Origin of the sequence: Actinomadura luteofluorescens (assembly GCF_013409365.1) — a bacterium.
GTDB classification, from domain to species: domain Bacteria; phylum Actinomycetota; class Actinomycetes; order Streptosporangiales; family Streptosporangiaceae; genus Spirillospora; species Spirillospora luteofluorescens.
Window position 1 is genome coordinate 6452293 of the sequence record NZ_JACCBA010000001.1, and the last position, 228894, is coordinate 6681186.

207 protein-coding genes, 2 tRNA genes, 3 pseudogenes and 2 riboswitches (2 of these 214 cut by a window edge) are annotated in these 228894 nt (G+C 71.9%); of the genes and pseudogenes, 98 read left to right on the forward strand and 114 right to left on the reverse strand.

Features of this window, described 5'->3' with window-relative positions; all coding sequences use genetic code 11:
* On the reverse strand, nt 1–19 hold the 5' end (the start) of the coding sequence (locus BJY14_RS30100; RefSeq protein ID WP_179846697.1) for a ketoacyl-ACP synthase III family protein. 1019 nt of this gene lie to the left of the window's left edge; 19 of the gene's 1038 nt are visible here — the first part of the coding sequence; the start codon lies at nt 17–19; its stop codon lies beyond the left edge, outside the window.
* A 155-nt stretch (nt 20–174) separates the two neighbouring features.
* On the opposite strand from BJY14_RS30100, the gene BJY14_RS30105 reads away from it, so the two are divergent.
* On the forward strand, nt 175–2406 hold the full coding sequence (locus BJY14_RS30105; protein WP_312879473.1) for a lantibiotic dehydratase: 2232 nt from the start codon (nt 175–177) through the stop codon (nt 2404–2406).
* Here the strand turns inward: BJY14_RS30105 and BJY14_RS30110 are convergent.
* Nucleotides 2379–3776 carry an MFS transporter gene (locus BJY14_RS30110; RefSeq protein ID WP_179846699.1) on the reverse strand — a complete coding sequence of 466 codons (1398 nt, stop codon included), beginning with the start codon at nt 3774–3776 and terminating at the stop codon, nt 2379–2381. The genes BJY14_RS30105 and BJY14_RS30110 overlap by 28 nt on opposite strands.
* 75 nt (nt 3777–3851) lie before the next feature.
* Nucleotides 3852–4436, reverse strand: coding sequence for a dihydrofolate reductase family protein (locus BJY14_RS30115; protein ID WP_179846700.1), 585 nt, complete (start codon nt 4434–4436; stop codon nt 3852–3854).
* Between the two features lie 681 nt (nt 4437–5117).
* Between BJY14_RS30115 and BJY14_RS30120 the strand changes: the two genes are divergently transcribed.
* Together BJY14_RS30120 and BJY14_RS30125 are read left to right on the forward strand one after the other, a co-directional pair.
* A complete protein-coding gene (locus BJY14_RS30120; protein ID WP_218905643.1) occupies nt 5118–6914 on the forward strand; it encodes a selenium-binding family protein in 1797 nt (598 codons plus the stop codon).
* The gene (locus tag BJY14_RS30125) at nt 6898–8289 is read left to right on the forward strand and encodes a hypothetical protein (RefSeq protein ID WP_179846701.1); all 1392 of its coding nucleotides are present in this window, start codon (nt 6898–6900) and stop codon (nt 8287–8289) included. Before BJY14_RS30120 ends, BJY14_RS30125 begins: the two co-directional genes overlap by 17 nt.
* A 31-nt stretch (nt 8290–8320) precedes the next feature.
* Here the strand turns inward: BJY14_RS30125 and BJY14_RS30130 are convergent, their stop codons facing one another.
* Nucleotides 8321–9124 (reverse strand): SDR family NAD(P)-dependent oxidoreductase, encoded by an 804-nt coding sequence (locus BJY14_RS30130; RefSeq protein ID WP_179846702.1) that lies wholly within the window; start codon nt 9122–9124, stop codon nt 8321–8323.
* 167 nt (nt 9125–9291) lie between these two features.
* Here BJY14_RS30130 and BJY14_RS30135 point away from each other — a divergent pair, with 167 nt between their 5' ends.
* The 3 genes from BJY14_RS30135 (at nt 9292) to BJY14_RS30145 (ending at nt 11655) form a co-directional block, all read left to right on the forward strand.
* The gene (locus BJY14_RS30135) at nt 9292–9996 is read left to right on the forward strand and encodes a TetR/AcrR family transcriptional regulator (RefSeq protein WP_179846703.1); all 705 of its coding nucleotides are present in this window, start codon (nt 9292–9294) and stop codon (nt 9994–9996) included.
* A complete protein-coding gene (locus BJY14_RS30140; protein ID WP_179846704.1) occupies nt 9993–10574 on the forward strand; it encodes an O-methyltransferase in 582 nt (193 codons plus the stop codon). The genes BJY14_RS30135 and BJY14_RS30140 overlap by 4 nt, the downstream gene beginning before the upstream one ends.
* 199 nt (nt 10575–10773) lie before the next feature.
* Nucleotides 10774–11655 carry a nucleotidyltransferase family protein gene (locus BJY14_RS30145; RefSeq protein ID WP_179846705.1) on the forward strand — a complete coding sequence of 294 codons (882 nt, stop codon included), beginning with the start codon at nt 10774–10776 and terminating at the stop codon, nt 11653–11655.
* Nucleotides 11656–11812: 157 nt separating this feature from the next.
* Here BJY14_RS30145 and BJY14_RS30150 read toward each other — a convergent pair whose 3' ends face one another.
* Together BJY14_RS30150 and BJY14_RS30155 are read right to left on the reverse strand one after the other, a co-directional pair.
* Nucleotides 11813–12469, reverse strand: a complete 657-nt coding sequence (locus BJY14_RS30150) for a GOLPH3/VPS74 family protein (protein WP_218905645.1) — start codon at nt 12467–12469, stop codon at nt 11813–11815.
* A gap of 49 nt (nt 12470–12518) precedes the next feature.
* Nucleotides 12519–13238: a DUF3159 domain-containing protein gene (locus tag BJY14_RS30155; protein ID WP_179846706.1), complete on the reverse strand. Its 720-nt coding sequence runs from the start codon at nt 13236–13238 to the stop codon at nt 12519–12521.
* A 327-nt stretch (nt 13239–13565) separates the two neighbouring features.
* Between BJY14_RS30155 and BJY14_RS46770 the strand changes: the two genes are divergently transcribed.
* A complete protein-coding gene (locus BJY14_RS46770) occupies nt 13566–14309 on the forward strand; it encodes a MerR family transcriptional regulator (RefSeq protein WP_179846707.1) in 744 nt (247 codons plus the stop codon).
* Between the two features lie 40 nt (nt 14310–14349).
* On the opposite strand, the gene BJY14_RS30165 is transcribed toward BJY14_RS46770, so the two are convergent.
* The 3 genes from BJY14_RS30165 to BJY14_RS30175 all read right to left on the reverse strand — a co-directional run bounded on the left by BJY14_RS30165 (nt 14350) and on the right by BJY14_RS30175 (nt 17199).
* On the reverse strand, nt 14350–15393 hold the full coding sequence (locus BJY14_RS30165; RefSeq protein ID WP_179846708.1) for a methyltransferase: 1044 nt from the start codon (nt 15391–15393) through the stop codon (nt 14350–14352).
* A 154-nt stretch (nt 15394–15547) separates the two neighbouring features.
* Nucleotides 15548–16813 (reverse strand): outer membrane protein assembly factor BamB family protein, encoded by a 1266-nt coding sequence (locus BJY14_RS30170; RefSeq protein WP_179846709.1) that lies wholly within the window; start codon nt 16811–16813, stop codon nt 15548–15550.
* A gap of 107 nt (nt 16814–16920) precedes the next feature.
* Nucleotides 16921–17199: a hypothetical protein gene (locus BJY14_RS30175; protein ID WP_179846710.1), complete on the reverse strand. Its 279-nt coding sequence runs from the start codon at nt 17197–17199 to the stop codon at nt 16921–16923.
* 216 nt (nt 17200–17415) lie between these two features.
* On the opposite strand from BJY14_RS30175, the gene BJY14_RS30180 reads away from it, so the two are divergent.
* Nucleotides 17416–18360: a TIGR01777 family oxidoreductase gene (locus tag BJY14_RS30180; protein ID WP_179846711.1), complete on the forward strand. Its 945-nt coding sequence runs from the start codon at nt 17416–17418 to the stop codon at nt 18358–18360.
* Between the two features lie 7 nt (nt 18361–18367).
* Here the strand turns inward: BJY14_RS30180 and BJY14_RS30185 are convergent, their stop codons facing one another.
* Complete coding sequence (locus BJY14_RS30185; protein ID WP_179846712.1) at nt 18368–18982, reverse strand: class I SAM-dependent methyltransferase; 615 nt, start codon at nt 18980–18982, stop codon at nt 18368–18370.
* A 255-nt stretch (nt 18983–19237) separates the two neighbouring features.
* Between BJY14_RS30185 and BJY14_RS30190 the strand changes: the two genes are divergently transcribed.
* Nucleotides 19238–21028 carry a RecQ family ATP-dependent DNA helicase gene (locus BJY14_RS30190; protein ID WP_179846713.1) on the forward strand — a complete coding sequence of 597 codons (1791 nt, stop codon included), beginning with the start codon at nt 19238–19240 and terminating at the stop codon, nt 21026–21028.
* Nucleotides 21029–21058: 30 nt separating this feature from the next.
* Here BJY14_RS30190 and relB read toward each other — a convergent pair whose 3' ends face one another.
* A complete protein-coding gene (relB, locus tag BJY14_RS30195) occupies nt 21059–21433 on the reverse strand; it encodes a type II toxin-antitoxin system RelB family anti-toxin (protein WP_312879474.1) in 375 nt (124 codons plus the stop codon).
* Between the two features lie 271 nt (nt 21434–21704).
* Here relB and BJY14_RS30200 point away from each other — a divergent pair, with 271 nt between their 5' ends.
* Nucleotides 21705–21860, forward strand: a complete 156-nt coding sequence (locus BJY14_RS30200; protein WP_179846714.1) for a hypothetical protein — start codon at nt 21705–21707, stop codon at nt 21858–21860.
* Nucleotides 21861–21897: 37 nt separating this feature from the next.
* Here BJY14_RS30200 and BJY14_RS30205 read toward each other — a convergent pair whose 3' ends face one another.
* Both BJY14_RS30205 and BJY14_RS30210 read right to left on the reverse strand, forming a co-directional pair.
* Nucleotides 21898–22092 carry a DUF397 domain-containing protein gene (locus tag BJY14_RS30205; RefSeq protein WP_179846715.1) on the reverse strand — a complete coding sequence of 65 codons (195 nt, stop codon included), beginning with the start codon at nt 22090–22092 and terminating at the stop codon, nt 21898–21900.
* Nucleotides 22089–22904: a helix-turn-helix domain-containing protein gene (locus BJY14_RS30210; RefSeq protein ID WP_179846716.1), complete on the reverse strand. Its 816-nt coding sequence runs from the start codon at nt 22902–22904 to the stop codon at nt 22089–22091. Before BJY14_RS30210 ends, BJY14_RS30205 begins: the two co-directional genes overlap by 4 nt.
* 60 nt (nt 22905–22964) lie before the next feature.
* Here BJY14_RS30210 and BJY14_RS30215 point away from each other — a divergent pair, with 60 nt between their 5' ends.
* On the forward strand, nt 22965–23432 hold the full coding sequence (locus BJY14_RS30215; protein ID WP_179846717.1) for an ATP-binding protein: 468 nt from the start codon (nt 22965–22967) through the stop codon (nt 23430–23432).
* Nucleotides 23433–23577: 145 nt separating this feature from the next.
* Here BJY14_RS30215 and BJY14_RS30220 read toward each other — a convergent pair whose 3' ends face one another.
* From BJY14_RS30220 to BJY14_RS30235, 4 genes are all read right to left on the reverse strand, one after another.
* The gene (locus tag BJY14_RS30220) at nt 23578–25584 is read right to left on the reverse strand and encodes a WD40 repeat domain-containing serine/threonine protein kinase (protein ID WP_246397387.1); all 2007 of its coding nucleotides are present in this window, start codon (nt 25582–25584) and stop codon (nt 23578–23580) included.
* A 22-nt stretch (nt 25585–25606) separates the two neighbouring features.
* Nucleotides 25607–27631, reverse strand: coding sequence for a WD40 repeat domain-containing serine/threonine protein kinase (locus BJY14_RS30225; protein ID WP_179846719.1), 2025 nt, complete (start codon nt 27629–27631; stop codon nt 25607–25609).
* Between the two features lie 468 nt (nt 27632–28099).
* A tRNA-Lys gene (locus BJY14_RS30230) sits at nt 28100–28172 on the reverse strand.
* Nucleotides 28173–28256: 84 nt separating this feature from the next.
* Nucleotides 28257–28826 (reverse strand): response regulator transcription factor, encoded by a 570-nt coding sequence (locus tag BJY14_RS30235; RefSeq protein WP_179846720.1) that lies wholly within the window; start codon nt 28824–28826, stop codon nt 28257–28259.
* A 281-nt stretch (nt 28827–29107) separates the two neighbouring features.
* Here BJY14_RS30235 and BJY14_RS30240 point away from each other — a divergent pair, with 281 nt between their 5' ends.
* Complete coding sequence (locus BJY14_RS30240; protein WP_312879475.1) at nt 29108–30058, forward strand: aminotransferase class V-fold PLP-dependent enzyme; 951 nt, start codon at nt 29108–29110, stop codon at nt 30056–30058.
* 57 nt (nt 30059–30115) lie between these two features.
* Here the strand turns inward: BJY14_RS30240 and BJY14_RS30245 are convergent.
* The 3 genes from BJY14_RS30245 to BJY14_RS30255 form a co-directional block, all read right to left on the reverse strand.
* Nucleotides 30116–30191, reverse strand: a tRNA-His gene (locus BJY14_RS30245).
* A gap of 54 nt (nt 30192–30245) precedes the next feature.
* Complete coding sequence (gene orn / locus BJY14_RS30250) at nt 30246–30842, reverse strand: oligoribonuclease (protein WP_179846722.1); 597 nt, start codon at nt 30840–30842, stop codon at nt 30246–30248.
* 52 nt (nt 30843–30894) lie between these two features.
* The gene (locus BJY14_RS30255) at nt 30895–31545 is read right to left on the reverse strand and encodes a pyridoxamine 5'-phosphate oxidase family protein (protein WP_179846723.1); all 651 of its coding nucleotides are present in this window, start codon (nt 31543–31545) and stop codon (nt 30895–30897) included.
* Nucleotides 31546–31662: 117 nt separating this feature from the next.
* Between BJY14_RS30255 and pdxR the strand changes: the two genes are divergently transcribed.
* Nucleotides 31663–32979, forward strand: coding sequence for a MocR-like pyridoxine biosynthesis transcription factor PdxR (pdxR, locus tag BJY14_RS30260; RefSeq protein ID WP_179846724.1), 1317 nt, complete (start codon nt 31663–31665; stop codon nt 32977–32979).
* Between the two features lie 4 nt (nt 32980–32983).
* Here pdxR and BJY14_RS30265 read toward each other — a convergent pair whose 3' ends face one another.
* Nucleotides 32984–33646 (reverse strand): hypothetical protein, encoded by a 663-nt coding sequence (locus BJY14_RS30265; RefSeq protein ID WP_246396166.1) that lies wholly within the window; start codon nt 33644–33646, stop codon nt 32984–32986.
* Between the two features lie 469 nt (nt 33647–34115).
* Here BJY14_RS30265 and BJY14_RS30270 point away from each other — a divergent pair, with 469 nt between their 5' ends.
* Entirely contained in the window at nt 34116–35201 is a 1086-nt protein-coding gene (locus BJY14_RS30270) for a phosphotransferase family protein (protein ID WP_179846725.1), read from the forward strand.
* 9 nt (nt 35202–35210) lie between these two features.
* Here BJY14_RS30270 and BJY14_RS30275 read toward each other — a convergent pair whose 3' ends face one another.
* From BJY14_RS30275 to BJY14_RS30285, 3 genes are all read right to left on the reverse strand, one after another.
* The gene (locus tag BJY14_RS30275) at nt 35211–36701 is read right to left on the reverse strand and encodes an RNA polymerase sigma factor (protein WP_179846726.1); all 1491 of its coding nucleotides are present in this window, start codon (nt 36699–36701) and stop codon (nt 35211–35213) included.
* Between the two features lie 212 nt (nt 36702–36913).
* Nucleotides 36914–38413: an RNA polymerase sigma factor gene (locus BJY14_RS30280; RefSeq protein ID WP_179846727.1), complete on the reverse strand. Its 1500-nt coding sequence runs from the start codon at nt 38411–38413 to the stop codon at nt 36914–36916.
* Between the two features lie 293 nt (nt 38414–38706).
* A complete protein-coding gene (locus BJY14_RS30285) occupies nt 38707–40938 on the reverse strand; it encodes a substrate-binding domain-containing protein (protein ID WP_179846728.1) in 2232 nt (743 codons plus the stop codon).
* 271 nt (nt 40939–41209) lie between these two features.
* Between BJY14_RS30285 and BJY14_RS30290 the strand changes: the two genes are divergently transcribed.
* Nucleotides 41210–42022 carry a TrmH family RNA methyltransferase gene (locus BJY14_RS30290; RefSeq protein WP_179846729.1) on the forward strand — a complete coding sequence of 271 codons (813 nt, stop codon included), beginning with the start codon at nt 41210–41212 and terminating at the stop codon, nt 42020–42022.
* A 90-nt stretch (nt 42023–42112) separates the two neighbouring features.
* On the opposite strand, the gene BJY14_RS30295 is transcribed toward BJY14_RS30290, so the two are convergent.
* The 6 genes from BJY14_RS30295 to BJY14_RS30320 all read right to left on the reverse strand — a co-directional run bounded on the left by BJY14_RS30295 (nt 42113) and on the right by BJY14_RS30320 (nt 51657).
* Entirely contained in the window at nt 42113–43561 is a 1449-nt protein-coding gene (locus BJY14_RS30295) for a sialidase family protein (protein WP_179846730.1), read from the reverse strand.
* Between the two features lie 507 nt (nt 43562–44068).
* Nucleotides 44069–44488, reverse strand: coding sequence for a hypothetical protein (locus BJY14_RS30300; RefSeq protein WP_179846731.1), 420 nt, complete (start codon nt 44486–44488; stop codon nt 44069–44071).
* A 463-nt stretch (nt 44489–44951) separates the two neighbouring features.
* Nucleotides 44952–45956: a hypothetical protein gene (locus tag BJY14_RS30305; protein WP_179846732.1), complete on the reverse strand. Its 1005-nt coding sequence runs from the start codon at nt 45954–45956 to the stop codon at nt 44952–44954.
* 122 nt (nt 45957–46078) lie between these two features.
* Nucleotides 46079–46447: a UCP033725 family protein gene (locus BJY14_RS30310; protein WP_179846733.1), complete on the reverse strand. Its 369-nt coding sequence runs from the start codon at nt 46445–46447 to the stop codon at nt 46079–46081.
* Complete coding sequence (locus BJY14_RS30315; protein WP_179846734.1) at nt 46444–50286, reverse strand: SseB family protein; 3843 nt, start codon at nt 50284–50286, stop codon at nt 46444–46446. Before BJY14_RS30315 ends, BJY14_RS30310 begins: the two co-directional genes overlap by 4 nt.
* Nucleotides 50287–50397: 111 nt before the next feature.
* Nucleotides 50398–51657 (reverse strand): aminotransferase class V-fold PLP-dependent enzyme, encoded by a 1260-nt coding sequence (locus BJY14_RS30320; RefSeq protein ID WP_179846735.1) that lies wholly within the window; start codon nt 51655–51657, stop codon nt 50398–50400.
* Between the two features lie 42 nt (nt 51658–51699).
* A riboswitch (SAM riboswitch) is annotated at nt 51700–51816 on the reverse strand.
* Nucleotides 51817–51865: 49 nt separating this feature from the next.
* Here BJY14_RS30320 and BJY14_RS30325 point away from each other — a divergent pair.
* Nucleotides 51866–52240: a DUF8711 family protein gene (locus BJY14_RS30325; RefSeq protein WP_179846736.1), complete on the forward strand. Its 375-nt coding sequence runs from the start codon at nt 51866–51868 to the stop codon at nt 52238–52240.
* 9 nt (nt 52241–52249) lie between these two features.
* Here the strand turns inward: BJY14_RS30325 and BJY14_RS47435 are convergent, their stop codons facing one another.
* From BJY14_RS47435 to BJY14_RS30340, 3 genes are all read right to left on the reverse strand, one after another.
* A complete protein-coding gene (locus BJY14_RS47435) occupies nt 52250–55285 on the reverse strand; it encodes a transglycosylase domain-containing protein (protein WP_179846737.1) in 3036 nt (1011 codons plus the stop codon).
* Between the two features lie 215 nt (nt 55286–55500).
* On the reverse strand, nt 55501–56652 hold the full coding sequence (locus BJY14_RS30335) for an FKBP-type peptidyl-prolyl cis-trans isomerase (RefSeq protein ID WP_179846738.1): 1152 nt from the start codon (nt 56650–56652) through the stop codon (nt 55501–55503).
* Nucleotides 56653–56876: 224 nt separating this feature from the next.
* The gene (locus BJY14_RS30340; RefSeq protein ID WP_218905648.1) at nt 56877–57482 is read right to left on the reverse strand and encodes a helix-turn-helix domain-containing protein; all 606 of its coding nucleotides are present in this window, start codon (nt 57480–57482) and stop codon (nt 56877–56879) included.
* 340 nt (nt 57483–57822) lie between these two features.
* Here BJY14_RS30340 and BJY14_RS30345 point away from each other — a divergent pair, with 340 nt between their 5' ends.
* From BJY14_RS30345 to BJY14_RS30355, 3 genes are all read left to right on the forward strand, one after another.
* A complete protein-coding gene (locus BJY14_RS30345; protein ID WP_179846740.1) occupies nt 57823–58578 on the forward strand; it encodes a hypothetical protein in 756 nt (251 codons plus the stop codon).
* Between the two features lie 25 nt (nt 58579–58603).
* Nucleotides 58604–59437, forward strand: a complete 834-nt coding sequence (locus tag BJY14_RS30350) for an exodeoxyribonuclease III (protein ID WP_179846741.1) — start codon at nt 58604–58606, stop codon at nt 59435–59437.
* Between the two features lie 103 nt (nt 59438–59540).
* The gene (locus BJY14_RS30355; protein ID WP_179846742.1) at nt 59541–59759 is read left to right on the forward strand and encodes a hypothetical protein; all 219 of its coding nucleotides are present in this window, start codon (nt 59541–59543) and stop codon (nt 59757–59759) included.
* 104 nt (nt 59760–59863) lie between these two features.
* Here BJY14_RS30355 and BJY14_RS30360 read toward each other — a convergent pair whose 3' ends face one another.
* From BJY14_RS30360 to BJY14_RS30395, 8 genes are all read right to left on the reverse strand, one after another.
* The gene (locus tag BJY14_RS30360; RefSeq protein WP_179846743.1) at nt 59864–60445 is read right to left on the reverse strand and encodes a methyltransferase domain-containing protein; all 582 of its coding nucleotides are present in this window, start codon (nt 60443–60445) and stop codon (nt 59864–59866) included.
* Between the two features lie 10 nt (nt 60446–60455).
* The gene (locus tag BJY14_RS30365) at nt 60456–61217 is read right to left on the reverse strand and encodes a class I SAM-dependent methyltransferase (protein WP_179846744.1); all 762 of its coding nucleotides are present in this window, start codon (nt 61215–61217) and stop codon (nt 60456–60458) included.
* 26 nt (nt 61218–61243) lie between these two features.
* Nucleotides 61244–62242: a hypothetical protein gene (locus tag BJY14_RS30370; RefSeq protein WP_179846745.1), complete on the reverse strand. Its 999-nt coding sequence runs from the start codon at nt 62240–62242 to the stop codon at nt 61244–61246.
* Between the two features lie 160 nt (nt 62243–62402).
* A complete protein-coding gene (locus tag BJY14_RS30375; RefSeq protein WP_218905649.1) occupies nt 62403–63233 on the reverse strand; it encodes an SAM-dependent methyltransferase in 831 nt (276 codons plus the stop codon).
* Nucleotides 63218–63742 (reverse strand): ATP-binding protein, encoded by a 525-nt coding sequence (locus BJY14_RS30380; protein WP_179846747.1) that lies wholly within the window; start codon nt 63740–63742, stop codon nt 63218–63220. The genes BJY14_RS30375 and BJY14_RS30380 overlap by 16 nt, the downstream gene beginning before the upstream one ends.
* Before the next feature lie 241 nt (nt 63743–63983).
* The gene (locus tag BJY14_RS30385) at nt 63984–64781 is read right to left on the reverse strand and encodes a methyltransferase domain-containing protein (RefSeq protein ID WP_218905650.1); all 798 of its coding nucleotides are present in this window, start codon (nt 64779–64781) and stop codon (nt 63984–63986) included.
* 41 nt (nt 64782–64822) lie between these two features.
* A complete protein-coding gene (locus tag BJY14_RS30390) occupies nt 64823–65854 on the reverse strand; it encodes a restriction endonuclease subunit S (RefSeq protein ID WP_179846748.1) in 1032 nt (343 codons plus the stop codon).
* Complete coding sequence (locus BJY14_RS30395) at nt 65847–67286, reverse strand: type I restriction-modification system subunit M (protein WP_179846749.1); 1440 nt, start codon at nt 67284–67286, stop codon at nt 65847–65849. Before BJY14_RS30395 ends, BJY14_RS30390 begins: the two co-directional genes overlap by 8 nt.
* Before the next feature lie 87 nt (nt 67287–67373).
* Between BJY14_RS30395 and BJY14_RS30400 the strand changes: the two genes are divergently transcribed.
* The 3 genes from BJY14_RS30400 (at nt 67374) to BJY14_RS30410 (ending at nt 70374) form a co-directional block, all read left to right on the forward strand.
* Nucleotides 67374–68564 carry a glycosyltransferase gene (locus tag BJY14_RS30400; protein ID WP_179849727.1) on the forward strand — a complete coding sequence of 397 codons (1191 nt, stop codon included), beginning with the start codon at nt 67374–67376 and terminating at the stop codon, nt 68562–68564.
* 84 nt (nt 68565–68648) lie between these two features.
* Nucleotides 68649–69902 carry a lipase family protein gene (locus BJY14_RS30405; protein ID WP_179846750.1) on the forward strand — a complete coding sequence of 418 codons (1254 nt, stop codon included), beginning with the start codon at nt 68649–68651 and terminating at the stop codon, nt 69900–69902.
* Nucleotides 69903–69984: 82 nt separating this feature from the next.
* Entirely contained in the window at nt 69985–70374 is a 390-nt protein-coding gene (locus BJY14_RS30410; protein WP_179846751.1) for a DUF6221 family protein, read from the forward strand.
* Here the strand turns inward: BJY14_RS30410 and BJY14_RS30415 are convergent.
* Nucleotides 70371–71000 (reverse strand): nucleoside/nucleotide kinase family protein, encoded by a 630-nt coding sequence (locus BJY14_RS30415; protein WP_179846752.1) that lies wholly within the window; start codon nt 70998–71000, stop codon nt 70371–70373. The two genes, BJY14_RS30410 and BJY14_RS30415, sit on opposite strands and share 4 nt — an antisense overlap.
* 67 nt (nt 71001–71067) lie before the next feature.
* Nucleotides 71068–71148: riboswitch (S-adenosyl-L-homocysteine riboswitch) on the forward strand.
* 23 nt (nt 71149–71171) lie between these two features.
* Here BJY14_RS30415 and metH point away from each other — a divergent pair.
* The 6 genes from metH (at nt 71172) to BJY14_RS30445 (ending at nt 79885) form a co-directional block, all read left to right on the forward strand.
* A complete protein-coding gene (gene metH / locus BJY14_RS30420) occupies nt 71172–74777 on the forward strand; it encodes a methionine synthase (RefSeq protein WP_179846753.1) in 3606 nt (1201 codons plus the stop codon).
* Nucleotides 74778–74892: 115 nt separating this feature from the next.
* The gene (locus tag BJY14_RS30425) at nt 74893–76209 is read left to right on the forward strand and encodes a HEAT repeat domain-containing protein (RefSeq protein ID WP_179846754.1); all 1317 of its coding nucleotides are present in this window, start codon (nt 74893–74895) and stop codon (nt 76207–76209) included.
* A gap of 30 nt (nt 76210–76239) precedes the next feature.
* Entirely contained in the window at nt 76240–76914 is a 675-nt protein-coding gene (locus tag BJY14_RS30430; RefSeq protein ID WP_179846755.1) for a formylglycine-generating enzyme family protein, read from the forward strand.
* Between the two features lie 151 nt (nt 76915–77065).
* Nucleotides 77066–78073, forward strand: a complete 1008-nt coding sequence (locus BJY14_RS30435) for an SRPBCC family protein (protein ID WP_179846756.1) — start codon at nt 77066–77068, stop codon at nt 78071–78073.
* 75 nt (nt 78074–78148) lie between these two features.
* Entirely contained in the window at nt 78149–79633 is a 1485-nt protein-coding gene (locus BJY14_RS30440; protein ID WP_179846757.1) for a hypothetical protein, read from the forward strand.
* Nucleotides 79634–79741: 108 nt separating this feature from the next.
* The gene (locus BJY14_RS30445; RefSeq protein ID WP_179846758.1) at nt 79742–79885 is read left to right on the forward strand and encodes a hypothetical protein; all 144 of its coding nucleotides are present in this window, start codon (nt 79742–79744) and stop codon (nt 79883–79885) included.
* Nucleotides 79886–79899: 14 nt separating this feature from the next.
* Here BJY14_RS30445 and BJY14_RS30455 read toward each other — a convergent pair whose 3' ends face one another.
* The gene (locus BJY14_RS30455; RefSeq protein WP_218905652.1) at nt 79900–83616 is read right to left on the reverse strand and encodes a 5-methylcytosine restriction system specificity protein McrC; all 3717 of its coding nucleotides are present in this window, start codon (nt 83614–83616) and stop codon (nt 79900–79902) included.
* Between the two features lie 253 nt (nt 83617–83869).
* On the opposite strand from BJY14_RS30455, the gene BJY14_RS45780 reads away from it, so the two are divergent.
* Nucleotides 83870–84589: an NUDIX domain-containing protein gene (locus BJY14_RS45780; protein WP_179846760.1), complete on the forward strand. Its 720-nt coding sequence runs from the start codon at nt 83870–83872 to the stop codon at nt 84587–84589.
* A 190-nt stretch (nt 84590–84779) separates the two neighbouring features.
* Here BJY14_RS45780 and BJY14_RS30465 read toward each other — a convergent pair whose 3' ends face one another.
* Nucleotides 84780–85460: a hypothetical protein gene (locus BJY14_RS30465; protein WP_179846761.1), complete on the reverse strand. Its 681-nt coding sequence runs from the start codon at nt 85458–85460 to the stop codon at nt 84780–84782.
* A 496-nt stretch (nt 85461–85956) separates the two neighbouring features.
* Nucleotides 85957–86472 carry a hypothetical protein gene (locus BJY14_RS30470; RefSeq protein WP_179846762.1) on the reverse strand — a complete coding sequence of 172 codons (516 nt, stop codon included), beginning with the start codon at nt 86470–86472 and terminating at the stop codon, nt 85957–85959.
* 265 nt (nt 86473–86737) lie between these two features.
* On the opposite strand from BJY14_RS30470, the gene BJY14_RS30475 reads away from it, so the two are divergent.
* From BJY14_RS30475 to BJY14_RS30485, 3 genes are all read left to right on the forward strand, one after another.
* The gene (locus BJY14_RS30475; RefSeq protein WP_179846763.1) at nt 86738–87550 is read left to right on the forward strand and encodes a hypothetical protein; all 813 of its coding nucleotides are present in this window, start codon (nt 86738–86740) and stop codon (nt 87548–87550) included.
* A 345-nt stretch (nt 87551–87895) separates the two neighbouring features.
* On the forward strand, nt 87896–88258 hold the full coding sequence (locus BJY14_RS30480; RefSeq protein WP_179846764.1) for a metalloregulator ArsR/SmtB family transcription factor: 363 nt from the start codon (nt 87896–87898) through the stop codon (nt 88256–88258).
* Nucleotides 88255–88764: an SRPBCC family protein gene (locus BJY14_RS30485; RefSeq protein ID WP_179846765.1), complete on the forward strand. Its 510-nt coding sequence runs from the start codon at nt 88255–88257 to the stop codon at nt 88762–88764. Before BJY14_RS30480 ends, BJY14_RS30485 begins: the two co-directional genes overlap by 4 nt.
* Nucleotides 88765–88816: 52 nt before the next feature.
* Here the strand turns inward: BJY14_RS30485 and BJY14_RS30490 are convergent, their stop codons facing one another.
* Together BJY14_RS30490 and BJY14_RS30495 are read right to left on the reverse strand one after the other, a co-directional pair.
* Nucleotides 88817–89353: a hypothetical protein gene (locus tag BJY14_RS30490; protein WP_179846766.1), complete on the reverse strand. Its 537-nt coding sequence runs from the start codon at nt 89351–89353 to the stop codon at nt 88817–88819.
* Nucleotides 89354–89786: 433 nt separating this feature from the next.
* Entirely contained in the window at nt 89787–90215 is a 429-nt protein-coding gene (locus BJY14_RS30495) for an ATP-binding protein (RefSeq protein WP_179846767.1), read from the reverse strand.
* Nucleotides 90216–90317: 102 nt separating this feature from the next.
* On the opposite strand from BJY14_RS30495, the gene BJY14_RS30500 reads away from it, so the two are divergent.
* From BJY14_RS30500 to BJY14_RS30510, 3 genes are all read left to right on the forward strand, one after another.
* Complete coding sequence (locus BJY14_RS30500; protein WP_179846768.1) at nt 90318–91133, forward strand: helix-turn-helix domain-containing protein; 816 nt, start codon at nt 90318–90320, stop codon at nt 91131–91133.
* Nucleotides 91130–91324, forward strand: a complete 195-nt coding sequence (locus BJY14_RS30505; protein ID WP_179846769.1) for a DUF397 domain-containing protein — start codon at nt 91130–91132, stop codon at nt 91322–91324. Before BJY14_RS30500 ends, BJY14_RS30505 begins: the two co-directional genes overlap by 4 nt.
* A gap of 83 nt (nt 91325–91407) precedes the next feature.
* Entirely contained in the window at nt 91408–91596 is a 189-nt protein-coding gene (locus BJY14_RS30510; protein WP_179846770.1) for a DUF397 domain-containing protein, read from the forward strand.
* Nucleotides 91597–91692: 96 nt separating this feature from the next.
* Here the strand turns inward: BJY14_RS30510 and BJY14_RS30515 are convergent, their stop codons facing one another.
* Nucleotides 91693–92658, reverse strand: coding sequence for an SDR family NAD(P)-dependent oxidoreductase (locus BJY14_RS30515; RefSeq protein WP_179846771.1), 966 nt, complete (start codon nt 92656–92658; stop codon nt 91693–91695).
* A gap of 64 nt (nt 92659–92722) precedes the next feature.
* Between BJY14_RS30515 and BJY14_RS30520 the strand changes: the two genes are divergently transcribed.
* Complete coding sequence (locus BJY14_RS30520; protein ID WP_179846772.1) at nt 92723–93295, forward strand: TetR/AcrR family transcriptional regulator; 573 nt, start codon at nt 92723–92725, stop codon at nt 93293–93295.
* Between the two features lie 176 nt (nt 93296–93471).
* On the opposite strand, the gene BJY14_RS30525 is transcribed toward BJY14_RS30520, so the two are convergent.
* Nucleotides 93472–93759 carry a helix-turn-helix domain-containing protein gene (locus tag BJY14_RS30525; protein WP_179846773.1) on the reverse strand — a complete coding sequence of 96 codons (288 nt, stop codon included), beginning with the start codon at nt 93757–93759 and terminating at the stop codon, nt 93472–93474.
* Between the two features lie 68 nt (nt 93760–93827).
* On the opposite strand from BJY14_RS30525, the gene map reads away from it, so the two are divergent.
* Nucleotides 93828–94610: a type I methionyl aminopeptidase gene (gene map, locus BJY14_RS30530; RefSeq protein WP_179846774.1), complete on the forward strand. Its 783-nt coding sequence runs from the start codon at nt 93828–93830 to the stop codon at nt 94608–94610.
* Nucleotides 94611–94999: 389 nt separating this feature from the next.
* On the opposite strand, the gene BJY14_RS30535 is transcribed toward map, so the two are convergent.
* Both BJY14_RS30535 and BJY14_RS30540 read right to left on the reverse strand, forming a co-directional pair.
* On the reverse strand, nt 95000–95335 hold the full coding sequence (locus BJY14_RS30535) for a hypothetical protein (RefSeq protein WP_179846775.1): 336 nt from the start codon (nt 95333–95335) through the stop codon (nt 95000–95002).
* A 330-nt stretch (nt 95336–95665) separates the two neighbouring features.
* Nucleotides 95666–96181 (reverse strand): hypothetical protein, encoded by a 516-nt coding sequence (locus tag BJY14_RS30540; RefSeq protein WP_179846776.1) that lies wholly within the window; start codon nt 96179–96181, stop codon nt 95666–95668.
* A gap of 370 nt (nt 96182–96551) precedes the next feature.
* On the opposite strand from BJY14_RS30540, the gene BJY14_RS30545 reads away from it, so the two are divergent.
* The gene (locus BJY14_RS30545; RefSeq protein ID WP_179846777.1) at nt 96552–97052 is read left to right on the forward strand and encodes a hypothetical protein; all 501 of its coding nucleotides are present in this window, start codon (nt 96552–96554) and stop codon (nt 97050–97052) included.
* Nucleotides 97053–97128: 76 nt separating this feature from the next.
* Here BJY14_RS30545 and BJY14_RS30550 read toward each other — a convergent pair whose 3' ends face one another.
* Nucleotides 97129–97302 carry a hypothetical protein gene (locus BJY14_RS30550; protein WP_179846778.1) on the reverse strand — a complete coding sequence of 58 codons (174 nt, stop codon included), beginning with the start codon at nt 97300–97302 and terminating at the stop codon, nt 97129–97131.
* Nucleotides 97303–97458: 156 nt separating this feature from the next.
* On the opposite strand from BJY14_RS30550, the gene BJY14_RS30555 reads away from it, so the two are divergent.
* Nucleotides 97459–97905 (forward strand): macro domain-containing protein, encoded by a 447-nt coding sequence (locus BJY14_RS30555; RefSeq protein WP_179846779.1) that lies wholly within the window; start codon nt 97459–97461, stop codon nt 97903–97905.
* 33 nt (nt 97906–97938) lie between these two features.
* Here the strand turns inward: BJY14_RS30555 and BJY14_RS30560 are convergent, their stop codons facing one another.
* Nucleotides 97939–98319, reverse strand: a complete 381-nt coding sequence (locus BJY14_RS30560; RefSeq protein WP_179846780.1) for an ester cyclase — start codon at nt 98317–98319, stop codon at nt 97939–97941.
* 114 nt (nt 98320–98433) lie between these two features.
* On the opposite strand from BJY14_RS30560, the gene BJY14_RS30565 reads away from it, so the two are divergent.
* A complete protein-coding gene (locus BJY14_RS30565) occupies nt 98434–99042 on the forward strand; it encodes a TetR/AcrR family transcriptional regulator (protein ID WP_179846781.1) in 609 nt (202 codons plus the stop codon).
* A 106-nt stretch (nt 99043–99148) separates the two neighbouring features.
* A complete protein-coding gene (locus BJY14_RS30570) occupies nt 99149–100117 on the forward strand; it encodes a suppressor of fused domain protein (protein ID WP_179846782.1) in 969 nt (322 codons plus the stop codon).
* Here the strand turns inward: BJY14_RS30570 and BJY14_RS30575 are convergent.
* Complete coding sequence (locus BJY14_RS30575; protein WP_179846783.1) at nt 100114–102063, reverse strand: SpoIIE family protein phosphatase; 1950 nt, start codon at nt 102061–102063, stop codon at nt 100114–100116. The genes BJY14_RS30570 and BJY14_RS30575 overlap by 4 nt on opposite strands.
* A gap of 259 nt (nt 102064–102322) precedes the next feature.
* On the opposite strand from BJY14_RS30575, the gene BJY14_RS30580 reads away from it, so the two are divergent.
* Nucleotides 102323–103753, forward strand: coding sequence for an MFS transporter (locus BJY14_RS30580; protein WP_179846784.1), 1431 nt, complete (start codon nt 102323–102325; stop codon nt 103751–103753).
* Nucleotides 103754–104028: 275 nt separating this feature from the next.
* On the opposite strand, the gene BJY14_RS30585 is transcribed toward BJY14_RS30580, so the two are convergent.
* Nucleotides 104029–106185 (reverse strand): TerD family protein, encoded by a 2157-nt coding sequence (locus BJY14_RS30585; RefSeq protein WP_179846785.1) that lies wholly within the window; start codon nt 106183–106185, stop codon nt 104029–104031.
* Between the two features lie 72 nt (nt 106186–106257).
* Nucleotides 106258–107529, reverse strand: a complete 1272-nt coding sequence (locus BJY14_RS30590) for an acyltransferase family protein (RefSeq protein ID WP_179846786.1) — start codon at nt 107527–107529, stop codon at nt 106258–106260.
* A gap of 131 nt (nt 107530–107660) precedes the next feature.
* On the opposite strand from BJY14_RS30590, the gene BJY14_RS30595 reads away from it, so the two are divergent.
* Together BJY14_RS30595 and BJY14_RS30600 are read left to right on the forward strand one after the other, a co-directional pair.
* Nucleotides 107661–108188, forward strand: a complete 528-nt coding sequence (locus tag BJY14_RS30595) for a VOC family protein (protein ID WP_218905653.1) — start codon at nt 107661–107663, stop codon at nt 108186–108188.
* Nucleotides 108189–108239: 51 nt separating this feature from the next.
* Complete coding sequence (locus BJY14_RS30600) at nt 108240–108902, forward strand: nitroreductase family protein (protein ID WP_179846788.1); 663 nt, start codon at nt 108240–108242, stop codon at nt 108900–108902.
* A gap of 227 nt (nt 108903–109129) precedes the next feature.
* Here the strand turns inward: BJY14_RS30600 and BJY14_RS30605 are convergent, their stop codons facing one another.
* The 5 genes from BJY14_RS30605 to BJY14_RS30625 all read right to left on the reverse strand — a co-directional run bounded on the left by BJY14_RS30605 (nt 109130) and on the right by BJY14_RS30625 (nt 116614).
* On the reverse strand, nt 109130–111691 hold the full coding sequence (locus tag BJY14_RS30605; RefSeq protein ID WP_179846789.1) for a glycosyl hydrolase family 18 protein: 2562 nt from the start codon (nt 111689–111691) through the stop codon (nt 109130–109132).
* A gap of 9 nt (nt 111692–111700) precedes the next feature.
* On the reverse strand, nt 111701–112321 hold the full coding sequence (locus BJY14_RS30610) for a DUF305 domain-containing protein (protein ID WP_179846790.1): 621 nt from the start codon (nt 112319–112321) through the stop codon (nt 111701–111703).
* A 13-nt stretch (nt 112322–112334) separates the two neighbouring features.
* The gene (locus BJY14_RS30615) at nt 112335–113204 is read right to left on the reverse strand and encodes a lytic polysaccharide monooxygenase (protein ID WP_179846791.1); all 870 of its coding nucleotides are present in this window, start codon (nt 113202–113204) and stop codon (nt 112335–112337) included.
* Between the two features lie 64 nt (nt 113205–113268).
* A complete protein-coding gene (locus tag BJY14_RS30620; RefSeq protein ID WP_179846792.1) occupies nt 113269–115035 on the reverse strand; it encodes a chitinase in 1767 nt (588 codons plus the stop codon).
* A 10-nt stretch (nt 115036–115045) separates the two neighbouring features.
* On the reverse strand, nt 115046–116614 hold the full coding sequence (locus tag BJY14_RS30625; protein WP_179846793.1) for a chitinase: 1569 nt from the start codon (nt 116612–116614) through the stop codon (nt 115046–115048).
* Between the two features lie 415 nt (nt 116615–117029).
* On the opposite strand from BJY14_RS30625, the gene BJY14_RS30630 reads away from it, so the two are divergent.
* Nucleotides 117030–117434, forward strand: a complete 405-nt coding sequence (locus tag BJY14_RS30630; RefSeq protein WP_218907114.1) for a Fur family transcriptional regulator — start codon at nt 117030–117032, stop codon at nt 117432–117434.
* Nucleotides 117435–117464: 30 nt separating this feature from the next.
* Nucleotides 117465–119681 (forward strand): catalase/peroxidase HPI, encoded by a 2217-nt coding sequence (gene katG, locus BJY14_RS30635; RefSeq protein ID WP_179846795.1) that lies wholly within the window; start codon nt 117465–117467, stop codon nt 119679–119681.
* A gap of 81 nt (nt 119682–119762) precedes the next feature.
* On the opposite strand, the gene BJY14_RS30640 is transcribed toward katG, so the two are convergent.
* Both BJY14_RS30640 and BJY14_RS30645 read right to left on the reverse strand, forming a co-directional pair.
* Nucleotides 119763–120197, reverse strand: coding sequence for a Fur family transcriptional regulator (locus BJY14_RS30640; RefSeq protein WP_179846796.1), 435 nt, complete (start codon nt 120195–120197; stop codon nt 119763–119765).
* 127 nt (nt 120198–120324) lie between these two features.
* Nucleotides 120325–121893 (reverse strand): cellulose binding domain-containing protein, encoded by a 1569-nt coding sequence (locus BJY14_RS30645; protein ID WP_218905654.1) that lies wholly within the window; start codon nt 121891–121893, stop codon nt 120325–120327.
* Nucleotides 121894–122118: 225 nt separating this feature from the next.
* Here BJY14_RS30645 and BJY14_RS30650 point away from each other — a divergent pair, with 225 nt between their 5' ends.
* Nucleotides 122119–122883: a hypothetical protein gene (locus BJY14_RS30650; RefSeq protein ID WP_179846797.1), complete on the forward strand. Its 765-nt coding sequence runs from the start codon at nt 122119–122121 to the stop codon at nt 122881–122883.
* Between the two features lie 189 nt (nt 122884–123072).
* On the opposite strand, the pseudogene BJY14_RS45785 reads toward BJY14_RS30650, so the two are convergent.
* Nucleotides 123073–123168 (reverse strand): annotated as a pseudogene (locus BJY14_RS45785) (IS200/IS605 family transposase); the annotation flags it as partial.
* Nucleotides 123169–123193: 25 nt separating this feature from the next.
* On the opposite strand from BJY14_RS45785, the gene BJY14_RS30655 reads away from it, so the two are divergent.
* Nucleotides 123194–124423, forward strand: coding sequence for an RNA-guided endonuclease InsQ/TnpB family protein (locus BJY14_RS30655; protein ID WP_179846798.1), 1230 nt, complete (start codon nt 123194–123196; stop codon nt 124421–124423).
* Between the two features lie 122 nt (nt 124424–124545).
* Nucleotides 124546–126090, forward strand: coding sequence for a class I adenylate-forming enzyme family protein (locus tag BJY14_RS30660; RefSeq protein WP_179846799.1), 1545 nt, complete (start codon nt 124546–124548; stop codon nt 126088–126090).
* Between the two features lie 38 nt (nt 126091–126128).
* On the opposite strand, the gene BJY14_RS30665 is transcribed toward BJY14_RS30660, so the two are convergent.
* Together BJY14_RS30665 and BJY14_RS30670 are read right to left on the reverse strand one after the other, a co-directional pair.
* Nucleotides 126129–126665 carry a hypothetical protein gene (locus tag BJY14_RS30665; RefSeq protein WP_179846800.1) on the reverse strand — a complete coding sequence of 179 codons (537 nt, stop codon included), beginning with the start codon at nt 126663–126665 and terminating at the stop codon, nt 126129–126131.
* A gap of 296 nt (nt 126666–126961) precedes the next feature.
* Nucleotides 126962–128353 (reverse strand): purine-cytosine permease family protein, encoded by a 1392-nt coding sequence (locus BJY14_RS30670; protein WP_218905656.1) that lies wholly within the window; start codon nt 128351–128353, stop codon nt 126962–126964.
* Between the two features lie 154 nt (nt 128354–128507).
* Here BJY14_RS30670 and BJY14_RS30675 point away from each other — a divergent pair, with 154 nt between their 5' ends.
* Complete coding sequence (locus BJY14_RS30675) at nt 128508–130064, forward strand: PucR family transcriptional regulator (RefSeq protein WP_179846802.1); 1557 nt, start codon at nt 128508–128510, stop codon at nt 130062–130064.
* Between the two features lie 27 nt (nt 130065–130091).
* Here BJY14_RS30675 and BJY14_RS30680 read toward each other — a convergent pair whose 3' ends face one another.
* The 3 genes from BJY14_RS30680 to BJY14_RS30690 are packed head-to-tail and all read right to left on the reverse strand — an operon-like array spanning nt 130092 to nt 132817.
* Nucleotides 130092–130958, reverse strand: coding sequence for a polysaccharide deacetylase family protein (locus BJY14_RS30680; protein WP_179846803.1), 867 nt, complete (start codon nt 130956–130958; stop codon nt 130092–130094).
* Between the two features lie 34 nt (nt 130959–130992).
* Nucleotides 130993–132123: an oxidoreductase gene (locus BJY14_RS30685; RefSeq protein ID WP_179846804.1), complete on the reverse strand. Its 1131-nt coding sequence runs from the start codon at nt 132121–132123 to the stop codon at nt 130993–130995.
* A 52-nt stretch (nt 132124–132175) separates the two neighbouring features.
* Nucleotides 132176–132817, reverse strand: coding sequence for a DUF1989 domain-containing protein (locus BJY14_RS30690; RefSeq protein ID WP_246396170.1), 642 nt, complete (start codon nt 132815–132817; stop codon nt 132176–132178).
* A gap of 390 nt (nt 132818–133207) precedes the next feature.
* Between BJY14_RS30690 and BJY14_RS30695 the strand changes: the two genes are divergently transcribed.
* From BJY14_RS30695 to BJY14_RS30720, 6 genes are read left to right on the forward strand one after another with little or no spacing between them, the layout of a single operon-like run.
* Nucleotides 133208–134002, forward strand: a complete 795-nt coding sequence (locus BJY14_RS30695) for an RsbRD N-terminal domain-containing protein (protein WP_312879477.1) — start codon at nt 133208–133210, stop codon at nt 134000–134002.
* Nucleotides 134002–134388 (forward strand): STAS domain-containing protein, encoded by a 387-nt coding sequence (locus BJY14_RS30700; protein ID WP_179846807.1) that lies wholly within the window; start codon nt 134002–134004, stop codon nt 134386–134388. Before BJY14_RS30695 ends, BJY14_RS30700 begins: the two co-directional genes overlap by 1 nt.
* Nucleotides 134385–134795 carry an ATP-binding protein gene (locus BJY14_RS30705; RefSeq protein ID WP_179846808.1) on the forward strand — a complete coding sequence of 137 codons (411 nt, stop codon included), beginning with the start codon at nt 134385–134387 and terminating at the stop codon, nt 134793–134795. Before BJY14_RS30700 ends, BJY14_RS30705 begins: the two co-directional genes overlap by 4 nt.
* Nucleotides 134783–135835 (forward strand): anti-sigma regulatory factor, encoded by a 1053-nt coding sequence (locus BJY14_RS30710; protein WP_312879478.1) that lies wholly within the window; start codon nt 134783–134785, stop codon nt 135833–135835. The genes BJY14_RS30705 and BJY14_RS30710 overlap by 13 nt, the downstream gene beginning before the upstream one ends.
* A 4-nt stretch (nt 135836–135839) precedes the next feature.
* Nucleotides 135840–137564, forward strand: coding sequence for a sensor histidine kinase (locus tag BJY14_RS30715; protein ID WP_179846809.1), 1725 nt, complete (start codon nt 135840–135842; stop codon nt 137562–137564).
* Nucleotides 137561–139141 (forward strand): fused response regulator/phosphatase, encoded by a 1581-nt coding sequence (locus tag BJY14_RS30720; protein WP_179846810.1) that lies wholly within the window; start codon nt 137561–137563, stop codon nt 139139–139141. The genes BJY14_RS30715 and BJY14_RS30720 overlap by 4 nt, the downstream gene beginning before the upstream one ends.
* A 1-nt stretch (nt 139142) precedes the next feature.
* On the opposite strand, the gene BJY14_RS30725 is transcribed toward BJY14_RS30720, so the two are convergent.
* The gene (locus tag BJY14_RS30725) at nt 139143–140471 is read right to left on the reverse strand and encodes a metal-dependent hydrolase family protein (protein ID WP_312879479.1); all 1329 of its coding nucleotides are present in this window, start codon (nt 140469–140471) and stop codon (nt 139143–139145) included.
* 222 nt (nt 140472–140693) lie between these two features.
* Here BJY14_RS30725 and BJY14_RS30730 point away from each other — a divergent pair, with 222 nt between their 5' ends.
* Genes BJY14_RS30730 through BJY14_RS30780 form a run of 11 tightly spaced genes read left to right on the forward strand, consistent with a single transcriptional unit; the run spans nt 140694 to nt 150090 of the window.
* Entirely contained in the window at nt 140694–141686 is a 993-nt protein-coding gene (locus tag BJY14_RS30730) for an urea transporter (protein WP_246396172.1), read from the forward strand.
* 34 nt (nt 141687–141720) lie between these two features.
* Nucleotides 141721–142029 carry an urease subunit gamma gene (locus tag BJY14_RS30735; protein WP_179846812.1) on the forward strand — a complete coding sequence of 103 codons (309 nt, stop codon included), beginning with the start codon at nt 141721–141723 and terminating at the stop codon, nt 142027–142029.
* Nucleotides 142029–142811 carry a sirohydrochlorin chelatase gene (locus BJY14_RS30740; protein WP_179846813.1) on the forward strand — a complete coding sequence of 261 codons (783 nt, stop codon included), beginning with the start codon at nt 142029–142031 and terminating at the stop codon, nt 142809–142811. Before BJY14_RS30735 ends, BJY14_RS30740 begins: the two co-directional genes overlap by 1 nt.
* The gene (gene ureB, locus BJY14_RS30745) at nt 142801–143232 is read left to right on the forward strand and encodes an urease subunit beta (RefSeq protein ID WP_179846814.1); all 432 of its coding nucleotides are present in this window, start codon (nt 142801–142803) and stop codon (nt 143230–143232) included. The genes BJY14_RS30740 and ureB overlap by 11 nt, the downstream gene beginning before the upstream one ends.
* A gap of 6 nt (nt 143233–143238) precedes the next feature.
* Nucleotides 143239–144960, forward strand: coding sequence for an urease subunit alpha (gene ureC / locus BJY14_RS30750; RefSeq protein WP_179846815.1), 1722 nt, complete (start codon nt 143239–143241; stop codon nt 144958–144960).
* Complete coding sequence (locus BJY14_RS30755; RefSeq protein ID WP_179846816.1) at nt 144957–145667, forward strand: urease accessory protein UreF; 711 nt, start codon at nt 144957–144959, stop codon at nt 145665–145667. Before ureC ends, BJY14_RS30755 begins: the two co-directional genes overlap by 4 nt.
* A 23-nt stretch (nt 145668–145690) precedes the next feature.
* Nucleotides 145691–146326, forward strand: coding sequence for an urease accessory protein UreG (ureG, locus tag BJY14_RS30760; protein WP_179846817.1), 636 nt, complete (start codon nt 145691–145693; stop codon nt 146324–146326).
* A gap of 5 nt (nt 146327–146331) precedes the next feature.
* Nucleotides 146332–147276 carry an urease accessory protein UreD gene (locus BJY14_RS30765; RefSeq protein ID WP_312879480.1) on the forward strand — a complete coding sequence of 315 codons (945 nt, stop codon included), beginning with the start codon at nt 146332–146334 and terminating at the stop codon, nt 147274–147276.
* 8 nt (nt 147277–147284) lie between these two features.
* A complete protein-coding gene (locus tag BJY14_RS46775) occupies nt 147285–147800 on the forward strand; it encodes a fluoride efflux transporter FluC (RefSeq protein WP_179846818.1) in 516 nt (171 codons plus the stop codon).
* Nucleotides 147797–148153 (forward strand): fluoride efflux transporter CrcB, encoded by a 357-nt coding sequence (gene crcB / locus BJY14_RS30775; protein ID WP_179846819.1) that lies wholly within the window; start codon nt 147797–147799, stop codon nt 148151–148153. The genes BJY14_RS46775 and crcB overlap by 4 nt, the downstream gene beginning before the upstream one ends.
* 38 nt (nt 148154–148191) lie before the next feature.
* On the forward strand, nt 148192–150090 hold the full coding sequence (locus tag BJY14_RS30780) for an FUSC family protein (protein WP_179846820.1): 1899 nt from the start codon (nt 148192–148194) through the stop codon (nt 150088–150090).
* A 13-nt stretch (nt 150091–150103) separates the two neighbouring features.
* Here BJY14_RS30780 and BJY14_RS30785 read toward each other — a convergent pair whose 3' ends face one another.
* Nucleotides 150104–151318 carry an ammonium transporter gene (locus BJY14_RS30785; RefSeq protein ID WP_179846821.1) on the reverse strand — a complete coding sequence of 405 codons (1215 nt, stop codon included), beginning with the start codon at nt 151316–151318 and terminating at the stop codon, nt 150104–150106.
* 170 nt (nt 151319–151488) lie between these two features.
* Entirely contained in the window at nt 151489–151935 is a 447-nt protein-coding gene (locus BJY14_RS30790; protein WP_179846822.1) for a peptidoglycan recognition protein family protein, read from the reverse strand.
* Between the two features lie 119 nt (nt 151936–152054).
* Here BJY14_RS30790 and BJY14_RS30795 point away from each other — a divergent pair, with 119 nt between their 5' ends.
* Nucleotides 152055–153065, forward strand: coding sequence for an NBR1-Ig-like domain-containing protein (locus BJY14_RS30795; RefSeq protein ID WP_218905657.1), 1011 nt, complete (start codon nt 152055–152057; stop codon nt 153063–153065).
* A gap of 52 nt (nt 153066–153117) precedes the next feature.
* On the opposite strand, the gene BJY14_RS30800 is transcribed toward BJY14_RS30795, so the two are convergent.
* From BJY14_RS30800 to BJY14_RS30820, 5 genes are all read right to left on the reverse strand, one after another.
* On the reverse strand, nt 153118–154062 hold the full coding sequence (locus BJY14_RS30800) for a peptidase inhibitor family I36 protein (RefSeq protein ID WP_218905658.1): 945 nt from the start codon (nt 154060–154062) through the stop codon (nt 153118–153120).
* A 34-nt stretch (nt 154063–154096) separates the two neighbouring features.
* Nucleotides 154097–154987, reverse strand: coding sequence for a peptidase inhibitor family I36 protein (locus BJY14_RS30805; RefSeq protein WP_179846825.1), 891 nt, complete (start codon nt 154985–154987; stop codon nt 154097–154099).
* 77 nt (nt 154988–155064) lie between these two features.
* Complete coding sequence (locus BJY14_RS30810; protein ID WP_179846826.1) at nt 155065–155925, reverse strand: peptidoglycan-binding domain-containing protein; 861 nt, start codon at nt 155923–155925, stop codon at nt 155065–155067.
* A gap of 209 nt (nt 155926–156134) precedes the next feature.
* Nucleotides 156135–156800 carry a hypothetical protein gene (locus BJY14_RS30815; RefSeq protein ID WP_179846827.1) on the reverse strand — a complete coding sequence of 222 codons (666 nt, stop codon included), beginning with the start codon at nt 156798–156800 and terminating at the stop codon, nt 156135–156137.
* A complete protein-coding gene (locus BJY14_RS30820) occupies nt 156797–157183 on the reverse strand; it encodes a hypothetical protein (RefSeq protein ID WP_179846828.1) in 387 nt (128 codons plus the stop codon). Before BJY14_RS30820 ends, BJY14_RS30815 begins: the two co-directional genes overlap by 4 nt.
* A 455-nt stretch (nt 157184–157638) precedes the next feature.
* Between BJY14_RS30820 and BJY14_RS30825 the strand changes: the two genes are divergently transcribed.
* Nucleotides 157639–158766, forward strand: coding sequence for a hypothetical protein (locus BJY14_RS30825; RefSeq protein ID WP_179846829.1), 1128 nt, complete (start codon nt 157639–157641; stop codon nt 158764–158766).
* A gap of 22 nt (nt 158767–158788) precedes the next feature.
* Here BJY14_RS30825 and BJY14_RS30830 read toward each other — a convergent pair whose 3' ends face one another.
* Genes BJY14_RS30830 through BJY14_RS30840 form a run of 3 tightly spaced genes read right to left on the reverse strand, consistent with a single transcriptional unit; the run spans nt 158789 to nt 160958 of the window.
* Nucleotides 158789–159709: an NAD-dependent epimerase/dehydratase family protein gene (locus tag BJY14_RS30830; RefSeq protein ID WP_179846830.1), complete on the reverse strand. Its 921-nt coding sequence runs from the start codon at nt 159707–159709 to the stop codon at nt 158789–158791.
* Nucleotides 159706–160311, reverse strand: coding sequence for a dihydrofolate reductase family protein (locus BJY14_RS30835; protein ID WP_179846831.1), 606 nt, complete (start codon nt 160309–160311; stop codon nt 159706–159708). The genes BJY14_RS30830 and BJY14_RS30835 overlap by 4 nt, the downstream gene beginning before the upstream one ends.
* A 44-nt stretch (nt 160312–160355) precedes the next feature.
* Nucleotides 160356–160958 (reverse strand): dihydrofolate reductase family protein, encoded by a 603-nt coding sequence (locus tag BJY14_RS30840; RefSeq protein WP_179846832.1) that lies wholly within the window; start codon nt 160956–160958, stop codon nt 160356–160358.
* 108 nt (nt 160959–161066) lie between these two features.
* Here BJY14_RS30840 and BJY14_RS30845 point away from each other — a divergent pair, with 108 nt between their 5' ends.
* Nucleotides 161067–163973 (forward strand): helix-turn-helix transcriptional regulator, encoded by a 2907-nt coding sequence (locus BJY14_RS30845; RefSeq protein WP_179846833.1) that lies wholly within the window; start codon nt 161067–161069, stop codon nt 163971–163973.
* A 10-nt stretch (nt 163974–163983) separates the two neighbouring features.
* Here BJY14_RS30845 and BJY14_RS30850 read toward each other — a convergent pair whose 3' ends face one another.
* The 10 genes and pseudogenes from BJY14_RS30850 to BJY14_RS30895 all read right to left on the reverse strand — a co-directional run bounded on the left by BJY14_RS30850 (nt 163984) and on the right by BJY14_RS30895 (nt 170783).
* Nucleotides 163984–164859, reverse strand: a complete 876-nt coding sequence (locus tag BJY14_RS30850) for a helix-turn-helix domain-containing protein (RefSeq protein ID WP_312879481.1) — start codon at nt 164857–164859, stop codon at nt 163984–163986.
* Nucleotides 164860–164882: 23 nt separating this feature from the next.
* Nucleotides 164883–165248 (reverse strand): annotated as a pseudogene (locus BJY14_RS30855) (alpha/beta fold hydrolase); the annotation flags it as partial.
* Between the two features lie 125 nt (nt 165249–165373).
* The gene (locus tag BJY14_RS30860; protein ID WP_179846834.1) at nt 165374–165952 is read right to left on the reverse strand and encodes an alkaline shock response membrane anchor protein AmaP; all 579 of its coding nucleotides are present in this window, start codon (nt 165950–165952) and stop codon (nt 165374–165376) included.
* Complete coding sequence (locus tag BJY14_RS30865) at nt 165952–166560, reverse strand: DUF6286 domain-containing protein (RefSeq protein WP_179846835.1); 609 nt, start codon at nt 166558–166560, stop codon at nt 165952–165954. Before BJY14_RS30865 ends, BJY14_RS30860 begins: the two co-directional genes overlap by 1 nt.
* Nucleotides 166557–166910 (reverse strand): Asp23/Gls24 family envelope stress response protein, encoded by a 354-nt coding sequence (locus tag BJY14_RS30870; RefSeq protein WP_179846836.1) that lies wholly within the window; start codon nt 166908–166910, stop codon nt 166557–166559. The genes BJY14_RS30865 and BJY14_RS30870 overlap by 4 nt, the downstream gene beginning before the upstream one ends.
* Complete coding sequence (locus tag BJY14_RS30875) at nt 166907–167110, reverse strand: hypothetical protein (RefSeq protein WP_218905659.1); 204 nt, start codon at nt 167108–167110, stop codon at nt 166907–166909. The genes BJY14_RS30870 and BJY14_RS30875 overlap by 4 nt, the downstream gene beginning before the upstream one ends.
* A 30-nt stretch (nt 167111–167140) precedes the next feature.
* Nucleotides 167141–167617 carry a hypothetical protein gene (locus BJY14_RS45790; protein ID WP_246396174.1) on the reverse strand — a complete coding sequence of 159 codons (477 nt, stop codon included), beginning with the start codon at nt 167615–167617 and terminating at the stop codon, nt 167141–167143.
* Nucleotides 167614–168099 carry an Asp23/Gls24 family envelope stress response protein gene (locus BJY14_RS30885; protein ID WP_372505463.1) on the reverse strand — a complete coding sequence of 162 codons (486 nt, stop codon included), beginning with the start codon at nt 168097–168099 and terminating at the stop codon, nt 167614–167616. Before BJY14_RS30885 ends, BJY14_RS45790 begins: the two co-directional genes overlap by 4 nt.
* A gap of 144 nt (nt 168100–168243) precedes the next feature.
* Nucleotides 168244–169419, reverse strand: a complete 1176-nt coding sequence (locus BJY14_RS30890) for an FxsB family cyclophane-forming radical SAM/SPASM peptide maturase (RefSeq protein WP_179846838.1) — start codon at nt 169417–169419, stop codon at nt 168244–168246.
* A complete protein-coding gene (locus BJY14_RS30895; RefSeq protein ID WP_179846839.1) occupies nt 169416–170783 on the reverse strand; it encodes an HEXXH motif domain-containing protein in 1368 nt (455 codons plus the stop codon). The genes BJY14_RS30890 and BJY14_RS30895 overlap by 4 nt, the downstream gene beginning before the upstream one ends.
* 196 nt (nt 170784–170979) lie before the next feature.
* Here BJY14_RS30895 and BJY14_RS30900 point away from each other — a divergent pair, with 196 nt between their 5' ends.
* From BJY14_RS30900 to BJY14_RS30910, 3 genes are all read left to right on the forward strand, one after another.
* Nucleotides 170980–171948: a hypothetical protein gene (locus BJY14_RS30900; protein WP_179846840.1), complete on the forward strand. Its 969-nt coding sequence runs from the start codon at nt 170980–170982 to the stop codon at nt 171946–171948.
* Nucleotides 171945–172952 (forward strand): ATP-binding protein, encoded by a 1008-nt coding sequence (locus BJY14_RS30905; RefSeq protein WP_179846841.1) that lies wholly within the window; start codon nt 171945–171947, stop codon nt 172950–172952. The genes BJY14_RS30900 and BJY14_RS30905 overlap by 4 nt, the downstream gene beginning before the upstream one ends.
* Before the next feature lie 62 nt (nt 172953–173014).
* The gene (locus BJY14_RS30910) at nt 173015–175420 is read left to right on the forward strand and encodes a hypothetical protein (RefSeq protein WP_179846842.1); all 2406 of its coding nucleotides are present in this window, start codon (nt 173015–173017) and stop codon (nt 175418–175420) included.
* Between the two features lie 6 nt (nt 175421–175426).
* Here the strand turns inward: BJY14_RS30910 and BJY14_RS30915 are convergent, their stop codons facing one another.
* The 5 genes from BJY14_RS30915 to BJY14_RS30935 all read right to left on the reverse strand — a co-directional run bounded on the left by BJY14_RS30915 (nt 175427) and on the right by BJY14_RS30935 (nt 184205).
* A complete protein-coding gene (locus BJY14_RS30915) occupies nt 175427–176353 on the reverse strand; it encodes a hypothetical protein (RefSeq protein ID WP_179846843.1) in 927 nt (308 codons plus the stop codon).
* 29 nt (nt 176354–176382) lie between these two features.
* Entirely contained in the window at nt 176383–180288 is a 3906-nt protein-coding gene (fxsT, locus tag BJY14_RS30920; protein WP_179846844.1) for an FxSxx-COOH system tetratricopeptide repeat protein, read from the reverse strand.
* Nucleotides 180289–180386: 98 nt separating this feature from the next.
* On the reverse strand, nt 180387–180557 hold the full coding sequence (locus BJY14_RS30925) for an FxSxx-COOH-like cyclophane-containing RiPP peptide (protein ID WP_179846845.1): 171 nt from the start codon (nt 180555–180557) through the stop codon (nt 180387–180389).
* Nucleotides 180558–180760: 203 nt separating this feature from the next.
* Complete coding sequence (locus BJY14_RS30930; protein ID WP_218905660.1) at nt 180761–182149, reverse strand: hypothetical protein; 1389 nt, start codon at nt 182147–182149, stop codon at nt 180761–180763.
* A 160-nt stretch (nt 182150–182309) separates the two neighbouring features.
* Nucleotides 182310–184205, reverse strand: a complete 1896-nt coding sequence (locus BJY14_RS30935) for an ABC transporter ATP-binding protein (RefSeq protein ID WP_246397426.1) — start codon at nt 184203–184205, stop codon at nt 182310–182312.
* A gap of 375 nt (nt 184206–184580) precedes the next feature.
* Here BJY14_RS30935 and BJY14_RS30940 point away from each other — a divergent pair, with 375 nt between their 5' ends.
* Nucleotides 184581–185195 (forward strand): class I SAM-dependent methyltransferase, encoded by a 615-nt coding sequence (locus tag BJY14_RS30940; protein ID WP_179846847.1) that lies wholly within the window; start codon nt 184581–184583, stop codon nt 185193–185195.
* 86 nt (nt 185196–185281) lie between these two features.
* On the opposite strand, the gene BJY14_RS30945 is transcribed toward BJY14_RS30940, so the two are convergent.
* Both BJY14_RS30945 and BJY14_RS30950 read right to left on the reverse strand, forming a co-directional pair.
* Complete coding sequence (locus tag BJY14_RS30945; RefSeq protein WP_218905661.1) at nt 185282–186088, reverse strand: SAM-dependent methyltransferase; 807 nt, start codon at nt 186086–186088, stop codon at nt 185282–185284.
* A gap of 135 nt (nt 186089–186223) precedes the next feature.
* Nucleotides 186224–187141 carry a hypothetical protein gene (locus BJY14_RS30950; RefSeq protein ID WP_179846848.1) on the reverse strand — a complete coding sequence of 306 codons (918 nt, stop codon included), beginning with the start codon at nt 187139–187141 and terminating at the stop codon, nt 186224–186226.
* A gap of 145 nt (nt 187142–187286) precedes the next feature.
* On the opposite strand from BJY14_RS30950, the gene BJY14_RS30955 reads away from it, so the two are divergent.
* Complete coding sequence (locus tag BJY14_RS30955; RefSeq protein ID WP_179846849.1) at nt 187287–187652, forward strand: hypothetical protein; 366 nt, start codon at nt 187287–187289, stop codon at nt 187650–187652.
* Nucleotides 187653–187690: 38 nt separating this feature from the next.
* Nucleotides 187691–188056, forward strand: a complete 366-nt coding sequence (locus BJY14_RS30960) for a roadblock/LC7 domain-containing protein (RefSeq protein WP_179846850.1) — start codon at nt 187691–187693, stop codon at nt 188054–188056.
* 13 nt (nt 188057–188069) lie between these two features.
* On the opposite strand, the gene BJY14_RS30965 is transcribed toward BJY14_RS30960, so the two are convergent.
* Entirely contained in the window at nt 188070–188789 is a 720-nt protein-coding gene (locus BJY14_RS30965; RefSeq protein WP_179846851.1) for a DUF4386 domain-containing protein, read from the reverse strand.
* 164 nt (nt 188790–188953) lie between these two features.
* Here BJY14_RS30965 and BJY14_RS30970 point away from each other — a divergent pair, with 164 nt between their 5' ends.
* Nucleotides 188954–189394 carry an SRPBCC family protein gene (locus BJY14_RS30970; RefSeq protein WP_179846852.1) on the forward strand — a complete coding sequence of 147 codons (441 nt, stop codon included), beginning with the start codon at nt 188954–188956 and terminating at the stop codon, nt 189392–189394.
* 5 nt (nt 189395–189399) lie between these two features.
* The gene (locus BJY14_RS30975) at nt 189400–189906 is read left to right on the forward strand and encodes an NUDIX hydrolase (protein WP_179849738.1); all 507 of its coding nucleotides are present in this window, start codon (nt 189400–189402) and stop codon (nt 189904–189906) included.
* Between the two features lie 6 nt (nt 189907–189912).
* Here the strand turns inward: BJY14_RS30975 and BJY14_RS30980 are convergent, their stop codons facing one another.
* Nucleotides 189913–190536 (reverse strand): VOC family protein, encoded by a 624-nt coding sequence (locus BJY14_RS30980; RefSeq protein WP_179846853.1) that lies wholly within the window; start codon nt 190534–190536, stop codon nt 189913–189915.
* A gap of 50 nt (nt 190537–190586) precedes the next feature.
* Entirely contained in the window at nt 190587–190943 is a 357-nt protein-coding gene (locus BJY14_RS30985; protein ID WP_179846854.1) for a VOC family protein, read from the reverse strand.
* 158 nt (nt 190944–191101) lie between these two features.
* On the opposite strand from BJY14_RS30985, the gene BJY14_RS30990 reads away from it, so the two are divergent.
* A complete protein-coding gene (locus BJY14_RS30990) occupies nt 191102–193894 on the forward strand; it encodes an ATP-binding protein (RefSeq protein WP_179846855.1) in 2793 nt (930 codons plus the stop codon).
* Nucleotides 193895–193937: 43 nt separating this feature from the next.
* On the opposite strand, the gene hisD (BJY14_RS30995) is transcribed toward BJY14_RS30990, so the two are convergent.
* A complete protein-coding gene (hisD, locus tag BJY14_RS30995; protein WP_218905663.1) occupies nt 193938–195245 on the reverse strand; it encodes a histidinol dehydrogenase in 1308 nt (435 codons plus the stop codon).
* Between the two features lie 274 nt (nt 195246–195519).
* Here hisD (BJY14_RS30995) and BJY14_RS31000 point away from each other — a divergent pair, with 274 nt between their 5' ends.
* From BJY14_RS31000 to BJY14_RS31025, 6 genes are all read left to right on the forward strand, one after another.
* Nucleotides 195520–196446 carry a LysR family transcriptional regulator gene (locus BJY14_RS31000; RefSeq protein WP_179846856.1) on the forward strand — a complete coding sequence of 309 codons (927 nt, stop codon included), beginning with the start codon at nt 195520–195522 and terminating at the stop codon, nt 196444–196446.
* Between the two features lie 266 nt (nt 196447–196712).
* Nucleotides 196713–197486, forward strand: a complete 774-nt coding sequence (locus BJY14_RS31005; protein WP_258944021.1) for an ATP-binding cassette domain-containing protein — start codon at nt 196713–196715, stop codon at nt 197484–197486.
* The gene (locus BJY14_RS31010; RefSeq protein ID WP_179846857.1) at nt 197483–198559 is read left to right on the forward strand and encodes an ABC transporter permease; all 1077 of its coding nucleotides are present in this window, start codon (nt 197483–197485) and stop codon (nt 198557–198559) included. The genes BJY14_RS31005 and BJY14_RS31010 overlap by 4 nt, the downstream gene beginning before the upstream one ends.
* A gap of 8 nt (nt 198560–198567) precedes the next feature.
* The gene (locus tag BJY14_RS31015; RefSeq protein ID WP_179846858.1) at nt 198568–199545 is read left to right on the forward strand and encodes an ABC transporter substrate-binding protein; all 978 of its coding nucleotides are present in this window, start codon (nt 198568–198570) and stop codon (nt 199543–199545) included.
* Nucleotides 199542–200720, forward strand: a complete 1179-nt coding sequence (locus BJY14_RS31020; RefSeq protein WP_218905664.1) for an ester cyclase — start codon at nt 199542–199544, stop codon at nt 200718–200720. Before BJY14_RS31015 ends, BJY14_RS31020 begins: the two co-directional genes overlap by 4 nt.
* A 23-nt stretch (nt 200721–200743) precedes the next feature.
* The gene (locus BJY14_RS31025; RefSeq protein WP_246396176.1) at nt 200744–201610 is read left to right on the forward strand and encodes a nitrilase-related carbon-nitrogen hydrolase; all 867 of its coding nucleotides are present in this window, start codon (nt 200744–200746) and stop codon (nt 201608–201610) included.
* Here BJY14_RS31025 and BJY14_RS31030 read toward each other — a convergent pair.
* Nucleotides 201603–202565: a LysR family transcriptional regulator gene (locus tag BJY14_RS31030; protein ID WP_179846859.1), complete on the reverse strand. Its 963-nt coding sequence runs from the start codon at nt 202563–202565 to the stop codon at nt 201603–201605. The genes BJY14_RS31025 and BJY14_RS31030 overlap by 8 nt on opposite strands.
* Nucleotides 202566–202708: 143 nt before the next feature.
* Between BJY14_RS31030 and hisD (BJY14_RS31035) the strand changes: the two genes are divergently transcribed.
* The 3 genes from hisD (BJY14_RS31035) (at nt 202709) to BJY14_RS31045 (ending at nt 205532) form a co-directional block, all read left to right on the forward strand.
* A complete protein-coding gene (gene hisD / locus BJY14_RS31035) occupies nt 202709–204037 on the forward strand; it encodes a histidinol dehydrogenase (protein ID WP_179846860.1) in 1329 nt (442 codons plus the stop codon).
* Nucleotides 204030–204824, forward strand: a complete 795-nt coding sequence (locus BJY14_RS31040) for an SDR family NAD(P)-dependent oxidoreductase (RefSeq protein ID WP_179846861.1) — start codon at nt 204030–204032, stop codon at nt 204822–204824. Before hisD (BJY14_RS31035) ends, BJY14_RS31040 begins: the two co-directional genes overlap by 8 nt.
* 198 nt (nt 204825–205022) lie before the next feature.
* Nucleotides 205023–205532: an alpha/beta fold hydrolase gene (locus tag BJY14_RS31045; protein WP_312879804.1), complete on the forward strand. Its 510-nt coding sequence runs from the start codon at nt 205023–205025 to the stop codon at nt 205530–205532.
* 14 nt (nt 205533–205546) lie between these two features.
* Here the strand turns inward: BJY14_RS31045 and BJY14_RS31050 are convergent, their stop codons facing one another.
* Both BJY14_RS31050 and BJY14_RS31055 read right to left on the reverse strand, forming a co-directional pair.
* Entirely contained in the window at nt 205547–206536 is a 990-nt protein-coding gene (locus tag BJY14_RS31050) for a LacI family DNA-binding transcriptional regulator (protein WP_179846863.1), read from the reverse strand.
* A 27-nt stretch (nt 206537–206563) separates the two neighbouring features.
* Entirely contained in the window at nt 206564–207385 is an 822-nt protein-coding gene (locus BJY14_RS31055; RefSeq protein WP_218905665.1) for an HpcH/HpaI aldolase family protein, read from the reverse strand.
* Nucleotides 207386–207467: 82 nt separating this feature from the next.
* On the opposite strand from BJY14_RS31055, the gene BJY14_RS31060 reads away from it, so the two are divergent.
* A complete protein-coding gene (locus BJY14_RS31060) occupies nt 207468–208586 on the forward strand; it encodes a cupin domain-containing protein (RefSeq protein WP_179846864.1) in 1119 nt (372 codons plus the stop codon).
* Between the two features lie 115 nt (nt 208587–208701).
* Nucleotides 208702–209886, forward strand: a complete 1185-nt coding sequence (locus BJY14_RS31065) for a VWA domain-containing protein (protein ID WP_179846865.1) — start codon at nt 208702–208704, stop codon at nt 209884–209886.
* A gap of 25 nt (nt 209887–209911) precedes the next feature.
* Here BJY14_RS31065 and BJY14_RS31070 read toward each other — a convergent pair whose 3' ends face one another.
* Nucleotides 209912–212677 carry a tetratricopeptide repeat protein gene (locus tag BJY14_RS31070; protein WP_179846866.1) on the reverse strand — a complete coding sequence of 922 codons (2766 nt, stop codon included), beginning with the start codon at nt 212675–212677 and terminating at the stop codon, nt 209912–209914.
* Nucleotides 212678–214580: 1903 nt separating this feature from the next.
* A pseudogene (locus BJY14_RS47825) lies at nt 214581–215147 on the reverse strand (TerD family protein); the annotation flags it as partial.
* Nucleotides 215148–215819: 672 nt separating this feature from the next.
* Here BJY14_RS47825 and ilvE point away from each other — a divergent pair.
* The 6 genes from ilvE to BJY14_RS45795 all read left to right on the forward strand — a co-directional run bounded on the left by ilvE (nt 215820) and on the right by BJY14_RS45795 (nt 219780).
* Nucleotides 215820–216755 (forward strand): branched-chain-amino-acid transaminase, encoded by a 936-nt coding sequence (gene ilvE, locus BJY14_RS31080; protein ID WP_179846868.1) that lies wholly within the window; start codon nt 215820–215822, stop codon nt 216753–216755.
* A complete protein-coding gene (locus tag BJY14_RS31085) occupies nt 216752–217156 on the forward strand; it encodes a cupin domain-containing protein (protein ID WP_218905667.1) in 405 nt (134 codons plus the stop codon). The genes ilvE and BJY14_RS31085 overlap by 4 nt, the downstream gene beginning before the upstream one ends.
* The gene (locus BJY14_RS31090; protein ID WP_179846869.1) at nt 217153–217767 is read left to right on the forward strand and encodes an alcohol dehydrogenase catalytic domain-containing protein; all 615 of its coding nucleotides are present in this window, start codon (nt 217153–217155) and stop codon (nt 217765–217767) included. Before BJY14_RS31085 ends, BJY14_RS31090 begins: the two co-directional genes overlap by 4 nt.
* A 4-nt stretch (nt 217768–217771) precedes the next feature.
* The gene (locus BJY14_RS31095; RefSeq protein ID WP_246397436.1) at nt 217772–218098 is read left to right on the forward strand and encodes a zinc-binding dehydrogenase; all 327 of its coding nucleotides are present in this window, start codon (nt 217772–217774) and stop codon (nt 218096–218098) included.
* Between the two features lie 201 nt (nt 218099–218299).
* Entirely contained in the window at nt 218300–219289 is a 990-nt protein-coding gene (locus tag BJY14_RS31100) for a LysR family transcriptional regulator (protein WP_179846870.1), read from the forward strand.
* 32 nt (nt 219290–219321) lie between these two features.
* A complete protein-coding gene (locus BJY14_RS45795; RefSeq protein ID WP_179846871.1) occupies nt 219322–219780 on the forward strand; it encodes a MarR family winged helix-turn-helix transcriptional regulator in 459 nt (152 codons plus the stop codon).
* Here BJY14_RS45795 and BJY14_RS31110 read toward each other — a convergent pair.
* The 5 genes from BJY14_RS31110 to BJY14_RS31130 all read right to left on the reverse strand — a co-directional run bounded on the left by BJY14_RS31110 (nt 219734) and on the right by BJY14_RS31130 (nt 225456).
* On the reverse strand, nt 219734–220672 hold the full coding sequence (locus tag BJY14_RS31110; RefSeq protein WP_179846872.1) for a sulfotransferase family protein: 939 nt from the start codon (nt 220670–220672) through the stop codon (nt 219734–219736). The two genes, BJY14_RS45795 and BJY14_RS31110, sit on opposite strands and share 47 nt — an antisense overlap.
* A 33-nt stretch (nt 220673–220705) precedes the next feature.
* Nucleotides 220706–221479 carry a class I SAM-dependent methyltransferase gene (locus tag BJY14_RS31115; RefSeq protein WP_179846873.1) on the reverse strand — a complete coding sequence of 258 codons (774 nt, stop codon included), beginning with the start codon at nt 221477–221479 and terminating at the stop codon, nt 220706–220708.
* A gap of 67 nt (nt 221480–221546) precedes the next feature.
* Nucleotides 221547–222545 (reverse strand): aspartyl/asparaginyl beta-hydroxylase domain-containing protein, encoded by a 999-nt coding sequence (locus tag BJY14_RS31120; RefSeq protein ID WP_179846874.1) that lies wholly within the window; start codon nt 222543–222545, stop codon nt 221547–221549.
* Nucleotides 222542–223927 (reverse strand): M28 family peptidase, encoded by a 1386-nt coding sequence (locus BJY14_RS31125; RefSeq protein ID WP_218905668.1) that lies wholly within the window; start codon nt 223925–223927, stop codon nt 222542–222544. The genes BJY14_RS31120 and BJY14_RS31125 overlap by 4 nt, the downstream gene beginning before the upstream one ends.
* Nucleotides 223928–224289: 362 nt before the next feature.
* Nucleotides 224290–225456, reverse strand: a complete 1167-nt coding sequence (locus BJY14_RS31130; RefSeq protein ID WP_179846876.1) for a cytochrome P450 — start codon at nt 225454–225456, stop codon at nt 224290–224292.
* Between the two features lie 254 nt (nt 225457–225710).
* Here BJY14_RS31130 and BJY14_RS31135 point away from each other — a divergent pair, with 254 nt between their 5' ends.
* Nucleotides 225711–226973, forward strand: a complete 1263-nt coding sequence (locus tag BJY14_RS31135) for an MFS transporter (RefSeq protein ID WP_179846877.1) — start codon at nt 225711–225713, stop codon at nt 226971–226973.
* A gap of 363 nt (nt 226974–227336) precedes the next feature.
* Here the strand turns inward: BJY14_RS31135 and BJY14_RS44595 are convergent, their stop codons facing one another.
* Both BJY14_RS44595 and BJY14_RS31145 read right to left on the reverse strand, forming a co-directional pair.
* Nucleotides 227337–227528, reverse strand: a complete 192-nt coding sequence (locus BJY14_RS44595; protein WP_218905669.1) for a hypothetical protein — start codon at nt 227526–227528, stop codon at nt 227337–227339.
* A gap of 195 nt (nt 227529–227723) precedes the next feature.
* Entirely contained in the window at nt 227724–227981 is a 258-nt protein-coding gene (locus BJY14_RS31145) for a hypothetical protein (RefSeq protein WP_179846878.1), read from the reverse strand.
* A 165-nt stretch (nt 227982–228146) separates the two neighbouring features.
* Here BJY14_RS31145 and BJY14_RS31150 point away from each other — a divergent pair, with 165 nt between their 5' ends.
* Entirely contained in the window at nt 228147–228758 is a 612-nt protein-coding gene (locus BJY14_RS31150; RefSeq protein WP_179846879.1) for a helix-turn-helix transcriptional regulator, read from the forward strand.
* On the opposite strand, the gene BJY14_RS31155 is transcribed toward BJY14_RS31150, so the two are convergent.
* On the reverse strand, nt 228755–228894 hold the final stretch of the coding sequence (locus tag BJY14_RS31155; RefSeq protein ID WP_179846880.1) for an ATP-binding protein. 3508 nt of this gene lie beyond the right edge of the window; the window shows 140 of its 3648 coding nt (coding positions 3509–3648); its start codon lies off the right edge, out of view; its stop codon occupies nt 228755–228757. The two genes, BJY14_RS31150 and BJY14_RS31155, sit on opposite strands and share 4 nt — an antisense overlap.

The following is a 228894-nucleotide window of genomic DNA, read 5'->3' on the forward strand; positions in this document are numbered from 1 at the left end:
ACAGACCGTCGCAGCGCATGTGCGGACCTCCGGGAGGGTGACGGCAAACAAATCACACATTATGTTGATCTTCTTCGCGGGGCGAGAGCCGTTTCGGTGGCGGAGGGAGATCGCATGGGCGATGGACGGCACTCGGTGCCGCTACCCGGAACGCGATGGACGGTTTGGCGAGATGTGCTGATCCGCTCCACCGGATTCCCCGCGGACGGACTCGCGCTTTTCGCCGCGCCGGAATGTGCCGCGACCGCCGACGACTTTCTCGACGGCGGCACCGGTGAAACCGAATTCGCGCAGGCCATGGACGCCGCATTGGCGGACGCGAGCCGCGCCGCCGCGAAGATCGCCACCGACCCGCTCTTCCGGGAGGCGGTGACATGGCAGAACCCCGCCGCCGCGCTGCATTTGGCACGTCTCGCCGACGGCGCGGCCGCCCGGCCGGGGAAGAACCCGAGGCTGGAGCGCAAGAAGCGGCGGGGGCGCGAGAACACCCTCGTCCGCTACTGGCAGCGCTACTGCGGCAAGAACGACACCGCGGGCTTCTTCGGCCCCGTCGCCTGGGGCACCCTCGACCCGGAGGTCGTTGACGCCGTCGAGGCGCGCCCAGGCGCGGGGCTGGTCCGGTCCCGCAAGGTCGACTTCGAGTTCTGGGCGCTGGAGGCGTACGTCGCCGCCCTCCTGGACGACCCCGACGTGGCGCCGTGGCTGCCCGCCGGCGTCCACCCGCACCTGCTCGCCGACGGCGACCGCGTCCTGCGCCCGGGGAAGGACCCGCGCCCCCTGACCGCCGCCGAAGCCGAGGTGCTGTCCCGCTGCGACGGCGCCCGGGCCGCGGCCGAGATCGCCCCCGACCCGCCCCTGGCGGCCGCCCTGGACGGGCTGGTCGACGAAGGGATCGTCTGGCGGGGCGTGGACATGCCGTACAACCCGCAGGCGGAACGCGTGCTGCGCGGCACCCTCGACGCGATCCCCGAACCGAAGGCCCGGGAACGGGCACTGGCCGGACTCGCCCGGCTCGACCGGGCACGCGCCTCCGTGACCGCGGCCGCAGGCGACGCCGGCGCCCTGGCCGCCGCGCTGGAGCACCTGGACGCCGAGTTCACCGCCGTCACCGGAGCGGAGCCGGAGCGGCGCAGCGGCCAGATGTACGCGGGGCGGCGGCTCTGCTACGAGGACACCGTCCGCGACCTGGACGTCACGTTCGGGCGCCCGCTCCTAAACGCGCTCGCCGGCCCGTTCGGCTCCGTCCTCCTGCCCGCCGCGCGCTGGCTGTCGGCGACCCTCGCGGACGCCTACGACGCCGCCTTCCGCGACCTGTACCGCGACCTGCTCGAACCGGGCGCCGGCGGCGTGCCGATGCCCGCGTTCTGGGACGCGGCCCAGGCCCTCCTGACCGGGCCCGACCGCCCGGTGGACGCGGTCGCCGCCGAGTTCGCCCGCCGCTGGAACGCGCTGTTCGGCCTGGACGGCGCACCGGGCGAGCGCCGCCTCGCCTTCACCGCCGCCGACCTGGCGGAACCCGCCGCCCGGCTGTTCGCCGCCGAGCGTCCCGGCTGGGCGGGCGCCCGCATCCACAGCCCCGACCTGTGCCTCGGCGCGGCCGGCGCCGAGGCGATGGCGGCGGGGGAGTTCACCCTCGTCCTCGGCGAGATGCACACCGCGTGGCCGACCCTCGACTGCGCCGTCTTCGCCGACCGGCACCCCGACCCGGACCGGCTGCGCGCCGCGGCGGCCGAGGACATCGGCCCCCAGTTCCGGCCGCTGTACCCGACCTGGTGGCCCCAGTACACCGCGCGCATCGCACCCGTCCTCGGCGCCACCGACCACCAGCTCGAGTTCGCCCCGGCACCCGGAGCGGACCCCGCCCGCGTCCTGCCGCTGGTGGCGCTCACCGTGGCCGAGCACGACGCGGCCCTGGACGTCACCGGACCGGACGGGCTCCGGCGCCCGCTCCGCGAGGTGTTCGCGCTGCTGTTCGGCTGGCTCGGCGCCGAGGCGTTCAAGCTCGCCGGCGCCGGCCCCCACCACCCGCGGCTCACCCTGGACGGGCTCGTCGTCGCCCGCGAGACCTGGCGCACGACCGTCGGCGGGACCGGCATCGCACCCGCGCACGGCCCCCGCGAGTACCTCGCCGCCCGCCGCCTGCGCCGCGCCCTCGGCATGCCCGAACGCGTCTTCGCGAAGGTCGGCACGGAGGTCAAGCCCGTCTACGTCGACTTCACCGGCCCCCGCTACGTCTCCTCGTTCGCCACGCTGCTCCGCGCCGCCCGCCAGACGTCCGGCGACGACGTCCCCGTCGTCTTCACCGAACTGCTGCCGGACCTGGACGAATCATGGCTGCCCGGCGCGGACGGCCGGCGCTACAGCTGCGAGCTGCGGCTTCAGCTCTGCGATCCGGAACGTCCCTGAGCGCGGAAGGCGACCAGCGCCACGAGCATGCAGGCGGTGAACGCGACCCCGGCCGTGAACGCGTCCCGCATGCCGTCCACCTCCGACGAGCCGCCATGGTCCACGGTGACCAGAACGGCGACGCCCAGCGATCCGCCGATCTGCTGCATGCTCTGGAGCAGCGCCGAGGCGGCCCCGGACTCCCCGGTCGGCACCGACCGCATCGCCGTGAACGTCGCCGCCACCGCCACCAGCCCCGTCCCGGCCCCGAACAGCAGCACCGGCCCGAGGATCACCGCGACGTAGGAGCTGTCCCGCGACACCTGCGTCAGCCACACCATCCCGGCCACGCACAGCACGGCCCCGGCCGCCATGATCGGCCGCGGCCCGTACCGGGGCAGCAGCCCGGGCACCGCCCGGCTGGCGGCGATCAGCGCGATCGTCGTCGGCAGGAACCCGAACCCCGTCGCCAGCGGCCCGTACCCCAGCACCCCCTGCACGTAGAGCGTCAGGAAGAACAGCATCCCGCTCATGGCCGCCGTGAGCAGGAACCGCATGAGGAAGGCGCCCACCCGGTCCCGGTCGGCGAACAGCCGCAGCGGGACGATCGGCTGCCGCGCCCGCGACTCGATCACCGGGAACAGCGCCAGCAGCACCCCCGCCCCGCAGAAGGCGCCCACCGTGAGCGTCCCGGACCACCCCCGCTCGGCGGCGCGGATGAACCCGTAGACCAGCAGCGCCGACCCGACGGTGCACGCGAGCGCCCCGCCCACGTCGAACCGTCCCTCCTGCCTGGGCGACTCCCGCACGGCCCGCGGCACGAGCAGCACGATCGCGAGCCCCACCGGCACGTTGACGAACAGCACGGCCCGCCACGACGCCCACGCGGTCAGGACGCCCCCGAGCACCAGACCCACGACCATCCCCGCACTCGCGACCATGGAGAACACGGCCAGCGCCCGGCTCCTGCGTTCCGCGTCCTGGAACGTGGCCGCGATGAGCGCCAGCGCCCCCGGCCCGGCGAACGCGGCCCCGACGCCCTGCAGCGCCCGAGCCGCCAGCAGCCACCCCGGCGCGACCGCGAACCCCCCGGCCAGCGACGCGACGGTGAACACCCCCACCCCCGCGGCGAACACCCGCCGATGCCCGAGTAGATCCCCGGCCCGCCCCCCGAGCAGCAGCAACCCCCCGAACGCGAGCGTGTACGCGTTGACCACCCACGAAAGCCCGGCGTCACTGAACCCGAGCCCCCGCTGAATGCTGGGCAACGCGATGTTCACGATCGAGGCGTCGACCACCAACGTGAGCTGGCACCCGCACAACAACGCCAGCGCCAACCCCCCACCGCCCCCAACCCCAGGACGCCGCCCAGAAACCTTCGCAGGAAGCATGGATTCCTCAAGAAGAACCAACCCACCCAAAAACTAACCAACCCCCCATCCCCCTACCAGCCCCCAAATCCGGGGTCAGTGGCGGGTGTAGTGGGCGATGATGACGCCCTTGGGGGTGGTGACGGTTTCGGTGAGGTCGAACTCGGTCAGGGGTGCGGGGCCTTCGAAGAGGCGCTTGCCGGTGCCGAGGGTCAGGGGATGGATCAGCAGGGTGTAGCGGTCGATCAGGCCGGCGGCGTGCAGGCTCTGGACCAGGGCGGCGCTGCCGTTGATCGCGAGATTCCCGCCCGGCCGGGCCTTCAGTTCCGCGACCGTCTCCGCGGCGTCGCCGCGCAGCAGGATCGAGTTCTCCCAGGCGTCCGCGTCGTCCAGCGTCCTTGACGCCACGTACTTCGTGGCCGCGTTCATGTGCTTGGTGAACGGGTTGCCGTCGGTGGCCCGTCCCCAGGCGTTGAGGAAGTCCTCCCAGGTTCGGCGGCCGAACAGCATGTCTCCTGCGTTGGCCATCCCCTTGGCCATCTCGCGGCCCATCACCTCGTCGTTGTACTTCGGGCCCCAGCCTCCGTGGGTGAACCCGCCGCGGGTGTCCTCGTCCGGGCGCCCCAGCCCCTGGACCACTCCGTCGAGGGAGACGAACATCGTGACGCTGATCGAGCGCATCGACCTGATTCCTTCCGCTGCGCGGGCCGCTCCGCCGCGGCCCTGTCACCCTCTACACGAACGCTCGCCCCCGAAATCGACACCGCGAGGGCGAGATCTCAACAAGCGATCGTCGAAGCGCTTCGCTCAAACCTCGGTCGGGGGGCCGGATTTGGTCAGCTAGAGGATTCTGTAGCGGAGGTGTGGCCTCTGAGCGCGTTCTATCGGGAATGGCGGGCGGGTGTGGGGTGGCCTCTGGCGGGGTGGGCGGATGCTGCTCGGAGGTCGGCGGCGGGGGAAACGCTCCAAAGTGGGCACGGTATTGACCCGAGAGTTCACCCGGCGTTGGTGGGACGGTGGATTTTCCGGCGGGGGCATCGGGTGGAGTTCGGCTCGACCGCATATGTGCTGACCAGCGGGTATGTTCTGCGCTTGGTGCCGTGGAGTTCGGGGTGGGCGCGTCGGCCGGGTGTGGCGTGGGCGTTGGCGGGCGTGCCCGGTGGAACACCGGGGCGGCTGTGTTGCGGAACGGCGTCCTCGGACGCGGAAAGTCTTCATGTCCGGGCTTCGGGGGCGTTAATCCGCGCGCCCTTCAGGCTTCGGGCTCGCGGGCCGCGCATCCGGCCCTGGATAGCTAGTAATTAGTATAGTAAATTGACGCCGCTCGGCGATCCCGCCTGCAGAAACACGGGGGAGAAGGCCATGGTCGGCATCGAACCGTTCTCGAACCTGCGCCGAAGGGCGATCGTTCTCATCGCGCTGGCGGCGACCGCCGCCGGGCTGGTCGCGTCCCCACCCCTGGCGGGGGCGGACGCCGGGGCCGGTGACGTGGTCGTCAGCACGTCCAGCGTCAAGGGACGCGACGGCACCACCTACACCGTTACGAACCACGTCGTGCGTACGAAGGGCGAAGGCCGGCGGAAGGAGTGGCTGCTGGTCTGGACGGGCGACGCGAGCGTCCCCGGCGGTCCGGTCGGCGCCGCGAGCCACGCCGCCCACCGGAAGGCCGACGGCGAGGGCTCCGCCGACCCCGACTTCCTCGCCGTGATCGACGCGACGAAGGGTTCCCGCGACTACGGCAAGGTCGTCAACACCGCGACCATCGGCCCGCTGCTGCAGAACGAGCCGCACCACATGCAGTACGTGTGGCACAAGGGCGACAAGGTGTACGCGGGCGGGCTGCTCAGCGACACGACCTACGTGTTCGACGTTGCGCGGCTTCCGCAGGTCAGGCTCAGCGGCGTCGTCACCGCCACGGACACCCCCTGCGGCACGGCCCCGGACGCCTTCACGACCCTGAAGGACGGCACCGCGTACGGCGCCTACATGGGCGGTCCCAACGTCCCCGGACCGTGCACGTACACGCACGGCGAGGTCAGGACCGGCAACGGCGCGGCCGGGACACCCGGCGAGGTGCTCCGGCTGGACCAGAGCGGCAGGGTGCGGGTCGAGTACCCGGCGGCCACGGAGGCGGCGGAGCCCGACACCTGCCACAGCATCCCCCAGGTGGACCCGCCGACCTGCGCCAACCCGCACGGCATCCGGGTGCGCGAGGACCTGAACCGGCTGGTCACCAGCGACTTCGCCGAGGTGCGGAGCCTGATGCTGATCCCGTCCGCCGACTTCTACATCGCCCGCGACACCGTGCGGATCTACGACATCGCGCAACGCGACCGCCCCAGGCTGCTGTCGGTCTCCCGCCTGCCGGACGGCCCGCGCAAGGAGCCGTTCCTCATCGAGGAGGAGCCGCGCGTGGTGATGGAGACGGCGCTTACCAACGAACGCCACCACAAGGGCGGATTCGTGTCGACGATGGGCGGAGCGTCCATCTACTACACACCCGACATCACCGACCCGAAGCCGAAATGGCGTGAGGTCTTCGACGACACGACCGCGTTCACCAGGCTCGCCCCCGAGCTGGACAACCGTGTCGGCATGGACGGCGGCTCCTGGCTCCAGACCAGCGCGGACGACCGGTACCTGTACCACGTCGTCATGCGCCGGGGGGACGAGTCGTCCGGCGGCAAGGACACCGGCATGGTGTACGTGCTGGACGTCCGAAAGCTCGTCGACGCCGGCAAGCGGACCCGGTGCAACATCGACACCATGGAAGAGGTCACGCGCGGCGGCGCCGAGCCCGACTGCCCGTCCCTGGTGAGCGTCCTGCCCGTCGAGGACCCGACGGCCGGCGGCCCGCACTGGGCGGCGCTGGACAACTTCCGGCAGGGCCCCGGCGGCTACTACCAGGAGACGCGGCAGCCGACCCGGCTCGTGCTGGCGAACTACTTCGTCGCCGCGTCGCCGTTCGACGGCGACCACCGCGTCTGCATGGTGAACATCTCGCCGCGGCAGCAGCTCTCCCTGGACCGGACCTTCAAGGACGAGTACACCGGCCGCCCGTGCGTGGAGTTCAACCGGTCCGCGTGGCCGCACGGCGAGACCGGCGACGCCCGGCCGCACGGCGTCCTGTTCGCGGTCTCCGATGCCGACGTCCGCTGACGTCCTGCGCGTTCCGGCGGGGGCGGCCGCGCTCCTGCTCGTCGCCTCCCCGGCGTGGGCGGACGGCGGGCACGGCGGGCACGGCGCGGTGCCGGACGACGGCTGGACGACCACCGCGATCCGCGTCGTCGCCCTGCTCGCCACCGCCGTCGTGGCGGGCGCCGCGCTGCTCCGGCCGCGCACCGGCCCGCCGTCCCGCAGGCTCACCGTGCTCGTCTCCGTCGTCGCCGCCGTCGCGGCGGTCGGCTACCTCGTGGCGGTGGACCGCGTCCTCGTGGCCCTGGCGCTGGCCGCGGTGGCGCTCGCGACGCCCCGCGCGTTGCAGCACCCCCGGCGCTCCGTCGCGTCCGGCGCGGTTCTGGCCGCCGCGCTCGCGACGCTCACCGTGGGCGGCTCGCTCGCGGTCGTCCGGGACCGGGTCACGTCCGGAGTTCCGCTGTTGCGCGAGGTCGACGTGGCCGGGGAGCGGATGCCGATCCTGGTGACGCCGCAGCGCCCCGGCTGGAACCTCGTCCACGCCGGCGACCGTCCGGTGTCGGTGGGGACGTCCCGCGACCCGGCGAGCGCGACGTCGCGCATGCCGGGCGCGCCGGGGACCTGGCGGCAGGTGTGGCTCCCGCCCGGCCGCAGCCGGATCAACGTCGGCTCGGGTGGCCGGACGGCCTCCATCACCGTCGACACCGGCCGGGGCTCGGCGGCGTCGCCGCAGCTCCGCACGGACGGCCCGGAATGCGCGAGCGCCACCCTCGGCGCCCTGGTCTCGGGCGGCGCCCCACCCCCGTGTCCCGCCGACCGTCTCGACACCGCGGACGCCGCCGCCCTCCGCGCGACGGTCGGCTTCCTCGCCGGACGCGGGGTCCGTTCCGTCCACCTGGTCGCCGACGGATCACCCCGCTCGCGGGCCGCGGCGCTGGCCGTCCGGGAGGCGACCGCGCGAGCCGGAATGAAGATCACGACGGCGGGCGCGAACCGGCCGGTCGTCCTCGTCTCGGGCTGGTCGAAGGCGGACGCGGCCCTCCGCCAGATGGCGCGGGGCAGCCTGCGCGGGCAGGGCGCCTACCTGGCGCCCTGGCTGCTCAGCGCGCCGCTGCTGGCCATCCCGGCCGCCCAGATGCTCCCGCTGCGCTTCTCTCCACGCGCCCCGGACCCGCTCCGCTACGCCGCCGAACTCCGGGCCCGCTTCCCGGACGAAACGCCCACCGCCACCGGCTACGCGGCATGGCGCGGCAGCAGGGAAGACGACGAGCCGCCCCGCCTGTACGCGGCATCCCTCGTCACCTTCATGCCGTCGAGAACCCCGGCGCAACACACGCACACCGGCACCAGCTGGCTCCCCGGCGGCACCATCACCGTCGCCACCGGCCCCCTCGCCTGACCCCTCGGGAAACACGGGACGGCCACGCCGCCTACCCGGCGGAACCGGTCTCGACGCGGCGCGTCACGATCGCGGCGATGAGCCGTCCCAAGGCCGGCACCTCCAGGGGCAGGAGCGACGTCGCCGGGTGGGCGCGGCGACGCCCGCCCCTCTCGACGGCCTTCACGATCGCCTTGGCCGCCGACTCGGGTGTGACCGGCGGCGGGGTGCGCATCGGCCCGGCCCGCCAGGGGAGCAGATCGATGTCGCGGGCGGCGGTGTCCGTGGCGCCGGGGACGATCTCCAGCACCGACACGCCGGTGCCCTTCAGTTCGTTCCGCAGCGTGAGGGTCAGATGCGCCAGGGCGGCCTTGGACGCGCCGTAGTAGCCGAGAAGCGGGATCGGCACGGCACGCAGGGTGGAGGTCACGTTCACCACCACCCCGCCGCTGGAGCGCAGGGCGGGGAAAAGGTGGCGGGTCAGGGCGAGCGGTGACCAGAGGTTCGTCTCGAACAGCGCCCGCGCCTGGTCGTCATCACCGGTGATGCTCTGTGCGGCCACCAGACCGGCTCCGGCGTTGTTGATCAGAATCTCGACACCGCCCAGCGCGGACATCGCGGCCCGCGCCAGTTCGGCGGCCGCGCCCGGACGGGACAGGTCCGCTTCGATCACGCATGGACGTATCCGACCGGCGTCCTCGATCTGGTCGGCGACGTCTTCCAGCGCCGCCCGGCGCCGGGCGGCGATCGCCAGCCGCCCACCCCGCTCCGCCAGGGCGAACGCCACCGCTCGGCCGATCCCGCTCGAAGCGCCCGTCACCAGGATCGGCGCCCCTGCCACTGGTCGACGGCTCACCCGCCCGCTCCCGCCGCAATGGTGGCGCCCATCAGGCCTCCCGAGTTGACTGATTATCAATCAATCAGGACGGTAATACCGCTCTCCCGCACCGTCAAGCAAGGGCCGTCGCCCTGCGCCGCAACCGAGCTCCGCGGCCGACCGCCGATGCGCTCTAGGCTGCTGCCATGACCGGCCCGCAGCCCGACGGCACTGAGACGCCCCGCGTCGACCGGCGCGTCCGGCTCGTCACGGCCGCCTCGCAGCTGTTCTCCGAACGCGCCTACGACGAGGTGACCACCACCGAGATCGCGCGCCGGGCGGGCGTCGCGTACGGGCTCATCGCGCACCACTTCACCAACAAGCGCGGGCTTTACCTGGCCACCATCCGTGCGGCCGGCGAAGCGCTGCGAACCCTTCAGGAAACCCCGCCCGAAGGCGAGACGCCGGCCGAGCGGCTGCGCGACGCCATCAGCCGGCACATCACCTACATGGACCGCCACGCGGCGGGATTCCTCACCCTCATCCGCGGCGGAAACGGTTCGGACCCCGAGGTCCGCGCCATTATCGAAGACCTGCGCTGGCAGGGCGCTCTCCGCATTCTCGACGCTCTCGGCGCCGAACACCCCATCCATCCCGTACTCCGCGCCTCCATGCGCGGCTGGGTCGGTTATCTCGACGAACTCATCGTCGACCACATCCAGCACCATGACGTCCCGCAAGAGCATCTCGTCCGGCTGGCGACCAGTGCCCTGACCGCCACCTTGCGCACGGCCCGCGCCATCAACCCCGACGTCGGGATCGCCCCGGCCACGGTCGATCGTCTGGAGGACACCTCGGCCGGCACGCCGGGGCCGAAGACGAAGAGGCAGGCCAGGGAAGGAACGCCATGACAGAGCGCGCGCCGTCCGGGGAGATCCCGCAGGTCGTCGCCGCCGCGCGGGAAGCCGCTTCGGCGGCCGGATTCACCCGGTCGTGCACCGACGAGGTCGGGCGGTTGCTGCGGGTTCTGGCGGCGGGAAGCGCCGGGCCCATCGCCGAACTCGGTACGGGCTGCGGAGTCGGCACCGCGTGGATGGCGGCCGGCAAGCGGCCGGACACCCGGCTGGTCACCGTCGAGGCCGACGCCCGGTACGGGGCCGTCGCTCGGGACGTCCTGGGCGACGTCCCCGGCGTCGAGGTCGTCATCGGCGACTGGTCCTCCGTGCTGCGCCACGGCCCTTTCGCCCTGGTCTTCCCCGACTGCGCCGGCGCCAAGGAACTGGGCGACGACCTCGCCGACTCCATCGCGGTCGGCGGCCTTGTGATCATCGACGACCTGACGCCCGCATGGCTTCCCCGCCCGGCGGACCGCGCGGGGAAGGACCGTGACGAAGTCCGCGAGTCCTGGCTGCGCCGCCCCGGTTTCGCCGGAACAGAGGTGCTGGTGACGCCCGAGTCCGCCGCGCTCATCGTGTCCCGCCTGGCCTGACCCGGGTTTCGGCGGGCCGCCGACGCCCGGCCTGTTCCGGGGGCGTCCTTCGGACGAACCTTCCGCGCCCTGCCGGCTGCGAACGACTCGTGGCACCGCCCACCGTTTTACCGCGGCGGTGACCTGATCTTGCCTGCGCAGGTGGAGGCGGGCGTTCCCGCCGGCCGGCCCTTCCCCGGAAAGACATACGATTCCGAAAATGAGTTCCCTCTATCCGATAGAGATGAGCCTGAAGGAACGCCACCACCTGGTCGGCAGGCTGGACAACAGCAGCCGGTCATTGCGCGAGAACGGCGACGTCGCCGAGGCCGGCGAATACAGCGCGATACTCGACGAATTGTGGGAGCGCACCGGCCACCACACCATCGACCTGCCCGAGGACACCACGGTCACGGTGTCGTTGACCCCCGACCACTGGTTCCTGCTCTCCGGCCTGCTCGACGTGGACGCCTTCCAGTCCGCCGCCCGCGAGCCGGAGGAGTCGACGCCCGCCCGGCGGCTTCGGAACCGCATCGGCGAAGCCCTCGGCGACCGCCTGCCGGCGCCCTGGCAGCCTTCGGCGCCGCAGCACCGCAGCGTCACCGTCCAGGTCGACGAGCTGGGGTGTTACGTCCTGTTCGCCGCTCCCGGCGTCGATCACCCTTTCCCCGTCACCCCGTACCGGTTCGACTCCTACGCCTGGCTGGACGAGGGCGACGGCGTCGCCGTCCGCTCCCACATCCTCACCGGCACGCGCGACGGCGCCGTCCGCCTCACCGCCGAACTCCTGGACGGTCCGCCCCCGCTGGAGACCGAGCCATGGGACGGCGTAGCCGAATACTCCTGGACGTTCCACACCGTCGACGTCCCCGGACCGCCACCGGCGGCGGCCACGCTCCGGGCCGCCGCACCCGGGCACGAGGCGGTCACCCTCTTCGAGTTCGACCTGGTGTGGCCGTCCACGTGCATGTATCGCGTCCGCGCGAGCGTCCGAGACCGTGATGCGGGCGCCGACGAGCAGCACCTCGTCCAGCTGTGGCGGGCATCCTCCGCGCCGCCCCGTCTGATCAAAGCCACCGGCCGGCACCGCCGCGGAACGTAGGCGGCGCCGGCCGGTGGACGCGTCGTAGACCAGGACGAACGGGTGGTCGGCCTCGGCTCCGCTGACGGCGACGCGCCGCTGCGTGACGGCGGTCTCCCAGCTCGCGGACGTCCCCGGCAGGCCGGGATCGGGCGCCTTCCACAGGACGCGGAAGTACTCAGTTGCCCCAGCCGCCGCCGGTGCCCCTGCTCGACAGGAACGAGTTGCGCAGCGCTCTGCGCAGCCCGGGCACCGCCGTGTCGAAGTGCGCGGCGAGCACCTTCAGCGTTTCTCTGTGTTCACGGCGCTCCTCTTTCGTGAACACACTGCTTGTTTTGCATTCGAGGGTGAGAACGGCCATCGCCACTTCGTCCAAGGGGAGATCCGCCGCATCGGCGCCGGAGAGCGCCGCGTCGCGTGCCCGCTTCTGGAGGACGGCCACCTGCTGCGGGTCCTCGACGGTGACATGGTGGGATCCGAGCGGCGACAGACCTCGCCTCTCCGGGAGCGTCAGAACTCCGGCCCCGGCGAGCAGATCGCGGACGGGTCGTTCGGCCGTGTGCGCCTTTGCGTGCAGGTAGTGGAGCCAGCGCTTCGGCTTCTCGGGGAGTTCGTTCCACACCTGGACGAGGAAAGGGTCATCCCCTGGTTCGGTATCGAGCCGGACGACCTTTCGTCCCTCGGTGCCGAGCGACCTGGCGCGAGCGAGCTCGACCATCGCGCCCGCGCGCAGGAGCTGGCCGCGGCCCTGCAGGTTGTCGATCTCGAACTTGGCTTTGTCCACGGTGTAGCAGAGCAGGTAGAGGCGCTGGGGCAGGGGCAGGTTCTGGTACATGTCTTCTCCTCAGATGGGGGCGAGGGCACGAGACCCGAGCCGGTCGGACTCAGGCGGGCCGGGTGGCCTGGTCCCGGGTGGCCTGGTCCCGGGCGGCTCGGTCTTCGCCGGGCTCGGCCAGCCGCTTGGTCGAGCGGCGGAACGCCCAGATGACCACCAGGCCGGCCAGCACCGTCAGCGGGGTCCCCATCGTGATCTTGGTGAAGGCCAGCCACCCCGTGGCGTCGGCGTTGAAGAGCATCTGGCTGACCGCGAACCGGGCGGAGAACACGGCCGTCACCGCCAGCGTGGCGACATCGTGCGCCAGCAGGGTGGACCGGTCCCGCCGCCACGCGTGGCCCCCACCGTGGAAGGCGTTCCAGACGACCCCGGTCAGCGGCCGGCGCACCAGCAGAGAGGCGGAGGTGACCACGGCCCCGGCCAGCGCCGCCCAGATCCCGATCAGGAAGAAGCCGCTCGCCGACCCCGTCCAGGCCGCGACGCCCCCCGCCGCCGCGACGCCGAACAGCCCGCCCGCCGCGGACATGAACTGCTCCCCGCGCCGCATCCGCCACACCGTGAGCGCCACGGCCGCGGCGAACGCGATGCCGATCGCGACCGGCAGTTCGAAGAAGGCGTCGGCCGTCACGAAGGCCACTACGGGCAGCGTCGAGCAGACCATTCCAATGGGGCCGCCCACCCCGTCGAGCAACGCCTGGCTCATATTCGTGGCCCCGGCCGGGGACCGGTTGGTGCGGTGATGGACGCGATTCTGGTCGGTCGTGGTCATCATTTCCTCCCAGTGTCGTGTGCGGGAACGGTCGGAGCCGCCGCGATTTCGTGATCATCTGCCCCATTACTGGGGCGAGGAGACCGCGAGATCAGGAAGTTCCGAATCCTCATGCATTCCTTTTGTCATCGATCTCGCGAACAGAGTCCATGGAAAACCGTGCCGCCACGGCATGCTCAAGGGGCGGTCCCTGTGAGCTGCGCCACGTCGGGGCGGGGGCGCGAGCCCTCGCCGGGCCGGCCCAACTTGACCATGCCGTGGCGGCATGGTCTGGAATGGACTCCGTCGGCGCGGCCGCGCCGGCGGCCGTCGATCGAGGGACCGTTCATGGCGTGGAGCACCCGAGAGCTCGCCGAACTCGCCGGCACCAGCCTGCGGGCGGTGCGGCACTACCACGAGGTCGGTCTGCTCGACGAGCCCGAACGGCGCGCCAACGGCTACAAGCAGTACGGCGTCGCCCACCTCGTCCGCCTGGTGCGCATCAAGCGCCTTACCGACCTAGGCTTCTCCCTGCAGCAGATCGCCGCCATGGGCGACGGCGACGACCACCCGGAAGAGGCCCTGCGCACTCTGGACGCCGAGTTGGCCGCCACCATCGAACGTCTCCAGCGCGCCCGCGTCGAACTGGGCGTGATCCTGCGCCAGTCCGCACCGACCGACCTGCCGTCCGACATCGCACCGGCGGCCGCCGAGACCGAGATGCCCGACTCCGACCGCTCGTTCGTCGTCGTGATGACCCGCGTCCTCGGACCGGAGGGGATGCGTGCCTACGGGGACATGCTTCGGTCCCCGTCCACCGACCCCGTCGCCGCCGAGTTCGAGCAGCTGCCCGCCGACGCCGACGAGGCGACCCGCGCCGCCGTGGCCGAACGAATGGCCCCCTACGTCAGCGGCCTGTACGCCGAGCACCCGGGCCTGGACACCATGACCTCCGACGCGCCCCGCGGCGCCGGATTCGCCTCCCAGGCCGTCACCACCGCCCTGGAAGACCTCTACAACCCCGCCCAGATGGACGTCCTGTACCGCACCCAGGCCCTGCTCGCCGAGCAGGGGGAGACCGGCTCCCCCTGAATGCCCCCGGCACCCAGGGGGAGATCTCGACGCCCCGCGGTCAGGTCAGGCGGGCCTCGATGAAGGAGTACTGCGATGTGGGGACGATCCGGTCGAGGGTGAACCCGGCGGCGGCGAAGAGTTCGGCGTACTCGGTGGCGCTGCGCTCCTTGCCGGTGGTGAGGGCGAGCATGGTCAGGTCGATCATCTTGGTGGGATGCGGCACGTCCCCGGGCGGCACCACGCCTTCGATCACGACGATCCGGGCGCCGGGCGCCGCGGCGCTCCGGACGGACCGCAGGATGCGGAGGCAGGAGTCGTCGTCCCAGTCGTGCAGGACCGCGGCCAGCACGTAGACGTCGGCCGCCGGTACCGAATCGAAGAAGTCGCCGGGTACGACCTCGACACGGTCGGCCATCCCGAGATCGTCGATCTTCTTGCGGGCGCCCGGGACGATCTCGGGCAGGTCGAAGAGGATGCCCCGGCGCGCGGGCTCGCCCGCCAGCAGGCGGGCCAGGATGGTGCCGTCGGCCCCGCCGATGTCGGCGACGACTTCGCCCTCGGGCAGCCGGTAGCCGTCGAACATCCGGTCGCGCAGCCCGCCAGTGAACCCGGCCATCGCACGACTCTGCAGGCCGGCCATTCCGGGTGTGGCGACGACCCAGTCGAAGAACGGGCGCCCGAGGTAGCGCCGAGCGGCGGGCTCACCCGTCCGGGCGGTGTGCAGGAGCTCGCTGAAGGGCAGGTAGTGCGTCTCCATGTAGTAGAGGGCGATGTCCCTGACCGAGTCGGGACGGCGAGTGGAGAGAGTGGCGCCGAGGGGTGTCGTCTCCACCGTGTCCTCGTCCGGCCGGTGGAAGACCCCGAGGGGGGCGAGGCTCCGGATGAGCCGCCGCAGCAACTCGGGCCGCGCCCCGCACGCCGCGGCGAGTTCGTCGATCGCCATGGCTCCGCCGTCGAGCCGGGAGGCGACATCCAGCTTGGCGATCACATAAAGGGCCTGGGAGAACTGGAATCCGCCGAGGAGTTGGATCATCTGCGCGGAGGGAGGGGCCTCTGGAGTTTCCCCGATGCCGGTCGCTTCGTCCTTCGCCGCTTTCTCCATGACTCCTTCTTTCGCATCCTCTGGTGCACTTCTCGCCCGCGCCTGGCAAGGCGCGTGGCGAATACGCGTCCCAAAGTGAAGACCATGCCGTTACGGCATGGTCAAATCCGTGTTCGGAACGCCCCTCGGCCAAAGGCAGAGCACGGAAGATCGGTCAGACGCGGATGAAGTCGTAGGTGAGCGTGTTCGTCTTGGCGTCGTGGCCTATCGCGACCCAGTCGTTCCCGAGCCCCTGCAGCCAACCCGGGAAGCGGCCGAGGCGACGTCCCGTGGACGCGTCGTAGACGAGGACGAACGGGTGGTCGCCTTCGGCTCCGCTGACGGCGACGCGCCGCTGTGTGACGGCGGTCTCCCAGCTCGCGGACGTCCCCGGCAGGCCGGGATCGGGCGCCTTCCACAGGACGCGGCCGGTGCCGAAGTCCAGCAGTGAAAGGGCGCCGGTGTCCGCGTGATCCCTGACCAGGAGCGTGTGCCCGTCACCGTCGATCGGGACGCCCGGGACGTCGCCGCGCCAGACCGTCCGACCCTTGACGAGATCGAAGACCTGCGGCCTGCCGGTGTCGGTGGACGCGGCGATCCGGCGGCCGTCGCCGATCAGGTCGAGGCCGGTGCTGGACGGGGCGAGCCGCTTCTCGCACTCGCCGCCGGCCTCGCGTCCCGCGTAGACCTTCCGGGTCCATTCGCGATGACCGGTCAACGCCTCGGTCGCGGAGACGGTGACCGTGCAGTTCTCGTCGCCGGACGGAGGATCGTGGTCGGTGCTGATCAGCGTCCGCCCGGCCACGACCGAGTACCAGCCGCTCCCGCCGGAGGCCTGCGGCACGGGCCGGTCGTCGCCGCGGCGGGAAACGTAGATCCGCCCGGTCTCCGGGACGGCCGGCGGACGCACCCCGACCGCGGTGTTCGCCAACCGCACGCCGTCGCTCCCGAGCTTCCAGCGGACCTTCCCGGTGCGCAGATCCCTCCGCGTGATCTCGCAGTCGGTGCCCTCGCCGCAGACCGTGGTGAGGACGGCGTCCTGCGTGACCTGCACCCTCATGGCCGGACCGTCCTGCCAGAGCGTCCGGCCGTTCGCCGCTTCGATGACGCTGAACCGGACCGCGTCGGCCCCGGCGGCCTTCCGCCGGTGGACGATCAGGTCGCCGGCCACGTCGACCTCGTCGTCCTCCCCGGAGGGCACCCGCCACAACTCCCGCCCGGACCCGGGGTCGACGCCGAGGACCGCCCGGTCGTTGGCGATCACCGCGACCCGCCCGGCGATCGCCGTGGTGTTCTCACCGCTCGGCACGGACAGCGACCAGGCCGCGCGCGGCCCCTCGCGGGTCGGAGGCTTCAGCGAGGTGTCGGAGCAGGAGGCCCCCGCCGTGGACACCAGGAGCACGAGGGCGGCAGTTCCCAAACCGAGCCGGGAGCGAATCATCCCGACATCATTCCGGCCTTCGCCCCTCGACCGCCATCGGGCCTCGGGAAATGCCGGCGCGCATCCTCGTCGAGCCGGATCACGCCGAGGTGCTCACCCGCCAAAGGTCAACCGCTCTGGGAGCCGGTCTGAGTCGGGTCCTCCGGGAGGATGCTCGCGGCGTTGTGCAGGAAGGAGACGACCGCTGTGATGAGCGCCGCCAGGCAGGCGTAGCCGAAGGTCTGCCAATACCCGGTGGAAAGGACGACGGTGCCGGCGCCGGCGCTCGGGAACGCGCTCGCGAGCCCCTGCAACAGGGTGCGCAGTGCTCGTAGCGAGGCGGTCCTGAGCTTGGCGGCGAACGTCTGCCCCGGTGAACTGCCGATGAGTGCGCTCGTCACGGCCATGATCCGTTCCTCCTGACGCGAGGGTGCGCACATGGATCGACCGCCGTCACGGCGGCCTGGTGAGGGGTGCGCGGGGCACCCGACTCCCGTGGCGAGGATCCACAGCTCTCGCGCCAGGTGTCAAGACGCTCACATGGTGCGCCCGTGACCACGTCCGGCCTGTTGAACGCGTTCAAATATTCGCGCTAGGCTCGTCGTACGAGACGGGGAGCCGCAATGAAGATCGTGATACCTGGGGGTACCGGGCAGATAGGCCCGATCCTGAACCGCGCGCTGACCGCCGCCGGCCATGACGTGGTCGTCCTGACCAGGCGCCCGGCGAGCGAGCACGAGATCGGCTGGGACGGCGAGACGCCGGGCCCCTGGACCGAGGCGATCGACGGCAGCGACGTGGTGATCAACCTCGCCGGACGCAGCGTGAGCTGCCGGTACACGCCCGCCAATCTGCAGGACATGATGGACTCGCGGGTGCGCTCCACCGAGGCCGTCGGCGCGGCGATCGCCGGCGCCGCGAAGCCTCCCGCCGTCTGGCTCCAGATGAGCACGGCCACCATCTACGCCCACCGCTACGACGCCCCCAACGACGAGGCGACCGGCATCATCGGCGGCAACGAGCCCGGGGTTCCCGGCTACTGGGCCTACAGCGTGAAGATCGCCAAGGACTGGGAGCGGGCGCAGCAGCGAGCCGAGACCCCGTCCACCCGCAAGGTCGCCCTGCGCTCCGCCATGGTGATGAGCCCCGATCGCGGCGGGGTCTTCGACTACCTGCTCTGGCTGTCCCGCCTCGGCCTCGGCGGCCCGGTCGCGGGCGGCGGGCAGTACGTGTCCTGGATCCACGACCAGGACTTCGTCCGGGCGGTGGAGTTCCTGATAGCAAGGGACGACATCGTCGGCCCAGTAAATCTCGCGGCCCCGGCCCCCGTGCCGCAACGCACCTTGATGCGGGAACTGCGCGCCGCGTGGGGCGTCCCAGTAGGCCTGCCCGCGACGAAATGGATGGCCGAACTCGGTGCCCTCGCACTGCGCTCAGACACCGAACTACTACTGAAAAGCCGCCGCGTAGTCCCCGGCCGCCTTCTCGAAGAAGGCTTCACCTTCCACCACCCCCGCTGGCAGGTGGCCGCCGAAGACCTCGTCCACCGCGTCCGCACCTCCCGCTAGCGGTGGCTCACCCGTCCGCGGGGGAGCCCCGGCGGTGGACACTGACGGCGTAGCCGCCGCCGCGGTAGTCGTCACCGTCCCAGGTGGCGAAGCGCCGGTGGAGGCTCAGTCCGGCGGCCGCGCACCAGGCGTCGTAGCTCGCCAGATCCACGCTCGGCGGCACCGGAAGGTGAGCGGCGTCCAGGCCGAACCCCGCGACGAGAAGGCCGCCTGGACGCAGGAGCTCGGCCAGTGCCCGGATCGCCGCGGGCTCGGTGCCCTGCGCCAGCAGGGGGATGACGTTGCCCGCGGCCACGACGAGATCGAAGGGATCGGCGTCCGGCAGTTCGAAGGCGGCCAGATCGGCCCTGATCCAGGTCATCTCGGGGGCCGCCCGGCGGGCCTCGGCCAGCATGGAGGCGTCCAGGTCCACTCCGACGCAGGTGTAGCCGAGTTCGCCGAGCCGGATCGCGACCCTTCCGGTACCGGTGCCGGCGTCCAGCACTCGCGAACCCGGGGGAACCAGCGACGCGCACAGCCGCGCCTCGCCGTGCACGTCCGCCCCGGTGGCGGCGAGGTCGGCGAACCGGGCGGCATAGTCCGCCCCGGAAGTCCCACCGGTCAGATCGGCCCAGCGGCTCATCGGCACCTCCTTCGCAGTGGCCGGGTACGCCAGGGTAGCCGAGCACATCCGACGCTCCGATCCACCGCGACGCCGCCGATCCCGACCGCGGCGGAGCCGGCGGCCTCCCGCCGGCGGGCGTTATCGCAGCGCAATGCCGCCGGACGTTTCCGCGGGCGCTTCTGAGAAAGATCTCTGCGTGTTTCGTCGCCTCCGCCGAGGGAGGACGGCCGGTTCTCGAACTCGGCGGCGGGGACACTGCGCGAGGAGGACTGAATGGGCATGCGGGTCGTCTGGGGCCGGATGGGCAGGCGCCGCCGGTTGCGCCGGGTGGCCAGGGAGGTCTTCGGCTGGCCGGACCTGCGGCCGGGCCAGGGCGAGGCGATGGAGCACCTGCTGCGGGGCCGCGACGTCCTGCTGGTCATGCCGACCGGCGGCGGCAAGTCCGCCGTCTACCAGGTCCCCGCCCAGCTGCTTCCCGGGCCGACCGTGGTGATCTCGCCCCTGATCGCCCTGCAGCGGGATCAGATGGTCGCGCTCACCGGCCGCGACGCGGGCGGAGCCGTGATGGTCAACTCCGCCCAGTCCGACGGGGCGAGCGAGGACGCCATGGACCAGATCCGGGCGGGCCGGGCGGAGTACATCTTCCTCTCGCCCGAGCAGCTGGCCAAGCCGTCGGTCGTGGAGCGGCTCGCCGCCGTCCGCCCGTCCCTGATCGCCGTGGACGAGGCGCACTGCGTCTCCTCGTGGGGCCACGACTTCCGCCCGGACTACCAGCGGCTCGGCCGGGTGATCGAGCAACTCGGGCACCCCCCGGTGATCGCGCTGACCGCGACCGCCTCGCCGCCGGTACGCGGCGACATCCTCGCGACGCTCGGGCTGGGCGAGGCGCAGCAGATCGTCCGCGGTTTCGACCGGCCCAACCTCTCCCTGGAGGTAAGGCGGTTCCACGAGGAGGCGGACAAGAGGCGGGCGCTGGTCGAGGACGCCGCCGGACGGAAGGGGCTGGGCCTCGTCTACGTCGCCACCCGGCGTGACGCCGAGTCATACGGCGAGGAGCTGGCCGCGGCAGGCCTGCGTGCCGCTTCCTACCACGCCGGGATGAAGGCGGCGGACCGTCACCGGGTGCACGAGGCGTTCCAAAGCGACGAACTCGACGTCGTGGTGGCCACCTCGGCGTTCGGCATGGGGATCGACAAGCCCAACGTCCGCTACGTGCTGCACTCCGCTCCGCCGGAGTCTCCGGAGTCGTACTACCAGGAGATCGGCCGTGCCGGACGGGACGGGGAGCCCGCGACGGCCGTCCTCTACTACCGGTCGCAGGACCTTGGCCTGCGCCGCTTCTTCGCCGCGGGTAAGCCCGACGAAGAGAAGCTTCTCCAGACCGCGACGCTCCTCCAGACACACGGTGGCACCGTCCGGGCAAGCGAGATGCGTACCACCCTGGGCGTCGGCGCATCCAAGCTCACCAGCTTGGTGAACCTGCTGGAACAGACCGGAGCCGTAGAGACGACAGGCCGCGGAAACCTCCGCTACGTCCAGGAGGGTCCGCCGCCTGAAGATGCCGTGGCACGTGCAGTGGAACTCGACGAGAACCGCCGCCGCGTCGACGACTCACGCATCGACATGATGCGCGCCTACGCGGAGACAACGGACTGCCGCCGCCGTTTCCTACTGGAATACCTGGGCGAGCCCCACCCAGGCTCATGCGGCCACTGCGACGCCTGCCAAACCGAAACCACCACCGAACCGGCCCGCGCCGACGAGCCGGCCGCATCCCCGGACCATGCCGACGACGCCCCGTTCCCCCTACACGCCGAGGTGCAGCACGCCACGTGGGGACCCGGAACGGTCATGCGACTGGAACCCGACCGCATAACCGTCCTCTTCAAGGACGCCGGCTACCGCACGCTGTCCCTAGAGGCGATCCAGCGCGACGACAACCTCCTAACCCTCGGGCCCGACTCATCCCGCCCGCCAGCGCGACGCGGACGCCGACGCACACCCCGAACACGCCGAGACAAGGCCGCCGCGGGGAGCAAGAAATCCACCACCGGCGTGCCCTAACGCAGCTGCAGCGGTGGTTACGGTGCGGCGTCAGGCGGCGTTGCTGGGTCGGTCGGTGACGGGGAGCCTCATGGTGCGGTCGCCGAAGTCGGCCACCAGGTCAAGGTGCCCTCCCAGTGCCTCGACGTAGCGTGCAATGACATCGATGGAGATGACCTCACCATGTTCGATCTGGGAGATCCGGGCGACACTCACGCCCATGCTGGCGGCAAGGTCTTTCTGTCCGAGGCCGGCGTGCTTGCGGGCTTCGGCGAGCTGGTGTCCGCGTGTTTCGGCCAGGAGCCTGCGTGATCCGGCCTCGACCTCGGAGGGTGAGACGCCAGCCGCGTGTAGTTCTTGTTCCAGGAAGAGGCGTTTCGCCGGCTGGTCGAAGAGTGGCTGGACCGCGCAGGCCCTGCACTTCACCACCGGCTCCGGCGATGGTTGAGGCGGGTCGCTGACGAGCCCCGCATCGGTGAGAGCACCCGGTCGTGGCTCGCGGTCCTGGCGGCACAGAGGCAGCAATCTTTGAGGCTGGAAAGCAAGCCCAGCCTTGAGCTGCCTTCGCGCACCGAACTGCGATTGGCCTCCTACACCGCAGCGCACACCCGGTACGGGCAGGAGCGAGAGGCGTCCAGCGTCCTTCAACCTGGTCGTGCCGCCCCACGCTGAAGCCGGTCCGGACGGACCCTGGACGTTGCGTGCACTGAAGATCGGCAACACCGGCCGGTTCCGCCTCTACGCGGCCGCCTTCGACGGCCCCCGCCGCCCGCAAGCGATCATCGACCAGGACATGGTGCGCTCCTTCGTCGTGCACGACAAGGCACTCACCGTACGGGGCGCGGATGACTGAAATCGGTGTGTGGAGAGCGAGTTGGACGAGGGGACGGTCAGCGGGTCGGTTCCTGCTTGATCTGCTCGATCAGGCGGGTGAACTCGGTGAGGGAGATGGTGAGGTGGCCTGCGTTCGGGTTCTTGCTGTCCCGGACTCCGATCCCGGTACCTGGTGCGAGTCGTCCCAGCTCAACGCAGACGTCATCGTTCGCTGAGCCACTGTGGGAACTCTTGCGCCACTGAATCGTCATGTGTAGTGCTCCAAGTATTTCTTGATCAGCTTGCGCGAGGCGTCCTGAGAGTCTGCCTTTGCGCCGATACGTTCGAAACTATCAATAAAATTCTTGATCTCGTCGGGCATCTCGATCAAGCGTCCGCCTCCATGGGCTCCCGCGTAGGCGATGTCTCGGTCGTGGAGGCCGATGAGCTGGAAGAACCCGTCTGACCCCTCATGTTCCCCTGCTGAGAACGGAACGATGCGAAGGATCACGTTCCAGCGTTCGCTCATTTCGAGGAGATGTTCGAGCTGTGGCTTCATGACCTCGGCGCCCCCTACTCGGCGAGCGAGAACGGCCTCGTCCAAGAGAGCCCAGATATAGGGCGGATCGTCCCGCTCCAGAGTGGCTCGCTTCCGAGCGATCCGTGCGGCGAGCACTGCTTCACGATCTTTCGCCGTGCTCAGCCGACCGTACCTGCGCGTGTAGTCGTCGGTTTGGAAAAGCAACGGGATCAGTTGGCCGTGGAAGACCTTGATCTCGGCTGCTTGTCTCTCGTGCTGGCTGTACTGCTTGAACCAGTTCGGATCGTGGGCCATTCGGGCATACCAGAGCAACAACTCGAACAGCCCGCCGGTTTCGAACTTGACGTCGAGCCGCCTGGCGTAGTCGACCTGCAGCTTCGCTCGCCCGGCTTCGATGTTCGAAACACTTGATCGCGCCATCCCAATGATCTTGCCCCACTGGGTGAGTGACAGCCCTTCCTTCTCCCTTGTGAAACGGAGGTAGTAGGCAAGGAAGTGCCACATAGAGATCTTTGGGTCGAGCGGGTCACGGACGATCACCATTGCTACTCCCTGTTTTCGGTTCCTCTGGATACAGGCAAAGTTAGAGCGTGCCAGTGACCCTTGCTGCATGAACTCGAAAACCGGGGCAAGGATCGGGCGATGGTGATGACGGCGACCGGTGATCTGCTTATGCCCCTTATGGGAACACCGTCCGCAGTGGGGCTGGCGCGTACGCTTGTGGACGCGCGAATCCGTAACTGGAACTATTCCCACATTCTCGACAGCGTGCTTCTCGTCGTCTCGGAGCTCGTTGCCAACGCGGCGCGCCAGACGCCGCACGAGGAGATCCGCCTCCAGGTCAGCCGGGACGCGCACGGCGTCGTCATCGCCGTCTGGGACGCGGACTTCGCCCTCCCTCAGGCCAAGCCGATGAAGGAACTCACCCTCGAAGACCTGGACCTCACCGAGGAGGCGTTCGACGACAACGGCGGCTGGGGCCTCCAGATCGTCCAGGCGCTGTCGAGTACGTGCGGCGTTACTGGTGACCCGGCCGGCGGGAAGTGGGTCTGGGCACGCATCCAACCGTGACCATCCCGCCGAAGATCAACTGTGCGCGGCGTGCCCGATGTCATAGAGGTCGTGACGACGGCACGCCGCGGCACATCAGGCGTGTTGGCGAGCTTTCGGCTCGGGGCCGCATCGGCGACGACCGGTAGGAAGGTCGACTCCCTACCTAGACGGGGACCTTCCACAGGTGGATGGTGCCGTTTTGGGTGCCGGTGGCGAGGGTGTGGCCGTCTGGGCTGAAGCGTACGGTGAGGACGGCGCCGTCTTTGCCCGTGAGCGTCGGGCCGCGTTGTCGGTGGCTGGTCACGTCCCAGAGCCTTGTGGTCCCCTCCGAGTCTCCGGTTGCGAGGGTGCGGCCGTCCGGGCTGAACACCGCCGTGTGGCAGCGGCCGTCGCACTGGAACGGAGTGCCCTTCTGCAAGCTTCGGGCCACGTCCCACAGGCGGACGATCTTTCCGCCCGCCGTCGCGAGCGTCTGCCCGTCGGGGCTGAACGCCACGTCCTCGATCCAGGAGTCGTGACCGGACAGGTTCCCGCTGAGCTTCTTGCGGTCGTACACCTCCCACGTTTGCGCCACACCGCGGGTGTTTCCGGTGCCGGGATCCTCCTCGGTGCCGGTCGTGCCGATGGCCAGCGTCCGGCTGTCGGGGGCGAACGCCAGGGCCTGCACGTTGCCGGCGCCGGTTTCCAGGAGCGGGCCCACCTTCCCGTCGTCGAGGTCCCACAGCCGCACGGACTGGTCGGTGTTGCTGGTCGCCAGGACGCGGTCGTCCGGGCTCAGGGCCAGGGACGTCAGGGGTCCGAGATCGATGTCGAGGTCGGTCGGCTCGCCCTTGCCCGACACTGGGAAGAGGCGGAGGCTGCCGTCGTCGCCCGCGGTGTACAGGGTGCTGCCGCCGTGGCTGATCGCCAGCGCGTTGACGCCGTCGGGGTGGTCGAGGGGCGCGCGGCGCTGCTTTCCGTCCGCGACGTTCCAGAGCCGTGCCGTTGAGTCGTCGCCGGCACTGGCCAGCGTCCGGCCGTCCGGGGTGAACGCCAGGTCGCGCACGGACGCGGTGTGCCCGCGCAGCGAGCGGCTCGGCAGCGGGGCTGTAGACCGGTGCGCTGCGGGGTCGCTGTGGGCAGCCGATTCCGACCACGGCGCCACCACCAGGGCCGTCACCACGAGGGCCGCCACCACCAGGGTTGTGACCACCGCCGCGCACGCCGCCAGCACGCCGCGCGGGGAGCCGAGGACGCTGAACGGGCCGGAGTGGGGGCGGCGCGTGTAGACCAGCGTCGGCGCGGGCTCCGGGCCGGGCACCCAGCCGATCCAGGCGCGCCGCTCCTCGATCATCCGCTGCACCGCGGGCGGCCATGGCTGCGCGGCCGGGGCGATCCCGCCGACCATCGCCGCCAGCCGGGCGGGGGTCGGTCGCCTGGCCGGGTCCTTGTCCAGGCATGCCGCGACGGCCGGGCGGAGCCGGTGCGGTACGCCGGACAGGTCGGGTTCGGCGTGCACGACGTTGTAGAGCGCCTGCGCCGGGCCGGGCCCGTCGAAGGGGCCGCGGCCGGTGCAGGCGTACACCAGCACCGACCCCAGGGAGAAGACGTCGCCGGACGCGGTCGCCGACCCCTCCTCGGCCTGTTCCGGCGACATGTATCCGGGCGTTCCGGCCAGGACGCCGGTCGGCCCGTCGCCCTCGCTCTCGGCCGCCCGCGCGACCCCGAAGTCGATCACTTTCGGGGCGTCGGCGGCCAGCAGCACGTTGGACGGTTTGAGGTCGCGGTGCACCAGCCCGGCCCGGTGGATCTCCACGAGCGCGGCGCAGAGCCCGGCCGCCAGCCGCAGCACCGCCGGCTCGGGCAGCGGCCCGGCCGCCCGGACCGCGTCCCGCAGCGACGGCCCCGGCACGTACACCGAGGCCAGCCAGGGTGTCGGCGCGTCGGCGTCCGCGTCGAGGACGGCGGCCGTGTAAGCGCCGGACACGCTGCGGGTGGCCGCCACCTCGGCGCGGAACCGCTCCCGGAAGCCGGGGGTGCCGGCCAGCCGGGCGTGCATGAGCTTCACCGCGACCGGCCGCCCGTCCGGCGCGGACCCCAGCAGCACCCGGCCCATCCCGCCGCGGCCGAGCTCGCCGAGCATCCGGTAGTGCCCGACCCGCTGCGGGTCGGACGCGGCGAGCGGTCGCATGGTCACGTTGCCCACCGAGGGTTCAGGCGCGGGTGCGGCCGGCGACGTCGTAGAGCAACACCTGCTCGCCGCCTCCGACGGCGAGGGTCTTCCCGTCCGGGCTGAACGCCACGGCGGAGGCCTTGCCCGGGAGGCTGATCGGCTTCCCGACCTCCTTGCGCCCGGCCACGTCCCACAGCCGCGCGGTGGTGTCGTTGCCGACGGTGGCCAGCAGCCGTCCGTCCCCGCTGAACGCGAGGCCCTGCGGGGCGTGGTCGCTCGCGGGGACGATCTCACCGAGCGGGGCCGAACGCTGGACGTCCCACAGCCGCACGGTCGTGTCGGCGCCCCCGGTCGCCAGCGTCCGGCCGTCCGGGCTCATCACCGCCTCCGTGATCTGGACGCTGTGCCCGCGCATGGGCTGCCCGACCACCTTGCGGGAACTCACGTCCATCACCTGCACCAGATCTCGCTGGGTGAAGGCCAGCAGCCGCCCGTCCCCGCTGAACGCGATGAACGACATGATGTTCGCCTTGTCGAAGGTGAGCCCGCTCACCTCCTTGCGGGACTCGGTGTCCCACACCTTCAGATGGGAGCCGATGGCCGCCAGCCGGTCCCCGGCTGGACTGAACGCCACGTCGCTCACCGGGGCCGGGTCGTCGGAGAAGTCGAACATGGGGATGCCGAGGGTCGCGCCGACCTGCCGGCGGGTCCGCACGTCCCACACCTTGACGCCGCCGTCCATGCTGGCGGTGAGCAGCAGCCGCCCCGCCCTGTCGAACCTGGCCTTGAGGGCCGACTTGGGGGCGATCTTGAGCGGCTGGCCGGACGGCCGCCGGGCCTTCGCGTCCCACAGCCGTACGGTGCCGTCCTCCCCGGCGGTGACCAGGAGATCGCCCGCGCGGGTGAACTCCGCGTGGTGCACGGAACCGGCATGGCCTTCCAGGACGGCCACCGGCTTCGCGTCCTTACCGCCGCTCCCGCCGGACACGTTCTTCTGCCCGGATGCCGGTTCGCCGTCACCGCGCAGTGCCCAGGCGGCGGCGCCGCCGAGCGCGGCGAGGCCGAGGGCACCGCCGCCCGCCATCAGCAGGAACCGCCTCCTGTCCGGCGCCGGCGCGACGGCCGTGGGCGTGGGCATCGCCGCGGGCTGGACGTGCGGCGCCGGGGCCTGCGGGGCCTGGAGCAGCCGGGCGACCTCGGCGCCCTGCCGCGCGATGGTGTCGTGCACCGGGTCGGGCCAGGGCCGGGCGGACGGCGGGACCTCGCCGATCCACCGCAGCAGATCGGCGGGCGACGGCCGTGCGGCCGGATCCTTGGCCAGGCAGGCGGGGACGATCGTGCGGATCGGCTCCGGCAGGTCGCCCAGCACGGGCTGGGCGTGGATCACGTTCTGCAGGGTCTGCGGGGTGCTCCGCGCGTGGAACGGGCCGCTGCCGGTGCAGGCGTACACCAGCGTCGCGCCCAGCGAGAAGACGTCGCTGGCGGTGGTCAGGTCCCGCCCCAGGGCCTGCTCCGGGGACATGAAGCCGGGCGTGCCGACCAGGGCGCCGGTCCGGGTGAGCTGGGTGCCGTCCTCGCCCTCGGCTGCCCGCGCGATACCGAAGTCGATCACGCGCAGGCCGTCCTCGGTGAGCAGCACGTTGGACGGCTTCAGGTCGCGGTGCACCAGCCCGGCGCGGTGCACCTCGGTCAGCGCGGCGGCGAGGCCGGCCGCCAGCCGGAGCGCCGGCCCGGCCGCCAGCGGACCGGACGCGGCGACGACCTCGTGCAGCGACGGGCCCGGAACGTACACCGAGGCCAGCCACGGTTCGGCCGCCTCGGCATCGGCGTCGATCACCGCCGCGGTATAGGCCCCGGCGACCTTGCGGGAGGCGCGGACCTCGCGGCGGAACCGCCCGCGGAACCCGTCGTCGTGCACGAACTGCTCGTCGACGAGCTTGACCGCGGCCAGCCGGCCGTCCGGCCCGCTGCCGAGCAGTACCCGTCCCATGCCTCCGCGGCCGAGTTGGGCGAGCATTCGGTAATGCCCGATCTGGCGGGGATCGGACGCCTCCAGGGGTCTCACGGCACACCTCCTCTGTCAAACAGACAATAGCGTCTGATTGATCAGCGCGGAGGCGTCCGCAGCCATCCGTCACCACCCCGCCACCTTCCGCTCGCCGCGCGCGGAGGGGACCGGCTAGCGCTACCCCGACCTCCAACGGTCGGTCTGGCTGCACGAGGGGCGTTCCGGGGCGCCGCGAACGCCGCCCGGGGGACTCTGAACGACGCGGACGAAAGGAGCGCTTTCGGCTCCCTGACGCTGATCCTGCGATGTCGGAAAGGGCAACCGAGCGCCATGCGGCGCGGTGATCGAAATGGGTCCACGTTGCGATGGCGCACGCGCGCGTTCCGGGCACCGGACGCCCTCAAAGGGCCGAAACGATCTCGCCTTGAACGCGCGCACGGTGGCGGGCGCGGGTCGGCCTCAATTCGGCCCCACACGAAAGCAGCGACGACATCCGGAAGGGACATCGTCGCTGGTGGTAGCGGGTGCGCCGTCAGGGACTTGAACCCCGAACCCGCGGATTAAGAGTCCGCTGCTCTGCCAATTGAGCTAACGGCGCCTGTCGTACGGGCCTCGGCGGTGGGCCGGGGTCCCTCGCGACAGGAAGAACAGTATCAGGCCCTGTGGACCAGTGCGAATCGGTTTACTCGCGGCCCGGGAGGACGCTCATCATGCCCCGCCAGAGGGCGATGGCGGTGGCCCGGGAGCCGACGCCGAGCTTGGCGTAGATGCGGTTGACGTGGTTCTTGACCGTCTTCTCGCTGAGGAAGAGCTGGCGGGCGATCTCGCCGTTGGAGCGGCCGGTGGCGATGAGGTCCATGACCTCGGCCTCGCGGGCGGACAGGCCGAGGGTGGTGCGGGACGCGTGGCGGACGCCGCGGACGAGGTCGTGGGCGGTGAAGGCGCCGGGGACGAGGTGGCCGCAGGCGCCGGCGCGGAGGGCGGCCTCGACGGCGGGCTGGTCGTCCGGGGCGAGGACGAAGACGCGGGAGGACGTGCTGAGCGGCAGCGCGTGATCGGCGGCCGCCGCGTCCAGCAGGACGATGTCGGGGCGCAGTCGTTCGGCCAGCGGAGCCGCCGCGGCGGGATCGGAGGTGTCGGCGACGACCTGGAACTCGTCGCTGGCCTCCAGCACGGAGATCACGTCCGCCCTGCCCCGGGGGTCGCCGTCCACCACGAGTACGCGCAGCGGAGCCGTCTCGTCGACACTCATCCGTCGCCCTTGGCGTCTCGTTGACATTTCTAGGGTCGGAGCATAACCGCATGATCTTCGAAGGTCGATGAACCGGCGCCGACGGACGCCTTATCGAGACCGGAACGACGTCAGGGACTGATCGTCTTGGGCTGCCAGGCCCCGCGGAGTGCCGTGACCGGCCCTGCGGGGTGGTGTGTGGTCGGCTCTTTCTGCCGTTTAGGCTCGTCAGCGTGGATTTGGGTGAAGCGGTGCGTATGTGGGATCTGGAGCCGGGGTGGCTGAATACCGCTAGTTACGGTGTGCCGCCTGAGCCGGCGTTCGAGGCGCTGCAGGGGGCGTTGGGCGAGTGGCGCCGGGGGGCCAACGGCTGGGACAAGTGGGACCGGTCCACCGGTCGGGCGCGCAGTGCGTTCGCGCGCCTGGTCGGCGTCGCGGCCGACGACGTGGCCGTGGGGGCCTCCGCCTCGCAGGTGCTGGCCCCGGTGGCGGCCTCGCTGCCGCCCGGCTCGCGCGTCGTCGTCCCCGACATCGAGCAGACCTCGAACCTGTTCCCCTGGCTCGTGCGCGATCTCGACGTGCGCACGGTGCCGCCCGCTGAGCTGCCCCAGGCGATCGACGAGCGCACGGACGCGGTCGCCTTCAGCCTGGTCCAGTCCGCGACGGGCGAGGTCGCCGCCACCGAGGAGGTCGTCGCGGCGGCACGGGCGCACGGCGCGCTCGTCGTGGCCGACGCCACCCAGGCGGTCGGCTGGCTTCCGGTCGACGCGACGGCCTTCGACGTCCTCGCCGTCTCGGCCTACAAGTGGCTGATGTGCCCGCGCGGCACCGCCTTCTGCTACGTGAGCCCAGCCGTGCGCGACCGTATCCGTCCGCTCGCCGCCAACTGGTACGCCGGTGACGGCGACGCCTCCTACGGGCCGCCGCTGCGGCTGGCCAAGGACGCCCGCCGATTCGACATCGCCGCCCCCTGGTTCTCCTATGTCGCGGCCGCCCCGACGCTGGAGCTGCTGCTGGAGATCGGCATCGGCCCGATCCACGACCATGACCTACGGATGGCGAACCGGTTCCGGGCCGGCCTCGGCCTGCCGCCGGGTGACAGCGCGATCGTCACCGTCGCGCGTCCGGACGCGGCCGAGCGGCTCGCGGCGGCGGGTGTCCGGGCGTCCGTCCGCAAGGGGGCGGCACGCCTGGCGTTCCACCTCTACACGACCGAGGCCGACGTGGACACCGCCGTCGCGGCGCTGGCCTGAACGGGTGCGAGACGCAGAGAAGCCCTGGTCATCGTCGCGGTGACCAGGGCTTTTCGTTGGGGTGAGTGAGGGGACTTGAACCCCCGACATCTTGGACCACAACCAAGTGCTCTGCCAGCTGAGCTACACCCACCGTGGCCGGGATCGCTCCCGGCTCCCAGTAGTGTAGCGGCTTCTTCGGGGTGGGTCAGCCGGAGGCGACCTGGGAGGCGATGGCGCGGGCCGTGTCGGAGTCGGGGCCGGGCTGCGGGACGAAGACGGCGGCGCGGTAGTAGCGCAGTTCCTGGATGCTCTCGGTGATGTCGGCGAGGGCGCGGTGGCCGCCCTTCTTCTCGGGGCTGGCGAAGTAGGCGCGCGGGTACCAGCGCCGGGCCAGCTCCTTGATCGAGGAGACGTCCACCATGCGGTAGTGCAGGTGGGAGTCGAGGGCCGGCATGTCGCGGGCGAGGAACGAGCGGTCGGTCGCGATGGAGTTGCCGCACAGGGGGGCCTTCTTGGCGTCCTTCACGTGGCCCTTGATGTACTTGAGGACGACGTCCTCGGCCTCGGCGAGGGTGACGCCGCCGGGGAGCGCTTCCAGCAGGCCCGACGTCGTGTGCATGTCGCGGACGACCTTGGTCATCTGGGTGATCGACTCCGGCGGCGGTTTGATGATCACGTCGACGCCCTCGTCGAGGATGTTGAGCTCGCTGTCGGTGACCAGGGCGGCTATCTCGATGAGCGCGTCCTCACGCAGGTCGAGTCCCGTCATCTCGCAGTCGATCCAGACCAGCCGCTCGTTCATGCACTCACCCTACGGCCATGAACGACTGCGCGGGGCCGCGCGGGCGATCGAATTAGGAGGTCACGCGCCGGGCGATATGTCCGGGGATGGGGATGCCGGGGCGCAGGAGGGGGTCGGGGTCCGGCGCGCCGAAGGTCCGGGTCACGGGCAGGACGCCGGCCCAGACGTCGAGGGCGTAGTCCTCTTCCTCGTCGCCGGGCGGGCCCTGCCGGACCTTCACGGACGCCTCGTCCAGGGAGAGCGCCAGGACGGAGACGCCTGCGAGTTCCTTGCGGTTGGGCTGGCGGGCCACGTCCCACTGGCCCGGGGTGAGCTGCTCGGTGATGACGCGGAGACCGGTCGTCTTCTCCTCTGGGTCGTCGACGAGGCGGGGCGTCCCGAAGACGATGGCGCTGCGGTAGTTGATGGAGTGGTGGAACAGGGAGCGTGCCAGGACGAGGCCGTCAAGGTGGGTGACGGTGACGCAGACGTCCTGGGACGGTCCCTCCCTGAGGCTGCTCGCCCCGGTGGATCCGTGCAGGTAGAGGGTGTCGTCCAGGCGGCCGTAGCCGGTGGGGATGACGCGGGGCGAGCCGTCCACGAGGACGCCGAGGTGGCAGATGATGCCGTCGTCGAGGATCTCGTAGAGGACGGAACGGTCGGTGCTGGAGCGTTCCGGAAGGCGGCCGAGACGGGTGCGGGCGGTTGAGGAGAGCGGGTTCATGTCCGTCTACGCTAGGAGGCGAGTGGCCTGGCGGGTATGGCCACTTGACGCGTATAGCAGGTGACCACTTTGTCGATCGATCTGCCTCTTTCCGTGGAGCGGGACGCTCAGCGGCCGATGAGCGCGCAGCTCGTGGCTCAGTTGCGCGCCGCCATGGGGGAGGGACGGCTCGCCGCGGGCGAGCGGCTTCCGTCCAGTAGGGCCCTTGCCGGTCTGCTCGGTGTCAGCCGCACGGTCGTGACGGAGGCGTACGAGCAGCTCTATGCGGAGGGCTGGCTGGAAGGGCGGCATGGGTCCGGCACGTATGTGACCGAGGGTGTTGCCGCCGCGCCTGTGCCGAGGCCACAGCTGGAGACGAAACCGGCACGGAGGGCCGCGGCCCCTGAGGAGATCGACCTGAGGCCCGGTCTTGCCTGGATCGGGGCACTGGACACACCCGCATGGCGCAGGGCATGGCGGCTCGCTGCTGGGATGCCGCCGCAGCAGCGCCAGGACCCGCACGGTCTGCTCGGCCTACGGGAGGCACTCGCCGACTACATCAGGCGTAGTCGCGGCGTGACCTGTCCCTTGGACGGCCTTCTCATCACGCGTGGAGCGACGAACGGTCTCGATCTGCTTGCCGCGACCGTCCTTCGCCCTGGGGACCGGGTGGGTGTGGAAGAGCCCGGCTATGGCAGAGCGCGCGCGGTCCTGAGGGGACGTGGCGCCGAACTCGTCCCCTGCCCTGTGGACGAGCACGGCCTCGTCGTCGATGCTCTGCCCGACGACCTGCGCATCGTCTACACGACGCCGTCGCACCAGTTCCCGATGGGCGGCGTGCTGCCCGTCCCGCGCAGGCAGGCCCTGCTGGCATGGGCGAGGCGCAACGGGGCGCTCATCGCCGAAGACGACTACGACGGTGAGTTCCGCTACGACGTTGCGCCACTGCCCGCGCTCTACGGACTGGACCCGGACGTCGTCGTCTACCTGGGCACGACCGCCAAGATCCTCACCGCGGACATGGGCGTCGGCTGGCTCGGAGGCCGGCCCGATCTGGTGGCGCAGGTGGCGCTCCGGAGGGAGGAGCTGAACGACCGCACCGCCGTGGTGCCGCAGGACGCGCTGAGACTCCTCCTGGAACGGGGTGACCTGGACAGATACGTCCGCCGGATGCGCGGGGAGTACGCGCGGCGCCGCGAGGTGGTGGTGCGGGCGCTGGACGGCCTGCCCCTGCGCGGCGACACGGCCGGCCTGCACCTCGTGGTGGACGTCCCGGAGGCGGCGGCCGCGCGCGCCGCGGGCGAGGCGGCCCGGCGCGGCGTCGTGGTGGAGACGCTGGAGCGCCACCACATGGGCCCGGTGCGCGCCTCGGGCCTGGTGATCGGCTACGGCTCCGCCGCGACCCTGGCCGAGCTGCGCGAGGGGTGCGAGATCGTCCGGACGCTCGCCGGGTAGCGCGTCAGTTGGACAGGGGGCCGACCGGGACGGGCTCCGACGCGGGCTGCAGCGGACCGGGACGCGCGGGCGCCGCGTCGCCCGGCGCCGGACGGACGGTCTCGGGCGCGCGGGAGCGCGGCGGGACCAGCCGGGGGCCGGTGGGGGTGCCGGGAAGGCGGTGCTTCGGGATGGGGGCGACCGGGGTGTCGGGCCCGGTGATGCGCCGGATGTCGATCCCGCCGGGGTCGGGGCGGTCCAGGAGCGGCACCTGGGACGCGCCATAGTGCCCGCCGCGCGCCCAATCCCTGCGGCTGCGCTGCGCGTGGTAGGACTGCGGCGATGGCAGCGGAGGGCCGGCGGGCCAGCGCCGCGCGACGCCCCACGCGTCCAGCCACTGGACGATCGCCTCGACGCCGGCGAGCGGCGAGCCGGTGAACGGCGACCGCGACTGGCCGACCACCATGATCTGCGCGCAGACGCGGCCCTCCGTCCCGAGGGCGCCGCCGAGCAGCCGGGCCGCGCGGGTGATGGGCAGGAGCTGGACGATCTCGCCGGTGCCCGGGTGCCACACCAGGTGGGCCGGGCGGTTCTCCTTCAGCAGGTCGGCGGCCACCGAGCGCGCGGAGACCCGGTGCGGGTCGTGCTCCTCGGCGCACCAGACGACGCGGGGAGCACCTCCCCGCAACGCTCCGCCATCGTTCGGTGCCGCTATGCGGCCGGCTCTTGGCAGCCATGCGTCTGCCACGGTGCGTCCCCCCCAATCGGGCGGTTTGACCCCCGAGTGGTCTTAGTTACTTCTCTTAGCCCAGCGAGACCGATAAGTCCAGCTCGCCGCATCGTGGCGGGATGGCGGCTGACGTCCCGGCCGACCGGGTTCGTTCCGGTTCCATCGGGTGTGGCGGCAGACGGGCACCCCGCGTGTCCGAGCATTCCACCTTGTGTCACCTTTTTCCTCCCGGGAGTTCGGTCGAGTTGCTCACGCTGGGCGGAAGAGAGGCTGAGGCTCCCCGCGTTCGCGCAGGTCAGGGTCGAGTCTGAAAATCGGATTACCGCCGGTTGGAAGTCGGCCGGAAGTGGCCGGGGCACCACGGGCCGCGCGGCGGTACGGGGGTGGGGTTCACGGCCCTGGCCGAGCCGCGTTCTAATAGGGCCTCATGACCGTTGACGCAGAACTGCCCGCCGGGGTGCCCGGCATCGACGTCCCCCGGCTGGCGGCCTGGCTGGCCCGTGAGCTGCCCGGATCGGGACGGATCAGCGCGATCGACCTGATCGCGGGCGGGCGGTCGAACCTCACGTACGGCATCACCCTGGACGGCGGCCGCCGCGTCGTGCTGCGCCGGCCGCCGCTCGGCCACGTCCTGCCGACGGCGCACGACATGGGCCGCGAGTACCGCGTGCTGTCGGCCCTCGGCCGCGGGACGGCGGTGCCGGTGCCGGCGATGCTGGCCTTCTGCGACGACGAGGACGTCATCGGCGCCCGCTTTTACCTCATGGACTTCGTCGAGGGGCGCGTCCTGCGCACCCGGGAGGACGCCGCCGACATCACCCCCGAGCAGGCGCGCGGCCTCAGCGACGCGCTGGCCGAGGCGCTCGCCGCGATCCACACGGTCGACGTGGAGGCCGTCGGGCTGGGGGACTTCGGGCGCCCGAGCGGCTACATGGAGCGCCAGCTCAATCGCTGGGGCAAGCAGTGGGACAGCTCGCAGGAGGCCGTCCGCGCGACCGGCGCCACCCGTGACCTGCCGGAGTACGACCGGCTCGTCGCGCGGCTGGCCGAGAGGCTGCCGGCCGACGCCCCCGCCCGGCTGGTCCACGGCGACTTCCGGCTCGACAACGCGCTGGCCCGGCTGGAGCCGCGCCCGGAGATCGCGGCCGTCGTCGACTGGGAGATGTCGACGCTCGGCGACCCGCTGTCGGACCTCGGTCTGACGCTCGTCTACTGGGCGGAGGCGGCCGACGCCGAGCAGCTCCCGGTGGGCGCCACGATCACCTCCGCGCCCGGCTTCCTCACGCGCCGCGAGTTCGCCGGACGGTACGCCGATCTGACCGGCTTCGACCTCGCCGACCTCGACTTCTACGTCGCGTTCGCGTGCTTCAAGCTCGCGGTCATCCTGGAGGGCATCCACGCCCGCTACCTGCAGAACGCGACGGTCGGCGAGGGCTTCGACCAGATCGGCGGCGGCGTGCCGCTGCTGCTGGAGCGCGCCCACCGCACGCTCGACGCGGGCTCGGTCTGGTAGGGGGCCCGCTCAGCAGCGGTAGGTGACCGTCGCCGAGGCGCCGGAGGAGAACGACACCGTCCCGGTCTGGCTGCCCCAGCAGAACCCGGAGGCGCGCGAGACCTGCACGCCGCCGCTCCGCCCCGCGTCGAGGTGGCCGGAGCCGCCCGCCCTGACGGGCCCGGACGTGCCGGTCACCTGCCAGTTCACGTAGCCGCCCACGGCGGTGACCGTGACGGTGCAGGAGTCGTTCCTGCCCATGTCGCAGCCGCTCACCGACAGGGTGCCTGCCTTGGGCGGCCGCGGCGCGCTGGTCGTGGGCGGCGCCGGCGGCCTGCTCGTCGTCGGGGGCTTGGACGCGCTCTTGGACGCCGTCGGCGACGGCGACTTCGACGGCGACTTCGACTCGGTCGGGGACGCCGTCGGCGACGTCGGGGACGACGGGTCGGTCGGGATCGGCTCCGGCGGGGCCGAGGAGCCGGGCGGGGTGCTGCCGCCGGGGGTCACGGGGCTGGTCGCCGCCGCGTTCGACCGGTCGTCCCCGCCGCCCAGCCACGCCATCCCGCCGGCGAACAGCACCAGGACGCCGACGCCGACCGCGACGGCGGCGAGCAGCGGCCCGCGCCGGCGTCCGGGCGCGCGGTCCCGGGCGCGCGGGGCGGTCGGCTGGTAGGGGAGCGGCCAGCCGTACTCGTCGAACGGCTCGGTCCAGGCGGCGATGGCGCGGCGGTTCCCGGCCCGGTCCTCGGCGGTCGCGGCGGTCAGCACGTCCAGCCGCAGGTCGGCGGGGATCGCCGCGATCGGCAGCACCGACAGCAGCCGGTCCGGCGGCAGCGGCGGCGTCTCCCGCGCCCCGCACACCGGGCAGTTCTCCACGTGCCGGACGAGCGCCGTCGAGGTCTGCGGGGACAGCGGCCACGACTCGGTCAGCGCCGCGACGCTCGGGCAGTCCTTCCAGTGGTTCTGCGCGATGAGGGACGCGTGCAGCGCGGCGGCGAGGTCCTCGCGGGCCTTCTGCGCCAGGGCGAGCGTCTCCTCCAGCGGCATGCCGAAGATGCCGGACAGGTCCACCTCGTCGAGCTCGTGGCGGACCGACAGGTCGATGGCCTCGCGCTGCCGCCCGTTGAGCGCGGCGAGCGCGCTGTGCGCGAGCAGCCGGCGCTCCTCGCGGCGGGCGAGCTGCTCCTGCGTCAGCTCGTCCTCGGCCTCCGGGGCCTCCTGCCCGGTGTGCCGGTTCGGGCTGTCGCGGCGCCGCATGCACTCCTTGCGGGCGATCGCGTACAGCCAGCCGCGCAGACGCGCCGGCTCGGTGAGCCGGTCCACGTGCTCGCGGGCGCTGATGACGACGTTGCGCAGGGCCCCCGACGCCTCGACGCGGTCGCGCAGCAGGCCGTGGCAGTAGTCGTAGAGGAAAGGCGCGTAGGTGTCGTAGACCTCGGTCAGCGCGATGACGTCCCCGGCTCGCAGCGAGTCCGCCAGCCTGAGGTCGTCATTCTGCGCGGCCCCTGGCTCACCGGCCACGGGATCCCTCCCAGTCGAAATCGGTGTTCACGATCTGCCCCCGACGAGTCCCGACGCGCGTCGGCCGACTCAGGTTGCCTGATCTTGCCACCAAGTTGCTGGAATTTCTCCCATATGGGTGGATTTAAGTGACGAATCCGGTACGCCCCGTGGCCGTATCGCCTTGTGGGACGCCCCTCCCGCCATGGAAGTGATCTAGGTCACTTCCACGCTCAGCCGGGGCCCTGGCCGCCGTCCTCCGGCTGGCAGGACAGCGTCACGGTGCGCACGTCCCCGGTGGAGAAGCTGACCGTCCCGGAGCCGCCGGGCGGGGTGCAGGTGCCGCTGACGCGGGCGTAGCCGGCCTGGCCGCTGCGCAGCGTGCCGCCGCCGCTGGCGCTGAGCCCGCCGGACGCGCCCGTGACCGACCAGGTGGCCGTCCCGCCGACGGCCCGCACGGTGATGGTGCAGCTCCCCGGGCCCGGGCCCTGGATGGTGCAGGTGCCGATCGACAGCCGTCCGGGCTTCGGCTGGGTACGGGTCGCGGTCGGACGGGGCGTGCGCGACGGCGTGCGCGTTCTCGTCGGGGTCGGCGTCGGCGAGGTGGTCGTCGGCGTCGGGGTGGCCGACCGCGTGGGCGTCGGGGTGTCGGACGGCTCCTGCGACTCCTCGGGGGAGGACGGCGAGACGGTGGACGCCGACGTCGTGTCCGAGGGCCCCTGCGCCGCGGTCGGCTTGCCCGACGAGCCGGACATCAGGTAGTACGCCGCGGCGACGACCACGATGACGGCGGCGGCCGCGGCCAGCGCGGCCCACACCCCGCGCTGGCCGCCGCCTCCTCCGGGCGCGGCCCGGACGGGCTCCTGCTCGACCATGGAGGGCCAGCCCCAGTCGTCGAACGGCTCGGCCGCGTGCGCGACGGCGTCGCGGTCGGGCGCCAGCGCCGGGTCGGTGGCGGTCGCCATGACGAGCCCGCGCAGGTCGTTCGGCATCATCGCGACCGGCAGCACCCGCATGAGCCGCGCCGCCGAGACGCTGCGGTCGCACCGGGGGCCGCAGACGCCGCACGACCGGATGTGGTGGACGAGCCTGTCCACGACCGGCGGCGGGAGCGGCCATCCGGCTTCGTCGGCGATCGCCGCGGCCTCGGGGCAGTCGTCGCGTCCCAGCCGGGCGATGTAGGCGGCGGCGAGGGAGTCGTCCAGGAAGGCGCGGGCCTCGGCGGTCAGCTCCGCCGCCTGCCCCGCGTCCATGCCGAGGACGCCGCCGATCTCGCCGGCGTCCAGGCCGTGCCGCAGCATGAGGTCGAGCGACTCGCGCTCGCGTCCGCGCAGGCCGGAGAGGGCGGCGTGGACGAGCCGCCGGGCCTCCTGGCGCCGGGCGAGTTCCGCGTCGTCCAGGAAGCCGTCCTCGACCTCGGGCGCCTCGTGGCGCTGGGCGGGACGGTCCGGGTCGCGCAGCCGCCGCATGCACTCGTTGCGGACGAGCGCGTACGCCCAGCCGCGGAAGCGGTCGGGTTCGCGCAGGCGGGGCACGTGCGCGTAGGCGGCGATGAGCGCGTCGTGGAGCGCGCCCGCCGCCTGGTCCTGGTCGCGCAGCAGTGCGTGGCAGTAGTCGTACAGGCGGGCCGCGTAGCGGTCCATCACCTGGATGAGGGCGCTTGGATCGCCTGCCGCCAGCGTCCGCGCCAGACGCTCGTCGTCGGCGCGGTCGAGACTGGGCCAACCGGACACGAAGTCCTCCCGCGGGCTGTGCTGGGAATCCACGTCCGGGGCGTCCGGGACGCCGGGGACGGGCTGGAAGATCTCAGAGGGAGCGGTTCGCTCTCCCGGCCCCGGGTCGGTCGTCCGACCGGCGGCCGCCTCCCCGTCACGGGCCAGGGAGGGAAGAAGGTCGGAGGCCCGACGGCCCCGCTCCCCGTCGGGCCTCCACATAGATTGACGGCCGAATCCGGCGCCCGGTTGACATGGATTTCAGGGAAAAATCAAGAACTACCTGACGCATCCGGAAGATCACCGAGTGGTGATCACTGGATCCGGCGGGAGAGCATCTTCAGGAAGATCTTGGAGATCTCGCCGGGCGTCATGGCGATCTGCACGTTGCCGTTCGTCGCCTCGGCGATCTGCTCCAGCTCGCCGCGGTCCACGCCCTTGCCGAAACCGATCATGTTCACCTGGATCGGCTTGTTCGGGTCCTGCATGTCCTTCAGCTGCTTCAGCGTGTCCTGCAGCGACGGACCGTCCGGATCGTCGTTCTTGCCGTCGGTGAGCAGCAGGATCGAGTTGCCGAACTCCGGCTTGTAGGAGTCGTTCATGCTCTTGTACGCGGCCAGCATCGTCCGGTAGAGGCCGGTGTCGCCGTCCGGCTTCGGCTTCATCTGGTTCAGCGTGGACAGGACGAGGCCGCGCCGCGTGTTGGACCCGATCCGGTCGCCGAGGGCGCCGACCGGCACCGTCTCCTTGTAGGGCGTCTTGCCGTTCATGTTCGTCGAGAACAGCCACTGGCCGAGCTCGGTGTCGTTGGACATCATGCTGAGCCCGCCCTGCGACACCTGCGCGATGGCCTGGAGGCGGTTGACGTTCGGCCCGACCTTCTCGGCCATCGACCCGGACACGTCGATCAGCGTCAGCATGCGCAGGCCGAGCGACAGCTTCGACCACGCCTGCATGACCTTCGCGACGTCCTCGCTCTTCGGCGCGGGCAGCTGCCGCGGCCGGGCCGGGCTGACGCCGGCCGCCTCGCCGAACCCGGGCGGCGCCTTGCCGTCGGTCGCCCGGAACCCGGCGTCGAGGACGTCCTTGCGGGTCGCCTCGGTCCGCATCGCCTGTTCGAGCAGGCGGGCGGCCTTCCGCTGGGCGTCGCCCTTGGCGGTGACGGTGAACGGGTAGTCCATCGACAGCGTGCCCTCGATGGGGTACAGCGCGACGGCGGGCTCGGCGGGCCTGCTCCGGTTGTAGGAGTAGAGCGACTGCTCCGACGACAGCGAGATGGGCTGCTTGCCGGTGCGGTCCTTGCGGAAGTGCTCGAACTCCGCCTTGACGTTGGGGACGGTGCTCTCCCGGACGGTCCGGACGATGCCGGTGAAGATCGAGTCGCGGTTCGGGTCGTTCGCCAGCAGAGTGCTCGTGACCATCAGTGAGCCCATGCCCGCGGCGTTCCTCATCGGGTCGGGCACGACGAGCCGCACCGATCCCGCCGGGATCATCTGGTTCTTGGTGACGGCGCCGCCCGCGACGCCGCCCGCGGCCTTCAGCAGGTTGTCCCACGACGGGCTGGCGGTGATGCCCTGCTTCTTCAGCTCCAGCGCGAGCGTCCGCGGCAGCCCCACCACGATCGGGCTCGTCGCGAGCGAGGTCTTGGTGGACACGACGCCGCTCTTGTCGCCGCCGTCGCCCTCGGTCCGCGCCAGCGAGATCCACAGGGACGAGTCGGGGATCCACACGTCCGGCCGGTCGTCCGCCACGGCCTGCCCGGACAGCAGCGTCGTCACCGCGGAGGGCTCGACCCTCTTCACGGTCGCCTTGACGCACTTGCCGTCGACCTTGTGCTTGCCGTCGTTGAACCGTCCGGCGGCCTTCTCCACGACCGGCGCGATGTCGAGGGCGGACGCCACGGAGAGGTTCATCGCGTCGTCCCCGGAGCAGCCGCCGCCGCTCTCGGCGAACGCGTAGACGCCCACGCCGAGCAGCACGGCCAGGCCCACGGCACCGGCCATCGGCCCGATCAGCGCGGTCGCGCTGCGCTTGCGCCTGCGGCGCCCGTACTCGTAGCCGCCCGAGCCGCTGCCGTAACCCCCCGAGCCGCCGGAACCACCCGAACCGCCGGAACCGCCTCCGTACCCGCCGGAGTCGCCCGGCCCTCCGGAACCGCCGAAGAACCCGGCCTGGCCGCCGTCCGACCTGCTGATGGCGTCGTACTCGCTGTAACCCGTCCCGGCCAGCGGCGAGGACGCCGGGGGAGGCCCCTGCGGGGACGCGGTCCTCGGCTCCTCGCCGTACCGGGCCTGCCCGTAGACCGGCTCCTCGGACGAGGTGCGGGGCGTGAACCACTCGGGCGTCTCGCCGGACGCGCCCGGCGCCATGCCGGGCGGGGCGCCCTGCGGGCCCGCCTGGGGCTGGGCGAGCGGCTGGCCCTGACCGTCCCGTCCTCCGAACCAGTCGGACGACCCGTCGTTGGCCGGGCCGAAGACGGGGGTCGACGGGTCGTACCCGCCTTCGCCCGTCCCTTCGGGGAAGTCATTGCGATGACGTCCGCTCACGGCTGCCCTCGATTCACCTGAAACCCGCCAATGTTCCCCGGCACTGTAGTAGTACGCCCCAGAGGTTACAAAGGACTCAAAACTGATGATGACGCAGGTCATGAGCGTGAGCCCCGACGAACCTGGCAGCGCGCGCGGCCGCCGAGCCCAGCGGTCGGAGGGGTAAGAGCGTACGCGAATCCCTCTCTAGAACCGGATTCAGAAGCCTCCCGCGGCCGGATCCGGCCGCCGCGCGGCCCGGGCACCGGGCGCCCGGCGGCAGACTTGGGAGATGGCCAGCCTGATCCCCGTCTCCGACCCCGCCGACCCGCGCCTCGCGGACTACGTCCGCCTCCGCGACGTCAACCTCCGCAAGAGCCTGGAGGCCGAGCACGGGCTGTTCGTCGCCGAGGGGGAGAAGGTGATCCGCCGCGCGGTCGGCGCCGGCCACCCCGTCCGCTCGCTGCTGACGTCCCCCCGCTGGACCGGGCCGCTGGCCGACCTGCTGGACGGCGTGGACGCCCCCGCCTACCTGGTCGACGACGCCACCATGGAATCGATCACAGGCTTCCAGGTGCACCGCGGCGCCCTGGCCTCCCTGGAGCGCCTCCCGCTCCCGTCCGTCGACGCCGTCCTCGCCACGGCGCGCCGCGTCGTCCTCTGCGAGGACATCGTCGACCACACCAACGTGGGCGCCATCTACCGGTGCGCGGCGGCGTTGGGGATCGACGCGATCGTCCTGTCGCCGCGGTGCGCCGACCCCCTCTACCGGCGCGCGGTCAAGGTCTCGATGGGCGCGGTCTTCGCGATCCCGTACGCCCGCATGACCAACTGGCACGACGACCTCGGCAAGCTGCGGGCGGCGGGGTTCACCCTCCTGGCCCTCACCCCCGACCAGACGGTCACACCGCTGGACGAGGTGCCCATCGGCGACCGCGCCGCGCTCATGCTCGGCTCGGAGGGGGACGGCCTGTCCTCCCACTGGCTGGACGAGGCCGACGAGCGCGTGTGCATCCCCATGAGCGCGCAGGCCATGGCCAACGGGGTCGACTCGCTGAACGTCACCGCGGCCGCCGCGATCGCCTGCCACGCCCTGATGCGCTAGCGGGGCCGTCCGAAGGCCGGAAGCGAAAGGTGCGGCCCTCCCGCGCTGCCAGCGCAGGAGGGCCGCACCCGGACGGTCGGTCGCGGACGGTCAGTCGCGGAAGGTCGCGCTGTGGATGTCCACCGGGTTGGCGGCCTGGCCGGTGGCCACGCCGTAGACGGCCACGAAGGCCGAGCCGGTCGAGACCAGGCCGGTGTAGTCACCGAGCATGCGGCCCGAGCTCGTCGACGGCACCGTGCGCGCGTCGAACGGGCCCTCGATGTGACGCTCGCGCCAGGACCCGGACTTCGCGCAGTCCGCCGCGCAGGTCACGGCCCAGAAGTCGGTGGGGAGGGTGGCGGCGGACGTGTTGTTCCGGAAGTCGTAGTAGGTGACCGCCACGGTGCCGCCGGGGGACACGGCGATCGCCGGGACCGCGGCCGAGCCGGTGGGCGTCCTGTCCACCCGGACCGGGGCCGACCAGGTCTTCCCGTTGTCCGCGGACCGCGCGTACGCGACGTGGAAGGTGCCGTCGGCGGCCTGGTTCTGCCAGACCGCGTTCACCGTCCTGCCGCCCGGCCGGGCCGCCAGCAGCGGGAGCGTCGCGTTGCGCACCGGGTCGCCCGAGCCGTCGGGGTCGGGGATCTTGGTGCCCACGGCGAACGGCGCCGCCACGTTCAGGGTCGGCGCGGACCACGTGTCGCCGCCGTCGGTCGAGCGGACGACCTGCGTGGCCGCTGTGGTGGTGGTCTCGTGGTGCATGCCGATCAGCAGCGTCCCGTCGGCCATGGGGACCAGCTCGGTGCCGATGACGCCGCTGTTGGCCGGGAAGTCGTACACCTTCTTCGTGGTCCAGGTGCGCCCGTCGTCGGTCGACTTCGCCAGGTAGACCGGCTGCACCCAGTCCCCGTTCGCCTGGGTGTCGACCCGGTCCCACACCGCGTAGACCGTGCCCGGGTGGTACGGGTCGGCGGTGATCGCCGGACGGTCGTTGAAGAACCGCGGGTCGTCGTCGCGCTGCAGGGTCACCGGGGCGCCCCAGTGCACGCCGCCGTCGCCGGACCGCGACACCAGGATCGCCGTCGTCTCGCCGGTGCGCGAGAGCGAGAACGACGCGGCCACCGCGGCGCCGGACGGCGTCATCGTGACCCAGTGGTCCGTCGTGACGTCGTAGTCCCCGCCGTTCGCCGCGGTACCGCCATCGCACCGGGAGAACGCGGGCTGGTCCGCCGACGGGCGCCAGGTCGCGCCGTAGTCGTCGGACACCGCGCCGGCGGTCCCGTTGCCGCCGTACCGGTTCCACCTGTCCTGCTGGTACATCGTGACGAGGTGCCACGGCCGCTTCGGATCGCGCGCCACCATGGGCTGGACCTCGGTGTTCGGGTTCAGGACGTAGCCGTCACCCTCGGGCAGCCCGCAACCCGGCGGGAGCGCGCTGGTGCCCGACACCGGCACCACGCGGGCGGGACCGGGTCCGTCCGCCGAGGCGGACTGGACCGTGAAGGTGAAGGCGAACACGATGGCCGCCGCGACCATGGCCGACCTGGAACGTCGTTTCAACGTGCCTTCCTCATCCTCGATGGGGGGTCTTGCGGGGGACGCCGCCACCTCGCGGGCGGCGCGTTCCCGGCAGGCGCCCAACAGCACGGCCGACAGTACAGCTCAAGATCGACTTCTAAGGGCCGCTTCCGTTCGGCGCACCCCTTTGCCCGCGGCGACGCCGGCCCGGTCATGCGCATTGGACATCGTCCAAGCTGGTGACCGGATGAGTATGCCGATCAGCCAAAAATAAGGACATCCCTAAATAGGATTCCGGCCAATCCGAATATGAAGGCCGGAGGCGGCGGCAAGGGCCTGTCCCGGAGTCGTCTCGGCCACGCGCGCGAACGCGTGAGCTGCCCGGTGGAGCGAAGCCGGAGGCGAGCGGAACCGGGCAGATCGCGAAGCGATGCCGCGTTCGCCCAGGCCAGGTCACGCAGCGAGCCGCAAGGCGAGCGAAGTGGGCCGGGACTGTTGAAACACAGCCGCCAGGCGAGCGCAGTGGGCCGGGACTGTTGAAAACACGCCCTAGGCGACGGCGGCCTCGTCGTCCCGGTCGGCCAGGAGCCGGGCCAGCCGCTCCCTTTCCATGAACGCCCAGTCTTCCGGGTCGTCCTCCCAGTCGACGCGCTCGTCGATGTCGAGGCCGGCCATGAACTCCTCGTGGAGGCCGGACGGGTTCTGCCGGACCGGGTCGGAGAACTGCCACACCTCCACCGCGGCCCTCAGGTCGCCGCGGTCGGCCAGCAGCTCGGCGAGCCGCCGCGTCGTCGGCGCGGCGTCGCCGTAGGCGCGGCCCCATACGTCCAGTGCGGCTGCCAGGTCGCCGTGCTTCGCCAGTAGCTCGCCCAGGCGTCCGGCCGCGTCCCGGTCGCCGGCCTCCGCTCGGGCGCGCAGCTCAACGATCTCGTCCTGGTTCGGTACGTCACCGTTTGTCCGAATTTCCATTACCGGTCACCTCTTCCGGGGGCAGCAAGGGCGCTGGCAAGGAACAGCCGCTTCGGAAAAGTAACCATTCCAGAGAGCCTCAAACCGCTTCCGACCGGGGAGTCGCCGGGACGCCCTCCCGATTCCTGGAGGATGCTCGCGCGGTCGCCGCCGTTTCACGGGGCATGCCGGACGCCCGCCGACGATCGGCAGGGCGCGCAACGCGAACCGGGGTATTCGCTCGCTTTGGAACGGGCCCGCCGGTGCCGCGCCGCCGCGCGGCGGGCAAGGACTTCCTCGCCCTCCATCAGTTTCGCCGGGCGGCGTCCCGGGCCGGCCCGGCCTCTTGATGTCACCGAGCGCGCGTATTTCCGGTCGCGTTCTCCGGCGACTCGGAAGGGCGGTTGTGAGATTCTCTGCCGAAGTCGCGCCGTTTCCAGGGCCGTTCCCGACGCGGTGTGGAGTCGCCGGCGGCGTCCCGGAGTCACCGGCCGAACATGCCGCCCCGCGGTCGCCGGTGCGTTCCCCGCGGCCGCTTCGGGGCCCCGGCGGGCACCCGGCGGCGGCCGAGGCGCAGCTGCGTCAGCAGCAGCGAGAACGCCACCAGCAGCGCCGCCAGCCACGCGATCTGCGTGCTGGCCATTCGCTCGAACGTCAGATCCTGCGCGACGGGTGCCTGGTTGCCCTGGAGCCGGCTCTGCGGCGCCGCCGCCCCCGGGTCCGCGCTGGGCGCGACGGACGGGCTGGGCGCCTGGATGGACGGCAGCGCCACCTGCGGGTTCTGCGGCTCGAACGAGGAATTGGGCGACGTCTGCACGGACCCGCCCGTCCCCCCGCCGTTGCCGGTCCCGTTCCCGGAGGAGCCGCTTCCCCCGCCGGACCCGCCGTGCGACGTCCCCGAGGACGAGGTCCGCGACGCCGTGGGCGACGGCGTGGTGGGCTTGCGCGACGGCGACTTCGTGGGCGTCTTCGTAGGCGTGGGGGTCGGGGTGGGCGTCTTCGTAGGCGGCTTCGTCGGGACGACGTACTTGAACGTCGTCCTCCCGGTCGCGGGGGAGAGGTCGGTCGCGTCGACGGTCACGATGATCGTGTAGACCGCCGTCTCCTTCGGCCCCTCCTTCGGGACCGTCACGTGCGACCTGACGGGCGCGCCGCTCTTCCCGGCGGCCAGATCCCCGACGGTGCACCCCGCCGACTCGAACGGCGCGCCGCAGTCACCGGTCACCGTCGTGCCCTCGAGGGTCGCCGTGACGTTGGTGACCTTGATGTTCGCGATGTCGCCGCCGACGGCCGTGACCGTCGTCGTGACGTCGAGCGAGTCACCGGGATCCAGCTTCACCGCCGTCGAGGCGACGTTCACCTGGAGCCTGCCCGTCGCGGGGGACGCGGGATCCGACCCAGAGGGGGAGGGCGTGGCCTCGGCCACCGCGGACGCGCCGCCGGCGGCGAGGATGGCCGCCGTGCCGAGCCCAACAAAGATCGGTTTCACCGTCGCTCGGCAGATCACTGCCGCCGCACCTCCGTCGCGTCGCCGTTGAGCGCTTCCGTCCGAGGGATCGCCTCGGCACACATGCGAACACGGATCCAAGGGCCAAATCAACCCCGCCCGGGTCAGACGTACTCCTCCCGGACGTCCTCGATCTCTGACCCGGGCGCCCACGCCTGCCAGATGCCCTGGTCGACGCGGTCGAGCCCGAGACCCTCGGCGACCGGGGCCCGCCCGCCCGCGTACTCGACCCGCACCCACGTCTCGTGCTCCCCGACGATGACGAAGCGCTCGCCGCGCCAGCGGCACGTCGTCCGGACGTAGCGGAGCTCCTCGACCTCGGACGCGGGGACGATGCGGCGGAAACGCCCCGGCCGCAGCTCCTCGAACCCGTCCGTCGGGCCGGGCGCGTACAGCCTGATCTCGCCGTCGGCGCCCGGCGCGGCCTCGAAGTCGCGGCCGAGCCACCGCGCGACGTACCCGTCCCGGATCACTGCGCGGCCTCCGTCCGTCCGTCCCATGCCTCGGCGCCGGCGTCCGGCCGCAGCCAGGCGAGCCGGTCGGGGTCGTACATCGCGATGAACCGCTCGGACCGGTCTCTGCCGATGTAGTACATCTCCGCTCCGTACGGCAGCCGGACGCTGGTCACCTTGTACTCGCGGATGGACCCGGCGCTTCCCGGCGCGAAGCCGCTCCCGGTGAACGGCGGCCGCTCGATGACCCAGCCGGCCTCGCCCCACGACGCCATCTCCTCGTCGTCACGTCCGCCGAAGGGGACGCGGTACAGGTCGGGGCAGTAGGCCGGCCACCGGATGACGTACACGCCCTCGTCGTCGGAAGAGAACGAGGAGTCGGAGAACAGCAGCCCCAGCGCCTCGTAGAGCTGGGCGGGCGTCTGCAACTCGGCCACGTCGTTCGTCGAGTGGACGAAGCCGCCGACGCGGTCGTACCCCTGCTCCAGGTACCAGGAGACGTGCCCGTGCGGGACGACCTTCTGCATGATGGCGGGCGAGGCGACGCGGTCCTCGGGGTCGGACGGCACCTGCGGCACCGGTTCCCGCCGCGGCGGGGGCAGCGGAACCTCCGGCCGCGCCTGGACGAGGCCGACCCGCACCGCCCACTCGCTGAGCGACCGCACCTGGTCGCCATGCAGCGACGCCCCGATGTGCGTCCCCGGGTTGAGCACCATGGCCCAGTCCTCCCGGGGCCACGCGCCGATCAGCTCCCGGAAGTCGGCGTACACGAACCGGGACTCCGGCAGCACCTCGCGCAACCGGACCATCGACGTGAACACCTGCACGGACACCGCGTCCCGCATCGCCGCGTCCCAGCGGAACTCCCGCTGCACCGGCATCACTTCGAGCGGCGCGTCGTCGGGGATCGGCACGAGCACGTTCGCGTTCAGCAGCACCCGCAGGAACGCGTCGGAGTCGCCGCCCGAAGCCGCCTCGTAGAGTTCCTGGTCGATCCGGTTCCCCGGCTCGAACTCGGGCTCCGGCTCGCTGACGGCACGCAGCGCCCGGCCCGCCCCCGGCTCTCCCGCGCCGTCTCCGCCTGGGACATCGCGCTCCTCCGCCTGGTCGGGGCGCGCGGCGTCTGGGGGAACCGCCGCGAGGCCGGTCGGCGCCGTTTCACCGGGCACCCTGGGGCCGCCGGCATCCGCGCCGGGCGAGCTCTGCGGTGGTGTCGGCGCGCCGACCTGGTGAGCTTCCGCTTGCCCGGGGGTGCCGGATGTGGCACCGGGAGGTTCGCTGCCCTGGGCGCCGACGCCGGCGGGGCCGGTTTCCGGAAGGCCGCCGGGGGAGGGGGCCGACCCGCCCGCGTGGCCGGGCGCCGCCGCCTCGTGAGGCTTGACGGCCCCAGCGACACGGCGGTCGGCGCTTTCCGGCAGCCCTGGGACGGCACCGCCTGGCCCGGCCCCGTGGCCCGGATCGTCGATCGCGTTCGGTGGGACGCCGGGCGTGCCCGCGAAGGGACGGCCCGCGTCGTCTCGACCACCCGGCGCGGTGTTCGGCGGCTCGCCGCCCTGGGACCCGGCGCCGGGAAGGCCCGGCTCCATGCTGGAACCCCTGGTCACGCCCGCGTCGCCGGGAACACCCGGCGCGGCCCCGAGCGGCGGGATGCCCTGAGGCGCGGGTTCGGGAGCGGCCGCGTCGGGCGGGGCGGCGGGCGAATCCGCGAGACGGCGTCCCGCGTCGTCCGGCATGTCCGGAGCGGGGCTCGGGGCTTCGGGGCCTTGGGGCGTCGCTCCGGAAAGGCCCGGCGCCACACCACCGATGGGCGAACCGGGTGCAGCGGGGCCGGTCGAGGCGGGCGCCTCCGCGTGGTGGCCCGCGTCGTCCGCAGGGCCCGGCTCGGCGTCGAGGGCCCCGGCGTTCTCAGGCGCAGGCCCGGGAAGGCGGGGCTCTGTGACACCACCCGGCGGGGTGGTCGTGCCGACCATGTCAGCGTAGGAGTGGCCCGCTTCCTCCCCGGTCGCGCTGGGCACGTCCGCCTGGTGGCGGCCCGCGTCCGGCAGCGCCGGTCCGCTGGTCGGCGCCTCGGAAGGCTGAGAGGGGTTCGCGGGCAGGCCCGGTTCGACCGCGCCGCCGGGCGCGGCCCCGAGGGGGTCGGAAGCCTGGGGCGCGGGCCCGTGAACGGGGGCCGGCTCCGGCCCGGGGATGTGGCCGGGATCGATGGCCGTGCTGGACGGGTCCGCGAGATGGCGGCCCGGTTCTCCCGGTACGGGGCCCAGGGGCGCGTCGGCCGGGACGTCACCCGCCTCGGGCGCGGCCGGGTGGGGGACGGGCGCCTCGCCGAAGTGCGCGGGGGGCGGGGGCACGGCCTCAGGACGGACGGGCTGCGCGGTGCCGCCAGGCGTTCCCGCATGGTGGCGGCCCGATTCCGCGGGAGCGGGGACGGTGGGCTCGTCCACCGGCGGCGGGCCCGCGTGGCGGCCCGGACCGGCGGCGGCGGGATCGGCCGGGACGGCGGGGGCCACCGGCACCGAGGGGGCGGCCGGAGGCGGCGGCGTCGCGGCGGACGGGGGAGCGGGCGGGCCGCTGAGGGTGCGGACCTGCTCGCCCGGCATGGACGCGTCGATGGGCGTGCCCGGGTTGAGGACCAGCGTCCACGCGGCGTCCGGCCAGGCGGTGACCATCTCCAGGAGGCTCGGCATGATGAAGCGCGACGAGCCGATCGCCTCGTTCATCCACTTCAGCGACGTGAAGATCTGGATCGACGTCCGGCCGTGGACGCGGACGGGCCGCCACGGGAACTCGGGGTCGCCGGGGACGATGCCCCACGGGGTCTCGGCGTCCACGGGCACGAGCACCTGGGCACCGAGGAGGATCTTGAAGAAGGCCTCGGTGTCGCGGCGGCGGGCGGCGTCGAACAGCCGCTGCTCGATGTCGTTCTGGGGCTCGAAGCGGTCCGTCATCCGCTGGGCGGCGCGCTGGTCGGCCCAGGTGGCGAGGCCGGGGAGCTGCTGCGCGAGGACGGTGCCGCCCGCGGGCGAGCCGGAGTTGATGGCGAGCAGCCACTCGTGGTCGGGCCAGTAGCGCAGCGCGACGGTGAACGGCAGCGCGATGTGCTCGGTGCCGGGCCCGGACGCCTCGGCCAGGCGCTCCGGGGAGGTGAAGACCGGGACGACGGTGGAGCCGTCGACCTCGCGGGTCTGCCACGGGAAGCCGGGACGCCCCGGACGCAGCGAGAAGTCCATGTCCTCAGGGACGGGCAGCAGCACGTCGGTGGCCGCCAGCGTCTGCAGGAACAGGTCGTGGTCGTTGTTCGAGGCGGCCCGCAGCAGCTCGCGCTCCACGTCGTTGGCCGGCTGGAACTCCGGGCGCGGCGCCTCGCGGGGCAGGTCGCGGTGCTGGTCGCGCAGCTCCTCCCACGGCGGGGACGCGCGGCCGACCTGCGGGGGGCGACCGTCGCCGTCGGCGACCTGCCGGACGAACCAGGCCGGCAGCCGCGCCTCGATCGGCAGGGCGGCGGGGACGCCGCGCGCGGGCGCGTCGACGGCGAGCCACCAGCGGCTGTCCGGCCAGCTCTCGGCGATGTCGCCGAACCGGACGGTCATGAAGTGCTGGTAGGACGGCCCGAGGCACGCCCGCATCGCCGCCGCCGACGTGTAGACCAGGACGTGGACCCGGCCGTCCTCCTCCTGCGTGGGCCAGGACGGCTGCGCCTCCCCCGCGAGGACGCCGTCCACCAGCTCGGGCGGAACGGGAACGACGAGGTCGGCGTCCCCGAGGAGGCGGAAGTAGCTCTCCTGGTCGCCGGCCCGTACGGTCTCCTGTAGCCGGTGCTCCAGTTCCGACGTGGGTCGCCACGCGTCGGCCACGGTCGCCACCCCCTGTATCTAGCGTGCTCGTCCCCGCGCGACTGCCTACGCTACATGGGCGAACAGGACCAAAGAGCATAATCATCTGACTGCGCGCGAGAGTTCGCAGGTCAGATGCTGTCAGCGTGCAGTCAACGCGGCGAGGGCGGTGAGGAGCCGGTCGATGTGCTCCTCGTCCGTCCCGATGCCGATGCTCGCGCGGACCGCGCTCCGGTCCTCGCCCAGCAGGTGCCGGACGAAGGGGTGGGCGCAGAACTTCCCGTCGCGCACGCCGACGCCGTGCTCGTCGGACAGCGTAAGCGCCACGTCCCGCGCGTTCCAGCCGTCCACGGTGAACGACACGATTCCGACGCGCGGCGCCCGCTCGCCCCACAGCGTCAGCTCCCGGACGTGGGGGAGCGCCGCCAGTCCCGACCGCAGCCGTTCCACCAGCGCCTCTTCGCGGGCGGCCAGTTCGTCCCAGGCCGGGGACAGCGTCTCGCACGCGGCGGCCAGCGCGAGGGCGCCGAGGACGTTCGGGGAGCCCGCCTCGTGCCGCTGCTCCGCGGACGGCGCCCACCGGGTCGTCTCCCCGACCGAGGCGCTCGCGCCGCCGCCCCTGAGGTAGGGCTCGGCGGCGCGCAGCCAGTCGGCGCGCCCGGCGAGCACGCCCGCACCGAACGGCGCGTACAGCTTGTGGCCGGAGAACGCGACGTAGTCCAGTCCCAGCGCGGTCATGTCGAGGGGGCGGTGCGGGACGAGCTGCGCAGCGTCGACCGCGATGCGGGCGCCGTTGCGGTGCGCGACGTGCGCGAGCTCCTCGATCGGCCACAGCTCACCGGTGACGTTGGACGCGGCGGTGACGACGAGCAACCGCGACCCGATCGGGCACCCGCGCAGCGCGCGGTCCGCCGCCGAGAGGGCCTCGGCCGGAGTGGCGGGCGCCGGGAGGCGCACGGCGCGCTTCCACGGCAGGAGCGATGCGTGGTGCTCGCTCTCGAAGACGACGACGCTCGTCCCGGCCGGGACGGCGTGCGCGAGCAGGTTCATCGAGTCGGTGGTGTTGCGCGTGAACACCACGGCCGAGCGCCGCCACGCGCCGAGGAACGACCGCACGGTCTCCCGCGCGTCCTCGTAGGCGGCCGTCGTGACCTGGGACGCGTACCCCGCGCCGCGGTGGACGCTGCTGTAGTACGGCAGCGCGCGGGTGACGGCCTCGTGCACCGCCTCCAGGCAGGGCGCGCTGGCCGCGTAGTCGAAGTTGGCATATGGGACGTGGCGGCCGTCCCGCACCGGAACCGGGACGTCCGCCCCGATGACCCGGGGAAGCGGGCGAACCCGGACCCCCTCGGGGCGCGTCACAGCAGGAGTGATGGGGGAGCGGGCGAGCAGCGTGGGCATGCCGGGACCTTCCGGGGTCAGGGACCCCGGGACGTCCGCCGGGATCCGCGCTTGCCGGAACGCGGTGCCGCGTCCGGCCAGGTCCTCACCCGGGGCACCCCATCGCGGACGAAGGGTTGCCGGCCAGCTAGCCGGGGCTTTGCGCTGGCGCTCATGACCTCATGCGGAAGTATAGGCGGAGCCGAACGGGGATCAAGGGGAGGGTGCGATGCGGTACCGGGTGGTTCGGACGCTGGCCGGCGGCGCGCTGGTGCTCGGCGCCCTCAGCGGGTGCGGGGCGCTGGGCGGCGGCAACTCCGCCCAGGTGTGCACCGACACGAAGAAGGCGTTCCAGCAGTACGTCACCCAGGTGCGCGGCGTCCCGGCGGCGGAGCCCGAGCGGTGGCGGCAGCCGACCGAGCAGCTCGCCGGGCGCCTCGACGGGCTCGCGAAGCAGGCCGACGACGCCGACCTGGGCAAGGCGCTGAAGACTGAGGCGGGCGAACTGCGCGCCGCCGCGCAGGGGGTCGGCGACGGCGACGTCTCCCGGCTCGACAGCGTGATCAGGGAGACGCCGGCCACCATCGGCGAGGCCTGCGACTGAGCGGCCCGGCTACCCGCCGGTGCCGAGCGGCCCGTCGCCCGTCCCGCCTCCGGGATCGCCTCCGGGGTCGCCGCCGGTCCCGCCGTCGCCGTTGCCTCCGTCACCGCCGCCGCCGGGCTGCTGCGGCGGGATGATCGTCGGCAGGTCGGTGGGGGGCGTCGGGATTTCGGGCCGCTGCGTGGACGGCGGCGGCTCGACCGGCCCGCCCGTGTCCGGCGGCTGCGGGCCGGTCGGCGGGGCGTCCTGCGTCGGCCCGCCCCAGCCGCCGCCGGGCGTCATCGACGGCTCCCCGAAGGACTCGGGGTCGTAGCCCTTGATGTTCACCGCCTCCGACATGTACGAGCGCCACATCTGCGCGGGCAACTGCCCGCCGTACGCGCCGTACCCGGGGATGTTCAGCGGCTTGCCGTCGCTGCGGAACATCGAGACCGTCGTCGCCATCTGCGGGATGAAGCCGTTGAACCAGATCGCGCGGCCCGCGTCGGTGGTGCCCGTCTTGCCGGCGACGTCGCGTCCGTCGGGAAGTTGCGCGCCGGTGCCGGTGCCGCCCTGCACGACCTTCTGCATGGCGTAGGTGGCGTCACGGGCGACCTGCTGGCTGAACGCCCGCTCGCCCTTCTCGGTGAAGGTGCGCTTGTGGTTCTCGTTGTCGGTGACCGTCTTCACCACGAACGGCGTCCGGTGCACGCCCTCGGAGGCGAACGTCGAGTACACGCCCGCCTGCTGGACGGGGTGCAGCGACACGATGCCGAGCGGGAAGGTGGCGGCGTCCCGCTGCTCGGGCTTCATCTGCGAGGCGGGGATGCCCATCTTCTCGGCCATCGCGACGATCTTCTTGTTGCCGATGTCCTGGCCGAGGTTGATGTAGGCCGTGTTGATCGAGTGCTCGGTGGCGGTCACGAGGTTGACCGTTCCGAAGTTCTCGTTGCTGTCGTTGCGGATGGGCGTGCCGTGGAAGTACTGCGGGGAGCTGCCGTCGTAGCTGGTGGACAGCGTCTTGCCGTCGTCCAGCGCGGCCGCCAGCGCGATCGGCTTGAACCCCGACCCGGCCTGCGCCCAGTCGCCGAAGGCGCTGCTCAGCGCCTCCTCCAGGTAGCCGCGGCCGCCATAGAAGGCGAGCACCTGCCCGGTCTTCGGGTCGACCGACACCGCGCCGGTGCGGATCTTCTTGCTCATCCCGTTCGGGGCGTTGGCCGCGACGGCCTGCTTCATCGCGTCCATCAGCCGCTTGTCGAACGTCGTGGTGATCTTCAGTCCGCTGCGGTTGATCTCGTCCTCGCTGTAGCCGCGGCGCTCGGTGAGCTCCTTCTTGGCCACGTTCACCATGTAGCCGCGCTGGCCCTTGAGGACGTCGGTGATCTTCTCCTTGGCGGGGGCCGGGAAGGTCAGCGAGGCCGCCTCCGACGAGGTGAGCGCCCCGTCCCGGACCATGTTGCCGACGATCGCGCGCCAGCGCTGCTCGGAGTAGGCGCGGCGGGGGCCGGTCGGGTCGGAGAAGTTGCTCGGCTGCTGGATCGCGGCGGCGAGGTAGGCGCCCTCCGCGGGCGTCAGCTTCGAGACGTCCTTGTTGTAGTAGGCGTGCGCGGCGGCCTGCACCCCGTAGGCGTCGCGGCCGAAGTAGATGGTGTTGAGGTACTGCTCGAGGATCCAGTCCTTGTCCTTCTCCCGGCCCACCTTCAGGGAGACCATGATCTCCTTGAGCTTGCGGGTGACCGAGCGGTCCTTGCCGATGCCGCCGTAGTAGTTGCGGACCATCTGCTGCGTGATCGTCGAGCCGCCCTGCAGCTGCTTGCCGGTGGCGGTGGACCACAGCGCCCGCGCCGTGCCCTGGACCGACACCCCGGGGTCGTTGTAGAAGCTGCGGTTCTCCGCGGCGATCACCGCGGCCCGGGTGCTCTCGGGGATCTTGTCGAGCTTGACCGCGTCCCGGTTCATCCCGGTCTTGGCGATCTGAGTCTTGCCGTCGGAGTAGTAGAACGTCGGGCCCTGCGCGATCGCCTGCTCCTGCGCCGACGGCACCGGCGTGAACAGGTACGCGACGCCGAACGCGACGATGCAGAACCCGATGAAGCCGAGGATCAGGAACAGCGCCCGGCGCAGGAACCGCGACCTGCGGCTGCGCGGCTTGCCGGGCCCCTTGCCCCCGCCGCGACCGCCGCGGCCCGGCCCGGAGCCGGGCGGCGGGCCCCCGGGACGGGAGCCGCGCTGGGTCGAGTCGCGCTTGGAGGCGGCGGGCATGCTCTTGGTATCTCCGGTCGCCGCCCCATCGACACCATCGACCGCGGTGGCATCGCCGGACGCACCGACCTCGTTCGCCGCTCCGACCTCGTCAGAAGCGGCCCCACCGCCCGCCACGACGCCGTCGCCGGACGCGCCGCCGTCATTGGCGGCGCCGCCTTCGCCGGTCGCGGCGGCCTCTCCGGTCGTGGTGGTGTCGCCGGGCGTGGTGGTGTCGCCGGTCGAACCGGCGCCGTCGGTCGCGGTGGCTTCGTCGGCCTGGCTGGCGCCGTTGGACGCGGCGGCGCCGTTGACCGCGGCGGCCTCGCCGGCGGCCGTGGCGTCGTCGGTCGAAGTGACGCCGTTGGACGCGGGGGCCTCGCTGGGCACCGCGGGGTTGTCAGTCGCGGTGGCGTCGCCGGTCGGGCTCGCGCCGTTGGAGGTGGGGGCGCCGGTGGGTGCGGGGAGCTCGCTGGACGTGATGACTTCTTCGGTGTCGGAGGCGGGGGCGGGGGAATCCGCGGCGGTATCGGGGGAGGTCGTGGGGTCGTCCGCGACGACGGTGTTATCCGCGGCGCGCGATTCGGGACGCTCGCCCGCGTCGCCGCTCTCTTCGCGATCCTTATCTTCGTTTCGAGATATGTCGCCCTCGTCGGCGAATTCGGCGTCACCGGCGGTTTCTCCGGCGGCGGATTCGGTGTCCGCGGTCAGCGTGGCGGTCGCGGGACCGTCCGTGCCGGCCGGTGCCCCGGCCTCGGTTTCGTGCCGGTCCGCCTGGCCCGTCCCGGAGCGTTCCTCTCGCTCCGGGATCTTCTCGCTGTCGCTCACAAGCCCCCCGTGATTAATGCGTTACAGACGATACCTGAGGGAATCCGTGCGCCGACCGCCCAATGCGCATCCGCGTCTCCCAAAGGAGGACGGGCAATCCGCCTCTCCGGTTGTCGTGACGGATGTCGCAGTGGGCGGTCTTTCGAGAAAAGCCGAGCGGCGGGGACCCGACCGGGTGCCCCGCCGCTCCCGCGCACGGCCGCGCCTCGGTCAGCTCACTTGTAGACCTTCGCGAGGATGTCCACCACGAAGACCAGGGTGTCGTCGCCCTTGATCTTGGGCGGGCTGCCCTTCTTGCCGTAGCCCTCGTCCGGCGGCAGGACGAGCAGCACGCGGCTGCCGACCTTCGCGCCGGTGAGCCCCTTGTCGAATCCCGGGATGGTCTGCCCCAGGCCGATCGGGAACGTCGCGGGCTGCTTGCTGTCCCAGCTGGAGTCGAACTTGTCGCCGGACTTCCAGATCTTGCCGGTGTAGTTGACGACCGCCTCGTCGCCCTTGGCCAGCGCGGGCCCGTTGCCGGCGACGAGCGTCTTGGCCTGGAGCTTCTTGGGCGCGTCCTTGTCCGGGACCGTCACCTTGGGCTCCTTGCCGGCGCCCTTGTCCTCGACCTTGGGAAGCGACTTGTCGTCCAGCTTCTGCGCGGCGCCCTGCGGCTGCTGGCTCTTCGGGACGACCGCCTGGACGTCCATGATGAACAGGATCGCGTCCTTGTCGGTGATCTGCTGCGGGCTCAGCTGGGTGAGCTCCTTGGACGGCGGCAGCTGCATGACGAGCCGGCTGCCGGCCGACTTGCCGACGAGGCTCTTGTCGATGTCCTTGAGACCGCTCTTGCCGATGACGAGGTGCATCGGGCCGCCGCCGCCCTGCTGCTGCTGGCCCTCCTCGTAGGACGAGCGGACCTTCTCGCTGGAGCTCTTCACCCGCGAGTTCTCCTCGTCCTTGTCCTTCGACCACTTGTAGGTCGCGAACTGGACGTAGACGGTGTCGCCCTCGGCGGCCACGGGGCCGCCGCCCTTGATCGGCGTGCTGACCTTGAGCGTCCTGGTCGGCTCCAGCTTCTTCGGGATCTCGACCTTGGGCTCGGCGGCGAACTTGCCGGTCACCTCGACCTTCGGGCCGGGGCGGCTGACCCACCAGTACACCCCGCCGGAGACCGCGAGCGCGACGACCACGATCCCCGCGATCATCATCAGCCGGCGCTTCTTGGCCTCCTTGGCGGTCAGCGCCGACGGCCGGTTCAGCCCGCTGCCGCGGCCGGCGCTGATGCCGTGCGGGGTGAACTCGGGGCTGCGGATGCTCTGGGCGTTCGGGATCTTCGCCTTCGCCTTGACCGCCGGCTTGCCCCGGGGCTTGTCATCCTCGGACATGTTTCCTCACTTGCTCCGGGTTCGACGACACCACAACCGTGACCACCCTTCCAGGGCCGGGCTAAGCACAGCGTGAAAACCGGGTAAAGGAGGCCGACCCGCAATCTACCGGTCACGTACGAGGAGCGGTGTCATCTGGCAGGGGACAGGGGAAGGCGTCAGGATATCCCCGCCGGACGTGTGGCACACGCCTCCACGCCGCCGGGAACGGCGGGCCGGGACGTTCAGAGCCATCCGCGGCGCTGGGCGATGATCGCGGCTTGGAAGCGGCTCGTGGTGCCGAGGAGGGCGAGCAGTTCGCTGACCCGGCGGGCGTAGGTGCGCGCCGACAGGCCGAGGCGGGCGGTGGCGGCGTGGTCGGGGAGGCCGTCCCGCATGCAGGCCAGGATCGGGGCCAGGTGGGCCGGCGGCCGGTCCGGTTCGCGGTCGGTGACGAGGTCGTCGCCGGACGTCCAGGAGTTGTGGTGCGTCCGGGTCAGTGCCCTGACCACCGCGGGGTCGCGGATGACGAGCATGCCGTTGTAGAACACGTCCAGATCGAGCGGGATGACGGCCGTCGTGCGGTCGAACACGGCCAGGCGGAAGGGGATCTGCTCGATGAGCCGTGCCTGGCCGCCGTTGCGCCACTGGATGGTGTCCAGGTCGGCGTCATGGGCCAGGCCCTGCGGAGACGTGATCTGGCGGAGGGTGGGAACCTGGGCGGCGGCCTGGCGGACGCAGGCAGCCGCGTGCCGGAGCATGCGCTCGGGCACGCCCTGGCTGACGCAGCTGGAGGGGTCGTCGAAGGTGAGCAGTTCCTGGCGGGTGGCGCCGGCCAGGCGTGCGACCACGGCGCCGACCTTGGGCGGATCCACGCGCTGGGTCGGGGGCCGCAGGCCTCGGGCCGCATAAAAGCCGGCTTCTTCCAGGGCCTGGCTCATGGCTTCGCGCTCGGCGGCGCGTCGCGGAAGCCGCGGCGTTCCGTCGCCTGACCGTGTCACCTGGCGGCCCCCACTCCGGCATCGCGTCGAGGCGTCCCGTCGGCATTGACGGTTCAACCGCTGGCATCTCTACGCCATGAGATTGTCCACTCACTCTAGGTAGCCGGAATCTGGAGGGCAAGGGCGATGCCGCGCCCGTCCCCACGACGGGCCAGGCCGTCCGCGTCCGCACTCCAGGTGAGGGTCGACCATGATGAAGATCGTCAGCGCTGTGGCCGTCGTGATCGCCGCGATTCCGCCGACGCCCGCCACGGCCTCCCCCGCGCACGCCACACCGGCCGCCGGGCGGGCCGCCGTCCCGGCACGCGCCGCCACCGCCACCGCGGCGGGCGCGGTCCTGACGGCACCCGCCGCCACGGCCTCGGCCAGTCCGTGGTGGGCGCTGCGCACGGTGCAGCAGGAGGACGCGGTCGGCACGCTGTGGTACCACCCGGGCAGCAGATCGTGGCACGCCGACATCCGCGATGCCCCTGTGGGTTCCGAGGTCTCGGGCCAGGAGGAGCACGGCTCCCGAGGAGCGCGCGCGACCGTTCCCATGGGGGCCTCGTCGGTCAACACCGCGGACTGGTTCGGGGGCGGCTCGTTCCGGGTCTGCGTCCAGCTGCCTGCCCGCCCCCAGGCCTGCTCGACCTACGCCAACCCCGAAGCCCGGAAGGGGAGCGCGAGCCCGGCGAACGCTGCCCCGCGGAGGGCGGCGGCCTCCCACGTCCACCAGTACCCCGACTTCCGGGTTCCCGGCGTGGTCATCTGGGACAACCCCCTGAACACCGCCCACCGTGTCGGGCTCGGCTATCCCGGCCAGAAGTTCGAGGCGATCCGCGGCAGCGGCCCCTGGGACTACTACGCCTGCGACAACGGGGTGACCAGCAACTTCTGGATCTACGGGCGGAACGTGGCCACCGGCGTCGTCGGCTGGGTTCCCGACTGCAACCTGACACCGTCGTAGGTCCGCCGGATGGCAGGCTTGGGGGATGCGCCTCGCGACATGGAACGTCAATTCCGTCAAGGCACGCCTTCCCCGCCTTCTCGCCTGGCTGGACGAGACGAAGCCGGACGTGGTCTGCCTCCAGGAGACCAAATGCCGCGCGGACCTCTTTCCGGCCGCGGAGGTCGAGGAGCTCGGGTACGCCACCGCCGCGCACGGTGACGGGCGGTGGAACGGTGTCGCCGTCCTCTCGCGGGTCGGCATCGAGGACGTCTCGAACGGCTTTCCGGGCGAGCCCGCCTACGCGGGTGAGGCGGGGACCGAAGGCGAGGACGAGCAGATGGAGTTGAACGAGCCCGTCCTGCTGGCGCCCGAGGCCCGGGCGATCGGCGCCACCTGCGGCGGCGTCCGGGTCTGGTCGCTGTACGCGCCGAACGGCCGCACCCCGGAATCGGCCCACTACACCTACAAGCTCGCGTGGTTCGCGGCCCTCCGCGACGCCCTCGCTGAGGAGCTCGCCGCGGGGGCGCCGCTGGTCGCCTGCGGCGACTACAACGTCGCCCCCACCGACGAGGACGTCTGGGACCCGGCCGTCTTCGCCGGCTCCACGCACGTCACGCCCCCCGAACGGCAGGCGCTCGCCGACCTGCGGGCCCTCGGCCTCCGCGACGTCGTCCCGACGATCGAGAAGGGGCCCCACCCCTACACGTACTGGGATTACCGGGCCGGCGCGTTCCACAAGAACATGGGCATGCGCATCGACCTGTTCTACGCGAACGAGGACGTCGCCGGACGGGTCGCCTCCGCCTACGTCGACCGGGAGGCCCGCAAGGGCAAGGGCCCGTCCGACCACGCCCCGGTCGTCGTCGATCTCGATTGATCCGTCTCGTGCCTTGCGGATGGCGCTGAAAGCCGTACGATCCGGGACGAGGTCCTGCCGGTCGCCGGCAGGACACGATTGCGAGATCGAAGGGAAACGAACCATGAGCAGGTTCAGCAGCGCCCCGCACACCGGCGGGTTCAGCAGCGCCCCGCACACCAGCGGGTTCAGCAGCGCACCGCACACCAGCGGCAGCGGGAAGACCGAGTCGTCCGCGAAGGACGAGCCCACCTCGGGCTCCACGTCCGGCGCCGCCCCGGTCACCCCGGACCCGCTGGTCGAGGCGTTCAAGACGGCCGGAGAGGTCAAGTCCGACAACTGACGGGCTGACGTCTCGCGGCAGATGATCCACCGCTCCGGCGGGTGGGCGCGGCTTCGTGCCGCGTCCGCTCGCCGGAGCATTTTTCTCTGCGCCCGGGTGGGGCGCTAGTCGCCGCGGCGGGCGAGGAGGCGGCGCTTGCCGCCGTCGTCGTACTGGTCGAGGACGGTGAAGCCGTCCGGCAGCAGCGAGGCGGGCTCACCGGGCTTGAGGCACCACGCGGCGGGGAGCCGCGGCCGGTCGCGGCGGGCGGCCTCGGTGAACGCCTCCCAGGCCAGCAGGCCGCCGGACAGCACGGCCCCGGCCGCGCGCTCGAACACGGCGCGGTCCCAGAACCCGGTGCACAAAACGAGCGCGTACCTGTCCGGGCCCGGCCGCCAGCCGCCCAGGTCGGCTTGGACGAGCGTGACCAGCGGGCCGAGCCCGCGGCGGCGGGCCTCCGCGCCGAGCCGCGCGAGGGCGATCTCGGAGATGTCCACGGCGGTCACGCGGCGCCCGGTCCAGGCGGCCAGCAGGGCGCTGCCGGACGGCCCCGACGCCAGGTCGAGCACTCCGCCGTCCGGCATCCCGAGCGACAGCGCCCGCTCCGCGAGCGGATGGGCCCGCGAGGGACCGGACGACTCCGCGTACTTCTCGTTCCACCGGAGCCTGTCCGGATGCCCCGCTAATTCCGCCGGCACGTCCTCCATGGGGACGACTCTAACGGCGCTCCGCGATCAGGAGCATGAACATGGCCGTCGGGAAGCCCTTGCGCCACCACGGGTCCTCGCGCATCTGCTCTTCCGTCGGGTGCGGTTCGCGCAGGTCGGCGATGACGAATCCGGCGTCTCGGAGCGTTCCAGCGTAGTACTCCAGCGGCCGGAGCCAGCTTGTGATCATCGAAGGGGATTCCAGGCCGTCCACCATGAACCGCTGGTCGATCCCGCGCGAGGTGAAGTACCGCGACGCCGGGACGCTGCTCGCCGCGCCCTGCTCGGCGTTCTCCACGTAGAAGCAGGGGTGCAGCGTCAGCAGGACCAGCCGGCCGCCGCTGCGCAGGACGCGCGAGAACTCGCCGATGGCGCGGGTCGGGTCCTGCAGGTGGCTGAAAAGGTGGTTGCACAGGACGAGGTCGAACCGGTCGTCCTCCAGCGGCAGGTCCTCGACGCTGGCGCGGGTGAAGGTGGCCTTGCCCTCCTGCTCCGGGTGCGACGAGGCCGCGTCGATCAGGCCCTGCGCCGCGTCGACGCCCGTGACCTCGGCGCCCATGGAGGCGAGCCTGCGCGACAGGTAGCCCTCGCCGCATCCGGCGTCCAGGACGCTCTGGCCGGCGCAGTCGCCGACGGCGTCCAGGACGGCGGCGTCGGTCAGTTCGGTCCGGTACCGGTCGCGGCGCTCCCTGATGACCTTGACCCAGTACTGCGCGTTCGCCTCCCATCGCGCGCGCGTCAGTTTCGCGATGGCTTGCGCCGTGTCCTCCACCGGCTCCCCATTCTCCAAGGCCTGGTTCAGGCGAGGCCCTTGAGCCGCCGCACCAGCGTGTTGCAGGTCTGTCTGATCCTTCTGTCCCGGCAGTCGACCCCGCGCAGTTCCAGCGCACGGATCAACTCGGGGAGCTTCCCGCCGAACGCCGGGTCGCGTTTGAGCGCGAGCGGGATGTACGTCGACACCAGGTAGTAGAGGTAGGCGTCGTTGTAGACCGCGATCTCGCGGAGCACCTCGGTGGCCGTGTTGCGCAGCGACAGGGAGCTCGGGAGGGTGAAGTCGCTGCTGATGCGGCCGTCTCTCGTGTAGGTGGGGAACGACCATTCCTCGAGCGCCGCGTAGACGGGCGTCGCGTCGAGTTCCTGGCGGTAGCGCTCGGCCAGGTCGAAGTCGTTCGAGCTGATCAGCGAGCCCATCACCACGCCGCGCATCATGAAGGCGGTCTGCCGCCCGGGCACCTCGAAGCCGAGGTCGGCCTCCAGCGACCCGGTGACCTTGCTGACCTGGTGCGTGAGGATGTTGAGCGCGAGGATCGAATGGAACGAGTAGGTCTTGCGGTTCAGCCGCGGGGCCAGGTCGATGGACGAGTCGAAGAGCCTGCGAGGGTCTTCCAGGAGGCCACGGCCGGCCTCGGTGGAGTAGAGCGCCTCCAGCGCGGTGTCCTGCTCGCGCCCCCAGAAGCGGGCGATGAACGAGGACGTCTTCTGCGTCGCCTGGCCGCGCATGATGTGCAGCCCGGCCTCCAGCGCGTTCAGCAGGTGCTGCTGCGCGACGGCCGAGTTCTGCAGGGCGTCCAGATCGACGGTGAGCCCTTCGCCGTGCAGGTCGGCGACGAGCCCGTCGCGCCTTTTCCGGACGGCGTGCGCCATCGAGTACTCGGCGATTCCAGGAACGGACGACATGAGGCTCTGCAGCGACCGCCCGCTGACCCGGTCGAGCCATTCCGCGTTGTCCCACAACCGGAAGATCGTGCTCTCGTCGAGTCCGGAGAAGGCCGCCACGTCGGACATGTTGAGTCCCATGTCCCTGGTGATGTCGGAGAGAGACTTCGGCTCGCCGTCCGCTGTCATCACTCGCCCTAGATGTGGCAGTTGCTGGCGCTTCGATCGTAGCGAAGCGCCGCGCGGAAGGGACGGGCGATCAGCAGAAGTCTCGGCGAGCAGCGCGGGGGACATGCCGTCCTCACTCCGCCACGCGCCCGACGCAGCCGATGAGCGGCAGCGGGCCTCGGTCGGCCGGGGCGGCGGGCGCCGCCAGCCGGGCGGGGTAGGGGGCGAGCATCCGGAGGCTCGCGCAGATGCGGGCGATCTCGTCCTCGCTCCGCGGCCGGAACGGGGTGTCGACGCCCTCGCACGGCCCGGAGATCGGGTCCAGCTCCGGCGACCGCACGGCGTGGCTGATCACCACGTGGCTGCCGGGGGCGAGGCCCGCGGCGAGCGCGGCGACGATCCCGGCCGGGTCGTCCTCGTCGGCGAGGAAGTCCAGGACGCCGAGCAGGAACACCGCGACGGGCTCGGAGAAGTCGATCAGGCGGCGCAGGCCGGGGTCGGCGAGCAGCGCGGCCGGGTCGCGGACGTCCCCGGCGAAGGCGCCCGTGCCGGCGTCCACGGCGAGCAGCGCGCGCGCGTGCGTGAGCACCATCGGGTCGTTGTCGACGTAGGCGACGCGGCACGCCGGGTCGGCCCGCCGGACGAGGTCGCCGAGGTTCTCGGCGGCGGGCAGCCCGCAGCCGGCGTCGACGAACTGCCGCAGCCCGGCGTCCCCGGCGAGCAGCGCGGCGGCGTGGTCCAGGAAGCCCCTGTTCGCCTGGACGAGCCGCGGCACCGCCGGGCAGTCGCGCAGCGCACGCTCGGCGGACTCGCGGTCCGCGGCGTAGTTGTCCTTGCCGCCGAGGAGGTAGTTGCACATGCGGGCGACGCTGGCCTGCGCCGTGCCGAGCCCGCCCCCGGGTGGGGACGGTTCGGCTCGGCGGGCCGGGCTCAGCGCCGCCCCGGAGGTCACGGCAGCCGCCATCCGTCCCGGACGCCGACGCCGAACCAGAAGGTCGAGGCCCCGCCCTTGCCGCGGCAGGTGCCGTAGTCGGTGGCGAGGGCCTTGATCAGGGCGAGCCCGCGGCCGCCCGTCGGCAGCGCCTCGTCCACCGCCCGCGGCGGCCCCTGGGCGGCGCCGCCGTCGGTGATCTCGACGCGCACGTACCGGTCGACGTGCAGGACGGTCAGCGTGATCGTGCCGTCCCGGCGGGGCCGCGCGTGCAGCACCGAGTTGGTCATGGCCTCGCTGGTCAGCAGCTCCAGGTCGCCGAGCTCGGACCGGTCGGCGCCGAAGTGCTGCCCGACGAGCTCGCGGACGTAGGAGCGGCCGAGCCGTACGGCGGGCGGCGTGGCGGCGAGGTCGATCTCGCCGATGAGGCGCCCCGAGGACTTGCCGTTGTGGTTCCAGGCGGACGGGATCCCGACTTCCAGCGAGGGAGCGGGTGCGGGCACCAGCACGGGCGCCCCGGACCATGTGTCTGATGCGTTCATGGCGGTGTCGGCTTCACGTCTCCGTGTCGGGCTGTAAGCGAACATGTGCTTCTCGGCCAAGTCGATGTCGGACGTGGAAGTGAAACAACACACACTCTTACGCAGGCCCCGGGGACCAGTCACCAACGCTTGCGCGCATGCAAGGGCCTTGCCGCACCCTGCGGGACGTCACGCCCCGTCCAAGATCCGCCACATGGCGGCGCCTTACCGGTCGCGCCGGGCTTGCGCAACCGGACGGGCGTCAATCACCGGGCCTGCGGCCCAGGACGGAGATCAGCGGCGCGAGCGTGAGGTCGAGGCGCCCCGCGGCGATGGCGGCCAGCAGGTGGCGGATCTCCTCGGCGGTGGCGTGCCCGCCCTCGATGAGCCGTTCGCGCACCTGGAGGATGGACGCGGTCTCCAGGACGCCGCAGGCGGGGGACGCGAAGGGGAAGTAGGCGTCGGCGCGCACGTCCTCCAGGCCGGCGTCGCGCAGGAGCCGGGGGAGCCGGCGGCCGTAGGCGAGGTCGGCGCCGCGCTCGGCGAGCAGCGCGCGGAAGCCGCGCCGGACGGCGTTGGCGAGGCGCTCGTCCGGGCCGTGCTCGTCGGGGCAGGCCAGCGGCTGGAGCCCGGGGTCGGCGTCCTCGACGAGCAGGACGCCGCCGGGCCGCAGGGCCTCGATCATCGTCCGGAGGGCCCGGTCGCGGTCGGGGAGGTGGACCAGCACGAGCCGGGCGTGGACGAGGTCGAACGGCCCCTCAGGCGGCGCGTCGCGCACCAGGTCGTGGCGCCGGATCTCGACCGGGGTTCCGGCGAGCTCCGGCGCGTCCGCCAGCCAGGACACGTCGATGTCGGTCGCCAGCACGCGGCCGGCGCTCCCGACGCGGCCCGCGATCCAGGACGGCACCGTCGGCCCGCCGGCGCCGACCTCCCAGACCCGCCAGCCGGGGCGCAGGCCCGCGTCGTCCATGTGGCGGAACGTCCACGGGTCGAACAGCTCGGAGATCGCCTTGAAGCGGACGCCCGCCTCGGCCTGCCGGTTGTCCAGAAGGTAGTCCACCCGTCCGATGATGCCCCCCGCCCGGCGGCGCGGGCGTCCTTTCAGGGGATCAGTTCCGGCAGGAGCGCGTCGCGGAGCTTCGCGAGGGCCGCGCTCTCCGAGGCGGCGGCCTCCACCCGGCGGGCCAGCGCGGCGGCGAATCCGCCGAACGCGCGGGCGGCGCCGTCGCCGGGCCAGGGGACCGTGAAGGCGGCGATGTCCTGCCACCTGGCGCGCGGCATCCGCGTGCCGTCGCTGACGGCGCAGGCGTGCGCGACGACGTCGTCGCTGGCCAGGGCGGCGAGCAGCCACCCCCGGCGGTCGGCGTCCTTCGCGCGGACGACGAGGATGTCCGACGAGGCGACGCCGTCGACGAAGGCGAGCCCCACCTTGTGGAAGGCGGGGCGGAGCTTGCCGAACAGGACGTCGCCGGCCGCGAACCGCCGCTTCGCGCTGGTGACGCCGGACGCGTCGGTCCAGGTCGAGAGCCACATGTGCCGCTTCGGCATGTGCTCCAGCGCGATGTAGTTCTCGTCCCGTCCGATCCGCTGCGGCGGGACGCCCCGGCGCACGAGGTCCCCGAGCTCGCCGATCGCGATGACGGCCCCGGCCACGGCCGCCGCCTCGTCGTAGCGGGCGCGGACCAGCGCGTCCCCGGCTGCGGCGATCCGGCCGTTCACCTCGATCTTGTCGTCGAGCGCCCCGAGGACGGACGCCGCCGCGTCCTGCTCCGCCCTGCCCAGCCGCGGAACGGGGAGGCCGTTCAGGATCGCGTGGGTGAGGAGCGGCTGCCCCGAGCCGATGCGGTACCTGTTCAGGTCGAGCCGCTTGAGCAGGTAGTGGACGTAGCGGGGGTTCACTCCGTCCCTGGCCGTGGCGATGATGGCGTTGTCGGTGACCCAGCACCGGTCGGGGCTGTAATGGACGGTGCCGCAGTAGCTCCCGACGCGGCCGACGACGGTGGAGCGGGGCCCGGCGTTGAACTCGCCGGACGTCCCGATGACGCCGTTCGCGCCGTACGTCCGGTAGCGGGCGCCCGCGGCGGGACGCGCTCGGCCGTTCGAGAACGTGACGAGCTCGCCCAGCTCAGCCACCGAACCGCTCCAGCTCGTCCCGGACGACCCGGTCCAGCCGCGCCGACTCCTCCAGGTGCGTGAGGAGCTCCTTGGTGAGCCGCTCCACCCGGTCGGCGGCGGGCTCGCCGCCGCGGTCCGCCTCGGCGGCGCCGACGTAGCGGCCCGGCGTGAGGACGTGGCCGTGCGACCTGACCTCGTCCAGGCCGGCCGCGCGGCAGAAGCCGGGGACGTCGCGATGGCCGTGGTCGCGCCAGGCCCGGTACGCGCCGGCGATCCGGGCGATGTCGTCGGCGGTGAGGATCCGCTCGGTGCGGTCGACCATCGTCCCCATGGCGCGGGCGTCGACGAACAGCACCTCGCCCGGGACGCTCTCGCTCCTGTCCAGGAACCAGAGGCAGGCGGGGATCGGGGTGGTGCGGAAGAGCCGGTCCGGCAGCGCGACGACGCACGAGACGAGGCCGGCCTCCACCAGCGCGGCGCGGATCTCGCCCTCGCCCGACTGCCGGGACGACATCGACCCGTTCGCCATCACCACGCCCGCGCGGCCCCGCGGCCCGAGCTTGGCCACGATGTGCTGGATCCAGGCGAAGTTGGCGTTCCCCGCGGGCGGCACGCCGTAGCGCCAGCGCGCGTCGCCGGGATCCCGGTACCAGTCCGACATGTTGAACGGCGGGTTGGCGAGCACGTGGTCGGCGGCGAGACCGGGGTGGGCGTCCTCGTAGAAGGTGTCGGAGCGGCGGACGTCGCCCGCGATCCCGTGCACGGCCAGGTTCATCCTGGCCAGCCGCCACGTCCGCTCGTTCGCCTCCTGCCCGTACACCGCTATGTCGTCCGGCCGCCCCCGATGGCTCAGGACGAACCGCTCCGCCTGCACGAACATGCCGCCGGAGCCGCAGCACGGGTCGTACACCCGTCCCCGGAACGGCTCCAGGACCTCCACCAGCAGCCTGACCACGCCGGCCGGCGTGTAGAACTCGCCGCCGCGCCTGCCCTCGGCCCGCGCGAACTTCTCCAGGAAGTACTCGTAGACCTCGCCGAGCACGTCCCGCGCGGGCCGCTCGCCGGGTCGCGCCCCGAACCGCGCCCGGCCGATCAGCTCGACCAGCTCGCCGAGGCGCCGCTGGTCGATCTCGGTGAAGATCTGCGGGAGGACGCCGTCCAGCGCGGGGTCGGCGCGCATGACGGCGCCCATCGCCGCGTCGATCCGCGCACCGATGTCGCCGGCGGCGGGGGAGAGGTCCGCCCACCGCGCCCCGTCCGGCACCCGGAAGCCCCCGTCATCGGACGAGTCGGACACGTACTTGAGGAACACGAGCCCGAGAACGAAGTCCCTGTACTGCGCCGCGTCGACGGATCCGCGCAGCTTGCCGGCGGCTTTCCAGAGGACGTCGGCGTTCCAGAGGGCATCGCCTTTCCAGACGGCATCGCCTTTCCGGAGGACATCGTCCATCCGCGTGACTCTAGCGCCCGGCCCGCCACGCCGCCGGGACGCCGTCGGTGGACGGGAGGCGGGCGCGGTGCGAGGCTGCGGAACGTGATGGTCGTGGGCGTCCTGGCGCTGGCGGCGCTGGCCGGGTGGCTGTACCTGGCGTTCGCGCACGGGGGCTTCTGGAGGACAGGGCCGGGCCTGCCCGGCGCGCCGGAGCCGGACGAGTGGCCCGAGGTCGTGGCCGTCGTCCCCGCGCGCGACGAGGCCGCCGTCCTCCCCGAGACGCTCCCGACGCTGCTCGCCCAGCGGTATCCGGGCGCATTCCGCGTGATCCTGGTCGACGACGGGAGCGGCGACGGCACCGCCGAGACCGCCGCCGCCCTGGCGGGCGGCGACCCGGCCCTGACGATCGTGCCCGCGAGGGAGCGCCCGCAGGGATGGGCGGGCAAGGTCTGGGCGATGTCGGAGGGCGTCCAGGCGGCGGGCGAGCCGGACTTCCTCCTCTTCACCGACGCCGACATCGCCTACGCCCCCGGCACCGTGGAGCGGCTGGTGCGCGCCGCCGTCGCCGGGCGCCGCGACCTGCTGTCGCAGATGGCGACGCTCAGCACCCGCACGGGCTGGGAACGGGCGATCGTCCCCGCCTTCGTGTACTTCTTCGCCCAGCTCTACCCGTTCCGCCGCGTCGGCCGGGACGGGGCGCGCACGGCCGCCGCCGCGGGCGGCTGCGTGCTCGTCCGCGGCGCCGCCCTCGCCGGCGCGGGCGGTCTCGCCCGGATCCGCGGCGCGCTGATCGACGACGTGGCGCTGGGGCGGCTGCTCAAGCGCGCGGGCGGGCGCTGCCGGCTCGATCTCAGCCGCGACGTCGTCAGCCGCCGCCCCTACCCGGGCCTCGCCGACCTCTGGGCGATGATCGTCCGCAGCGCCTACCACCAGCTGCGCTACTCGCCCGCCCTGCTGGCCGGGACCGTCGCGGGCCTGCTGCTCCTCTACGCGGTCCCGCCCGCCGCGACGGTCGCGGGCCTGGCCGCGGGTTCGCCCGGCGGCGTGCCCGCCCTCGCGGCGGGCGCGCTCGCCTGGGCGCTGATGGCGGCCACCTATGCGCCGATGCTGCGCTTCTACGGCCTGTCGCCCGTGCGCGCCCCGGCCCTGCCGCTCGTGGCCCTGCTGTACGCGGCGATGACCGTCGACTCCGCCCGCAGGCACCGCGCCGGCCGGGGCGGCGCCTGGAAGGGGCGGACTTTGTCGGGACGGCACAAATCCGGTGCCGCCGATGCGTCCCGGGCGACATTGGAGTAAGTGTCCAATTACGTTACTGTCGGGCTGCCGTCACGCCGACGGCAGGCGCGGAGACGCCGCCGCCACGTTGAAGGGTTACCCGCCATGTCCATCACCGTTCGCCGGGTCGTGCGCGCCGCGGTCGCGTCGTGCCTCGGCCTCGCCATGACGGCGGCCGCTCTGCAGGGCACCGCCGCCGCGGCGCCGCAGGACCCCAAGCCCCCGGCCGAGGATCCGTTCTACCAGCCGCCCTCCCCGCTCCCGGCGGGCGCGCCCGGTGACGTCATCCGGTCGCGTCCCGCGGTGTTCACCGTGGACCCGGTCGGCCACTCGCCGTACGCGGGCGTCAAGTCCTGGCAGGTGCTCTACCGGTCGGAGACGGTGCAGGGGCGGCCGACCGCCGTGTCGGGCATGGTCCTCGTCCCCACCAAGGAGTGGACGGGCCAGAGCGAGCGGCCGCTCGTCTCCTACGCCGTCGGGACCCGCGGACTCGGCGACGCCTGTGCCCCGTCCTACACCCTCACCCAGGGCATGGACTACGAGGAGCTGTTCATCGCGGACGCGCTCAGCCGCGGCTGGGCCGTCGCCGTCACCGACATGGAAGGCCTCGGCACCCCGGGGCAGCACACCTACGAGGTGGGCGGCTCCCAGGGCCGGGCCCTGCTGAACGTCGCCCGCGCCGCGCAGCGCCTCCCGGACGCCGGGCTCGGCGGATCGCCGGTCGGCCTCTGGGGCTACTCGCAGGGCGGCACCACCGCGGGCTGGGCGGCGGAGCTGGCGGCGACCTACGCCCCCGACCTGGCGATCAAGGGCGTGTTCGCGGGCGGCGTCCCGGCGGACCTCCAGGCCGTCGCCAAGGGCCTGGACGGCTCCCCGTTCGTCGCGCTGATGTTCATGGCCGCCGTCGGCTACGACGCCGCCTACCCCGAGCTCGACCTGGCCGGCTACCTCAACGACGACGGCCGCGAGCTGCTCGCCAAGGCCCAGGACATGTGCCTGGTCAGCTTCGACGGGCCCCTCACCGTCGTGCAGACCGCCTTCAGGCACATCAGCGACTACACGACCAGCGACCCGCTGGCCACGCCCGAGTGGCAGCGGCGCCTGGACGCCAACAAGCTCGGTTCCACCGCCCCGAGCGCCCCGGTGCTCCAGACGCAGGCCGTCTACGACGAGATCATCCCCGCCGGGCAGGCCGACACCCTCCACAAGGCGTGGTGCGCGAAGGGCGCCAACGTCACCTGGAAGACCTACACCTTCGCCGAGCACGCCACCGGCATGCTCTGGAGCGAGCCCGACGCGATGACGTTCCTCGGCGACCGCTTCGCGGGCAAGCCCGTCACCGGCAACTGCGCCGCCTGACCTCTGTGCGGCCTGACCCCGGCGCCGCCTGAAACCCCTTAGCCATAGGGCCGTCCCGCTCCGCAGGGGGCAGGATGGCCCTATGGATTTGGTGGAGTTCCTCCGCGCCCGGCTCGACAGGGACGAGCAGATGGCCCGCGCCTGCTCCGGCGCCCCCTGGAGGGCGGCCCCCTCCGGCACGGTCAGCACCGACACCGGCGATCCCTCCGACGACAGTTCCTCCCACGTCGCGACGGCGGACAACGACGCTTACGCCGAGCACATCGCCCGCCACGACCCGTCGCGCGCGCTCGCCGAGGTGGCGGCCAAGCGCCAGATCCTGGACGACTACGAGAAGCAGGCCTGGATCCTCGGCCAGGGCCACCGCACCCCCGAGCTCGACGCGGCGCGGTCCGTTCGCGAGGCGGTGCTGCGCCTCCTCGCGCTGCCCTACGCCCACCACCCCGCCTACCAGGAGGAATGGCGGCCCTAGACGTCCGTGATCAGCGCCGGGTGGCCCGGATCGTCCACCTTCAGGACGACGTCGGCGGTGCGCACGGGGGCGACCTCGGCGTCATAGCGCGCGTAGGCGGGAAGCGTCCACGCCTGGTCGTCCGCCGTGCGGCGGGCCAGCGCACCGCGCGACAGGGACAGGTGGACGGTCAGCTCGAACGGCAGCCCCCGGCCGAGCAGCAGCGAGCCGTCCAGCAGCAGGACCCCGCCGGGCCGGACGCGCACGTAGTCCGCCCTCGTCGCCCTGTCGAGCGCCGCGTCCCACAGGCTCGGCAGCACCCGCCCCGTGCCGGACGGCTCCAGCGGCCCCAGCACCTCCCGCACGAGCCCGCCCACGTCGAGCCACTCGTCGTAGAGGACGTCCGGATCGTCCCGCCCGTGCTCGAAGCGCAGCGACGCCGGGCGCAGGAAGTCGCGCGCCGACACCCGCACGACGTCCCGTCCCAGGGCGCGCAGCGGCGAGACGAGGGCGTCGGCCAGGTCCGAGGGCGCCGCGGGCGGCGCCCCGTCGATCACCACCCGCGACCAGGAGCCCGTCCCGGACGCCGCGATCCGGTCGGCCAGCTCCTCGACCACCAGGGACGGCGAGATCGGTCGTGCGCGCACCACCTCATCCTGCCCGCAACCCCGGGCGCGCCTGACACACCGGCCCCTCGGAATGTAACCTCGGTACCGGGCCGAGAGGCGCTGCAACGGGCGAGAGCCCGCCACGCTCGGCCCGAGATACCCGACCCCGCAAGGGCGCCTCCCAGATTCCATGGGAGGTGCTCGAAAACAATGACTCAGACTCCATTGCGCGAACTTCTTGAGCAGCGGATCGCGGTGCTGGACGGCGCCTGGGGCACGATGCTCCAGGGCGCGGGCCTGACCCCCGGCGACTACCGCGGCGACCTCATCGGCGACGACCACGCCAAGGACGTCACCGGCGACCCCGACCTGCTGAACCTCACCCGCCCCGACGTGATCCTCGACGTTCACCGCCAGTACCTGCGGGCCGGCGCCGACATCACGACGACCAACACCTTCACCGCGACCAGCATCGGGCAGGCCGACTACGGCCTGGAGAGCCTGGTCCGGGAGATGAACGTGCAGGGCGCCCGGCTCGCCCGGCAGGCCGCCGAGGAGTTCGGCGGCCGCTACGTCGCCGGCTCCATCGGCCCGCTGAACGTCACGCTCTCGCTGTCCCCGCGGGTCGACGACCCGGCCTACCGCGCCGTCACGTTCGACCAGGTCAAGGACGCCTACGCCGAGCAGATCGGCGCGCTCGCCGAGGGCGGCGTCGACCTGCTGCTGATCGAGACGATCTTCGACACGCTGAACGCGAAGGCCGCGATCGCCGCCGCCCGCGAGGTCGCCCCGGACCTGCCGCTGTGGATCTCGGTGACCATCGTCGACCTGTCCGGCCGGACGCTGTCCGGGCAGACCGTCGAGGCGTTCTGGCGGTCCATCGAGCACGCCGAGCCGCTCGTCGTGGGCGTGAACTGCTCGCTCGGCGCCGACGAGATGCGCCCGCACGTGGCGGAGCTCGCGCGCCTGGCCGGCACCTACACCGCCTGCCACCCGAACGCGGGCCTGCCGAACGCCTTCGGCGGCTACGACGAGACCCCGGAGGAGACGAGCGGCAAGGTCGGCGAGTTCGCCGCGTCCGGCATGGTCAACGCCGTCGGCGGCTGCTGCGGGACGGGCCCCGACCACATCGCCAGGATCGCCGAGGCGGTGCGGGGCATGGCCCCCCGCGAGGTCGCCGCCCCCGGCGCGGCCAGCCGGTTCAGCGGCCTGGAGCCGTTCGCGATCGGCGCCGACACCGGCTTCGTCATGATCGGTGAGCGCACCAACGTCACCGGCTCCAAGAAGTTCCGCAAGCTCATCGAGGCGGGCGACCACCAGGCCGCCGTGGACGTGGCGCTCGACCAGGTGCGCGGCGGCGCGAACCTGCTCGACGTCAACATGGACGCCGACCTGCTCGACAGCGAGCGGGAGATGACGACGTTCCTCAACCTCATCGCCACCGAGCCCGAGGTCGCCCGCATCCCGATCATGGTCGACAGCTCGCGGTGGAGCGTGCTGGAGGCGGGGCTGAAGACCGTCCAGGGCAAGGGCGTCGTCAACTCCATCAGCCTCAAGGAGGGCGAGGGCCCGTTCCTGGAGCAGGCCCGCCGCATCCGCGACTTCGGCGCCGGCGTCGTCGTCATGGCCTTCGACGAGACGGGCCAGGCCGACACCACCGAGCGCAAGGTGGCGATCTGCGCCCGCGCCTACGACCTGCTCACCCGGGAGGTCGGGTTCCCGGCCGAGGACATCATCTTCGACCCCAACGTCCTCGCCGTCGCGACCGGCATCTCCGAGCACAACGGCTACGCCAAGGCGTTCATCGACGCGCTGCCCCTCATCAAGGAGCGCTGCCCGGGCGCCCGCACGAGCGGCGGCATCTCCAACCTGTCGTTCTCCTTCCGGGGCAACGACGTCGTCCGCGAGGCGATGCACTCGGCGTTCCTGTTCCACGCCGTCCGGGCCGGGCTCGACATGGGCATCGTCAACGCCGGGCAGCTCGCCGTCTACGAGGACATCCCCGCCGACCTGCTCGAACTGGTCGAGGACGTGCTGTTCGACCGCCGTCCCGACGCCACCGACCGGCTCGTGTCGTTCGCCGAGAACGTCAAGGGCGAGCGGACGAAGCGGGAGGTCGACCTGTCCTGGCGGGACGCGCCGGTCGCCGCGCGCCTCTCCCACGCCCTCGTGCACGGCATCATCGACTTCATCGAGGAGGACACCGAGGAGGCCCGCCAGGAGGCCGAACGTCCCCTCGACGTCATCGAGGGCCCGCTGATGGACGGCATGAAGGTCGTCGGCGACCTGTTCGGCTCCGGCAAGATGTTCCTCCCCCAGGTGGTCAAGAGCGCCCGCGTGATGAAGCGGTCGGTCGCCTACCTGGAGCCCTTCATGGAGAAGGAGAAGCAGGAGGCGCTCGCCGCGGGGCGCGCCCACAGCGACCGCGGCCAGGGCAAGATCGTGCTGGCGACGGTCAAGGGCGACGTGCACGACATCGGCAAGAACATCGTCGGCGTCGTGCTCGGCTGCAACAACTACGACGTCGTCGACCTCGGCGTCATGGTCCCCGCGGCCAAGATCCTGGAGACGGCCGTCCAGGAGGGCGCCGACGCCATCGGGCTGTCCGGGCTGATCACCCCGTCCCTGGACGAGATGGTCTCCGTCGCCGCGGAGATGGAGCGCCGCGGCATGCGGCTGCCGCTGCTGATCGGCGGCGCCACCACGTCCCGGCAGCACACCGCCGTGAAGATCGCCCCCGCCTACGAGGCGACGACCGTGCACGTCCTGGACGCCTCCCGCGTCGTCGGCGTCGTCTCCGACCTGCTCGACGGCAAGCGCGCCGCGGCGCTGGACGCCGCCAACCGCGAGGAGCAGGCCCGGCTGCGCGAGCAGCACGAGAACAAGCAGCGCCGCCCCCTGCTCACCGTCGAGAGGGCCCGCGAGAACCGGGAGCGGGTCGACTTCGGCGACCTGCCGACGCCCGACTTCACCGGCGTGCGGATCGTCCGCCCCGAGATCTCCGCGATCCGCGAGATGATCGACTGGCAGTTCTTCTTCCTGGCCTGGGAGCTCAAGGGCAAGTACCCGGCGATCCTCGACGAGCCCGTCGCGCGCGAGCTGTTCGACGAGGGCAACGAGCTGCTCGACCAGATCATCGCCGACGGCGCGTTCGAGGCCCACGGCGCCTACGGCTTCTGGCCGGCGCACTCCGACGGCGACGACATCATCCTGCCCGGCGCCGCGCGCTTCCCGATGCTGCGCCAGCAGACGTCCAAGCCGGCGGGACGCCCCAACCGCTGCCTCGCCGACTACATCGCCCCGTCCGGCGACCACCTCGGCGGCTTCGCCGTGACGATCCTCGGCGCCGAGGACCTCGCCGCGAAGTACGAGCAGGACAACGACGACTACAAGTCGATCATGGTGAAGGCCCTCGCGGACCGCCTCGCCGAGGCGTTCGCCGAGTACGTCCACCTGGAGGCCCGCCGCGCCTGGTTCGAGCCCGGCGCCGACCCCGTCCTGGAGGACCTGCACGCCGAGCGGTTCCGCGGCATCCGCCCGGCCCTCGGCTACCCGGCGAGCCCCGACCACAGCCTCAAGCAGACCCTGTTCGACCTGCTGGACGCGGGCCGCCTCGGCATGAAGCTCACCGAGTCGTACGCGATGGCCCCGGCCGCCAGCGTCAGCGGCCTGATCTTCGCGCATCCGGCGTCGCGCTACTTCACGGTCGGGCGCGTCGGCAGGGACCAGATCGAGGACTACGCCCGCCGCTGCGACCTCCCGGTCGCGGAGGTCGAGCGCTGGCTCGCCCCCAACCTCGCCTACGACCCGTCCTGACGGCCCTTCACCGTTCCGTCGGCGCGTCTCGGCGGAACGGTGGGGGTGGACCGGCGCCGCGTCCGTTCCGGCCGGAACGGACGCGGATGTCACCGGGTGATGGCACGATGCCCGCGTGGAGATACAGGCACTGATCGACCAGCTGGCCGGGCCCGACCACAAGGCGGCGGGCGACGCGCTCGTGGCCGTCGGCGAACCCGCCGTCCGGCCCGTCCTGGCCGTCCTCTGCGACGAGGACTCCCCGGTCGACTGGGCCACCAGCGCCACCGTCCTGCGGCGCATCGGCCTTCCCGCCCTCGGCCCCCTGGTCGAGGCCATGGCGGCCGCGCCCACCGGCGAGGTCGCCCGCCGCTGCGGCTGGGCCCACTGTGGCCTGGAGATCGCCGATCTGGCCGCCTTCGTCCCCGGCCTGAGCCACCCGAGCCCCGAGGTCCGCGCGAACACCGCCTACGTCCTGCAGCTCAAGGGAGAGGCGGCCCTCCCGCACGCCCCCTCCCTGCTCGCCCTCCTGGACGATCCGGACGACGACGTCCGGCAACGCGTCATCTGGGCCATCGAGGGGATCGGGCCGGGCGTCATCCCGCTCCTGCGCCAGATCCGCCGTTCCCGCGGCACCGCCCGCCGCCGGGGCCTGGAGGCCCTCGCCGCGATCGGCGGCCCGTCCGCGCTGGACGACCGTGACCTGGCCCTGCTCCGGCGGCTGATCCGCGTCAAGCTCGCGACGGAGACACCCGAACCCATGCACCTGTGCGGCACCTGGTACGCCGTCCCCACCGGCGACCGCGACGCCGTCCTCGACGCCTTCGACCTCTCCGAACCCGAACCGGTCACGATGCGGCTCGGCGCGTCCGCCTGGAACCACGACCACCACGTCTCGCGCGGCGACCACGGCCCCTGCCGCCGCGTCTACGTCACCCCGTCCCTGGACGGCTGGACGCTCGTCTTCGGCGACCCCTTCCCCGACCATGAGGACGACATCGACGTTTCCGCGATCCAGGACCACTGCCGCGACCTGAGCCGCCGCTTCGGCACGGCCCACTGGTACGGCGCGAGCTGCGGCGACGAGTGGACGGCCTGGTGCGTCGCCGAGGGCGGCGACGTGGTCCGCTACTACGACGTCTTCGAACCGGACGACCAGATCGGCTCCCACCCCGCCGAGGACGGCTACGTCCTCCCGCACGACGACGCCTTCCCCGACGACGCCTTCGACGGCATCGACCTCCACGACAGCGCCGGCTTCCAGGCCCGCTACTTCCAGGTCAAGAAGGATCTCGGCATCCCCGACGATTGCCACGCCACCACTTTCGCGGCCCGCGCCTCGGTCGACCCGTCCGCCCTGGGCCCGCGAACGTCCGTCCAGGGGCACGCCGTCCTGGCCCTGACCTCCTGCGGCCTCCGCCACGGCCACCCTCCCGGCGCCCTGCGGATCTGACCCGGCGGGCGCCGGTAGGATCACCTGCCCATGGACGCGAGCGCCGGAATCGAGATGGTCGACGTCCCGGCGGGGACGGTGACGCTGTCGGACCGGCGGACGCAACGCAGCTGGCCGGTCGACCTCGCGCCCTACCGGCTGGGCGTGTTCCCGGTCACCCGGGCGCAGTATGCCCAGGTCAGCGCAGAGCGGCCGAGCGCCGTCGGAGAGGGGCGGCTGCCCGTCGAACGCGTCTCGTGGCTGGACGCTGTGCGATTCTGCAACGCCCTGTCCTGGCGTGAGGGACTGGCGCCCGCGTATCGGCTCGACGCCGACGGCGAGGGCGCCGAGTGGGACGCCTCCGCCGACGGGTACCGGCTGCCGACCGAGGCCGAATGGGAGCACGCCTGCCGCGCCGGCACGACCGGCCCGCGGTACGGGCCGCTCGACGAGATCGCCTGGTATCGCGGGAACGCCCAGGAGCACGTCCACGACGTGGGTGGCAGGCGGCCCAACGCCTGGGGCCTGTACGACATGCTGGGGAACGTCTGGGAGTGGTGCTGGGACCTCTACGACGCCGAGGTCTACGGCGCCTACCGGGTGCTCCGGGGCGGCGGCTGGTCCGACGAGCACTGGAGTTGCCGGGCCTCGGTGCGGCGCCGCAGCCACCCGACGTTCCAGATCGACGACGTGGGCTTCCGCCTGGCGCGTTCCGTCGCGCGCTGAGGGGCCCTTCAAGGAGGCCCCCGCCCGCACGCCTGCGGACGGTAGATCATTCGTTTTTGCTGGCCAGTGGCGCTTTTTGTCGTTTTAGTCCCGATTCCTCGGGCTATGCCGACAGTGACGGGGGAAACCGGCAGGGAAGCGAAGGCTGATCATGACGGAATCGGGCACGGGGGGCAACGGCAACGCGCAGGACCTCCCGGTCGACCAGCTCAAGGACGCCGCCCGCGCCCTGGCTCAGGCGCTCATGGTGCGGGCACTGGAGAAGGCGAGCGGTCAGATCGGGAGCCTGACCGAGCGGCTGGACGGCGGTGACGGCGGGGGAGTCGCCGGGAAGGCGGCGGCCACCGGCGCGAAGAAGCTCGCCGAGGGCGAGTCGCCACTCAAGGCCGGCCTCAGCGCGGGCGCCACCGGGGCCAAGGAAATGGTGAAGGACAAGGTGAAGAGCGCCGTCGGCGGCGGCGGCAAGGGCAAGGGCGGCGGCCAGGGCAAGATGAAGGTCACCAACATCATGGAGGAGTTCGACGTCGGACTGCCCCGGCGCGTGGCCTACGACCAGTGGACGCAGTTCGCCGACTACCCGAGCTTCACCAAGAAGGTGGAGAGCGTCGAGCAGGAGTCCGACGAGAAGATCAACTGGCGGGCGCAGGTCTTCCTGTCCCACCGCACCTGGGAATCGACGATCATCGAGCAGGTGCCCGACGAGCGGATCGTCTGGAAGTCCAAGGGCCCCAAGGGCTACGTCGACGGCGCCGTGACGTTCCACGAGCTGGCGCCGTCCATGACACGGGTCCTGCTGGTGGCCGAGTACCACCCGGACGGCTTCTTCGAGAAGACCGCGAACATGTGGCGCGCCCAGGGCCGCCGCCTCCGCCTGGACTTCAAGCACATCAAGCGCCACATGATGACCAAGACGCTGCTGGAGCAGGAAGAGGTCGAAGGCTGGCGCGGCGAGATCCGCGACGGCGAGGTGGTCAAGACCCACGAGGACGCCCTCAAGGAGGAAGAGCAGGCCGAGGAGGCGAAGTCGGAGGCCCAGGCCGAGGGCGAGGAGAAGAAGCCGGACGAGCGGGCCGAGGAGCCGAAGGCAGAGCAGGAGGACGAGAAGGAGAAGCCGGAGGCCGAGCAGGAGGAGAAAGAGGCGGAGAGCGCCCGCGCCTGACGTCTTCGCTGGTGGAAGGTGGCGCTGAGGGGGCATGTCAACCCTCGGGGCCAGGATCGAACATCGGGGGGAACGATGAGCGACGGCGAGTCCGGCAAGGCTGATCGCGAGCGGAACGAGTCCCGCGACGACTCGGAGGGCCTGACCGGGAGGACCCTGCAACCGGACCGGCGGGCGCAGCCCCCGGAGGGCCCGGACGTCCATCTCGACGTCCCGCAGCTCAAGGTGGAAGAGATCTCCCTGGAGGTCGAGAACCTTGAGGCGCACGTCTCGCTCGTCGCCGAGGTCCTCGACCTGCTCAAGCTGAACGTCGGCGCGGACGTGTTCCTCGGCAGGGTCAAGCTGGAGATCAAGGGCGTCGAGGCGGAGGCCGAACTCCAGGTCCGGCTCGACAACGTCGCCATCATCGTCGACCGCGTCCTCACCACCCTCGACCGCAACCCGGAGATCCTCCAGCACATCGGCCGCGGCCTCGAGTCGGCGGTGAGCGACATCGGCTCCGGCACCGGCAGCGCCGTGGGCGAGGTCGGCAAGGGCGCCAGGGGCGCCGTGGAGGACGTCGGCCGCGGAGCCGGCGGCGCCGTCGAAAGCGTCGGCGAGGGCGCCGGGGGCGCGGTGAAGGACGTCGGCGAGGGCGCGGGCGGCGCGGTCAAGGAAGTCGGCAAGGGCGCCGGCGAGGGCGTCAGCGAGGTCGGCCGAGGCGCCGGGCGAGCCGCCGAAGAGGTGGGCGAAGGCGCCGGCGAGGGCGTCAGCCAGGTCGGCAAGGGCACCGGCCGCGCCGCCGAACACGTGGGCGAAGGCGCGGGTGAAGGTGTTGGGGAAGCGGGCAAGGGCGCGGGCCGTGCGGCCGAGCAAGTCGGCCGGGGCGCGGGCGAAGGCGTAGGCGAAGCGGGCAAGGGCGCGGGCCAAGCGGCCGGACAGGTAGGCAAGGGCGCAGGCCGCGCCGCCGAAGGTGCAGGAGAGGGCGTCCGGGACGCAGGCAAGGGCGCCGGACAAGCCGCCGAAGCCACGGGCGAGGGCGTCCAGGACACGGTGGGCCAAACAGCCGAAACCGCAAAAGGCGCCACCGACACGGCGACGTCCGAGGACTCCTCCCAAGAAGGCAAGGAGAAGGAAGAGCCCGAACCCTCGTCAGAGCAGACGGAGCCAAAGCACCCATCCGATCAAGACAAGGAAGAAGCGGAGCCAGAGAACTCCTCCAACCGGGACGCGGAAGAGGCGGAGCCAGAGCCCTCCGACCGGGATCAGAAGGGAACGGAGCGAGAGGACTCCGCCAAGCGGGACGAGGAGGAAGCGGAGCCGGAGAAGCCGTCCGACGACCGGGGCAAGGAGAAGGCGGAGTCGGAAGAATCATCCTCCGAGCGGGACGAGGAGGAAGCGAAGTCCGGCGACGAGGACAAGCCGGAGGGCGAAGAGAAGCCGGAAAGCGGAGCGGACAAGCCCGACGGAGAGCAGGAGATCACGGCGCTGCAAGGCGCCCTGCGCGAGACAGAGGATTCGGTCCGCGACCTGGGCAAGGCCCTCCTGCGGATGCTCTCCCAGCAAGGCACGCGCTCATGAGCCCCGGCGACCGCCCCGACGCCGACCTTCAGCGCACGGCGGACATCCTCTTCACCGCCAAAGTGAAGGCCGACGAACTCCGCTTCGAAGAGGCCCCCCGACGTCTCGGTGACCTTCACCGAGGGCTCCTCCGACGACTCCACCTCCGGAAGCACCCGCACCAACCTCCCGGACAAGGTCAAATCCCAGACCACCTACCAAGACATCCAGATCGACTACGCCATAGCCGCCAAGCTCACCGATCCCGAATGACCTCGACCCCGGCTTCACTCCGGGGTCATGAGGGTTCGCGCCTCGCCGAACCACGCATGCCGGGCTGTCTCGTCCCTAAGCACCCTGGGAATGTCCACAGCCACATATGTCACTCGCGCCGCAACGGTGCCGTCCCTTCGGCGCAGGCTGACCGTCTTCGGCGGCATCTGGCCTTCGCTGGCGTAGACGATGAAGGTGTGTGGCGGCTCGTCTGGATTACTGGCAGCCTGCGCGTACACGAAGCTCTGATAGAGGTCGGACGAAGAGACCTGTTTGTCCGCGTAAAGCTTGTACTTGGCGTCCACCGGGCGGAGCCGACGACCGTGAACGAGTTGAACGTCCGGACGTATCTCGGTGTAGGAGTTGCCGCTCTCACCCCTGATCGCCCCTGGCAACGTCTCCTGAGCGCGTACGACGACTCCCGTCCCGCTTAAGGCGTCGTGCAGCAGCTGCCTCACGAACTCCTCGAAGAGCGTGTTCATATCGACCATGAAGGCGTGGGTCGTCCGCCCGGACTTCGTGTTCCGGTCCGTGAACGCCGCCCCCTCCAGGAGCATTCGCGCCCACCGATGCGCGTTCCGGTAGTGCTCGTTGGCCCGGTGATAGGTGAGACGCTCCACCACCGACCGGGCATCGAAGCCGCCGATCGTGCAGACACCGGAGAAGTCGGCGGCAAGCCGTCGCGCGGTCGCGCGCACGTCCGCGTCTTGCGCGGTACGGGCGGCGACGTGCAGAGCCGCCGCGCACAAGCGGTTGTCGAGGATGTCGCCGCTCCGCTCGTCATACCGGCATTCCAACCGGTCGAGCATCCCGAACCGCCGTGCCACCTGGCGCTCCACCAGCAGTCGGCCCCGCAGAGCCGGAAGGGCCTCCTCCCGCCGCAGGTAGTCGCGCCGCAGCCCGTGCCGGAGGAGCCGGTCGCATTCCCGCGTCAGCAGCAGGCACACGAGGTCCCGCAGACTCCGCCCTTCCCCGAGCCGCCGCAGCAGCGGAAGCTCTCGCAGCGAGTGCAGCCCGGCTGCGTAGTCGAGCATTTCCAGCACATCGAGTTCCGACCCCGCGAGCTTGGGCTGGACGCGAACGGACACGCAGTCGAGATTCACCACTCCCACATGGGACCCCGCCTCGATCTCCAGAGTGCCGTCCCGAAGCCAGCGCAGTCTGATCCGCTTGGCCAACTCCTCGGATTCGACGACCGCGAGATCCACCGGGCTCGGGTCGAGATCCTTCTCCCGGCACTTTCCGTACTCGGGAACGACGACCGTCCTCATTACTCGCCCGAGCTCGCCTGAAGTTCCGCCGAGAGCGCCTCGACCAGCCGTTCGTCGCTCAGGGCCTGTGACGGTGTGGGCCTGCACGTCCACGATCTCCTGACCGAGGAACCGGGAGAGCACCGAATAGTCGTCATAGGCGTACTCCTGAAGGAGCGGGAGCACCTCGGTGCGGACGACGGCCGCCAACTCCGCCTCACTGTCGACGGGCTTGCCGCCCGGCATGAAGAACGAGTGTCCGATCTGGCGTTCCCGTCCCAACTCTTTGACGACACGACGGTTGAGTTCCCGCAGCAGCAGTCCCAGGTCCACGTCGCCGACCTTCTCCCCGTCGAGGAGGTCGGTGTCTGGCAGCAACTCGTGGAAAGCGAACCGCCGTCGCAGAGCGGAGTCCAGGAGCCGGATACTGCGGTCGGCCGTGTTCATCGTCCCGAGGACATGGACGTTGGACGGGACGGCGAACCGTCTCCCGGTCGGCAGCGTGATGTGAATCCCCCGCTTGTCATGCTCCAGCAGGGTGATCAGTTCCCCGAGGATCTTCGGGATGTCCCCCCGGTTGATCTCGTCGATCAACAGCAGGTAGGGCCGCTCCGGATTCGCCGCGGCGGCCTCGCACACCCGCTTGAAGATCCCGTCCCTCAACACCAGCCGCAGCCCGCCGTCGCCGCCCTCAACCGGTCGGAACCCCTCGATGAAGTCCTCGTACCCGTACGCGGGATGAAACGTCACCTGCGTCAGGTGCCCGCCGTCCTGGAGCGCGTCCAAGGCCCGCCTGAAGCCGGCCGTACCGTAGTCGGCGAGCGGGTCCAGCTCCGTCTCCGGCATCCGCGTCGCAAGCCACCAGATAGCGAACCGCAGACTCGTGTACGTCTTCCCCGTCCCCGGCGGCCCGTACAGGACGACCTGCTTCTTTCGCGCGAGAAGCTCTGCGATATCGGTCAACAGTTTTTCGGCCGGAACGATCGCCGGCCCGACCGGGTCTATCACCACACCCTTCCGTAGGGACTTCCACAGCTCCGCCGGGACTTTGGCGACGGTGACCGTGGCCCACGATTTCTGTGGTTCGGGCAATGTCTGCGCATAGCCCGTATCCCAGTTGACGGAGACGGTGTGTTGGTATTCACTGCGGTCGTCACGCCATCTGTAGCCCTCCTGGTTGACCGTCCCGACCGCGAGAACTTCCCTGGTTCCCCTGTTGGCCACCACAAGGTCGCCCGGCTTCAGTTGGTAAAGCCGCCAAACTTCATTCGCCTTCGCCGAAATCTTGCTCTTGTTGCCCTTGTAGTTGTAGGCCTCCGCGAACGCGGCACGAAATTCATCTTCGGAGCCGAACTCGGTCAGGTCGCCGACGTCCTCCCAGCCGATACAGATGTATCCACCCGACAGGCACTCGTCCCAGAACCTGGCATTCTCGCCCGGTGCGACCTTGAGGATGGTCGTGCCGGCGGGCCGGGGGTCGGCCCAGTCATACAGGAAGATTCCGATCTCGTAGGGGTGCCACCCGTCGAATCGCTTGTCGTCGTCGATCACCTGCTTCAGCCGGTCATGCGCGGCGAACGCGTCCAGATGAGCACTTTCTCCGGACAGGTGGAAGATGAACGCTCGAACATGGTCCCGGCTGGTGATCGGGAGTAGCGCACCGGGGAGGTAGCAGCTGATCGCTTTCGCGGTGAGCGCCGGCCCTGGACGCAGGGAGTCGATGGCGTCGATATCGGTGAGGTGCCCGGCTCGCATGGTCTCGAAGGCTTTGACGAAACCCGCTCGTACCTTTTCCCAAGCTTCTTGTTCATTGTCGTATTCGGAAGGGTACCGCCATGTGGCTTCCTTCTTGCGCCGGTAGATGATGTGCTTTCCGGCGTGTCCACCTCGCATGCTGCACAGTTCAGGAGTTCCGAACTCCATCCGGTAACAGAAAGAGTCCTTGTAGACGTCGGTTCCCAAGGCGTACCGCTCAAGATGCATCGTCGGCCAGGCGTCCAACGGAAAGTCGCGCACCACTTGCGAGACTTCGGCCTCGGCTTCGGTGATCCGGGAGGCGCAGGTGTTGCGGTCGAACTCCGCAAGCGCCTTGGACAGCGCCTTGGCCGGCGTGGTGAAGTTGTCGACGGAGGTGAGCGGCACGAGCGTGCACGTCTGGCATACCTTGGAGACCGGGCGCCCCGCTCCGTTGCGCAGCCCGGTGCCCTCTGCGAACGCGTGCCGCCCTTGCGCGTCGTCCGCCGATGCGGCCTCCAAAAGGCGCCGCCACAGGTCCCCTTCCGGATCGGGATAGACCCTCCACCGCTCCTCATACCCACCCATGTGGGTGCAGTTCCGACTGTGATGAAGCGCCACCCCGTCGCTGGCCGGGCAGATCACCTCCCCGGAGGAGGGGGTCAGTTCGTAGGACTGCCCGTCGTAATGGACGATGTGCCGTCCGTCGGGAGTCTCGTTGACGGTGACGCTCAGCCCGGTACCCATCCTCAATTGGTAGCGGACCGTCGCTGGGTGCGTTCAAGCCGTACACGCGCCTGTTGGTGGCCGGATTGGGCCACCCGTACGTACCAAGGCATATCCAGGCACAGGGGACGCTGATTCGATCGAATGTTCGAGAACTGGAGTGTGTGGCCGCTCGGCGGTCTAGGGTCGCGGGGTGGGGAACTCTGGGAATGCTGAGCCCTGTGGCGGGTTCTGGGCTGATTCGGCCCGGATACGGGCCGGTTACCTTGCCGGTGTGCCGACGCATGCGCTGGTGATGAAGGTCGCCGAGGAGGTCGGCGAGGTCGTCGAGGCCTATCTGGGAATGACCGGCGGCAATCCCCGCAAGGGCGTCCACAAGACCGCCTCGGACGTCCTGGACGAGTTGGCCGACGTGATCCTTTCCGCCGCCGTGCCCATGGTCGAGCTGGCCGGAGGCCCTGAACAGGCCGCACAGCACATGGCCAGGCGGCTCGGCGTCGTGTCCGCCCGCGAGGTCGCCGGGGTGGCGGCGAGCGGCTGGCACGGATCTTTCATCGCGCCGCACGTCCTGTTGCGGCGCGAGGACGGTGCGGTGCTCATGCTCCGCCGCCACAACACCGGTTACCGCGACGGCTGGCTCTGCCCGCCCGCTGGACGGATCGAGCCCGGCGAAGACGTCCTGGCCGCGGCGATCCGCGAGGCCGGGGAGGAGACCGGCGTGACGCTGCACCGCGACGACGCCGAGTTCTGCCACGTCCTGCACCGCACCGCCGCGTCGTTGCCGGGGCCCTGCCATGCGGTCAGCGACTACTGGTTCACCTTCCGGCGCTGGGTGGGCGAGCCGCGCGCGGCCGAACCCGACAAGGCTTCGGAGGCGCTGTGGATCGACCCGGCGGCCCCACCCGCCGACGTGATTCCCCACTGCGTGCAGGCGCTCGCGGCCATCGGGCGGGGGGAGACCTTCGGCGTCCACGGGTGGACGCCGGATTCCTGAACGCGGAGCCGCGGCGCGCCGTCCGTCACGACCCCTCCCCATGACGGCTGACACGCCGCGACCACTGGTTATTCGTCGGGACGGTCACCCGCGGATGCGGCACCGGACCAACTTTCCGCCGGTCAGACCGCCGGCGCCTCCAGGACCGCCGCTCGACATCGCTGTCCGCGTCGTGACGTCTCCCGCTGAGTCAGCGCAGCAGTGTGTTCCGCAACGTGATGCCGTGCAGGAGGCGCAGCCTGCGCAACTCGTAGTAGGCGAGGGCGGACACCGTCAGCGGCGCCCCCAGCAGTAGCACCAGGGCCAAGACATGCGGAATCCCCTTGAAGGAGTCGTTGAACAGGTTGACCACGGCCATCACCCAGGACACCGACACGTTCACCAGGGGCGGCACCACCTCGTGGATGTCGGCCGTCCGGAACACGTTGGTCAGTGACAGGACGATGCCGTAGAGGACGAAGGGGAGCATCCAAAGGACGAGGACCACTCCCACAGGGATCATCACCGCAGGTCCCGCCGCGTCGCGCGCACCCTCCAGGTCGGGCACGGCCGCGAGCACGAACGTGAACATGGAGCCGAACATGGCCGCGACCGCGATCAACGGGTAGCGGATCCGGCGCGCGAACGCGCCCCGGTTCGGAGGCCGGGCGGCCAGGACGAAGGCTCCCACGACCACCGGCAGGACGCAGGTGAGGATCAGGACATTGATCCAGGCGTCGTCGAACCGCTCGTCGGCCAGGGCCTGGGGAGCGGTGACCCGGTAGATCGCGGCCACGGCGAGGGTCACCACGATGCCTGCCCAGGCGCGGACGACCTGCAACTTCCGGACGCGGGCGTCGACGATCAGGTCCGGCCGCGAAGGCTGGAACACCGCCCGCGCGGCGAGGAACGGGTTCAGTTTCCGGAGGATCCGTCCCGCCCGGGACGGCGGCCGCGGGGGCGGCGGAGGTCCGGGTGGCCGGTACGGCGGGTACGGGGGCGGAGGCTGCGGCGGAGGGCCTTGCCGCCAGGGCGGCGGAGCGCCGTACCCGGGATGAGGCGGCCTGTGTCCGCCTTGACCCCATGACGGACCAGCGGGACCTGTCACCAAGGGCTCCTCAGGGGTGTTGTCGCAGATGCGGGGATACCTGGCTCGGAACGTGTTCCGTCGGGAGCAGGCGAAGGGACGGCACGGGCGGGTGCCGGACCTCGTGAGTCGGACGTTCGTGGCCTCACCACGTCCTCGGGCCCTACCGTGCCGAGAGCGCCCCTCCCGGCAACGGCTGCGATTCCCGAAGAGGACCGTCGACCGGCGACGAAAACGGGGGCCTGGCAGTGCCAGGCCCCCGTTGGGCGAGGACCGGCCGGTGCCGGGCCCCGCGAGCTGATCAGTCGCGGGCGCGGACGGCGCCGACGACGACACCCGCGCCCACGGCGCAGGTGCTGATGATGAGGTTCCCGAGGCTGCCGGCGAGGGTCTCCCCGCCGATGGGCCCGGGCAGAGTGATGACGGCGACGCCGGAGGCGGCCAGGGCGACGCACGCGACGGCGGCGGCGACCCCGGCGATGACGGTGCCCAGGGCGATGCGGAAGACGTTCTTCCGCATGCGGGCGCTGTCGATGCCGACGAAGGCGCTGCAGTACGCGCCCCCGGCACCGGCGATGACGCCGATGCAGGCGCCGAGGACGGCCTTGTAGACGAGGAAGGCGGGGTTGCCGGCCTCGAAGGGGTCGATCCCGTAGCTGTGGTGGAGGTCGGCGAGGAGGACGGCGTAGTCCATCCCCTCGATGAAGCCCCCGACCAGGGCGCCGGCGAGGGCGCCCATGACGAGCGAGATCAGCCGCCGCCTGTTCGCCGAGATCGACCGGCCCGCGTTCTTCGCGATGAGCCGAAGCTTTTCCATGTTGACACCCCTGTTTGGGTCGGGGTGCGCGTGCCTGGCACGCACACCGGGTTGGTTGTCGGACGTTCGTGGCCTCACCACGTCCTCGGGGCCTACCGTGCCGAGCGCGGCCGTCCTCGCAACGTCCGGCGCACGGACGAGCGCCGCGCACGAGCCCGAGAGACCTTGGTCAACGGGCCTCGGGGCTTGACTCCGGGTCCACTCCCCGGACTGTCCGCAGGGATGTAGCTCAGCTCTTCACCGCCCATCCGATGGGAGACAAACCATGGCCCCGAACTTCACCCCCGCCGACATGCGTCACCTTCTCAACGACCAGCGTCGCCGGGCGGCCGAGGCGGAACAGCAGCAGTGGGTGCAGGCCGGCGTCGTCAAGCCGGCGGACGTCCATCGCCTGACCAGGCTCATCACCCTCCTCGCGAACGGGTGGTTGAGCTTCGAGAAGGAGCGCCAGGCGCGGCGCCTCATCAGCCAGATCCGAGAGAGGCTGCACGAGATCGCTCGCATCTGCGAGGAGGGTGACCCGATCCTGGGCCTCGGCTCTCGCTGGGTCGGCCTCCTCGGATACGACCGGCCGCGCAAGGGCCGGCCCGGCTTCCGGGAGCTGATGGGGCCGAACTGCCGCACCGGCCTCGCGCTCGCGCGGGAGACGAAGTCCCTGTTGGCGGCCAAGTGCCCCGACATGGTGGAGGACACTCCGCAGGGCGAGGCGGAGGCCGTCGGCGTCCAGCCGGCGGACCTCGGCATGCTGGTGGCGCTCATGTTGCTCCTCCAGAAGGCCACCGCCTCGCCGGACTCCGCTCGCGAGCAGGAGATCCAGCGCCTCGTATCCAGGATCTGGACGAGGCTGCAAGCAATCGCCGCGAACGAAGGCGACGACTCCGAGTTCCAGGACGTCGTCGATCGGTGGCGGAAGTTCTACCAGCTGGACCAGCCGCTCGACGAGCGGATCGGCATCCGGATTCTGGTGGAGACGGAGGGCGACTTCGCAGTCGCACTCGCCCAGGCCACGCACCTCATCCTGGGCCTCAAGCGCCCCGACGGGGCGCACGGCGCCCTCCTGGAGAACCTCTTCGGGTAGACGCCGCGCACCTGGAGCGCGGCACGGGACCCCCCGTGCCGCGCTCCACCCTCGTCCGCGACCGCCGCCCGGCAGGGGAAGGGGCGATCGCGGTCACGCGCCAGGCCGCCATGCCTGCCTCGAACTCGGCGGCGCCGAGCGGGTGGCTGAAAGAAGTCGGGCGCGTGCAGCGCGGCGGCCTCGTCGAACCGTCGGCTGTCGAAGCATTCCCGCATCCGCCGCACCAAGGTGCCGGCGTCCTCGCCCGTGGTCATCGGCGCGATTCCTCAGCCCCAATCCCAACGCGGCCCGTCCGGCCGCTGCCCGCCGTCGACAAAAGCGTAACGCATAGGTTACGCTTTCGTCGTGGACGACGTGGTGAGGGCGATCGCGGACCCCGTGCGCCGGGAGATCCTGGTCATGCTGCGCGGCGGCCGGCTCACGGCGGGGCAGATCGCCGGACGCTTCGAGATCAGCAGGCCGGCGGTGAGCCGCCACCTGCGCGTGCTCCGGGAGAGCGGGCTGGTGCGCGACGAACTCGTCGGCCGGGAACGGCTCTACGAGATCGACCCGGCGGAGCTGACCCACCTCGCCGCGTGGCTCGCTCAGTTCGTCCAGCCGCGCGGCTGGGAGCACCGCTTCGACGCGCTGGAGACGGAGGTCCACCGGACCCGCCGCGAACGCCGCGCCACCGGCACCCCCGATGAGAAGAAGGAGAACACCGCATGAACCCTCGACCCACCGGCAGGCTGGTTCGCGCCGCCACTGGAAGTGATCTCGTCCTGACCCGTTCGTTCCGGGCCTCCGTCGAGGACGTGTGGGCCAGCGTCACCGAGCCCGAGCGCACGGCCCGCTGGTTCGGCCCGTGGAAGGGCGACGCCGCCCCGGGCCGGACGATCCAGGTGCAGATGTCGTTCGAAGACGAGGCGCCGTGGTTCGACATGCACATCGACGCGTGCGAGCCCCCGCATCGTCTGGCCATTTCGGCGACGGACGAGCACGGTACCTGGCGCATCGAGCTGCTGCTGTCCGAGGCAGACGGTTCGACCCGGCTGGAGTTCGTGGAGCATCTCGACACCGAGGAGCAGATCGGCGAGAACGGTCCGGGCTGGGAGTACTACCTGGACAGGCTCGTGGCCGCGCGCGACGGCTCCCCGGAGCCGGACTTCGACGCCTACTATCCCGCCATGAAGCCGTACTTCATCGACCAGATCGGGCAGGACCCGGCCGGCTGAACGGAGTTGAGACGGTACGGGGGCCTGGCAGCGCCAGACCCCCGTGGGTGCGTCAGTCGTCGGTGCGGGTGGTACCGACGGCGAGCCCCGCGGCGTAGCCGCAGAGGCCGATGAGGAAGTCGCCGGGCGTGACGGCGCCCTGAGGGCCGATCGGACCGCGGACGGCGATGCCGACGGCGGCCAGGACGACGAACGCGACGCAGGCGAGGACCCCGGCGATGACGGCGCCACCGGCGAGGCGGACGAAGAGCTTCCGCACGCGGGGGTCTTCGAGGACGCGGAGGACGACGCCGACGGCGCAGGCGGCTCCGATGGCGCCGCAGGCGGCACCGATGACGGCTCCCTCGACGACGTGGTCGCGAAGGAAGTCGAGGTAGTTGAACGCGAAGGCGTCGATCTCGTGGCGGTGGTGGAGGTCGGCGATGAAGGCGGCGTAGTCCAAGCCCGCGACGAGGCCGCCGACGGCCGCGCCGGTGAGGACGCCCACAGCGACCGAGATCAGCCACGCCCTGCTCGCCATGATCAGCGAGCGCGCTTTCGTCGAGATCCGCCGAATCCTCTCCGGCGAGACCGGCTGGAACCTGTCCATGTCGGATTTCCTTTTTGGGTCGTGGTGCGCGTGCCTGACACGTGCACCGGGGTTGTTTGTCGAGCGGGCGTGGTTCACCACGGCCCTGGCTCCTACCGTGCCGAGTACGGCCTTCCCGGCAAACGACTGGGCGCGCAGTCCGCGGGGCGTCAACCGGTGGGCCCCACTCATGCTTGGGGCAGACATGTCCAGCCAGCCTCCTGACCCCGACCCGGCGACGGCTCCCCGGCGCGACCGGGGGTTGCGGGCCGACGCGCGCCGCAATCGCGAGCGGGTGCTGCGGACCGCCCGGCGGCTCGCGACGGAGGGGCTGACGGCCGAGGCGGAGGCCCTCGCCGCCACCGAGTTCGACCTGCGCACCGCCGCCCCGCTGAGTGGCAGGCCGCGTCGAACCTCCGGAGGGTCGCGGGTGCGTGCCTTGTTCACCCGCAAGTCATGGTCGGATGCGAGACCAGATCCACTTGCCGCCGGCCGGGTCGCCAGTGACGCCGCACTTGGTCGAGAGCGCCTGGACGATGTGGAGGCCCCACCCGCCGTTGTCGTCGAACGCCTCCTCGGAAAGGTCGAGGTCTTCGAGGGTGAGTTCCTTCGCCGGCTTGGCCTGCGGGAGGACGTGGTCGGAGTCCCAGACAGCGATGACGATGCCGTCCGCGTCCCGGCTGAGCTGGAGACGGATCTCCCTGTGCGGCGTCTGGCGCGCCGCGTTGGTGACGAGTTCCGAGACGACGAGAAGCGCATTGTCGAGAATGTGAGAATAGTTCCAGTTGCGGATTCGCGCGTCCACAAGGGTGCGCGCCAGCCCCACTGCGGACGGTGTCCCCATAAGAGGCATAAGTAGATCCCCGCTCGCCGTCATCGCCATCGTCCCCGCCCTTGTCCGAGATTTCGATTTCCTATGACAAGGATCACCGTGAGGTTCTATGTTTTTCCTGTAAGCGCCGAAGTTGGATACAGGGAGGGTGGCATGCCCATCGTTCGTGAGCCTCTCGACCCTAAGATCTCAATGTGGTATTTCTTGGCCTTCTACCTGCGGTTTTGGCGGGAGAAGATGGGTCTATCGCTGACTCAGTGCGGGGAGATCATGGGAGTGACGCGGGGCACTGTATCCAACTTCGAAGCGGGGCGGCGACGCCTACAAGACGATCACGCTCGCGCCCTTGACAGGCACTTCGGAACCGGCCTTTTATTTCAACTCTTGCTCTGGTTTGCCCGAATGGCGCATGATCCCAACTGGGGTAAGCAGCTCGTCAAGTATGAGCAGGAAGCGGCGCTGATCAAGACCTATCACGGTCAGGTGATCCCGCTCGCGCTCCAGACCGACGAGTACACCTGGGCTTACGTCCAGACCAGTACGCGTAAGGACTTCGAGGCCGCGATGGAGCGGAGGGTCGCTCGGAAGCGGTCCTTCTTCGGTAGAGGTGACGACGTCGAGATGTGGGCGACGCTTGATGAGAGCGTCCTGGCGCGGGAGGTAGGCGGACCAAGGGTCATGAAGGCCCAGTTGGAACACCTGCTCGCCACGAGCGATCTGCCGCAGTTCAGCATCCGCATCGTTCCGTTCAAATCAGGCGCGCACATTGGTGTCGACGGGTCGTTGCAGGTCCTCAGCCTGGAGAGCCGCGACATCGCGTATTCGGGTGCCCAGAACGGGGGGCGCTTGATCGAAGCACCTGGCGAGGTCCGCGAACTGTCGGTTATGTTCGATCGCATCGGCGCGAAGGCGCTCTCGGAGGAGGGCTCTCGCGAGATCATCAAGCGGTATTTGGAGAGCTACGAATGATCATTCAATGGCGCAAGAGCATCCACAGCGGCGGAGCGAACGACGAGCACTGCGTTGAGGTGGGGCGACTTGCGCCAGGGGTTGGGGTCGGGTTGCGGGACAGCAAGGACCCTGACGGGGGGTACCTGACCCTCTCCGGTGTCCAGTTCGCCTGCTTGATCCAGCAGCTCAAGCAGGACTCGACCCGCTGACCGTCCTCCCCTTCTGGCTCGTTCGCACACCCTGGCCCGTGCCCCTCTCGCGAGATCATCAAGCGGCGCTTGGAGAGTTACCGATGAGCATCCAGTGGCGTAAGAGCACCCACAGTGGTGGAGCAGATGATCAGCACTGCGTTCAGTTGGGGCGGCTTGCGGCAGGGGTTGGGGTGCGGGACAGCAAGGACCCTGATGGGGTCCACCTCACCCTCTCCGGTGTCCAGTTCGACAACCTGATCGCGCAACTCAAGCAGGACACGGCTGGCTGACCGTTCCCTGGTTCTCAACGCATTGGGCGGGTGTAATGCCCGCTGCCTGGGACGGCGCCGCTGCCCGGCTCTCCCCGCTCAAGCGGCGTCGAGAGGTCAGGCGCGGAGCAGGTCGGTCGAAACGGTCCACAGACGCTTGGCGGTGGCGGGGTCGAGCGCCCATTCCTTGACACCGTGCGGGTGCTGTGCGAGGTCGGCGTCGTCCGGGACGGTATAAGCCTCCTGCGCATCGTCGAGGTAGTGGCCTCCGGAGTGGGCGAATTCAGGGGCGACGGCCGCGACGATGCTGGTGGCGGCCCCCTGCTCGACCGTTTTGTACGTGAAGACCCCGGCGGCCTCGGCCGCGTCGAGCGACTCCTTCTGCTCCCGTGTGAAGTTCCGCTGTAGTCCCGTCGCGACACCGCCGGGGTTCACCGCGTTGGCGACGATGCCGTCGGCCGCCCACCGGCGGGTCGCCTCGACGGCGAAGAGGGAGTTCGCCGTCTTCGACTGGGCGTACGCGATCTGCGGGTCGTAGTCGCGACGCTCGAAGTGGAGATCGTCGAAGTCGATGCCGCTCCGCATGTGCGCCGTCGAACTGACCGAGACGATCCGTGCTCCGTCCCGGTCGGACGCTCCCAGGGCCAGAGCGTCGTGAAGGCGGGTGGCCAGGGCGAAGTGGCCGAGATGGTTGGTCGCGAACTGCAGCTCCCATCCCTCACGGGTTCGTTCGAGGCCACCGGTGACCACACCCGCATTGTTGATCAGTAGGTGGAGCGGGCCGCTCCACGCGTCGGCGAACCGGGTGACGGAGGCTCGGTCGGCGAGGTCGAGCTGGGCGACTCGGGGCCGGATTCCTCCGGTCGACCTCTCGATCGTCTCGGCGACGGCGTCACCCGCGGTCGTGTTCCGGACGGCGATCGTCACTTCCGCCCCGGCGGCGGTCAGCGCCCGAGCCGTCTCGACCCCGAGGCCGGAGGAGGCTCCCGTCACGATCGCGCGGACACCGGTGAGGTCGACGTCCTGCAACACCTCGGCCGCGGTGCTGGAGGCGGTGAAGGGCGTGGAGATGAGTCGATCCATGAGGCCGACTATACGCACTAGACTCAATTTGTATAGTTCGTCATCCGCCTCGTAGGGTGGCTCCATGAGCAGCGCCGAAGCCGGCCACTCCCTGCCGACAGCCGCCGATTCCGACCGCCGCGCGGCGGTTCTGGACTCCGCCATGGTCACGTTCGCGCGATTCGGCTACAGGAAGACCTCGATGGAGGAGGTGGCGCGGGCGGCGCACATCTCCCGGCCCGGGCTCTACTTCCTCTTCTCCTCGAAAGAGGCCCTCTTCCGGGCTGCGGTCGTTCAAGCCCTGGAGCGGGACATCGCAGCGGTCGAACACGTCCTGGCCGACGTCGGCCGCCCGCTTCCAGAGCGCCTCGCCGAAGCGTTCGACCACTGGGCGGGCCGCTACATCGGCCCGCTGGCGCGCGACGTCACGGCGGTCATCGAGGCCAACCCCGGCCTACTCGGAGAGATCGTCGAGACCATGCCGCGGCGATTCGAAGAACTGATCACAGACGCGATCGCCGTCGAGTCGGGTCGGGAGGCGGCCTCCTCCATCGCGCAGACGTTGATCAGCGCATCGATCGGCCTCAAGCATCAGGTCGCATCGCGGGATTCCTACCTCGACCGGCTGAAGGTCGCCATCGGCCTTCTGGTGCGCTAGATCGCGAGAGGTAAGCGGTACTGGTCGTTCAGCGTGGGGCCCGCAACCGCTCGATCTCCTCCGCCAGGCCGCCGGACGCCATGGGGCATCGCCCGTCTCGTAGAACCGCCGTCGCGGCAGGTCTCGCGTGACGCCTCCGACTCGGCCGCGGAAGTGGGCCTCGTGAGGCCGTCCGCTTACGCTGTATTGCGACCGGTGCTGGTTGATTCGACATCGAGTTCGGGTTGGCTGATCTCGGCCCACACCTCATCGAGGGAGAGGCCGAGGACCTCGGCGATCGCGGCGATGGTCGAGAAGGCGGGAGTGGCCACGCGGCCTGTCTCGATCTTCCGGAGGGTCTCCGGGGAGACCCGGGCGTCGAGCGCGGTGTCGAGTATCGAGCGCTCTCCTCTGGCCCGTCGCAGGAGGGCGCCGAGGCGCTGTCCGCGTTCGAGCTCCGCGGGGGTGAGCGGCAACCTGACCATGGCGCCTATTGTAGTACCGGTATAGTATGACCGGTATAGTTATTGGTACACGTGAGGATGGGCGCCGCATGATCGAGATCTTGAACGCCAGCGAAGTGGCCCAGGCCAGGCACACGGGCGCCCTGGTCGCCGACATCCTGCATACGGTGAAAAGCCGCACGACGGTCGGCACGAACCTGCTGGACATCGACCAGTGGACGAAAGCCATGATCGTCGAGGCGGGGGCGGAGTCCTGCTACGTCGACTACGCGCCGTCCTTCGGGCGTGGGCCGTTCGGCCACTACATCTGCACGTCCGTCAACGACGCCGTCCTTCACGGGCTGCCCTACGACTACACGCTCGCCGACGGGGACCTGCTGAGCCTCGACCTCGCCGTCTCCCTGGGGGGAGTCGCCGCCGACTCGGCCATCAGCTTCATCGTGGGCGAGACGAGCCCGCCGGAGAGCGCCGCGCTGATCAGCACGACCGAACGCGCGCTGCGGGCGGGGATCGCCGCGGCCGGCCCCGGGGCTCGCACCGGAGACATCTCCCACGCCATCGGCTCGGTCCTGCGCGAGGCGGGGTATTCGATCAACACCGACTTCGGCGGCCACGGCATCGGATCGACGATGCACCAGGACCCGCACGTCTCCAACACCGGACGCCCCGGCCGCGGGTACAAGCTGCGCCCTGGGCTGCTGCTCGCCCTGGAGCCGTGGATCATGTCCGACACCGTCGACCTCGTCACCGACGCCGACGGCTGGACGCTCCGCAGCGCCACGGGCTGCCGCACGGCCCACAGCGAGCACACGATCGCCATCACCGAGGACGGCGCCGAAATCCTCACCCTTCCGGAGCACGCACGCCCCTAAGGCCGAAGCCGCCGTCTCCGGCCGCGGATCAGACGAAGACCGCGCGGATGTCGCCGCCGAAGTAGCCGCTGCCCGCGTAGGGCCCATGAGATAGCGGGAGCGTTCACGACGGGTCCGCCGATGGTGGTGCAGTGTCCCGGCCCGCAGGCCGTGCCAACGACGTAGTAGCGGCCCGCGTCGCAACCGACTCCGATGCGCTTGCCGTCCGTGGATCGGTACGTCGAGCAGACGATCCTCTTGCCGGCCTGCCCGGTGGCCTGGACGGACGTGGCGGCGTGTGCGGGAGGTGCGGTCAGCCCTGCGGTGGAGGCCGCCGCAGCCGCGAGTGCGGCCACGACGAGTCGCGCGTTCGCGATCATGGCATGTCCTTTGCTGGTGTTCGGATGCTCTCAGTCGTATTGGGGCTCAGGCCGCGACCAGGTCACCGAGGTGCCGGGCGGGCAGGCCACAAGCGAGAAGTACTTCGAGGTGTACTGCTCATAGTTGCCGTGCCTGTAGGAACCGTCGCTGCATTTGGCCTGGGTCTGATACACGCGCGCCTCGGGTGGTCCCGCCCAGCAGTGGTAGCTCGCAGTGCGGTCGTAGCTGTGGTCGTCGCAGGTCTGCCCTTTGTAAACGAAGGAGTGTGCGGGCGCCTGCGCGCTCGCGGGGACGGAGAGCGGGGACGCGAGTGCGACCGCGGCCACGGCCGTCGCGGTGATCTTGCCGAGGATGAAGCGACCCATTCCGACCCTCCCAGAACACTTACTCTCGGTTTCTCTTTGAATGCATAACGTAATCGTTGCTGGGTGGCGCGGGCATCCGGGTAAACGCGTACAAGGCCAGGACCTTGGAGCCGGGCCGGGGGTAGGGCGTGAGCGTGGCGGCGTCCAGAGCCGTCCGGGCACCGGTGCCGGGACGGCCGGAGCCGACGGGGGTGAAACGCCGCCGTCTGGAGGCGGTGCGCGGCTCGTTCGACACCGCCCCTGCCCGTTTGCTCGACGCGAACCGCGTTCACCACGAGCATTGACAGGGCGACTGCAGCCCCTGCCCCGCGCCGCGTCGGAGCGGCGCCATCAGTGGCCCCCGCCGCCTCCCAGATCGAGCACGCCGAAGGCGAAGTCCTGGTTCGGCGGGTCCGCGCTCGCCAGCAGGACGAAGCGGGCCCCCGGCAGGTCGGTCAAGGCGTCACCGAGGTAGGGATCCTGCTCGAACCGTGCCGTGATCATCTCCATCGGCCCGCCGAAGCCGAGCAGGAGTAGCGCGAGGAAGCGACGCCGGTGCGAGACTATGCCGGTAAGCGGCGCCCCGTCGTCCATCGGGCCGTCCTCCTCCAGCCGTTCGAGCAATTCCTCCACGGTGTCGCCGGTAGCCGCCACCACATCGACGGCCAGCAGGTCCAGCGCGTCGTAAACCGACGCGGCGCCGGCCCGGGCCGCGAACTCCTCAGCGCCCTGGGCGCGCAGGCGCGAAACGTCCAGTTCGAGTCCTTCGCCGTATGCGACCGCAAGATAAGGGCCGGCGCACAACTCGGGTCGCCGCCGGTTCCCGTCCGCCTCCGCCAGGCAGCGCAACGCTTCATCGAGATCCATGCCGCACAAGCCTGCCGCACGCTTCCGACACCGTCCGTTTCGCCGCCGTCGCCCTTCATGACCCGCCCTGGCCGTAGCGGCCAGGAGCAACGGCGATCCTTCGATCAGATCAAGCAGAGTCTCGACGGTCTCAGCAAGAGAAAACAGTTAGAGGAAGTCGGCAAAGGTTTTGAAAGAGACGGTCTGAAGTGCAAGCCCGAAGCTGATCTGCTAACTAGGGCCGAAAAAGAAAGGATTCTTCAGACTCCCCGAAGGTATGACTGTATAGAATATCTGCCAGCTGGCGAGACAAGGATACGGACAGTCTATTCGTCAAGGTGCGCCTCAATGGCAAGGTCCACGCTTACCCGCTGACTCGAGAGGGACGTGCGTGATTTTTTGGCTGCAAACAGCGAATCCTGAGACCCTGGAGGTCGCGTCGGCCGCGGACATGGCGCACGCGACCGCGCAGATGTATCCCATGGATACCGAAGCTGCCATCTTGTTCTGGAACCGGGTCCCCGTGCGACTCGAATACCGCTACGACATTCCCGTCCTGCTTGATGACCTGGTCCCGCTGCTTGAAGAGGTCCAGGACCCCGAAGTTCCCCAAACTGAGGTCTACTGGGCCTCCGATACATTCTCCGCCGAATGGAACGTCGCCCGCGACGGTGATTCGCTCAGAATCGTCTCGCGCTGGGAAAGCGTTCATGGAAGCTACGAATCTCTCCTCAATGACCGAAGTCAGTTGACCGTGAGGATCGATTCCTTCGTAGCCGAGTGGCTGAAAGTGCTACGCCGGATCACATCCGATCTTGCCGCTCGTCATGTGCGCCTGGAAGACGATGACATCGCGACTCGGGCGCAAATGCTGTTGTCGAAGTCGAGTTGACCTTTCCAGCCACTCGGCCGAGACGGCGCCGTCCAGCCAGGGTGCGGTCACGGCGATCTGGGCGAGCCCTTCGGGCTCACCGGCCGCGATCGCGGTGCCGTGGTCGCGCAGATAGAGCAGCACGGGAGGCGCCACCGATGCCGGTGTCGGTGACGGCCTCGGTCACCGGTCGGGGCCGCAGCATCACGTCGACGTAGACCTGCCGGGTCCGCAGGACGTACTCCGCCCGGGTGACCAGCCCGATCGGCATCCGCCGCAGGTAGACGCGATCCCTTTCGCCGCCCTCCCGCCTGTTAACCGCGTCGTCCCGCCGTCCGGCGGAGAGTCGCCGATCCGATATCGGCCATTGTCGGTGCCCGTCGTTACGCTCGCCCTTGGTGGAGCAGAGGCGGCGACGGGGGAGCTGATGATCGTCGAGAGGGCGGGGGACCTTCTCCAGGACGACGCGCAGGCGCTCGTCAACCCGGTCAACACGGTCGGGGTCATGGGCAAGGGGCTCGCGCTCCAGTTCAGGCGGGCTCACCCGGAGAACTTCGAGGCCTATGCCAAGGCCTGCGCGGAGAAGCGGGTCCGGCCCGGAGAGGTGTTCCCGGTGCCGGTCGAGGCCGGCCGCTGGATCCTCAACTTCCCCACCAAGCGGCATTGGCGGAGCACCTCCCGGCTTGAGGACATCGAGGCGGGCCTTGATGACCTCGTCCGCCTTTCGGGTGAACTGGGGCTGGTCACGATCGCCGTTCCGCCGCTCGGCTGCGGCCACGGCGGCCTGCCGTGGCCGACCGTCCGGTCATTGATCAACGAGAAACTCGGCGAACTGGACGCGGAGATCCGCCTCTACCCGCCCGAGCCGCTATGAGGTCCCCTCGGTTAACGTCCGGGGGCCGGCGCATTAGGTGAGCAGGTCCTCGGGGCTGGTCGAGGTCGGGAAGCCGGTGCTGGCGCCCCACATCTCCGCGAACCGGCCGTCCTCGAAGCGGAAGATCTCGAACAGTTCGGGCTGCGCGCCGCCGTCCGGAAGGGCGAGTCCCTCGACGGTCGAGCGGACGGCGGCCCTGTCGCCGTCGACCAGGACGTCCTGGGCGACGACCCGCACTTCCGGGAACCGGGAGACGAGCATGCGCCAAGCGGCCTGGCCCGCCTCGAAGCCGGCGCCGAGGGGATGGCTGAAGAAGTCAGGCGTGTGCAGGGCGGCGGCCGCGTCGAACTGCCTGGTGTTGAAGCACTCCTGCATCCGCCGTACCAGGGTGCTTGCGTCCTCGCGAGTGGTCATCGGGGCGTTCTCCTCGTGGCCGGTGCATGGCGAGCGGCGCGAGCCTAAGCGGTGCGCCGCCCCGGTTAGTTTCCAGAGTATCCGGTGCGGCGCCCCGGTTATGCTGATACGGATATGTCCAGCCAGCCACCTGATCCCGACCCGGCGACGGCCACCCGGCGCGACCGGGGGTTGCGGGCCGATGCGCGCCGCAATCGCGAGCGGGTGCTGCGGACCGCTCAGCGGCTGTTCGCGACGGAGGGGCTGGGCGTCTCGCTCGACGAGATCGCCCGCCGCGCCGGTGTCGGCCCCGGTACCGTCCACCGTCACTTCCCGGCCAAGGAAGAGCTGTACCTCGCCGTCGCGATCGACATGCTGGAAGGGTTGATAGCCGAGGCGGAGACGCTCGCCGCCACCGGCGACCCCGAGGCCGTGTTCACGCTGCTGGCCCGGATGGTCGCCGCGGGGGCCGAGAACGAGGCCGTGAAGAGCGCGCTCGCGGCCGCCGAGTTCGACCTGCGCACCGCCGCCCCCGACGTCGCGGCAGACCTCACCCGCCACGTCGCGGACCTGCTCGACCGCGCGCACGCGGCCGGAACGGTTCGCGACGACGTCACAGCCGACGAGGTGATGGCCTTGGTCGCCGGCGCCTTCGCCGCCATCCGCCACGCCGGTGCGGAAACCGACCAGGGCCGATCGGCTCGCATCGCCCAACTGATCCTGGACGGCCTCCGCCCCCGCTGAGCGGCAGGCCGCGTCAGACCGGGAGGACCGCGCCCGCCGTGGGGGTGAACCTTGATCGTGTTGGGTGCGTCGGTACGGGGGACGGTGGGTCGACGGGAGGAGCGGGATGCTCAATCTGGACGGATGGAACGCGATCGACGGGGTGCTCAAGGAGCACTACGGGGACGCGGCGCGGTTGGAGTGGGACGCGCCTGTGCCGTACCGGCCGGCGGGGCCGATGCCGGTGGGGCGGTTCGTCACCAACACGATCGCGATCTACCCGCGGGACGAGCCCGTGCCGCACTGGCATCTCGTGGGGTACGCGCTGACCGCGCCGTTCGAGGAGCGCGGGTACGAGTTCACGCTGCGGGTGCCGCGGCGGCCGGAGGAGACGGAGGCGCCGAACTGGGCGCTGGCGCACCTGGAGCATCTGGCGTTGTACGTGGTGAAGAGCGGCAACGACTTCCAGGTGGGGCACTACATCGAGTTCCCCGACCCGATCGACCCCGAGCGGCCGGACTCCGACGTCCGCGCCGGGGGGCTGGTGCTGGACCCCGAGCTCGGGCGGGCGCGGACGGACCTGGGGGACGTCACGTTCCTGCAGTTCGTCGGCCTCACCACCGACGAGCTGCACGCGGCGCAGTCGTGGCATGTGGACGGGCTCGTCGAGGCGATGGCGCCGCACCTGCCGATGCTGGTCACCGATCTCGGCCGGATGTCGCTGGCGGACCTGCCCGACGTCGCGTGGGCGGTCCGCGAGGGCTCGGCGCGGGAGGGGGCGGGGACGGGGTTCCTGTTCTTCCAGCGGCTGGCCGCCGACACCTCGGACGGTGTCACGCTGGAGATCGGCGTCCAGCACGTGTCGCAGTTCACCAAGGTGCTGCCGGCCCGGGTGCCGCACGGGAACCCGCTGATCCTGCGCGGGCCCGGGGAGCCCGTCGTGCTGCTCCCGGGGCGGGACTTCCGCCACGCCCGCAACGGCGACGCCCTGGAGATCACGATGCCGGACGGGGTGTGCCGCGCCGTCGCCGACACCGTCCGGCCGCAGCCCGGGTCCTACCTCGTCGGGCCACTGACGGTGAACGTGGTCGCCTAGCCGGGGTCGGCGGTCGTGTGGGGGAGGGCGACCATCGCCATGACGTGCTGCGCCGGGCTGCCCGGCGGGGAGTAGAGGAGGAACGGGCGGCCCGGGGAGTCGGTGCGGTTCTCGGCCTCGTAGAGGACGGCGACGCCGGCGCTGGACAGGTGGGTGACGCCGGTCAGGTCGACGGTGAGGGGCGTGGTGCCGCCGCGGGTGCGGACCACGAGCTCCTCGCGCAGCTGCTCGGCGGTGGCGGCGTCGATCGGGCCGTCGAGGCGGATCCGCGGGTGCCCCTCCGAGGGCTGGTCCAGGATCAGCAGCAGGTTCGGCAGGTCGGACGGCGCCGGTGCCGGCGCGACCTCGCCGGGGGTGAGGAGCCGCGCGGGGCGGGTCAGCCGGTGCCGGACGGTGGCCGTCGTCCCGCGCGGGCCGGTCTCGACGTGCAGCTCGTCGGCGAAGTCGCTCGCCATGGCGAGGCCGCGGCCGCGGTCCTCGGTGGGCTGCCAGGGCTCGCGCCAGTGGCCGTCGTCGGCGACCTCGATCTCGACGACGCCGCGCGCTGTGCACTCGGCCCGGATCCGGACGGCGCCGGGCGTGCCGTCGTAGGCGTGCTCGACCGCGTTGGTGACGAGCTCGCCGATCGCGTGGCGCAGGAGGATGACGTCCTCGGCGCGGGCCCCGAGGTCGTACAGCCACTCGTCGAGGGCCTTGCGGGCGGCGGGGATCGCCTCCGACTCGGCCGGCAGGTCCAGCGGCAGCGGCGCGGGCGGGGCGGTCCGCTGCGCGGCCAGCAGCGCGATGTCGTCGTCGTGCCCCGACGTCCTGATCAGCAGTTCCAGCGTCTGCGTGGTGAGGCGGTCGACGGCGGTGAGCCAGTCCTCGCGCAGCGCCCGCCCGGCGGCGACGTCAGCGGCGACCTCCGCCAGCTCGACGGTTCCGGCCGCGACCTCCTGGCCGGGCCGCCGCACGATGCCGTCGCTGTAGAGGAGGAGCTGGTCGCCGACGGCGAGCCGGTCGTGCGCGAGCGGGAAGCCGGTCCCGGTGCCGAGCGGCCCGCCGCCGGACGAGCGCAGGTAGCGGGCGGGGCCTTCGGACGGGATCAGCAGCGGCGGCGGATGCCCGGCCGTGCAGTACGTCACCCGCCCGTCGCCCGGGTCGACGGCGGCGACGCACACGGTCGCCGCCCGCGCGGCCGGGAGGCGTTCGGCGAGCCGGTCGGCGGCGGCGAGCGCCTCGGCGATGTCGCCGGTGTGGTCGAGCCGGTCCTCCAGGACGGCGCGGATCCGTCCCATCGCCGCCGACGCCTCGACGCCGTGCCCCGCCACGTCCCCGACCACGAGGGCCGTCCGGCCGTCGGGGAGGGGGACGGCGTCGAACCAGTCGCCGCCCGCGGCGGAGGCGCCGCCGGGCAGGTAGCTGCCGCCGATCTGCAGGCCCGGCAGGATCGGCAGGCCCGCGGGCAGCAGCTGCCGCTGCAGCGCCCCGACGGCGTCGCCGGGCTCGCCCGCGCCCTCCTCGGCGGCACGGCGCGCCGCCTGCCGCTCCCGCACCCGCTCGGTGACGTCCTGCGCGAACGCCACGAGCCGGACCACCTCGCCGGTCGCGGACTTCTGCGGGACGACCGTGCAGTCGAGGTACACGTCCTCGTCGGGGCCGGTCGCGCGGGGGAGCTGGATCCGCCATTCGCGCGCCGTGACCGTCTCACCGGTGCGGAACGGGCGGTCGAGCAGGTCGGACAACTGCTGGGCGACGAACTCGGAGAACAGTTCGGCGGCGGAGCGGCCGAGTACCTCGTCCCGCTCCACCAGCGCGCGGTAGGCGGCGTTCACCGCGACCAGCCGGTACTCGCCGGGGCTCTCGACCCCGGCGACCGCGGCCGGGATCGCCTCGAACACCTGCCGGACGGTCCGGGCGTCGCCGGTGAGCCTGTCCATGTCCTCGTCGCGTGCGGACTCTTGCATCAACCCTCCGGATGGTCACCTCCGTGCGTCCCTTTGTTTCCGACTCATCCGGGTTAACACCTTGTGACGCACTCGTTGCGCAAGCATCCGGTACCCGCTTGCGTCGAGGAGATTCATTCATACCTGGGGTGCCCGGCGCCAGGCCTGGCCCCCCGCCGGACGCGCCGCCCCACCTCACCTGGTCCTAGGCCGATCGGACCTCAGCGGTCGGGACCGCAGACCGACGCGGGCGCCCGCCCCCGGCGGCCAGCATGGACGCATGACCGCAGACCTCACCGCCGAGGCGGCGGCGCGGCCGGCCGCCGGGGCGGGCACCCCGGGCTGGGCCGCGCTGCTCGCCGCGTCGATCGGCCAGTTCCTCGTCGTCCTCGACATCTCCGTCGTCAACGTCGCCCTGCCGCACATCCGCGAGGGCCTCGGCCTCGGCGCGACCGGGCTGCAGTGGGTCGTCAACGCCTACTCGCTGGCCTTCGCCGGGTTCCTCCTCCTCGGCGGGCGCGCCGCCGACCTCTTCGGCCGCAAGCGCGTCTTCATCACCGGTCTCGGCCTGTTCACCGTCGCCAGCCTCGCCGGCGGGTTCGGGCAGGACGGCGCGATGCTGGTCGGGGCGCGCGCGTTCCAGGGCCTCGGCGCGGCGATCCTCGCGCCCGTCACGCTGTCGCTCATCACCGGCACCTTCCCCGAGGGCCCGGCCCGGACGCGGGCGATCGCCATGTGGACGGCGGTCGGCACCGCGGGCGGCGCGACCGGCGGCCTCGTCGGCGGGCTGCTGACCGACTACCTGAGCTGGCGCTGGGTGCTGCTGATCAACGTTCCGGTCGGCGCGGTCGTCGCGGTGATCGCCGCCCGCTGGCTGCGCGGCGAGGGCGACGCGGCCGGGCGGCGCCGCCTCGACCTGCCCGGCGCCGTCCTCGTGACCGCGGGCGTGGGCCTGCTCGCGTTCGGCATCGGCGAGACGGGGGACCACGGCCTGCGGGGTGCGATCCCGCTCGCCGCCGGCATCGTTCTGCTCGCCGTGTTCGTCGCGGTCGAGGCGCGCACCTCCGAGCCGCTCGTCCAGTTGCGCCTGTTCCGGCTGCGCAGCGTCGCGGTCGGCAACCTCGCGACGCTCGTCGGGACGATGGCGGGCTTCGCGCTCTGGTACTTCCTGTCGCTCTACATGCAGAACGTCCTGCACTACAGCGCCGTCCGGACCGGCCTGTCGTTCCTGCCGCACACGGCGGGGATCATCATCGGCTCGCGGCTCGCGCCGCCCCTGATGGCGCGGATGGGCGCCCGGCGCCTCGCCGGCATCGGCGGGATCGTGGCAGCCGCGGGCTTCGCGTGGCAGAGCCTCGTGCTGGAGGCCGACGGGACGTTCCTCACCGCCATCCTCGGGCCGGGCGCGGCCATGGCCCTCGGCTTCGGCCTCCTGATGACCCCGCTGGTGGAGGCGTCGACGAGCGGCGCGGACCCCTCCGAGGCGGGCGCGGTCGCGGGCGTCGTCAACACCTCCCGCACGATCGGCGGCGCGATCGGCCTCACCGTCCTCGGCACCGCCGCCGCGCACGCCGGGCCGGACCTGGTGGACGGCTACTCGACCGCCTTCCTCGTCGCGGCCGTCATCACCGCCGCCGGCACGGCCATCGTCCCGTTCCTGCCGGGGCCCCACCGGGTGTCTCAGTCGGAGGAGGAGGCGGCGACCGCGTGACGCACGGCCCCGGCCGCGACGACCGCCCACACGACGACGGCGGGCCAGAGCAGGGCCTTGCCGAGCGCCCCGAGCCACGGGACGTCGCAGCCTGATGCCCGCTCACGGATCCACCATGGCCGCCTGCAAGGGGCCGGGCCAGTTGCCCGATAACAGAAACGGGCGCACCGGAAGGCGCGCCCGTTTCTGTCAGAAGCGAGGAAAGCGAAAGGGCTGGTTGCCTATCAGGGATGAGAAGGAAGCCCCTTCATGGCCTCGCATGTCGACTTTATCAGTCAGGCCGGGATCAGGTCACTCAGGTTTTCCGGCGTGTAGACCGTGGAGTCCTCGTGCAGGCCGTCCGGGCGTTCCAGGCCGATGAACGTGACCGGCTCGCCGGGCGGCGTGCCGTCCCAGAGGGTCGTCTCGCCGGCGCCGAGCAGGTCCACCAGGTGGCGGACGGTCAGGTGGCGGCGCTCCACGATGCCGCGCAGCAGTTCCGCCGTCGTCACGCGGTTGTCCTCCACCCGGTTGAACTCCGGCGCGCCCTTCAGGTGCAGGTGCAGCCACTTGGCGCGCCACCGGCCGTCGTCGCCGCGCAGGAACACCAGCGGCAGCGCGACCCGGCCCGGCCCGCGCAGCTCCGACTTCATCCGGACGGTCCGCGCCTCGAACGGGCGCCCCTTCTGCTCCCCGTCGCGCAGCATGAACCCGAAGAACGACTCCTCGACCTGTTCGAAATTCTCCCCGGAATAGACGTCCACCTGCGGGACGATGAACCAGGCCTCGACCTTGGCGAGGTTCAGGTTGATGAACTCCGACGCGCCTTCGGGGGCGTTGGTGATGTCGCCGGAATGCTCTCCCGCCACGGTCTTGAGATTGGTGTAGGAAATCCATTCGGGGTCGCCGTAGTCCTCGCCGAGCATGAGCACGGAAAGGTCGAAGTCCGTCCTGCGCTCGCGCTGCCGCCAGTAGACGAAGAAGCGCAGCAGCTCGTCGTCCACGGGGGCCACCGAGCCGCGCGGCAAGACGCCGAGCCCCTTCCCGGCCGACTTCCCGCTGAGCGGCAGCGCGACGTCGAGCACGTCGGGGTCGACGACCAGGCGGCCGACGGACGGGAGGCGGTCCCGGATCTCGCCGTCCAGCATCGCCGTGAGCCGCTCCGCCGCGCCGGGGTCCAGGGGCGGGCGGGTGTCGGGCAGGGTGACGCCGCGGCCGAGCCGGTTGGCGAACAGCCGCGTCCGCCCGGGCTCGGCGGCTCGGTTGAGCAGGTGCTCCCGCACCGACAGCAGCACCCGGCCCGAGACGCGGCCGATCACGGACTCGGCCGTGTCCAGCACCGCGTCCTGGGAGTCCGGCGCGAGGCGCAGCAGCCGGTCCAGGGACCGGAACAGCATGCCGGGCGCGCCCGCCGCGACGTGCGCGGCGCCCTCGACGTCCTCGGACGCCAGCCGCGCCTCGAAGCGCGCCGCGAACGACGGCGCCCTCTTCTCGCCGCGCGCGACCGCGAACACGTCCGCGGCCCCGGGCCACTTCGGGTGCTCGTGCGGGTGGAGCCGCTCGCCGAGCCGCTTCCACGGCTCGCGCCGGGCGGCGACGTCTCCGAGCTTGCCGGGGTCGTCGCGCACGACGCCGTCGAGCGCGGCGAGCAGCGCCCGGCGCACGGGACGCGGCATCGACACGAATCGGGTGGGCTCCTGGAGGGTCACGTCGCCGTCCGACAGCGCGCACGCCAGGCGCAGCACGTCGGTGACCGTGTCGACGAGGAGGCCGGCGCCCAGCGTCAAGCGGACCCGGTTGATGACGGCGCGGTTCTCCCGGACGGGGATCCGCTCCGGGTGCGGGCCGCCGGTGTGGTGCGCGGCCAGCTTCCCGAGCGTCTCCAGGTCCTCCTCGCCCAGCGGCGTGGTGCTCTCCGCGAGCCGCAGGTACAGCTCCGCGGCCTCCTCGGCGAGGGCCCGCCCGAGGTGCAGGACGGTCACCCGGTCGCCCGCGGCGGCGACCAGCTCGTCCTGCGCCGCCAGCATCTCCTCGTAGGTGTGCTGGTAGCGGCCGTAGCCCTTGAGCGCGAGCAGGTCGAGGACGCCGCCGCGCCGCGACTCGCGGGCCGCCGGAGCGAGCTTCGCGTCCTGCAGCGTCTCGTGGAGGAGCCCGAGCCAGAAGTCCAGGGTGTCGGGCACGTTGCGCGGGAAGTCGCGGAAGTAGGTGTTGTGCTGGACGTGGTCGCCCGCCAACTCGCGGACGGTCGCGAGCGTGCGCACCGCGACGCTCCGGACGGTCTGGTCCGCCAGCCCCGACAGGGCGCGCAGGACGTCGCCGGACAGCTTGAAGCCGGCCGACATCAGCGCGGCGTCGAACTGCCGCGCGACCGACGCCCCTTCTCCGGACGGACCGGACGGCGCGGGAATGCAATGCGTGTGCCGGACGACCAGTGCCTCAAGCCAGATGCTCACCGCGCCATGGTGACAGAGCGCCATAAATCACTGCACTCGATTAAGCGCGACCGGTGGAACGGCCGCGCCGAGTCAGGAGGCGAGGGCGTGCTGCGCCGGCCGCGTGTCCGGCGCGGACGGGCGGGCCAGGCGCCTTCCGAGCCGTTGGGCGGGGGCCTCGATCCAGCGCTGCGAGGCCCAGCTCGCCGCGATCAGGACGAGGAGGAAGAAGGCGAGGCCGACCGCGTCCTCGCGTCCGGAGACGTCGAAGAACTGCGCCGCCACCATCAGCAGCAGCGGATGCAGCAGGTACACCGAGAAGCTGATGGTGCCGAGGCCGGTCGCCCAGGCGGGGAAGCGCCGGTGCCGGAGCCGCCAGCCCGCCGCGAACGTCGCGGCCGCCGCCAGGACCGCGCCGCACCACACGAGCTGGGCGTTGCGGCCGTAGGGGGCCGCGTTCCACGTCCCGGCGGCGAGCGCGCCCGTCAGTACCACCGCGCCCGTCGCCCCGGCCGTGCGCCGCGAGATCTGGCCGTGCTCGGCGCGGTGCACGGCGGTGCCCATGAACATGGCCGCCAGCATGAGCAGGCCCTCCCACGCGCCGACGCGGCCGTTGACCGCGACGAGCGCGAGTGCGAGCAGCCCGCCGAGCAGCCCGCCCGCGACGCGCGGCGCGGGTCGCCCGGACGACGCCGCCGGGATCGCCACCGCCAGGGCGGCCACCGTCACCGCGACCACCGGACCCGTCCCCGCGGTTCGCGACAGCAGGGCGGCGGGGGCGTACGCGCCCGTCAGCAGCCCGCAGGCCGTCAGCGCGACCGCCACCAGCGCGACGACCGTGAGGACGGCGGCGGCCGGCGCCGAGCGGCGGTGCCCGCCGACGACGAACAGCGCGACGACCAGCAGGTAGAAGGCCATCTCGTAGGACAGCGTCCACAGCACGTTCATCGCGTTCGGGACGTTCAGGACGTCCTGCAGCATGGTCATGTGCGCCAGGACGGCGGTCGCGGGGGAGTACTGCTCCAGCCCGGCGCGGAGCCCGAGGACGCCGAGCAGGAACGGCAGGACGGCGAGGAGGCAGGTCACGGCGAGCAGCGGGTAGATGCGGAAGAACCGACCGACCCAGAACCCGCGCACGCTGCCGCGCCGTTCCAGCGAGGCGGGCACGATGTAGCCGCTGACCAGGAAGAACACCAGCACTCCGAACAGGCCGGGGTCGAACCAGTCGGCGAGCCGCACCCGGAGGTCGGGCAGGTACACGTAGCTCGCGTGGTGCAGCGCGACCGCCAGGGCGGCGGCCCCCCGCAGCGCATCGAGCCACCCAAGCCTGGACGATGCGGAGGAAACACCCAAAGCGGGAAGCATTCCGACAGACTAGTAGCTCTCGCATCATCTCCACCATCGGCCGCAGGTCTTCCCTGATTCGCATTTCTGCCGTGAAATGGATGAGAACGGTTTCTCGCTCGCCGCTCGTAAAGCGGCGGATCGGAGGGGAAATGCCGGGGATAACGCATCGCTCGACCAGGGAACCCGCGATCAGGTCGCGTTTCCTCTCGCATGGCACGCTCAAGATCACCGATGTGGCGGCGACGCGGCGCTTCTATGAGGAGGTACTCGGCCTGGAGGTCGTCCAGCCGATGACGGCGGTCCTCTACGCACGGCTCGGCGGCGACCACACCTACGTGTGCGTGGAGTCCAGGTCCGACCGCCCCGACATGCCGCTGCTCTACCACAACGGGATCGACGTGGGCAGCGACGAGGAGGTGGACGAGGCGTACCGCGAGATAGCGGAGGTGTCCGAGGAGTACGGGGTCAGGGAGCTCAACAAGCCCGTCCGCCAGCACGGCGTCTACTCGTTCTACCTCAAGGACCTCGACGGCAACTGGTGGGAGATCGGCCACCTGCCGCCCGGCGGCTACCGGTTCCGCTTCACCGACGCGCGCAACGACCTCACCGGCCGCACCGGCCTCACCCCGCAGGAGGCGAAGGACGTCTTCCTCAACCCGGTCATCGACGCCGGCTGACCGCGGCCCCCGCGCCGGGTAACCCCAGGGGCGCCTGGGGACGATGGGGGCATGACGACTGACGAGGGCAGGACGACGCTGCCGCTGAGCCCGGACGAGCTGCTGACCACGACGCGCACCGTGCGCAAGCGCCTCGACCTCGACCGGCCCGTCCCCATGGAGCTGGTCCGCGAGTGTCTGGAGATCGCGCTGCAGGCGCCGAGCGGCAGCAACCGGCAGGGCTGGCAGTGGATCGTCGTCACCGACCCCGGCACCCGCGCGGAGATCGGCGAGCGCTACCGGCGCGCGTTCGCCGCGTACGCGCAGGCGGGCGGGGCCGGCGGCGCGCAGTACGAGGGCGAGCGGGCCGAGGTGCAGCGCCGCGTCGGGGAGAGCGCCGCCCACCTGGCCGACCGCATGGGGGACGTGCCGGTCCTGGTGATCCCGTGCCTGCGGGTGCCAGGCGGGCGGCTGCCGGAGGGCAACCAGGCGGGGCTGTGGGGCTCGCTGCTTCCCGCCGCCTGGAACTACGCCCTCGCGGCGCGCGCCCGCGGGCTCGGCACCGCCTGGACGTCCCTGCACCTGGCCTACGAGCGGGAGGTCGCCGAGCTGCTCGGCCTGCCCGAGGACGTCCGCCAGGGAGCGCTCATCCCGACCGCCTACTACACCGGCGAGACGTTCCGGCCGGCCTCGCGGGTCCCGCTGGAGGAGATCCTCCACCTCGACCGCTGGTGACGCCTTATTGTCGCAGCGCCAATAAGGGGTTAGGGTTCGGGGTGAGCCCCGGCGGCCCCGCGTGATCCCCGTCTACGCGCCAGACGCACGCGGGACCGCCGGCCCCTGGACCGGAGACCCTCGGGGCGGTCTGCGGGCGTGGAACAGGGCCGGCGCCGCGAGCGGGGCAGCGACGCCGGCCCTGGGATCGGGGGCGGGACGGGCTCAGGCCGTCATTTCAGGCCCGGTCATTTCAGGCCGTCGTCGAGGGCCTTGGTCAGGACGCCCGGGTCGCCGGACATCTCCCAGATCATGGCGCCGAGCAGGTTCTTGCTCCGCAGCCAGGCGGTCTTCTTCTGGATGGACCAGGCGTCGTCGAACGTCCACCACTGGCCGTTGTCGCCGGTGTAGCAGGACGTCGCCACCGCCTGCTCGTCGTGCACGACCCTGCAGTTGGGAACGCTGGCGATCAGGTTGCTGTAGCCGCGCGTCCCGGCCTCCTCCTGGAACTGGCCGGGCGCCGCGCCCTTCGCGGCCTGCCACTCGCCGCTCTTGCCGCCGTCGGTCACGTTCTGCCAGCCGCGGCCGTAGTAGGCGAGGCCGAGCGTCAGCTTGCGTGGGTTGACCCCGGCGTCCAGGTACGGCTTGACCGCGTTCTCGACGCTGAAGTGGAACGGGTACGGGTCGTCGGTGTCGGCGTAGAGGTTGCCCTGGTGGCCCGTCCGGTTGGGCTCCCAGGAGTTGTCGCTGCCCGCGCCGTGGAAGTCGTAGCCCTGGACGTTGAAGATGTCCATGGACTTGGCGACCTCGGCCAGCTCCCAGCCGGCGTCGATCTTCGCCGGGTCGGCCGGGGTGAACGCCGACAGCAGGTACCGCTTGCCGGTCGACCTGGTCAGCTCGTCGAGCTGGCGGCGGAACTCGGCGATGAGCAGCGTGTTGTTGTGCTTGTCGTCCGGGCTGACGTGGTTGCCGGCGTGGCCCTCGGCGCCCGGCCACTCCCAGTCGAGGTCGATGCCGTCGAAGATGCCCGCGGCCGTGCCCGGGCCGCCCGCGCCGTTGTAGTCGGGCAGGTTGCCCTTGATGTAGGTGTCGATGCAGGACGCGGCGAACTTCCTGCGGGACGCGTCGGTCCTGGCGACGTCGGAGAAGTACTTGGAGTACGTCCAGCCGCCGATCGAGATCAGCACCTTCAGCTTCGGGTACTTGGCCTTGAGCTTCTTCAGCTGGTTGTAGTTGCCGCGCAGCTTCTCCCAGCCCGTGTCGGCCACGCCGTCCACCGACTGGGCCGCGCTGAACGGGCGCCCGTAGTCGGCCTCGGCGTCGCCCGCCCCGTCGCCCTGGCTCGGGTCCTGCGGGTCGGCCGTGGTGCCCTTCGTGACCCCCTGCAGGCAGGTCAGGTTGACCGGGTCGACGTTGGCGAACGCGTAGTTGATGTGGGTGAGGCGGGCGGCGTTGCCGGTGGTGTCCAGGTTCTTCACGAAGTACTGGCGGCCGTAGATGCCCCACTGGACGAAGTAGCCGACGCGCGCGTAGCCGTCGCCGACCACGTCGTCGGTCTTCACCTTCACCGCCGCGCTCGCCGCCGACACGTTGTCGTACAGGTCGCGTGCCCGGACGGCGAACGCGTACTCGGTGGACGGCGACAGGCCCGCGACCGTGGCGCTCGTCCCGGCCACGGTCGTGGCGACCTTCCCGTCCACCAGCACGTCGTAGTTCGCGACGCCGGTGTTGTCGGTCGAGGCCGTCCACGCGAGCTTCACGCTGGCGGAGTCCTTGCCGGTGCTCTGCAGCCCGGCCGGCACCGACGGCGCCTGCGTGTCGGCGGCCGGGTCGTTGGTCTTGACGGTGACGGGCGCGCTGGCGGGGGACAGGTTGCCCTTGCGGTCGCGGGCCTTCACCGTGAACGTGTACTCGGTGTTCGGGGTGAGCCCGGTGACGGTGGCGTTCGTCTCCGGGACGGTCGCCGCGAGCGCCGACCCGTTGTAGACCTCGTACGCGGTGACCGGCAGGCTGCCCGCCTTCGCCGCGTCCCAGGCCAGCGAGACGGTCTTGGTCGTCCTGACCGTGGACTTCAGGCCGGCGGGCGCGCCCGGCGGCGCGTCGGCCGCGCCGTCGCAGTTGACGTCGTTGACGCGGCAGCTCGTCGGTTCGGCGCCGGACCTGCTGACGGTGAACGTCGGGCTGTAGGGCTCGGTGGTCCGCCCGGCCCCGATCGTGGAGTTGTAGTAGACGGGGGTGAGGGTGACCGTGGTGCCGCTCTGGCTGACCGTCCCGTTGTCGGCGCCGCTCGCGGTCACGCCGGCCGGCAGGTCGAACACGACGGACCAGTTGCTGATCGACGCGGCGGTGTGGTTCGCGACGACGAACTTGGCCTGGGTGCCGCTGACCGTGTACTCCGCGGTGACGCCCGCGGGCGCGGGCGGCGGTTCACCCGTCCCGTCGCAGTTCGCGCCGTTGAGCGTGCAGCTCGTCGGCTGGGCGGCGGAGCTGAGCGTGAACGTCGGGCTGTAGGGCTCGGTGCTCCCGCCGCCCTTGACGGTGTTGATGTAGAACGCCGGGGTCAGCGTCACCTTCGTGCCGTTCTGCGACAGTGCGGCGTTCTGCGGGTTGCCCGCCGTCACCCCGGCGGGCAGCTGGAAGACGAGCTTCCAGCCGCTGACGTCGGCCGTCCCGGGGTTGCTGACCACGTACTTGCCGGTCGTGCCGGACAGGCTGAAGACCGCCGTCAGCCGGTCGGCCGCCCGCGCGGGCGCGACGGCCAGCGCCGCCACGACCACGAAGGTCAGAAGGATTCCGATTAATCTGCGCATGCCGAACACCTACTTCTGGGGGTGGTTCTTCGGGGCCGGGGAGCCGAGGAGCGTCAGCATCCGGTCGATCTGGGCCGAGCGCGATCTGTCGACGCGCCCCGCGAGCCGCCTCGTCCACGCGTCCTCGCCCCTGCCGGTCTCCAGCCGCGCCAGCTGGACGGCGTCGTCCTGGTGGGCGATCAGCAGGTCGAGGAACGCGCGCTCGAACCGGTCCGGCGGCGTCCTCGCCAGGGATTTCAGTTCGGCGTCGGTGGTCGCGGGCATCCCGCCGTGCGAGTCGTGGTCGTGGGAGTGCGGGTCCGCCGTCGGCGGCCGGTGCCAGGTCCGCAGCCGTCCCGCCATGTCCCTGATCTCGGCGAGCTGCGTCGTCTCGATCGCCGCGGCCAGCGTCGCGACCTCGGGCCGGACGGGGCGCCCGCGGGCCATCCGCGCGAGCTTCACGCCCTGGCCCTGATGCGGGACCATCATCTGCAGGAACATCACGTCGGTGGAGTTGAACCCGGCCCCGCCGCGCGCCTGCACGGGGACCGGCGACGGCGGACCGCCGCCGGCCCCGCACTGGACCGCGAGCAGGGCGACGCACGCGGCGATCAGCGCCAGCGAGCCGGACGTCGTCAGACCGCGCCTCATGGTGGCGGGCTCGTCAGGCCGGCTGCCAGAGCGCGGCCGTGGTGGGGGGCTCCCAGCCGGCGATCGCCGTGTGCGCCTGGCGGCACGCGTAGGTCGCGCCGCCGTAGGTCACCCGGTCGCCCGCGGCATAGGACGTCCCTGCCTTCCACGTGCCGCCCGGTGTCTCGGTCGGTGTGGGCGTCGGGGTCGGTGTCGGCGTCTCGGTCGGCGTGGGAGTCGGCGTGGGGGTCGGCGTCGGGGTGTTCGTCCCGCCGAAGTCGACGTCGGAGCAGGTGTAGAACGCCTCCTGGCTGCCCAGCACCCGCTGCCAGATCGAGTACAGGATGTGGCGGCCCGTCCGCGGCGGGATGTTCAGCGTCCAGTTGGTGTACTCGGACGGGTTCTGGTGCGTGAAGCTCGCCAGCGGGACGAGGTCGCCCCAGCGCAGCGGCTGCGTCGGGTCCCAGCCGTCGCGGGTGAGGTAGAACTCGAAGTTGCTGTCCCCGTGCGGCGCGGACGCGCGGTAGGTGATCGTCTGCTGCCCCGCCCTCATCGGCCTGGCGGGCCAGTCAGCGCGCTGGAGGTCCAGGCCCCGGTACTTGGCCCGCCCGGCGCTGCACAGCCGCCCGTCCGGGATGATCTCCCGGTGCCGCCCGCCCGCGTCCAGCAGCGACACCTCGTTCCAGTCGTAGAAGGCCTGCGCGCCGCTGGCCGCGACGGCCGCCTTGCAGGCGTCCGAATCCGGGCTCTCCGGGCCCTCCTGGTTGCACACGTACACGCGGCTGGGCGGATCGGACATCGTGCCGTGCGCGCTCGCGGCGGTCGCCGTGCCGAGCACGACCAGCGCGGACGCGGCCGGCACGGCGGCCGCCGTGACGGCGGCCTTCCTGCGGGTCGATCGCATGGGTTTCCTTCCGGTGGGGGTGGGTTCCGGTGAAGGAGGCGGGGGGCGGGTCAGGGACGGCGCGTCAGGGGAGGCCGTTCAGGAAGGGCTCGTGGCTGTTCATGAACTCCCAGCCGTAGTAGCGGTCCCAGTTGATCGACCACGTCATCAGCCCGCGCAGGTCGGGGGACGTCCCGCCGCGCAGCGTGTAGGAGCCGCAGCCCTGCCCCTTGACCAGGCAGTTCACGGCCTGCTGCACCTGGGCGGGCGGCGTGTGCCCGTTGCCGGCGCTGACCGCGGCGGGCAGGCCGATCCCGATCTGGTCGGGGCGCAGCCCCGGGAACGTGCGGCCGGTGTTCGCGACCGGGAACCCGGCCTTCACCATGTCGGTCATCGCGATGTGGAAGTCGGCGCCGCCCATGGTGTGGTACTGGCCGTCCAGGCCCATCACCGGACCGGAGTTGTAGTCCTGGACGTGCAGGACGGTGAGGTCGTCCCGCATCGCGTCGATCACCGGCAGGTACGCGCCCGTCCGGTTGTCGCCGCCGCCCGCGCCGCCGTAGAACTGGTGCCCGACCTGCACGAAGAACGTCTCGGGCGCCATGGTCAGGACGAACTTCGCCCCGTACTTCGCCTTCAGCGACCGGAGCGCCGAGATCAGGTTGACGATGACCGGCGTGGTCGGGTTGCGGAAGTCGGTGTCGCCCGCGTTCAGGTAGAGCGAGTGGCCCTCGAAGTCGACGTCCAGGCCGTCCAGCCCGTACCGGTCGATGATGGCCGAGACCGACCGGACGAACGCGTCCCGCGCGGCCGCCGTCGTGAGCTGCACCTGGCCGTTCTGGCCGCCGATCGAGATCAGCACCTTCTTGCCCTGCGCCTGCTTCGCGCGGATCGCGGCGACGAACTCCTCGTCGCTCTCCACGTTCGCGCACTCGCTCGCGGGGCAGCGAGTGAACCGGATGTCGCCGGAGGTGACGGACGTCGGCTCGCCGAACGCGAGGTCGATGATGTCCCACGCGTCCGGGACGTCCGCCATCCGCACGTAGCCGGAGCCGTTGGCGAAGCTCGCGTGCAGGTAGCCGACGAGCGCGTGCCGGGGGAGCCCGGTGTCGGTGCAGCCGCTGGTCCGCGCGCTGACCGGCCCGGACTTCGCCGACTCGCCGATGTCGTTGTAGGCGGCGACCGTGAACGTGTGCGAGCTGCACGCCGCCAGACCCGACACGGTGGTGCCCGTCCCGGTGACCGTCGCCCTGGCCGTGGCGCCCTCGTAGACGCGGTACCCGGTGACCGTCCCGGACGACGCCCCCCATTGCAGGGCGATCGAGCCGTCGGTGACGGCGCCGGCCTTCGGTGCCCCGGGCATGCCCGGCACCCCCGGCTGCGGTTCGCCGCCGGGACCGTCGAGGGCGACGTCGTCGGCGTAGTAGGCGCCGTTGCCGTACCAGCCGTGCAGGAAGATCTGCACGGACGTCTGGCCGGCCCCGGTCGTGAACGCCACCGACAGCTTGGTGAAGTCGGCGGCGGACGGCGTCCACGTGGACGTCCCGCCCGTCACGCCGAGGTAGACGTAGCTGCCGCGCACCCAGGCCGACAGCGTGTACGCGGTGTTCGCCTTCACGCTCACGGTCTGCGCGCACTGGCCGGTGCTCGCGGCCGACACCCCGCCCGCGAGCGCGTGGCCGCCCGTCCGCGCCGGGCTGGTCACGACCGACCCGCCGTCGCACGTCCAGGGGCTGAGCGAGCCGCTCTCGAACCCGGCGTTGGCCAGGATGTTGTCCGCGTGGGCCGGGGCCGTGACCCCGACCAGCAGCCCGGCGAGCAGGGCCGCCACCACCACGATCTTCTTCTTCATGGCCGGCTCCCTACGGCAGGGTGTCCAGGTGCGGGCCGACGGTCCCGGCGAAGCCGCCGCCGTTGGTGACGTCCCAGTTGACGGACCACGTCATCGCGCCGCGGATGTCGGGGTAGGTGCGCGACGGCTTGAACGTGCCGCAGCCGGTCCCCTTGGCGAGGCAGTCCAGCGCGTTGTTCACGACCGAGGGCGCCACGACGCCGCCGCCCGCCGCGCCCGGCCCGGCCGGGAGCCCGAGCGACACCTGGTCGGGGCGCAGCCCGTTCTCCAGCTGGATGCAGGCCAGCGCGGTCATGAAGTCGACCGTGCCCTGCCCGTACACCTTCTGGTCGCAGCCGAGCATCGCGCCCGAGTTGTAGTACTGCATGTGGACGACGGTGAGGATGTCCTTGATCTTCAGCGCGAGCTGGAAGTACGACCCGCCGGTCGACTGCATGTCGAGCGTCTGCGGCGCCATCGTGATGATCAGGTCGGCGCCGGCCTTGGCGCGCAGCGCCCGCAGCGCCTGCTCCATGTAGGTCGGGTTGAGGCCGTTCTCCAGGTCGATGTCGACGCCGTCGAACCCGTACCGGGCCATCAGCCCCGACACCGAGTCGGCGAACAGTTGCGCGGAGGCGCCGTCCGCGACCCGGATGGCGCCCTTCTCGCCGCCGACCGACAGGATGACCTTCTTGCCCTTGGCGTGCAGTCCGGCGATGTCGGCCTTGAACTGCGCGTCGGTGTAGCCGCCGAGGGCCGTGGACAGCTCGGGGTCGACGCGGAACGAGACCTCGCCGGAACGGCCGGTCGCCTCGCCGAAGGCCACGGCGACCAGGTCGTACTGGTCCGGGACCTGGGAGAGCTTGAGCTCCTGCGCCGGGTTGACGAAGTCGTGCCAGTAGCCGGTCAGGAAGTGCTTGGGCAGCGGCCCGGTCGCGCACCCGCTGGTCGTCCCGGTGACCGCCGTGCTCGCGGGCGACTCGCCCTTGTCGTCGTAGGCCTTGACCGTGTAGCTGTGCGTCGAGCATTTCGCGAGCCCGGCGACCGTGGCGGAGGTTCCGGTGACCGTCGCCTTCAGGTCCGAGCCCTCGTAGACGCGGTACCCGGCGGGCGTCCCGCTGCCCGCCTGCCAGGCCAGCGTCAGCGAGGTGTCGGTCCGTCCGGTGACGGTGGGCGTGCCGGGTGCGCCGAGCCCGCCCGGGGGATCGGTCGGCCCGCCCTCGCAGGGCCTGCCGTTGAACGTGCAGTTCTGCGGGCTTCCGGGACCGTTCCCGAGGAACCCGAACGTGACGGTCCCTCCGGGCGGGACGACGGCGTTGTACTCGCGGTTCTGGAACGTGCTGCGCTGGCCGTTCTTCGTCAGCAGCGCGTCCCAGTAGGACCCGACGGACGTCCCGGACGGCAGGTCGAACTCGACCCGCCACCCGTTGATCGCGGTGTCGGTGCCGTTGGTGAGCGTGAAACGTCCCTCCCATCCCGAGCCCCAGTCGGAGGGCTTGGTGAAGGTCGCGGCCGCGGTTCCGGCGGCGTGCGCGCCGGGCGCGAGGGCGAGGACGAGGAGCAGTGCGGCGAGGACGCCGAGGGCAGAGCGGGGGCGCAAGGGCTCACTCCATCGCTTGGGAAGGCTGGCGGATTCCCCCGAACCCCGAGATCGTTCACGTATTAGACAGGAAGGTTTCCTATCTATTTAGGGTCAAGGTAGCCAGCGCCCGGGACGTCGGCAAGACCCCTGTCCGGGCGCCGTTCCGTCGTCCGGCCATCACCCCAGCTCGCGAGCCGAACCAGCTGCGGCGATCTTCGAGATCGGCAACTCTCGCCGGAAGGGGCGGCGATCGACGGCGAACATCGCCAGATGACCGGACGCACCGCGCGATCTAGGCTCGCGAGGGTCCCCACCCCCCGGTCCCGTGCGAGTAAAGAATCGATCTTCCTGAACATGGTCTATTCAATATCTTGACTGATTCCAGAAAATGGGACAGTCTGGGGACGTGGCCAGCTCCTTGGACTTCCACGCGATGCTGCGTGCGGCCGCCCTGCGCGTGACCCGCCCGCGGCTGGCGGTGCTGAGCGCCGTCCACGCGCACCCGCACGCCGACACCGAGTCGGTCATCGGCGCCGTGCGCGGGGATCTTCCGAAGGTGTCCCACCAGGCGGTCTACGACTCGCTGCGCGCGCTGACGGCGGCGGGCCTGCTGCGGCGCATCCAGCCGTCCGGCTCCGTGGCCCGCTACGAGTCGCGGACCGGGGACAACCACCACCACGTCGTCTGCCGCTCGTGCGGGGCCATCGCCGACGTCGACTGCGCCGAGGGCGAGGCGCCCTGCCTGACGGCCTCCGACGACCGCGGCTACCTGATCGACGAGGCAGAGGTCGTCTACTGGGGCCTCTGCCCCGCCTGCTCAACCGCCCACAGTTCCTGATTCACCCACGGTCGCCCTGGAAGGAATCACATGTCTGAGAACAACGAAACCGCCGCCGGCGGCGGCTGCCCGGTCGCGCACGACCGCGCTCCCCACCCGACCCAGGGTGGCGGCAACCGCGGCTGGTGGCCGGAACGGCTCAACCTGAAGCTGCTCGCCAAGAACCCGCCCATGGCCAACCCGCTGGGCGAGGACTTCAACTACGCCGAGGCGTTCGAGAGCCTCGACCTCACCGCGGTGAAGCAGGACATCGCGCACGTCCTCACGGACTCGCAGGACTGGTGGCCCGCCGACTTCGGCAACTACGGGCCACTGATCATCCGTATGGCGTGGCACAGCGCGGGCACCTACCGCGTCAGCGACGGCCGCGGCGGCGCCGGCGCCGGCCAGCAGCGCTTCGCGCCCCTCAACAGCTGGCCGGACAACGCGAGCCTCGACAAGGCCCGCCGCGTGCTCTGGCCGGTCAAGAAGAAGTACGGCCGCAAGATCTCCTGGGCCGACCTGATGATCCTGGCCGGCAACGTCGCCCTGGAGACGATGGGCCTGAAGACCTTCGGCTTCGCCGGGGGCCGCCGGGACGCCTGGGAGGCCGAGGAGGACGTCTTCTGGGGGCCCGAGACCGCCTGGCTGGACGACGAGCGCTACAGCGGCGAGCGCGAGCTGGAGAAGCCCCTGGCCGCGGTGCAGATGGGCCTCATCTACGTCAACCCGGAGGGCCCGAACGGCAAGCCGGACCCGGTCGCCGCGGCGCGCGACATCCGCGAGACGTTCGGCCGCATGGCGATGAACGACGAGGAGACCGTCGCGCTGATCGCCGGCGGCCACACCTTCGGCAAGACGCACGGCGCGGCGCCGGCCGACAGCATCGGCGCCGAGCCCGAGGCCGCCCCGCTGGAGGACATGGGCCTCGGCTGGAAGGGCACGCACGGCAGCGGCAAGGGCCGTGACTCCTACACCAGCGGCCTCGAGGTCACCTGGACGCCCACCCCGACCACCTGGGACAACACCTTCTTCGAGGTGCTCTTCGGGTACGAGTGGGAACTGACCGAGAGCCCCGCCGGGGCGAACCAGTGGCGGCCGAAGGACGGCGCGGGGGCCAACACCGTTCCGGACCCCGAGGACGGCACGCTCAACCGGCAGCCGATGATGCTGACGACCGACCTGTCGCTGCGCTTCGACCCGATCTACGAGCCGATCTCGCGGCGCTTCATGGAGAACCCGGAGGAGTTCGCCGACGCGTTCGCCCGCGCCTGGTTCAAGCTGACCCACCGCGACATGGGCCCGGTCTCGCGCTACCTCGGCCCCGAGATCCCGTCCGAGTCGCTGGTGTGGCAGGACCCGGTCCCGGCGGTGGACCACGAGCTCGTCGGCGCGCAGGACGTCGCGGAGCTCAAGCGCCGCCTGCTGGACTCCGGCCTGTCGGTCGCCCAGCTCGTCACCACCGCGTGGGCGTCGGCCGCCTCGTTCCGCGGCACCGACAAGCGCGGCGGCGCCAACGGCGCCCGCATCCGGCTGGAGCCGCAGCGCAGCTGGGAGGTCAACAACCCCGACGCGCTGCGCGGCGTGCTGCGCACCCTGGAGCAGGTGCGGGAGGCGTTCAACGGCGAGCAGACCGGCGGCAAGCGCATCTCCATCGCGGACCTGATCGTGCTCGGCGGCTGCGCCGGGGTCGAGCAGGCCGCCAAGGCCGCCGGGTACGACGTCGAGGTGCCCTTCACGCCGGGGCGGACCGACGCCTCCCAGGAGGAGACCGACGTCGAGTCCTTCGAGGTGATGGAGCCGACGCACGACGGGTTCCGCAACTTCCTCCAGAAGGGCAACGTCCTGCCGGGCGAGTTCCTCCTGGTGGACAGGGCGAACCTGCTCACGCTGACCGCGCCGGAGATGACGGTCCTCGTCGGCGGCCTGCGCGTCATCGGGGCGAACTACGACGGGTCGTCCCTCGGCGTCCTCACCGACCGGCCCGGGGCGCTCACCACCGACTTCTTCGTGAACCTGCTCGACATGGGCACGGTGTGGAAGGGGACGGGCGAGGACCCGATGACCTCGGAGGCCTTCGAGGGGCGCGACGCCTCGGGGGCGCTCAAGTGGACCGGGAGCCGGGCCGACCTCGTGTTCGGCGCGAACTCCGAGCTGCGCGCCGTCACCGAGGTCTACGCGAGCGACGACGCGGGCGAGAAGTTCGTCCACGACTTCGTCGCCGCGTGGGACAAGGTGATGAACCTCGACCGGTACGACCTCACCTGATCGAGAACGTCCGGGACGTCCGGGCCGGCCGCTTCGGCGACCGGCCCGGACGCCGTCACGGGGGAGCGCCGGGGCCGGGGGTCAGCCGGCGTCCGTCCGGCACGCCGGGCACAGGCCCCAGAACGTGACGTCGGCCTCGTCGACGAGGTACCCGGCGTCGTCGACCGGGTCCAGGCAGGGCGGGTGCCCCACGGCGCAGTCGACGTCCTTGATCGCGCCGCAGTTCCGGCACACCAGGTGGTGGTGGTTGTCGCCGACGCGCCCCTCGAACCGGGCCGGGCTCCCGGCCGGTTCGATCCGGCGGACGAGCCCCGCCGCGGTGAGCGCGTGGAGCGCCTCGTACACCGCCTGCAGGGAGATGTGGCCCACGCGGTCGCGCACGCCCGCGGCCAGCGCCTCGACGCCGAGGTGGTCGCCGGCCCGGACGGTGTCCAGCAGGGCCACGCGGGCGGCCGTCACCCGCAGGCCTGCCCCGCGCAGCTCCTCGGCGGTGGACGGGGTCTGGGACGCGGTCATGGCGCCGAACCTTCCCTTGCAAACGCGAATTGTTTAAGACAACAAATGAGGCAAGTCTAGCCGGGCGGGCCGGATGCGGGCGCGGCCCGCGCCCCCCGAGCCGGGACGCGGGCCGCGGCCGGGCCGGTCAGAAACCTGCCGTGATCTTGGTGAACTCCCAGGGCTGCTGGTCGGTGCCGCTGCAGTTCTCGGCGACCCCGCCGCCCGGGCAGGGCCGGTCCCGGTTGACCGACCAGAACGCCAGCCTGGCCAGGCCCTTGGACTTCGCCCAGTCGCGGATCTTCGTCCAGGTCGCGGTCGAGGTGAGCTCCTGCTGGTCGGACAGGCCGTTCATGCCGGAGATCCCCATGTGCGTGTAGGCGGTGGCGTCCGACCACCCGAACGCCGACTTCAGCGCGGTCTTGAGGCCCTCGGACGCGTTGACGGTGCTGCCGTACATGTCCGCGCCGCCGCCGAAGTCGAACGGCATGATCGTGAACACGTCCACGTTCGCCTGCAGCGCCGCGGCCTGGTCGATGAGCCGCTTGCCCCAGTAGTTCGGCCCGGTGGTCGTCGTGCCGAACGTCAGGATCGTCTGCAGGCCCGTGTTGTTCTGCTTCAGGATCTTCAGGGCGCCGAGGACGCGGTCCTGGACGGCCGCGTTCTCGAACTCGTCGCTGTTCTCGATGTCGATGTCGATGGCCTTGAGCCCGTAGGCGTCGATGACCTTCTGGTACGCGCCGGCCAGCGCCTCGGGCGTGGAGCAGTTCGGGCCGAGCTTGTTGCCCGACCAGCCGCCGACGGACGGCAGCACGTCACCGCCGGCCGCGCGGATCTGCGAGATCGCCTGCTCGTCCACGCCGCCCTTGAGCGGGCGCTGCCCGTCCCACCCGGGGTTGCAGCCGCCGCTGGACAGGATGAACGCCATCGTGAACCACTTGATCCCGGACGCGCTCATGACGGTGGACGGGCTCGGCGGGTCGCCCCAGCCCATGTACAGGTAGGGCGCGGCGCGGCGGCTCGCGGGCGGCGGCTCCGTGCAGCCGGTCGTGGTGGCCGTGACCGGGCCGCTCGCCGCCGACTCGCCGGCGGTGTTGTACGCCTTCACCGTGAAGGTGTGGTCGGAGCAGGCGGTCAGCCCGCTGACGGTGGCGCCGGTCCCGGTCGCGGTGGCCTTGACCGTCGTGCCCTCGTAGACGCGGTAGCCGGTGACGGTTCCGGTCGAGGCCGGCCACGACAGCGTCAGCGACGTGTCGGTCTTGGCGGTCACGGTCGGCGCCCCGGGGGCGGAGGGCGTGCCGGGCGGGGGCGTGTCGCCGCCCGTGCAGGAGGCGCCGTTGACCGTGCAGTTCTGCGGCGCCCCGGTCCCGTTGACGATGAAGCCGAACGTGACGCTGGCGCCTGCGGCGACGCTCCCGTTGTACTCGCGGTTGGCGAACGCGGCGTGCTGCCCGGACTTGGTGAGCAGCGCGTCCCAGTAGGTCCCGACCGAGGAGCCGGACGGGAGGTCGAACTCCACCTTCCAGCCGGTGACGGCCGAGGCGGTGTCGTTCTTGATCGTGTACCTGCCCTCGTACCCCGAGCCCCAGTCGGAGGCCTTGGCGAAGGTCGCCGTCACCGAGGCGGCGGCGCCGGCCTGGACGGGGACGAGCAGGGCGAGCAGGAGGGAGCAGAGGGCGGTGAGCAGGAAACCGGGGAGAAGCCTTCTTCTTCGCAATGTCACTCCCGGGTAGGAGACGTGGACGAGCGGGAATCCCCCGAACCCCGAGTCGGTCGCGCGATGATCTGATAGGAAACTTTCCTATAAAACCCGAGTGCACCGTAACCATCCGCCCGCCGTCCCGCAAGACCCTGGAACGCGCCGTTCGCGGCCCGCCCGGCCGCCCCTGCGACCACTCCTGCTGACGCACCGAACCAGTCGGGCGGGGGCCGGATAACTGGCATGATCGTTTCTGTCGAACCTAGACAGGACGGTACGCCGATGCCTCCCAGAATCGTTTCCGGCGCCCTCGCGCTGGGACTGGCCGCCGGCGTGCTCGCCGGCGGCGCCACCGCTGCCGAAGCCGAGTCGCTGCAGTTCCACATCAAGGTGCCGAAGCACCTCTCCGTAGGAAAGGGGGATTACAACAAGGCCTGCGCCATGGACGTGTGGGTGTGGGGCACCGAAGGCTCCTCGGTCGCCTATTCCAAGGCCTATCTGATCGATCCCAACGGGCGGGCCCCGTCGCCGCTCGTCTACAAGAAGGTCCTGCCCGGATACCAGGTGGGCTGGGGCGTCGGTTGCCCCAACCAGATCGACGGCCTGGGGAAATGGCGTGTCCGGGTCATCGCCTACGACCGCAAGGGCAAGGCGTTGGGCAGCCGCGAGGACTACTGGTACGAGAAGTACGACACGGTCGTCCAGAGTCACAACGCCGCGCCCGAACCCGTGCTCAGGGGCCGTCCGATCACCGTGTCGGGCCGCCTGAAGCGGCTCAACGACCTCGGCACCGGATACACGGCCTATCCGGGCAAGGCGATCCGCGTCTATTTCCTTCCCAAGGGCTCCACTTCCTGGACCTACATGGGAACGACGAAGACCGCCCGCGACGGCCGTTACCGCAAGGCGTTCACGGCGGCGCGCGACGGTTACTGGCGCGCCTACTTCCCCGGCACGAGCAACTTCGACCGGCAGAAGTCCCCCGACGACTTCGTCGACGTGCGCTGAAGGTCAGGGGGCGTCCCGCCCGCGCCGCGGGACGCCCCCTCTCAGAAGCACCGCCCGGCGTCGACGATCTCGGCGCACATGTTCGACCCCATCATGCGCAGCGCCGCGTCCCCGAGCCCGGCGTCGGAGTGCGCGACCGCGTCCCGGACCACCGTGAGCCGGAAGTGCCGGACGTAGGCGTCCAGCGGTGAACACTTTATGCCGAAACTTCGGTACGAAAACCAAGTGGACGTGCATAGCGAAAACGCAATGTCTGCAGGTTCGGATGTCTTCAAGATCTGCCATAAGCCAATATGGTAAAGTGCTTCTTGTGCGGCTCCGGTTCAACTTCCGCGTGTATCCGACGCCCGGCCAGCAGATCGAGTTGGCGAGGGCGTTCGGGTGCGCACGGGTGGTGTTCAACGACGGGCTGCGCCTGCGGCAGGAAGCCCGCGAGCAGGGCTTGCCGTACGTGTCGGACGCCGAGTTGTCCAAGCGGATCATCACGCTGGCCAAGGCGACCCCGGAACGGGCGTGGCTGGGCGAGGTGTCGTCTGTCGTGCTGCAACAGGCCCTCGCCGATCTCAACACCGCGTACCGGAACTTCTTTGCCTCGGTCTCCGGCAAGCGCAGGGGCCGCAAGGTGGCTCCGCCCCGGTACCGCTCGCGCAAGGACAACCGGCAGGCGATCAGGTTCACGAAGAACTCCCGCTTCAAGGTCCTGGGCAACGGCCGCCTGCGGTTGCCGAAGATCGGTGATCTCGCTGTCCGCTGGTCGCGCGCCCTGCCCTCGACCCCGTCGAGCGTGGCGATCATCAAGGATGCGACCGGGCGGTATTTCGCCTCGTTCGTGGTGCAGGTGACGGACGAGCTGTTGCCGCCGGTCGAGTCCGAGGTGGGCGTCGATCTGGGTCTGACGCACTTCGCGGTGCTGTCGGACGGCACGAAGGTGGCCGCGCCGAAGTTCCTGCGGCGCGCCGCCCGCAAGCTCAAACGGCTGCAACAAGCCCTCGCGCGCAAGCAGCGCGGGAGTCAGAACCGAAAGAAGGCCGTCGTCAAGGTCGCTCGCGCCCATGCGCGGGTGGCCGACACCCGGCGGGACTGGCAGCACAAGCTCTCGACGCAGATCATCCGCGAGAACCAAGCGGTGTACGTCGAGGACCTGTGCGTGACCGGTCTCGGCCGGACCCGGCTGGCCAAGTCCGTGCACGATGCGGGCTGGGCCGGCTTCACCGGCATGCTGGAGTACAAAGCCGCCCGGTACGGGCGTGCCTTCGGCCGGGTGGACCGGTTCTTCCCCTCCACCCGCATTTGCTCCGACTGCGGCCGGAACAACGAGAAGATGGCGCTCAACGTCCGAACGTGGGACTGCCCGTGCGGCAGTCACCACGACCGGGACGTCAACGCCGCCAGGAATGTCAGGGCCGCTGGACAGGCGGACCTCAACGCCCGTGGAGCGCACGTAAGACCGGGACTCGTCCCGGCAGCGCGCAACGAAGCGGGAACCCACCCCGACGCCGCGCGTTCCGCGCGCAGCGTGGAGGGAATCTCCGTCCGTTAGGGCGGAGAGGATGTCAAATGCCGATCGCCTACCGCGCCCGGCAGGCCGCCCGCGCCCAGGAACGGCTGGAGCGCGCCCTGGCGCACCGGCCCATGTGAACCCCCCGCAGGAGGTCGATCACCATGTCCGCCGAAGACCCGCTGGCGGCGATGGCCGCCGCCGCCCCCTCGAAGATCGCGGTCGTCGAGGACGAGCGGCGCCTGACCTACCCCGAGTTCAACGCGCTGGTGAACCGGTACGCCAACCTCCTGGTCGAGCACGGCGTCCGGGCCGGCACCAAGGTCGTGTGGTGCGGCCGCAACAGCACCGAGGTCGTCGCGCTGATCTCCGCCCTGCGCAAGTGCGGTGCCGTCGGCGTCCCCCTGAACTACCGCCTCACGCCGGAGGAGACCGCCTACGTCGTCGAGAACGCCGACGCCGCGCTCGTGGTGTTCGACGCCGAGCAGGCTCCCCAGCTCGAAGCGGCCCGGACGAGGGCGGCCGGCGTCCGCGCCTGGCTCGCCTGGGGTCCCGCGGCGCCGGACTGGGCCTCCTCGCTCGACGCCCTGGCCGAACGGAGCCCCGAGACCGAGCCCGCCGCCCGCGGCGCCGACCCGGCGGCCGGCACCTCGATGTTCTACACCTCCGGGACGACCGGCAAGCCCAAGGGCGTCGTGCGGGGCGAGCCCGACCCGGCGCTGGTCCTCGGGCTGGTCGGCGAGATCGGCTTCGAGCCCGGCGACGTCTACCTCACGACCGGCCCGCTCTACCACTCGGGCCCGATGAGCTTCATGCTCATCGTCCAGCTCATGGGCGGGACCGTGGTCGTGATGCGCGACTTCGACCCCGAACGCTGGCTGGACCTGGTCGAACGGCACCGGGTCACCACCACGTTCTCGGCGCCGACCCCGATCCGCCGCGTGGTGGACCTGCCGGAGGAGACGATCCGCCGCAGGGACCTGTCGTCCCTGCGGCGCGTCATCGCCAACGCCGCCCCGTGGCCCTTCGAGCTCAAGCGCCGGTACGTCGACCGGATCGGCGACGGCTCCCTGTTCGAGGTGTACGGCTCCACCGAGCTCGGCGTGGACACCGTCCTGCGCCCCGAGGACCAGATGCGCAAGCCCGGAAGCTGCGGCCGCGCCGCCCCCGGCGTCGAGATCGCGCTGTTCGGCGAGGACGGCGGCCCCGTCGAGGAGCCGCACGTGCCCGGCGACCTCTACGTGCGCGGCACCGGCACCTTCAACGCCTACTACAAGGCCGAGGGCAAGTTCCAGGACGCCAGCCGCGGCGACTGGCTGACCGTCGGCGACATCGCCTACCGGGACGAGGAGGGCTTCTACTACATCTGCGACCGCCGCACCGACATGATCATCTCGGGCGGGATGAACATCTACCCGGCCGAGATCGAGGCCGTCCTCACCGCCCACCCGGCGGTGGCCGACGCGGCCGTGTTCGGCGTCCCGTCCGACGAATGGGGCGAGTCCGTCCACGCCGCCATCGTCATGGCGCCGGACGGCACCGCCACGGACGACGACCTGCGCGCCTTCTGCCGGGAGCACCTGGCCGCCTACAAGACCCCCCGGGGCTTCGACCGGCTCTCCGAGATCCCCCGCAATCCCTCGGGCAAGACCCTGAAACGCCAGCTCCGCGCCCCCTACTGGGAGTCCCGAACCTCCAACCTCACCTGACACGGGGAAGCGGGGGAGGAGCCGGCGGCCGTCGTCCGTCAGGGGCGTGCGCGTTCGGTGCGGCGGTGGTCCGTCTTTCCTTCGGGCTCCAATGGGCGGGCCCAGGGGGAGCGCTGGCCGGGGTGCCGGCGGTGGGCTCTGGCCCGTCTCGGGGGGCCTTGCGCCAGGTACTCCGTGGTGTCCTCGGCGTCCCGCGCGGAGGGCAGGCGCGGCGCGGTGCCGCGGTCGGCCAGGCGCGCCGAGGTGATCGTGAGTTCGTAGTGGGCCCACACCATGGCGGCGTTCTCCAGCCGGCGGGCCGCGGCCTGGACGAGGTAGACGTCGGACAGGGCGGTGACGATCAGCAGGACGGGCGTGCCGCGGTCCAGGTCGGCCGCGGTGGGGCCGGACGGCCAGACCGCCACGCGCAGGCGCCGGTCGTCGAGGACGCGCAGTTCGCCCCAGTCCGGCACGCAGACCCGGGGCGACCCGTCGGGGGCACAAGTGATCAGGACGACGGGGTGCTGGCGGGAGGAGGCGCTGCTGATCGCCTGGACGGCGGCGGGGAGCACCTCGGGGGAGAACGCCATCGGCATGTCCGCCTTACGTCGAAGGTCCGGCCGGCCCGGCGGGGGCCCGGGCCGGTCCCTGCTCGAAGAGGGTCCTTCTCGCTCACTCGATCATATGTTCGATTTTAGGGCCGGGCGAGCGATATTTCCACGAGCGGGTCGACTGGGTCATTCCCGGTCCCGGGGGCCGGCCATGCACCAATCTGGCGCGCAGGGAACATGGTTGGTCCGTTGAGGATGCGTTCGCTCCGGGGCGTCCGCACGCGGCGAGCCGCCGGCGCGATGGCGCCGGCGGCTCGCCGTGGAGGGGACGGACGCTCCCGTCAGGTGACCTTCTCGACCGGGGCCGCCCGGGGGGCCTTCTGGTGGGCTCGGCGCGCCAGGACGTAGTACAGGCCTCCCGCGACCAGGCCGCCCGAGAGCCACGAGAAGTCGGTGTGCCCCAGCGCCCGCGCGACGGGGCCCTGGAGGGCGGGCACGGTCCCGAACTGCCACGCCCATGCCGCCAGCAGCCCGAGCCCCAGGGCCGCCAGGGCCCGGACGTTCGCGCCGCCGTCCTTGTAGAGGGCGGCCACGTCGATCCGGCCGCGCCGCAGGACGAAGAAGTCCACCAGGACGATCGCCGCCCAAGGGCTGATCCACACCAGGATGGACGCCATCCAGTGGTCGAACGCCTGGGCGAAGCTGTCGGCCCGCAGGAACACCACCAGAACCAGGGACGCCACCGTTCCGGCCACCAGCGTCACCTTCCACCGGGCGATCCGGATGCCGACCGACAGCGCGGCGAGCGAGCACGAGTACAGGTTCAGGATGTTGGTCGCCACCGGCCCGTGCATGATCAGCAGCAGGACCGGCACGGCCATGACCCCGAACGCGCCGGTCACGAGGCTGGACGGGTCGCCGCCGTCGCCCGCGCTGGCCAGGCAGGCGCCGAGCGCGGCCAGCCACACCGTGGGGACGTACATCCCGAGCGCGGTGGACCAGAACACCGACCGGTCCGAGGCCTGCGGGCGCACGAAGCGGCTGTAGTCGGCGGAGTAGGGCAGCCAGCTGATGCCCCAGCCGATGCCGATGGCGGTGAGCAACTGGGTCACGGCGGTGAACTTGTCGCCCGCGGTGGTGGCGGTGGCGGTCGTCCAGTGGAGGTCGGCCTGCCCCAGGGCCAGCCCGGTCATGACGACCATGACCAGCACGGTGGCGGGGACGGTGTACTTCTCGAACGTCCGGATCGCGTAGAAGCCGTAGAGGGCCAGGACGAGCTGGGCGGCCATGATGAGCGCGGCCACCAGGTAGCGCAGCCCGGCGCCGCCGTGCACCCCCGCCTGGGCGAGGATCTCGATCACGAGGTCCAGGACCACCCAGGTGTTGACGCCCACCCAGCCCATGGTCAGCAGCCCCTGCACCAGGCCGGGGACGAGGGCGCCGCGCCGGCCGAACGGCCCGCGGCCGAGCACCATCTGGTTGACGCCGGTGCGGTGGCCGATGACGTTGAACAGCCCGAAGACCGCGCAGCCCACCAGGTTGCCGAGGGTGACGACCACCAGGGTCTCCACCAGGCTCAGGCCGAGCGTGACGCCCAGCGCCCCGAGCACCCAGTTGATCGGCGCGATGTTGGCCCCGCACCAGATCCAGAACTGCTGCCACGGCGTGGAGTCGCGGGCGGAGGCCGGGATGGGCTCGATGCCGTGTTCGTCGAACCGAACCGGTTCCTCCAAGCGAACCGGTTGGGCTGTAAGGCTCTGGTGTGCGGATTCGTTGCTGGACATGGTTCCTCCGTCCGTGACGTACAGCACACCAAAGCACCGTGGCGTCCGTCCAGAAATAGAGGAACCTCTACCATCGCTCCACTTGGCTGGATAGATTCACAACATGTTCACGCTGGCGTCCCTGCTGGAAGACGAGTCGCTGGGCCTCCGGGCCCTGGTTCCGGGCCCGCCGGGGGCCCTGGAGGAACCGGTCGCCTGGGTCCACAACACCGAGCTGCCCGACCCGTCCGGCTACGTGCGGCGGCGCGAGCTGGTGCTGACCAACGGCCTGTGGGACGACCGGATCGCGGCCTCCGGGTTCGTCGCCAACGTCCAGCGGGCCCAGGCGGCGGGCATCGTGTTCGGCCTGCGCCCGGAGCGCCGCACCACGCCGGAGGAGCTGGTCGCCGCCTGCCGCGACGCGGGCGTGCCCCTGCTGGAGATCGCGGCGGCGGTGCCGTTCACCGCGATCTCCGAGGCCGTCGCCACCCGTTACACCGAGGAGCGCCAGGGCGCGCTGGTCGGCATGGTGCGCCGGGGGGACGCGCTGGCCACGGCGATCTCGCGGGGCGCGGGCGCGTCCGGGGTCCTGCGGGTGCTGCGCCGCGACCACGAGCTGCCGCTCGCGGTCGTCGACCGGATGGGCCGGCTGCTGGCCTCGGCCGGGACGGAGCTGGACGCCGCCCAGCTCCACACGGTCGCCACGGGGCTGACCCGCCGTCCGCCGCCCCTGGAACTCGACCTCGGCGCCGCCGGACGCGCCGCGCTGTACCTGGTCGGGGCGGTCGGCGACGTGGACGCGGCGCTGATCTGCCTGCGCCCGGTGAGCGAGCTGACGCGCGTCGAGCAGGACGCGCTGGACCAGGCGGCGCGCTTCCTCAGCCTGGAGGTCGCCAAGCAGCAGGCCGTGCAGGCGATCGAGCTGCGGTTCGCCAGCGAGCTGCTGGAGATGGTGCTGTCGGGCGGCAGCCGCGACGCCGAGGTCCCCGGGCGGCTGCGCGCGTTCGGCGTCGACCCCGAGGGGCCGCTCGCGGTGTGGACGACGGCGTTCGCGGGCCCGGAGGCGACCCTGCCCGGGCTCGCCGAGGTGGTCGGCGAGTTCTTCGTCGCCGCCGGCGTCCCGGTCGTGGTGGCGGCCGGATCGCAGGACGTGGTGGCCGTCCTGTCGTGGCGGCACGGCGAGCGAGAGGCGGCGCCCCTCGCCGAGCGGCTCGCCGCCGCCGTGGGGGAGCGGTTCCCCGGACACCGCGCCGTCGTGGGCCTCGGCGGGACCGCCCGGGGCCCGGCGGGGCTGCGCGAACCGCTCATCAGGTCGCGGGAGGTCTGCCGCACCCTGCGGCGGGGCGGCGCCGGGCCCGCCGTCCGGACCTTCGCCGAGCTCGGCCCGCACCGGCTCCTGCTCGGGACGCAGAACGCCGCCGCCCTGCGGACCCTGGCCGACGGCGTGCTCGCGCCGGTGCGCGAGCACGACGCCAGGCGGGACGGCGAGCTGGAGGCCACGCTGCGCGCGTTCCTGGACCACGACGGGCACTGGCAGGCCACCGCCGCCGCCCTCCGGGTGCACGTCAACACGCTGCGGAACCGGCTCGCCAAGATCGGTGAGCTGACCGGCCGCGACACCTCCCGCACCGCCGACCGCGTCGACCTCTTCCTGGCCCTGCGCGCCGCCGACATGGTCTGACGTCCCCGGCCGCGGCGCCGCGGGCGGTCAGTGCGGGTGGACGTCCGGGTCCACCAGCGGCGGGCGGTGGGGGCGCGGCCGGACGTCCGGGTCGGCGAACGCCGCCTCCGCCACGTCCCGGCAGCGGGCGAACGCCACGTCACCGCACTCCTGCGCGTACTCGATGAACCGGCGCAGCGCCAGCGCCCGGCCCGGACGCCCGGACAGGAACGGGTGCACGCAGAGGTTGAACAGGCACCCGTAGTGCCGCATGCCGTCCAGCTCCGCGCGCCACAGCTCCAGCACCTTGTGCGGCGACTCGATGACCGAGCCGACGTGCGGCTCGGGCAGGAACGCGTACTGCTCCCAGTCGTCCAGCGACCAGTGCACCGGCAGCTCGACGATCTCGCCCGCCGCGGCCCGGACCCGGTAGGGCCGGTCGTCGCCCATCAGGGACGAGTCGTAGCGCAGCCCGTGCTCGGCCACCAGCTCCGCCGTGGTCCAGGACGCCTCCCACAGCGCCGCCCGGTGCCCGGCGATCTCGATGCCCTGCCCGGCGAACACCTCCAGGGCGCGCTCGAAGTCCGCGCGCTCCTCCTCCGGGGACATCGACGTGGGCGGACGGTGGGCGTAGGAGTGGTGCGCCACCTCGTGCCCGCGCTCGACGATGGAGGCGGCCAGCCCCGGGCGCCGCTCGGCCACCCAGCCCGGCACGAAGAACGTCGCCGGGACCTCCATCTCGTCCAGCAGAGCCAGGATCCGGGGCAGCCCCACGTCCGGCCCGTAGGCCTGGTGGGACATGGTGCTCGCGTGCGCGGCGTACCGGCCGCCCTGGGCGAGGACGGGCGTCTCGGCGTCCACGTCGAAGCCCAGGGCCACCACCGCGGCGGCCCCTCCGCGCCAGCTTCGGGCCATGTCCCCGTCCCCTTCCTCGCCCCCGGCCGCCGGATCAGGCGTCCGCACCGGCCGCCAGCCCCCAGCGCCGGGCGTTGTCCAGGGTGACCATCGGCGACAGCATCGCATGGTCGAACGGCTCGGACGCCGTGCCCTCGGCGAGGCGGCGCGGCAGGTCGGGGTTCACCAGCGCCGCCCGGGCCACCGAGACCAGGTCGGCGTGGCCGTCCGCCAGGACCTGCGCCGACAGGTCCGCGTCGTGCATCCCGCCGTTGGCGATCACCGGCAGGCCGCTCACCCGGCGGGCCAGGCCGGTGACGGTGAGCCCCCGGTCCAGCCGCGCGGAGTCGAGCCAGTTGCGCCCCTCGCTCGCGACGTGCAGGTAGCTCGCGCCCGCCTCGGCCAGCGCGGCGAAGATCACCTCGGCGTCGTGGGCGCCGCCGGGCCAGCGGTACCGGAAGTCGTTCACCTTGGTCTGCGACACCCGGACCCCGACGCGCCAGTCCGGTCCCACCTCCGCGCGGACCGCCGCGACGACCTCCGCCGCCAGGCGCACCCGGGCCGCGACCGGCCCGCCGTAGGAGTCCTCGCGCAGGTTGGTGTAGTCGGTGAGGAACTGGTCCAGCAGGTAGCCGTTGGCGGCGTGGATCTCCACACCGTCGAACCCGGCGCGCCTGGCGTTCGCCGCCGAGGCGACGAAACCGTCCACGGCCTGCCCGATGTCGTCCAGGCTCATCTCCCGGGGCGCCGCCCATGGGCCGTGCCCGCCGTACTCGGGCATCTTGACGCCCTGCGGCACCACCGCCGACGGTCCCGCGGTCTCGTCGCGATAGGGGTTGCCCTGCGACAGGGCGCCCGCGTGCATCAGCTGGGCCACGATGGCGCCTCCGGCCTCGTGCACGCCGGCGGTGACCTCCTTCCAGGCGGACACGTGGCGCTCCGACACCAGGCCCGGCTGGTTGAGGTAGCCCTGGCTGTAGACGGCGTCGGTGTAGGTCCCCTCGGTGACGACCAGGCCGAACCCGCCGCGCGCGAACCGCGCGTAGTACTCGGCCATCTCTTGCGTCGGCGTGCCGTCCGGCAAGGCCGAGACCCGCGTCATGGGCGCCACCACCAGGCGGTTGGACGTGCGCAGCCCGCCGACGTGTCCCGGCTCCAGCGCCGGGTGCGCGACTGTGACGGTCATCTTCTCTCTCCTTCTCGTTGTCGTTCCCGGACCGGGTCGAGGCCGGTCCGCCTCACAGGACGTCGATCGCCATCGGGGTCGGGCCGTCGCCGTTGATCCCGGCCAGGTCCTGCGGGCACGCCGACACGACGACCACGCAGTCCATCGCCGCCTCGAAGGTGACCGCGTCGCCGGCCCGGCTCTCGGCGGCCAGCCACCGCAGCCGCCCGGACTCCTCCACCGGGATCCGCATGAACACGTTGACCGGCTGCGGGACGGTGGCGATCGACAGCCCCATCTCCGCCAGCGCCGATTCCAGGTTCCCCGCGCACGAGGCGTGCCCCGGGACCCCGAGCCCCTCGTACCGGGCGGGGTCGCACGCGGCGATCAGCATGTCGTGCGAGCCCGGCGAGGTGTCGCCCTCCAGGGTCAGGATGGGCCTGCGCCTATCGGTGACGAACGCCTCGCCCACCCGCGGGAACAGCCGGCTCGTCACGCTGCGGGTGTGCGCGGCGCTCAGGTGCTCGCGCGGATCGTCCGCGGCGAACGCGAACAGGTCGCCGACCTGGCCGCCCTCCACGTCCACGACCCGCACCCGCCGCCCGGCTGCCACCCGCACCGCCCGGCCTTCGCCGGCGGGCACCAACGTCCGTTCCATCGTCACCATGCCGCCCAGCACACCACCGGATGGACAGGCCAGGCCATGGAGCTTCATCCAGGTATGGGTGGCGACAATGAACTTTCATCCATGGTCGGACGTCCTGAGCAGGTCGCCGTCCGGCTTGTTCGTCGGGCGTGCCCGCTTTCGCACCGCGCGGGCGGGCCGCCGGGCGCGCGTGCTCTCGGTCACGGCCGGTGACCGGCAGGCGTGGTTACCGGTCAGTCGCTTCCTGGCTCCCCGCGCCGCCCCCGCCCTGCCCGCCGCGCGGGGCCCGAGGCGGGACCGGAACCGGGGCGGCCGTGAATAATCATGGCGCTCCGTCCGATTCTCTCTGCTATGGGCGGTACTCTTCCCGCAGCGTTCGTGCGTGATGACGGCGCCCGGGGCAGAGAGGGAGCACGGCTTTTGAGCAAGGGAACAGGCGATGCGCATCTTCCGGAGCTGTTGCGCTCCCGACGGGATGTCATTCTTGACCGGTGGGTCGACCTGGTCGTCGCGGGGGTGCGCGGCCGCATCACGGAGAGTGAGCTCAGAGCCGAGCTCTCCGAGCTGTACGGGCTGATCGAGAGGTCGACCGGCGGCGAGAGGGAGGCGGCCGGGGAACTCCGGGCCGCGCTGACCGAGATCTCCCGCACCCGCGCCCGGCAGGGCTTCAGCCCGAGCGAGACCGCGGTGAGCGTGTTCGCGCTCAAGCAGGCGGTGCTGGAGCAGGTCGGCGCCATCGGCGACGTGGCGGCGTACGCCGAGTTCGTGGCGTTCTCCTCCGGTGTCGACGATCTGGGGCTGCTGACCTTCGAGACCTACGCCGCCGCGCGCGAGCAGGTCATCGCCGACCAGACCGAGCAGCTGCTCGAACTGTCCACGCCGGTGGTGAAGCTGTGGGAGGGGATCCTCGGGGTCCCGCTGGTGGGCACGCTCGACTCCGCGCGCACGCAGGTGGTGATGGAGACCCTGCTGGAGCGCCTGGTCGAGACGGGCTCGCAGTTCGCGGTGATCGACATCACCGGGGTCCCGGCCGTGGACACCGAGGTGGCCCAGCACCTGCTGAAGACGGTGATGGCGGCCAGGCTGATGGGCACCGACTGCGTGATCTCCGGCATCCGCCCGCAGATCGCCCAGACGATCGTGGCGCTCGGGATCGAGTTCGGCGACATTCCGACGAAGGCCTCGCTGGCCGACGCCCTGGAGTGGGCCATGGAGCGCAGCGGTACCCGCCTCGTCGGCGGGGCGGGGGCCTGATGGAGCGCGTCCCGATTCTGAAGATCGGCCAGGTGCTGCTGGTGTCGATCCAGGTCGATCTGCAGGACCAGACCGTCCTGGCGCTCCAGGAGGATCTGGCCGACCGGATCGTCAGGACGGGCGCCCGCGGCGTGATCATCGACATCACCGCGGTGGACATCGTGGACTCCTTCATCGGCCGGATGTTCGCCACCATCGCCTCGATGTCGCGGCTGATGGACGCCGAGACGGTCGTGGTGGGGATGCGGCCCGCGGTGGCGATCACCCTGGTCGAGCTGGGCCTGTCGCTCGGCGGGGTCCGCACCGCCCTGGACCTGGAGAAGGGCATGCGGCTGCTCGGCGCGCCGCTGCCGGCCATCGGGCCCGGCGCGGTGGACAGCCCGTGACGACTCCGGCGGGTGACTCCGTCCCCATCGCCTCCAACGACGACGTGGTCCGGGTGCGGCAGCTCGTGCGGGCCGCGGCGGCCGCTGCGGGGATGTCACTGGTCGACCAGACCAAGATCGTCACGGCGGCCAGCGAGCTGGCCCGCAACACCTTCGTGCACGGCGGGGGCGGCAGCGCGCGCGTGGAGCCCGTCGTCAACGCGCGGGGCCGCGCCGGCGTGCGGCTGGTGTTCACCGACACGGGCGGCGGAATTCCCGACGTGGCCCAGGCGCTGACCGAAGGGTGGACGAGCGGCGGCGGCCTCGGCCTGGGGCTGCCGGGCGCGCGGCGCCTGGCCGACGAGTTCGAGCTGGAGACCGAGGTCGGGAGGGGCACCACGGTGACGGTGACCAAGTGGATCCGCTGACCGGCACCGGATGGATGACCAGCCCCTCGGCCGGTGACGCGATCTGGTTGCGGGCCGAGGAGCCCAGCGCCGCGGCCGGCGCGCGGCGCCAGGCGGTCCGCATGGCCGAGCGGCTCGGCTTCGCGGGGGAGCGCCTCGGGCAGATCCAGCTCGCGGTGACCGAGGCGGCCACCAACCTGGCCAAGCACGCGGTCCAGGGAGAGATCCTCGTCCGGATAGTCCGGACGGGGGAGGAGGCCGCGCTGGAGCTCGTGTGCGTGGACCGGGGGCCCGGCATCACCGACGTCCCCGCGTCCCGCCTGGACGGCCATTCCACGTCCGGGACGCTCGGCCTCGGGCTCGGCTCGATCGAGCGGCTCGCCGACCGCACCGGGATGCATTCGCTTCCTGGAGCCGGCACCGTCCTGTTCGCCGGGTTCTCGCGGCTCGGTGGCAGGGCCGCCGCGGCGCCGGGGCCGCCGTTCGCCGGCCTGACCCGGCCGATCGACGGCGAGGAGGAGTGCGGCGACGCCTACGCCGCGCGGCTGGACGGCGGAACGGTGTACGCGATGGTCTGCGACGGCCTCGGGCACGGCCCTATGGCGGCGCGGGCCGCCCAGGAGGCCGTCGCGGCGATGCGCGAGGCCGTGCTGCCGGCGCGCCCCATCGACCTGCTGCGGCTGGTGCACCAGCGGCTCGGGGCGACCCGTGGCGGCGCGGTCGCCGTGGCGGCCGTGGACCCGGCGGCGGGCGCGGTGCGGTTCGCGGGGCTGGGCAACGTCGCCGGATGGATCGTCGGCCCCGACCGCCGGCACGGCATGATCTCGGTTCCGGGCATCGCCGGCGCGAAGACCAGGACGCTGCGAGAGCACGCCTACGACCTGCCCCGGGACGCCGTGGTGGTGCTGCACTCCGACGGGCTGACCGACAAGTGGGACGCCGCCGGCCGTCCCGGGCCCTCCCGCGATCCGCTGCTGATCGCCGCGGACCTGCTGCGCTCCGCCGGGGTGCGGCACGACGACCGCTGCGTCCTCGCCGTGACGACCGCCGGGCGGAGGTGAGCCGGTGGCGGAGGAACTGCTGCGTCTGCGGGTGGCCGACGACGAGGGGATCTTCGCCCTCCGCCAGGCCGGGCGGCACGTCGCCGCGGCGGTCCGCCTGGACCTCCAGGACCAGGTGCGGGTCGCCACCGCGCTCAGCGAGATCGGCCGGGAGCTGGCGGCCCACGCGGGCACGGTCGCGGTGGCCTTCCTCCTCGACCGGCGGCCGGCGCCGCGGCTGCTGGTCGAGATGGAGTACGCGCCCGCGCGGGACGCTCGCCGGCCGAAGGAGGGCGACGCCGCGGCCGCGCGCCTCATGGACCTGCTGGAGGAGACGGGCACGGAGGCGCGGCGGACCGTCCGGCTCGCGAAGGCCCTGCCCGCGGACGTCGCCGACGTGGCCGGCGCGACCCTCGCCGACCTGCGCGCCCGGCTGGGACGGCTGCAACCCGCCACCGCCCTGGAGGAGCTGCGGACACAGAACGCCGAGCTGGTCGAGGCGCTGGAGGACGTCCGGCGGCAGCGCGAGGAGCTCCGCAGGCTCAACACCGAGCTGGAGGAGACCAACCAGGGCGTGATGGCCCTCTACAACGAGCTGTCCTCCGAGCTGGAGGAGACCAACCGGGGGGTGGTGGCGCTGTACGCCGAACTGGAGGAGAAGTCCGACCAGCTCCGCGAGGCGGGCGAGGCCAAGAACCGCTTCTGGGCCAACATCAGCCACGAGCTGCGCACGCCCGTCCACGGTGTCATCGGGCTCACCCGGCTGCTGCTCGACCCCGCCGCCGAACCCCTCACCGAGGAGCAGCGGCACCAGGTCTCGCTGGTCGCCGGCGCCAGCGACACCCTGCTCTCCCTGGTGAACGAGCTGCTGGACATGGCCAAGGCCGAGCAGGGCCGGCTCGCGCCGCGCCGCACGTTCGTCGAGGTGTCCTCGATGCTGCGGCAGCTGGCGGACCTGATGACGCCCATGGCCGAGCAGTCCGGGGTGCGTCTCCGGTTCGACGCCGCCGAGGCGGGCGCCCTCATCCTCGTCACCGACGAGGTGATGCTGACCCGCATCCTGCGCAACCTGGTGGCCAACGGGCTCAAGTTCACCGACGAGGGCGAGGTGCGCCTGACGACCCGGCGCACCCCGGACCACCTGGAGTTCGCCGTCGCCGACACCGGGGTGGGCATCCCGCCCGGCGAGCAGGAGCGCGTGTTCGAGGAGTTCTACCAGGTGCCGGGCGGCAGGCCGGGAGGAACCGGGCTCGGGCTGACCTACTCCCGCCGCCTCGCCCACGCCCTCGGCGGCGACCTGTCGCTGGAGAGCGAGGTCGGCGCGGGCACGACGGTGACGCTGCGCCTGCCCGCGTACCGGAGCCTGGCCGAACTCGGCCTCACGCACGTGCTCGTCGCCGACGCGCACGACGCCGGGCGCGGGGTCCTGCGCGACGTGCTCGGCGACGTCGCCGAACGCGTCAGCGAGGCCGGCGATCCGCAGACCGTCCGCGACCTGGCGGCCGCCGCCGACCCGCCCGAGCTGATCCTGCTCGGTTCCGGCGTCTCTCCCGCCGACGCGGTCGGCGGGCCGGACGGACCGCCCCCGGGGACCGCCGTCGTGCTGATCGCCCCGTCGGACGCGGCCGTCTCGGACGAGACGCGGCCGGAGCGCGTGGACGCCGTCCTCGACCAGGCCCAGCTCGCACCGGTCATGCTCGCCGACGCGGTGGCGCGGGCGCGGGCCCGGCGGACGGCGCGGACGCCGTGACCGACGCGATACCGACCGCGACCACCCTGGTCGTCGACGACAACGAGACCAAGCGCTACATCATCGGCAGCTGGCTGCGCCGCGCCGGGCACACCGTCGTGGAGGCCGCCACCGCCGCCCAGTGCTGGGAACGGCTCGCCGAGCACCAGGTCGACCTGGTCGTCCTGGACGTCCAGCTGCCCGACGCGAACGGCATGGAGGTCTGCGAGCAGATCAAGGCCGCCCCCGCCACGGCGTCGCTGCCCGTCGTCCACATCTCCGCCGCGGCCGTCGAGGTCACCGACCGCACCAGCGGGCTGCGGCGCGGCGCCGACGCCTACATGACCGACCCCATCGACCCGGGTGAGTTCATCGCCACCGCCGAGGCGGTCCTGCGCTACTACCAGGCCCGGCGCCGGGCCGAGCGGATCGCCGAGCGGATGGCGGCCTTCACCCGCACCTCGCTGGCCATCAACGCCGCCACGACCTTCGACGGGCTCGCGGCGGTGGCGGCGCGCGGCGCCCTCGACATCTTCTCGGTGCCCTCGGCGGTGTACATCCTCCCCCCGGACGGCCAGGTGAGAAGGACCGTCCACCTGGGCGGCGAGCCGTGGAACCGGCCGTGCCCTCCCGAGGTGCCCGCGCGGCTCGCCGCGACGACCGGCCTCGGCGACGACACCGGCACCCGCGTCGCCGCCGTGCCGGAGGCGCGATGGCGGGAGCTGCTGCCCGACAGCGAACCCAGGGGCGACGTCCTGCTGGTCACCTCGCGGGCCAAGCGCGGCCGTCCCGCGATCGGCGTGGCGATCGAGGCCGTCGGCGCGTCCGACGAGGACGCCACCCACCTCCTGCGCCAGCTGGGGCAGGCGGTGGCGCTGGCGATGGAGGCGCTGCGCTCCTACACCGAGGAGCACCTGATCTCCCTGACGCTCCAGCGCAGCCTGCTGCCCGCCGTCCACCCCGCCATGCCGGGCTGGGCGTTCAGCGTCCGCTACGAGCCGGCCAGCGACCAGGCCGAGGTGGGCGGCGACTTCTACGAGGTCATCGACCGCGGCGAGGACGTCCTGGTGGCCATCGGCGACGTGCAGGGGCACTCCCTGCACGCGGCGACCGTCATGGCGGAACTGCGGCACGCGATGCGCGCCTTCGCCGCGGAGGGCCATGACATCGCCGGCATCCTCAGGCTGCTCAACAACGTGATGCAGCGCTACCACGACGACCAGACCGCCACGATGTGCCTGATGTCCCTGGACCCGCGCACGGGACGGCTCCAGGTCGCCAACGCGGGCCACCTCCCGCCCCTGCACGTCGCCGGGGGAAGGGCCGAGTACGGCGGCAGGGGCGGCCTGCTCCTCGGCTTCCCCGCCGAGCGGCTCGGCCTGGAGGAGACGAGCGTCCCGCCGGGCGGCGCCGTCGTCCTCATCACCGACGGCCTGATCGAGGACCGCACCGTCCCCCTGAGCGACAACCTCGAACGCCTCAGGACCCTCGCCGCGGACGTGGACGAGGACCTGGAGGCCTTCAGCGACCGCGTCATCGCCGAGTTCGGCCCCCGCGAGGACGACGTCGCCCTCATCGTCATGCGCCGCGACCCCTGAGTCAGGGGAGGGTGTTCTTCCAGATCCGGCCGTCCTTGACGATGACCTTCAGGTGGGCGCCGGGATCGGCCAGCAGGCCCAGGTCGCGGGTGGGGTCGCCGTCGACGAGGAGCAGGTCGGCCCACGCCCCCTCGGCGATCACTCCCAGGCGGGCGAGGTGCGGGACCCGCCCGTGCGCGGCGACGTCGGCGGGTGTCGGGTTCTGGTAGGGGTCGCGCGGCCCGGCCTCGCGGAACAGCTCGGCGTTGCCGGACGTGGCGATCTTCAGCGCCGCCAGGGCCCCGCCCGCCGGCCCGGCCGTCCGGGCGAGCATCGCGCTCTGCCGGGCGCTGCGGGCCGGGTCCAGCATCAGGTCGGTGCCGAACGCGACGCGCACGCCGTGCTTCAGAGCCCAGGCGAAGACGCGCTCCGTCCCCGCGCACACCCGCCGGTTCTTCTCGGCCGACGCCGGATCCGGGTAGGAGTGGTCGCTCTCGGCGAAGGGCTGGGTGCTGAGCCAGACGCCCTCGCCGGCCATGAAGGCGAGGTCGTCCTCCGCCGCCAGATGCCCGTGCTCGATCACCTTGACCCCCGCCTCGACCGCCCGGCGGATCCCGGCACCGGTGTAGACGTGCACGGCGACGTAGGTGCCCCAGTCGGCCGCCGCCCGCACCCCGGCGCGCAGCTCGCCGGTGGTGTACTGCAGGACGTCCAGGTGGTCGTAGGCGGACGCCACCCCGCCGCCCGCCATCATCTTGATCTGCGAGGCGCCCTTCCGCAGCTGCTCGCGCACGCCCGCGAGGACCTGCGAGGGGCCGTCGGCGATCCGCATGAGCCCCAGCCGCTCCGCGCGCGTGGCCGCCCCGCCCAGCGCGGTCGGCACGTCGTACACCATGCCGAAGTCGCCGTGCCCGCCGGTCTGGGACAGGCCCGCGTGGCTCGGGTAGATGCGCGGGCCGGGCAGCGCGCCCGCGTCGATCATCCGCTTGAGGTCGCCGGTGTCGCCGGCCATGTCGCGCACGGTCGTGAACCCGCGCATCAGCATCGCCCGGGCCTCGGCCGCGGCCCTGAGGTGACCGGCGCCGGCGCCGCCGAGCATCAGCTCGGCCTGCGTGGCCCCGGCCAGGACGAGGTGGACATGGGCGTCGCTGAGCCCGGGGATGAGCGTGCCTCCGCGCCCGTCGACGACCGTGCCGCCCGCGCCGCCCGCGGGCGGGTCCCCGTCGCCCACGGTCTTGATCTTCGTGCCCTCGACCACCACGTGCCCGGCGCGGATCCGGTCGCTCATCCCGTCGAAGATCCGCACATCGCGGATCACGATCGTCCCGGTGTCGCTCCCCTGATCCTCCACGCGGGTGTCCTGCCCGCCCGGCGTCCGGCGAGAGGGCGATCGCCAAGGGATTGCGAAGCCTTGCCGTGCCCGTGAAGCCCGGCGGCCGGCGTCGCGGCGCGCCGGTCGTTGACCCAAAGCGTGACGTCTCTTGGGCTAGTTGATCGAGGCGGCGGGCATCAGGCCGGGCGTACGAGATTTCCATCCCGCGATCACATGGCGGCGTTCCCAGGGAGTTGGCCTTTGTCCTCGGCAAACGCGCCGCCGAATACGCCGGATTCGCCGGAACCGGCGGAAAGTCCGGAACGGCGGCGGGGGATCGACCATCTGCTCACCGTCCCGAGAGGGATCGCGCAGGTCGAATTCCAGCCGAACTACTGGACCGGACTGGTCTTCCTCGTGGCGCTGTTCGTGGGCGGGTGGCAGTTCGGCGTCTTCGGGCTGCTGGGGACGGTGGCCGCCACGCTCACCGCCTACCTGTTCGGCGTCTCCTGGCGGGACCGCATCTCGCCGGGGCTGGAGGGCTTCTGCGGCACGCTGATCGGCGTCAGCCTGGTGCTCTATCTGGACGCCCGGTGGATGACGGCCGCGCTCGTCGTCGGCGGCGCGATCGCCGGCAGCGTGCTGACCTCGGCGCTGAGGATGGTCCTCGCCCCGTACGACCTGCCCACGTTCACCGCGCCCTTCTGCGTGATCACCTCCGTCATGGTGATCGGCGGGCCGTCCTTCGGCCGGGTGTGGGCGGAGCACGCGGGCTCGGCCCCGCCGTCGGAGTCCGCCCCGGGCACGGCGATGACCTGGACCTACTTCTGGAAGGGCACCTTCAACGGGGTCGGCCAGGTGTTCTTCCAGAACAAGTGGTACGTCGGACTGATCTTCCTGGCCGGGCTGGTGATCGCCGGCTGGGTCACCGGGCTGGTGGCCCTGGTCTCCAGCCTGATCGGCCTGCTCACCGGCTGGGCGCTGGGGGCGCAGGCCGCGGATCTCGGGGCCGGCCTGTACGGCTACAACTCCGTGCTGACCGGGCTCGCGCTGTTCGGAACCTTCGTCGCGGTCACCTCGGTGAGCGCCGTCTACGCCGTGATCGGCACGGTGGCGGCGGCGGGCCTGACGGCCGGCGTCGGCACCCTGTTCGAGGTGGTCGGAGGCCACACCCTCACCTGGCCTTTCGTGCTGGTGACCTGGGTTTTCCTCGCCGCCGTCCCGATGTTCAACAAGATCGAGCGCGCTGGGTGACCGCCGGTGGCGGCCGGGCGCGGAAAGGACACCGATGAACCTCACCCCGCGGGAGATGGACAAGCTGGTCCTCTTCACCGCCGCCCAGATGGCGCAGCAGCGCCGGGACAGGGGCCTGAAGCTGAACTACGCCGAGACGGTGGCGCTGATCTGCTCGGCGATCGTGGAGGCGGCCCGGGACGGCAGGACCGTCGCCGAGTGCATGGAGCTCGGCAAGCAGATCGTCGGGCCCGGCGACGTGCTGCCCGGTGTGCGCGCGATGCTGAAGCTGATCCAGGTCGAGGCCGCCTTCGACGACGGCACGAAGCTGGTCTCCTGCCACGACCCGGTCGGCGGCAAGTAGTGTCCGGAGGCCGGCGGGTCGTCCTGGTCGGCGGGCACGAGAGCCGGCAGGGCCGGTGCCTTCCGGACCTGCTCGGCCCCGGGGGCCCGCACGTCCACGCCCCGGGGAGTGACCTGCAGTCCGCGCTGCGGACGCGGGACCGGCTCGTGGCGGTGCCGATGACGCTCGGGCGCGACCCGGACCTGCCGGACGTCACCGCGCAGACCCTGCGCTGGACGGCCCGGGACCGGGCGCCGGGAGACCTGCTGCTGGCCGGGCCGCTGGGCACGACCGGGCACCTGGTCGGCTGGATCAGGGGCGCGGTGAACAGGGCGCTGCGCGACGGACCGGGGGAGCGGGCGGTCCTGCTGGTGGCGCCCGCCGCCGGGCCCGAGCCGGACGCCGAACTGTTCCGGGTGGCGCGGCTGGTGTGGCAGTACACGCCGGTCCGCTGGGTGGAGGTCGCGCTGCCGGGCGGTGAGCCGGACGTGGACGAGGGCGTCGAGCGCTGCCGGCGGCTGGGGGCGGACGAGGTCGTCCTGGTGCCCGCCTCCTTCGCTCCGGCGCCCCGCCGCGCCGACGCCAGGACCGCGGGCCCGCTTCTGGGGCCGGCGTCGCTCGGGGCGCTGATCCGCGAACGGGTGGCCGAAGCGGAACGCCGCTGGAGCCGGGACGGCGACGACGGGCTGGCACCCGCCGCCCACGGCCACGGGCACGGGCACGGCCACGATCATGCTCATCCCCAGGAAATTCCACGTCGGGTGATGGCGGACATGAAAGGGGAGGAATCCCATGTCGGATGACGTGTACATGTACGGCGAGGGCGATATCGAACTGAATGTCGGTCAGCCCAGGGAGACCATCCTGGTGCAGAACACGGGTGACCGCGCGGTCCAGGTCGGCTCGCACTTCCATTTCTTCGAGACCAACCGGGCGCTGAGGTTCGAGCGTGACAAGGCGTTCGGGAAACGGCTGGACATCCCGTCGGGAACCGCGGTCCGTTTCGAGCCCGGAGACACCAAGGAGGTGACCCTGGTCGAGTACGGCGGCGGGCTGCGGCTGGTGGGGTTCGGGGGCCTGCTCAACGGCAGCGTCCGGTCCGAGGAGGCGCACCGCACGGCGCTGCGGCGGATGCACAAGCGCGGCTACCTCGACGAGCCGGTCGAGCCGCCGAAGAAGTCGTCCAGGAAGAGCAAGTCAGCACGCTCCGGAAAGAAGGGCTGAGCCGCCATGGCCACGATGAGCCGTCAGCAGTACGCGTCCATGTACGGCCCGACGGTGGGCGACCGGGTGCGCCTCGGGGACACCAACCTCGTCGTCGAGGTGGAGAAGGACCACACCGAGGGGCACTACGGGGACGAGGCCCAGTACGGCGGCGGCAAGACCGCCCGCGACGGCATGTCGGCCGACCCGGCCTCGGGACGGTCGGTCGCCCTGGACGTCGTCATCACCAACGCGCTGATCCTCGACCCGGTGCTCGGCGTCGTCAAGGGCGACATCGGCATCAAGGACGGGCGGATCGCCGGGATCGGCAAGTCGGGCAACCCGCACACCCAGAACGGCGTCGACCGGCGCCTCATCATCAGCGCGACGACCGAGGTGGTCTCCGGCGAGAACTTCATCGCCACGCCCGGCGCGATCGACACCCACGTCCACTTCATCGCCCCCCAGCAGGCCCAGAACGCGCTGAGCAACGGGATCACCACCCTGGTCGGCGGCGGCACCGGCCCGGCGGACGGCAGCCGCGGCTGCACCACCACCCCCGGGCCGTGGAACATCTCCCGCATCCTCCAGGCCTACGAGGACATCCCGATCAACATCGCCGTCTACGGCAAGGGCAACAGCAGCCTGCCGGGCCCGCTGGAGGAGCAGATCGCCGCCGGCGCCGCCGGGCTGAAGGTGCACGAGGACTGGGGCTCCACCCCGGCCGTCATCGACTGCGCGCTGTCGGTCGCCGACGAGATGGACATCCAGATCAACATCCACACCGACACCCTGAACGAGGCCGGCTTCGTCGAGGACACCATCAACGCGATCAACGGCCGCGCGATCCACACCTACCACTCCGAGGGCGCGGGCGGCGGGCACGCCCCCGACATCCTGCGGGTGACCGGCGAGCCCAACGTGCTCCCGGCCTCCACGAACCCGACGCTGCCCTACACCGCCAACTCGGTGGACGAGCTGCTGGACATGACGATGGTCTGCCACCACCTCAGCTACGACGTCCCCGAGGACGTGGCGTTCGCCGACAGCCGGGTCCGCGCCGAGACCATCTCGGCCGAGACGGTGCTGCACGACCTCGGCGTCATCAGCATCATCGGCTCGGACTCGCAGGCGATGGGCCGGGTGGGGGAGTCGTTCACCCGCGCCTTCCAGGTGGCCCACCACAACAAGGACAAGAGGGGCGCGCTGCCCGAGGACTCGTCCCGCAACGACAACTTCCGGGTGCTGCGCTATCTGGCCAAGCTGACCATCAACCCGGCCCGCGTCTCCGGGATGGCGGACACGATCGGGTCGCTGGAGGACGGCAAGCTCGCCGACATCGTGCTGTGGCCGGTCCACTCCTTCGGCGCCAAGCCCTACATGGTGATCAAGGGCGGCATGGTGAGCTGGGTGCAGATGGGCGACCCGAACGCCTCGCTGCCGACACCGCAGCCGGTCTACTACCGGCCCACCTACGGGGCCTTCGGCCGGGCGCTGTCGAGCACCTGCGCGACCTTCATGTCCGGCGCCGCGATCGAGGCGGGCGTGCCCGAGCGGCTCGGGCTGGAGCGGCTGATCCGCCCGGTGCGCCAGTGCCGGACCGTCGACAAGCGCCACATGCTGCGCAACTCGACGCTCGCCGAGATCAAGGTCGATCCGGAGACCTACCGGGTGACCGTGGACGGGGAGCCCGCGCACATCGAACCGGCCACGAAGCTGCCGCTGAACCGGCTGTTCTTCCTGGCATGAGCGCACGTCCGGGCACCGCGGACCTGGACCCGCTGCTGGCCCAGCTCCAGCTCACCGACTCCGGCTTCCCGAGCGGGATGTACACGCTGTCGCACGGGCTGGAGGGGTACGTCCAGCTCCGGATCACGGGGCCGGAGAACCTGCGCGAGCTGCTGACCGACCTGCTGTACAACGCGGTGGGCCCCGCGGACGCGGCCGCCCTGGCACTGGCGCACCGCGCGGCGCGCGAGGGGGACTGGGACGGGCTGGTCCGCGTCGACCGGCGGCTGCACGCGATCAAGCTCAACCGCGAGCAGCGGAACGCCTCGACCCGGACCGGCCGGCAGGTCCTGGACACGGCGGCCTTCGCCTTCCCGGTGCCCGAGGCCGCCCGGCTGGCGGAGCTGGTGGCGGACAGGGCCGCACCGGGCAACCACGCGGTGGTGGTGGGCGCGCTCCACGCGGGGCTCGGCGTCCCGGCGGCGCACGCGGTCGCCGCCGACCTGTACGCGTTCGCCGCGAGCTGGACGGCGGCGGCGGTGCGGCTGGCCCGCACCGACTTCCGCCGCGCCCAGAGGCTGCTGGGCGAGGTCCGCCCGGACCTCGCACGGGTCGCGCGGGCGGCGCTCGCCGTCCGCGACCCGCGGGAGCTGCACGGCTCGGTGCCCGTCGCCGACGTCGTCTCGGCCGCGCACGAGCGGGCGGAGGCCCGCCTGTTCGTCACCTGATCCGTTGACACGAAGGAGCCGGGATGGAGCTGGAGAAGGTCTTCAAGGTGGGCATCGGCGGCCCGGTCGGGAGCGGCAAGACGGCGCTGATCGAGGCGCTGGTCCCGCGGCTGCGGACGCTGGGCCGCCAGGTCGGTGTGATCACCAACGACATCTACACGCAGGAGGACGCCGAGCACGTCCGCCGCACCCTGGCCGGGACGCTCGACCCCGAGCGGATCGTGGGGGTCGAGACGGGGGCGTGCCCGCACACCGCCGTCCGCGACGACCCGACCATGAACCTGGCGGCGGCGGCCGAGCTGCTCGACCGCTTCCCCGAAGTCGACCTGCTGCTGTTCGAGAGCGGCGGCGACAACCTCACGCTCACGTTCAGCCCGGCGCTGGCCGACGTGTTCATCTTCGTCCTGGACACCGCCGAGGGCGAGAAGATGCCGCGCAAGCGCGGCCCCGGCACCACCGACTCCGACCTGCTGGTCATCAACAAGATCGACATCGCGCCGTACGTCCGCACCGACCTCTCGGTGATGGAGCGGGACGCGCGGGCGGTGCGCGGCGAGGGCCCGGTCGCGCTGACCGACTGCCTCGCCGGGACCGGCGTCGCGGACGTCGTCGACTTCATCGAGGCGCGGGCGGGAGCGGCGTGTACCTCGCCGGTGTAGGGACGGTGGGCGGCTCAGGGGAGACCGACCGCCTCTCGCCCGAGCGGTACCTTCCCCGCTGGGTGCCCGAGCCGGTGCGGCGGCACGCCGGCGCCGTGGACATGCTCCCGGCCGGCAGCCCCGGCAAGGTCGGCCTCCTCGACCTGCGGTTCGAGCTGATCGGCGGCCGGACGGAGTTGACCGGCCACTACCAGAAGGCGCCGCTGCACATCACCCGGCCCCTGCACCCCGATCCCGGGGTGCCGGACCTGCCGTACGTCATGCTCATGTCGTCCGGAGGCGGGGTCCTCCAGGGGGACCGCTACCGCGTCGACGTCTCCTGCGGCGCGGGCGCGTCCGTGCACGTGACCACCCAGGGCGCCACCCGGCTCTACCGGATGGAGCAGGACTACGCCACGCAACTCGTCGGTCTCTCCGCGGGCCCCGGCGGCTACCTGGAGTACCTGCCGGACACGACGATCCCCTTCGGCGGAACCCGCTTCTACCAGCACCTCGCCGTCAACGCCCATCCCGACTCCACCGTCCTCGTGGGCGAGACGCTGCTGGCCGGACGCCTCGCCCGCGGGGAACGGCACGCCTACACGGCGTACTGCAGCGACGTCGAGGTGCACGACACCACGGGACGGCTGCTGTTCGCCGATCCGCTCCACCTGGTGCCGGAGGAACGGGCGGTGACCGGCCCCGCGGTGATGGACGACTTCGGGGTGCTGGCGTCCCTGTACGTCGTCACCGGCCAGAAGCCCGCGCAGGCCGTGGCCGACGCGATGCACGAGGCGCTCGCCCGCACGGGGCTGCGGGCCGGGGCCAGCGTCCTGCCGGGTGACCGGGGTGCCTGGGCGCGCGTCCTGGGGGAGCGGTCGCCGGAGGTCGAGGCCGCCTTCATGCAGGTATGGGACGCCGTCCGCCGGCTGCTGCTGGGCGTGCCCGCCCCCGCGCGGCGCAGGTGGTGACACCGGCCGTGGGGGATCAGGGGAGGCCGGCCGGGCGCCTGCTCCGCCGCGAGGTGGCCGAGGCCACCGTCCTGGACCGGCACAGGAAGGGGCCGCCCCGCCACCCGGGGATCAAGCCGCGCGCGCTGCTCGACGTCGCGATCGGAGGGGCCGTCGGGGCCCTGGCGCGTGACCTGCTCATCAAGGCGATGCCCGGCGCGCAGCACGGCTTCCCTTGGGGGACCCTCCTGGTGAACATGCTGGGCTGCCTGTTCATCGGAATCCTGACGTCGTACCTGCTCAAGGGCAAGCCGCACCCCGTCGCCCGGCCGCTGCTGGTGACCGGGTACCTGGGCGGGTTCACCACGTTCTCCCACCTCATCGATGGAGTCCACGCCCTCGGCCGCGCCGGGGCCTGGGACCAGAGCGTCGTCTACGCGGTGGCCAGCGTGGCGGGCGGCTGGATCGCGGTCGCCGCCGGTCTCTGGGGCGGACGGCTCCTGCCGTACCGCCCGCTCCGGCCGGAGGGCGGCGCGCCGACATGATCGCCCTGCTGGTGCTCGCCGGAGGGGCGTGCGGCGCCATGCTCCGCTTCGTCCTCGACACGATGGTCAAGCATCGGTTCGGCAAGGCGTTCCCTTGGGGGACGCTGACGGTCAACCTCCTCGGCACCGGAGTCCTGGGCGCCCTGCACGGCGTGACCACGAGCGCGGTACCCGACGGTCTGGTCGGCACGGGCTTCTGCGGCGCGCTCACCACGTTCAGCACCTTCGAGCTGGACACCGTCCACCTCTTCCAGGACGGGAAGTACGCCAGAGGCGCGGCGAACGTGCTCGTCTCCCTGGGGCTGGGCATCGGCGTCTTCAGCCTCCTGTACGCCGCGTTCCAAGCGGTCTGACGCGGCCGTCCATACCGATGGGCGCTACACGAGCCGACGTGGGGAACTGGCTGAGCCGGGCGCTCTCGGTGTCCAAGGCGCCCGTGCCCTGGATCGACGCGATCCGCGCGGCGGTCGCGTTCGGCGTGGTGATCGCGGTGGCGCTGTCCCTGGACGAGCCCCGCGCCGGGCTTCTCGCCGCGGCCGGCATGGTCCTGGCGACGATGCGGCCCAGCACCGGCCCGTACCGGTCGAGGGCGCTCGGCCTCGTCGTCCAGCAGCTGGCGGGCGCGGCGGGCCTGGTGGTCGGCCAGCTCGCCCACGGGCACGGCTGGGGGACGGTGACGATGACGACCGCGGTCGCCCTGCTCTCCGGGCTGGTCAGCTCGATCGGCAACGTCGTGTCGGCGGCCTCGCTGGCGCTGCTGTTCATGAACGTGATCGGCACTGGACTGCCCCAGCTCGGGGCGTGGTGGCTCCCTCCGCTCTGCCAGCTAGCGGGCGGGGCCTTCTACCTCGCCCTGGCGGTGCTGAGCTGGCGGGTGTGGAGCCGGCGTCCGGGCCCCGAGCACCGGGCCGTCGCCGACGTCTACGCCAGGGCCGCTGACCTGATCGACGTCGCCCGCCACCCGGGCGAGGCCCGGCTCGCGCTCAGCATGGCGGTGGACAGCGCCCAGGACGCGCTGATGTGCCACCGCGTCCGGGGGAAGGAGAGCTGGGGCGAGGAGGCGCGGTGGCTGGTCGCCATGCTCAACGCGGCCTCCCCCTTGATGGAGGCGCTCACCCTGCTCATCCGGTCCGCGCGGCCCGCGCCGCCGGGGCTGTCCGAGGAGGTGCGGCAGATCGCGGACGCCGTCCGGAGCGGCAAACGGGACGCGGAGATCCCGCCGTTCCGGGGCGACCCGGAGTTCTCGCGGCCCGTCGAGTACGCCCGGCGGCGGCTGTCGGAGACGCACCCGGAGGACCCCGACTGGCTCGGACTCCCGAAGCCCCTGCCGACCCGGGCGTACCGGGCCGCCCAGCTGGCCCTCACCTCCGCCGCGGCCTGGCGGTACGGGCTGCGGCTGGCCCTGTGCATGGCGATCGCCTCGGCGTTCGTCGAGTTCCCGGGCGTCCTGCACGACCTCTGGATCCCCACGGTGCATTCCATCTGGCTTCCGCTGACGGTCGCGGTGGTCCTCAAGCCCGACTTCGGCTCGGTCTTCGTCCGGTCCCTGCTGCGGGCGGTGGGTACGTTCGTCGCGGCCGTCCCCACCCTGCTGGTGCTGGTGGCCGTCCCCCGCGGCTGGGCCGCGGTCCCGCTCGCGGCGTTCTTCGGCGGGCTGATCCCGGTGCTGAAGGCCAGGTCCTATGCGATGCGGACGGTCGCGGTCACCCCGCTGATGCTCTTCCTGTTCGACCTGACCTCGCCGCAGCCCTCCGGCGAGCTGGTGCTGGCCCGGCTGTCCGACACCCTCCTCGGCTGCCTGATCGTGCTGGTGTTCGGCTACGCCCTCTGGCCGGGGAGCCGCCGGATCCGCATCGGCGAGCGGTTCGCCGCCGGGTTCCGGGCGCTCGCCGACTACCTCGACGAGGCCTTCACCGGGTCCCGGGACGTCCGGGCCCGCGACCGGCGCGCGCTGCACCGCAGCCTCGACGCCGTCCGGGTCGACCTGCGGCAGGTCCAGGCCGAACCGCCGCCGGCGAGCCGCACGGGCGCCGCCTGGTGGCCGGTCCTGGGCGCGCTCGACGCGCTCGTGGACACCGTCACCGCCGCCTCCGTCAGGGTCCGCAGAGGCGCCGAGCCGCCGCCGGAGCAGGCGGTCGGGGCGATGGCGGCGGACCTGCGGGAGATGGCCGCGGCGGTCCGCGACGGACGGCCGCCGCGGGCACCGGACCTGCCCGACCTGCCGGGCGAGGACGTCCTCGGTGAGGCGGCGGCCCAGACCCGCCGCCTGCGCAGGACCCTTCCGTTGTGACGGACGGGCGCGTTCATCCGATGCGCAGCTCCGTGTCGAGGCCCGCGGCCTCCTCGCGGGCGCTCGGGCGGAAGGCCAGCAGGACGTCCACGACCTTGCCGATGGCGAAGGTGAGCACGAAGCTGTAGCAGCCGACGGCGAGGATGGCGACGATCTGCTTGCCCAGCAGGGAGATCGAGCCGCCGTAGACGAGCCCGGCGGTGGGGCTGCCGTACTTGCCGGTGGCGAAGAGGCCGAGCAGCACCACGCCGACGATGCCGCCGGCCCCGTGGATCCCCACGACGTCCAGGGTGTCGTCGTACCCGACTGACGTCTTGACCTCGACGGCGTAGGTGCAGACGACGGCGACGACGATGCCGAGGACCGTCGCGCCGAACAGGTTGACGTACCCGCAGGCCGGGGTGATGGCCACCAGGCCGGCGAGCGCGCCGGTCGTGCCGCCGAGCCGCGAGAACCGGCCGAACCGCGCCCGTTCGAGCAGCATCCAGACCAGCATCGCGACGCAGCCGCACATCATGGTGTTGACCACCGCGTTCGCCGCGAGGGCGCCGTCGGTCAGCGCCGATCCGCCGTTGAACCCGAACCAGCCGAACCACAGCAGCCCCATGCCGGCCATCACCAGCGGGATGTTCTTCGGTTCGGGAGGTCCCTCCCTGCGGAAGCGCAGGCCCGGTCCGAGCACCAGCGCCAGCGCCAGGCCCGCGATGCCGGAGTTGAGCTCGACGACCAGCCCTCCGGCGAAGTCCAGCGCGCCCCACCGGTTGATCCAGCCACCCTTGGAGAACACCCAGTGGGCGACCGGGAGGTAGACGAGGGTCACCCAGACCACCCCGAAGACCATCCAGGGCCCGAGCCTGACGCGGTTGGCGACCGAACCGCTGATCAGGGCGAGCGTGATGATCGCGAAGACGAGCTGGAACATCGAGAACACGTACTCCGGGATGACGCCCCTCAGGACGGACGGGGTGGTCCTGAGGAACTGCCACCTGCCCCAGCCGATGAGGCCGGCCCCTCCGACGTCGTCGCCGAACGCCAGGCCGTACCCGTAGACGAACCAGATCACGGTCACCACGGCGATCGAGACGAAGCTCATGTACAGGACGCTGACGAGGTTCTTCGCCCGGACCATTCCGCCGTAGAAGAGGGCGAGCCCCGGCGTCATGAGCAGCACCATGGCGAAGCTGACGAGCACCCATGCCGAATCGCCGGTATTCAACCCGATACTCATGCCCAACTCCTGGCTTCAGGGGACGCCATTGAGGTATGGGCACGCGGTGAGCACGTGAAACACTCCGGGGGAGTGCCCTGGACAAAATTACGCCCATCGGCCTTTACCCCGGGTCTACCTGGCCGGACTTTTCCTTCCTTTCGATTCTGTGACGTTTCTGTAAGCCCGGTTCAGCGGGTGGGGTCGCCGGGGCCGACCGCCGGACCGTGGTCGAAGGTGAAGCGCGGCCCGGGCAGGCCGCCGGACCGGGCCGCCGGCGCCTCCGCCGGACGCCGCTCGCCCAGACTCTCGGCGACCCGGTTCCGGTCGTCCCAGCCGTTGGTGTCCATGTGGAAGTCCTGGATCGCCCGGGACAGCGCGAGGGCGTGCTCCAGGGAGAGGTCCGTGGCGTTCTCCGACGCGGTGTGGTGGACCACGATGTGGTCGGGAGCCCTGTTCAGCACGGTCGCCTCCACTCTGGGGGGCCGGGCCAGCCACTCGGCGCGGGGGTGGACGAGGGGCGTGGCCTGCGCCGAGGCCGGGCCGGGCGGCCGGGCCGCCGGGACGAGCAGCGCGCCGCCCATGATCATGGTGCTCTTGAGCAGGGTGCGGCGGGGGAGATGTGCGTGCGCGGCCATGAGCGTTCCCCCCCCAGATGTTGATCAGCTTGAAAGGCGACACCTGACCGGAAGATAACCGATAAAAACATGTGCTTGTTGGGGGGCGCGGGCGCTGTTAGCTTCACCCGGTGGACCACATGCGTGCACAGGCGGAGGCGATCGAGGACTTCGCGGCGGTTCTGCGGGAACTGCGGGAATCAGTGGGCAACCCGCCTTTCCGGGAGATGTCCGGAAGGTCGGGAGCGATCTCGCACACGACGCTGCACGAGGCCACGAAGGGCAACCGGCTCCCGAGCTGGGGCACCACCGTCGAGTTCGTCAAGGCCTGCGGCGCGGACCCGGCGGCGTACCGCGAACGCTGGGAGCGGGCGAACCTGGCGGTCAGGTCGGCGAGCGCCGGGAGGCCCCCGACGGCCGCGCTCGAAGCCTCCGCCCCGAGCGCCGTGGAAGCCCAGGCCGTGCACATCGCCGTCGAGCCGACGGAGGGCGCGGCGGAGGGCGAGACCTCGGTGCCCCTGCCCGTCGCGCCACCACCAGGGAGGCCCGCGGGGGACGTCCAGGCGTTCTTTCCCGCTCCGAAGCGCCGGGCGCGGTTCCGGCTGGGCAGCCCGGGCGCGGTCGCGCTGGGGGCGGCGGTCATCGGCACGTGGGCGGTGGTCCTCATCGTGATGAACGGCGACTCCGGCAAGGACGGCATGGAGGAGTACGGCAACCGCTCGAAGAACGCGCTCACTCCGGCGGACTGCCCCGTCCAGGCGACCAACCCGGCACCGTCCTCGCCGAGGCACAAGGGCGACGCCGCCAAGTTCGTCGCGGACATCACGCTGCCCGACTGCACCCGCGTCGGCACCGGCCGGAACATCACCAAGGTATGGCGGCTCAAGAACATCGGAACGGTCCCATGGGACGGCTACTCGCTGCGCCGCCTCGACCTCCCGCAGAAGGCCGACGACTGCCAGACCATCTCCGACGTGCCGATCGCCGACACGGAGCCGGGCCACGAGGTCGACATCCGCACCGACATCACCACGCCCAGGAAGCCCGGCTTATGCTACGTGCGGTTCAAGATGGTGGACGGCACGGGGAAGGTCGCGTTCCCCGGGAACCGTCCGGTCAACTTCCAGGTCATCGTCGTGGGGCCGCCGTGACCCCCCGCCGTGGAGGGGCCACGGCGGGGGGCGGGCCGGACTGCCCGAGGGATCAGGAGAGGGTGATCCCGCTGTAGTAGGCGTTGAGGATCCTGGAGTAGCTCCAGCCCGCCTCGGCCTTGTCGCGGGAGCCGTACTGCGACATCCAGTCCCCGGTGACCCAGCCGCCGCACGCCGTCGTCGTGGAGCAGTAGTGGGCCTCGAGGATCTTTCCGCCGCGGGTCATGCGGGTGCCCCACGTCGCGTCCACCGCGGAGCTCGTCGACGCCTTGGCGGAGCCGGGCTTGTAGACCTGGCTCGACGTGGTGTCGTAGACGTCGAAGCACTGGCCGCCCGACGTCGTGCGGGTCGAGTGCAGCGCCCAGTACCAGCCGTAGCTCTTGACGGCCATCGCGCCGGCCTTGAGGGACTCCGCGGGCCAGCTCGACACCCACTCGTTGGGCAGGACGTCCTTGACGTAGGTCTTGAACGCCACCCGGTCCACCCGGCCGAGCGACACCCGGTACACGAGGATCGTGGAGGGGAGCGTGCTGTCGGTGCCGTCGGTCTTGCATCCGGTCGGCGGCGTCGAGCTCAGGAACTGGTGGGAGGCGTTCTGGTTCTTGAGGGTGGCGTTGAGGTTGCCCTTGGCGCCGGCCTTGAAGTCCTGGTAGCTGCCGCCGTAGTTGCTGTTGTAGTAGACGCGGACGGTCTTGCCGCTGTTGTTCCAGACGGAGGCGGCGTTGTTCTTGACGCACAGGCCCTTGCCGTTGCCGTCGCCTTTGAAGTCGTAGCAGGAGGGCTGTGTGGTGCCGTAGTCGGCGATGGAGCCGGTGAAGTCGGAGATCGAGCCCTGGTTGTCGCTGTTGTAGTAGTAGCAGAACTCGCCGCTGTCGCACTTGCCGTCGCGGGACGCCGCCGAGGCGGGGGAGGCCGGGACCAGTGCGGCCCCGCCGAGAGCCGTCGCGGCGGTCGCCGCGGTGAGCCGCGAGATCACTCGCGCGCTTCGTTTCGACACAGTCGTCATCCCCTCTGGTGGAGGCCGCTGCGCTCTATCGGACGTTGTAGCCCTGGGAGTTCCAGAACGTGGTCGGGTTCGGGTTGTCCAGGGTCGGGTCGTTGACGCTCTTGGCCGCGTGCGTCTGCTGGCCGAGACGCATCTCGACGTGGGTGTGGGCGGACGAGCTGGACGACACCCCGTGCCACGACTCGTCGGCGATGACCTGGCCGCGGCTGATCGACTGCCCCACCGCCAGCGAGGACCGCGGAGCGGTGTGCAGGTAGATCACCGTCTTGTTCGCCGAGGCGTTGTAGACGGAGATCGTGGACAGCCCCGAACCGCCGGTGGCCCCGCGCGCGATGTAGATGATCTTACCGGCGACCAGGGCGTGGACGTCGGAGCCGATGCCGCGGGCGATGTCGATGCCCTCGTGCCGTCCGGGCGTGGTGGTGTAGCCGTCGAAGCCGCAGGTGATGCTCCCGCCGCTCGCCGCGTACAGCCCGTAGGACATGTTCGTGCGCGCCGACGGCGAGAACTCGTGGGAGGCGTTCTGGTTCTTGAGGGTGGCGTTGAGGTTGCCCTTGGCGCCGGCCTTGAAGTCCTGGTAGCTGCCGCCGTAGTTGCTGTTGTAGTAGACGCGGACGGTCTTGCCGCTGTTGTTCCAGACGGAGGCGGCGTTGTTCTTGACGCACAGGCCCTTGCCGTTGCCGTCGCCTTTGAAGTCGTAGCAGGAGGGCTGTGTGGTGCCGTAGTCGGCGATGGAGCCGGTGAAGTCGGAGATCGAGCCCTGGTTGTCGCTGTTGTAGTAGTAGCAGAACTCGCCGCTGTCGCACTTGCCGTCCCGGGCCGCCGCCGAGGCGGGCGAGATGTAGACGGACGCCACTCCGCCGAGCGCGACGGCGCCGGTCGCCGTGGAGGTGAGGACCTTGGTGAGCTTGTTCATGCCGTTCTCTCCTTCTGTTCTCGTTCCTGTTCTCGTTGCCTGTCTGTCGTCGTTGCCTGGTGTACGGACGGGACGGGTCAGCTGCGCTGGTACTCCTCCCAGGTGCGGATGGTGACCTTCGGGCCGTCGTCGGCGCCGCGGCCGGAGAGGCCGTTCAGGCCCAGGTAGTAGTCACCGGTCTGGTGCTGGGCCTGGCTTGACAGGTCGGTGTCGCTGATCGCGGCGGCGTGGATGTGCCACGGCCAGTCGCCCTGGGCGGGGCTGCGGACCCATGCCGCGAAGCCGACCAGGCGCAGCGCGCGGGCGACCGCGGTGCGTGTGGCGGAGTCCATCCCCTCCACCGAGACGTCCACGACGCCCCCGCCGTCGTGGGTGCCCGCGGAGGTGGGGTCGCCGCCGGGGTTGTAGGAGCCCTGGTCCAGCGCGAGGTCGCGGCCGAGCAGCCGCTCCGCCTCGGCCAGCATCTTCTGCGTCCGGGTGTTGACGACGACCCCGCCGGTGGACACGCGGGCACCCGGTTCGATGACGTGGTCGACCGTGAAGCGCCCGCTTCCGAGCTTGGCGAGCGACGTTCTTCCCGGCAGCCCGCTGGCGGCGAGACCGGTGTAGCCGAGCGACTTCTGGTACTTCGCGTAGGCGGCGATCGTGGTGGTGCCGAAGTAGCCGTCCACCCATGTGGCGTCGAGCAGGTTCCTGTCCCGCAGCGCCTGCTCGACGAGGAGCACGCCGGCCTTCGCGCCCGGCGTCAGCGTGTCGTCCGCCCGCCGCGGGTCGATCTGGGCCGCCTTGACGGTGGCCTCCATGTTCACGCTCGGCAGCGCCTGGAGGCCGGGGGCCTGGCCGCCGGCCGCATGGGCCGCGGGCGTCTCGGCCGGTCCGGTGAGGGAGGTGAGCAGGGTCGCCGTCACGACCGCGGCGGCGTACGAAGGCAGCTTCATCGGGTCTCCTGGTAGGGGAGCTGGGCGCGAAGCCCGCGACGGAGACCACGGTCGCCCGACCGCTCACGCGTTCACAAGAAGATCGTGTTGTCAGCCTGTTCGCCGAGCGAATTCGTACAGACAGCCACGCGATCTGACAGATCGGACGCCTGTCGTTCGAGCGGATCGTCCGGCCGCCGGGCAGGCGTCCGACGGCCGGACGATCCGCGTCAGGTGCGCGGGGTGGGGAACCACGTCCAGGCCCGGGTGCGGGTCTCCTTGCTGGTGACGCGGAGCTCGCGGTAGGCGCCGGCGTCGATGAGGCTGCGGTTCCTGCCGGTGATGTCGCCGTAGAGGCGGTCGGAGACGATCAGCCCGAAGTCGGTCGCGGCGCCGTCGAGGGCGCGCTTGAAGGCGCCGGACTCCAGCAGCCGGAACAGGTGCACCACGGCGTGGCCGGCCACGCCGTGGTCGTCGCGGTGCACCAGGCCGCTGTGGACCGCCAGCCGGAGCCGGAGGCGAACGGCGTCGCCGGCGAGCCGGTTGTAGCGGCGCAGCACCGCGGTCAGGTGGTGGGCGAGCGGGTCGAGGAACAGCTCCGCCGGAACCTGCTGCGGCGCGACGAACAGGGCGCCGTCGCCGCGGTCCTCGCGGTGGCAGTCCCACCAGGGCAGCGACCCCATGGCGCAGGCCTCGGCCAGCAGCGCGTACATCTGGCGACGCAGCCGCAGCTGGATCTCGTCGTCGCGGCGCCGGTCGCCGAACGCCGCGATGTCGATCGCGGCCAGGGTGGTGTGCATCGCCGGCGCGAGGTCCGGCGGCCGGGTGAGGATCTCGGTGACCGACGGGGACAGCCGCACCGGCGGGCGGGGCCGGCGAGCGGGGATCGAGTTCACCGCCGGGCCTCCGGACGCACTCGACGCCCTCCGGCCGCGGGCCCGCCGGAGCCGGAGGGGGTGTAGGCCTCCTCCAGGGCGGGATCGGCCCAGAAGTCGATCAGCTCGTCCCGCGACATCTGGCAGGGAGGCGCGGCCGGGAGCGCGCGCCCCGTCTCCAGCGCCCAGATCGCCGCCAGCATCAGGATCGTGCTCTCCTCGTCGTCGCGGGGGATGCGCGGGACGAGGGGCCTGGCCGTCTCCATCCGGGGACGCGCCCCGTGCTGCGGGCTCTGGCCGTGTCCCTGCGCCGCCGCTCGTGCGCGGGAGTGCGCGGGACGCGCCCGGCAGGGGCGGGGGCATGAGCCGCCGGTGCGGGGCGCGGGGTCTTTGGTCGTTGACATAACGCGGACGCCTTCTGTGCTCGGTCTCATCTTGCGGAGCACCAGTAGGCCAGTCCGCGGCGGCTCCGGCCACGCCGAGCCGGACATCAGAAACAAACGGAACGGCCGGCCGCACGGCACGGCAGAACGAACCGGACAGATGTCACATTCATGCCATTTTTTCGTGAAAGCAATTCGGTGCCGCACGGGCCTGTGTCACGTGACACAAACCTCCGCCGGAGGGGCGTTCCGTGCCGTTCCCGGCTGCTCCGGATCTCACTGACCGACCCAAAAAGCCACGTCAAGGCACGGCTCGGGACGGAACGGAACAGTCCGGAACGGCATGACATGCCATTGTTTGACGCGCAAAGGTTCCAGTAGTGAGAGCATTCCAGCGATTAACGATCTATCGCCAAGGATGATCTTCACGTTAGGGCCGACGGATGCCGACCAACTCCCCGCAAGCGAGCCCCCCGTTGGACGAGTTCGTGCGCGACCTGATCCAGTTCACCCACGCGTGCGGCTCGCCCCACTACCGGGAGCTGGCCAAGCTGGCGCCCGGGGTCCTGGCCGGTCACAAGAAGCGCATCCCCGTGCTGCGGCCGCTCTCGCTCACCGCGATCAGCAACGTGCTGTCCCGGCAGCGGCAGGGCCCGCAGGACTGGGGGTGGGTGGCCACCTTCGTGCTCACCTGCCTGCACTACGTCGAGAAGACCGGTATCGAGCCCGACTTCCCCGGCCCGGCGACCCTCCAGGACTGGCACGCCCGCTACCAGCTCATGCGCGACGAACTGGCCGGCCCGCAAGCGGGGCCGGGCGCCGTCCGGGAGGCGGAGCCGGCGCGGCCGGCGGACGCCTTCCGCGCCGATCCCGCCCCGCCGGCCGAAGCCCGGGTCGCCGTCTCGGTCGCCTCCACCCGCGGCGGCGACCGGCGCGGTGAGCGGACCCGCGCGGAAGGCGGTGGGCGGGCCGGAACCGGCGCGGGCACGGACGGCGCGCCGTCCCCGCCGGGGGAACCGGCCGACCCGGAGCCCGACCCCGCGGCGCCGCCTGACCAGGACGACGAGGGGCACTGGCTCCCCGGCCTGCCGTCCAGGGCGCATCGCCGCTACCACGACCTGTTCGGCCGGCACGGCATCGACCTGCTGGACACGGCCGAACGCGGTGACTCCGACGCGGCCTGCCGGCTGGGGATCCTGCTGCTGTGCCACGACCGGCCCGCCGAGGCGCACGCGTGGCTGACGTCGGCCGCGGCGGCGGGCGACGAGGCCGCGAAGGTCCTGGTCAACGCCGAGCCGGGCCAGCGCAGGCCCATGGCCGCCGAACTCGCCTACGAGTTCACCCTCCCCGGCTACCGGCAGGACCGCAGCCGGGACGACCCCGGGACCCCGACCGGGGCCGAGACCTACTACCGTGCCGCCGCCCGTGCCGGGCACCCGGGCGCGACCGTCCGCATGGGGCTGATCTACGAGGCCCGCGGCGAAGCGGCCGCCGCGCAGTACACCTTCGCCGAAGCCACCCGCCGTCACCACGACGCCCACGCGCACTTCACGCACCTCAACGCCCCGGACGTCCGGCGCCGCCCTCCGGAGCAGACGACCTGACACGGAGGGCGGACCGCGTTCGTCAGCGAGGGTTGCCGGCGCGCCAGGCGACGTAGTCGGCGACCGCCGTGGCGACGTCGAACTCCGGCGTGAAGCCGGTGTCCGCGGTGAGCCGGGCGATGTCGAGGTAGGGGTCCTCGCCGGGCCCGTTCCGCCGTCCGGGCAGCAGGTCGAGCCGCAGACCGGGCGTGACCGCCTCGAGCGCGGCCGCGAACTCGCGGTTGGCGACCGGACGGCCGCTGGAGACGTTGTAGGTGTCGTGCCGCAGGGTCGGTGCCTCCATCAGCAGGGCGATCGCGCGCCCGGCGTCCGGCGCGTAGCAGCAGTCGCCGCCGTCGTCGGCGTGCGGCGGCGCCGGCCGCTCGCCGCGGAGCACCGCGCTGATGTACGGCGGGACGTGGAAGAACGGTGACTCCGGGTCGACGAGCGGCCCCCAGATGGTCCCGATCCGGAGCACGACCGGCTGGACGCCGCTGCCCTGGAGCGCGTGCGTGGTGAGCGGCTCCACGGCCTTCTTGAAGGCGATGATCAGGTGCGGCAGGTCCGCGGTGGGGAGCGCGAGCTCCTCCCGCCAGGGGATCTCGGAACGGCCGATGTACGCGCCGAGGCTGCTCGCGACGGCGAACCTGCGGACGCCCCAGGCGCGGGCGGCGTCCAGCGCGTTGAGCAGGCCGGTCGTGTCGGTGCGGAAGTAGCGGACCGGGTCGTCGCCGGGGATGCTGCCTGCCAGGTGGACGATGTCGCTGATGTCGTGACGGTCGGCGAGGCCGAGGAAGGCGTCCCGGTCGGTGACGTCGAGGTGTTCCACCGTGACCCGTCCGGCGAGGAAGGACGGGACCTCGCTCCGGCGGTGCGAGGTGACGACGACCTCGTGCCCGAGGTCGGTGAGCGCGCGGGCGGTGTGGGCGCCGATCATGCCCAGCCCTCCGGTGACGAGGATCATCGGGCCACCTCGTAGTGGAGGTGGGTCACGCCGGGAGCCGCGACGGCCTCCAGCAGCCGGAGGCTCACGTGCTCGGGAAGCTCGCGGAAGAAGGCGTGACCGCCGCCGAGCAGGACGGGCACCTGGTGGAGGATCATTTCGTCGACCAGGCCCGCCTCCAGCGCGGAGGTCAGCACCCCGCCGCCCATGAGGGCGACGTCCTTGTCCCCCGCGGCCTCGCGCGCCGCCGCGACCGCGTCCTCGATCCCGCCGGTGACGAGGGTCTGCTTCTCGCCGATCCCGGGAACGGGCCCGTGGCTGAGGACGAAGAGCGGTGCCGTCGGGTGGGGGCCGTCGCCTCCCCAGCGCCCGGAGTGCTCCCAGGTGACGCGCCCCGCCACCACCGCCCCCACGCGGGCCGCGGCAGTGTCGAAGACGCGCCTGCTCTCCTCGCTCAGCTTGAACCCGTCGAACTCGCCGCTCGGCGTGTCCCCGTCGAAGTACCAGTCGAAGAGCATCGGCGCGTCACCGAGACCGCGGTCGAGTTCCTTCTCTCCTTCGGGGGTGCGGCCGCTGATGTAGCCGTCCACCGAGACGGCATGGGCGCTGAGAACCCTGCTCATGTCTTCACCTTCGTTGACGTTGGAGTGCGTGCGTTGGATGCGGTTCAGCGGTCGGCCCGGTCGTAGAGCAGGCAGATCGCGCCGCTCTCGGTGACCTGGCTGGAGGTCAGCGTCCACGACGCGGACGGGCCGTCGGGGAACAGCCGGGCGCCGCCGCCGACGAGCTCGGGGCACAGCGTGATGCTCAGCCGGTCCACCTCTCCCGCCTGGAGGAGGCCGCGGATCACGCTGGAACTGGCCAGCACGATGATGTCGCCGCCCTCCTGCTCGCGCAGTCGCTTGACCGCCGTGACCGGGTCGGTGCCGGCGAGGCGCGCGTTGTCCCAGGCGGCCTCCGTGAGCGTGCCGGAGAAGACGACCTTCTCGACCGCGTTGAGCCAGCGGGAGAACTCCCGGTCCCGCGGGTCGGCGCTGTCGTCGTCGGCGACGGCGGGCCAGAACCCGGCGAAGCCCTCGAAGTTCTTGCGGCCGAGCAGGGCGGTGGTGGCGGTGCCGGTGACCGCCACCATGTGGTCGCGGGACGCCGACGTCATGGCGTGGGGGACGATCCAGCTCATGTCGTACTCGCCGCCGGGGCCGTTCACCCGGCCGTCCAGGGACAGCGTGATGTTGGCGGTGACCGTGCGATGGGCGTTCTGTCCGGTCATCGGACGGTTCCTTTTCGGTCGTGGGTAATACCCCTTCACAGTGGCGGCACCGATGGCAGGCTGTCGTCGTCAGAGTTGGTGACATCCGGTCCGGGCTTGGAGGGGGCGATGACCGGTTCTGTCGTCAGCCCCGTGCTGGTCGGACGGGACGACGAGATCGCCGTGCTGCGTGCGGCCTACGAGAGGGCGCGGGCGGGCGGCCCCTCGACCGTCCTGGTCGGCGGGGAGGCGGGCATCGGCAAGTCGCGGCTGGTGGCCACGGCGACGGGGGAGCTGCCCGGCGATCCGCTGGTGCTGTCCGGGGGATGCCTGGAACTCGGCTCCGAGGGCGCCCCGTACGTACCGTTCGTCGCCGTCCTGCGCGATCTGGTGCGCCGCCTCGGCCGCGACCGGGTGGCGGCGCTGCTCCCGCCGGGCGGGGCCGCGCTCGGCGACCTGCTGCCCGACCTCGGCCCGGCGCCCGCGCGGTACGGGCCGGCCAGGCTGCTGGAGGAGATGCTGACGCTGCTGGCCCGCGCGGCGGAGGCACGGCCCGTCGTCGTGCTGGTCGAGGACCTCCACTGGGCGGACGCGTCGAGCCGCGAGATGTTCGCTTACCTGGCCCGCAACCTGGCGGGCGCCGCGGTGCTGCTGGTCGGCACCGTCCGCACCGGCGAACTGGCCGCCCGGCATCCGAACCGGCGGACGCTGGCCGAGCTGGCCCGTGGCGGCGCGGTGGCGCACGTCGTCCTCGGCCCGCTGGAGCCCCGGCACGTCACCGCGCTCCTGGCGGCCGTGGACGGGCGGCAGCCCGACCCGGCGCGCAGCGTCCGCGTCCACCGGCGCAGCGGCGGCAACCCGCTGTTCGTCGAGGCGCTGAGCACCGCGGGCGAGACGCCGCCGGGCGACCTGCGCACGCTCCTGCTCGCCCGCGTCACCGACCTGCCGGATCCGGCCCGCGAGGCGCTGGAGGCCATGGCGGTGGCGGGCGCCGAGCTGGACGACGACCTCGTCCGCGCGGTCGCCGGAGGGCCCGCCCGCGAGCTCGGGGACGCCCTCGTCGACCTGACCGAACGGGAGCTGGTGGTGGCGCGGGAGAACGGGTACGCGATCCGCCACGACCTCATCCGCGAGGCGGTGTACGACGCGTTGCCGCCGCCCCGGCGGCGGCGCATGCACGCCCGGTACGCCGCCGCCCTCGCCGGCCGCGCCGCGCCCGCCGACCCCACCGCGCCCGCAGACCCCACCGTGAGCGCCACGGCCCTGGCCCAGCACTGGACGGCGGCGGGCGAGTTCGAGCGGGCACTGCCCGCCGCATGGCGCGCCGCCGAGCGCGCCGGCCGCCAGAACGCCTACGACGAGCAGCTCCACCTGCTGGGGCTCGTCCTGGAGCACTGGCCCAAGGTGCCGGAGCCGGCCGAGGCCATCGGCGCCGGCCGGACGGACGTGCTGGAACGCGCCGCCACGGCTGCGTTCAACGCGGGCAGGTCGGGCGCCGGCGTCGCGTACGGCACCGCGGCGCTGGACGAGGTGGACCCGGCGGTGGAACCGGAGCGGGCGGCCCGGCTGCTCGGCCTGCGCGGCCGGCTGCAGAGCCGTATCAACGGCGGGGGGCGCGACGACCTGCGCCGGGCGGTCGCGCTGGCGCCGCCCGGGGCGTCGCGGGAGCTGCGCGCCCGGCTGCTGTCGGCCCTGGCGTTCGTGGAGTTCATGGCGCTCGACCTCGACGACTGCCGGGGGCACGCCACGCAGGCCCTGGACATCGCCGACCGCCTCGGCGACGACGCCCTGCGCGCGCCCGCCCTGCTGGTGCTGGGCGCGCTCCACGGCACGGACGGTGACCTGGACCAGGCGGCGAGCGCCTTCGCCGAGGCCCGTCGTGCCGCCGACGCGGCCGGTGACGCGTACACGTTCCTGACCACCTTCCAGTGGGAGTCGACCTTCCTGTGCGACGCCGGGCGGTACGAGGAGGCCGTCGAACTCGCCCGCACCGGCCAGTCGGCCGCCGGACGGCTCGGCCAGGCCCGGTCCCGCGGCAGCATGCTCGCCAACGCCCGCGCCGTCCCCCTGCTGTTCCTGGGGCGCTGGGACGAGGCCCTGCACGTCGTCGACGAGGCCCTCGCCCTGGCGCCGCCCCCGCTGTACGTCGCGTACCTGCGCCTGATCGCCGCCGACATCGCGCACCGGCGCGGTCAGAGCGAGCTGGGCGGGACGCTCCTGCGCCAGATCACAGAGTTCGCCGTGCACACCGTCGGCGCGGCGGAGGCGAAGGCCTGGCTGGCCCTGCTGCGCCTCGCCCGCGCGCTCGACGAGGACGACCTCGACGCGGCGGACCACATCGTGGGCGAGCATCTGGCGACGGCGCTGGACGCCTGGCCGCCTCAGGAGACGGCACGGCTCGCGGTGCTCGGCGCACGCGTGCAACGGGCCCGGCGCGCGGCCGCGCCGCGGAACCGGCGGGTCCAGGCCGAGACCGCGGAGCGGCTCGCGGACCTCGCCCGCATGCTCGGCTCGGTGCGCACTTCCACCCCGGTGCTCGACGCCTTCCGCCTCACCTTCCGCGCGCTGACGGGGAGCGGCGGACTGCCCGCCTGGGACGCGGCGGCCGCGGCCTGGCGCGATCTCGGCAACCGCCACGAGACCGCCGCGGTGCTGGCGGAGGCCGCGGCCGTCGCGCTCGCGTCGAACAACCGTCCCGGCGCCCGGTCCCGGCTGCGCGAGGCGCGCGCCATCGCCGCCGACCTGGGGGCCGCGCCGCTGCGGGCGCGCATCGACGACCTGGCGGCCCGCGGCCGCCTCACCGACGCCGAGGGCGGCACGCCCGACCACGCCTTCGGCCTGACCCCACGCGAACTCGACGTCCTGCGCCTCCTCGCGGGCGGACGGACGAACCAGCAGATCGCCGCGGAACTCTTCATCTCCGCCAACACCGTCGCCACCCACGTCACCAGGATCCTCACCAAGCTCGGCGCCGCGTCCCGCACCCAGGCCGCCGCCAAGGCCCGCGAGTCCGGCCTTCTGGACGGCCCGCCCTGACGCGGCGCGTTCAGCGAAGGAGGCGTTCGCCGTTCCGCGCGGGGATCCGGGTCGGCCAGGAAGCCGGCCAGGCGACGTCGTCGATCGCGAGCCACGGCGCGGCGGCCACGCCCGCGGGGGTGAGCCCGGAGAACGTCCTGATCTCGCGGTGCAGGTGGGACTGGTCGGCGTAGCCGCACTCGGCGGCGACTCCGGCCGCCGCGTGGCCCGCCGCGAGAAGGTAGGCGGCGCGGTCGAAGCGCACGAGCCGGGCGGCGCGTTTGGGCGTGATGCCGAGCTGGGCGCGGAAGCGTGACCAGAGGCGCTTGCGGCTCCAGCCGACCTCGCCGGCCAGGCCGTCGACCCGGACCCGCCCCCGGCCGGCGAGCGTCCGCAGCCAGGTGCGGGCGACCTCCGGGTCGACCGGCGTCCGGCCCCCCGGCCGCCGGCCGAGGACGTCCGCCGCGATCGTGAACCGCTCGTCCCACGAGGCCGCGGCGCGCAGCCTGTCCTCCACCCGGGCGGCGTCGCGGCCCCAGACGTCCTCCAGGGACGCGACCGTCCCGGTGAGCTCGGCCGACGGGCCGAGCACCGCGGCCGCCGCGACCGGCCCCAGCCGGATCTGGAGGCACTCGCCCACCTGCCCGCCCGCACGGAGGTCGCCCGGAAGGAGCCCGGCGACGAAGCTGCCGCGCCGGCGCAGGCCGGGGGTGCCGTAGACGATGCCTTCCCCGTCGCTCAGGTCGATGAGCAGGGTGACGGACGGGTGCGCGACCATCGCGATGTCCATGGGCGCGGGGAGGCGCTGCCGGAACCCGGCCATGGCGACCCCCGGCAGCCGGACGGACGGGGCGGGGACGGCGATGTCCACCGCCGTCCAGTCGGGTGGCGTCCCGGCCGGCGGCACGCGTCCATTCTAGGCCGGTGGCGTCAGCGGGCCCCCGCCGTGAAGTCCAGCAGCAGTTCGGCGGTCGCCCCGGGCGCTTCGAGCACGGGCAGGTGGCCCACGCCGGGCAGCATCTCGATCCGCGCGTCCGGCACCGCCCCGTACCGGTGCGCCGACGAGGGGTCCCAGCGGGGATCGGCCGCACCGAAGATCACCAGCAGCGGGACCCGGAGGGCGGCGAGCCGCTCGGGCACGCTCCGCTCGGCGAGGTAGGCGGTGTTGCGGCGCAGCACCGTCCTCATCGCCCGGTAGGTGATGGCCCGCACGCCGGTGACCAGGTCGTCCGGGACGTCCACCGGGCCGGCGGCCGTCGCGGCGATGCCGCGGCGGATCAGCGCGTCCGAGCGCGCATCCCGTGCGACTGCTCGACGTCGAACTGTGTCATACGGAGACCATGCACGGGCGGTCGCCCACCGGTCTTGGACAAATGTTCCCGGCGGTCATCACCGAGCCGCCGGGAGGAAAGCGGCTTCCGTCAGACGACCGTCGCGGGCTGCTCGCGGGGTGTCAGCCTGAGCCGCACCACCGTGGGAATCGACTCGCGTTCGAGTGCGGCGTGGAGTCGCGGGAGGGCCTCGTCCTGGATGCGGCGCCGCAGCTCGGCGGGATCCGCCTCCTGGCCGTAGAGGATGCTCAGCCGCAGCCCGGCCCCCTGGGACGAGCGGACCAGCAGGGCCCGCGCCCTGCGCACTCCCGGGTACTCGCCGATCTCGGCCTCCAGCGCGTCCGTGACGGCCTTGGCCTCCACCCGCGTCGCGCCGGCCCTGATGTCCGGCTCCAGCGAGAGACCCCGCACCCGGCTCGAACGGAGTTGGGCGAGCATCCAGGACAGCCCCAGCAGCGCCAGGACGACGGCCACCGCGGCGACGGCGGGCCAGAACCAGCCGTGGCCGTCGGCGAAGCGGCGCGCCTCCGCGGTGAGCACGGGGCCGGAGGCCCGCGCCTTCCCGAAGGCGCCCAGGCCGCGGGCGAGGCCGAGCCCCCCGGCGGCGGCGAGGACGAGGCCGAGGATCACCAGGCCCGTGCGGTTGACGTGCGCGTTGCGGCGGTCCATCAGGCCTCCCGGTGCTTCATGCGCACCGCGACGGAGCGGGCGGGGAGGGGGTCGAGCCGGTCGAGCCGCTCCCGCACCGCCCTGGTGATCTCCGCGTCCAGGCCCGTGGGCTCGCGCACGGGCGTCTTCGCGACGACCCGCACCCGCCGGCGCCCCAGCCGGACCCTGCTGACGCCCGACACCCCCGGCGCGCCTTCGGCCGCGGCGGCGACGGAGCGCTTGAGCCCCCGCCTGCTCACGCCCATCATCAGGCTCGGATCCCGCCCGTGCAGCGGGACGATCCGCGACCTGCCCGGCAGCACGGCGGCCAGCACGAACCACACACCGATCAGCGCCAGGGCGGCGAAGATCGCGCGAGCGTACACGCCGTCCCAGTTCGCGTCCCGCACCCACCCGTAGGGGAAGATGTGCGCCGGGTGGCCCAGGGCCGCCGAGATGACCTCGATCGCCGTCAGCACGCCGGCCGCCGTCATCAGCAGCGCGGCGGCGAGGGCCGGAACGACCCGCTGCGAGCGGAACGTGTGCCTGGCCGCCCGGTCGGCCTTCCTTGTCGCGGCCGGCCGCGTGCTCGGCTCCGTGGCGGGCCGCGCCCCGGCGTGGGCGGTCACAGCACGGTCCTCTCGCCCGCGGAGGGCCGCCCGAGTTCGGCCACCTCGATGTCCACCTGACCGACGGTGAGACCGGTCAACTCCGCCACCCGCTCGCGCACCCTCTGGCGCACCTCGCGGGCGACCGCGCGGACCGGCATCGGGTAGGCCACCGACAGCGCCACCTTGGCCGTGACGATGTCGCCGTGCACCCGCACCTCCGTGCGGGCGGGCCCCCGCCCGGGGATCGGCACGCCGGCGATGGTCCGGCCCAGCCCGCCGGACGCCTCGACGTCCTGCGCGGCCTCCGCGACGATGCGCGCGACGGACCGTTCACGGATCGTCGTCCTGCCCCGCTCGTCCTCGGTCATCGCGGCCGCCGCCCCGTGCGGCCCGTCGAGAAGATCTGACCGAGGTCGAGGCTGCCCTCGATGACCCGGCCGACCACGAAGCCGAGCGCGCCGAGGAACAGGACGAGGAAGAACGCGCCGGCGCCGCCGAACGCCCCGGCGAACCCCAGTGCCAGCCCGACGACCAGGCCGATCACGGGCCACGGCACTCGCACATCCATCTCGATCACCCTCTCGGCTCGGCGGGGCCCTCAGCCGCCATCGGCCACGTCCCCGATCACCACGTCCACCGTCCGCCGGCCGGCGAGCGGGCGCACCAGACGCCGTACGTCCTCGGCGATCTCGGCGAAGGGCCGCCCGTACCGGACGACCACCCCCACCTCGACCACCGCGTCGTGCACCGCGACCCCCGCGTAGGGGGGCCCGGCGCGGTAGGTCGCGATCCAGCCGCGCGGACCGGCCGTGAGCCCCTGGACGTCCGGGCACGCCATGGCCGCCGCGCCGATCCGCTCCGCCAGTTCGGCGAGCGGCTCCCGGCGGCCGGGCGCCGCGTCCGGGCGGGCGCCGGCCCCGCCGGTCCCCGCGGACGTCCTCCCGCCGGGCGGGACGTCCGGCCGCGACGCCTCGGCGGCGAATCCGGGCTCGCCCCACCCCGTGCCGCCGGCCGCGAACGGCCGGCCGGGCGGGGCGGGGCGGGACGCGCCCGCCACGTCCGTCCAGGAGATCATCGGACTCGGGACTCCTCGCGCTGCGGCTCCGGAGGCTCCTCGCCGGCCACATGGACGTCGTCCACGGTGATGTTCACCTCGACGACCTCCAGGCCGCACATGTGCTCGATCTCGTTGGCGACGTTGGTGCGCACGGCGGCGGCCAGGTCCGGGATGGACAGCCCGTACTCCACGACGAGGTCGATGTCGACGGCCGCCTGGCGCTCACCGACCTGCACGGCCACGCCCTGCGTGCTGTCGGCCGTCACGCCCGGGATCCGCTCCCGGACCGATCCGATCGTCCGGGACATGCCCGCGCCCATCTCGTACACGCCGCCGACCTGCCGGGCGGCCATCGTGGCGATCTTCGCCACCACGTCGTCGGCGATCCTGGTGCTGCCGCTGGACGTGATCAGTTCGCTCGACCCCCCGTCGGCGCCCCGCTTGCGCCTCGTCCCGACCGCGGCCTGCTCGGCTCCTCGCCTGTCGTCCTGACTCACGATGCCCCCCATGCCATGCGTCGGCTGACCTGCGGATGATGCTCCGGGAGCGTTACCCAAAACGGCTATATGGCCAAAGAGTGGGTCAATGCCGAACTAAGTTCGGTGAACGGGCGAGGCCGGGCTCGACGGGCGACGGACGCGCCCTCAGGCCGCGGGGCCGCCCCCGGAGGGGCGGGTCGCGGTCGCCAGGTCCGCGGCCACGCGGTCGCGCACGTACCCGATGAGACGGATCATGTCCGGGCAGTAGACCGTGGGATTGTCCAGGCCCGTCCCGTGCCGGTAGCGGTGGGCCTGGAGGCCCGCTCCGCACACGGCGACGAACCGGCAGGCCCGGCACCGCTCGCACAGGGCCGCCGCGCCGCGCTGCCGCTCGACGGCGGCCGGCAGCGCGCGCGCCGCGTCCAGGGAGTCGCGCAGGACGTTCAGGCCGGTGCCGGCGGGCGCCGAGGTCAAGGGCCTGAGCAGGTCGGAATGCTCGATCGCGCCGTCGGTCTCGATGACGGCGTACCGCACGGGGCCGAGCCCGAGCGCCTCGTTGCCGACGGTCCCGCCGAGCAGCAGGGTGAGCAGGTCGCTGAACGTCCGGACGTCCGCCGGGGGCTCCGCCGCGCCGTACCAGCGGTCGAAGATCGCGATGAGCCAGTCGGCGTACGGCGTGGCGGGCGACCCCTCGGCGCGCCCCGGGGGAGGCGCCGACCAGTTCCCGTGCGGGAGCAGGAAGTCGACGCGGGGCGGGCGGTGGCGCAGCAGCGCCTCGTAGGTCGCGACCGGGTCGTTGCGGAGGTCGATCGTGCAGAGGATGCCGGAGAACAGGTGCCGGTACGGGCCGGCGGCCAGGGCGTCCAGCGCGGCCGCCACCGAGGCGTGGCTGCCTCTGCCGTCCGGCAGGCGGCGGTGCCTGTCCTGGGCGGCGGCGTCGCCGTCCACGCTCACACCGATCCGGACGCCGAGCCGGTCGAGCTGGGCGAGGCGGTCGTCGGTCAGCCGGGTGCCGTTCGTCTGCACGAAGAACGACGCCGACACGCCTTCGGCGCTCACCGACCGGACGACCCGCTCGATGAGGGGCGGCGCCGCCAGCAGCGGCTCGCCCCCGTGCAGCACGATGTCGACGCCCGGAACCGCGTGCGCGCGGACGTGGTCACCGATGCGCCGGGCGGCGGCGTCGACCACCTCGGGCGGCATCGTGACCGGGCGGTCGCGCCAGCTCCGGTCGCCCATCTCGTACACGTAGCAGTAGTCGCAGGCCAGGTTGCAGCGGCTGTGGATCTTGAGGATGAACTCCCGGAAGGGCAGCGCCTCCCGTGCCGCGGGCGGGCTCACGCGACCGGATCCGGCAGGTCGCGGACCGTCCGCAGGCAGCCGGGCAGCGGCCCGTTGGCGGCGATCCAGCGCTCGCGGTGCGCGTCGAACCGCCGTGCCGCCAGCGCGGCGGCCGGCCCGGGGACCGGCTCGGCCCGCCACTGGTCCAGCACGTGCCGCATGCCCTGGACGAACCGCACGGTGAGCGCGGGCAGGCGGTCGTGGGAGCAGAGCTGGACGAGCCCGAGCCGCACCGCCTCGCGCCAGTGCGCGTACTCAAGATGCGCCGCCATGGCGCGCTCGCCCCGCTCCAGCCAGCGCTGCCGCCGCCAGAACCGCACGACGCCGAGGAAGGCGTAGGTGCCGTGCAGCAGCCCGGAGAACGGCCGCGGATCCGGGCGCCAGGGCGCGTAGTACCGGCGGTCGTCGTCCCCGGGCAGCAGCTTCACCGCGTCCATGACCGCCGCCAGCTTGCCGTGCTGGGCCTCGTGGACGAGCGTGACCGCGAGCTGCGTCGGGTCGACCGGCAGGGACAGCGCTACGCAGCCGTAGTGCTCCCGTGAGGTGGCGCTGCGGAACGTGCCGATGGGGGAGCGCAGTGGCGTGAGCGTGGACACCGTGCCGGACAACTCGCGCGCGCTGGAGCCGTGATGGCGCGTCAGCAGCTCCCAGGTCTCGCCGAGCGTCCGCTCCAGCTCGGCGACGGCGGCCTCGGAGAGGCGCTCGGCCCCGTCGGACGACGCGTCGGGGAAGCGGAACGGGTCCACATCGTCGAGCAGGAGCTCGATCTCGGCCCGTCCGGCGGACGGCGCGCGCAGGGTGCGCAGCCCCCGCCAGCCCGGCGCGTCCGGGGTCCCGTCAGCGGGGATCGGCGAGCTCGTCCGTCCGGCCGTGGCGACGACCTCCCTGCCGTCATGGACGATCCGCACCGTCCCCGCGTCCTCGGGCGCCGTGAGAACGCCCACCGAGGGAAGGGTGACCACTCCGCGGGAGACCGGAACGGTGAACGTCCCCGCGCAGCGTCCGCGCACCGCCGCGGCCGCCGCCATCCCCGCGAGCTGCGCGGGACGCGCGCCGGCCGGTTCGTCGGGGGCCCCGCCCTGGAGGACGCGCAGCGCGTGCAGGCCCCACCCACCGGTCGAGGGGTGCGTGATGACCGCCGCGGCGGCGCCCGGGACGCGCCGCTTCAGCTCCATCAGCTGCTCGAAGCCGTGCCGGGCCGCCTCCGCCTCCGGGTGGCCGGTCCGGCGGGCGGCGTCCACCACGGAGCGCAGCAGCAGCAGGTTCCGGCTGTGCTGGATCGCTCCCAGCGATTCGATCGCACCGGACGACGCCATTCCCGAGGCGAGCGAGTCGAAATCGGCACCGGAAAAGGAATGATTCATCAACGTCATAAAGGCCGGCCTTTCGCCGAACACCCCATCACCAGCATTTTAGTCCGCATCCCGTGATCGTTAAACGTCGCCGGCCCGTCCCGCGCGCGCCCGCCGCGCATCGCGCCCTTGCCGTCCGGTGGCGAGTCCGTGGCATTGTCCCCGGCGGACGGCGCCGGCGCGCTATTCTGGCCGCGGAGGACGATCAATGAGTGTTCGCAGGCTGTTCTTCTGCACGGCCGGTCTGCTGCTCATCGGGTGCGCGAGCCGCCCCTTCGGCGCGGCCGCGGAAATCTCGCCCTCGTTATCGGACGTTCCACCGCCCTTATCCGCGGCGTCGCCCGGAACAGGGGACCGGCGGGAGGCCGCCACCGTGTACTGCCTGTCCCGCCCCGGCCAGATGGCCACCGCCCTCATGGCGCTCGGGTTCCCCGTCCCGGGAGCCGCGCCCGCACCGGCGCCCACCGGCACACCGCCGAGGACTCCGGCCCCCACCGCCTCGCCCGCCCCGCCGGCTTCGTCCGGGGCGTCGCCGTGGCCGACTCCGGCCGCTCGCACTCCCGGCGCCGCCGAACTACAGGCCTGGGCCGTACGTCACAGAACGGAATTCGACCGCGCCTGTGACGCCCTGATCGCGGCCCAGACCGTTGCGCGGGAGAAGGAGAAGAAGGGGACACCGGCCTGGGTGTCGGCCGGAAAGGTTATCGGTCCGCTCCTGGTGGGTGCCCTGCTCACCCTCTTCACCACCGAATGGAGGGCGGCCGTGGACCGCGGCCGCAAGGAGGGGCTCGAACTGCGGAGGCTGGGCAGGGAATTCCTCGTCGCGGCGAGCGACTACGCCGAGCGCCGCGGGAAGGCCGGGCTGCCGTCCCCCCAGGCCCTGCGCGACTCCGCGCGGGCGCTGGCGCTCCGCCTGGAGGAGATCAAGGCCCGCCACCCCTGGTGGCGCACCCTGTCGCCGGTGCTCGCCGCGCTCGCCCCGGACGAGATGGAGACCGCCTTCGTCGCGGGGTGGGACGGCCTGAGCGACGAGGACAGAGAGACCAGGCACGCGACGGTGGTCGCCCTCGTCCACCGGATCGACGCCCAGGTAGGCGGCGCCGCGCGCGCTCTGGAGCACCCGTGGCGGCCGCCGGTCCTCCGCTGGTTCGTCCTCCGGCAGAAGGTCCCCTCGTGACGGGCGGCGCGCGGCAGGGAAACGGGCGCCTCTCGGACGGCAATCCGCTGCGTCTGGTCCGGTACGCCGACAGGCCGCCCCTCGCCCTGGAGCCCCACCGCGTCGGCAAGCACGCGGGCTACTACGTGGAGACCCGCTCGTTCACCACGTGCTTCTCGGCGTTCAAACGCGAACTGGACGACATCGAAATGATCCGCGACAGGGGTCATCTCGTCTTCGTCCACGGGATGCAGGGCACGGGCAAGACCTCCCTCATCTGCAGGTGCGCCCATTTCCTGAAGGAACTCGCCGGCCCGGTCGAGCTGCGGGTCATCGACGAGAGATCCCTGACCGGATCGGTCAGGACGCCGCAGCGGCGGATGCTGGGACTGGTGTTCAAGATCTGCTGGGAACTGATGCAGAGCCGGCACTTCTCGGAGAACCGGAGCCGGCTGGACCGCCTCCAGAGCGTGATCGTGGAGGTCAACCGGCTCAAGGAGCAGGAGGGCCTCACCGCGGAGCGGGCGAAGGCCGAGGCGGCCGCCGTGCTGTCCGAGATCGGCCTGGGCTCCGACGGCGACGAGCCGCTGGTCATGGTCCTCCTCCCGCGGTCCACGAGCCTGCAGGACGTGCGGTTCTACGCCGACGTCGTCCAGCCCTGCATGCTGTTCTTCGCGGAGCTCGAGGACGAGGACGCCGACCAGGAGCACCCGCCGTTCGACGGCAACATCTCCGTCGTCCCGCTGCGTCCCCGCCCGCTGTCCGTCGAGGACGGCTGGGAATTCGTCCGGCGGCGCCTCTACCAGAAAACGGACTGTCGCGAATCACTGAATATTCGGGAAGACCATATCAAGGCGATTATGACCGCCTATGACGGGCGCATGACGATAAGGCTGCTGGTCGACGGCTTGGTGGAGATCTTCGAACAGATCATCAGGGCTGACAGCCCCCGCGATGTGAGTTACAGTGATCTGGCGTCCCAGTTCATCCTGGCCCCGCCGAGCGAAGAAACGGGCTCCTCATGACTGCTGATCATGAGCCGTCACCGGCGGCACGGCGCAATCCCTTCCCTCCCGGGGCGTCCGCGATGCTGGGCGAACTGCCGGGAGAGGTGGCCAGCCTCGACACCCCGGCGATCCTCACCGTGCGGCGCGTGGTCGACGACTACCTCGCGCGGAGCCTGATCCTCTGGCGTGACGTCCGCTCCCAGCAGGGCCCCGGCCGGCGCGGCGGCGAGGCCGCGGCCGGCGACCCGCGGGAACTGACCGACGACGAGGCCGTGCGGGCGTCCTCCACCGGCGCGAACGGCGAGGTCATCGCCGTCTCAGGCGAGGCGGGCACCGGCAAGACGCACCTGCTCAACACCCTGATCCACCGGTTACGCCACCCGCCGCCCGGCGCCGCGATCCCGCGCAAGATCATCTACCTGTCGGCGCAGGCCTCCGACTTCGGCACGCTGTACCGGGCCTCCTTCATCACCAGGTTCCACCCCGACGAGCTCAAGGACGTCGCCCTCGGCTACTACGCCGACGTGGTCGCCGAGCGGCTCCGGATCGACTTCCCCCACCTGGCCGAACAGGCGGCGGCGCTGGAGGGCCGCGACCCCGGCCTCGACCCCCGGACCGTCGCGCGGCAGGCCGGGCTGGCCGCCAGGGTGCCGAGGCAGCTCCAGGAGCGGCTCTGGCAGGTCACCGGGAACAAGCAGTTCGGCACCGCCTTCGCCCTGCTGGCCGACGTGCAGCTCGCCCTCGCGGTGATGGACTGGCTCGCGAGCGGCGCGCCGCCCGACGCCCGCCTCCAGGAGCAGGGGATCACCGGGGCCCTGTCGACCAACGCCCAGATGCTGGACTGCATGGGCGCGCTCACCAGCCTCTACGGACGCCAGGGGCTGCACTTCGCCCTCGTCATCGACGACATCGAGAAGCTCCTCGGCCGTCCCGACCCGCTCCTGCCCGACATGGCGAACACGGCGGACACCCTGAAGTCGTTCCACAAGCTGCTGCGCACGTTCGTGGAGAGCGGCGGGCTCCTCGTCCTCGGCGGTCTGCCCGAATATCTCGACCAGCTCCCCAAGGACGTCAAGTCCCGGATACGCACCCGCATCTCGCCGTCCCCCCTCGACGGCGGGCAGATCGCCGAGTACGTCCGGCTCCGCCAGGGCGGCGTGCTCGAACCGTTCGAGCAGTCGGCCTGCGACGCGATCCACCGCCTCACCGGCGGCAGCCCCCGGCAGGTCGTCAGGCTCTGCTACCGCAGCTTCCAGGTCACCGTGCCGCCCGCGCGGGTGGACGCGCCCGCCGTCCACACGGCGGCGCGGCAGGAGAACCTCGGCTACGTGGTGTCGCTGGACGACCTCCTCTCGAACGTCTCGGAGATCCTCAACGGCCGCGGCTGGCCGGCCGAGACGAGCTATCCCCTGCTTCCGGAGCGCGAGCGGCCCGACTTCTGGATCCCGATGCCCCCCGGGCAGGACCGCGCGGGCTGCGCGATCGTGGTGAGCGCGCCGCTGGTGCAGGCCGACGAGGCCGAGTCGCTGATCGGCCGCGTCCGGGCCATCCGCAGCAACAGCCCGAAGCGCCGCGTCGTCGTGGTGACGGGGTTCCTCAGCGAGGAGATCCGCCCCTCCCTGACCCAGGCGTGCGGCGCCCCGCCGATCGTGTACCTCGCCGACCGGTTCAACGACGTCCTCACCGCCCGCCTCGACGAGCTGAACCGGGAGATCATCGGTCCCCGCGCGGGCCCCGCCGCCTCCGACGACGACATCGCGGTGATGCACGACTCGATGGAGCGGATCAGGCGGCAGGTGACCGCGTCGCACGACCACCTCCTCAACCTGCAGAGCCAGGTGGAGCAGATCCGCCAGCAGGCCGACCGGCAGCTCCAGGCGATCAGGAGGGACCTGGCGCACCCGCCCGCGGGGCCCGCCGGAGCCGCCGCCGAGCCCGAGCCGCCCGGACGGGGGCTGCCGGACGCCGTGGTCCGGGTCTTCGCCCGCGCGCGCGAATCCCTCGCCGCGATCGACGACGTCGACGCCTACATCGGGCGCTCCTTCGACCTGTCCCGGGACGACGCCGCCACCGCCGGCGCCATGCTCGGCTACCGGCTGCGCCGCTACGAGATCTTCGAGGCGATCGGGGTGAGCGTGGTCCTGCGGCGGCTCGTGGCCTCGTTCGAGGAGTCGGTCGCCGGCTGGCTGGCCGGCGTGCGGTCCCGGCCCGGCCCCACCGCCGACGACCGGGCGCGCCTGGACCGGCTGTGCGAGGCGTTCGACGCCAGCTACGACGCCGTGCCGCTGTCGGCGCTGAGCCAGCTCGGCAGCCTGTCCGACGACGCGGTCCCCGGCCTGAGCGGCTCGGTCGCCCAGGTCGCGATCGTGGACAGCCTGGGCGGGCTGAGCGGCAGCGTCAAGCGCAACGTCCTCAGCGCCGCCGACGACGCGGCCGGCGGTTCCGGCCCGCCGCCCGGCGCCGTGCCGGGCCCCTCTCCCGCCTGACGGGCGTCAGCCGCCGGTGTACTCCTCGATGATCGTCTCCAGGCGCCTGTCGGCGTCCCACACGTTGTTCTGGCGCAGGGTGACCCCGAAGAGCGCCAGGTCGTCCGGCAGGCACCGGTAGTACAGCGCCCCCTGCTCGACGTCCATGACGAGCCGGGTCAGGCGCCCCCGCAGAGCGGGCCTGAGCCGGTACGTCAGGGAACGGACGAGCTCCCGCGAGAAGAGGAAGATCTCCTCGTAGCGCTTCCTGTGCTCGGCGACCGACACCTTGCGGAAGTACGTGCCGAGGCTGTCGTCGGTGAGGACGTCGGTGCTGAAGAGGTGCTCGCCGCCGCGGTGGCCCGAGACGTAGTGCAGGTCGAGCGGGGAGACCCGCCGCCGGGCGAGCTCCACCAGGCGGGCGTCGGCGCCCGGGGCCTCGAACAGGACGGGCGCCGGTTCGGGGACGTCCGGGAGCGCCGGGACGAAGGTGCCGTAGCCGCCGAGGTTCTCGGGGCCCAGCGAGTAGAGCTCGCGCACCCGGTCGGAGATCTGCGCCATCTGCCGGTCGCCGGTCTCGACCGGCGCGCCCTCCCGCGCGACGCCGAACTGGGTCTCCCCCGGGCGGAGCGAGATGTAGTAGACGCCTCCGGTGTCGCAGGACACGACCAGGCGGATGAGCCGTCCGCTGTCCAGCGGCGCCGTCCACGAGTCGATCTTGGCGAAGGTCGGGCCGAGCCGGCCGCCGATCTGCTCGTGGAGCCTGCGGTCCTCCGGTGCCAGGTCCGCGTCCTCCACCGCGAACCTGAACATGCCGTCGATGAAGTTCGCGGTGTGCGCCAGCCCGGCGGCCCCCTCGAAGACCTCCTTCACCGTGTGCTCCAGCAGCAGCGTTCCGGCGCTCGCGTCGACGTGCCCCGCACGCCGCGTGATGGTCCTCGGGGTCTCGCTCACTCGGTCTCCTCTCCGGGGTGTGGACGGTCTCAGATCTGCGGCGCGTCCCACTGGAACGCGCGGCGCTCGGTGCCCGGCGCCTCCTTCCGCAGCCGCGCCCGGGTGTGGGCGAGGTTCCCGCGCACGGCGAGGGCCCACGGATGCCCGTCGTCGGGATAGCAGGACGCGAGACGCTCCTCGGCCTGCTCGTCGCAGTCGAGGGCCTCGCCGAAGCGGCCGAGGGCCATCAGGGCGTTGGCCTGGTCGACCAGCGCCCCCACCACGTACGGATGGTCGTCGTCCAGCCTCTCGCGCAGCAGCTCCAGGGCGGTGGCGCTCTGCTCCCCGGCGAGGTCGGCGTCGCCGAGGGCGAGGGTGTAGACCGACAGGTTGCAGCGGGCGAGCTGGACGAACGGGTGACGCTCGTCGTACAGGCCGAGGTAGCCCACCACGGCCCGGCCCGCCTCGTCGCGCGCGGCCTCGTACGCGCCGCAGGCGTGCTCGGCCGCGGCGACGGCCAGCCGGCAGGCGAGCGTCTCGTAGTTCTCGCCGGGATGGAAGTCCAGGTGGATCTTCAGCAGCCTGCGCAGCTCGTCCCTGTCGTCGGCGCGCGCCTCGGGGTCGCCGGGCCGGTGCCGGCGGGTGATGCGCTGCTGCCGCTGGGCGCACAGCAGATGGAGGTGGGCGGGGTCGTCCCGGTAGAGCTCGTGGAGGATGACGACCGAGTGCGTCAGCTCCCGGGCCGAGTCGTCGTAGCGGCCGAGGCGGCGCAGGAGCGCGCCGATCTTGTAGGCGGAGATCGCGAACGTCTCCCGGTCGCCGGGGTCCACCCGCCGCTGCCGCCGCCGCTCGCGCCGCTCGATCGCCAGCGCCTCCTGGACGGAGGCGTCCTGCCCGTCCAGGGCCAGCGACAGCGTGAGGTTCATGGCGGCGGCCCGGGTGAGTTCGTGGTCGTCGCCCAGCTCGCGGCGCAGCCCGAGCAGCGTCGCGCGGTCGCGGACGAGCGCCGAGGCGAAGTCGCCGGCCTGGCGCAGGTCGGCGCCGTACCCCCGCGCGCTCATCAGCGTCCGGGTGTCGGCGTATCCGAGGCGCATCTGCCGGTTGAGCGCGTCCTCGGAGACGGCCGCCGCCTCCTCGAAACGGCCGAGCGCCCGCAGAAGGTTGGCGCGCTGCACCTCGACGCGCAGCAGCAGCGGATCGTCGGCGCCCACGCGCTCGCGCCAGTCGGCCGACAGCCGCTCGGCGACGTCGAGGCCGAGCTCGCGGTCGTTGACGTCCCCGGCCAGGTACAGGTGGCGCACGTGGCAGGCCAGCCAGCGGCGGACGGGCCGGTCCCCGCTCGCGAGCGCCTCGCTGACGAACAGGTGCCGCCGGAGCTCGGCGAACGTCGCGGCGTGGTAGGGCCTGTCGACCTCGGCGTCGGCGGGCGCGTACGCGGCGAGCACCCGGTGCACCTCGGCGGTCACCCGGTCCCGCTCGCCGCCATGCAGCGAGTCCCGGACGATCTTCTGGACCATCCGGTGGACGCGCAGTTCCCCGCCGAGCTCGTAGTCCACCTCGGCCAGGCCGTACCGGGTCAGCCGGACGAGCAGCGCCTCCAGCCGCACGGAGTCCTCGGCGAGGTCGGGCCAGTGCGCCTCCAGCGCGGCGAGCATGGCGGGGGAGAACAGCAGCCTGCGCCCCACGCCGTCGGGGGACAGGAAGGCCGCCATCCGCATCAGGTGAACGGCGGCCCCGCCGGAGTCGATCTGGCGCAGGGCGTCGAGGGTCAGCCCGAGGACGATCCGGGCGGTGAGCAGGTCCGCCTCGTCGCGGTGGGCGGCGTCGTCCGGCGGGGCCCCGGGAGCGCCCCACGCGGCCGCGGCGCCCTCGTCGAACAGGCTGGTGAACGTCTCGACCGCGTCCTCGACGGCCTCCATCTCGCGGTAGGCCCCCACGGCCGTCGCCGTCCCGGGGCCCGGCGTCACGGGACGGGCGGCGCCGCGCTGCCTCCAGTCGGCGTGGCGTTCCACCCACGCCGCGGCCAGCGCCACGTTCAGGGGGAGGTCGCGCATGCGCCGTGCGAGCCGGTCGATGTGCTCGTCGGTGAGCGCGGGCACCCTCCTGCGGAACAGCTCACGGCTCTGGGCCCGGGTGAACGGCCCCGCCCGGGTGGTCTTCTCGACCCGGCGGACCAGCGTTCCGGTCCTGAGGGTCTCGACGTCCCCGCCCGTGATGACGACGTGGTTCCCGCGGGTGGTCTCGGGCACGAGGCCGGCCAGGTCGTCGGCCCGCTCGACGTTGTCGTAGATCAGCAGCCAGGTGCCGGCGCGGTTGACCTCCTCCCGGACGAACTGCGCGACCGGGTCGCCCGCGGCGGAGGCGGGACGGCGGCCGCCGCGGGCCTCGACCGCCTCGTGCATGGCGGTGAGGCCGGCCCGGACGCTGCCGGGCGACGCCGCGGTGATCCACCAGATCGCGTCGTAGTCGCCGGAGAACCGGAGGGCGTACTCCAGGGCGAGCCTGCTCTTCCCGGTGCCCGCCGCGCCGTTGATCATGTAGATGCCGTCGCGGTCGGAGCCGAGCAGCGCGTCGCGCATCCGCTCGATCTCCCCGCCGCGCTCGACGAAGGCGCCCGCGGACGGGGGCAGGCGGCGGTACGCGGGCGCCCGGGCCGGGAACCGGGGATCGCCCGGGGCCTCCCGGGGGACGGGCGGCATCCGCGAGGGCATCAGCCGCTGGAACAGCTCGTCGCGGGCGGCCGGCTCGCCCAGCGCGAACAGGTCGATCCGCGCGGAGGGCGGGACGCCCGGGGCCGGGTCCTCGGGGGACAGCCGGAGGTACCAGTGACCGCCGGACACCGGCGTCGCGGGCGCGGCCGCCCCGGCCGCCCCGGCCGCCTCGGGGCCGATGACGATGACGACGTCGTCGTCGCGGACCGGGTCATGCCCGGCGGGACGCAGGTGCGTCGAGCGGAACTGGACGCCGAGCCAGTCGGCCCAGGCGCGCTGGGCGGGCTCGTAGACCACGCGGTAGTGGCGCGTCCGCAGGACGTCGTCCGCGCCGACGCGGATCCGGTACGCCTCCACCGCCTCAGCCGTCGCCCGCGGCGGATCGAACCCCTCGTCGTCGAGGATCGTGCGGAGCACGTCCCGGTAGGCGGTGAGCAGCGCGGAGCCCGCCCGGTCACCGGCGAACACGGCGAGCCTGTCGGCGACGGCGGCGTCCGCGGCCTTGGGAACCGCCATCCGCCGCCAGTAGGCGGTGCGCGCCGCGGGCGGCGTCGTGCCGGGGAACAGCCACGCGAACGCCACGCCCGCCTCGCTGCGCACGCTGAGGGACGACGCGTCCTCCACCTGCATGAGCAGCGGGAGCAGGCGGGGGACCGCCGTGGCCTTCACCTCCCGGGCGAGCGCCTCCCCGGCCGCGATGCCGCCGGAGTCGGCCCTGACCCCGATGACGACGGTGTCGGCGAGCCTCGCCAGGGCCTCCGCGGGGAGGCCGGCGGCGTCGACGAGCACGTGGTCGTAGGAGGTGCGCCGCAGCCCGTCGCGGAGGGCGGCGGCGAAGCCGAGGAGGTCGTGGGTCTCCAGCTCGGTCCAGTGGCCGCGGGCGCCGCCGGAGCCGTGCGCCGGGAGGAGGTCCACCCGTCCGGTGATCGGCGGGCCGGGCGGCTCCCGGTGCCGCAGGACGGGCAGCAGATCGAGCTCGCCCGCGGAGCCTCGCCCGCCGGAGCCGGATTCGCGGGCGAGGTCGAGGAGCCCCGCCTCGGCGGAGCCGTTGCCGGCGAACGTCCTCGCGTGCTCCTCCAGGGCGGGCGACGCCAGGTCGCCGTCGACCAGGAGCACGGCGCGGCCGGCGAGCGCGAGCATCCAGGCGAGGTTCGCGAGGGCGGTGGTGCAGCCCGCGCCGCGCTCCGGCGAGGTGAAGGCGATGACGTCAGGCGGGCCGCTGCGCGGCGGAACGTGGGGGACCAACGCGGCTCCTTCGGGACCTCGCGCCCGGCGGCGGGCCGTCGCCCGCGCCGCGGACGCCGCTCACAACTGAAACATTCGCGACAGTTCGCACAACCCTTTCATATTCGCGCATTGAACGTGAGATACAAGGCCGATTCCTGGAGGCTCTCGCAATAGATGCGGTTGACCGCTCTGCGGAGGGCCTCGCTCGGCAGCGCGTCCATTTGATCGAGATCGAACTCGGTCACATCGATGATGGTGGTGGGGAGTTCCTCACTCGCATCGTCCATCGATCACTCTATTCGGCTGGTACGGCAGTTCTTTGGGGCTGACCGAATTCGGCCGTACGGATCGGGGCCACTTCCGCCATCCCGCATGGGCATGGACGAGGCTAGCCTCATCCCGCAATGACGACTATGTCCCATGGCGCGTTTTCCGTGTTCGGCCGGGAGCGATTCGCGGGACGTGCCCGCGTCGCGCTCGTCGGGCGGGATCACGTTTCCGGGTCGGCGCCGGGAGCGAAGGCGCACGCGTCGGCCTGCGTGGACGGACCGGGATCCGGCGCGGTGCCGGACAGCGCGCCGAGCGACGGCGCGCTCGCCTCGCGCTCGACCTCCGGAGGAGGCGGCGGATCGTCGGAGAGCCGGTTGAGCACCCCGTTGGAGGCGTAGTGCAGGACGTTCACGACCAGGATCGCCGGCGCGACCACTCCGACGGTGCCCCGGAAGTCGGGCTCCAGCGCCAGCGCCAGGATGATCGCGGTGATCCCGTTCTGCTGGCCGAGGGCCAGGTGGACGCGGTCGCGGCGGCTCAGCCCGTGTTTCAGCACCGGCACGACGAGCAGCGAGATGAGGGCCTGCGCGCCGAACGCCGCGAAGCCCAGCACCAGCGCGGGGAGCAGGTCGACGCCGTTCACCAGCAGCAGGCCGAGGGCGAAGGAGGCGACCAGGAAGGCGATCGCCACGGCGCGGTCGATCACCTTCGCGTACGTCCCGATCCTGAAGAACAGGCCGATCAGGGCCACGGCGAGCATCAGCATCCACTGGGCCGCGACCAGGAGGACGCCCACCAGCACCACCAGGGACAGCAGATCGGCGAACCGCCCGCCCGCCTGCGCGCCCCGCTCCGCGGGCATCGCCGCGGCCCGCGTCAAGGTGACCCCCGGGGCCGGGGCGTACCCCGCGGGCGTCCGCAGGTTCCGCACCGTGCCGAGGACCAGGTAGACCGCGGCCACCAGCGTGAGGTTCAACCCCAGATCGGACAGGTAGGCGCCGAGCCCGTCCCCCGACGGCCCTGCCTGCGGCGACCCCGCCCGCCCCGAGAGCCGGAACGCGAGGATCGAGAAGTAGAGGGAGAGGAGCACCGTCACGGGATCGTCGAACGATGCCCAGGCGAACAGGAGCGCCTTCGCCCGCGGCGTCATCCGGCTGTTCGCCCGCATCGCGGCCACCGACAGGGGATCGATCTGCGCGACGGCGATGCCGAGGACGAGGTAGCGGGCGTCGTGGAACACCAGGAGCATCACCCCGGCGATCAGCGCCGCCTTGATGACCACGCCGAGCGTGACGGCCACCAGCACGCCCCGGGCGTCCTGCCTGAGCGCCCCGAGGTCGATCTCGTGCGTGCTCCCGTACAGGCCGATCGCCAGCAGGAACCCGGCGAGCAGGGAGTACCAGGCCGAGCCCGCGAGATCACCCGGATGGACGAGGGCGCCCGCGCCGAGCCCGGCCATCGTGGCGAAGAGCGCCCCGACGACGATGAGGGGAACGATCCGCGACAGCCGTTTCCACGTTGTGCGCGCACCCAAAAGGCGTACTCCGTTCCACGGGCCGGCGGCGCCTTCGAGGGGCGCGCCGGCGTCCGGATCGACGGACCCCCTCACCCGAGGACATCATAAAAAATGATCGCCTCCCCCGGAAACCCCGGCGCGATATCCCCCGACTTACCACCTGACCGAATCCGGCAACCTCCGCTGAAGTCAGATATGCCTGTTTCAGTCGCCCGAAATGCGTCCCGCGCGAGTGATGCGGGAAATGGACTACTCAGGAGGGAGGTCTCGGTTTCAGGTTCCTGACGGCTGATTTGGCGGCGAGGGCGCCGCCCTCGTCATCGCCCTGGCGGTAGGCCGATGCCTGCAGATCGTAGAGTTCGGCGTACAGGCCGTCCCGTGCCATCAGGTCGTGGTGGGTGCCCTGCTCGGTGACGCGACCGGCGTCGAGGACGTAGACGCGGTCCGCGTGCCGGACGCTCGCGAGCCGGTGGGTGATCAGCAGGACGGTGCGCCCGTGCCGCGCGGCATGCCGGCGGATCTGCTCGAACAAGTGGTGCTCGGCGCGGGCGTCGAGCGCGGCGGTGGGCTCGTCGCAGATCAGCAGGGGCGCGTCCCGGTAGAAGCCGCGCGCGGCCGCCAGCCGCTGCCACTGCCCGCCCGACAGTTCGCACCCGTCGGCGAAGCGCTTGTCCAGCAGGGTGTCGAGGCCGAGGGGCAGGGTGGCGATCACCTGGTCGGCGCCGGCCGCGGCCGCGGCCTCGTCGACGCCCGCCCGGACGCCCGCGGCGGCCAGGTCGTCGCCCATGGTGATGTTGTCGGCGGCGGTCATCGGCCAGTGGGTGTGGTCCTGGGCGACGACCGCGATGGCCCGCCGCAGCGCCTCGGGATCCAGGTCGCCCACGCGGGTGTCGTCCCAGCGGACGACGCCGCTCTGCGGGGCGTACAGGCCGGCGAGGATCTTGGCGAGGGTCGTCTTCCCCGAGCCGTTCTCCCCGACCAGGGCGACGATCTCCCCGCGGCCGAGCCGCACCGACACGCCGCGCAGCGAAGGCGCGTCGCTGTCGGGATAGGTGAAGGTCACCTCCTCGGCACGGATCTCCCCGAACGCGCGCAGCGCCTCGAGCTGCCTCTCCACGTCACCCGGTTCGCGGACGCCCGCGCGGGCTCCTCGCACGCGCCTTTCAGCGGTCTGGCAGTAGGCCATGTAGTCGCTGAAGTACAGGCCGTCCTCGTAGCAGCGGTTCAAGGCGTAGACGAGGTTGACCAGGGAGGTCTGCCCGGCGCGGATCGCCAGGACGGCCGTCCCGGCCACCGCGAGCGGCATCACGCCCCGCCACAGCAGCATCCCCAGCGCCGTGTACATCAGCGCCGTCGCGATCCCCTTGAGGACGTCGCCCCAGATCTGGGACATCGTCTGCCGGCGTGCCAGGTCGAGGAGCACGCGACGGGTGTGGGCGGCCAGCGCGGCGTACTGGCGCAGCAGGAAGTCCCGGACGGTGAAGGAGCGGACCTCGGCGGCGTGGCGCCGCTCGGTCATCAGATCGGACATGATCCAGCTCCGCCGCCGCACCTCCACCAGATCCAGCTGGGTCAGGTACCCCAGCCGGGCCGCGCGGACGGCCGCCCATCCCTCGGGCAGCGCGGTCAGCAGCAGCAGCGGCAGCAGCACCGGGTGCAGCACGCCGAGCGCGCCCGCCGCCGCCGCGACGCCGACGGCGGCGGTGAACAGGTCCACCGCGTTGTCGACCATGGACGGGGCCGAGTCCATGCCCCGCAGCCGGGCCCGGTGCAGGTCGTCCTGGAACTCGGCGTCGTCGAACGCCGCCAGCTCGATCGCGGTCGTCAGCTCGTACAGCTGCCGCTCGACGATCTGCTCGACCTGCGGACGCAGCCGGGCCTGCGCCCACTGCGCCCCCGCCGAGAACGCCGCCCGGACCGTGATCGCCGCCCCCACCAGCACCAGCTCCGGCGCCGCGGCCCGCACCCGGTCCGGGGTCGGGCCCGCCGAGAACAGCGCGGTCAGCACCCCGGTGGTGGCCAGCAGGCCGAACGCGGTGAACACCCCGGCGGCCACGTTGAACGCGATCGTCGCGGCCAGGTCCCGCCTGCTCGCCCGCCACGCGAGCCGCATCACCTGCCCGATCAGCGTCGGCAGCCGCCGCGCCATGGTGAGCGTCCCGGTGCCCGACAGCTCTGCGGCCTTGCGGTACCACCGGTGCTCGCTCAACGCCGGCCCCAGGGCCGCTTCGACCGGGGGAGCGGCGCGCCCGCGCCGCAGCGGCAGCCTCACCGGCCCACCCCCGGGTTCGACGACGTCTCACGATCACCAGAGCGGGGGACACTGGACAACACGGAACCGGCCTCCAGACAAAGGGGGGACGGGTATCACCCTCTGCGCCGCACTAGCGCACGAGGAAGGGTTGCGGCGGTCTCTGGCCCCACGCCCCTGCGGCACAGTTCTCCACCCGCCGGGTAAGGCACGTGCGGGGAGGCGGGCGGCGGACACCGAAGTCTTCGAGGACGGCAGGAGGAGGCGGAAGCCGTGGACAGCGCGGGATGGGATCGCAGGTATGCCGGTCACGAACTGGTGTGGTCGGCCGGGCCCAACCGGTGGGTCGAAGAGGTCGCGGCGGACCTGCCTGAGGGCACCGCCCTCGACCTGGCCGCCGGTGAGGGACGCAACGCGCTGTGGCTCGCCGAGCGCGGCTGGGAGGTCACAGCGGTCGACTTCTCCGCCGTCGGGCTCGAACGCGCCCGGTCGCTCGCCGCGCGGCGGCTCGGTGAGCACGCGGGCCGGGTCCGGCTGGTCGAGGCCGACCTGCGGGAGTACACCCCGGCACGCCAGGCCGCCGACCTCGTGATCGTCGCCTACCTGCAGGTCGGCGAGCAGGTGCGCCGCCACGCCCTGCGCGCCGCCGCCGAGGCGGTGGCGCCCGGCGGGCTGCTGCTCGTCGTGGGGCACGACAGCGACAACCTCGCGCACGGCGTCGGCGGGCCCCAGGACGCCGTCGCCCTGTACACCGCGCAGGACGCGGCGTCCGACATCGCGGGGACCGGTCTCCAGATCCTGCGGGCGGAGCCCAGAACGCGCGAGGTCGTCACCGACGAGGGCCCGCGCAGCGCCATCGACGCCTTCCTGCTCGCCCGCCGCCAATGATCTCCCGACCCGGCCGGGCTCTGCGACCGCGTCGGCGGCGAGAATCCCCGTGCTGAATCCACCGGGCTCAGCGACTAAGGCCCGTGTCAGCCGATGCGGCCGATACCGCCATAAAGCCATTTTCCGACTTCGGCGGCCGGCTTGTCCGTCTCGTCGTCGTCTGGATTCCACGAATCGATGGTGACCAGGCCGGGGTCGACCAGCTCGAAGCCGTCGAAGAACAGTTCGATGTCTGTTCTGTCGCGGAAATAGATGGGGGTGGGGGTGGTCGCGTAGGCCCCCTCGATCTGCTCGACGGCCGCCGGGGCGTGCCCTTCCGTCGTCACATGGGTCGCGGCGAGATGGCTGCCCGGCGCCAGGGCCGCGCGCAGGGGCGCCATGACGTCCTCCCGCTCGTCCAGGGTGAGGAAGTGGGTCATGGCGATCATCAGCACGCCGACCGGGGCGGCGAAGTCGATCAGCCCGGTCCCGCGGGCGTGGTCGAGGACCTCGGCGGGGCGGCGCATGTCGGCCTGGGCGACGGTGGTGTGCTCGTTGGTCGCGAGCAGCGCCCGCCCGTGCACCAGGACCACCGGATCGCTGTCGACGTACACGACGCGGGCGTCCGGGACGATCTCGTGGGCGATCTCGTGGGTGTTGCCGACGGTCGGCAGCCCGGAGCCGATGTCGAGGAACTGACGGATCCCCCGGCGCGCCATGTACCGCACGGAGCGGCGCAGGAACGAGCGGTTCTCCAGGGCGAGCTCGCCGATCTCCGGCATGGCCCGCGCGACCCTGTCCGCGGCGTCCCGGTCGACCTGGAAGTTGTCTTTCCCGTGCAGGTAGTAGTCGTACATGCGGGCCACGCTCGGCCGGGTGAGATCGATTTCCGGGGACAGCCCATCCTCGGCCACGTACGACCTCCACCCAAGATCAAATTATTAACGGAGCAAGACTAGCCCGGGAAAGACGCGGTGGCCAAGTCCGGCCGCGGCTTTCGGGTTGACAGCCTTTCGGACAGGCGGGGCAGGGTGGCCGAAAGGTCGGCGTCAATCCGGCGGCTTCCGCTGGAACCGTGGTTCATGGTCGGTACTCCGATGCCTGCGTCGGGGCAGCCCGGCCGATTCCTGGTAGGGAATGCCCTGGTGCGGGGGAGGCGCCGACCGCGAGCGGATGCCCTCCTCCGGGTGTCCTGGCGGGTGGTCGGTGGGCCCGCTCCTGGGTTCCGGGTCGGGGACGGCCTCGGATCCTTCGGCGAGGAGCGGCTCGACGGTGGCCAGACCGTCGGCGATGAGGGTGGCGAGGTCGCTCATGACCGGGAACAGGCCGCGTCCGAGCGCGAAGGCGATGTCGCGGGGCGTCCGGCGGCCGTTGACCCTGGCGAGCAGCTCCTGGCGCTGGGCGTTGACGGGTACGGCCCCCGCGGGCCGCGCGGTGCGCGGTCTGGACCGTATGGACAGGCCGAGCGCGGCCCAGGAGTGGGCGAGATCGAGCCGGCGGCGGATCTCGCGGATGGCGCGTTCGGCGTCCAGACCGGGGTCGGACGCGAGCAGCGGGGCGGGGTCGTCCGGGTCGGCGGTGCAGGTGCGGACCCCGCACAGCGCCATGGCGAACAGCGCGTCGGCGACCGCGGCGCGGGTGATGACCTGCACGCCGGCGTCGCCCAGGAGCCCGCGCGCGACCAGTTCGCGCTCCAGCCGGCCCTCGGGGGCTCCGGCGGTGAAGGCGGCGCTCCAGTCGGCTTCGCTGATGCGTCCCGACCGCAGCAGCAACGGTTCGGGTCCCGGCGCGGCGGGGGTGGAGGCGGCCACCACCAGGCCGTCACGCATGCTCACCGTGCCTCCGGGGGACCCGTCCATGCGCAGCGTTCCGGTGAACCGCTGCCGGCCGCGCCGGGTCAGTGCCGAGGTCAGCACGCCCGCGTGGTCGCGCCCGCGTTCTCCCAAAGGCTGCGCTTCTGATGCCATTTGTCCCTTCTCGCCTTCTTCGGAGGCACCGGGCGCCCCTTCCAGTGGTCGCGATGCCGGATCGGCGGAATCCGGGTCTGCTGGTTGGGGGCGCCCGTTCGCGGGATATATTAGCGTCCCAAATATGCAATTCGTCGGGAGTGGTATGAACATCGAAACGGCGCTCAAGGAAGCCATGGCCGTCGAGGGCGCGATCGGCGTGGCCCTCGTCGACTATGACAGCGGCATGTCCCTTGGGTCGCTGGGAGGTGGCCCCGAACTCGACATGGACGTCGCGGCCGCCGGCAACACCGAGCTCGTGCGCGCCAAGGTGCGCACGCTGGAATCGCTCGGGATCGAGGACTCCATCGAGGACGTCCTCGTCACCCTGCAGCGGCAGTACCACCTGATCCGCATCCTCGGAAGCGGCCACGGCAAGCTGTTCCTCTACCTCGTCCTCAACCGGGAACGCGCCAACCTGGCGCTCGCCCGGCACCACCTGCGGCGCATCGAAGCCGAACTCAGCGTCTGACCGCGTCTCCGTCTCGGGGCGAACTAGGGGGAACGGGTATGCGCGAAGCCGTGCTGGAGGAACTGCGCACACTGCGCGGCCAGGTCGTGGGCGTCACTGACGCGGCCGTGGCGTCGGTGGACGGGATGCTGGTGGCCTCCGACACCGACGAGGTCCGGCCCGACGTCCTGGCGGCGCTGGCCGCGGCGTCGCTGGGCCTCGGCCGCAGCGCGGGGAACGAGGTCGGCATGGGCGAGCTGCGCGAGGTGGTGACCCGCTGCCAGAGCGGCCATATCGTCGTCTACGCCGTCCGGCGCACGGGCCTGCTGGTCGTGCTGGGCGACGAGGGGCTGGACATCGCCGACCTGCATCTGCGGTCCCGGGCCACCGTGGACCGCCTCGGCACCATCCTCGAACAGAACTGACCCGGCAGGCCCGTCACGCTGTGTCGGGCTCCTGCGAGACCTTGGGAGCCGTTTCCGTGACCGGAGAGGCTGAGCGGACGCCCTTGGTGACGAGCCAAATGCCCAGGGACGCTTCCCAGACGATTTCCGGTGCCGTGAACAAGAAGTTCACCGGGGACTGCTGCTCGTAGACGCCGAACAGGACGGCGGTCGCGGTCGCGCAGGCGATAGGCCCGCCGACGACCCCGATGAGCGCCATGGGGCGTGGCACCAGGCCCGACCTGTACATCAGGTAGCCCAGCAGCAGCCCGTTGCCGAAGCCCGCGCAGAAGGCGGGGCCGAGCAGGAACGTCTGGTCCTTCAACGCCACGAGTGACCGGCCGACCAGAACGGCGTCGGCCCCGTCCCCGCCCGCCAGGTCCTGCCGCAGCGCCACGACGGCGAGCACGCTGACGACCCCCATCACGATGACGGTCGATTCGAGGATTCGCGTGCCGATGTAGCCGAGGGCGATGCTCTCGCTCTGCCTCTTCAAGAGGGGGAACAGCACGACCGCGGTGGCGATGTTCGCGACGGCGGTCAGGATCTCGAGAAGGGCTCCGAAGCGCACCTGCGTGTCCGCGCCCGCTCCCACGATGTAGTTCGCGTCGTTGAGGACCGGGTCGTAGAGCAGCACCGCCGGGATCGAGAGGACGAAGGTGAGGATGAACCAGACACCGGCGATCCTGGCCCTCCGCTGAGCGGCTTCCGGCATCAGGGACTCGGTCGTTTCCACACGGTTAGAGAACCACGCCGAACGGGCGTTGTCCCCACCCTCCGGTGGCCGGTTCACGCCGGGCCTCGGCCACAGGGCGACGGCGCCGCCCCGAGGGCACCCGGTTGGGCGACGCCGGCCCGGCGCGGTGAAAGGATGACGGCATGGGACAAGTCGTGGTGACCGCGGAGAGAACGCTGAAAGCAAGCCCGGACCAGGTGCTCGGAGCGCTCGGCGATTACACGGGAGTGCGATCCCGCATGCTGACGGAGCATTTCAGCGAGTACGAAGTGCGGGAAGGCGGCCAGGGCGACGGCACGGTCGTGCACTGGAAGCTGGCGGCCACCAGCAAGCGGGTGCGCGACTGCCTCTTCACCGTGACCACCCCCACCAGTGACCGCCTGGTCGAGAAGGACGCCAACTCCTCGATGGTCACCACGTGGACGGTCACCCCGGCTCCCGAGGGCGCGCGCGTCGACGTCACCACCACCTGGGACGGAGCGGGCGGCATCGGGGGCTTCTTCGAGCGGACCTTCGCGCCCAAGGGCCTCCGGCGCATCTACGACGCCCAGCTCGCCAAGCTGGACGCCGTCCTGGGCTCGTGACCAGCATGCCGGCCGACGAGGTCTACCGGCGGCGCAGCGCCCGCGTCTTCCTGGTGGACGACACCGACCGCGTCCTGCTGTTCCGCTGGCCGAAGGTCGCGGGCGAGCCCGAGGCGGGCCACTGCTGGATCACTCCGGGCGGAGGCGTCGAGCCGGGCGAGAGCCTGCGCGTGGCCGCGGCCCGCGAGCTGCGCGAGGAGACCGGCCTGATCGTCTCCCCCGACGACCTCGGCCCCCAGGTCGCCACGGCCTCCGGCCACGCGGACCTCGGCTGGGCCCGTGGCCTGTTCCGGGACGACTTCTTCCTGCTCCGCACGCCCGCCCGCGATATCGACACCGCGGGGTTCACCCCCGTCGAACGCGAGCACGTCAGCGCCCACCGCTGGTGGTCGCTCGGGGAACTGGCGAGCGCGGAAGAACCGGTCTATCCGCTCAAGCTCGCGGAACTCCTCACGGACCTCCTCGCGGGCCGCACGGTGACCGCGCCGGTCCGCCTCCCCTGGCACCACTGAGCGGCTTCAGGCCGGGTTCCGGGCGGGCGCGGCCTCCCAGGTGAAGCCGTCCGGGTCGGTGAACGGCTCGCCGCCGCCGACCAGCACGAGCCGGTGCGAGCCGGTGCTCTCCTGGTCGACGCCGAGGTCCTTGGCGAGGGCGTGGCGCGGGTAGAGCGCCAGCGTGACGGACGATGACGGGGTGTCGAACTCGGCGTACTTGCCGCCGAAGCTCTTGCCGACCGCCAGGCCGCGGGCGGCGTAGAGCCGCTTGCTCGCCTTGACGTCCGCGACCCCGAGCAGCAGTGCGATCTGGTCGAACTCTGGGGCGGCGGGCGCGGAGTCCTTCTTCTTCGAGGACGCGACCTTGCAGATCGTCCCGTCCGGGGCCTGGACGACGCCGCCGTAGCCCCAGAAGGACTTCGCGGCTGGCTTCAGCGTCGTGGCGCCGGCGTCGAGGGCGGCGCCGATGAGGGCGTCGACGTTGCCGGGCTGGGACGCGACGAGGGACAGCGCGAAGCCGCGGAAGCCGGCGGACGGCTCGTCCGAGGCCCGGACGTTCACGCGGTCGGCGATGCCGAAGGCCGCGTAGAAGGCCTCCGCGGCCGTGGGGTCGGAGACTTCCAGGGTGACGGATTCGAAGGAGTTCATGGTGCTTCTTTCTGGCTGGTGGGTTCGTCGTCTGGTGGCGGCGGTGGCGTTCAGCGGTCCTGGATCAGCCCGAGGACGTTGCCGTCCGGGTCGGTGACGGTGGCGACCAGCCGCCCGGCGCCGACGTCGTGCGCGGCCTGCCTGACGGTCGCGCCGGCGGCGGTCAGGCCGGCGAGCTTCGCCTCGATGTCCGGCACGTGCCAGTAGGCCACCGGCGAGGTCATGCCCTGCGGCCCGCCGTCCGGGACCAGCCCGATGTGCTGGCCTCCGACCTCGAACCCGACGTAGTGGGACGAGTCAGTTTGCGGAGCCTCGCCGAGCAGGGCGGTGTACACCGCCCTGGCCTTCGTCAGGTCGCTCACGGGATGCAGCACCGTCCTGATCCCTCGGACGGGAGAGTCGCTCATGGTCGCTCCTGGGGTCACGGGTCGTGTCGTTCGACTGCTCATAGCCTCGGTCCAGGGCCGCACCCCGCACATCCGTGGCGACTACGGAGCCGGCTACGCATCGCCGTACGAACAGCGGGCGCGGAACGAGCACGGAGGGCTTGCGGCAGAATGGTGCAGTGGTAGCGACAGTGGATATCTCGCCCCGGGAAGCCGAGGTGCTGGAGCTGGTCGGGGACCATCTCAGCAACGCCGAGATCGCGGCGCGGCTCTTCATCTCCGTCCGCACCGCCGAGAGCCACGTCTCCGCCCTGCTGCGGAAGCTGGACGTCCCGGACCGGCGGGCGCTCGCCGCGCGGGCCGCCGCGGGCCGCCGCGCCGCCGGCGCCTCGCAGCCGGTGCCCGTCCTGCCGGCCCCGCTGACCTCGTTCGTCGGGCGGGCGGGCGAGCGCGCCGAGCTGAACGAGCTGATCGAGAAGCATCGGCAGGTGACCGCGGTCGGGCCGGGAGGCGTGGGCAAGACCCGGCTCGCGCTGGCGGTGGCGGCGGACGCGGCCGGCGCGTTCGCGGACGGCGCCTGGTTCGTCGATCTGGTACCGGTCACCGACCCGGGGATGGTCGCGGACGCGGTCGCCGGCGCGCTCGGTCTCGGCGAGCAGCCCGGCCGCGGCATGGCCGAGTCGGTGGCCGCGGCGCTGGCCGACCGGCACGCCCTGCTCGTCCTGGACAACTGCGAGCAGGTGCGGGACGGCGTGGCGCTGTTCCTGGAGCGGCTGCTCGCGGCGTGCCCCCGGGTGACGGCGCTGACGACGAGCCGCGCCCGGCTGATGGTGCCGTTCGAGCGGGTGTACGCCGTCCCGCCGCTGTCGCTGTCCGACGACGGCGAGTCGGACGCGGTCGCGCTGTTCAAGGAACGGGCGACGGCGATCGGCTGGCCGCTGGACCCACCCCTGCACGAGCACATCCGCTCGATCTGCGAGCGGCTGGACGGCATGGCCCTGGCGATCGAGCTGGCCGCGGCCCGGTACCCGACGCTCGGCCTGGACGGTCTCACCGCGGCCCTGTCCCATCCGCTGCGGACGCTCGCGGGCGGCTCCCGCGCCGACGACAGGCACCGTTCGGTGCGGGCGGCGGTGGACTGGAGCCACGCACTGCTGGAACCGGCCGACCGGGAGCTCCTGCGCCGGGTGTCGGTGTTCGTCGCGCCGTTCACCGCCGCGGCGGCGGCGGAAGTGGCCGGGGCCGAGGAGGGCGTCGCCGCCGACGGGCTGGCACGGCTGGCGGAACAGAGCCTGCTGGTCGTGCGGGCGTCCGGGGGAGCGACCGAGTACCGGGCGCTGGAGACGATCCGCCAGTACGGGGTCGAGCGGCTTGCCGAGTCCGGCGAACTGGCGGACACCCGCACCCGGCACCTCCGCTGGTGCCTGGCCAGAGCCGCCGACCTCGCCGCCGCCACCGGGGCCGACTGGCGGCCCCGCTTCGACGGTGCCGCCGACGACCTCCGCTCCGCCCTCGCCTGGGCGGCCGACCGGCCGGAACGGCGCGCGGACGCGCACGACCTCGCGCGGCGCCTGGCGGAACTCGCCTTCACCCGCAACCTGGTCGGCGAGTCCCAGCAGCGGTACGAGCAGGCCGCCGCGCTCGCCGGCGACCCGGCCGGCGCCGCGGCGATGCTCCGGCACGCCGCCGCAGTCGCCGGGTGCCGCATGCACGGCGACGACATGTACCGCCTCCACCGGGCCGCCGCGGACGCCGCCCGCCGGGCCGGCGACGCCGCCCGCGCCGCCGCCGACCTGGCGACCGCCGCGACCGCCGTGTACCGGTTCGCGGGCACGTTCGTCCGGACGCCGTCCCCGGACGAGACCCGCGCACTGATCCGCGAGGCGCGCGATCACGCCGGCGACGACCCCGCCGCGCGCGCGGCCGTCGCGCTGGCCGAGGCGGCGTCGGTCGCCGACGCGTTCGGCGCCGACCAGGACCCGCGCGACGAGGCCGTGGCGGAGACGCTCGCGCGCGCCGGGAACGCGGTCGAACTCGCGCACCGCACCGGCGTCCCGTCCGCCGAGTCCGCCGCGCTCGACGCGCTCGCCGCCGTCCAGAGCTGGGTCGGCGACGCGTTCGCCACCGCCGCCACGGCCCGCCGCCGCGTCACGCTCCTGTCGTCCGCGCGGACCTCGCCCGCCGTCACCCACGAGCTCGTCCAGGCCCTCGGCGAAGCCGCCCAGACCGGCATCGGCGTCGGGGACCTGCCCGACGCCCGGCGCTGGGCGGGGCGGCTCGCCGACCACCCGTCGCTGGCCGAGGTCGGGCACCGCGCGACGAGCTGGCAGCTGGTCGCCGGCGCGCTGGCGGGCGACGCCGGGAGCGTGCTCACCGGCGCCGTCAGGTTCCTGGACGCGTGGCGGCGCAGCGGCAGCCCCGTCTGGCCGGACCTCGAACCGGCGGTGGCCGCCGTCGCGATGATCCACGGCCTGCGCGGCGACCGGGACGCCCGGCACGAATGGGACACGATCCTGGAGCGTTTCGGCACGTCACCGAACCGCGTCCACGGCTACGGCGCGGTCTTCGACGCGATGCTGCTGCTCCACGACGGCCGGGCGGCGCAAGCGCTGGAGCGGCTGGCCCCCGAACCCGGCGAGGTGTGGAGGTGGGTCACCTGGATCTGGCTCCACTGGTACGTGGCCCTGCGCGCGGAGGCGACCGTCCTCGCCGGAGGCCCCGACGCCCGCGACCGCCTGGCCGGCGCCCGGAAGCTCACCGCCGGCGACCCGGTCGCCGGTGCCATGGTGGAACGCGCCGAGGCGCTGCTCGACGGCGACCCTGAGCGCCTGCTCGCCACGGCGGACGCGTTCGACGCCGCGGGCTGCCACTACCAGTCGGCGCGCACCCTGCTGCTCGCGGGCGGCTCCCACGCCGCCCGCGGAGCGACCGCCCTCAAGGCCCTCGGCCTGGCCCCCATGACCGTCCGGTAGCTGGACGGAACCGGAACGACGGCCGCTCGCCGGGTGCGGCGCCTCAGTCGCGGGCCAGGCGCTCCAGCCGCTTGGCCGCGGTGGCTTCGTGCGCCGGCATGAGGTCGGCCTGCGAGATGGTGACGACGTGCGGCGCCACCGTGCGGACTCCCTCGTCGGAGTCGATCCGCTGCCAGGTCACCGTCTTCAGGAAGGACGCGACGGACAGGCCGCCGGTGTAGCGGCCGGCGCCCGCGGTGGGGAGCACGTGGTTCGTGCCGATCACCTTGTCGCTGAACGCGACGGTCGCGCGCTGCCCGACGAACAGCGAACCGTAGTTGCGCAGGTTCTTCAGGTACCAGTCGTCGCGATCGGTGTGCACCTCCAGGTGCTCGGCCGCGAGGAGGTCGCTCAGCCGGACGGCGTCCTCGTGGTCGGCGGCGAGCAGCACGAAGCCGTAGTCCCGCCAGGCCGCCCCCGGGACCTCCGCCCCCGCGACCTTCGCGAGATCGCCGAGCTGGCGGTCGATCTCGGCGATGACCGCGTCCGCCATGGCGCGGCTGACGGTGATCAGCGCGGCGGGCGAGGTCGGGCCGTGCTCGGCCTGGCCGAGCAGGTCCGCGGCGACCAGCTCGGGGTCGGCCGAGTCGTCGGCGATCACCGCCACCTCGGACGGTCCGGCGATCATGTCGATGCCGACCTGGCCGTACAGCTGCCGCTTGGCCTCGGCGACGAAGGCGTTGCCGGGGCCGACGAGCTTGTCCACCGGGCCGGCGCCGTCGAGCAGCCCGAACGCCATCGCCGCGACGGCCTGGACGCCGCCGAGGCAGTAGACGGCGTCCGCTCCGGACGCGATGAGGCTGTACAGCGTCGGCGCGTGCACGCCGCGGCCGGCGCGCGGCGGGGTGCACGCGACGACCCGGTCCACTCCGGCGACCTTGGGCACCTTCACGGTCATGAACGGGCTGGCGAGCATCGGCACCCGCCCGGCGGGCGCGTAGGCGCCGACGTGAGCGAGCGGGATCTGCCGCTGCCCGAGGACCACCCCGGGCAGGGTCTCGGCCTCGAAGTCGGTAAGGGTGGCGAGCTGGCGGGCGGCGAAGCCGGCGACCTGCTCGATCCCGAAGTCGATGCTCTCGCGCAGCTTCGGGTCGAGGCCGGCGGTCGCCTGCGCCTCGTCGGCGGTGACCTCGAACGACGCGGGGTCCCAGTCGTCCAGTTCGCGGGAGTACCGGCGGACGGCGTCCATGCCGTCCCTCTCGATCGTCGACAGCATCTCGCTCACCCGGTCGCGGACCTGCGGGTCGACGGCGCTGGAGGCGATCTTCAGCGGCTTCTTGATCAGGGTCACGTCGCCGGCGGGAACACGCACGGTGGAACTCCTTAAACGAGAGGTTCGGAGAGGAGGCGGCGGGCGGCCCCGCCTCGTCAGGGGCCCAGGCGGTCACGGAGGCGCACGTCCGCCACGCGAAGCCGGGGCGGGCTGAGGGGCCAGGCCGGCCCTGTGGGCCGGGCGCGAGGCGAGCACGGTGGCGCCGAGCCGAGCGCGGCCGCCGCACGCGACTGCTCGGATGCCGCGAGGTTAGCCGACCGACTTCGCGAAGGGGTAGCCTTTCTTTCCTTAGGAAGCGGAAGGCTATTCCTTAATGACGCTGATCCAGTTGCTGTACTTCGTCTCCGCGGTGGAGGCCGGCTCGTTCTCCGCCGCGGCCGAGCGGCTGCGGCTGGCGACCCCGTCGGTCTCGGAGCAGATCCGGCGGCTGGAGCGGCATGTGGGCACGGCCCTGTTCGAGCGCGGGCGCGTGCTGCAGCTCACCGATGCCGGCCAGGCGCTGCTTCCCCAGGCCCGTGCGACCCTGCGGGCGGCCGAGGAAGCCGAGCGGGCGGTGGCCGACGTCCGCGGCCTCACAGGCGGCCTCGCGAACTTCGGCCTGTTCCGCAACGCGGACTACTACCTGGTCGGCCCGCTCGTCGAGACCTTCCTGCGGGAGCATCCGCGGGTGCGCCTCCGGCTCCCGGGGCAGAACAGCGCCGAGGTCGCCGACGCCGTCCGCGCCGGACGCCTGGAGGCGGGCCTGGTCGTCCTGCCGGTCGATGACGAGAGCCTGGCCGTCACCTCGATCATGAGGGACGAGGTGCGCTACGTCAGCGCCGATCCGCGGCGGACCCGCGGGCCGGTGCCGCTGGAACGGCTGGCCCGGGGAAGGCTGATCCTCTACGACGCGGCATGGGCCGGCGTGGACCCGACCCGGCGGCAGCTGGCGACGCGGATGCAGGCTCGCGGCCTGACCGTGGCCCCGTACGTCGAGGTCGAACGGGTCGAGGGGGCGCTCGAGCTCGTCCGGCGGGGGCTCGGCGACACCATCGTGGCGAGCACCGTGCTGCGCACGCGCGGGGCCGGCCTCCACAGCGCCTCCCTGGAGGAACCGCTGCACGACGAGATCGCGGTGATCCAGCGGCGCGGCGCGCGCCTGTCGGCCGCGACCGACGAGTTCATCCGGCTCGCCCGCGCCCATCTGCACCGTCTCGCGCAGGACGACCCGCACGCCCGGATCCTCGGCCCGCGGAACTGACCGCAGGCGCGGCAGCCCTTACGCCACAGGGCTTTCCGAAGGCGCACAGGAAAAACCTGTGGAAGGCAGAGGATCATTCGGCGTTGTCCTTCGGATCCGGCGGCTCGTAGATTTCGCGCCAAGCCACTCGATGTGGGCCGGCGCACACGCCGACCCTCCCGCCGGTTCGGCGTCCCGCCGGCGGCGACCGGGCTGGCCCGGCGCGCCCGCCGCCCCGTCGACGGCGGCGGACGTCGGTCCGCGCGCCAGGACCGAAGGAAAGGTCGGTGAGATCACAGATGGCGGACCCGCTACTCCAGGCCCGCGGCATCGGCAAGAGCTACGGGCACGTCGAGGTGCTCCGGGGAGTCGACTTCACCGTCGCACGCGGCGAGGTGACGGCCCTGATCGGGGACAACGGAGCCGGCAAGAGCACCCTGGTCAAGATCCTTTCGGGCGCGCTCGGCCCGGACGCGGGCGAGATCCTGCTGGACGGCGAGCGGGTCTCCTTCGGCTCGCCGGAGAGCGCCCATGACATGGGCATCGAGACCGTCTACCAGGACCTCGCCCTCGCTCCGGAACTCGGCTCGGCGGAGAACGTCTTCGCCGGGCGGGAGCTGCTCAAGCCCGGGCTCCTCGGACGTCTCGGCGTCCTCGACCGCAAGACCATGCGGGACCGGGCCCGGAAGGCGTTCGTCGACATGGGCACCGACGTCAAGGACATCGAGGCCCCGGTCGCCGCGCTGTCGGGCGGCCAGCGGCAGAGCGTCGCCATCTGCCGGTCGGTCATGTGGGCCGACAAGGTGATCTTCATGGACGAGCCGACCGCGGCCCTCGGCGTCCGGCAGACCGGCAAGGTCCTGGAGCTGATCCGGCGGGTCGCGGACAAGGGCATCGCGGTCGTGCTGATCAGCCACAACATGCCCGAGGTGCTGCAGGTCGCCGACAGCGTGCAGGTGCTGCGGCTCGGCCGCCGCGTCGCCGAGTACCGGGCGGCGGAGGCGACCGTGGAACAGCTGGTCGGCGCGATGACCGGCGCTCTGGAAGGGAAGGCCGCATGACCGAGACCCCCGCATCGGCCACCTCGGCGAAGGTCGCGGACGAGGCGAACGCGGCGGCCGCCGGAGGGCCGGACGACGCGAGCGGCACCCTGAAGATCGCCTACCGGTCCCCGCTGCGCAAGTTCCTGTCCACCTCGCCGGCCTACATGGGCCTGGTGCTCGCGCTGCTCGTCCTGCTGTTCTCGGTGCTGCGGCCGGAGGCGTTCCCCACCACCGCGACCGGCCGCAACATCTCGCTGGACATCTCGGTGCTGCTGGTCATGGCCGTCGGCATGACGTACGTCATGGTGGCGGGCGGCTTCGACCTGTCGATCGGGTCGGTGCTGGTGTTCTCCGGCGTGGTGATGGCGAAGACGATGTCCGCGATCGGCGGCGACGGCGCGGCCGTGGTGGTCGCGGGCATGGCGGCGTCGGTACTCGCCGGCATCGCCTGGGGGGTGCTGAACGGCGTGTGCATCGCGCTGCTGAAGGTCCCCGCGCTGATCACCACGCTCGGCACCATGGGCGCGGCCCTCGGCGCGTCCCAGATCATGACGGGCGGCAACGACGTCACCACCGTGCCGGACGCGCTGCTGAAGATCACCACGTCCCGGCCGCTCGGCTTCAGCTGGCTGGTCTACGTCGCGGCGGTCGTCGCGCTGGTCGGCGGCCTCATCCTGGCCTTCACCCGGTTCGGCCGCCACACCTACCTCGTCGGCTCCAACGAGGAGTCGGCCCGCCGCGCCGGCATCAACGTGAACCGGCACCTGATCAAGCTGTACGCCGTCAGCGGCGGCCTCGCCGGGGTGGCGGGCGCGATGTCGCTCACCCGCTTCGCCACCACCACGATCTCCGGCCACGCCACCGACGCGCTCCAGGTCATCACCGGGGTCGTGCTCGGCGGGACGAGCCTGTTCGGCGGGATCGGCACCATCCTCGGCACCGTCGTCGGCATCTTCATCCCCGCCGTCCTGCAGAACGGCTTCGTCGTCACCCACGTCCAGCCCTACTGGCAGCAGGTCGTCATCGGCTTCGTGCTGATCGCGGCCGTCTACGTCGATCACCTCAAGCGCGCCCGGCGCGATCGCAGCTAGGAGACCTGATGAGATACAGCACCGCGATGCGGCTGTCCGCCGCGGCCGGCGTGGCCGCCCTGGCCCTCACCGCCTGCGGCTCCGGGTCGGGCTCGGACGCCGGTCAGAAGCGGATCGTCTACGTCCCGGCCGTGACCGGCATCCCCTTCTACAACACCGTCGCGTGCGGGGCGCAGGAGAAGGCGAAGGAGCTCGGCGCCAAGCTGGACGTGCAGGGGCCGCCGGAGTTCGACCCCGCGAAGCAGTCGGCGATCGTCAACGCGCTGGTGGCCGACAAGCCGGACGCGATCATGATCTCGGTGGCCGACTCCAAGGCGCTGATCCCGCCGCTCAAGCTCGCCAAGGCCGCCGGGATCAAGATCATCGGCGTGGACGGCGACGTGGACGACCGCTCGATCATGACGACCAACATCATTTCGAACAACATCAAGGGCGGCGCGCTCGCCGCGGACGAGATGGCCAAGGCCACCGGCGGCAAGGGCGAGATCATGGGGTTGAACAACGACCCCGGCAACCCGCTCGGCGAGGCGCGCGCCAAGGGGTTCACCGACCAGTTGAAGAAGTACCCGGGGATGAAGTACCTCGGCACCCAGTACAGCAAGAACGAGACCGCCAAGGCGTCCTCGATCGCCTCCAGCGCCAGCTCGTCGAACCCGAGGCTCACCGGCATCTACGCCATGTCGACCACCAACTCGGAGGGCGCCGTCACCGGCCTGCGTGAATCGGGCCGGACGGGGAAGGTCAAGCTGATCGGCTTCGACATCTCCGGACCCATCGAGACGGCGCTGAACGGCAAGCAGATGGACGGCACCATCGTCCAGCACCCCTACCAGGAGGGCCAGATCGGCGTGCAGTCGGCGCTGGACGCGGTGGCGGGCAAGCCGGTGCCGCGCGACCAGAACTCCGACCTCGTCTTCGCGACGCCGGCGAACCTGTCCACGCCGGAAGTCCAGAAGTACGTGTACAAGAAAGAGTGCGGCAAGTGACGGAGACCAACGAGCCGGGAGAGCCGCGCGACGGGGGCGAGCGGGCCCCGCGGTCCGCGCCGCAGGTGTCGTCCACCGGACGTGTCATGCCGGCGGACTTCTCGATCGCCCTATCGGAGGGCCGCGGCGTGACGCTCCCCGACGGCGACTACAGCCGGCGGAAGCAGTCGCTGCGCGGGTTCGAGGACCACTACACCGACATCGTCGACTACATCGTCCGGATCACCCACCGCATCTGGGAAGACCAGGACATCGGCTACATCTACGACACCTACGCGCCGGGCTGCCGCGTCTTCGACGACAGCGGCCCGCGGCACGGGATCGAGGAGATGGTCGCTGGAACGATCCAGGCGATCGCCGCCTTCCCCAACATGCGGCACTACGCCGACGAGGTCATCTGGGCGGGCGACGACGAGCAGGGCTTCGTCACGTCCCACCGCGCCCTGAACATCGGCGACCACACCGGCCACTGGCGGTGGGGCCCGCCGACCCGTCGCCGCGTCAACACCTGGGTGATCGCCAACTGCGTCATCGGGGACAACGAGATCTACGAGGAGTGGGTCCTCTACAACACGGCGGCCAAGCTGCAGCAGCTCGGCCTCGACGTGGCGGCCTGCGCCCGCGAGTTCGGGAACGCCGGTGCGCTGCGGCCGTACACCGAACGCGAGCAGACCGAGGTGGAACGGCTGCAGGGCGGGCGCAAACCCGTCGCCGTCGCCGAACCCGACACCTCCGGACCGTTCGACGTGGAGGAGTGGGTCCGCGCCCTCTTCCACAACACCTACAACCGCCGCGACCTCAGCGCCGTCGACCGGTTCTACGCGCCGAACGTCCGCTGGTACGGCGCCACCAACCGGCAGGGCTACGGCAGGGCGCAGGTGAGGGCGATGGCCCGCGCCCTTCTGGCGACGTTCCCGGACCTCGGCGTCCACGTCGACGAGGTCTACTGGATGGGCAACCCGGACGAGGGCTACCGGGTCAGCGTGCGCTGGGGCGGCGCGGGCACCCACAAGGGCTACTCGCTGTACGGCGCCCCGACGGGCCGCCAGGTGCACATCTGGGGCATGTCGCAGCTCTACGTCCGGCACGGTGAGATCGTCGAGGAGTGGGCGCTGTTCAACGAGTTCGATGTGATGGCGCAACTGCTCCGTGACGAGCCGGCCGCGCTGCTCTGACCGGACGACGGGGGGAGCTGGAGATGGCACCGATGGCGACCCGGGTGACGTGCGTGCAGTTCGCGCCCGTCCTCGGCGACCCGGCCGGCAACATCCGGCGCGCCCGCTCGGCGATCCGCGCCGCCGTCGCGAACGGCGCGCGGATCGTCGTGCTGCCCGAACTCACGACCTCGGGCTACCTGTTCGCGAGCGCGGAGGAGGCCCGGCGGGCGTCCATCGGCGCGGACGACACGCGGCTGGCGGAGTGGTCCGGCGAAGCGGCGCGCGGCGACGCCGTGGTCGTCGCCGGGTTCTGCGAGAAGGCCGCGGACGGCCGGGTCCACAACAGCGCGGTGGTGCTGGACGGAACCGGGGTGCGCGCCGTCTACCGAAAGGTCCACCTGTGGGACCGCGAGAAGACGCTGTTCACGGCCGGCCGAGCGGAGCCGCCCGTGCTCGACACCCCGTACGGCCGGATCGGCGTGCTGGTCTGCTACGACCTGGAATTCCCCGAGATGCCCCGTGCCCTGGCGCTGCGGGGAGCCGACCTGATCGCGGTGCCGACCAACTGGCCGGTGGTGCCCCGCCCGGACGGCGAGCATCCGCCCGAGGTGGTGGCCGCGATGGCCGCCGCCCGCGCCAGCCGCGTCTTCGTCGCCTGCTGCGACCGCTCCGGGCTCGAACGCGGGGAGCGGTGGACGCGGGGCACCGTCCTCGTCGACCCGGACGGCTGGATCCGGGCGAGCACCGGAACGGAGGACGGCCATGCGACGGCCGACCTCGACCTCGTCGCGGCGCGCGGGAAGCGGCTGACCGACCTGGCCGACGTCATCGCCGACCGGCGGCCCGAACTGTACGGGGAACTCGTGCGGACCGGCCGCACGGCGCCCGGCGGCACCGAGGTCAGCTGACGCCGGGACGGCGCCGGGCGGTTCCTCCCGTCGCCGGGTAGACGCGCTGCGCCGGATCGGTGATCCCGGCCAGCAGGGTGCTCCGCGCGCGCCGCGCCAGTTCCCGGGCGCCCGGCGACAGCACCGACGACGTGCGCTGGATGAAGGCGATGGTGTCGTACAGGGGTTCGGCGAACGACACGGTCCCGACCTCGGGCGGGCAGAACGGGCTGTCGGCGACGGCCCGGGAGATGATCGTGTCGCCGACGCCCCGGGCGACCAGGGCCAGCGCCGCCTCGACGTGCTCCACCTCGATGATCGGCTCGATCCGCAGCCCCTCCAGCTGGGCCCGTTCGGCGATCTGGCGGCGGGTCGGGTCGGACCACCCGTACCGGGCGTCGTACATGACCAGGTCGGCCTCCGCCATGCGGTGGATCGTCATGGGCGCCGCGAGCCGTTCGGGGTCGGCGCTGGCGTAGAAGACCTCGTCCCGGATGAGCGGCGTCACCCGCAGCCCGGCGTCCTCCACCGGCAGCACGACCAGGCCGGCCTCCAGCTCTCCCTTGGAGACGGCCGTGGCGACCTCGCTGGAGTTCTGCCCGACGAGCCGGAGCCGGACGTTCGGGAACGCCTCGTGGAACTGCTGGGCGAGGTCGGGCAGCAGGTAGTAGGAGGCGTTGCGCAGCAGGCCGAAGGTCACGGCGCCGCCGTCCAGGGAGCCGATGGACCGCAGGGCCGCGCGCCCCTCGTCCACCGAGGAGACGGCCTGCTCGGCGAACGGCAGCAGCTCCGCGCCGGCCGAGGTCAGGACGAGCCGGCGGCCGCCCCGGATGAACAGCGCCAGCCCGGCCTCCTCCTCCATCCGGCGGATGAGCTCCGACACCGACGCCTGCGCCATCTTCAGCTCCGCCGCGGCGGCGGTGAAGGATCCCGTCCGGACGGTGAGCAGGAACGCGCGCAGCTGATTCAGGGTCACAGGGGAACCCTATGGCAAATGTGGGATAAGTCGGTCTAGTCCTGTTTCTCTGCGCTCCCTAGCCTGTCCATGGGACGCACCCCCCGCCGGGCGCCCGCGGACGAGTCCCTCCCGTCTCACATCCCCTCCGCCCGAAGGACGAAATGATCACCTTTCTGAAGGAGGCCGTCGCCTCCGAGCAGATCGCCGCCGACAACGGCCGCGTCGCGCAGACCGTCCGCGGCATCCTCGACGACGTCCGCGTCCGCGGCGACGCGGCGGTCCGCGACCACTCCGCCCGCTTCGACGACTGGACCCCCGCCGCCTTCCGGCTGACCGCGGGCCAGATCGACGAGATCGTCGCCCGGGTGCCCAGGCAGGTCATCGAGGACATCGAGTGGGTCCAGGCGCAGGTCCGGGCCTTCGCGGAACGCCAGCGCGCCTCCATCACCGACTTCGAGGTGGAGACCCTGCCCGGGGTGCGCCTCGGCCAGCGCAACCTGCCGGTCCGCGCGGTCGGCGCCTACGTGCCCGGCGGGCGCTACCCGCTCACCGCGTCCGCGCACATGACGATCGTGACCGCGAAGGTCGCCGGGGTCTCGCGGGTGGCGGCCTGCACACCGCCGATCCGCGGTGAGGTGCCCGCCGCCACCGTCGCCGCGATGCACCTCGCCGGGGCGGACGAGATCCACCTGCTCGGCGGCGTCCAGGCGATGGCGGCGCTGGCGATCGGCACCGAGTCGATGGAGCGCGTGGACATGATCGCCGGACCGGGCAACGCCTACGTCGCCGAGGCCAAGCGGCAGCTGTTCGGCGAGGTCGGCATCGACCTGTTCGCCGGGCCCACCGAGATCCTCGTGATCGCCGACGACGCCGCGGACCCGTTCGTGGTGGCCGTGGACCTGCTGAGCCAGGCCGAGCACGGCCCCGACTCGCCGGCGGTGCTGGTCACCACCAGCGAGCAGGTGGCGCGCAGGGCGATGGCGCACGTGGAACGGCTCCTCGGCGACATGCCGACCCGCGACTTCGCCGCGCCGGCCTGGCGCGACCACGGGCAGGTCCTCGTCGTGGACGACCTGGACGAGGCCTTCGCCGTCGCCGACACCTTCGCCTCCGAGCACGTCCAGGTCCTCACCCGCGAACCGCGGCAGGCCCTGGAGAAGATGCACGACTACGGCGCGCTCTTCCTCGGCGAGGGCACCTGCGTGTCGTACGGGGACAAGGTGATCGGCACCAACCACGTGCTGCCCACCCGGGGCAGCGCCCGGTTCACCGGCGGCCTGTGGGTCGGCAAGTACCTCAAGACCGTCACCTACCAGGAGGTGACCGACCCGGAGGCCAGCGCGATGCTCGGCGAGGTGTGCGGCCGCGCCGCCCGGGTGGAGCTGTTCGAGGGGCATGCCCGCTCCGGCGACGTCCGCGCCGCGAAGTACCGGGGCGGAGCACTGCCGTGGAGCGACCACTCCTTCACGGGGGTGCGCGCCGATGCCTGACGTGCCGGGCGATGTGCTCGACGGCGTGCGCGGCCGGACGGCGGTGGTCACCGGTGCCGGGAACGGCCTCGGCCGCGCCATCGCCCTCGCCCTCGGGGACGCCGGGGTACGGGTGGTCGCCACGGGGCGCACGCGGGCGAACCTGGAGGAGACGGCCCGGCTCCTGACCGACCGGGGCGCCGGCGCCCGCGTCGTCGAGGCCGACGTCGCCGATGCCGGCTCGGTGGCGGCCCTGGCGTCGGCGGTCGCCGGCGAGGACGTGTCCATCGTGGTCAACTGCGCGGGCGTCGCCGGACCGGTCAGGCCGCTCACCGAGATCGAGCCGGACGAGTGGGACGCGGTGTTCGCCGCCAACGTGCGCGGCACCTACCTCGTCTGCCGCGCGCTGATCCCCCTCCTCCTCACGCGCGGCTCCGGCGACATCATCAACATCGCGTCCGTGAGCGGCAAGCGGCCGCTGGCGATGCGCACCCCCTACACCGCCTCGAAGATGGCCGTGATCGGCCTCACCACCACGCTCGGCGCGGAGGTCGGCCCGCTCGGGATCCGGGTCAACTCGCTGTCACCCGGCCCCGTCCGCGGCCCCCGCATGGAGCGCAACTTCCGGCTGGAGGCCGCCCGCCTCGGCATCACCGAGCAGGAGGCCGAGACGGCCTTCGCCTCCCGTGCCGCTCTCGGCCGCCTCATCGAAGAGGACGAGGTCGGACGCGCCGTGGTGGCGATGCTGATGATGTCGGGGCTGCACTGCGCCGACATCGACCTGTCGGCCGGCATGGTCGCGCGGTGAGCGGCGCCGCCCCGGGCCCGGACCCGCTGGTGCTCCTGCCCGGCATGCTCGGCGACGCCACGGTCTGGGACGGCGTGGTCGCGGCGCTCGGACCGGAGACGGACGTCCTGCGCCCGCGCATCGACCTCGACGACTCGATCGCCGGCCTCGCCTCGAGGGTGCTCGACGGGGCACCCGCGCGGTTCGCGCTGGCGGGCCATTCGCTCGGCGGCATCGTCGCCATGGAGATCGTGCGGCGCGCCCCCGCCCGGATCACCCGGCTCGCGCTGCTCAACACCAGCGCCGGCGCGGGCTCGTCCGCCCAGCGCCGGATGGGCGCGGCTCGCCGAACGGGTCGGACGAGGCGAGTTCGCGGCGGTCGCCGCCGAGTCGGCGCGGACGACGCTGCCCGCCGTCCGGCGCGCCGACCCCGACCTGGTCTCCCGCAACGAGCGCATGGCCGGCACCGTGGGGCCGGACGGCCTGCTGCGGCAGCTCCGCGCGCAGGCGTCGCGGATCGACCTCCACCCCTCGCTGGCCGCGATCGACGTCCCGGTCCTGGTGCTGAGCGGTGAGCTGGACGAGGTGAGCCCGCCCGCCCTCCAACGGGCGCTTGCGGAGCCGATTCGGACGGCGCGCCACGAGGTCGTCCCGGACTGCGGGCACATGTCCCCTCTGGAACGTCCCGCCGAGGTCGCCGCCCGGCTCCGGCGGTGGCTCGCGAGGTGACCGCGGCGGCCCGCTCAGCCGCCCGCGTGCGAGGTGCGCAGGACGGGCTCGACGGGGTGGACGACGCGTCGCGGCCCGCCGTCGTCCCCCGCGATCCTCTCCAGGAGCCGGTCCACGGCGCTGCGCAGCATGTCCTCGAACGGCACGCGGATCGTGGTCAGCCCGACCAGCGGCCACGCCGCCTGCTCCAGGTCGTCGAAGCCCACCAGGGCGAGATCGTCCGGCACCCGCAGCCCGAGCTCGTGCGCGCCGTTCATCGCACCCAGGGCGATCGTGTCGTTCGCGCAGAACAGCGCACGCGGGAGCCGGCGCTCCGCGACCATGGCCGCCACCGCCGAACGCCCGTGCCCGAAGTCGAACCCCCCGTGCCGGATCCAGGCCGGGTCGGGGTCGATCCCGGCGTCCGCGAGCGCGGACCGGTAGCCGTCCTCCCGCTCGCGCGCCGTGCTCGCCGTGCGCGGTCCGAGCAGCGCGCCGACCTCACGGTGCCCGGCCTCCAGCAGGATCCGGGTGCCGAGCCGGGCGCCGAGCCGGTCGTCGGCGACGCAGGCGTCGAGCGGAACGTCCTCGGCGTAGCGGTGCAGCAGCACCGCCGGCACCCCGCGCTCGCGCAGGACGCCCGGGAGCCGCGAGCCCCGTGACGCGGTGGAGACGATCACGCCGTCCACCGTGCCGCCGAGCACATGCGACTCGATGTCCTCCGGATCACCGTGCTCGGCGATCAGGGAGAGCCGGTAGCGGCGCCGGTCCAGCTCGTCGCACAGCCGCCCGACCAGGAGCGACCACAGCGGGTTGTCGAGATCGACCACCATCGCGACGCGGCGGCTGCTCCGCGTGACCAGATCGCGCGCCCGTTCGCTCGGGACGTAGCGCAGCCGCGCCGCCGCCTCCCGGACGCGCCGCGCGGTCTCGGGCGGGATGCCCGGGTGGCCGCGCAGCGCCCGCGACACGGTGGACTGCGACACTCCGGCGGCGCGCGCCACGTCCAGGCTCGTCACTCGCATCCGTCCGTCCCTCCGCCACCCGCCGGGTCAGTATCCGCCGGACGGCGCCGTGGTCACCGCCGTCCCCCGCACGGCCGCGACGGCTTCCGCGGCGGCCCGCCGCAGGATGGCCATGTCGCCGCCCGGTGTCACGAAATCGTAGCCCTGCCCGGTGAGCCGCAGCGCGGCCTCGGTGCCGAGCGCGAAGGCCCCCGCGATCCGGCCCGCCGCGTGCGCGGCCTCGGCGATCCGGGCGAGGGCCGCCTCGACCTCGGGCGGCGGGACGGCCAGGCCGGGCTCGACGCCCAGCGCGAGGGCGAGGTCGTTCGGGCCGACGAAGACACCGTCCAGCCCCGGCGTCGACGCGATCTCCTCCACCGCGTCCAGGGCGGCCCGCGACTCGATCATCGCCCAGGTCAGGATCTGCGCGTCGGCCCGTTCGACGTATCCGGGGACCTGCGCGAGGTTCGCGCGGGCCGGCCCGTAGCTGCGCACGCCCGTCGGCGGGTACCTGCACATGGCGACGAACCGCGCCGCCTGGACGGGGTCGTCCACGGCCGGGCAGATGATCCCGTACGCGCCGGCGTCCAGCAGCTTGCCGATCACGGCCGCGTCGAGCGCCGGGGTCCGCGCCAGGGGGACGGCGGGCCCCGCGGACACGGCCTGGATCAGGCGGACGGCGCCGTCCAGCCCGAACATGCCGTGCTGGAGGTCCACGGTCACCGAGTCGAACCCGGCGTGCGAGAGGGTCTCGGCGAGATAGGCGCTGTCGGCCGACACCCACGCGTTGACCACGGTCTCGCCCGCGCCGAACAGCTCCTTGAGCCGGTTGTCGCGCATGTGCTCCGCCTCTCCGTGAAACTTGTGCATACGTTAGCACGCTGTTGACAACGTACTTTCTCGCTGCAATCGTGAATCACTACGCATACGTTTGCATGAAGGGATCAAGGCCATGCCCCCCGAGGTGTCCGCCGCCGAACTCGCCTCCCGGACGATCCTGCGCAAGGACCTCACCGCCGATACCGCCGCCTTCATCGACACGAGGATCCCCGGCTCCGAAAACAAGATCAACTATCCGATGATCGGGCCGGGCGTCTCCGAGAACGCCGAGCAGGCCGTCCCGGTCACCGCGCCGCACGGCTTCAACCTGGGGGCGGCGGCGATGCCGGCCGGCGTCACCAACAACCTCCACCTCCACTTCACCGCCGAGGTCTTCGTCTGCATGGCCGGCGAATGGCGGTTCCGCTGGGGCGTCCACGGCGACGACGGCGAGGCGACCGTCCGTCCCGGCGACGTCATCTCGATCCCGACCTGGGTGTTCCGGGGCTTCACCAGCGTGGGCACGGACGACGCGTTCCTGTTCACCGCCCTCGGACGCGACCGCTCCGGCGGCCTGATCTGGGCGCCGTCCGTCCTGGAGAAAGCGGCCGAGCACGGCCTGCACCTCACCTCGGACAATCGCCTCATCGAGACCGAACCCGGCGAGTACCCCCGCGGGGTGGAGCTGAAGCGCCCGTTGACCGACGCCCAGCTCGCCACGCTCCGCAGGATCGGCGTCGAGGAGATGCGCACCCGCCTGGCCCGCCCGTCCGACCTGCGCTGGTCGACGGCCCCGTTCCTCGACTCCGCGCTGGAGACCGGCGGCGCCGAACTGGCCGCCGTCGTCGGCTACGGGATCACCGAGGACCGCGACCAGCATCCGCGCCTCGCCGACCCCCACGGCTTCAGCCTCGCGCGCCTGCGCGCGGCCACCGGACGCGGCATGTCGACCCACGCGGTGGACGAGTCCCAGGTGCTGATCGTCACCGGCGGCCGCTGGCGGATCACCCTGAACCGGGAGAACCCGGTCTCCGCGGAGCTCGGCCCCTACGACACCCTGTCGGTCCCGGTGGGAGCCTGGCGGCGCTTCGAGAGCATAGGCCCCGAGCAGGGCGAGATGGTCGTCATCACCGGCGGCGAGGGCCGGGCTCGCGTCCACTGGGATCCCGCCGTCACCGCCCTGGCCGAGCAGCAGGGCACCGTGATCGACCCGAACGGCTACACCGCCGCAGCCGACCTTCTCCACGCCTGACCGGGCCCCCGCACGTGCTTCCACGGGTGTCGGGAGCCTGCTGTAAACCCTGTACGACCGGCTGGCGTCGGACGTGATGAGGGGTTGCGGGCACAGGTCGGGGAGGGAGCGGGCGATGCTGCGCAAGGGGGAGAACGCCGCGCTGGACGGTGGTCGTGTCAGGGTCGCCGTGACCGCCGCCGGAACGCCGATCGACGTGTCGGCGGTGCTCCTGGGCGATGACCGGAGGGTTCGGTCGGACGACGACCTGGTCTTCTTCAACCATCCCGCTCAGGACGGGGTCCGGTTGGAGGGCGCCGAGGTCGTCATCGACCTGGACGGGATGCCCGCCGGCGTCTCGACCATCGCGCTCGTCGCCAGCGTGGACGGGCCGGGGACGTTCGACGGCATCCCGCTCCGCGCCGACGTCCACGGAGGCCCCTGGTTCGACGCCCCGGCGATGTCGGCGGGGGAGACGGTGGCGGTCGTGGTCGAGGTGTACCGGCGGGCCGGGGCGTGGAAGGTCAGGGCGGTCGGGCAGGGATGGGCGAGCGGCCTCGCCGGCCTGGCCACCGACCTCGGCGTGGACGTGACCGACGAGCGACCGCCCGAGGTGGACCCGCGAAAGCGGATCTCGCTGCGCAAGGAGACCGTCCGCGTCTCCCTGGAGAAGAAGGGCATCGGCGGGCTGCGGGCTCGCGTCGCCGTCGTGCTGGACGCCTCCGGTTCGATGCGCAGGCTCTTCAAGGAGGGCGTGGTCGCCGAGATCGTCGAGCGGATGGCGGCGATCGCGCTCCAGGTGGACGACGACGGCGCGCTGGACGCGTGGATCTTCGCGACGGAGTTCGCGCGGCTCCCGCCGCTGCGGGTCGCCGAGATCGAGGCGTGGACGCACGACAACGTGCGCATGCACGAGGCCGTCGCCGCCGACGGAAGCCGCGTCAGCCTCGGCGGCCGCAACAACGAGCCCCAGGTGATCGAGGACATCCTCGCGTTCTACGCGGCTCGTCATGGCGAACCCGCCCTGGTCCTGTTCTTCTCCGACGGCGGCGTGGCCAAGAACGCGCAGATCGCCCGCCTCCTGCGCGAGGCGTCGAACCGGCCGGTCTTCTGGCAGTTCATCGGCCTCGGCCACGGCCGGTACGGCATTCTCGAAAAGCTCGACACCCTGGACGGACGTCTCATCGACAACGCCGGCTTCTTCGCGGTGGACGACATAGCCAACATCACCGACACAGAGCTCTACCAGCGCATCTTCTCCGAGTTCCCCAGCTGGCTGAAATCAGCGAAGGCCCACGGACTGCCGCTGGGCTCGAACTGAAAAAGCCGGGCTCCGCGAGGGCCTCTCAGGAACCGCCCTTGCGCCGCTCGCGGCGTGAGGTTCTCTTCGGCTGGACGCGCTCGACCGGACGCCGCGAAGGCGGTGCTGGAGGCCGGTCGGTCAGCATTCTCTGCTGCACCTGGCTGCCGAGCTTGCTCATGTGTTCGGCGAAACGCTCGGGGGTCAGCGACTTCAGATAGCCAGTGATCTGGAAGACGCTCTGGCCTTCTGCATCGACGGGTCCGAGCCGCCGGTACAGCGCCGCCGCGGCCTCCAGGGCCGGTATCGCCTCGCTGCGACGTCCGACCCTGCCCAGTTCCAGCCCCATCGGCATGAGGCTGCGAGCGAGAGTCCGGCGGTGCTCCGACGAATCCGTCGGCTCGACCGTACCCGTCAGCTCAAGGGCCTTCCGAGCGATCTCGGAGGCCTTGGCCTCGTCCACCGTCAGGAGCCAGGTCGCGACCTTGGCGTGTCCGGCCGCATTCAGTGAAGTGGGGAGCGGAACCGCCCCGGCAGGCGGTTCCCGGGTCATCCGCAGCGCCTCGGCGGCGAGATCGGCCATCTCCGTGTGCCGACCGAGCCGTGCCAGCTGCGCGCAGTGATTGACCAGCGACTTGAAAAGATCCGTGTGGTAGCCGACGGGATTCAGGTGGCACATGGCCTGGTGGAGCCGGACGGCTTCCGCGGAGGCCTCCACTGCCTGCTCGGTGCGCCCGGCATCGGCCAGGTCTTGAGCGTGGTTGACGAGCGCGCGCGCCAGGTCCGGCGCATAGGCGTCCCTGTCGTCCTCCACCAGCCGGCGGAAGATGCCCACCGCTTCCGTGGATTTCTCAAGGGCTTCGGTGTTCCTCTCGTACGAGGCCAACCGGTTACCGAGATTGAGCACCGCGCGGCCGAACACCGCCTGTGACTCCGGAAGCGCGCTGCAGTTCTTTCGCAGAACCTGCTCCGCCTGCGTAGCGAGGACGAGCGCTTGACGCTGGTCACCCAGATGGGCCATGGCGGCTTGCAGCATGTCCGCGCACATGGCGAGCTGGTCGACCGCGTCGTGAAGGGCGTAGATGGCGGCCGCCCGCTGTAGCCGGTCGGCCGCGGCCTGGTACCGCCCTTGATGAAGGAACGCGATCCCCAGGTTGAACAGTGCCGCCGCGAGCTGGTTCCGCACCTCGGGCAACCGCTCGTCGGGGAGCCGAGCGAGATCGTCCACGGCGCGCTGGAGCCGTGGAGCCGCCTGCCCGACCAGCCCGGCGATCCCCTGGCGCACGCCCGCGGAGTAGTGCAGCCGGCTCTGTTCGGCGGGGTCCGTCGTCGTGGCCAGGCGTTCGGCGGTGAGCCGCTCGACGCACGCCGCCGCTCCGATGTCGAGGTCGACGTGATGGTCCGGCAGTAGCGGGTTGATCGCTTCCAGCACCGCCGGGTCCAGATGGGGCGTTTCGGCCAGCGTGACGAGCGCGGCGCCACCGGCGGCCAGTGCCAGCCGGGGATGCTCCGTCAGCAGCGGATACAGGTGGTCGCGCCCGACATGCCGCCAGCGAGCCGCCGTCTCGATCAGCATGGTGAGCGCCTGCCGCGTGCGGGCCGGTGGCTGCTCCAGCAGGTCGCGCAGTGCCGTGGCCGCCCAAGGATCGGCGGCCCGGCCGGAGCGGAGACCCGGGAGGCGGAGGGCGAGGAAGTCCTCGGCCAGCCGGTCGGGCGTCAGCGGTTCCAGGACGGTGACCGGGTCCTGCGGCGGGTAGCACCGGGCGTGGCGGTCGAGTATCGGCTGCGCGGCGGCCCGATCGGCTGCGAGCCCGGCCCGCTGGAGAAGAGCGGTGCCCTGCGCGTGGTCGTGCGGGCCGGTGAGCGAGGCGGCGAAGACCGTCCGGCCCATGGTGACCGGATCGACGGCAGGTAAATCACCCGGACGCGCATGCAACTCGCGCCAATGGTCGTACTCGCGTCCGAGCAGATAATCCGACAGTTGACCGGGATCCTCAGGCGCGGTCTCGGCATGTAGATGCGCGTCGACCGCAGCCAGCGCCGCCATGTGAATGGTGAGCGCGACAGAGTAGGCGTCATCGGCCAAAGCCGCCGATGGGGATATCGCCTCGGCGTCGGGCACCCCCATGGCCGCGGCGAAGCAATCGCGGGCATGGACGAACTCCGCCCTGCGCCGCCCCCTTGACGCGGCGAGCACGGGCAACGACATGGCCTCGGTCGACAGGTCGAGGTCGTTCTCCAGGCGATGCGCCAACCCGTACCACCACATGCCCACGGGCCGGGCCGTCAGCAGGAACCGGACACGGCTGCGATCCGGACCCGCCAGTTCGTGCATCATCTGGAGCAGATCGTCCAAGATCCAGCGCTCGGCATAGTCGACGAGGACGAGCAGCCGATCGGAGTCCGCTTCCGCGCTGGCAGCCCGAGGAACGGCGTGCCCTTGCCGGGCCACCAGGACCGTCCATCCGGCGTCCGCCGACACTTCGGCGAAGCGCTCGGCCAGGCGTGTCTTGCCCTGGCCACCGGTGCCGTTGACCAACCGCACCGCGGCCCTGCCGGACGTATCGCGCCAGCGAGTCAACGTGCCCAGTTCCGCCGCCCGGCCACTGAAGCCGACCACCCGCTGCCGAGCGGCCAGCAACCGCCCAGGCCGCCGCCGGGCGTCCTCGAACGACAGCGGAGACGGCCCGGGCCGCAGACGCTCCAACCGATAGGCGGGCGCCCCCAGATTGATGTCGCGTCCTGCCTGATAGACGACGGCATTACCGGACGCCACAGCCCACATGGGCGGCGGAATCCGCGGCTCTTCCATCAGCCGTCGGCACTCACATCAAGGACCACCAACAACCCGTCACCCAAAACAAATCCCAACTCTTCCACCGAAGACGCCCCCTGCCGCCCCACTCCCGAACCCACACCAAATACCCACCCAGCAAACACCCCCACTCGCCAGGAACCAATCAGATGACCGATTCCGGCCTCAATCCTCCCGCCAGACTTTCCTCAAAGGCGTCTATTTCAAAACCCAACTCAGAGGCTTGGTCGAAGATTCTCGCGATTTGCCCTGAACTAGAACTTGGGGCATCAGTGAGATGTGGAGCCCGACGCCTTGACATCATTCCCGCCCGGCCCGAGGAATCGACAAGCACACGACACCGCGCATCATCGGCATCCTTTGAACGCGTGAACGCTGTGGCTGTGTGAGGACGGCGGTGAGTTGGCCCGCGTCACATGCGGTCCGGCGCGATGCCGGACCGTTGACCGACGGCCACCTCCCTGTGTGAAGGTCAGCGGATCTACTGTGTGCTGTCGGGTTTCAGCACGAGCAGAATCTCCTGGTAGAAGCGGTCCATGGCCAGGTCGATACTGCGGACGAAGCCGGTCTCCTCGGTGCCTCGTTTGGTGCCCATGCTGGAGGACAGGGTCAGCCGAAACGAGGTGATCTGCTCGGCGCCATCGGGCACGAGGAGGCCGGGTTCGGCGATGAGGTTCTTCAGCAGATCGCACGGGCCGGTGTCGTGCCCGGCGGTGAGCGCTTCGATGCGCAGTTCGGGCGGGGCCTCGGAGAGTTGGCGCAGTAGCCATTGGACGCGTGTGAGGGAGCGTGCGCGGGCTGCCGCGGAGATCTCTATGGTGGTCTCGATCTGACCGGTGCGCAGGTCGGCTTCGAGGAGGATGGGGCCGCCGGCGCTGGGGATCCGGATTTCGGCGCTCATGCGTCCGGTCTCGACCAGTGAGGTGACGGTCTGCAGGCGGCGAACTGAGGCGTCACCGTCCCGCCGTTTGCGCAGGACAGGGGCGATGGTCAAGCCGGTCTGGCCACTGAGGCGCAGGCACAGTTGACGTATGAGTTTCTCCCAGCTTTCGGCGACGTGCATGGCGCGGCGGTCGCCCAGGCGGAGTGTGCCGGTGGTGACGGCGTTGCGGACCGGGACCCAGGCGGCGCCCATGTCGCGGAAGCCTTGGCAGCCCGCATTGTCCTGGCGCAGGTAGTGCAGCAGTTCGCTCAGCAGCCACGCGTGGACGGGATTGGCCACACCGTCGTGATGACAGAGCATGTCGGCTTCGTGGGCGACCTCGGCCCAGGACAGATGGCGCAGCGCGACCTTGCGCAACAGCCGTTTGTCGACCTGGAGGGGGTGCTCGTTGGTCAGCGCCAGGTCGTTGGACAAAGTGATCACGGTCTCGTAGCCATGCCGGGCTGCGACCTGCAGATAGGCCTCGACCTGGTCGGCCTTGAGGGGGTTGCCGCCGGTCTTGGTCTCGATGAGGGCGGTCCAGATCCTGCCCGCTCGGGCGACACGCAGCACTCCGTCGGGCCGGACCTTGCTGTCGCCGTGCTTGAAGCTCGCCTCGGCGAAGGTCTGGATGGTGCCGGCCGGGGCGTTGAAGCGCGCGGTCAGACGCCGGCCGAACTCAGGGACCTGGGCCATCACCGCCAGCAGAGTGGCTGTGGCGCGCGCTTCGCGCTCCTGGTCATTGCGCAGCGCGGTGACCGAGAACAGTCGTGCATGCTGCCAGGAAGGGTGCTCGGCCAGGCTGACCTTTGCTGCTTTGGGTGCCGTGACCTTCTTCTTGGCCGTCCGGACCCTCTGGGGACGCTTGCTCCCGGTGGGGGACGCTTCTGGTGTCGCCTGATCGGCGATGGCACCCGGACCGTCGGCGGCGAGCAGATCCGCAGGCGCCGGATCGGATTGCTGCTCCTCGCTGTCGTCGACGCTGATGCCGAAGTCGGCGGCCAGCCCGGCGAGTCCGGATGCGTATCCCTGACCGACGGCTCGAAATTTCCAGCTGTCTTCTCGACGGTAGAGCTCTCCGAAGATGAACGCGGTCTCGCTGTCGGCGTCTCTGATGGGGAAGCTCAGCAGCTCGGCTCCGGTGCTATCAGAGATCGTCAGGCACAGCTCGTCCAAGGCGCCGAAGGTCGCTCCGGCGTAGCGGCTGGCGGCGATGACCACTCGCTGTACATCCGGGCGCAGGGTGCCGAGGTCGACGAGGATACGATCCTCGCTTCCCGTGGCAGTGGGTGATTTGCCGAGCAGCCGCACTGATTCGTCGGCGGTCGTGGGCTGGTTGTAGAAGACGAAGTCGGCGTCGCTGCCGACCTTGCCCTCGCTGTTGATCAAGAGCACCGAGACATCGGCTTCTCCTTCGCCCGAAGGATCGATCCAACTCAGCGCCACCGTCAAAGGCCCGGCTGCGGTCGTGAGGCTGGAAAGGTCGATGTTGGCGCCCTTGGACATCTGCTGCACTTCGGCTCCTCGACTGGTAGTACCTCGCATGCGCAGAGGGAGCAGTGAAGCCCCGGATCCGTGAAAACACGGAGGGCGATCACCCGCACACGGAAAGCCAATGTACGTTGACCGGCCCGCTGGTCAAGACCCTCTGTGTCCAAGGGGCCGCACCCGGCCAACATGAGTCTGCGCCTCGCCAATGAATCAACTGGCAACCGGCGCGACACTCTGACGTCAGGGATGCAGGGCGACGCTCCTCCAGTGGGCGATACCGCGCCATTGATCAAGGCGGCCGTTGCGGCGTTCGAGAACGTTTCGATGCTTGTAGGCGGCTGGGTCGAAGGCTCGCGGGCACCGCCGTGGGGAAAAGTGGACGCACTCTACATATCTGCGACGTGTGCAGGTCTTTCTTTCGGCGGCGCATGCGGCTTCGCTCGTCACGATGAATTCGAGAATGCAGCCTTTCCCCGTCGTAAGGGGATTGCGTGGACGTGCCGGCAGGTAAGTGGCTTGCGGTGCATCCCCGGCGAGGCCAGGTGGCCGATTAAGGGGTGCGGTATCGCTTACAGGGTTGCTGAAGGCTTTATTAAGAAGCCTTCGATTGTGCTTAACGTGGTGACCGGCTTAACGTGCTGCTGACAGGCGGCCCTCGGTGAAGGTGAGGTCAGCGCGTTGGGTGTACAAGTAGAAGTCGAACCACGGGATCGCGCCGTTTTCGGCGTGCCCTACGACGTGGTCTTCGTCGATGGCGAATTCGTTTCTTCGGATGCGGCGCGACTGAGTGTTCTCGCGAACGTCGTCTCGTACGGAACCGGAACCTTCGAGGGCATCCGGGCCACGTGGAACCAGGAGCGGGGAGAGCTCTTTCTCCTGGAGGCGTTGGCGCACTACGAGCGGCTGGAGCGTTCCGCGCGAATCCTCGGCCTCCGGCTGGGGTGTCCGCCCGCGGATCTGGTGGCGGTGACCTGTGAACTCCTGCGCCGAAACGACGTGCGCGCCGACAGCTACGTCCGCCCTTTGCTGTTCCTGGCCGGGGAGCAGCTCGCCGTCCGGATGCACGATTCGGGAAGCCGGCTGTGCATCCCGGCCACCCCGATGCCCGGCGACTACATCGATCCGCGGGGCATCCGGTGCATGGTGAGCACCTGGCGGCGCGGCACGGATGTCGCCGTGCCCAACCGCGCCAAGGTGATCGGGAGCTATGTCGGCCCCGCGCTGGCCAAGACGGAGGCGATCCAGCGCGGGTTCGACGAGGCCTTGTTGCTGACCACCGACGGCTATGTGGCCGAAGCGACGACGTCGAACGTCCTGGTGCGTTCCGGGGACGCATGGGCCACACCTGCGGCGACCGACGACATCCTTGAGGGGATCACCCGTCGCCAGGTGACCGAACTGCTCTCCGAGGACTTCGGTGTCACCGTCGTGCAGCGTCGTGTCCACCGCTCGGAGCTGTACGCCTGCGACGAGGCGCTGCTGTGCGGCACGGCCGCCATGGTCGCCCCGATCATCGAGGTGGACGGACGCCGGGTGGGCGACGGGCAGCCGGGAGAGACGACGCTGGCCCTGCAGCGCGAACTGTCGTCGATCGCCCGGCGAGGCGGCGACCGGCACCACGAGTGGACCACTCCCGTATTCGGCACGGAGGCGGAGGCGTGAACGAGTCGAACAGGTGGGACGGGACTTCGAACGCCCTGAACGAGCTGGGCTCGATCCGGCCACTGCGCATCTGGCAGGACGTCGTCGCCAGGGTCGTCGAGAGCGAGCTGATCACGCTGGCGGTCGTGGAGATCCCGCCCGGCGGTGTGGTGCCGGCGCATCGGCACCGGAACGAGCAGGTCGGCCTCTGTCTGGCAGGCTCCCTGCGGTTCACCATCGGTGCGGAAACGCGCGAGTTCGGCCCCGGCGGCGTCTGGCGGATCCACGCGGACGTGCCGCACGAGGTACGTGCCGGTGCCGACGGTGCGGTGGTCGTCGAGGCGTTCTCTCCCGTCCGGAGCGACTGGGACGGGCTGGACTGGGCACCCGATTCGCCTCCGCGCTGGCCGGCCGGATCATGAGAGCCCTGTCCGCGACCGGCGACGACGGCCTGGTCGAGCTGGTCCGGGTGCCCGAGCCCTCCGTCGCCGCCGGCGAGGTGCTGGTCGACGTGCAAGCCGTCTCGGTCAACCGGGGTGAACTGCACCGTCTGACGTCGGCGACCGCAGGCTGGCGGCCGGGTTGGGACTTCGCGGGCGTTGTGGCGGACCAAGAGTCCGGCACCGCACGGGCCGCCGGTCACCTGCTCCCGGGCACGCGGGTGTTCGGCATCGCGGACGGCGGGAGCTGGGCCGAGCGGGTCGCGGTCCCCGCGGCCCGGCTCGCCGTCATCCCGGACGGGCTCACGGTCGAGTGGGCGGCGACGCTGCCGACCGCCGGGCTGACCGCGCTGCGGACGTTGCGCATGGCAGGCGACCTGGCGGGGGCCAGGGTTCTGGTGACGGGTGCGGCCGGCGGGGTCGGCCGGTTCGCCGTCCAGCTGGCGCGGCGGTTCAAGGCCGAGGTGACGGCGGTGGTCGGCAGGCCCGAGCGCGGCGAAGGGCTCGCCGCGCTCGGCACCGCCGAGGTCGTCGTCGGCGTCGAAGGGGTGGGGGGCAGAATTCGACCTCGTCCTGGAGGCCGGCGGCGGTAGGTCTCTGCGGGAGGCGCTCCGCCTCGTCGCGCCGCACGGCACCGTGGTCTCCTTCGGCAATTCCTCCCGCGCTTCGACGTCGTTCTCAGCGGGCGACTTCTACCCGAAAGAAGCATCTCTGCGCGGCTTCTATGTGCTGAACGACCTGGACGGCCCCCGCACCGCCGAGGACTTGATCTACCTCGCCAGTCTGGTCGCCACTGGGGAGCTGGCAGTGGACATCGCGGCCGTGAACGATTGGCGGGACGCCCGGGAGACCCTGCACCGATTGCGCGACCGGCGCGTGGCGGGCAAAGCGGTGCTCCTGGTGACAGGGGAGAAGCCGGGCTGACAGGCCTAGTTTCTGAGGAAGATCTGGTGAAGCGTTCGTGTCTCTTGCGTCGCGCACGTCCGTTTCCAGGAGGTGGACGATGACGCGGCGAGCGAGTCCTCATCGCGGTCGGCGTGGTTTCACCCGCCCCGCCGTCCGGCTCGGGAAGGGCCTTTCCTCGACGGCCGGGAAGGTTCCGAGCCGCGAATCTAGCATTGCGCCATGCTCGACGTGACGCGGCTGCGCGTGCTCCGGGAGGTGGCGCGGCACGGCTCTCTGACCCGCGCCGCGGAGGCCCTCTCTTTCACCATCTCCGCCGTTTCCCAGCAGATCGCCGTGCTCGAACGGGAAGCGGGAGCGCAGCTGCTCGTGCGGCATGCCCGAGGCGCGCGGCTGACCGAGGCGGGACGGGTGCTGGTGCGGCACGCCGAGGTGGTCCTCGCCGAGCTGCGTGCGGCCGAGACGTCCTTGGCCGCAGTCGCGCACGGCACCGGGGGCCGGTTGCGGCTCGGGTCGTTCACCACCGCGAACGCCACGCTGATGCCCCGGGCGGTGAGCGCGTTCCAGCAGCGGGTCCCCGAGGTGGAGGTCGACCTGACGGAGATCGACCGGGACGAGGCGATGGCCGCGGTCGCCGTGTACGAACTGGACCTCGCCCTGGTCTACGAGTTCCCCGTGGTGCCGCTGCAGGTTCCGGCGAACGTGGAGCTGAGCCCGCTTCTCGTGGATCCCCTCCACGTCGCGCTTCCGCTCGATCACCGGCTCGCGGACCGCGAACGGCTCCGTCTGACCGACCTCGCCGAGGACCGCTGGATCCAGGGAGTGCACCACGGCTCGACCATCGACGTCCTTCCGCGCGCCTGCCGGCAGGCGGGCTTCGAGCCGCGGATCGCGTTCCGCACCGACGACCAGATGACGGTGCGAGGTCTCGTCGCGGCGGGCCTCGGCGTCGCTCTCGCTCCGTCGCTCACGCTGTCGGCGACCCCGTCTGGCCTGGTGGTGCGCCCGCTGAGCGAGCCGTCCCTGACCCGGACGGTGGCGGCCGCCACGCCGGCCGGCGAGTACCGGCTGCCCTCCTCGTCGGTCATGATCGAGCACCTTCGCCGGGTCGCCGCCGGGCTGGGGCCGCACTGCCTGCCCCTCGCGGAGCCCGACCGGCATGCCGTGCGCCCGGGCCGGCGGCCGGAGACAAGAGAGGACAAATATGTTTGACTTGGTCAATGAATGCGGCACGGGAGTCTGCCGTGGGGGCGCGTGACGGCGACCTCGTCCGTGACGCGCGGGCGCTTGGCTGGATGTACCGGTATCTGGTGGACGGTCTGCGACTCAGCTGGGAGAACACCCCGTACTCCGTGACCGAGGGCTGGGTGATCGTCGAACTGGCGCAGCGGGACGTCACCGAAGTGATGGAGTTGCGCCGGCGGATGGGCATGGATCCCGGTTACCTCAGCCGCGTCCTGGCCCGGTTCCAGGCCAACAGATTGATCACCAGGCACAGGTCGCCGGAGAACAGGCGCTTCCAGACGGTCCGGCTGACCCGCCGCGGCCGCGCCGCCTTCGAAGTCATCGAGGACTGCATGGCGGAGGTGCTGCGCGTCCGGCTGAGCACGTTCTCGGAGAGCGACCGCCGGCGTATCGTCGAGGCGATGACGTCGATCAGCGCCACGATCGAACGCACCCTCGAAAGCCGCTGCGCCATCTGAAACGACCGAGCCGCCGGACGCGCAGATGCGGCAAGGAGTGTGATGGCGGAACTGCACTGAATGGTGAGAACCATGCTGCGGCGGCGCGCCTCCGTGACCGCCGGCGGCTGGGGGACAGGCGATGGTCTTTGGGTTGTTCGGTGGGGTGGCTTGGGTGGTGTTTGCGGTGTAGTGCCCAGGCCACTGCGGCGGCGGTTGCGATTGCGGTGGTGGCCAGGATTCGTGGGCGCAGCCTTTTCTTCAGGGCCTGTCGTTGGCGGCGTTTGAAGGTGGCCGCGTCGTTCTCCCGAGGAAACGGCTCGTCGGGGACCGGTTGGCCTAGGAAGGCGCACAGCGGCGCCCATCCGTCCTTGACCTCGAACACCAGCAGCCGGTCTTCGGGCACGTACGCCTTCACCTCGGCGACATGCCGTGCGAATCTTTCGGCCATCTCCGCGCGTTCGCCGAACTCCCCGCCGATCTCACGTTGCCACGTCGTCCGCTGGACGCGGTCGAGGACCTGGGCTTGGGGGTCGGGGCGGCGGGGGCCTCGCCAGCTCAGCACCCGCACCAGGAGCGGCGGCCTGGCGAGCACGGCGGACATGGTCTGCGCGGCGCTGTCGTACCAGCGTTGCGGGTCGCGGACGGTGAGCACCACCTTGGCGTCCGGGAACGCGTCGACGATGTCGCGCCAGAACGCGTTGCCCGGCGAGCCGACGGAGCAGCCGTAGCCCGCGAACACCTTTCCCCAGTCCACCGTCCGCCCGTCCATCGCGGCGGCCCAGTCGGCGGCCCGTTCAGGCTCGGCGTTGAGGACGCGCATGTTGTAGCAGGGGCCGTACCCGAGCCGGTCGAGGGCCAGCGCGAGGGAAGTCGTCCCCGTTCGGAGGAAACCGACGCCGATGACCTGCACGCGAACTCTCCTCAGGATGAAGTGGATGACGTTTCAGGTCGTACGGCGGGCGACCAGAGTGCCGGGGTCCTCGCCGTCGGCGACGGGGTGGAGGGCGGTTCCGGCCATCGGGGTCAGCCCGGCCGCCGCCAGGTCGGCGATGACGGCGTCCGGCCGGTGCAGGTAGTGGGCGCGTTCCACCACTTCGGTCGCCACCAGATCGCCTTGGTGGTACGTGCGGTAGACGAACCGCAGGTGCGCCTGGTCGTCGCCGTCGGGCCGCGCCTCGCACGACATCTCGTACCGGCAGTCGCCGAGGGTGGCCTCGTCGGTGACGTGCTCGGGCCAGTCCGGTACGGGTTCTGACAGCACCATGTCCATCGCCACCTCCCCGTCCTCGGCCAGATGCCCGGCGATCGCCTCGAACAGCGCGGGCCGTTCGGGGTGCGGCACGTGCTCCAGCACACCCGCCAGGTACACGAAGTCGAAGCGGCGGGCCAGGTCGAAGTGGGGCGCCGCGCGGTCGAGGACGGTGACGCGGGGACGCAGATGCGGGCGTTCGGCGAGCTTGGCCAGCAGCACCGCGCGCATGGTGGCGGATCGCTCCAGGCACAGGACGGTGGCGGCTCGCTCGGCCACGGCCAGCGTGATCCGGCCGGTGCCCGCGCCGATCTCCAGCGCGTGTCCACCCCGGGGTGCGCGGTCGGCGAAGAACCGGGGGTCGGGAAGGGCGTCCTCCCCGCGGGAGGCGCGGAAGAGGTCGTAGTAACCGGGCTGGAAGGCGTACGGGTCGGTGCCGAGCGGAGCGACCCGGGTGGACGAGGACATGCGAGTCACCTGCCTGTCTGGTCGGAACGAGGGCGCGTCGTCAGATGAACGTGCGTGGCCGGCGTCGTCAGCCGGCCTGTGTGGGTTGTGCCGGACGTGTCCACTCGCGCAGAGCGCGGCCGGCGCGTTCCCTGATCCGCACCTGGCCGGTGGACTCGACGGCGATGGTGCGTTCCTCGCTCCAGCCGCTGAGGCGGAACTCGCCCAGCCCGAGATGCACCAGGCCGAACGCGGGCTCACCGTCGATGGCAAGGACGAGCCGGTCCTCGTGCACGAGGATCGCGGCGTCGCTGTCGGGTCTGGCCTCGACCTCCTCCTCCGACCACTGCGCGAAGTCGCCCGGCAGCCGGAACCGGCAGCACAGCCGGTCGCGTTCGGACGCGGTGAGCGGCACCGGATCACGGGCGAACATCACCTCGCTCAGCGGCAGCAGCTCCAGGAACTCCTCCGGCAACAACCCGACGATCTCCCGGCTGACCAGGCAGTCGAGCACCATGTGCACCCGGGAGCGGTCGCCGCCGTTCGCCACGTAGTGCCTTCGGCCGAAGTCGCCGAACCACAACCGTCCCGCCGTCCAGTGCTCGGACACGCCGTCGATGACCACGACGGCGTCCGGGTTGGTGTCGATCGGCACGTGCAGCCGCAGGAGCCCGCGCTCGAACCCGTACTTGTAGTCGCGGTGCTCGTGCACGGTCGCGCCCGCGCCCAGGGCGATCAGCCGGACGCCCCGGACCGGCCCCGGCAGGGCGTCGATGACCTGGGCGAGGGCCGGAGCGTCGGCCAGCCACGGGGTGTCGGCGAAGTCGGTCAGGCCCGCGCCGCCCGGGTCGGTCCGTACCGGATCGCCGCCGACGCTGCGCAGCGGCAGGATGCGCCAGTCCACTCCGGACTCCGTGGCGGCGCCGTCCTGGCCGTAAGGGCGCTGGGCGCGCCACCGCTGGTGCCGCAGCCGGTCGAGGTCGGCGCGCAGCGCGTCGACATCGAAGCTGAGCCGCATCGGCGCCGACGGCGGGTAGGCGGCGGGCGGATCCGTCAGCGATTCGATGGCCTGGTGGTACGTCGTCATGGTCGCTGCTCCCGGGCGCCGGCGGGCAGGTCGGAGACGTCGAGGGCGAAGCGGCCCAAGGCCCACGCGATGGCGGGGACGTTCTCGCCGAGAGCCCGGCGGTCGAGGTTGCCGATCGTGTCGCACGGCTGGTGGTAGCAGGGGTCGTACAGCTGCCCGGCCGTCCCGCCGACCCGCGCCGCCTGCGCGGCGGTCTTGACCCCGAGGACGCCGCCGTTCAGGCCGCCGACCGGGATGCCCGCGGCCACGAACGGCTCGTGGTCGGAGCCGACGGCCCGCAGGTCGTGGCTCTCGTAGGGGAGTCCGGCGTGGTCGAAGTAGTCCTTGAAGACCTTCTCCGCGACCTGCGATCCCGCCGGCCCCGGCGGTGTGCCCGGCGGCTGCTCGCTCGCGTCCCCGTCGAGGACGAACCGCACCCCGTTCGGCGCGGCGATCAGTTCGAAGTTCAGGTAGAGCGCGATCTTGGCGCGCTCGGCCGCCGGCAGGGTGCGCACGTAGTAGTTGGAGCCGATGTCGATGAGCTCCTCGGCCCCCCACAGCGCGAACCGGACTTTGTGCCGCACCTCGTCCTGGTGGGGAGCCAGCCGCAGCGCGGTCGCCATCAGCGCGGCGGCCGCGGCGGCGTTGTCGTTGATGCCGGGTGCTTCGGTCACGCTGTCCAGGTGGGCGCCGGCCATGACGGTGCGGTCGTCGCCGCCGCGCGTCTCGGCGAACAGGTTGGTGGTGACTGCCGCGACCTCGTGCCCGCGCAGGTCGAGACGCAGCCGCACCTGGTCCCGCGAGGACTCCTGGGCGAGCTGTTCGGCCTCCGCTTGCGTGACGCTGGCCACCGGGATGGTGAACGCCTGCGGGTTGAACGCGTGCAGCCGGTAGATGTTGTTCGGGCTCGGCGTGGACAGGTAGATCAGCATCGCCCGCGCGCCGAGCTCGGCGGCGACGCGTTGCTGTGTCGTGTAGCCGCAGGATCCGCGCGCCACGAGCACGATGGATCCGGCGACGGGCAGCCCGTCGTAGTCGGCGGCGGAGCACCCGGCGGCGTCGCCCGTCGTGGCCCGGGGCACGACGAGGTGGGCGTCGAGACCGCCGGGCGGGGTGACGGGTGACCAGCGCATGACGAGCGCGCGCACCTGCCGGGCGGCGGGCGCGGTCACCGTCGCGCTCTCCGCGTCGACCCGGAAGTCGGTGTATGGCACCTGCTGCTGGTGGACGCGGTAGCCGGCGGCGGTGAGCACCTTGGCGGCGTAGCGCGCGGAGGCCTCGAACCCTGGTGTGCCGGCGGCGCGCACCCCGCCGTTCCGCGTGGCGATCCGGTCGAGGACGCGCAGGTGCCGCCACGCGTCGCCGCCACGGGTGGATCCCGCCAGCAGCCGCGCCAGCCACAAGTCCCCAGACCTACCGTCCGCCGCCGCGTGGGATGAGGCTGCGGAGGCGTGGGGGGTGGCGGACGGTGGAGCGGCCGAAAGGATGGTGGCGGTCATGGTGACGAGGCCGGTTATCAAGGCGGTTTTCGTGCGCACGAACACCCTCATCAGCGCTCCAGAGGAAAACATGTGATGCCAGGAAACAGAGACCATGTTGAAATGTGCAAAAGGTCTCTGAGGCTGGCCGCGTGGTGAATAATAGGTGCCCGGCATATCGTGGCAGGTGGTAAGCGCGCCCCGTTATGCCGGGCACCCGCTACGTCACTCAGTGGAGGTAACGCATCCGCCCCACCTCCCTTCTGTCAAGACGGATCCCAGGTCTGTCAGTTGAGGCGGACTTTGAGTCGAGCCACGCCTCGCAGGGTGAGGTTCCGGTGGTAGACGGGCTCGTCGGCGAGGCGGATGCCTGGGAACTCGGTCGCGAGCAGGCCGAGGACGACCTGTGCCTGGAGGACCGCCAGCGACTGACCGAGGCACGAGTGGGCGCCCCGGCCGAATCCCAGATGCGGGTTGGGGTGGCGGGCGAAGTCCAGCTCGTCGGGCTCGGCGAACTTGGCCGGGTCCCGGTTCGCGGCGGCGAGCAGCAGCGTCACCGCCTCGCCGGGCGCGATGACATGGCCGCCGATGCGCGTCTCCCGTACACACGCCCGCGCGTCGGCCTGCACCGGCGTCACGTACCGGACCAGTTCCTCCACCGCGAGTGACAGGTCAGCCCGGGTGAAACGTGCCAAATTGTCAGGCGAGTTCAGCAGGACGACCAGGGCGTTGCTGAGCAGCCGCCCCGCCGATTCGAACCCGGCGTGCAGGACGGCCCGCAGGGTGTTCAGCAGCACCGGGCGCGCGATGCCGGAGCCGGGCGCCTTGGCCGCCACATGCGCCACCAGCCCGTCCGCCGGCGGGTCGTCCAGCCACCGGCCGGTGTATTCGGCCAGTTCAGAGCGGGCCTGCACGGCGGGTCCGCCGGTCTGCGGCCAGATCCCGGCGTCCATGCCGTCCACGATCGTCTGCGACACGGGCAGGAACCACGCGGCGTCGATGGGCGGCACCCCGAGCACCGCGGTGATGGTGTCCAGTGCGAGCGGCGCGGTGAGGTCGGACACGCAGTCGAACTCCCCGGCCGCGCGCAGCCGCTCGGCTCGGGCGCGGACCTGCGCGGCGATGCGCTCGCGCAGCATGCCCGGGTCGAGACCACGGACCGCGTCGACCATGAAGTGCCGGATGTCCGTGTGCTCGGGCGGGTCGAGCGACTGGATGCTCAGCAACGGCTCCGGTACGGCCTCGCCGATCCGGCGCCAGTCCGAGGCGAACGATTCCGTGTCGCGCAGCACCGCGGCGCAGTCGTCGTACCTGGTCACCACCCAGGAGTCGAGGAAGGCGCTGCGGTAGACGGGCGAACTCTCGCGCAGGCGGCCGAAGAGGGAGTAGGGATCCAGCAGCGCCGCGGGCTCCGCGAGTCCCGCGGCCGGGTCCGCGACCGGCGCCTCCGACATCCCGACCTCCTCGCACGGACGGCTACCGGCGAGCGGCCTCGGGGCCCGTTCGTCGCATCCCGTACGGGTCGCCGGGAGGACGACGGCGCTGTCGCTCAGGTGTCCGGAGATCGTCCGACACATGATCTTTACTGATGGTAAATGGACAGGGCGGAATTTCCGAGCGCCGGATCCGGCCACCGGACTTCCATATCCCCGCACCCTCCGATATGGCATGATCTCGAAGTTCCGCCTCGCCGCCGAGGAGGCCGCCCATGAAGGTCCTGCTGACCAATCGTGGATTCCGCTTCCTGATCATCGGGCAGACCTTGTCGACCCTGGGCGACCGGGCGCTCATCATCGCCTTCGGCATCTGGGTCAAAGAGCTGACCGGCAGCAATGCGGCGGCGGGCGGCGCTTTCTTCTTCGTCGCCCTGCCGTTCCTGTTCGCCCCGTTCGCGGGGGTCCTCATCGACAGGTTCCCGCGGCGCCAGATCTTCATCGTGACCAACCTGGCGATGGCGGGCGTCATGCCGCTCAGCCTGCTGGTGCGCGGCGAGGGCCAGGTCTGGCTGCTGTACGCGATCATCCTCTGCTACGGCGTCGCCGGTGTGATCATCACCGCCACCCAGGCCGCCCTCGTCACGGCGATCGTGGACGAGGACGCGCTCCCCGACGCCAACGGCCTGCTCCAGACCTCCGCCGACGGAGTGAAGCTTCTGGCTCCCCTCTTCGGCGCGGCCCTGTTCACAGTGGCGGGCGGCCACGTAGTGGCTCTGCTGGACGCGGCGACCTTCCTGGCCGCCGCGGCATGCGTGTGGCTCATCCAGGCGCCCGGTGACCAGCGTCATGTCACCGGTGCGCTGAAGCTGCGCGAAGAAGTGCTGTCGGGCCTGCGCCACATCTACCGGTCCCCGTCCCTGCGCACGCTGGTGGGCGCGTTGGGCCTGGCCATGCTGGTGACGGGCTTCTCCCAGACCCTCATCTTCTCCATCGTCGATGACGGGCTTCACCGCGCTCCCGCGTTCGTCGGCGTGCTGAGCAGCGTGCAGGGCGCGGGCGCGGTCTGCGCCGGCCTGGCGGCGGGCGCCGCCATCCGCCGCGTAGGCGACCTGCGCACGGTGATGCTGGGCATTGCCCTGGTGACGATGGCGTCCTTGGTCTATCTGGCGCCCGCCATCCCCCCGGTGGCCGTGGGGGCGTTCCTCTTCGGCTTCGGCATGTGCTGGACGACCGTCGGCCTGGTCATGGCGGTGCAGCGACGAACCCCCGACGCCCTGCGCGGCCGAGCACTGACCGCGGCGATGGGCGTCATCAGCACTCCCCAGACCGCCTCCATCGCCCTCGGCGCAGCACTGTCCCTGGTGGTCGACTACCGAATCCTGCTGACCCTCATGGCCGCAGTCACCGCCGTGTGCGCCATCTGGCTACAACGCGTAAAGACCGAACCCCAGCCCCAACAACCCCCGCAAAAGGACCTAGACCCGCCAGAACCCGAATCACCGGCTCAGTCCCCAGAGACCAAGACCGCGCCTTGATCGGCGTGAACGGGACGACGCTCGGTAGACCCTGCCCAGCCGAACCAAAAACCCCCCGTCGACGTCGAACCTGGGAGCCGCCCGATCCGGGCGGCGATGTCTTGGACGCGGGTCGGCCAAGGCCGATGCCGCATGATCTACGCCGTTCCGCTGTGTCCGCGCCCTCGCCCTTCGCCTAGTGCGGGGAGGGCCCGGGCTGGCGCTACGGGCGGGTGCTCGGTGAGTTGCTGGTGCTCGGCATCAAGGTCGCGGCCTTCACCGTCTGGGAGATCCTCAACCGGTCCGGAACCTGGTACGGACCTTGAGGACGCCGACTGCAGGGCACCGTTCCTGATCCGTGACCGGGACGGCAAGTTCCCTCAGTTATGCGACACCGTCCTGGCCGACGCCGGCAACCATCACCGGAGTGCGGATGCCGAGGGTGAACGCGGTGATGGAACGGTGGGTGCCGACCTGCGCCGCGAACTCCGCGACCGCGCGCTGATCTGGAACGAGGGTCACTTGCTCCACGCCCTCCGCGAGTTCGAGATCTTCTAAAGCGAGCATCGGCCTCATCGGGGCATCGCTGACGCACTTCTGTTGAAGCCGCGGCATGCCGTATCGGTTGTTGCCGGGCGCCCAGCAATCCGACCTCGGCGAGGCTCATTCCGGGCTTTTCTCAAGGTCATGAAGGCCACGACGACCGTACCCTGGCCTTGTGATGTGACGACCTGGCATTCATGGGTCGTGAAGAATGGCCGCGACCGGTCGTCAACGTCCGTGACGGCGGGATGTGGATGTGCTGTTTCGCTGGGTGAGAACGTAACGCACCATGTCCTTGGTGATGTCGTTCCGTCGTCGGACGCGGCGAATCGCGGCGTGTACCTCCTCGGGTGTGAACCTTGGATGCTCCGCGGCGACTTCGAGGATGTACTGGATCATTGCATCGCTGAGGTCGGGATCAGGTTCCGGGGTGCCGCGCTCAAGGGGCCGCCGGATGCGCCGCCCCGATTTGTCGAAGTAGACCATGCGGATCTCCAAGCGCCGGGATGAACTCGACGCTAGAAATGCGAGGTACCGCCGGTCCATGACGGATTGTGCGGAACCATGACCGTCGAATGGCGGGTTCCTGCCCGGTCTTGAGCCGTCGGCCGCCGTCCCGGCTGGGAGCCTTCGGCCACAAGGGAGGTGTGGGTGACCGTTCACGTCGCGGTCATGGACCCCGTACCGATGTTCCGGCATGGCGTCGTCGCGGCGTTGTCGCGCTTGGGCCACCTCGTCGAGGAGCCCGCTGACGCGGTCGCGTGGGCGCACGCGCGGCCGGGCGGGATGGTGCTGCTGACCATGCGCGCCGCCGAGGATCTCGACCAGGTGATCGCGCTGTGCGGAGTACGGCCGCGTCCACTCGTTGTCGCATTGCCCTCGGGTGAAGTCTCGTCGCTCGGAGTGCGGGCGTTGCGGGCCGGCGCCCGGTCGGTGGTGGCACACACGGCGGCAGTCCCGGTTTTGCAGAGGGCGGTGGCCGCGACGCTCGACGGCGAGACGGTCATGCCGGCTGACGTGGCCGCCCTCCTGGTGGCGGGCCGGGGCGGGCGGCCACCGCGTCGCTCGGCTCCCTCTCCGCAACAGACCGCCTGGTTGCGGCGGCTGTCCGAGGGGTGGACGGTAGCCGGCCTGGCAGCGGATGTCGGCTACTCCGAGCGGGCCATGTACCGGCTGCTCAAGGCGCTCTACCAGCAGATCGGCGCCCGCAGCCGGCTTGAGGCGATCATGCTGGCACGAGAGGAGGGTTGGCTCCAGAGTTAACCGGCGCGTCCCGGACGGATGCGTGCCAGCGCGCTGAGTACGGGCTCCAGGGCGGGGTCGCCGTTCGCCAAGGTCTCCACCATGAACCTCAGACGGTCGTCGAGCCCCGGCGTCGTCACGGTCGCCGACCTGGCTG

Coding starts and splice junctions, on each gene's coding strand:
- BJY14_RS30110 (WP_179846699.1), bottom strand. CDS start 3,776: ATGCTTCCTGCGAAGGTTTCTGGGCGGCGTCCTGGGGTTGGGGGCGGT.
- BJY14_RS30115 (WP_179846700.1), bottom strand. CDS start 4,436: ATGCGCTCGATCAGCGTCACGATGTTCGTCTCCCTCGACGGAGTGGTC.
- BJY14_RS30120 (WP_218905643.1), top strand. CDS start 5,118: ATGGTCGGCATCGAACCGTTCTCGAACCTGCGCCGAAGGGCGATCGTT.
- BJY14_RS30125 (WP_179846701.1), top strand. CDS start 6,898: ATGCCGACGTCCGCTGACGTCCTGCGCGTTCCGGCGGGGGCGGCCGCG.
- BJY14_RS30135 (WP_179846703.1), top strand. CDS start 9,292: ATGACCGGCCCGCAGCCCGACGGCACTGAGACGCCCCGCGTCGACCGG.
- BJY14_RS30140 (WP_179846704.1), top strand. CDS start 9,993: ATGACAGAGCGCGCGCCGTCCGGGGAGATCCCGCAGGTCGTCGCCGCC.
- BJY14_RS30145 (WP_179846705.1), top strand. CDS start 10,774: ATGAGTTCCCTCTATCCGATAGAGATGAGCCTGAAGGAACGCCACCAC.
- BJY14_RS30150 (WP_218905645.1), bottom strand. CDS start 12,469: ATGTACCAGAACCTGCCCCTGCCCCAGCGCCTCTACCTGCTCTGCTAC.
- BJY14_RS30155 (WP_179846706.1), bottom strand. CDS start 13,238: ATGACCACGACCGACCAGAATCGCGTCCATCACCGCACCAACCGGTCC.
- BJY14_RS46770 (WP_179846707.1), top strand. CDS start 13,566: ATGGCGTGGAGCACCCGAGAGCTCGCCGAACTCGCCGGCACCAGCCTG.
- BJY14_RS30165 (WP_179846708.1), bottom strand. CDS start 15,393: ATGGAGAAAGCGGCGAAGGACGAAGCGACCGGCATCGGGGAAACTCCA.
- BJY14_RS30170 (WP_179846709.1), bottom strand. CDS start 16,813: ATGATTCGCTCCCGGCTCGGTTTGGGAACTGCCGCCCTCGTGCTCCTG.
- BJY14_RS30175 (WP_179846710.1), bottom strand. CDS start 17,199: ATGGCCGTGACGAGCGCACTCATCGGCAGTTCACCGGGGCAGACGTTC.
- BJY14_RS30180 (WP_179846711.1), top strand. CDS start 17,416: ATGAAGATCGTGATACCTGGGGGTACCGGGCAGATAGGCCCGATCCTG.
- BJY14_RS30185 (WP_179846712.1), bottom strand. CDS start 18,982: ATGAGCCGCTGGGCCGATCTGACCGGTGGGACTTCCGGGGCGGACTAT.
- BJY14_RS30190 (WP_179846713.1), top strand. CDS start 19,238: ATGGGCATGCGGGTCGTCTGGGGCCGGATGGGCAGGCGCCGCCGGTTG.
- BJY14_RS30205 (WP_179846715.1), bottom strand. CDS start 22,092: ATGACGATTCAGTGGCGCAAGAGTTCCCACAGTGGCTCAGCGAACGAT.
- BJY14_RS30210 (WP_179846716.1), bottom strand. CDS start 22,904: ATGGTGATCGTCCGTGACCCGCTCGACCCAAAGATCTCTATGTGGCAC.
- BJY14_RS30220 (WP_246397387.1), bottom strand. CDS start 25,584: ATGCGACCGCTCGCCGCGTCCGACCCGCAGCGGGTCGGGCACTACCGG.
- BJY14_RS30235 (WP_179846720.1), bottom strand. CDS start 28,826: ATGAGTGTCGACGAGACGGCTCCGCTGCGCGTACTCGTGGTGGACGGC.
- orn (WP_179846722.1), bottom strand. CDS start 30,842: ATGAACGAGCGGCTGGTCTGGATCGACTGCGAGATGACGGGACTCGAC.
- BJY14_RS30255 (WP_179846723.1), bottom strand. CDS start 31,545: ATGAACCCGCTCTCCTCAACCGCCCGCACCCGTCTCGGCCGCCTTCCG.
- pdxR (WP_179846724.1), top strand. CDS start 31,663: ATGAGCGCGCAGCTCGTGGCTCAGTTGCGCGCCGCCATGGGGGAGGGA.
- BJY14_RS30270 (WP_179846725.1), top strand. CDS start 34,116: ATGACCGTTGACGCAGAACTGCCCGCCGGGGTGCCCGGCATCGACGTC.
- BJY14_RS30290 (WP_179846729.1), top strand. CDS start 41,210: ATGGCCAGCCTGATCCCCGTCTCCGACCCCGCCGACCCGCGCCTCGCG.
- BJY14_RS30300 (WP_179846731.1), bottom strand. CDS start 44,488: ATGGAAATTCGGACAAACGGTGACGTACCGAACCAGGACGAGATCGTT.
- BJY14_RS30320 (WP_179846735.1), bottom strand. CDS start 51,657: ATGCCCACGCTGCTCGCCCGCTCCCCCATCACTCCTGCTGTGACGCGC.
- BJY14_RS30325 (WP_179846736.1), top strand. CDS start 51,866: ATGCGGTACCGGGTGGTTCGGACGCTGGCCGGCGGCGCGCTGGTGCTC.
- BJY14_RS30335 (WP_179846738.1), bottom strand. CDS start 56,652: ATGTCCGAGGATGACAAGCCCCGGGGCAAGCCGGCGGTCAAGGCGAAG.
- BJY14_RS30345 (WP_179846740.1), top strand. CDS start 57,823: ATGATGAAGATCGTCAGCGCTGTGGCCGTCGTGATCGCCGCGATTCCG.
- BJY14_RS30350 (WP_179846741.1), top strand. CDS start 58,604: ATGCGCCTCGCGACATGGAACGTCAATTCCGTCAAGGCACGCCTTCCC.
- BJY14_RS30355 (WP_179846742.1), top strand. CDS start 59,541: ATGAGCAGGTTCAGCAGCGCCCCGCACACCGGCGGGTTCAGCAGCGCC.
- BJY14_RS30360 (WP_179846743.1), bottom strand. CDS start 60,445: ATGGAGGACGTGCCGGCGGAATTAGCGGGGCATCCGGACAGGCTCCGG.
- BJY14_RS30370 (WP_179846745.1), bottom strand. CDS start 62,242: ATGGGACTCAACATGTCCGACGTGGCGGCCTTCTCCGGACTCGACGAG.
- BJY14_RS30375 (WP_218905649.1), bottom strand. CDS start 63,233: ATGGCGGCTGCCGTGACCTCCGGGGCGGCGCTGAGCCCGGCCCGCCGA.
- BJY14_RS30380 (WP_179846747.1), bottom strand. CDS start 63,742: ATGAACGCATCAGACACATGGTCCGGGGCGCCCGTGCTGGTGCCCGCA.
- BJY14_RS30395 (WP_179846749.1), bottom strand. CDS start 67,286: ATGGACGATGTCCTCCGGAAAGGCGATGCCGTCTGGAAAGGCGATGCC.
- BJY14_RS30400 (WP_179849727.1), top strand. CDS start 67,374: ATGGTCGTGGGCGTCCTGGCGCTGGCGGCGCTGGCCGGGTGGCTGTAC.
- BJY14_RS30405 (WP_179846750.1), top strand. CDS start 68,649: ATGTCCATCACCGTTCGCCGGGTCGTGCGCGCCGCGGTCGCGTCGTGC.
- BJY14_RS30410 (WP_179846751.1), top strand. CDS start 69,985: ATGGATTTGGTGGAGTTCCTCCGCGCCCGGCTCGACAGGGACGAGCAG.
- metH (WP_179846753.1), top strand. CDS start 71,172: ATGACTCAGACTCCATTGCGCGAACTTCTTGAGCAGCGGATCGCGGTG.
- BJY14_RS30430 (WP_179846755.1), top strand. CDS start 76,240: ATGGACGCGAGCGCCGGAATCGAGATGGTCGACGTCCCGGCGGGGACG.
- BJY14_RS30435 (WP_179846756.1), top strand. CDS start 77,066: ATGACGGAATCGGGCACGGGGGGCAACGGCAACGCGCAGGACCTCCCG.
- BJY14_RS30440 (WP_179846757.1), top strand. CDS start 78,149: ATGAGCGACGGCGAGTCCGGCAAGGCTGATCGCGAGCGGAACGAGTCC.
- BJY14_RS30455 (WP_218905652.1), bottom strand. CDS start 83,616: ATGGGTACCGGGCTGAGCGTCACCGTCAACGAGACTCCCGACGGACGG.
- BJY14_RS30470 (WP_179846762.1), bottom strand. CDS start 86,472: ATGGAAAAGCTTCGGCTCATCGCGAAGAACGCGGGCCGGTCGATCTCG.
- BJY14_RS30475 (WP_179846763.1), top strand. CDS start 86,738: ATGGCCCCGAACTTCACCCCCGCCGACATGCGTCACCTTCTCAACGAC.
- BJY14_RS30485 (WP_179846765.1), top strand. CDS start 88,255: ATGAACCCTCGACCCACCGGCAGGCTGGTTCGCGCCGCCACTGGAAGT.
- BJY14_RS30490 (WP_179846766.1), bottom strand. CDS start 89,353: ATGGACAGGTTCCAGCCGGTCTCGCCGGAGAGGATTCGGCGGATCTCG.
- BJY14_RS30495 (WP_179846767.1), bottom strand. CDS start 90,215: ATGGCGATGACGGCGAGCGGGGATCTACTTATGCCTCTTATGGGGACA.
- BJY14_RS30500 (WP_179846768.1), top strand. CDS start 90,318: ATGCCCATCGTTCGTGAGCCTCTCGACCCTAAGATCTCAATGTGGTAT.
- BJY14_RS30505 (WP_179846769.1), top strand. CDS start 91,130: ATGATCATTCAATGGCGCAAGAGCATCCACAGCGGCGGAGCGAACGAC.
- BJY14_RS30510 (WP_179846770.1), top strand. CDS start 91,408: ATGAGCATCCAGTGGCGTAAGAGCACCCACAGTGGTGGAGCAGATGAT.
- BJY14_RS30515 (WP_179846771.1), bottom strand. CDS start 92,658: ATGGATCGACTCATCTCCACGCCCTTCACCGCCTCCAGCACCGCGGCC.
- BJY14_RS30520 (WP_179846772.1), top strand. CDS start 92,723: ATGAGCAGCGCCGAAGCCGGCCACTCCCTGCCGACAGCCGCCGATTCC.
- BJY14_RS30525 (WP_179846773.1), bottom strand. CDS start 93,759: ATGGTCAGGTTGCCGCTCACCCCCGCGGAGCTCGAACGCGGACAGCGC.
- map (WP_179846774.1), top strand. CDS start 93,828: ATGATCGAGATCTTGAACGCCAGCGAAGTGGCCCAGGCCAGGCACACG.
- BJY14_RS30535 (WP_179846775.1), bottom strand. CDS start 95,335: ATGGGTCGCTTCATCCTCGGCAAGATCACCGCGACGGCCGTGGCCGCG.
- BJY14_RS30540 (WP_179846776.1), bottom strand. CDS start 96,181: ATGGATCTCGATGAAGCGTTGCGCTGCCTGGCGGAGGCGGACGGGAAC.
- BJY14_RS30550 (WP_179846778.1), bottom strand. CDS start 97,302: ATGCCGATCGGGCTGGTCACCCGGGCGGAGTACGTCCTGCGGACCCGG.
- BJY14_RS30555 (WP_179846779.1), top strand. CDS start 97,459: ATGATCGTCGAGAGGGCGGGGGACCTTCTCCAGGACGACGCGCAGGCG.
- BJY14_RS30560 (WP_179846780.1), bottom strand. CDS start 98,319: ATGACCACTCGCGAGGACGCAAGCACCCTGGTACGGCGGATGCAGGAG.
- BJY14_RS30565 (WP_179846781.1), top strand. CDS start 98,434: ATGTCCAGCCAGCCACCTGATCCCGACCCGGCGACGGCCACCCGGCGC.
- BJY14_RS30570 (WP_179846782.1), top strand. CDS start 99,149: ATGCTCAATCTGGACGGATGGAACGCGATCGACGGGGTGCTCAAGGAG.
- BJY14_RS30575 (WP_179846783.1), bottom strand. CDS start 102,063: ATGCAAGAGTCCGCACGCGACGAGGACATGGACAGGCTCACCGGCGAC.
- BJY14_RS30580 (WP_179846784.1), top strand. CDS start 102,323: ATGACCGCAGACCTCACCGCCGAGGCGGCGGCGCGGCCGGCCGCCGGG.
- BJY14_RS30590 (WP_179846786.1), bottom strand. CDS start 107,529: ATGCTTCCCGCTTTGGGTGTTTCCTCCGCATCGTCCAGGCTTGGGTGG.
- BJY14_RS30595 (WP_218905653.1), top strand. CDS start 107,661: ATGCCGGGGATAACGCATCGCTCGACCAGGGAACCCGCGATCAGGTCG.
- BJY14_RS30600 (WP_179846788.1), top strand. CDS start 108,240: ATGACGACTGACGAGGGCAGGACGACGCTGCCGCTGAGCCCGGACGAG.
- BJY14_RS30605 (WP_179846789.1), bottom strand. CDS start 111,691: ATGCGCAGATTAATCGGAATCCTTCTGACCTTCGTGGTCGTGGCGGCG.
- BJY14_RS30610 (WP_179846790.1), bottom strand. CDS start 112,321: ATGAGGCGCGGTCTGACGACGTCCGGCTCGCTGGCGCTGATCGCCGCG.
- BJY14_RS30615 (WP_179846791.1), bottom strand. CDS start 113,204: ATGCGATCGACCCGCAGGAAGGCCGCCGTCACGGCGGCCGCCGTGCCG.
- BJY14_RS30620 (WP_179846792.1), bottom strand. CDS start 115,035: ATGAAGAAGAAGATCGTGGTGGTGGCGGCCCTGCTCGCCGGGCTGCTG.
- BJY14_RS30630 (WP_218907114.1), top strand. CDS start 117,030: ATGCTGCGTGCGGCCGCCCTGCGCGTGACCCGCCCGCGGCTGGCGGTG.
- katG (WP_179846795.1), top strand. CDS start 117,465: ATGTCTGAGAACAACGAAACCGCCGCCGGCGGCGGCTGCCCGGTCGCG.
- BJY14_RS30640 (WP_179846796.1), bottom strand. CDS start 120,197: ATGACCGCGTCCCAGACCCCGTCCACCGCCGAGGAGCTGCGCGGGGCA.
- BJY14_RS30650 (WP_179846797.1), top strand. CDS start 122,119: ATGATCGTTTCTGTCGAACCTAGACAGGACGGTACGCCGATGCCTCCC.
- BJY14_RS30660 (WP_179846799.1), top strand. CDS start 124,546: ATGTCCGCCGAAGACCCGCTGGCGGCGATGGCCGCCGCCGCCCCCTCG.
- BJY14_RS30665 (WP_179846800.1), bottom strand. CDS start 126,665: ATGCCGATGGCGTTCTCCCCCGAGGTGCTCCCCGCCGCCGTCCAGGCG.
- BJY14_RS30675 (WP_179846802.1), top strand. CDS start 128,508: ATGTTCACGCTGGCGTCCCTGCTGGAAGACGAGTCGCTGGGCCTCCGG.
- BJY14_RS30680 (WP_179846803.1), bottom strand. CDS start 130,958: ATGGCCCGAAGCTGGCGCGGAGGGGCCGCCGCGGTGGTGGCCCTGGGC.
- BJY14_RS30685 (WP_179846804.1), bottom strand. CDS start 132,123: ATGACCGTCACAGTCGCGCACCCGGCGCTGGAGCCGGGACACGTCGGC.
- BJY14_RS30690 (WP_246396170.1), bottom strand. CDS start 132,817: ATGAAGCTCCATGGCCTGGCCTGTCCATCCGGTGGTGTGCTGGGCGGC.
- BJY14_RS30700 (WP_179846807.1), top strand. CDS start 134,002: ATGGAGCGCGTCCCGATTCTGAAGATCGGCCAGGTGCTGCTGGTGTCG.
- BJY14_RS30735 (WP_179846812.1), top strand. CDS start 141,721: ATGAACCTCACCCCGCGGGAGATGGACAAGCTGGTCCTCTTCACCGCC.
- ureB (WP_179846814.1), top strand. CDS start 142,801: ATGTCGGATGACGTGTACATGTACGGCGAGGGCGATATCGAACTGAAT.
- ureC (WP_179846815.1), top strand. CDS start 143,239: ATGGCCACGATGAGCCGTCAGCAGTACGCGTCCATGTACGGCCCGACG.
- BJY14_RS30755 (WP_179846816.1), top strand. CDS start 144,957: ATGAGCGCACGTCCGGGCACCGCGGACCTGGACCCGCTGCTGGCCCAG.
- ureG (WP_179846817.1), top strand. CDS start 145,691: ATGGAGCTGGAGAAGGTCTTCAAGGTGGGCATCGGCGGCCCGGTCGGG.
- crcB (WP_179846819.1), top strand. CDS start 147,797: ATGATCGCCCTGCTGGTGCTCGCCGGAGGGGCGTGCGGCGCCATGCTC.
- BJY14_RS30785 (WP_179846821.1), bottom strand. CDS start 151,318: ATGAGTATCGGGTTGAATACCGGCGATTCGGCATGGGTGCTCGTCAGC.
- BJY14_RS30790 (WP_179846822.1), bottom strand. CDS start 151,935: ATGGCCGCGCACGCACATCTCCCCCGCCGCACCCTGCTCAAGAGCACC.
- BJY14_RS30795 (WP_218905657.1), top strand. CDS start 152,055: ATGCGTGCACAGGCGGAGGCGATCGAGGACTTCGCGGCGGTTCTGCGG.
- BJY14_RS30805 (WP_179846825.1), bottom strand. CDS start 154,987: ATGAACAAGCTCACCAAGGTCCTCACCTCCACGGCGACCGGCGCCGTC.
- BJY14_RS30810 (WP_179846826.1), bottom strand. CDS start 155,925: ATGAAGCTGCCTTCGTACGCCGCCGCGGTCGTGACGGCGACCCTGCTC.
- BJY14_RS30820 (WP_179846828.1), bottom strand. CDS start 157,183: ATGTCAACGACCAAAGACCCCGCGCCCCGCACCGGCGGCTCATGCCCC.
- BJY14_RS30830 (WP_179846830.1), bottom strand. CDS start 159,709: ATGATCCTCGTCACCGGAGGGCTGGGCATGATCGGCGCCCACACCGCC.
- BJY14_RS30835 (WP_179846831.1), bottom strand. CDS start 160,311: ATGAGCAGGGTTCTCAGCGCCCATGCCGTCTCGGTGGACGGCTACATC.
- BJY14_RS30840 (WP_179846832.1), bottom strand. CDS start 160,958: ATGACCGGACAGAACGCCCATCGCACGGTCACCGCCAACATCACGCTG.
- BJY14_RS30845 (WP_179846833.1), top strand. CDS start 161,067: ATGACCGGTTCTGTCGTCAGCCCCGTGCTGGTCGGACGGGACGACGAG.
- BJY14_RS30860 (WP_179846834.1), bottom strand. CDS start 165,952: ATGGACCGCCGCAACGCGCACGTCAACCGCACGGGCCTGGTGATCCTC.
- BJY14_RS30870 (WP_179846836.1), bottom strand. CDS start 166,910: ATGACCGAGGACGAGCGGGGCAGGACGACGATCCGTGAACGGTCCGTC.
- BJY14_RS30875 (WP_218905659.1), bottom strand. CDS start 167,110: ATGGATGTGCGAGTGCCGTGGCCCGTGATCGGCCTGGTCGTCGGGCTG.
- BJY14_RS45790 (WP_246396174.1), bottom strand. CDS start 167,617: ATGATCTCCTGGACGGACGTGGCGGGCGCGTCCCGCCCCGCCCCGCCC.
- BJY14_RS30895 (WP_179846839.1), bottom strand. CDS start 170,783: ATGAATCATTCCTTTTCCGGTGCCGATTTCGACTCGCTCGCCTCGGGA.
- BJY14_RS30900 (WP_179846840.1), top strand. CDS start 170,980: ATGAGTGTTCGCAGGCTGTTCTTCTGCACGGCCGGTCTGCTGCTCATC.
- BJY14_RS30910 (WP_179846842.1), top strand. CDS start 173,015: ATGCTGGGCGAACTGCCGGGAGAGGTGGCCAGCCTCGACACCCCGGCG.
- BJY14_RS30925 (WP_179846845.1), bottom strand. CDS start 180,557: ATGGACGATGCGAGTGAGGAACTCCCCACCACCATCATCGATGTGACC.
- BJY14_RS30935 (WP_246397426.1), bottom strand. CDS start 184,205: ATGGCGCGGCGGCTGCCGACGCTGATCGGGCAGGTGATGCGGCTCGCG.
- BJY14_RS30950 (WP_179846848.1), bottom strand. CDS start 187,141: ATGGCATCAGAAGCGCAGCCTTTGGGAGAACGCGGGCGCGACCACGCG.
- BJY14_RS30955 (WP_179846849.1), top strand. CDS start 187,287: ATGAACATCGAAACGGCGCTCAAGGAAGCCATGGCCGTCGAGGGCGCG.
- BJY14_RS30960 (WP_179846850.1), top strand. CDS start 187,691: ATGCGCGAAGCCGTGCTGGAGGAACTGCGCACACTGCGCGGCCAGGTC.
- BJY14_RS30965 (WP_179846851.1), bottom strand. CDS start 188,789: ATGCCGGAAGCCGCTCAGCGGAGGGCCAGGATCGCCGGTGTCTGGTTC.
- BJY14_RS30970 (WP_179846852.1), top strand. CDS start 188,954: ATGGGACAAGTCGTGGTGACCGCGGAGAGAACGCTGAAAGCAAGCCCG.
- BJY14_RS30975 (WP_179849738.1), top strand. CDS start 189,400: ATGCCGGCCGACGAGGTCTACCGGCGGCGCAGCGCCCGCGTCTTCCTG.
- BJY14_RS30980 (WP_179846853.1), bottom strand. CDS start 190,536: ATGAACTCCTTCGAATCCGTCACCCTGGAAGTCTCCGACCCCACGGCC.
- BJY14_RS30985 (WP_179846854.1), bottom strand. CDS start 190,943: ATGAGCGACTCTCCCGTCCGAGGGATCAGGACGGTGCTGCATCCCGTG.
- BJY14_RS31000 (WP_179846856.1), top strand. CDS start 195,520: ATGACGCTGATCCAGTTGCTGTACTTCGTCTCCGCGGTGGAGGCCGGC.
- BJY14_RS31010 (WP_179846857.1), top strand. CDS start 197,483: ATGACCGAGACCCCCGCATCGGCCACCTCGGCGAAGGTCGCGGACGAG.
- BJY14_RS31015 (WP_179846858.1), top strand. CDS start 198,568: ATGAGATACAGCACCGCGATGCGGCTGTCCGCCGCGGCCGGCGTGGCC.
- BJY14_RS31025 (WP_246396176.1), top strand. CDS start 200,744: ATGGCACCGATGGCGACCCGGGTGACGTGCGTGCAGTTCGCGCCCGTC.
- hisD (WP_179846860.1), top strand. CDS start 202,709: ATGATCACCTTTCTGAAGGAGGCCGTCGCCTCCGAGCAGATCGCCGCC.
- BJY14_RS31040 (WP_179846861.1), top strand. CDS start 204,030: ATGCCTGACGTGCCGGGCGATGTGCTCGACGGCGTGCGCGGCCGGACG.
- BJY14_RS31050 (WP_179846863.1), bottom strand. CDS start 206,536: ATGCGAGTGACGAGCCTGGACGTGGCGCGCGCCGCCGGAGTGTCGCAG.
- BJY14_RS31055 (WP_218905665.1), bottom strand. CDS start 207,385: ATGCACAAGTTTCACGGAGAGGCGGAGCACATGCGCGACAACCGGCTC.
- BJY14_RS31060 (WP_179846864.1), top strand. CDS start 207,468: ATGCCCCCCGAGGTGTCCGCCGCCGAACTCGCCTCCCGGACGATCCTG.
- BJY14_RS31065 (WP_179846865.1), top strand. CDS start 208,702: ATGCTGCGCAAGGGGGAGAACGCCGCGCTGGACGGTGGTCGTGTCAGG.
- BJY14_RS31070 (WP_179846866.1), bottom strand. CDS start 212,677: ATGGAAGAGCCGCGGATTCCGCCGCCCATGTGGGCTGTGGCGTCCGGT.
- BJY14_RS31090 (WP_179846869.1), top strand. CDS start 217,153: ATGAGAGCCCTGTCCGCGACCGGCGACGACGGCCTGGTCGAGCTGGTC.
- BJY14_RS31100 (WP_179846870.1), top strand. CDS start 218,300: ATGCTCGACGTGACGCGGCTGCGCGTGCTCCGGGAGGTGGCGCGGCAC.
- BJY14_RS31115 (WP_179846873.1), bottom strand. CDS start 221,479: ATGTCCTCGTCCACCCGGGTCGCTCCGCTCGGCACCGACCCGTACGCC.
- BJY14_RS31120 (WP_179846874.1), bottom strand. CDS start 222,545: ATGACGACGTACCACCAGGCCATCGAATCGCTGACGGATCCGCCCGCC.
- BJY14_RS31130 (WP_179846876.1), bottom strand. CDS start 225,456: ATGTCGGAGGCGCCGGTCGCGGACCCGGCCGCGGGACTCGCGGAGCCC.
- BJY14_RS31135 (WP_179846877.1), top strand. CDS start 225,711: ATGAAGGTCCTGCTGACCAATCGTGGATTCCGCTTCCTGATCATCGGG.
- BJY14_RS44595 (WP_218905669.1), bottom strand. CDS start 227,528: ATGAGGCCGATGCTCGCTTTAGAAGATCTCGAACTCGCGGAGGGCGTG.
- BJY14_RS31145 (WP_179846878.1), bottom strand. CDS start 227,981: ATGGTCTACTTCGACAAATCGGGGCGGCGCATCCGGCGGCCCCTTGAG.